Source organism: Rhizobium sp. G187 (genome assembly GCF_051549525.1).
In the GTDB taxonomy this organism is placed as follows: domain Bacteria; phylum Pseudomonadota; class Alphaproteobacteria; order Rhizobiales; family Rhizobiaceae; genus Allorhizobium.
Genome location: NZ_JBPUGM010000002.1, coordinates 1 through 224706, shown reverse-complemented (window position 1 = coordinate 224706; position 224706 = coordinate 1). Strand labels below are relative to the sequence as shown.

Sequence of the window (224706 nt, the reverse complement as noted above, 5' to 3'; positions counted from 1 at the left end):
TCGGTCAAACCGGCCTGAGATCATCAACGATCGAATGAATGATGCTTGCTGTTTCGTTTTTGTGAACGAATAGTCAAATATCGTCAACCTATCCGTAGATGCAAAAAAAGGGCATTGGTGCGTCACTGGCTGGCGCCGAGGAGCGGCACAGCACCAACGTTATGGAGCCCCCGATGTCGTCCACAAACAATGCCCTTCTGGTACTTGTCCGCGTTCTTCTCTCCTTCATCTTCATCCTGTCCGGTTTTGGCAAGCTGACCGACCCGACGGCAACTGCCGGCATGATCACCGGCGCCGGCCTGCCGGCTGCCGACCTGCTCGCCTATGCTGCCGGCCTTTATGAGCTGGTTGCCGGCCTCTTCATCCTTGTTGGTTTCCAGACCAAGCTCACCGCCTGGACTATCGCGCTGTTCTGCGTGTTCACCGGTCTGGTCTTCCACTCCGGCACCGTTGCCATCGAAGGCTGGCCGGAAGGTGCGCTCGGCTGGATCAACACGCTGAACCAGATCATGCTGATGAAGAACATCACGCTGGCCGGCGGCTATATCGCTCTCGCCATCATCGGCGCCGGCGCCTACTCGATCGACGCCCGTCGCTCGGCTGCCTGATCCCTGCCCTAACCGGCAAAAAGAAACCCGCTGGAGCGATCCGGCGGGTTTTTTCGTGAGCGATTGCCCCTCATCCACCCTTCGGGACACCTTTTCCCAGCAGGCGGTGAGAGGAGCGAGACCGCCAAGGCATGTTGTCGCCTCTCCCCGCTCGGGTGGAGAGGTCAGAGGGAGAGGCCAAGCTCTCTCGCCAGCGTTTAGAGGACCCCGCGCACAGCCTCGATGATGCGATTGATCATTGCATTGCCCTCATGCTCCGGCTTTCTTGCCCGCACAAGGCAGGCCTCGGAGCGCAGGATCACACCATCCGACAGCACTTTCAGGTGGTTCGCCTTCAAGGTCGAGCCGGTCGAGGTGATATCGACGATGATATCCGCCTGGCCGGCGGCGGGGGCGCCTTCTGTTGCGCCCAGGCTTTCGACGATCCGGTAGAGCTGGATTCCATGCTGGCGCGAGAAATGCTGCTGGGTGAGGCGCCAGTATTTGGTGGCAATCGCCAGGCGCCGGCCATGGCGGGTGCGGAATTCGGCGGCGACATCGCCGAGGTCGGCCATCGTATCGACGTCGAGCCAGATCTCGGGAACGGCGACGACCACGTCCGCATGTCCGAAGCCGAGACGGGCCGATATTTCGACGCGGGCATCGGCATCGGCCAGCCCCTCGCGGATCAGGTCTTCCCCCGTCACGCCGAAATCCACCGTGCCATTGCCGATCTCGCGCGAGATTTCGGAAGCCGAGAGATAGGCGATCTCGACATCGTCGAGCCCTTCGACACGGCCGCGATAGGAGCGGTCATTGCCGACAGCGACGATCTTCATCCCCGCCTTTTCGAAGATGGCGGAGCTATCATCCTTCATGCGGCCCTTGGAGGGCAGACCGATGGTGATGGTCATCAGACTGTCCTTTCCGTTTCGATGCGGTCTAGCCAGAGCGAAAAGCCGACGGCTGGTATATGCGTTGCGGCGCCGAGCAGCGTCAGCAGACGGTCAAAGCGTCCACCGCCAGCCAGTACGGCCGGCTGATCCTTGGCCGTCACTTCGAAGACGAGGCCTGTATAATAATCCAGCGGACGGCCGAAGGCGGCGCGGTAGGTCACGAGGCCAAGATCGATGCCTGTATTGGCAAGGGCTGCAACCCGCTCGTCGAAGCGAGAGATGGCCGCTCCAAGCTTCAAGCCGGCAGCATCGGCGAAACCGGCAAGGGCGGCGGAGGCCTCTCCCAGCGGCAGTTCGAGCGAGAGGAACTCGCGCAGCAGCAACAGCGCCGCACCATCGAGACGGGTCTCGGCCAGCTCCAGCTTTTCCTTCAGCCTTCTTGCGATTTCGGTCGGCGTACGGCTGGCATTGGTGAGGTAGCCGGTCTCCTGCATGGTCGCATCGATGTAAGCGATCAGCGCGCTCTGGTCGCCGCTGGCCAGGAGATCGGAGACCTGCGGATCCAGGCCCGGCACCGGTGTCGGCGTGGCCAGTTTGCGCAGCAGCTGGTCGAGCTGGTCAGGGTTGCCAAAAGCCTGAATCAGTCGCTTCTGCCAACCGGCGGGCAGGCCCAGCGCCTTGACCACGGCCTCGAAGACAGACTGGTCGCCGAGGGTCACTGCGAGCGGCCTGGTCGGCAGGAGGCGGGTGAGGATTGCGACGCTATCGGCAATGGCGCGCGCATCCGATGCGGCGACCGCGATATCGCCAAGGTCCTCGATGCCGGCCTGGTAAAACTCCTGCGGGCCTTCGCGGCGCTGACGGAAGACTTCGCCGAGATAGGCATAACGCTTCGGCGTGCCCGTTGCTGTCTCTATATGACGAAGACAGACGGGAATGGTGAATTCCGGGCGCAGGCAGAGGCTCTCGCCCCGCTCATTCTCGGTCAAGAAAATACGCCGGCGCAGGTCTTCGCCTGCCATGTCGAGGAAGGGTGCCGCCGGCTGGATGACCGGCGTATCGACGCGCGTGGTGCCGCGCGAGACGAATTCCTGCAGAATGGTGCCGGCGAAATCCGGCATGTCGGTCATGGGCATGAGGTTGGTCCTGCGATTGGGGAGTAAGTCCCCCTCTGGGCTGCCGCCCATCTCCCCCACAAGGGGGGAGAAGACCTGGGGCAGGCGCCAACCAGGCTCATAGAGGAGGTAAATCCGGGCGCGAGCTGTATGCGCCGACCGGCTCCCTCCCCCTTGTGGGGAGGGTTGGGGAGGGGCAAAGCCGCGAACTCAGACATCAAACACCCTTCGCCCGACGGCGATCTTCCGCCTGGGCGGCGAGGATCTCGCGGACCTTGGCGACCAGATCCGCCTCGGCCACGACTTCCTGAGCCACGCGGGCCTCGCGCCATTCGGCGTTGTCGGTGATTTCGCCCGACAGGCGCTTGCCCTCGATCAGGTCCTTAATCTGGACGACGCCTTGCGCCCGCTCGTCGCCGCCCTGGATGATGGCGATCGGGGCGCCGCGGCGGTCGGCATATTTCAGCTGGTTGCCGAACTTCTTCCAGTTGCCCTGGTACATTTCGGCGCGGATGCCTTCGTTGCGCAGCGCCTGCGTGAAGCGCTGGTAGCGACCCATGCTCTCGACATCACCATCCATGACGGTGACGAGGACCGGACCCGGGACGTCATCCTGGCCGAGCTTGCCGAGGTTCTTCAGCGCCGTCATCAGGCGCGAAACGCCGATCGAGAAGCCCGTGGCCGGAACCGGCTGGCCCATGAAGCGCGAGACGAGACCATCATAACGCCCGCCGCCGCCGACCGAACCGAAGACGACCTTCTCGCCCTTCTCATTGGTGACGTCGAAGGTGAGTTCGGCTTCGTAGACAGGGCCGGTGTAGTATTCGAGGCCGCGCACGACGGAGGGGTCGATCTTGATACGGGTCGCATCGTAGCCGGCACCGGCAACGAGGGCACCAATCATGTTCAGCTCCTCGACGCCTTCTTCACCCTTGGAGGTGCCAGCAACGAGGGCGGCGAGTTCGGCAGCGCTTTCGGCATAGGAGGTGATACCGACAAAGAAGAGAACCTTGGCGATCTGTTCCTCGTTCAATCCCGCACCCTTGGTGAAGTCGCCGGACTCGTCTTTGCGGCCTTCGCCGAGCAGTAGCTTCACGCCTTCCGGACCAAACTTGTCGAGTTTGTCGATGGCGCGCAGCACGTTCAGACGACGGCCGGCATTCTCCTCGCCGCCGAGACCGATCGCCTCCATCACGCCGTCCAAAACCTTGCGGTTGTTGACCCGGATCACATAATCGCCGCGCTTGATGCCGAGCGCTTCCAGCGTATCGGCCATCATCATGCACATTTCGGCATCGGCCTGGACGCCCGGCGCGCCGACGGTGTCGGCGTCGAACTGCATGAACTGGCGGAAACGGCCCGGGCCCGGCTTTTCGTTGCGGAAAACGTAGCCGGCGCGATAGGTGCGGTAGGGCAGCTGGATTTCCTGGAAATTCTCCGCGACATGACGGGCCATTGGCGCTGTCAGGTCATAGCGCAGCGACATCCACTGCTCGTCATCGTCCTGCAGCGAGAAGACGCCTTCGTTCGGGCGATCGCTGTCGGGCAGGAACTTGCCGAGCGCATCGGTGTATTCGAAGAGCGGGGTCTCGATCGGATCGAAGCCGTAACGCTCATAGACCTCGCGGATGGTCTCCATCATCTGGTTGGCAGCGCGAATATCGGCAGCCTCGCGATCGACGAAGCCGCGCGGCAGACGGGCCTTCAGCTTCTGGGGCTTCTTGTTCTTATCGCTCATGATGACAACCGGAATTTCGTTTCAAAAAGGTGCCGGTGTCTTAGAGGATCAAGGATTTGGCGGCAAGGGCGAAGGCGGGTGCCACAGCGTCGGATGCTGGAAAAGAGGGCGTTCTTGGTGTTATGTTTGCGCGCATCACCAAAGGCTGGACCGATGAACAAGCGCGTTACGCTCAAGATGCCGCCACGCGCGACGACCCCAGAAGCCTCGGCGAACCTCTGCAGGACAGCACAAGCCCGGTGCCTATTGGCGCTACAAGGTTGTCGATCACCGCATCATTTGCGATATCCAAGACGGCAAGCTCATCGTGCTTGTGGTCGAGATCGGCCATCGCAGCTCCGTCTATCGGTAATCCATGATCCTTGAAGCCCTGAATTATGCCGCAAGCTGGCCGCTGACTTCTGCTGCTCATCGTCCCTTCATCCGGTCCTCGGTCAATCTCTCTGCGCGCGCCAATCGCTGCGGCAAAGCCTGGGCCGAACACGAGCGGCGGACAAAAGGGGCGGTGCTGAAGGCGGCCGAGGGCTGCCGGCAAAGGCGAACGGCGGCGATCCTTGGCTCGGGGTTACTGCGCGATGTGCCGGTCATCGCGCTATCTCGGATGTTTGATACGGTGGTGCTGGTCGATCTCGTGCATCTCGCCAGCGTGCGGGGCTGGATTGCGATGAAAGGCCTCAAGAATGTGCGGTTGATCGAGCGGGACCTTTCCGGGCTCGATGATTTTCTTGCGGGCATGGCACCGGACCCGCTCTCCTTCCTGCGGCAGGTGCCCTACCTGGACTTCGTTGCCTCAGCCAATCTGCTCTCCCAGATCGGCATCGGTGCGGAGAGGCGGATCGCGCGCGCGAACGGCGGCGTGGCATCGGCAGACGCGGTACCCCTTCTGATCCGCGCCCATCTCGATGGACTACAGCAGGTGGCAGCAACCACATGTCTGGTGACCGATGTCTCCTACCGCGTGATCGACCGCGGCGGCCGCTGCCACGAAACCGTGGACCTTCTCCATGGCGTCGATCCGGGCGATCCGCTCGAAACCTGGGACTGGCCGGTGATCCCTTTCGGCGAAGAAAGCCGCGACTATCAGATCGTTCACAGCGTTATCTCGCGCCAGATGGCTCCATGAATCGTCGGCGGCCTTGTTTTCGGCACAAGGATGCACAATCTTCAGCGTCATGATGCTCTTTCGCCGCCTCCTGCTGCTTGTTGCCGCTCTCGCCTATGGCGTGATGCCGATGTCCGGGACAAGTTCCGGACTGTCGGCCATGGCGATGCCCGTGGCCAGCGTTTCGGACGGGGTGGTGCCTGAGCATCACGGTGGATCGGGCATGATGCGCGAGTTTGCAGCGATCGCGGCTGATAGCGCAGACTGCCCGCATTCCGGCATGTCAGCCGCCGTGCCCGAGCTTAGCCCCGACAATCACGCCGATCACGGCAAGGGCAAAGGCAGCGCCGTCTGGCACTGTTCGGCCTGCCTGACGCTGCCGGTCGATATCACCTTCGCATATCAGGGCCCTGCTGCCCGCGCGGCAGAAGCCGCAACCTTGCCGCGCCCGCTCGTTTCACAACGTGCCGCGCCGCTGACGCCCCCTCCCCGCGCCTGATCTCATGACCGTCGCGGCCGTTGTTGCCGCCCATTTCATGTTTCGATCAGCACAGGAGATACTCATGCTGAAGACCATTTTCGTTGCGGCATCGCTTGCGACCGCACTGACCACCGCATCCTTCACCACTGTCTTGGCCCAGGACAACACCATGCATCAAGGGCACGACATGTCATCCATGGACCATGGCATGATGGATAAGAGCGCCTCGTCCAAGGCCTTTGCCGAGGCCAATGCCCGGATGCACAAGGACATGGGTGTGCCACTCACCGGCAATGCCGATGTCGATTTTGTCCAGGGCATGATCCCGCATCACCAGGGCGCGATCGACATGGCGAAGATCGTGCTCGAACACGGCAAGGATCCCGAAATCCGCAAGCTGGCGGAAGACGTGATCAAGGCGCAGGAAGGCGAGATTGCCATGATGAAGGAGTGGCTGGCGAAGAACGGCCAGTAACTTCCAAGGCCAACAAACCGGCAATGGCGCATTCCTGCGCCATTGCTTTGCCGGCAACCGGGGGTAATCTGCCGTTCACAGATCGACAAGGAGGCACCATGTCCATCCGTCCCGTGACCGTGATCGGTTTTGATGCCGACGATACGCTCTGGCAGAACGAACAGTATTACAAGCTGACGGAACAGCATTATCGCAGTCTGCTCGCCGAGTTTGCCGAGGGCGAGCACATCTCCGACAGGCTGCTCGAGGCAGAGAAGCGCAACCTTGCGCATTACGGTTTTGGCATCAAGGGTTTCACGCTCTCGATGATCGAGACGGCGCTGGAGATTACCGAAGGCCGTGTTCCCTCAACCGTGATCGGCGAGATCCTGGCGATCGGGCGGGATCTCCTCAGCCACCCGGTAGAATGCCTGCCACATGCGCGTGACGCGCTGGAGGCGCTGGCCGGGCAGTATTTCCTCGTGCTGATCACCAAGGGCGATCTTTTCGATCAGGAACGCAAGCTGGCGCAATCGGGCCTCGGCGATTATTTCGATGCGGTCGAAATCGTCTCGGACAAGACAGCCACCACCTATCGGAGGATCTTCGGCAAACATGGCGATGGGCCGGAGCGGTCAATGATGATCGGCAATTCGCTGAAATCCGACGTCGTGCCCGCCATCGCTGCCGGCGCCTGGGGCGTGTTCGTGCCGCATGAACTGACATGGGTGCTGGAGCACGTGGACAAGCCGGTGGAAGCACCGCGCTTTCGCGAAATCGCCGATCTCGGCGCCGTGGCGGATCTGGTCAGAAGCCTCGGCTGATCAGGGCCGAACGAAGTTGGCTTGCAATTGCTCAATGCCCGCGCGGCAGCAGCAGCCTTCGATATGATCGTTGACAAGGCCCATGGCCTGCATGAAGGCATAGACTGTGGTCGGGCCGACAAAGGTCCAGCCGCGCTTCTTCAGGTCTTTTGAGAGGCGGATGGAGGTCGGTGACGTGGGGTTGGCGCGCAGCGTCGCATAGTCCATGCGAGTCGGGCGTTCCGAGGCATCCGGCTCGTAACTCCAGAAGTAACGAGAGAGCGAGCCGTATTCGTCTTCAAGGTCGATGGCACGGCGGGCATTGTTGATCGTCGAGACGATCTTGCCGCGATGGCGGACGATGCCGGCATCGGCGAGGCAGCGGGCAATGTCGTCATCACCGAACGTCGCCACCTGATGGAAATCGAAGCCGGCAAAGGCTGTCCGGAAACTCTCGCGCTTGCGCAGAATGGTCAGCCAGGACAGGCCGGACTGGAAACCTTCAAGGCAGATCTTCTCGAACAGCCTGATATCGTCGGTAACGGGGCGGCCCCACTCCTCGTCGTGATAGCGGCGATAGTCTTCCAGGCCGCCATGCCAGAAGCAGCGGTCGAGACCGTCATCTCCGCGGATCAGTCCATCTGGAACACCCGTCATGCGATTCTCCCCTCCGGTTCAGGGCGTTTACCATTTGTTCACGATTTTTCCAAACGAGGCGCTAACCCTGACAAAAGGTTTCGCGGATCACGGGCATTTTATGAAGAGCTGTTTACCTGATGGCGGGTTGGCTCTGGCAGGATCCGGCCATTCCGGCGTGCGCCCTGAACCAGCCTCGCCTCCCCTTCGGTCCCGTGTTGTGAGTCGTCCGATGTCGTTGAAGAAGATCCTGATGGCCCTCGTGGCCGCCCTGCCGATGGCCTTGCCCGTTCACGCCAATGATCGCTACCAGAACCGTCCGCCGGTGATGGTCAGCCCCGATCTGTCTGCGCCCTGGGTTCTGCAACTGGGTGGCGTGCCGACAACGCAAGCGCGCCAGCAGAGGCCTCGCGCGGGTGCACGCCCGCTATTTCCGCAAGCGCAGCAGGCCGGCCGTCAGCTGAGACCCGTCTATCGCAATCAGGTGCGGCAGCAGATTGCGCAGCCGGCACCGGTTGGACAACGCCGGATCGTCTCCCAGCGGCGCGGCCTGTTTTCGCAGCAACCCCCGGTTCAACAGGTGGTTGCGCGTCCCGCAAGGCCTGCCAAACCGCAGATCGAGCCGAAATTCCTGCCGCAGATGGTGCAATACGATACGAAGCACAAGCCGGGCACTGTGGTCATCGATACGCGGGAACGGTTCCTCTATCTCGTGATGGAGAATGGCAGCGCCAAGCGCTACGGTGTTGGCGTCGGCAAGCCAGGCTTCGAATGGGCCGGTACCCACAAGGTGACTGCAAAGAAGGAATGGCCGGATTGGCGCCCGCCGCAGGAGATGATCGCCCGCGAGGCCGAAAAGGGCCATTTCCTTCCAGCGCATATGCCGGGCGGGCCGGAAAATCCGCTGGGTGCACGCGCGCTCTATCTCGGATCGACGCTTTATCGAATCCACGGCACCAATGCGCCCTGGTCGATCGGCAGCGGCGTCTCCTCCGGCTGCATCCGTATGCGCAATGAAGATGTCATCGATCTCTATGACCGCGTGCCCAAGGGCGCCAGCGTCATTGTGATCTAAAGCACTGATTGCGTCACACGCATTTCATTCGATCTTGCTTTGGCAGGCAAATTGGCTAGGGTTTCCCTCGATCCAAAGGGGGATTTTCCATGTCGAAACTGAAATTCAGCACGGCGGCGCTTCTGCTCGTCGCCGCGTCCATCGCCCTGCCAATGCAGGCATCGGCCTTCGGCCTCGACCGTGTCGAGACGAAAAACAACGTCACTCTGGTCGCCCAGCAGCGCAAGGAAGTGCCGGAAAAGTTCAAGCGCAAGGTCGTGCGGCTTTCGACGGACGAAAAGCCCGGCACCATCATCATCGATACCAACAACAAGTTCCTCTACTATGTCGAAGGCAATAACCGCGCCACGCGCTACGGCGTCGGTGTCGGCCGCGAAGGTTTTGGCTGGTCGGGCGTGGTGAAGATCGGTCGCAAGCAGGAATGGCCGGAATGGCGCCCGCCGGCAGAAATGCGCCAGCGTGAAGCCGCCAAGGGTCACATCCTGCCGGTCGTGCAGGAAGGCGGCCCGGACAATCCGCTCGGTGCACGCGCCATGTATCTCTACAAGGGCGGCCGTGACACGATCTTCCGCATCCATGGCACCAACCAGCCCTGGACCATTGGCCTCAACATGTCGTCTGGCTGCATCCGGATGATGAACAAGGATGTCGAGCACCTTTACGAGCGTGCCGATATCGGCGCCAAGGTGATTGTCGTAGGCCCGGGCAACAAGCAGGGCGAAGTTTCCTTCGACGACAAGGGCATCGACATTCTGCGCACGATCTTCGGCGGCTGATCCCAGCCCCCGGCATCTGCCTGTCATCAAGGTCGCGCCCATGCGCGGCCTTTTTTTCATGTCATCTTCCTGTAGCAGGGACATAGCAGTCTCCGTCGCATGGCCGTATCCATCATCCGGCCGGCACGTTCCGGAGATCCTGCATGAACCGCCTTTGCTGCCGCAGTCTGCCCTTCCTGCTCATGATTGGCGCCTGCCTGATGGCGGCCAGCCCCGCATCCGCCGAGATGGCGATCTCCGCCTATGGCGGGTTTCAGACCGCGCCGCATAGCGATATCGAGGTATCTGACGACGCTGATTTCCGCGCCGGCTGGGATGGCAAGTCGTTCGAGATGCCCCCCTATTACGGCGTGCGCGGCACCTGGTGGATGGAGGGCATGGGACGGCCCAATCTCGGCCTTTCCGTCGACTTCACCCATGCCAAGGTCTATGCCGACAGCGAAACGCTCGACCGTTCCGGCTGGTCGCATTTCGAGTTTTCCGACGGCATCAATCTGCTGACATTGAATGCGCTTTACCGGATGCCAATCGAAGGCACAAAGTTCGTACCTTATGTCGGCGCCGGCGCCGGCATCAACGTGCCCCATGTCGAAGTCACACGCGCTTCCGGCCGAACCTTCAATTACCAGCTCGGCGGAGCGACCGTTCAGGCACAGGCCGGTGTCGCCTACGAGTTCACCGACAACTGGTCGGCCTTCCTTGAATACAAGGGCAATTATTCCTGGGTCGATGTCGACATCGATTCCGGCGCGTCGCTGAAGACCAACATCCTCACCAACGCGGTCAATATGGGCGTCAGCTACAAGTTCTGAGGCGCGTCAACGCTTGATTGAACAGAAGATGGGCGCACGGTACTCCAGAACCGCTTGGGCACCAGCTGAAGCCGTAGCGCCCAGCCGGGTCAGCGCCATCACATATTCGCCTTCGAAGCGAAGCGTATCTGCTGATTTCCGCGTCGTCAGTAGCGAGAGCGTCAGCCGGTAAACCGGCTCGCGTTTTGGAAAGACTGCCTGCAGGCTGAAGCGCAGATCCCTGTCATCTGTCCAGTATTGCCGGATCATTTCAGAATCCATCTGGAAGCGGCGAAGTTCGGCTGGGGCCCTCTTGTCCTTGAGGCCTGCGACACCGCGAAAGTGAATGAGCTTCTGCTCGTCCTTCTTGCTGAAACCGCTTTCCAACGACATGTCGAGCATGGAATCGGACGCGGCACAGTAGATGCGCTCTGCCGCGCTTACCGCCACTGGACTGGATACCGACAGCAAGGCGACCAGCACCAATTTTCCAGTCACTGCAACCTCCCAGGATGAAACATCCGCAGAAGAGTATTACAGACATCGCTTAACAATTCGCTGAAGCCCGCTTCAACCGCTGAGTGCTCTGGGCCTCTCTCCGCCATAGGCCCAGTTGAGCAGTTCCACCGTATGCACGATTGGAATGCCGGTTGCCGAACCGATCTGCGTCATGCAGCCGATGTTACCGGCGGCGATGAGATCGGGTCTGGTCTTTTCGATGTTTTTCACCTTGCGAGCCTTGAGGCGGGCAGAGATCTCTGGCTGCATGATGTTGTAGGTGCCGGCAGAGCCGCAGCAGAGATGGCCTTCCGGCGGATCCTTGACGGTGAAGCCGGCCGCTTTCAGCAAGAGCTTGGGCGCCATGGTAACCTTCTGGCCGTGCTGCAGCGAACAGGCGGAATGATAGGCAACGGTCAGGCCCTTCGGCGCTTCGACCGGAAGATCGAGGGTGTGAAGATATTCGGTCACATCCTTTGCCAGTGCTGAAATGCGGGCGGCCTTTTCGGCATAGACAGGATCCAGCCGCAGCATGTGGCCGTAATCCTTGATCGTCGTGCCGCAGCCGGATGTGGTAACGATGATCGCATCGAGGCCACCCTCATCCACGGCGCGGCTCCAGACGTCGACGTTGCGCCTTGCGCTCTCCAGCGCCTGCTCTTCCCTGCCCATGTGATGCACCAGCGCGCCGCAACAGCTTTCGCCCCTGGGCACGACGACTTCCACGCCGAGCCGGGTGAGAAGCGCAATCGCCGCTTCGTTGATGCCGGGATCAAGCACCGGCTGGGCACAGCCTGTGAGGATCGCGACGCGGCCACGGCGCTCAGTTCGCGGCGCATGGGTTGCGGGTTCGGCAAAGGTGGAGGCTGGCGGCACGGCAGAGGGCGCAAGCCGCAACATGGCTGCCACCGGCTTTAGCGGTTTGACCTGATCAAAGAGGCCGGCAAAGGGCCGACCGAGGGCTGCGGCCTTCAAAGCCCAGCGGAAACGGCCCGGATAGGGCAGCACCATGGCCAGCACGTTGCGGATCAGCCGGTTCGGCAAGGGCCGCTTATAGGTCTTTTCGATGTGGATGCGGGCGTGATCGACCAGATGCATATAGTCGACGCCGGAGGGACAGGTCGTCGTGCAGGCAAGGCAGGAAAGACAGCGGTCTATATGGGTGACGATCTGCTCATCCGCCGGCCGGCCGTTTTCCAACATGTCCTTGATCAGGTAGATGCGGCCACGCGGACTGTCGAGCTCGTTGCCGAGCGTGACATAGGTCGGACAGGTGGCCGTGCAGAAGCCGCAATGCACGCATTTGCGCAGGATGCTTTCCGCTTCGGCCACATGCGGATCGGCGAGCTGTTCGGCGGTGAAATTGGTCTGCACGTCGGTCCTCCCCCGGAGCAGCGTTGAAAGCTGCGCCGGATATGCTGCTTCAGATCCACCAAGTATCCGGTTTTCCCACTGGCTGGCCTGCGGATGCCTTTTGCAGGCCGATAACACAACGGATGACGCCCCAGATTGAAACGCCTAGCATCAACAACATGCCCAACGCCCCCATCAGCACAAACATCGCCACGACTGCGAGAAGCGAATAGAGCAAACCCAGCCAGAATGTTCTGATGGCATAGGTGTAATGAGTATCGACCCAGGCATCGCCCTTGCTGCGGTTCACATAGGCCATGATCAAGCCGATAATGACGGTGATGCCGACGACGAAACTGACCAGATAGAGGCAATAGACCAGCTGCGCATTCAGACGGCCGGGAGAAAACCAGCCCTCCCCGCCCGAGGTTACAGGCGGCTGGTAGTTCGGATCAGTCATGACAAAACTCCTTCATGCCATCAGTCCGGGATTGAAGATCCCGTGCGGGTCGAGTTTTGCCCTGACTCGGGCGGAAAGCAAAGCGACAGCCGATGTCTGCGGCTCGAATGCCGGCGTGGCGGCCCTGACAGCCGGGCTCGCGCGAAGCAAGGCGGCATGGCCTCCGCCCAGCGTGCGGACGCCGTGCCTCAGCACCTCTGCTTCCGGATCGGCCTCCATCCGCATCCAGATCAGGCCACCCTGCCAATCGTAAAAGGCATCGATGCCGGCGCGGAGCCGGAGGCCGGCCACCAGCTTGTGCGCTTCCGACGGGGCCATGGACACGCGCCAGAGCGGCCGCGTCGTGCCATCGGCATAGGGTGTCACATCGCGGATCTCGCGCCACAGCGCCTTCGTCTGCTCGGCATCAAGCCGGCTGACGGATCCGAAGCCGGCCAGGGCCGACGTCAGCTTGTCGGCGCGGACAGCGACCGAGGCTTCGAGCCCTTCCAGCCTCAGAACGGTCGCGGCACCCTCCGGCAGCACGCCGCCAATGACACGACCTCGCACGCTTTCCGGCAGATGTGCGGCACCCGACACCTCGACAGAGAGCGACATGGCCGAGGCGAGAAGTCCTACCGCCTCTTCGTCATCCAACCCTGAGACGACGAGGGTGAGCGCCGTCTTCGGCACGGGTAATACCTTGAAGGTTACCTCGGTCAGGAAGCCGAGCGTGCCGTAGGAGCCGGCGAGCAGCTTGACGAGATCAAGCCCGGTAACGTTCTTCATCACCCGGCCACCCGCCTTTACCGCCTCGCCTTCGCCATTGACGAAGCGGATGCCGAGAAGATGATCGCGGGCGGCTCCGGCGGTGAAACGGCGCGGGCCGGAGCTGTTGACGGCAAACAGGCCACCGATGGTCGGCGTGCCCGATGTACCCATCAGACCCCGATGATCCATGGGCTCAAACGCCATGCCCTGACCGTTTTCGGCAAGCGCTGCCTCGATCTCGGCGACCGGCGTGCCGGCATGGGCCGTGATGACCATTTCGGCGGGATTGTAGGCGGTGATGCCGCTGAGGGCTGCGGCCGAGAGCACGCTTTCCGCGGTCACGGTATTGCCGAAGCCGGCCCGCGTGCCGCCGCCCCGGATGGCGAGCGGCTGCTTTCGCGCGGCGTGGTCGCGGATGATCTCGGCGGCTTCGGTTTCTGTGGTGGGGGTCAGCATGGGGTGGCTTTCGTAGAGACTGTGTCCCTCATGCCCTGCCCTCCAGCGGAAAGACCTTGGAGGGGTTCAAGATCCAGTCCGCATCGAAAGCCGAGCGCACCGCCATCTGCTGGGCAAGATCAACCTCGGAAAACTGGTGGCGCATCAGGTCGCGTTTTTCGATGCCGACGCCGTGTTCACCGGTCAGGCATCCGCCTGCATCGACGCAGAGTTTGAGGATTTCCATGCCGGCGGCTTCGGCCCGTGCCGCATCTTCGGGATCATTGATGTTGTAGAGGATGAGCGGATGCATGTTGCCATCGCCGGCGTGGAAGACATTGGCGACGCGCAGGCCGTAGCGGTCGGTAATCTCCGCGGTTTTCTTCAGAACATAGGCCAGCTGGCTGAGCGGCACCGTACCGTCCATGCAGATATAATCGGCGATGCGACCGGTGGCACCAAAGGCGGATTTGCGGCCTTTCCAGATCAGGGCGGCTTCCGTTGGTGACTGGCTTTCGCGCACGGTCTTGACGCCGTGGCGCCTGGCGATCTCGACGATCGCGGCGAGCATCGCCTCCATCTCGGCTTCCGAGCCTTCGACCTCGACGATCAGCAGCGCCTCGACATCGAGCGGGTAACCGGCATGGGCAAAGGCCTCGCAGATCTCGATGGCCGGCTTGTCCATGAATTCGATGGCAACCGGTATGATGCCGGCGCCGATGACATCGGCGACGCAGGAACCGGCAGCTTCCGCGCTGTCGAAACCGAAGAGGACCGGGCGCGCCCCTTCCGGCTTGGCGAGCAGGCGGACGGTCGCTTCGGTGACGACACCGAGCTGGCCTTCCGAGCCACAGACGAGGCCGAGCAGATCGTAACCTTCGGCATCCAGATGCTTGCCGCCGATATCCACCACCGTGCCGTCGACCAGCACCAGCTTGACGCCGAGCAGGTTGTTGGTGGTGACGCCGTATTTCAGACAGTGCGCACCGCCGGAATTCATGGCGATGTTGCCGCCGATGGTGCAGGCCAGCTGCGAGCTTGGATCAGGGGCGTAAAAATATCCATCACCGCCAACAGCCTCTGAAATGGCGAGATTGGTGACGCCGGCCTGAACCGTTGCGGTCCGGTTTGCGTAATCGACATCGAGAATGCGGGACATGGCCGAAAGGCCAAGCACGACAGCATCTTCCTGCGGAATGGCGCCGCCCGAGAGGGACGTTCCGGCGCCGCGGGGCACCACGGGAATGCCGTAGCGGTGACAGTATTTCATCACGGCAGCGACCTGGGCCGTGGTTTCCGGCAGGACGACCGCGAGCGGGCGGCGGCGATAGGCAATGAAGCCGTCGGTCTCGAAGGGGACGAGGGCGTTGAGATCTTCGACAAGGCGGCCAGCGGGCACGAGTTCCCGGAGGTCACCGAGGATCTCGGCGCGACGGGACAGGACGTCTGCCTTCACCGGCAGAAAGGCTATGGCTTCGCTCATGTCTCGCTCCCCCCTCAATGCCTGGAGTATAGCCTTGCAAGCTGCCTCGCTCAACTGGTTCACTTTTCTTACCACTATGCCGTAGGTTCGGCAAATGCTATAGACTTATGACCGAAGAGGAAAAAGTAGTACTCGACCATGACCAATCTCGGTGACCTTGAAGTCTTTGTCCGCGTGATCGCAGCCGGCAGCATGTCGACGGCCGCGCGTGACCTTGGATTGTCGCCAGCCGTGGTGTCGAAGCGGATCAAGCGGCTTGAGGACAAGCTCGGCACGCGGCTTTTGCAGCGCACGACGCGACAGATTTCGCTGACGGAGGCGGGCCAGGGTTTTTACGAGCGAGTCCTGACGGTCCTCGGCGGACTTGAGGAGGCGGAGGCCTTCGCCTCAGGGCGCTCTTCGGAGGTTGCGGGAACGCTGAAGATCTCCGCACCCACCTCTTTCGGGCGCATGCATGTGGCGCCGCATCTGAAGCCATTCATGCAGGCGCATCCAGACCTGACGATCAACCTTATCCTGTCGGACGAGTTCACCGATATTGTCGGCGGCGGCTTCGATCTGGCGATCCGCATCGCCGAACTCCACGATTCCTCGCTGGTGGCCCGAAAGCTGGCGCCGGTGCGCCGGGTGCTCTGCGCGTCCCCGGCCTATATCGCCGAACACGGATTGCCGCAGAACCTCGAAGAGCTGAAACGGCACCGCTGCCTTCCGGCCCACAATCACGAACAGTGGCGCCTGGAAGGGCCGACCGGGCCGGTGACCCTCAGACCGGAGGGCATGCTGATCACCAATTCCAGCGAAGTGATCCGCGAAGCCGTGATCGCCGGGCTGGGGATCGCGCTGCGGTCTACCTGGGACGTGGGCGCGGAGCTGAAGAGCGGCAAACTCGTGCAGGTGCTGCCGCAGTATGAAAGCTCGCGTAATGTGGCGCTGTCGGCCGTCTATCCAAGCCGGCAATTCCTGCCGGCGAAGGTCCGTCTGTTCATCGACTATGTGGCAGAGCTTTACGGGCCGGAACCCTATTGGGATCGGTGACAGCCTAACAAAAGAAGTGCTACGTTTTGTCAGGATTCTCTCAACATGTATGACGCGATCAGCACCTCAACGGAGCAAGGTTTTCGGCAATCATCCCTAAAACTTGCGCTTCATCTTATTCTTTATGTTGCATTCGTTGCTGGCAGCATATGGCTGGCATGGGACTTCTATCTGTCAAATGATGCAGGATTTTTGGTCGTTTTCGGCTGCTTGGTTTTCTTTGTCGTCGCTCTTGTTGCGACCGTGCACCACATGCTGGTCCTGCGCGGAGACGTTGTGATAATTTCGCCAGAAGGCGTCCACGATCTGCGTCTGACTAAGAAATCGGTACCTTGGAACCTCATCGACGACGTGTCGGAGTGGCGGTTTCGCGGCAAATCAGGCTCGACGATCGTTTTGAAGATTAATCCCGACGCAGAAGACAGCCTGTCCCCTACCCTCTACGCACGATTGATGCGCCCCTATGAAAGGGCACTCGGTATCAAAGGTCTAACTGTCTTTACCGGGAGTTTGGACATCCCCCATGGCAGGCTTTTGAGACTTATGTACGCTTACGAAGCCGCGGCAAAAAAGTCCGACAACACTTAGCCAATTCAAACTCTTAGCTACCCGTCAGCCCACCCGGCACCGAACTCCAGAAACCATACTTCTTCGAATGGCTCCGCCTTAACTCCGCGAGAAAAGCGAGATGGGTGGACAGCCCATGGCCGGCCGGCAGATGCGGCATCAGACGTTCCAGTTCGGCGACATAGCGGCCGGCATGCGGATAAGCCATGCCGATGCCGCGCCTCAAGATATCCTCGACGAGCACGCGGTAGAGCACAACGGCCGCCAGCGGCTCCTTGGCGGACAGGGCTTCGGCCGCCGGTGCTAGATCGTCGTAGTAGCGTCCCTCCCAGTCATGCTGGTGGCGCAGAACCTGTTCGGCGGCGAGATCGAGGCGCGGCCAGGTGATGAAGAAGTCGAGCGCGAGATAGATATCCTCATGCGCCCGGACGACATCAAAGGCGCGGTCCATCTCGTCGAATTCAGCAAAATCGTCGAGCTTCGACAGATAAAGCCGCAGCACGCCCGGATCGAGGGCCTCGGAAAATTCCCGCCAGCGCAGTTCCTGGGCATCCTCGCGGCGCTTCAGGCGATCAAGGATCTCGGCCTCGAGTAGCCGGCGTTCATGGGCACCGTATTCCGGACCGACGGATGTCGGCATGCCGTTCACCGGAATGATCCGCATGCCGCGCGGCCGCTCGCGGACCCATTCGAGCGCATCTTCGAAACGTGCCGCGCGATAGAGAAGGTCTGCGACAGCGAGCGTGTCGCGGCGATTGTCGGGCTTCTGGCGCTCCAGCACGAGAAAGGCGTCGATATCACCCTGATGCAGGGCGAGCGCCTGCAGGAGATCGAGCGCGCCAAGCTTCAGCGGTTCCGTCGGCACAACCTCGGCCAGCAGCGTCCGCCAGGCATCGGAGGCGGGCTTTGCCAGCACGGCGGTCAACTCGCGCAGGAAGCCGGTGTGTTCGCCGTATTTGTCACGCAGGCGCAGCCGCTCGATATGGGGCACCAGGCGGGCTTGCTCATCCGCGTCGATGGAGCGGATCAGCTCAACGGTTGCGGTTTCGGCATCTTCAAAGACTTTCCACAGCCGGGCGCTGTCGGCGACCAGCCGAGCGGACAGGGGAAAGCGCAGGCCGATGAAACGCAGGATACGCTCGGCGGCAGCCGGCGCATCGGCCAAGCCGAGTTCGGAGAGGATATTGCGGGCAAGGGCTGAAAACTCGACGGCCATATCGCGGGCGCGGGCCTTGTTGATGCGCGTGCGGGCCTGATCGATGGTGTCGAGCCGGCGGTCGATCAGCCGGGCCATCTCGTCCGGTCCACCTTCACCGGCCAGCGCCGTCTGCAGCCGGGCCTTCAGCGCCTTGTTGGCCGCCGCCTCGTCGAGCAGGATATCGATCAGCTTGTCGATGCCGAGCGCGGTCAAGCCCTTCTTGTCGAGCTTCGCCTTTACCTGTTTTGCCATGCGCCTGCGGGATCTCGGGTTTGTGTTGACGTCTTACATGGTCAAGAAGCACGAAACTGGCAAGACTGTATATTCGATCCTCTGCGCGGCATTGCCGAATAGCCAAGCCATTTGGAGAGTGCTAGGCAAGCCGCCTGCCCCCACAGCCATGGCCTTCCTTAAATGTTCATCTCCGAATTCCTCGCGCTCGGCGCAGCCACCTGCATTGCCATGAGCGGCATGCTGATCAACGAGCTCAATGGCCGCGTGGGTCTGTTTCGGCTGGCGCGCTGGCAGTTGCTGGCCGCCTTCGGAATGACGGCAAGTGCTGCGCTCGTGACCGGCGGTTGGCGAAGCCTGGAGGGCTGGCATGTCGGCGCGCTTGCGGCGTCCAGCCTGTTCGGCATCATGATCGCCAGCACCACCTATTTTGCCGCGATCTATGCGGCTGGCCCGCGGGTGACGGCGTTGCTGTTTTCACTGACCTCACCTTTTGCGCTTATCCTGGGCTATCTGGTGCTCGGCGAAACCATCGACCTGCAACAGGCGCTTGGTGTGGTGCTGGTTCTCGCCGGCATATTGCTGGCCATCGGCCTGCCCGGTGCAGCAAGCGCGACAGAGGCGACTTCGCGACAGCGCATTTCCCGGACAGGCATCGCGCTCGGATTGGTGACGGCACTCGGGCAGGCGCTTGGCAGCCTCTGTGCCCGACCGGCCATGGCGGATGGCGTCGAACCTTTCACGGCCATGGCGGTGCGCTCCGGGTTCGCTGCCCTGTTTTTCGTTGTCCTTGCCTTCGTGCCGCTTCGGCCGTTGCGCAGCAGCGAGGCCTTCTCCTGGAAGGCGCTCGGGCTTGGCGTGACGGCCTCGTTCTTCGGCACCGGGCTCGGCATGTCGCTGCTGATGGCGGCCTTGGCCGGCGGCAATGTCGGGATCGTCTCGACGTTGTCGTCAATGACACCCGTCGTCATCCTGCCAATGCTGTGGATCAGAACCGGCGTCGCACCCCGTCCCTCAGCCTGGCTCGGCGCGGGGCTTGCGGTGGTGGGTACGGGGTTGATCAGCCTCTGATCACACTCCCCTTATCCAGTCAGCCGCCAGCCTCGTGATGGCGTCTGAGCCGTCGGACCATCCACCACACACCGAGAATGGCGAAGGGCACCGAGATGCCGGTCACGACGGCCGGGTCAACGGGCAAAAGGTCGTGCGGGATGGCCTTGGCTGCATAACCGACCAGGCCGATGATGTAATAGGAGATGGCGGCAACCGACAGGCCTTCGACGGTCTGCTGCAGGCGCAGTTGCATTTCGGCGCGGCGGTTCATCGTGGCGAGGAGATCGGAATTCTGCCGCTCCAGTTCGACATCGATCCAGGAGCGCACGAGACCGGTGGCGCGAGACAGCTTGCGCGACAGGTTCGCCTGCCGCTCCTCGATCGACTGGCAGGTGCGCATGGCGGGCGCCAGACGTCGCTCCAGAAACGAACCGAGGGTTTCGTGGCCAGGAACCGGGGTTTCATCGAGCGTCTTGATGCGCTCGCGGACGATGCCGTCATAGGCGCGGCTGGCGCCGAAACGGTAAAGGCTGAGCGCGGCATTCGCCTCCAATTCGGCTGCCAGACGGGTAATTTCGGCCAGCATCTCGTCCGATTCCTCGCGGGCATGTGCCTTCATCCGCTGCGTGACCGCTGTCAGCCCGTCCTCGATGCGGCGGATCTCCGGCGACAGGGTCTGGGCGAGCGGCAGGCCGAGCATGGCCGTGGTGCGATAGGTCTCGATGTCGAGCAGACGCTGGACGACGGCGCCGCGGCCGGCTTCCGTCATGCCGCGATCAATGACGAGGATCTGGGTGAGACCATTGCCATCCTGACGGAAGTCGGTGAGCACCGCCGCCTGTCCGTTCTTCAATTCGCTGTAGCAAAGGCTGGTCGGATCGAAAGCCGCTCGGGCTTCGGCAATGTCGGGGCCATCAGGCCGCAGTTCCAGCCGGATGCCTGAGATCAGCGGCCCCGGCGCCACGAAGCCATCGCCGAAGGGGTGGATCGGCACGTCGCCGCCAAAACTTTCCGGCAGCGGCCCATCCCAGAACCAGGTGGAGAATTCGGTGTGGCGCTCCCAGCGCAACGTGCCCTGCCCCCAGGCCAGCGCGTGATGGCGAGCTTGCTTGTCCGGGGGTGCGACGCCTCTTGCACGCGAAAGCTCGGCAATCGCTGCATGATGCACGGCCGAGCCGCCATCCATCATGAAGGCCAGCTGGAAGATCACCCGGCTCGACTTGACCAGCGCATAGGGTCGAGCATGAATCTCACCAAGCGCAAGCGCCCGTTCCGGTGCGGATGGAAATGCGAAATCACCCTTGGCCAAGCAGCGGTCCCCCTTGCTTCGTGCCTTGAAGCTAACAGCCCTCTCGTATCCGGGCAAAGGCGCAATTGCCACAGGGAACAACCGCGCGGGAACTGTCACCTTCGCGCCACGGCGACTGGGCAAGTTAATTGACCAATCAGCCACGTGGCTGTTAACTCGGCGCAATGGGAGGCGGCCGTGACAGACAGCGACGACAGACTTTTTTCCGGGATCAGCCATAGCCGTACCGCCGACGAGGTGGTGCAGCAGATCGAGCTTCTGATCCTTGACGGGGTGTTGCGCGATGGCGACCGGTTGCCGGGCGAGCGCGATCTGGCGCAATCGCTTGATGTGTCGCGGCCCATCCTGCGCGAAGCCTTGAAGGCGCTTGAGGGACGCGGGCTACTGGTCAGCCATCATGGCGGCGGCACCTTCGTTGCCGATATCATCGGGCAGGTTTTTTCCAAGCCGATCATCGACCTCATTTCGCGTCATGCCCGAGCCACGCGTGACTATCTCGAATACCGACGCGAGCTGGAAGGTCTGACGGCAGAACTGGCAGCCCAACGCGCCACCGACACCGACAAGGCGCTGCTATCGCGGATCGTCGAGGACATGCGCCGCGCCCATGCTACGGCGCATCCGAACGAGGAACTCGCCGCCGACGTGGAATTCCACAACACAGTCGGCGAGGCAGCGCACAATATCGTTCTGCTGCACACGATGCGGGCCTGTTACCGGCTGCTGTCGGAGGGCATCTTCTTCAATCGCAAGGCGGTCTTTTCCCTGCCCAATGCCCGCGAACAGCTGCTGGCGCAGCATGTGGCGATCCATGACGCGATTGTTGCCGGCGATCCGGCAGCGGCCAAGGCGGCAGCGCAGGCACATATCGATTTCGTCATGGCGGCCGTGGATGAAAGCGCCCGCGCCGACGAATGGGGCCGCGTCTCGAAGCTTCGCCTGCTGCGTCGGGATGCAGGCCAGACGCCGGCGAAAGGCGGCCGGAGCGGTAGCACGGCGAAAACGGACGAAAGCTCCTGATTGTCAGGAGCGCAGGAATGATACCCTACGCTTGAGATTTGAGCCTATCCAGATTGCGCGACCTGGCCGCATTTAAGGTGTCTTGTCGCGTGAGACCGGAACTTTTGTGCCGTATGAGCGTTGTTTTCCGCTTCATACGAACAAATTTTCTGAGTGGGGATAATGGCAATTCAACCCGATCTGCAGGAAACGCCGCGTATAGCGCTCGTCTCCACCCATGGCTATGTGGCCGCGCACCCACCTCTGGGCGCTGCCGATACAGGCGGACAGGTGGTCTATGTGCTAGAGCTTGCCAAAAAGCTCGCACAGCTTGGGCATAAGGTGGATATCTTTACCCGGCGCTTCGAGGACCAGCCCGAGATCGACGAGGTCGACGAGAATGTCCGGGTTGTGCGCATCCCCTGTGGTGGTCGTGACTTCATCCCGAAGGAATATCTCTACCGCTCTCTCCCCGAATGGAATGAAAAGGCGCTGCGCTGGATCAAGCGTGAGGGCCTCACCTATCTCTTCATCAACAGCCACTACTGGGATGCCGGCGTTGCCGGCCAGCGACTGTCGGATGAACTTCGGGTGCCGCACATCCACACGCCCCATTCGCTGGGGCTCTGGAAGAAGCGGCAGATGGAGACCGACTATCCGGAGCGGGCCGACAAGTTCGAGGCGGAGTTTAACTTCAAGGAGCGCATTCAGCACGAGCTGATCGTCTATCGCAGCTGCCAGCTGGTGATCGCGACCACGCCAATCCAGCTCGACATGCTGACAGCGGATTATGGCCTGCCGCGCAATCGCGTGCACATGATCCCGCCGGGCTATGATGACAACCGCTTCTTCCCCGTGTCTGACGCCTCGCGCCAGATGATCCGCCAGCGCCTGGGCTTTGACGGGCGGACGGTCCTGGCGCTGGGACGGCTGGCGACCAACAAGGGTTACGACCTGCTGATCGATGGCTTCAAGGTTCTTGCGGATCGCGTGCCCGATGCGCGGCTTCGTCTTGCCGTTGGCGGCGAGACGATGGATGCGCAGGAAGAGGGTATTCTCGCCCAGCTGAAGCAGCAGGTGGAGGATCTCGGCATTGCCGACAAGGTGGACTTCTCCGGCTTCATCGCGGATGAGGATCTGCCCGACATGTACCGGGCCGCCGACCTCTTCGTGCTGTCCAGCCGCTACGAGCCCTTCGGCATGACGGCTATCGAGGCCATGGCGAGCGGAACGCCGACCATTGTGACCATCCATGGCGGCCTGTTCCGGTCCGTGAGCTACGGCCGCCATGCGCTGTTTGCCGATCCCTTCGACAAATATGATCTCGGCATCACCATGATGAAACCGCTGAACCATCCGCGACTTTATGGCAGACTGTCCCGCATGGGCGCGCACAAGGCTCGCAGCCTGTTCACCTGGACCGGCATTGCGCAGCAGCTTGTGGCTCTGGTCGAGGGCCGACCGGTGGCGCAGGCGCTCGAAGAAAGCGATTGGGCGGAACCATGGAACGATGGCGATTGAAACCGATCCGGCTCTTTTCCTCCGATCTCGACGGCACACTTGCCGGTGATCGCCAAGGCAGCGAGGCCTTTGCACGGTTCTGGGCAGATCTGCCCGCAGAGCGACGGCCGCTCCTCGTCTATAATAGCGGCCGGCTGATCGAGGACATCCTCGCCTTCACGGCCGAAGAAGGTTTGCCTGAGGCAGACTTCGTCATCGGCGGCGTCGGCACCATGCTGCATTCGGCGGCGGAACCGGAGATCGGTACGCATTATGCACGCGCGCTCGGCCATGGATTTGACGTCGACCTGATCGAGGCCGATCTCCTTGGCATGCAGCAGATCTCCCGCCAGCCTGCGCAGTATCAGCATGCGTTGAAATCGAGCTGGTATCTACACAATGCCAAGGCCGAGGACATTATGGGCCTGGAACAGCGGTTGAGGCGCGCTGGGCATCCCGTCCGCATTGTCTATTCCAGCAATCGCGACCTTGATGTCATCCCGGATCTCGCAGACAAGGGCCGCGCGCTTGCCTGGCTTTGCCAACGGCTCGGGGTCGGGCTCGACGAAGTGGTGGTGGCGGGGGATACCGGCAATGACCGGGCCATGTTTACGCTGGACGGTGTCCGAGGCATCCTGCCCGGCAATGCTCTTGCAGAACTCTCCAGCCTCGCACAGGTCAACACCCGCATCGTGCAGACAGACGGCCATTCGGCGCACGGGGTGCTGACCGGCCTGATGCAATTTGGCATCGGTGGATACGACTAACGTCACAGACCATGCCCCATGACGAACTTGCGCCATATCGTGTCGCAATAGAATTCCGTATGGACTGGGGCACCGCTGATAGGCTCTGGTAAACCATAAATGATGATGGAAAAGGCAACCCTCGGTTTGCTTTTCTATCGTTCATAAACTGCATCTAATATAGAATCCGAATCGAGGTGAACACGTCTTGGGAATCATTGGTCGCATCACATCCGATCTCAGGCTCATGCTGCAGCGGCCGCCGCGGCAGCAATTTGCCGCGATCTGCTACCGCCGCCAGAAAAAGACTGGCGAGCTTGAAGTGTTGCTGATTACCAGTCGCGATACCGGTCGCTGGGTGATTCCGAAGGGCTGGCACATGGCAGGCAAGCAGCCCCACGCCATCGCCGAGCGCGAGGCCTTCGAAGAGGCCGGCATTCTCGGCAAGGCGACACGCGACCCGATCGGCAGCTACTCCTATTTGAAGAAGCTGAAGAACGGGCTGAAGGTGCCGACCCGTGCTCAGGTCCATGCGCTTGAAGTGAAGAGCGTGGCCAAGGATTTCCCGGAAAAGGGAACGCGCCGTTTCGAATGGGTTGCCTGCCGCGAGGCAGCGCGGCGCGTGGAAGAGCCGGAGCTGCAGGTCCTGTTTCTCGCCTTCGAAAAGCTGCTGGAGGCCATTGCAGCCGACACCCCTAAAAAGTCCGGAAAAGCAGCCTGAAACAGCAAATGTCACCAAAGTGACATATTGAAGCCACGTCGATTTGCAGATACCGCTACTGCAGATATCTCACGCTTCGGTGCCGTTTTCCCATGTTGTGGCACCCTGCTTCGATGATCGTGCCGCAACGTCAATTTCACAGACACAGAGTAGACTGCTCGGAATGGGAGACCGGTCTGCGGTTTCTTCCGGGAGCCTAGCCTCATGGGCAAATCGACGCCTAAGCTTCTCAAGCCGACACTGGACAAGGATCTGGACAAGATCACCCAGGTTGAGGAGGCGTCGCAGCATGTCTGGCGCGGTGTCGCCCCCTTCGGACTGGCTCTCATTTTCCTGATTTTGGCAGCGGTCGTTGCGGCAGGCGCTGCGATGGATCGCTCGGGCGCGACGATCGTGGTGGCTGCGGCGACTGTTGCCGCCTACATGGCGATGAATATCGGCGCCAACGATGTGACCAACAATGTCGGGCCCGCCGTCGGAGCCCGGGTCATCCGTATGGGGACCGCCCTTGCCATGGCCGTTGTCTTCGAGATCGCGGGCGCCATGATCGCCGGTGACAAGGTCGTATCGACAATTTCGGAAGGCATCCTCAGCCCTGGAATGGCGCCCTCGCGGGACGTCTTCATCTGGGCCATGATGGCCGCCCTGCTCTCCGCAGGCGTCTGGGTCAACTTCGCCACCTGGATCAACGCGCCGGTTTCGACCACCCATTCGATCGTCGGTGGCGTGCTGGGCGCGGGGGTCGCTGCGGTCGGTGCTTCAGCGCTGAACTGGGGCATGGTCGCAGCCATCACCGCAAGCTGGGTGATTTCGCCGCTTCTGGGGGGGGTGATCGCTGCCCTGGTGCTCGCCTTCGTCAAGGAATTCATCATCTACCGCGAGGACAAGATCGCTGCGGCCCGGCGCTGGGTTCCGGTCCTCATCGCCATCATGACCGGCACGTTCATCAGCTATCTGGCGCTTGAAGGCTTCAGTCAGTTCCTCTCGATCGGCGTCGCCACCGCCATTGGGGTTGGGCTGGTCTGCGGTTTCCTTGCATGGCTTTTGGTGAAGCCGCTGGTTTGGCGACAGGCTGCCGGACTCGAAAACCGCAACCAGTCGCTGCGCAAGCTCTTCCGGCTGCCACTGATCTTCGCGGCCGCGCTCCTCTCCTTTGCGCATGGCGCAAACGACGTTGCCAATGCGATCGGCCCGCTCACTGCCATTGTTGAAGCCACGCGCCCGGACGGTATGGCCGGCAGCGGCACGCCGCAGCTGTGGGTTCTTCTGATCGGGGCTTTCGGCATTTCTGTCGGGATCCTTTTGTTCGGTCCACGGCTGATCCGCATCGTTGGCGAGGAAATCACCAAGCTCAACCCGATGCGGGCGTTTTGCGTATCCCTCTCGACCGCAACGACCGTGATCCTGGCATCGGCGCTCGGCCTTCCGGTGAGTTCGACCCATATCGCCGTGGGAGCCGTGTTCGGCGTCGGCTTCTTCCGCGAATGGTACACGCGCCACTCGAAACGCCGGGTGGAATATATGCGGGCAAAGGCGGAGCGCTTTGAGGCGGAACCGAAGCCCGAGCGCAATCCCGAGGAGTTGCGTCGCCGCTACCTCGTCCGCCGTTCGCATTTCATGACGATTGTGGCTGCCTGGGTCATCACGGTTCCGACGTCCGCCGCTCTTGCAGCGGTTCTATATTTGGTTATGTCTCACCTCGTTCCCTGACAGTGGAGACAGGACATATATGCGCGCGAACTACCGGATGCAGCGGCTTCATGTGGAGGCAGATCTTTCCAGCCAGCAGGGATTCGAGGCGACGAGCGAGCAGTTCAACTATCTCGCCAATGTGCTCCGCCTCGAGGATGGCGCCGAGATCCTGGTGTTCAACGGCCGTGATGGCGAATGGCGTGCCACGCTTCGCTTTCCCACCCGCAAACGCATCCTGATTACCCCCGCCGAAGAGACCCGACCGCAACCGGCCGACAGCGATCTCCACTTCCTCTTTGCCCCTCTCAAGGTCGGCCGCATGGACTATCTCGTGCAGAAGGCCGTGGAAATGGGTGCCGGCGTGCTGCAACCGGTCATGACCCAGCATGTGCAGGGCAAGATCGGCAGCGTTGAGCGCCTTCAGGCCAATGTCGTCGAGGCGGCCGAACAATGCGGCATCCTTGCGATCCCCCAAGTGCGTGAGCCGCTCAAGCTCAAGGACCTTCTAGAACGCTGGCCTGCGGACCGCCGCATCATCTATTGCGACGAGGACAGTGCCACGCAAAACCCGCTCCCTGCCCTACAGAGCATAAGAGAGCGGTCTCTTGCCCTGTTGGTAGGTCCTGAGGGGGGATTTTCCGAGGAAGAACGCCAGTTGCTGCGAGGGCTCGCCTTTGTGACAGCCATACCACTGGGGCCCCGTATCCTCAGGGCCGACACGGCAGCTGTCGCAGCACTTGCCGTCGTGCAGGCAGCAATCGGCGACTGGAACTGAGCCCCCGCGATCACAGCCACGGAAGCTTCAGATTTTTCCAGCCGTGCTTGAGAGAATTTCACTTGCACGGCATATGAAACCGGTCCAATCAACCCGATAGTCGGGCCTCACGCTGAGGCCCTGCATGCCGATTGGCGACGCCCAACAAGGTTTATTTCATGGCCCGTGACACGACCGACCAGACACCTCTCGGCACACTCGATGACATGGCTGCCTATCTGGCGGCCGGCTCAAAGCCGAAGGAGGCCTTCCGGATCGGCACCGAGCACGAGAAGTTCGCGTTCTTCCGCGCCGACAACAGCCCCGTGCCCTATTTCGGCGACGCCAGTATTTCGGCCCTGCTCAAGGGCATGCAGGCCAAGCTCGGCTGGGAGCCGATCATGGACGGCGAGAACATCATCGGCCTTGGTGAGCAATCCGGTATGGGCGCCATCTCGATCGAGCCCGGCGGCCAGTTCGAGCTTTCGGGCGCGCCGCTCGAGACGCTGCACGAGACCTGCCGGGAATCCAACCAGCACCTCGCCGTTCTCAGGGAGATCGCCGAGCCAATGGGCATCCGCTTCCTCGGCCTGGGCGGCAGTCCGAAATGGTCGCTGGCCGAGACGCCGCGCATGCCGAAATCCCGCTACGACATCATGGCGCGCTATATGCCGAAGGTCGGCAGCCAGGGCCTCGACATGATGTACCGGACCTGCACAATTCAGGTAAACCTCGACTTTTCCTCGGAAGCGGATATGCGCAACAAGATGCGCGTCTCGATGAAGCTGCAGTCGGTGGCCACCGCCCTCTTCGCTGCCTCGCCGTTTACCGAAGGCAAGCCGAACGGGCTTCTGTCCTGGCGCGGCAACATCTGGCGCGATACTGACAACCAGCGTGCCGGCATCCTGCCCTTTACCTTCTCGAAGGATTTCGGGTTTGGTGACTATGTCCGTTGGGCGATCGATGCGCCGATGTATTTCGTCGTACGTGACGGCCGCTACCACGACTGTACCCACATCACCTTCCGCCAGTTCATGGATGGCGCGTTGAAGGGTGAGATTGCCGATTGGGAACCGCAGCTCGGCGACTGGACCAACCACCTCTCCACCCTGTTCCCAGAAGTGCGCCTCAAGCGCTTCCTCGAAATGCGGGGTGCCGATGGTGGCCCTTGGCGGCGGATCTGCGCGCTCCCGGCTTTCTGGGTCGGACTTCTTTACGACGACGCAGCACTGGCTGCAGCCGATGCGTTGACCGCCGACTGGACCGTCGAGGACGTCATTGCCATGCGCGACAGCGTGCCGTCGCAGGGGCTGAAAGCCAGCGTTGCCGGCCGGCCGCTTCTCGATGTCTGCCGCGAGGTGGTGGCGATCTCCCGGCAGGGCCTGCAGGCTCGGGCGCGGCTCAATACCGAAGGCAATGACGAGAGCGTCTTCCTCAACCCGCTGGACGAAGTTCTGGCCAAGCGTGCCACGCTCGCCGACGATCTGCTGATGCTCTATCACGGCCGCTGGAACGGTTCAGTGGAGCCCGCTTTCGACGAGTATCAGTACTAAGCGATAGCGCTTTTTGCCCCATACAAAGGCTCGGCGATGAAACCGGCAAAAACCGGTTTGCGCCGGGCTTTTTGCGATTATAGTGCTGATTCAGCTGCACGCATTCGGGGAGAAAAGTCCATGCTGCCATTGTTCGACATGATGCTCCAGGCGCAGAACGGCAAGGCGATGGATGCCATGGCGCGGCAGTTCGGCCTGGCCCAGGAGCAGACAGCCAAGGCCATCGCCGCGCTGACGCCCGCTTTTGCCTCCGGCTTCAAGCGCAACGCCGCCAATCCTTACGATTTCTCGACGCTTCTGCAGGCCATGTCGTCTGCCAATTATGCGCGCTACTTCGAAGACATGAGCGCTGCCTTCACCCCGCAGGGGGTCGCCGATGGCAATCAGGTGTTGCAGCAGATCTTCGGCTCCAAGGAGGTCTCGCGCGCGATCGCGGCACAGGCAGCTCAGCTGACCGGGATCGGCCAGGACATTCTCAAGCAGATGATGCCGGCCATGGCCGATACAATCATGGGCGGGTTGTTCAAACAGACCACCGGGCAATTCTCCGGCTCCAATGCCTTTGCCGGGAATCCGATGGCCGCGATGATGCAGCAATGGCTCGAAAATACCGGCCTTCAGCCCAAGCCGCAGCCTGCCACCATGTTCGACAATCCGTTTACCCGGGCCTTCCAGGAGATGATGGGTGGCGCGCCGACCAAGCCGGAGCCGCAGGCGCCTGCCAATCCCTTCCTCGACAACCCCTTCACCAAGGCCTTCCAGGACATGGCGGCTGCTTATACCGCCCAGATGAACGGTCAGCCGACCGAGGCCCCGAAGCCGCAGGCGGAAGCGCCCAAGGCGGCGGAGAAGGACGCGCAGGAAAGTTTCTCGGCGATGATCAACACGCTGTTCGACAGCGGGCTTGAAGTGCAGAAGAACTATCAGAAGAGCATGGAACAGATCTTCGACACCTACCGTGCCGCGACACAGAGCGACGGTTCCGCCAGTGCAGCGGATGAAGGACCGAAGGCCAAGGCCTGAGCACTTCTACAGACAAAAACAAAACGGCGCGGGTAACCGCGCCGTTTGCCGTTTCAGGAACCTTTCAGGCCTCAGAACTCTTCCCACTCGTTTTCGGACTTCGTGTCTTTCGCCTGAGTCATCTTGGCGCCCAGGCCGATTGAGATCTTGTCCATCAGCGAGCGTGCCGGCGAGGCGACCGAGCGGCTGCCGGGCTGGGCGGGCACGACCTTTGGGCCTGTCTTGCGCAGCAGAGAGGACGGTGCCGATGCGGGTGTGGATGGCGCAGACGGAGCCGATCCCAGGGGGCGCGAGAACGGCGTATCGCGCTGGTCGGCAAACCGGTTCTGCATGCCGCTTGCATTGTTCTCCACGGTGAACTGCCCAACGAGCTCGGAGAGCATCTCGGCATCGCGTGTCAGGCCGGTCATGGCCGCATTGGTCTGTTCGGCGGCGTTGGCATTCTGCTGCGTCACATTCTCCATGCGGGTCACAGCGTCATTGATCTCGTTGAGGCTCGTCGACTGCTGTCTGGAGGTCGAGGCGATCGAATGGATGTGATCGCCGATCTGGACAACCTGGCCTGCGATCGCTGAGAGTACGGCACCCGTTTCGCGCACCAGTCCCACACCGGCCGAGACTTCCTGGCCCGACTTGGTGATCAGAGCCTTGATGTCCTTTGCCGCATTGGCCGAGCGCTGGGCCAACTCACGGACTTCCTGCGCGACGACCGCGAAGCCCTTTCCGGCTTCGCCAGCACGGGCGGCCTCCACGCCGGCATTCAAAGCCAGCAAGTTGGTCTGGAAGGCGATTTCATCAATGACGTTGATGATCTTCGAGATCTCGCTCGAGGCCTGCTCGATACGGCTCATGGCATCCACCGCGCCGCCGACGATCTCGCCGGAACGGTCGGAATTGGTGCGGGCTTCGAGTGCCAGGCGCGAGGCATTTTCGGCGCGCTCCGAGGAATGCCGGATCGCTTCCATGATCTGGCGGATGGCCGCGGAGGTTTCGACGAGAGCGGCCGCCTGCTGCTCGGTACGCAGCGACAGATCAGCCGTGGCACCACCGACGGCGCCGCTCTTGCGATTGATCTCGGCAACATTGCCATGCACGGCCGACACGGTCGCCGAAAGGCGCTCCAGCGAGGCGTTGAAGTCGATGCGCAGCCGGTCGAGATTGCCCGTCAGCGGCTTGCGGATCGGGGTCGTCAGGTCGCCACTGGCCAGACGCTGGAGACCAGAACCCAGAACATCAATCGCCTCGGTCAACTCGGCCTGGGCTGCGGCCCGCTCCTGTTCCCGCAATTGGCGTTCTGCTTCACCCGCAGACCGGCGTGCTGCCGCTTCGGTTTCGAGCTGGCGCTTGTCGATTTCCGCCTGCCGGAAGACGGCGACGGAGCGCACCATGTCGCCGATTTCGTCATTGCGGTCGACGCCCTTCAGGTCGATATCCGTATCTCCTGTGGCCAATTCCCGCATGGCGCCAACCAGATCCGAGATCGGGCGCGTCAGCGTGCGAGAGAAGATGAGGCCAACGATCGAACCGAGAAGGATCAGAACCAGGCCGAAACCGATCGACTTCAGCGCCGTCGCCTGGAGTTGCGAGGAGACTTCGGACGCGCCGATCAGGGCGACGACGGCCCATTTCACATCACCGAACTGAAGGGGAACGATGGCAGCGTTGCTTTCCATGCCGCGGTAGCCTTCGAGCAAGCCGCTCTTCTCCGCGCCGGCTGCGACCTCTGCAATCATTGGAGAGGCAATCTTTGTGACAAGCCCATCGGCTTCCGGGGTGCGGCCGCTGTCGTTGATCACCGTGCCGGAAACGTCGACGAGCAGAGTCTCACCCGTTTCTCCAAGACCGCGCGTGTTGGAAAAGATCGCGTTGATCTGGTCGTTGGGCAACTGATAGGCGAGCACGCCAATCTTGCGATCGCTCATGATGATCGGCACGGCAACAAAAGCTGCCGGGGCGCCGAGCGATGGTGCGTAGTTCTCGAATTCCGAATTGGCGAAGATCCCCGGATCGTCGCTCTGCATGACCTTGCGGTAGACCTGGCCGAGGCCCGTATCCTTGTAGGGGCCCGTCAGCAGGTTCGTGCCGAAGTCATCTTCCTTCTGCACGGTGTAGACGACGTTGCCGTCGGCATCGATCAGGAAGATGTCGTAGTAGCCCAGCGCCTGCAGGTGTTTGACAAAGGTGGTGTGGCCCTGTCGGTGGGCACGGTCGTAATTGTCGACCTTGGCGCTATCAAGCTTGAACTTTTGACCGACGGGATTGGGATTGTCGGCAATGTAACGACGGTGCAGTTCGGCGACAGGATTGTCGCCGAGCTTTGGCCAGGCGCCGGTGATGCCGAACAGGGCCTGCTGGGTCATCATGTTGGAGGCAATTGCATGGGCATCGAGGCGGATCGCGTCCAGGAAGCGCTTGGCCTCGTTGCGGCGCCCGTCGGCCGTCGCTTCGAGTTTCTGGTAAACCTGCTCGTTGAGCGTCGCGCTTTGCTGCACGAGGCCGATGGCAACCGAAGCGCTCAAGGTAACAAGGGCGAACAGGGCTGCAGCGACCGGCAGTTTCTTCGATATCCGCATGGATGGTTCTCCGACAGAATTCCACGAAAGCACAGTCTCTTCTGCTGCCAGAAGCCCATTGAAAAGTTGTTACCAGGGCGTGCTTATTCCCCGCATATGGCACCCGCCAAGGTTAATTTAGCGATAAAAAAAATGCCCGATCTGGTGAGAACACCAAATCGGGCAAAAGGCAGGGCTGTTGGCTATCGCCCTGCGGGGATGCCGTCGGTCAAGAGGACCGTGGGGCGCGCAATGCCTGTTCGGCACGAGCGCGGGCCAAATGTTTCAAAATGGGCGACGGGTCACTGGAGATTCCGTGGCTTAGCAGGACCTGACTGATCTCACTGCGCGACAGGCCGATATCGGCCAGCAGACGATCATCGAGGTCGCCGAGTTTGTTCACCGCCAGTCGATTTCGGATGGCCTTGAACACCGTCCGGATGACGTTCGACACACGTGTCACGCGATCTGCCGCCGAGACATGGCGCGCGGGGTAAACAAGCTCGAGGTCGAAGATCCGGTCGGTCGTGCGCATGGCAAATGTCCTTTCAGCGGGCACGAGGAGGTGCATCCCGCCGCGGGGGCGGCGGGTGCATTGGAGGCGGGATGGTCTGTTGGACTTTATGGTCCGGCGGTGGCGAGGGGCAAATTGGCGAAAAGATATTGATCAGTCCAACGAATGTTTCTAATGGTAATCATCAACCCTTCTGATGGACGAAACCCATGTCGGCTCCCCTGGACATCGATCAACTGCAAACCTTCGTCGCCATCATCGACACTGGCAGCTTCACCAAGGCGGCCGGCCGCGTGTTCAAGACGCAATCGGCCGTCTCGATGCAGATGCGCCGGCTGGAAGAGCGCGTCGGCAAGCAGCTCTTCGTGAAAGATGGTCGCGGCAACCGGCTGACTGCCGATGGCGACAAGCTCTTGAACTATGCGCGGCGGATTATCCGGCTGAATTCGGAAGCGATCGCCGCATTCGACGACAACCGTCTGGAGGGAACGCTCCGCATCGGCACACCTGACGATTATGCCGATCGCTACATGCCGGAAATCATTGGCCGCTTCGCCAAGACGCATCCGAATGTCGAACTCTATATCGTCTGCGAGCCTTCGATGGACCTGGCCGAGAAGATGGCAAAGGGGGAACTCGACATTGCACTCGTGACGCATAATCCGCTGCTGCGACAATCGGACGTGGTGCGGACCGAACCCTTGTGCTGGGTCGGTTCGGCGAACCATCCGCTGAAGGACGATGCGCCTGTGCCGCTTGCCGTTGGTCGGCGTGACTGCCAGTGGCGTCAACTTGCGTGCTCGGCGCTGGACGCTGACGGGCGCGAGTACCAGGTCCTGTTCACCAGCTGGTCGTCGACGGTGGTCGCCGCCGCCGTTCTCGCCGGCATGGCCGTTTCAACGCTGCCGGAATCGGCACTCAGGACGGGAATGAAAGTGCTCACGGCCGCCGATGGTTTTCCGCCGCTACCACCGGTGCAGATCGGTCTGATGAAGCGACCGGGCCTGTCGACCTCACTGGTCAATGCGATCACCGATCACATTACCGCCTGCCTCGACAACATTACGCCAGCTCAGGTCGAGGATGATCTGGATGGTGACGCAAAGGGCTATGGGCGTTACGTTTCGCGTGCGCGCGCCGGCAACATGATGCCCGGCTGGTGAGCATCAGGGATCGAAATTGAAGATCTGCGAGCGGATGATCTGGCGCCAGCGCGCCAGATAGGCGCTTGCCGCCTCTTCGCTCTGATGGCTGGAGAAGCGAATGACTTCGCTGGTCGTCATGATCATCAGTTTGAGGTTAATGCGGAACCGTTCGCACTGCCCTTCCGGCACAAGATGCGCCAGGTCCTTGTAGAAGGCCGTGATCAGACGCTCATGAAACTCGGCCGACAGCTGGTTGAGATCATTGTCTGCGAGGATGGCCTGCCAGAGCGAGATGTGGATCGGCGCCTTGCGGATGATGTCGAAGATCTCAAGCAGACACTTGGCCGCGCGCTCGGCGGCTTCATCCAGCGTGTGCGTATCAGCGAAGATGTTGAGGATGAAGCCGTCCATCTGACTCGACAGGCGATCATGCAGCGCCTTGATGATGGCCGCCTTCTGCGGAAAGAACTGGTAGAGGGAGCCGATCGGAATATGGGCTCGCTGGGCGATCTCGCTCATCGTCACGTTGTTGACGCCCTTTTCAAGAAACAGCCCGACGGCGGCTTCAAGAATGGACTCCAGCCGCTGAATGCTGCGCTCCTGCATCGGCTTCTTGCGCTGCTGCAGACGGCCCTTGTCGACCTTATCACTCATGGATCGTTGTCCGACGCATCATTCGCCGGCCTCCTCTGTCTCGGCACAGGAATTAGGCCTCGCTTCTGGCCAAATCGTTAACGACACGGGCCTGACGTGCAATTGCATGACGATTCCAAAAAAGGTTCATCAAAATACAACTATGCATCGGTATGGGGCTGTCGATCGCGCGCAAGATCGAAGATCTGTATGCCGTTTTTGGGACGACCCCGTCCTTGCCAGCGCGGGTGGTCCAGCGTGTAGCACGCATCGTCATAGCCTGCCTGCCAGTGCTCCTCAATCGACCGGCGGGAGAATTCGGCATCCATGGCATGGGTCGCGTGCGAGGCGCGACGATGGATCAGGTGGACAATGGTGACGTCGTATTCATGGCCGATCGAGCGCAGGATCTGCGCATCCTCATCCTCGGACAATTCAGGCGGCAATTTCTCCAGCAGCCGTTTGGCGGCCCGCCGGACAATCTGCCTGCGGGCGAAATCATCCGTGTTCATGCGGGTACGGCTGGAATAGCGAATCTCCTTGATCCGGCTCTCGACCTCGAACTGATCGCGCGGCATGTCTCCTCGCGCGTTAAACAGATCCACCTGAAAGATCTCGAGATCGCGGGAGGCGTCGTTGACATTGAGCACGTGCTGCAGCGGCGTGTTCGACACAAGGCCGCCATCCCAATAGAACCGGCCATCGATCTCGACGGGCGGAAAGCCCGGCGGCAGGGCGCCGGATGCCGCGATGTGGCGGGCATCCAGGCGGCGGCTGCGGTTGTCGAAATAGGCGAAGTTGCCAGAATGGATATCGACAGCGCCGACACTCAGCCGGGTTCCAGAAGCATTGAGGAGATCAAAGTCGATCAGACGCTCCAAGGTGTTCATCAACGGCCCGGTGTCGTAGAGACTGATCCGGCTCTCAGGATTGGCGATCAACTGGTAAGGCGTCCAGAGCCTTGGCGAGAAAAAACCGGGAATGCCCCAGAGGCTGCCGGCCAAAGCTGCTGCATCATTCTGCAGCCGTCTCTGGCTGTCGTTTGCCGCAGGCCAGCCGAAGTCGAGCGTGGCGGAAATGGACTGCCAGAATTCCCTGAGATGGGCGATTCGCTTGTCGCGGGGGCTGCCGGCGATGATCGCCGCATTGATCGCGCCGATCGAGATTCCGGCCAGCCAGTCCGGCTCCACGTCCCGGTCATGCAAGGCCTCGAAGGTCCCGGCCTGGTAGGCCCCGAGCGCGCCGCCTCCTTGAAAGACGAAGATCCGATCGGGGTTGGAATTGCGTGAACTTTCTGCCATGGCCCGTCCTATCCTTGCTGCACCGCAATAGATAGACGAGCCGAAGCCCTGCTTCCAGTGCAGGCCGGCTTCACGCAGCGTTCACTTTTGCAGCGCTGCTTTCGGATCACGCCCAAAAGAAATTCGATGCGCTTGTTCATTCCAGATTATGAAATGCGAGCTCATTTCTCATCAAGGAAAGCCGATGCCCCGTTTCCTCGTTCCCTTTGCCGCCGTGTTGATATCTACAACCCTGATCGCCTCCGGGCCGAGCCGCGCCGACGAAGCATCCGTCGATCAGCAGATCGAAACGCTGCTCGGCGATGCGCCGGACTACAAGGAGCTGTTCTACGCCTTCAAGGTGGCGCTTGAGGAAGGCAAGTCCGACATTGTCGTCAGCCTTGTGAACTATCCGCTGACCGTCACCATCGATGGCGAAGAGGCGACCTATGGCTCGGAGCAGGAACTGCTCGACGCGTATGATTCCGTCTTTACCGAAGCGATCGTCGAGGCGGTTTCAAACCAGGATTACGGCAGCCTTTTCGTCAATTCCGAGGGCGTGATGATCGGTAATGGCGAGGTCTGGATCACGGGCATCTGCGAGGACAGCGCCTGCACCAGCGCGCCACCGCGTGTTTCCGTCATCCAGTCGGCCAATTGAGCCTGTCCCATTCAGACAGCGGGCCGGAACTGGTTCAGCCTCGGACAAAAAGAAGGCGGCATCTGCGATGCCGCCTTCAGTCCCATGAGGCGCTGGTTCAGGCGGCCAGATCGAGCACGATGCGGCCGTCGATCTTGCCTTCTTCCATGCGGTGGAAGATGTCGTTGATATTCTCCAGCTTGTCCCAGCTGAAATGCGAGGCGACCTTGCCCTCACCGGCAAACTGCAGGCTTTCCTCGAGATCCTGGCGCGTGCCGACGATCGAGCCGCGCACCGTGATGCGCTTCAGGACGGTTTCGAAGACCGGCAGCGAGATAAAGCCCGGCGGCAGGCCGACCAGCGACATCGTGCCCTTGGAGCGCAGGAAACCGTAAGCCTGTTCCATGGCCTGCGGCGACACCGCCGTCACCAGAGCGCCATGCACGCCGCCGGTGGCCTTCTGCACCTGCGCGATCGCATCGGCATCCCGACCATTGACGATGACGTCGGCACCCAGGGTCTTTGCCAGAGCCAGCTTGTCCTCGTGAATGTCGGCGGCAACCACATGCATGCCCATGGCCTTTGCATATTGCACCGCCATGTGGCCAAGCCCGCCAATGCCTGAAATGACAACCCACTCGCCGGGCTTCACTTCCGCCTCCTTCAGACCCTTGTAGACGGTGACACCGGCGCAGAGCACGGGTGCAGCCGGGCCAAAGTCCAGATTGTCAGGCAGCCGGCCGACAAAGTCGGGATCGGCAAGGCCATATTGCGCAAAGGTGCCGTTGACGGAGTAACCGGTGTTCTGCTGGCTGCCGCACAGCGTTTCCCAGCCGGTGCGGCAGGGCGAGCAGCAGCCGCAGGCCGTATGCAGCCATGGCACGCCGACGCGGTCGCCTTCCTTGATGCGGGAAACACCGGCGCCAAGCTTTGCCACGTAACCCACGCCCTCATGGCCGGGAATGAAGGGCGGGCTGGGCTTGACCGGCCAGTCCCCATTGGCGGCATGGAGATCGGTATGGCAGACGCCCGTCGCCTCATACTTGACCAGAATCTGTCCCGGGCCCGGCTCGGGGATTGCCCATTCCTCGATCGTCAGCGGCTTGCCGAATTCCCGCACGACGGCGGCCTTCATCATCGATGCCATGTCACTCTCCCACGCTCGTTGAATCGACTGGACCGGAAAACCCGGTGTCCATGGAAGGAGCTTAGGAGTGTGGGCACGGCTGCCGGTTGATCGGTATCAAGTGGCGAAACATTTCATCGAAGTGTCATGTCCGGGGTCGCCGATGTCACGCCCCGGACAGAGGGACGAACGTCAGGCGAGGTTCTTCTTCAGGAAGGCGACCGTGCGCGACCAGGCGAGATCGGCAGCGGCCTTGTCGTAGCGGGCAGCGGAGGTATCATTGTTGAAGGCGTGGTTGACGCCGTCATAGATGAAGAGCTCATAGGTCTTGCCATTGGCGTCGAGCGCTGCCTTGTAGGCGCCAATCCCGGCATTGATGCGCTCGTCGAGACCGCCGTAATGTAGCATCAGGGGTGCCTTGATCTTCGGCACATCCTCAGCCGGTGCCTGCGATCCGTAATAGGCAACGCCCGCACCCAATTCCGGCGATGCGACCGCCATGCGGTTCACCATGCCACCGCCCCAGCAGAAGCCGATGGCTCCGACCTTGCCATTGGTCTTTTCATGGCCGGCGAGAAAGGCGCGTGTGGCTTCGCCATTGGCGACGGTGGCGACCATGTCGAGCGACTGGAACATGTTGCGCGCTTCGTCTTCATTGGCCGGGGTCCCTCCGTTTGGCGACAGGAAGTCCGGCGCCAGCGCGACGAAACCTTCGAGCGCCATGCGGCGAGTGACATCGCGGATATGCGCATTGAGGCCGCGATTTTCATGGATGACGATGACCGCCGGCAGCTTGCCGGTCGCATCTTTCGGGACGGCCAGATAGCCTTTCATCTCGCCGGCACCACCGGGATAGGTGACGTCTTCCACCGTTAGACGATCATCGGCCTCGGGCACGATGGTCGCATGGGCAGAGTTTGCAGCCAGCATCGGCATGATGACGGCGGCAGCAGCCCCTGAACCCGCCAGCGATGTGAGCTTCTGCATGAAGCCGCGTCGGTCCAAAGTCAGGTGGGTGTATTCGTCATAGGCATCGATCATCGCCTGCGTGATTGTCGGCTTGTCCATGGCATATCCTCCCGGCGGGTGCTGATGCCCGGAAGATAGGACGCTTAACGCAGGTGACCATACAAAACGCCGTGATGGGTCAGCTGAACGCCATCCAGGCGCCGAGCCAGACCCAGAGCAGGAAGAGGATAACGAAGCCCGCCATGAAGGAGAGACGGCGGAACAGCAGGTTGCCGGTCAGCTGCATATAGGCCTGCACATAGCGAGCGAGCACGAAGGCCCAGGCGCCGGCGACGGCCGGCAGATTATCGGCCTCGGCGATGTAGAGGAGGACGCAGACGGCATAGAAAAGCACCGGCAATTCGAACTGGTTGGCGATCGCCTTGTTGACCACGCGGCTTGCCTGCGGCTCATCCAGGTTTTCGCGGAAAGCTTCCCGCTCGACTTCGCCGCTCTTCACGACTTCGGCGCGTTTTACCACGAGCAGGCCATAGAGGCAGAAGATCAGGAAGGCATGGGCCAGCAGCGGCCAGAACATCTCGAATCCGGTCATGTAAAAAATCTCGTCAATCTCTGGTCATGAAAAGGCCCGGGAGAGATATTCCCGGGCCGCATTCTCAAATCATCGAAAAGATCAGTTTGAGCCCGGATAGTTGGGGCTTTCGCGGGTGATCGTCACGCCATGCGGATGGCTTTCACGAAGGCCGGCACCGGAGATGCGCACGAAGGTTGCCTTGTCCTGAAAGTCCTTGATGTCCTTGCCGCCGACATAACCCATGGCAGCCTTGAGGCCTCCGGCGAGCTGGTGCAGGACGGCCGAGACCGGACCCTTGTAGGGAACCTGGCCTTCGATGCCTTCCGGTACGAGCTTCAGCGTGTCGCGCACTTCCGCCTGGAAGTAGCGGTCTGCCGAGCCGCGGGCCATGGCGCCGACGGAGCCCATGCCGCGGTAAGCCTTGAAGGAACGGCCCTGGTAGAGGTAGACCTCGCCCGGGCTTTCATCCGTGCCGGCGAGCAGCGAGCCGACCATGACGGCGGAAGCTCCGGCGGCAATGGCCTTTGCAACGTCGCCAGAGAACTTGATGCCGCCATCGGCGATGACGGGAATGTCGTGCTTGTGGGCGGCCTCGACGGCGGCCATGACGGCTGCAAGCTGGGGAACGCCGACGCCCGCGACGATGCGGGTGGTGCAGATCGAGCCCGGGCCGATGCCCACCTTAATGCAGTCTGCGCCGGCATCGATCAGAGCCTGCGTTCCCTCGGATGTCGCGACATTGCCGGCGATGATGCGGATTGCATTCGACATCTTCTTCACATGCGCAACGGCATCGAGAACCTTCTGGCTATGGCCATGCGCGGTGTCGACGACGATCACGTCAACGCCAGCATCGATGAGGCGCTCGGCGCGCTCGACACCATCGTCACCGGTGGAGATGGCGGCAGCAACGCGGAGGCGCCCTTGCGCATCCTTGGCGGCATGCGGGTTGAGCTGCGACTTTTCGATATCCTTGACGGTGATCAGGCCAACGCAACGGCCTTCATTGTCGACAACGACGAGCTTTTCGATGCGGTGCGTGTGGAGGAGGCGCTTGGCTTCTTGCTGGTCGACGCCGTCCTTGACCGTGATCAGGTTTTCACGCGTCATCAGCTCGTAGATCTTCTGGTTCGGGTCAGAGGCGAAGCGGACGTCGCGATTGGTGAGGATGCCGACGAGGCGACCCGGGCGACCGCCGTTTTCAACAACCGGGATACCGGAAATGCCGTGGGCCTTCATCAGCGCCTTGGCTTCGGCAAGCGTCGCATCCGGGCCGATGGTGACCGGGTTGACGACCATGCCGCTCTCGAACTTCTTGACCTGGCGGACTTCTTCGGCCTGCTCGATCGGCGTCAGGTTGCGGTGGATAACGCCCATGCCGCCGGACTGGGCCATGGCGATGGCCAACCGGCTTTCAGTCACCGTATCCATGGCGGACGACAGGATCGGCAGGGAGAGTTCGATGTCGCGAGCGATGCGGGTGGCGATATTCGTCTGCCCCGGCATCACTTCCGAATGCCCCGGCTGCAGGAGGACGTCGTCAAAGGTAAGCGCTTCTGCGCCGGTTGCCGACATTACGATGCGTGCCATTGCCAAATCCTTCGTTTGAATAGGCAGAATCCTCCCGAAAACGGAATTTCCCGTCCGGTGGCTCCTGCATGAAATGCTTGGAAGTTGGCGAGGGCTGGTAACACGTTCATGACAGGAAGGGAATAGCAAAACGCGGCTCTAAACGGCGCTATGCCGCACTGCACAGAAAACACGCCTCCATTAGAATTTTAGGATGTTCTTGCACGAAGTCTGAAATCTCCTTCGTTACAACCGCACTCGCTTCTTCGGGACGGGGAGCCAATCAACAACGGGGGCAAAGATGACACCATTGAGAAAACGCGCCAATGCGCTTGAGACGCAGTTCGCCCGACAGGCAGAACTCGAATTTCGAGCGAAGGTACTTTGCGGCAAGATGATCGGGCGATGGGCCGGCTACAAAATGGGCGTCGACGATGTCGAGGCCTATGCGCATAACATCGCAATGCAGCAGGTGGTCGAGCCGCACCGTTTGCTTGACCTTCTGCGCCAGGATTTTTCGGCCGCCGGTATGGATGTCTCCGAGGCAGAACTAAACTCGCAGATGCACACATTTCTCGACAGTGCGTCTGTCGAAATCGCCACGCGCGGCTAAGACCAAAAGCTGTGGGCTGCCCAAAGGACAGCCCACAACGTCGATGCCTTAGACGTCTTAGAGATCGAACTGATAGGCCTTCGGAACGAAACGATAGCCCTGGTCGATCTTCTCGACGAAACCAACCGCCGGGAACGGCATGTGATAGCCCAGGAAGGCGAGCTTGTCCGTCGCCAGCATGTCGAACACCTTCTTCCGGCTCGCAGCGGCCGCCGCCTTGTCCATGTCAAAGCGAACTTCCCAATCGGGGCGCTGCAGCGACAACACGAAGTGATTGGCCGTATCCGCCGTCAGCACCAGCTGGCGGCCTTCCGATTCCAGGCGATAGATCATGTGGCCCGGCGAATGGCCGAAGGCCGCCATGCCGGTCACGCCCGAGACGACTTCCCCACCATCTCCGATGAAGGTGGTCTTGTCCGCAAGCGGCTTGACGTTGGCGATGACGCCCTTCTGGCCGTTCTCGGCCGGTGTTCCGACGCGGGCCGGATCAACCCAGAAATCATATTCGGCCTGGCCCGTCACATAACGCGCATTCGGGAAAGCCGGCTGGCCACTTTCCATCAGGCCACCAATGTGGTCGCCATGCATATGGGTGAGAACAACGACGGTGACATCCTCGCGCTTGTAACCGGCTGCCGTGAGACCCTCGACCAAACGACCAAGGCCATTGGCGCGACCGCCCTCCCCCATGCCTGTATCAAAAAGGATGACATCCGTGCCGGTGTTGACCAGTACCGGGGCGAAACTGTTGACGAAGTTGTCCGGCGGCAGGAAATTCGCCTCGAGCAGTGCACCGACCGTTTCCGGCGACTGATTGGTGCCGAAGGTTTCCTGCGGCGCACCGGAGGCACGCGAACCATCCTTGACCACCAGAACTTCGAACTTTCCGACATTGAAGCGATGGGTTTCGGGTGGCATGGCGTGGTTAATGCTCATCGAGGTTTGGGCGGACGCCGTTTGGGCGGAGGCGGCTCTGGTCATGATCATCGGCGTGGCAAGCGCTACACCCGCACCGCCCAAAAGCATTCTTCGGTTCATCGATAACATCGCAATCTCCTCAGTGAAAGTCGCATCCCCGTTTCGTCGGGCCGAGGCGAAACATAGGCTTGCAGCTAGGCGGGGAAAGCGGGCTCACGCCAACGTGAAGCGTGTATCCACGCCACCAAGGTGTCCAAATCGCAACCGAGGCTTGCCTTTTCCGCCATTCTCCATATCGAGTTCGGCATCCGCGGCGGACGCACCATCAGTGTGGGGGTCCCTCGCGCCCCGCCGGAAGACCGATGAACCGTATTACCCCGCTCATACTCGCCGTCGCGCTGTTCATGGAACAGATGGATTCGACCGTGATTGCCACGGCGCTGCCGACGATTGCCACCGACCTTGGGGTTGGGCCGATCACGCTCAAACTTGCGCTCACCGCCTATATGGTGGCGCTTGCAATCTTCATTCCGATCAGTGGGTGGATGGCAGATCGTTATGGAGCCAAGCGCGTGTTCCGTGCAGCGATTGTGGTCTTCATGCTCGGCTCACTGTTCTGCGCGATGTCCGGATCGCTCCTCGCCTTCATCGCCGCGCGCTTCCTGCAGGGCATGGGCGGCGCGATGATGACGCCTGTCGGGCGCCTGGTCCTGCTTAGGACCACGAAGAAAAGCGAACTGGTCTCTGCCATGGCGCTTCTGACCATTCCGGGCCTGCTCGGCCCGATCACCGGGCCGCCGATCGGGGGCTTCATAACCACCTTCTTCAGCTGGCACTGGATCTTCCTGATCAACCTCCCGATCGGGTTGCTGGGCCTGTGGATTTCCGGCCTCTACCTGCCAGAGATTGCCCCGATCAAGACCGGCCGGATCGACTGGCGCGGCTTTACCTTGAGTGCCGGTGCGGCATCCGGTCTGGTCTTCGGCTTGTCAGTCATGAGCCTTCCAGCCCTGCCGGTGGCCGTGGGGGCCGGAGCGACGGTGGCCGGCATTGTGTGCCTCATCCTTTACGTCATCCATGCCCGCCAGCATCCGGCGCCGCTGCTGGAACTGTCGCTGTTTGCCAATCGCAGCTTTCGCGCCTCCATCATCGGCGGCACGCTGTTTCGCATTGCCGCAGGCGCCACGCCCTTCCTGCTGCCACTGATGTTGCAGCTCGGCTTCGGCATGAGCGCCTTCCAATCCGGCATGGTCACGTTCGTGGCCGCGATCGGGGCGATTTCCACCAAATTCATTGCCAGGCGCGCCTTCGCCGCTCTCGGATTTCGCACCGTCCTGATCACAGCCGGCATTATCGGTGCCCTGACAACGGGTGCCAATGCGCTGTTCACGCCGGCAACCCCGATCTTTGTGATCATGGGCCTCCTGCTGCTGGGTGGCTTTTGCCGCTCCTTCTTCTTCACCGGGGTGAATACCCTGGGATATTCCGAGATAGAGGACGGCCAGGCGTCGCAGGCAACTGCGCTCACTTCCGTCCTTCAGCAGGTGAGCCTGGCGCTTGGCGTGGCTGTGGCCGGCGCTATCCTGGAGGCCAGCGCCAAGATCACCGGCGGCACATTGTCACTCGGTGACTTCCACCTTGCCTTCGCCATGGTTGCCGCACTCTCGGTTTTTGCCGTCGTTCCGTTCTTCGGCCTAGCGCGCGATGTCGGATCCGCCGTTTCCGGCTATCGACGCGCGCAGGCTGAGGACGATACGATCAACGTCAAATAAGCCGATGATGGGTTATTCCGGCTTTTCGCACAGCGCAGACAGCTTGTTGCCGTCGGGATCGCGGACATAGCAGGCATAAAAATTGGGATGAAAGGGACGCAGACCCGGTGCGCCCTCATCCGTGCCGCCATTTGCAATCGCTGCCCTGTAAAACGCATCGACGGCAGCCCGGGACTGAGCTTCGAAAGCCGGCATCAAACCATTGCCGACCGTCGCGGGCTTGCCATCGAAGGGATGTGTGATCCAGAAACGGCAGCGCTCATCCTGCGGCAGTCCATAACCTGCTTCGCTGTCCACCGTGACGCGGCGCTCGACGCCGAGCGTCGACAGAACTGCGTCGTAGAAGCCGATGGCGCGCCTCAGATCGTTGATGCCGATGGTGATGTAGGTGAGCACCGCCGTCTGGGCCTCAGTCCTGGTCTTCTTCGGCCGGAATGTCCTCACGCGGATCACGGGCGAAACCGTCCTCATCGACCGCAGACGTGATCACGCCCCCCTTGCGACCCTTGAAGCCCTTGGCCAGCAGGAACATCTCGACCGATTCCTGGCGCGATGAGGCCGGCTTGATATGCAGGACCTGACGGAAGTTCAGCTTCAGCATGTTCAAGAGATCTTTTTCCGTACCGCCCTGGAAGGTCTTGGCCAGGAAATGGCCGCCTTCTGCCAGAACTTCGACGGCGAAGTGGGCCGCAACCTCGCATAGATGCATGGTGCGCAGATGGTCAGTCTTCTGGTGGCCGGTGGTCGGTGCCGCCATGTCAGACAGGACGAGATTGGGTGTGCCGCCAACGGCTTCGATCAGCTGGCGCGGGGCGTCCGGATCCAGAAAGTCGAGCTGCAGGATCTTCACACCCGGCAACTGCGCCATTTCGAGAAAGTCGATTGCGGCGACACGGATGTCGTCATCGGTCGAATCGGTGACCTTGGCGGCGATCTGCGACCAACTGCCCGGCGCCGCCCCCAGATCGATGACACGATGGGCACCTTTCAGGATCTGGTGCTTCTCGTCGATCTCCAGCAACTTGAAGGCCGCGCGGGCGCGGTAACCCTCGAGCTTTGCCCGCTGCACATAGGGGTCGTTGATGTGGCGCTCGAGCCAACGTCTGGACGACGCCTTCAGCTTGCCCTTCTTGACCTTCTGGCCGAGTTTGCGGCCGGTTCTGTTCCCGCCGATGGGTGGCTTTGCCATGGTCAGCGCTCCCTATGGGTGTTAGGTCGGCGGGTTCGGCCGCGGCGCCAGACGCCGTCATCCGCCATCATATCTGTCAAAAGGCCTTCGCGCAGGCCGCGATCCGCGACCCGCATCCGGCTCGACGGCCAACGCCGGCGGATCGCCTCGAGAATGGCGCAGCCGGCCAGCACAAGGTCGGCGCGGTCCGGACCGATGCACGGGTTGGCGGCGCGCCCGGCATAGTCCCAGGACAATAGCTTGGCCTGCATCGCCGTAACCTCGGCATCGGACAGCCAGACGCCATCCACCTTGCGGCGGTCATAGCGCGGCAGATCGAGATGCACGCCGGCCAATGTCGTTACCGTGCCCGAAGTGCCGATCAGATGGAAATCCTCCGGATATCCATCTGGCCCGCGCGGTAGATCCGGGCAATCGAAGCGGGCAAGCATGCCTTCGACTTCCTGGGTCATGGCTTCGAAGATATCCGGCGTCACGTCGCGGCCGCCATGGCGCTCGGAGAGCGTCACGACACCAACGGGCAGCGATGTCCAATGGGTGATGTGGTTGGCAAGCCGGCTTGACCTGTTGTCGGCGATCCGGATCACCGCGATCTCGGAGGAGCCGCCGCCGATATCGAAGAGCACGACGGAGCGGGCTTCGCGACCGACCAGCGAGGAGCAGCCAGAGACAGCGAGCCGCGCTTCGGTCTCGCGGTTGATGATCTCGAGTTCGAGGCCCGTCTCGTTGGTGACCCGTTCGAGGAAGCTTTCCCCATTCTCTGCCGCGCGGCAGGCTTCGGTGGCGATCAGGCGCATGCGGCGGATTTCACGACCGGAGAGCTTGGAAGCGCAGATGCGCAAGGCATCGACCGCGCGGTCCATCGCGTCCTGCGACAATTGCCCTGTTGCCCCCAGGCCCTCGCCCAGCCTCACGATGCGCGAGAAAGCGTCGACAACGCGAAACTGGCCGGGCCGGGTTGGCTGCGCAATCAGCAGCCGACAATTGTTGGTGCCAAGGTCGAGTGCCGCGTAAAGATCGTCATGGCTGCCCTCTCCTGCTGCAAACCGCAAACGATCCGGCGCCGACGATCTGTCAGACCGGCCGGGCGCGGCGGCCTGATGGCGCGGCGGCACGGCCGGCGGTTCCGGTTTGCGCGCCTTGGCAGACGCGGCAGACGGCGGCTCCGAACCGGCAAGCGGCCGGACATGACCGGCTTTAAGTGCGGGCTTCCGATTGCGATTGCGCCGGCGCTTTTTCGGCGACCGGGCATCGGGCTCTCCTGACATTGCCGACCGCGTCGCCACCGCATGAGCGCCATGGCCGCCTGCGGCGGCATGATCGCCGGCAGGGGCTGAGGCCGAGCGAGCACGATTGTCCGGTCCGCCGGGCAGTTCGCCCTTTGGCGCACCGGAACCACCGGATAGGATTTGGGAAGAGGTCTGCCGCGCGCCACCGTCAGCCGATGACGAAGCAAGATCGGCTCCCGACGGGCCTTTTCCGCGTCGACGACGCTTTCGCTTGCGGACAGGGCCATCCGCAAAGACTGATTCGGAACGTCGTTCGGAGACCGGCGTTCCCGCCGATCCTGCCGAAGCAGAAGACTCAGGACCGTTTGCGATCGGCCCCGTCTTCCTGCCCTTGCCGCGCCGGCGAGATCCCCCGCCCTTGCGCTTGCCCGTCGACGTCCCCTCGCTATTCGGCTGTCCGCCGCGATTGGGGTCTGTCACTGAAGTCTTCCATTGCACCGCGCAAGGCGCCGCTTTCGCCGCATGCCGCTGGTGTCATCAATCGTTTCGTTGGCGCCAGCATACCAGCGCAAGCCCTTTGCGCCAAACGGTTTTTCCAAGGACGATCAACAGCCGCCGATCCGCCCCGAAGGCTTTAGCCTCCGCCCACGGCCTAAGCGAAGCCGGTATTTCCCTTAGGCGAAACACATTCCGACATTTTTTTGAAAATCGGCCTTTGCAATCTCAAAGCTTTTGGCTATAAGCCCGCTCACCGATCGCGGCAGCGATACCCTGGTGGGGAATAGTTCAACGGTAGAACGACGGACTCTGACTCCGTTAATCTTGGTTCGAATCCAGGTTCCCCAGCCAATCTTCACTCTCTATATATCAACTAGTTCGCGCGTGCTGTGCACCTGCAACGAACCGCCGTGTGTGGCCTTCTACACAAATGCTGACGTCAGCCCAAAGCCAGGGATCGAAGATGGCGTCCACGGTCGCTAGGTCTCTCTAGTGGGACTGTGGTCACAGCATGCGATCGGCTGCAAAGCAGACCACCACGACGCTCTCTTGGACCTCTCTCATTTCGTGAGCCCGATAGTAGGATAGACTTGCTCCGCAGGTGAATTGAAGTAGTTTCTAATTCAGGGCAAAGGGGGCATTCGTGGATCATTCGACATTTGCATCTGAGCGTTTGGTGCTGGAGCGCAAAGGGCCTGATTTTCCGTTCTACTCAGACACTCCACCAAGCGTTTCGGGGACCGCCTGGCTTTGGGTGCTCGCGGCTGCAGCCGGCGGATTTGCGGCGCTTGGCATCCCGTTGCCCTTTGAGGACAATATCGTCACGGGTTGGCTCAGAGCCGTCGCTTTCGTCGCTTTGCCACTGGCCGCGCTCGCTATCGCGGCCCCCGGTCGCTGGCGGGCAATCTTCAGGCGCGTCGGCATTCGCGACGTGCTGCTGATGTTTGGCTTTGCAATCCTCAACATCATCGTGACCCTTTCCGTCGGAGCGCTGCTGCAAACCTTTGGCACTGTCAGCACCAATTCAGCGGTTGCGGATGCGGCCGACCTCGAAGGTGCGCGGCTGGCGAGTTTCTTTGCCAAGGTCGGCCTGCAGTTGCTCGGGGAGGAACTGATCACAATCCTGCCCTTCCTCGCCATCCTTGCCTATCTACATAACAAGGCGGGAATGGGCCGCAATGCAGCGGTGCTGGCTGCATGGCTTTTGTCGGCGGTCATCTTCGGGATGCTGCACCTGCCGACCTATGACTGGAACTTCGTGCAATGCTTTGTTGTGATCGGCTGTGCCAGACTGATCCTGACCTGGGCCTATGTTTGGACCAAGAATATCTGGGTCAGCACCGGGGTGCATGTCATAAACGACTGGGCGCTGATCGGTTCGACAGTCTTCCTGGCGCCGCTTGCGACTGCGGCCTGAACCGCTTGGCTGGCACAGAGGCTCCAACACAGTATGCGAGGACCTCTCTCGTAAGCGGCTCAACCCGCGTCGGAAACCGGGACAGGCTACCTGCCCGAGCAGAAGACGGGCGATGAAACTCACTCTCGGCAGTCTTCGGGTGTCAGCACGATCAGCCAGCGCCTGAAAGCCGGGCTGTCCTCATAGCGTCCGGCGCCTTCATAACGCACGGGTGGCAGGCCCAGCCGGGCCATGTCATCCAGCGAAAAGCCCCAGCCACGCTGGTCACCGCTCAAGCGATTGTCGAAGCGCGAGCCGACGCCACAAACAGCGAAGGTATCGTTCGGCAGTCCGATCCTGGCATAAAGTGCCGCCTCCTCAGCCATCCGCGCCTCGGTGGCGGACACGGCTTCGTCGAGAAAGGCTTCCATGTCGACCGGCTTGCCATCTGGCCCAACGGCGTCACTCGCCTGCGGGGACACCATGGCGCGCAGGTGTTCGCGCAATGTCACGCCCTCTTCGGCAGCCGTCATGGCGAAGCCGCGGTCATTGCCGTGCCATCCCAGGAAGGCGTTTTCGCGGATCGCGATCGTCGCCGCAGCGGGTGCGATGAAATTGGCGCAGGATGAAAAACAGCCCGTATCGATCGTCAGATGTGGCTTCAGGTCGGCGATGATAAAACCGATCTGGATGGCGGCCTTGGTGTCGCCGCCGCCGGAATTCACCAGCATTTTCGTGATCTGGCCATCCGGAACCTTCGCCAGCACCGCCTTCAGCGCCTGCAGGCCATTGTCGTTGGTGCCGCCGATATAGATCAGGGTGTCACCTTCGACCCTGACATCGGGCATAGGGTTGGCCGAAGGCTTGCCACCCGCATCAGCAAGAACGGGGCTGGCCAAACACGCTGTGGCAAACATGGCCGTCAATTGTCTCATCGCGTCCTCTCCCAGTCTCGCCTTGAGCGTTTCTCCATGGCCAGCTCTGCTGCACACCAGGAGATGGTTCACGCCATGATGACGAAGTCCTTGCCGGTGCGGGTGTCGGGCGCAAGCGGTGCATCGGTCAGGATCAGCACTGCACCGGGGTGCAGGACACTCTGCATGGTCGACACAAAGGCCGGGTCTGCGGATATTCGGGCAAGGAGGCCGGTGGCCATGTTGACCACGCCTTCATCATCGTTCGGATTGGCAAAGGCGATCCAGCGCATGCCGCGTGTCGCTTCGTCGAGGCCATCGAGCAGGAAGACATGGCTGCCGAGCTTGTCCTGGCCATTCACAGTGATCCGGCCTTCGGCGCGGATCTCGGAATTTTCAACCAGCAAGGCCTTTCCGTCAAAGGTCGACATGATGACCGAAACGACGGGTTGCTTCTTGAGGTCGGTCCAGTCATTCGGTCGCTCTCTGCCGCGCAGCGCCGTTACGGCATCGCTGAATTCCCGGGCGGCATAGGCACCAAGTACCATGCCTGGATGGGTCAGGTCCTGCGGATCCTGGACCGATCCCGCGATGATGACCGGCGTTCCGAGATGCGTGATATCGAAGAGGCGTTCGGAAAAGGCCATGGGAAGACGTATGCAGCCGTGCGAGGCCGGATAACCCGGCAGATTTCCCGCATGAAGCGCGATGCCCGACCAGGTGAGCCGGTTCATGTTCGGCATCGGCGCATCGTCATAGGTACTCGATTTATGGTGCTTGTCCTTCTGCAGGACGACGAAGACGCCGGTCGGCGTCTCGTGGCCGGGCTTGCCGGTCGAACAGGTGGACACGGCTATGCGAATGCCGTTGCGATAGACATGCACGCGCTGTTCCGGGAGAGAAACGACGACCGCAACGGGTCCGGTGCGCTGCCGCTCCGGATGCCAGGTGAATTCGCCGGGCTTCAGCGCGGCGATCTCTTTCATCACTTCACCGGCAAGTGCCCGGCCGGGCCCAGACAAGGCCGCCATGGCCGCCAGACCGGAGATGAAATGCCGCCTGCCCTGTTTCTTTTCCTTCATGGCCGATCTCACCTTCTCATCAGTGTCGGCCCAGAGCATTTCAGGGTGGCTGCCGGCTGTCCAATGAGTTTCATACTTGCATTTTAAAAAACCCTCATGGAACGTTGTAAATGCAGTACGCCGGCTTGAGCGCATCGGAGGGATCAAAGCATGGAGTTTCGCCATAACCTCAGGGCCTTGCATACGTTCGAGACCGTATCCCGCCATCTCTCCGTTTCCGCGGCGGCCGCTGAACTTGGCGTCACCCAGAGCGCCGTCAGCCATCAGTTGCGACTTCTGGCTGAAATTGTTGGCGAGAGACTGTTTCAGAAAAGCGGACGCGGCATTGCGCTGACCGATGCAGGACGTGATCTCGCTCAACGTCTGCAGCCAGCATTCGCCGAGATCCATCGATCGCTTGCCGAGACCATTGGCGGCTCCCGCAATCGCCTGCGGCTTGCGGTGTGCAGTAGTTTTGCGACAGCGTGGCTCGTACCACGGATTCGATCTTTCTATGCTGCGCATCCAGATATCGACTTGCAGATCATGATGTATGCACAGGATCCGGAACTCACCGATGCCATGGGTGACGCTTTCGTCACGACCTTGCCAAGGGATCCTGGCTATCATGCGCAGCTTCTCTGGCCGGAGTTGTTGGTACCCGTCGTCTCGTCGGCCCTTATCGACGGCAAGAGCGAGTTCAATTACATCACGACCGAACTGCTGCCCGGCAGAATAGGATCCGACTGGCACGCCTATGCACGACACGGTGGACGCGCCGATCTGGTCCCGGCTGACGACCGCTGGCTCTTCGCTTCCCACTATATCGTCGCGCTGGATATGGTCCGTCTGGGACTGGGTGCCGCACTTCTGCCGGATTTTCTTGTCGCGCGGGAGATCAAGTCCGGCTCCCTTCGGCTTCTTCACGATGCAACATTGCCGACACTCGAGGACTATCATCTGTGCATCAAGGAGAGCCGCCGTTCTGAGCCTGCCCTTGACGCCCTTGTGCAATGGTTCCGACAAGAGGTCCCGAAGCCAAACGGCGCTCAGCGAACCGGGAGACTCCGCCTTGTGCAACCATGAGAGCATTTCACATTAGACTAATTTAATTCACTGGTTTGCAAACATTCCGCATGCCAGTCTGAGGACAGCGAAAGGTTGCAAGGCAGTCTTTTGAAGACTTCCCAACGGGAGATGTCCGATGCGTTTGTTGCGTGCGTTCTTCGGTGGTGTGTTTGCGTTGACGCTTGGCGTTATCGTTGATGTCGGGCAGCAGGGGGCCGTCGCGCAGGAGCGAAGTGCCCGGGTCGAATTCGGTCGTGGCCAGAGTTCAACGGTCATCCGCGGCACGGTCCGTGGCTACGACGGCGCCAGCTATCGCATCAATGTCCGCGGTGGCCAGAGGCTCGCCGTCACCATGGATAGCTCGAACAGCAGCAACTACTTCAACATTCTCGGCCCCGGAGGCGGCGAAGCGCTGTTCAACGGTTCGATATCAGGCGATTTCGCCGATGTTATCGTTCCCGAGAGCGGTGACTATACCGTGCAGGTCTATCTGATGCGCAATGCCGCGCGTCGCAATGAACAGGCGCGCTTCACGCTTCGCATCGAGGTCACGGGCGGCAGGCCGATTGCGCCGCCCTCACCCGATTTCGCCGATGGCCTGTCCGGCGGGCCGGACTTCTTTCAGGTGGCCGGCATCTCGCGCGGCGATACCTTGAACATTAGAACTCGTCCCAGTGCGCAAAGCCCGATCGTCACTCGTGTCGTTAACGGCGAGATCCTGCGCAATGGTGGATGCCGCATGACCGGACAGACCCGCTGGTGCCGGGTGTCTCGGCCGGATGGCAGTGATGCTGGATGGGCGGCGGGTCGTTTTCTGATCGAGGCAAGCAATTAAGCCCGGGCCTGGATGAGAGGCCACTAAGAAAACCGGAGGGGGAGACGCATGACCAGATCCAGACCGACATCAGGAATGATTTGCCTCGCCTTCGGGCTGCTTGCAGGCTGCAGCTCGGACGGGACATCGCAGCCGCCGCCGATGGCCGCCTCGACCCAGCCCCTGATGGACGAGAGTGTGCCGCCAACAGCGCGCAGTGCATGCCTCGCGGCCGTGTCCAACACGGCGAACAATGGCGACGTCCAGATCACCGAAATGATCTTCTCTGAGGCCAATTCGCAGGTGACGGTCGGCGTCGGACCGACAAGGGCCCCGTGGCGCTGCCTTGTCTCGAACAGCGGCGTGGTCGCCAATGTAATGTCGATGACGAACGAAGGCAGCCTCTAGGTCGCAGGCGCCATGGGCCGTGGGAAACGGCTCGCGACCTCAAGTAGTGGGCAAATCACCCAAGGGAATCATCGTGCGACATCTCACCTTTCGTCTTGTTCTGTGTCTTGCCATGGCTCCCGTCGCCCACGCCAATGATCGGCCACCTGTGCCCGTGATCGGACCCGATCAGTTGGCCTTTTCCCTTGAAAACATGGACAAGGCATCCGACCCGGGGACCGATTTCTACCGCTTTGCACTCGGCGGCTGGATCGACCGGGTCGAGCGTCCGGCGGACCGGGCAATGATCGATGCCTTCGACTTCATGGGCCGACGGCTGACGGCGCAAATGGAAGAAACACTGCTCGATGCCGCCGCCAAATCGGGAACGGCGGAAAGGGGAACGCCGATCCAGCAGGTTGGGGCCTTCTACACCTCCTTCATGGATGTCGCGACACTTGATGTCAAAGGCATGACCCCACTCGACCCAGAGATGGCCAGGATCGATGCTATTGTCGATCTCGGCGACCTCGCCAGCTATCTCGGCCACTATCTGCAGATGGCCGAGGATCTGGCCCTGGCAGGCTTCGTGCCGATGACAGATATGGCGGATTCGACACGTAATTCCCTTTACTTCGCCGGTGCGTCCCTCGTGCTCGGTCAGCAAAACCTCTATGAGGAACCGCCCGGCTCGGCGCTCGACCTCGCCTTGCGCAAGAACCTGGCCGACATGCTGGTCGCGGCCGGTTACGAGCCCTCGCGAGCGACAGCGGTCGCGGCGCTCGTCGCCGATATCGACCGGGAATTGCATGGCGGGATGCTAACGCCGGTGGAGGCTGCCAATCCGGCCAACACCTATCAGCCCATCCCTTTCGCAGCCCTGCAGGCGGAAATTCCCGAGCTCGACCTTACCGCTTTGCTCGCTGGCCTCGGCATGAAGCCGCCCGAACGGGTCATAAAGTCGGAGCCACGCTACCTGCCTATCCTTGGCAAGGTGCTGCGTGAACGCCCGATTGAGGAGATCCGTGACTATCTGAAGGTCAAGCTGATCAACCGCTTCAAGTTCTATCTCGGCAGCCGCTTCGAGGTCGTGATCGCCGATCAGCAGAAGATCCTGGTGGGCGTCGAAAAACTACCGCCACGCGAGGAGCGGGTGCAAAACGAACTGAAACTCTTTCTCGGTCATCCGGTCTCGCAGCTCTATGTCGAGCGCTATTTCGATGACGAGACGCGGGCCAAATCTGCCGACATGGTGGGGCGCGTCAAGGACGCTTTCCTGGCCCGGATCGAGACGCGGGACTGGTTGACTGAGGCGACACGGGCGGCGGCGAAGGACAAACTGGAGAAACTCACCTTTGAGGTTGGCTACCCTCAGACATGGATCGACATGTCTGAGGTCGAGGTGCGCCCGGATGACCTGATCGGCAATATCCAGCGGCTGATCGCATTCGACGTCAAGCGGTCGCTCGACAAGTTCGACGATCCGGTTGAGCACGAATCCTTTGCCAATGTGCAGTCGACGCTGCCGATCATCGTCAACGCCGCCTATGATCCCTCGATCAACGGCTTCGAAGTTCCTGCCGCCATTCTGCAGCCTCCGGCCTTCGAGGCCGATCTTGATGCCCCCGTCTATTTCTGCCGTCTCGGTGCCGTACTGGGCCATGAAATGACCCATGGTTTCGACAGTCGCGGCCGGCAATACGATGCCGATGGCAATCTGCGGGACTGGTGGACGCCCGAAGACACGGTTGCCTTCACGCGAGAAGCCGAGAAGCTCGTCGCGCAGGCAAATGCCTATGAAGTTCTCCCAGGTCTTACCCTCAACGGTGCGCTAACCGTTACGGAAAACATGGCCGATGTCGGAGGCATCACGCTCGCCTACGCCGCGCTGCAGGATTACCTCGCCGAAAACCCGGAAGAGAATGTGTCGATTGACGGTTTTTCGCCAGGGCAGCGCTGTTTTCTGGCCTGGGCGCAATTCTGGGGCATGAAGGCGACCGACGGGGTCATCCGCAGCGTCTTCATGAGCGATGCGCACGCGCCAGGCATGTATCGATCAATTGCGGCTCTCAAGCATGTGGACGAGTTTTACAGCGCCTTCGACATTACCGAGGGAGAACCGGAATGGCTGGCGCCAGAAAAGCGTGTGCGGGCCTGGTGAGACGCCTGTCTTGGCGAGCACCGGAACAATAACGACTCCAGGAAGGGGAACGATCATGAAACGCTATATCGCCATTTTCACCGCCACGGCACTTGTGCTGGCGGCAGCCACGCAGCCGGCAACGGCTCGCATGAGCGACAAGGACAAGGCGGCAGCCGCCGCAGCCGCGATCGCCTTACTCGGCATCGCGGCCCTTGCGCACAACAAACACCATTATCAAAATGGCTACGAACCGAGCAATGCCGAGGAGACTGCCGAATTCGAGCGCGGCTACCGCGACGGCTTGCATGGTTATCCCTACTGGGAAGGCAATCGTACGCCGAGCTATGCGCAAGGCTATCAGGCGGGCGACCGCGAACGGGAAAACAGCATGGCGCATCGGCGTGTCGCAGCAGACGCCAAGGCCCCACCCATGGCCTATCGGGGCTGCGCCGAAATCGTCGCGCGCAACTTTGCCGTCGGCATGAACCACGTGCATTTCACCCGGGCACGCTCGCCGGCCAAACATGAATGGCTTATCGAGGCCGCGGTCGGGCACCAATACATGACCTGCACCATGCGGGACACCGGCCAGTTGATCGACTTGCGCGGCGGACAGTTGTGAAAACCGGCAATGCAGTCAGCCTTAGGCACGATGCCTGCAGAGGATTCCGGCGCGTGCGCCGGAGTTCTGGGGACGGATCCGGCACGGGATTGATCTGAAGTGAGGAGATTGACAATGCAACGGTGGTTCCGCTGGATCAGGGCGTTGCCAGTGCTTCTGACGCTCATCCTGCTCTGTGGGACGGCCCCCGTATCAAAAGCCGCCGGAGCGCTTCCGGACTACGAGGCAAAAGGCGGGATGCTGGAAATCGGCATCGATCCCGAACGGCCGGATGCCGAGATCTTCCACATGGATTACACTCTGAAGGGGGCCGATCCGGCCACGCGGCCGGTGACCTTCGTGTTCAATGGCGGCCCAGGGGGATCGAGCATCTTCCTGCATATGTCGGCACTCGGCCCGAAGACGATCAAGACATCTGGAGACGGGACATTCCCGGCCGTTCCGGCAAGACTGGAGGACAATCCGGAAAGCTGGATTGCCTTCACCGATCTCGTCTTCATCGACCCCGTCGATACCGGTTACAGCCGCATGCTCTCGGGCGCGGACGGCAAGCCGGGCGATCCAAAGCCGTATTACAATACGACAGCGGACGTGAATTCGATGGCCATCTTCATTCGCAAGTGGCTGACGGTGAACAATCGCTGGGCCTCGCCAAAGGCGATCGCCGGAGAAAGTTATGGGGGCCTCAGGGTCGCGGCCCTGATGCGGATCCTTGCGGAGAACTATGCCGTCAACATCAACCGTGCCATTCTGATCTCCCCTGCCCTCAAGGTCGATGTCGATGCGGGCAACTATTCGATCCTCTATCCGATGACCCTGCTGCCCACCCAAACGGCGATCGCCTCCCATCACGGCTTGAACGACGTGAAGGTCGATGAGGCGGGGATGAAGGCGGTCGAAGACTATACGCTGAACGGGTTCCTGACCGGGCTGGTCTCACTCGGGCGCTCGACGCCGGAAGAGCGGAAGATCTTCTTCGATACGGTGGCCCGCTATACGGGCCTCGATCCGAGGCTCGTCGAGCTTCACAACGGGCGCATTCCGGAAACGCTTTATGTCGGCAGCCTCTTGTCCGATCGCGGCCTCATTCTCGACCGGTATGACGGGACACAGGCGACCGACAACCCTACCCCTCAGGAGCCCGGTCTCGCCGTGCTCGACCGATCGCTGACCGTGCTGAGCGGCGTTCTCCTCGCACCCTTCATGGACTATGTGCGGAACGATCTCGGCTACACCAGCGACAGGCCCTACATCCCGCTCAACCTCGTGACCAATGCCTCCTGGGATTACAGCGGAGACATCGGCACGCCGGACGATATCGGCATCGCGCTGGCCCAGAACCCGGACCTAAAAGCGCTGGTCGTGCATGGGTACCATGACCTCGTGACCAACTACTTCCTGTCACGCTACACGCTGGAGCAAACGACAAGGGCGCGCGGCGCGCGTGAACGGCTCTTCTTTGGCACCTATCCCGGTGGCCACATGTTCTACCTGCAGAGCAAGAGCCGATCTGAGTTTTTCAAAGACGTGAAGGGGTTCTTCGCGGAATAAACGAAATCAAGCTTCGTCCGAACGGCATGGGGCAGAGGTTAAAGTATTTCACAGAGCCTCTCCTCGCCCCCGTGCCTTGCACTCCGCGCCGAGGAAATCGCGTGCCGATCCTATTGTGTTTGCGTCATGCCAGACATCCTCTCAGCAAGCATCGCAACCAACGGCTTCGCACGCAGATCAGGTCTGCGACAACATACAACCTGTGGGATTAGTTAAGATTGCACTCACCTTCGGGAGCGGACAACTGACGCCTCATTGCTGAACATATTTCGATCTTCCTTCCCCTCACCACCACCCCGAGATTGACTTTTTTACCGTCAAAAAATTCGTTCATCTGAGCCCAAAGACAAGCGCGTCAACGATTTAAAACTCGGCAAAAGCGCTCTGGAACAGAGCTTGCATAAACCTTTGTACTGCCTCCTAGGCTTTGCACAGATCCCGGCTCATCACCCAAGGAACCGTCGCATGCGGCAGAACACCGGATAGGTTGCATTTCACTAAAACAACCGCAATGTGAGTTAGCACCTTAATCTTTACGTTAAGGTATAATTAGAGCATCTTCATGTAAGGTTCTCCATAAGGGAGAATCCGATGAACGAAGTGACAGAAAACGTACTTGAGGCGAAGCTCTACGAAGCCGTCGACCAATTTGCAACCCTGAGCGGCATCGCAGGCGTACGCTCGGACGAAGCTGGCGTCGTGCAGACGGCCGGCGACGACGCGTCCAGTGCTATTGCCGCATCAGACGGTGCGCAGAGCCCTTCATCGGTGATCATTTCCGGCGTTACGTCCACCGCGCCCAGAAGCGAGGGGCAGCCATCCGATGACGGAGCATCCGTCGCGCAACCTGTCGCGGGTGTTTCGGGATCCGGCGCGAGGTCAAACGCTGCCTCACAGGCGACTACCGGCGGTCAACAAAACGCTGGTGAAAACGAACTTGCAGCCCTCGACAGCGCCCAAGCAGGCGGGGCGCCTCTCGTCGGTCGTGGCCCCTCTTTCGAGGTGAGCTCGGATGACGATTCCACCACCACGCCCGAAACGGATACCGCTCTGCCTGACGAAGATACGGATCAAGGCGACGGGACCACAGACGACGCAGGCGAAGACACCTCAGGCGATGGTGGTGGTGGCGGTGACGGCGGTGATGAAGTCGACGGCGATGACGACGGTGGCAATAGCGACGGCGACGGCGACGGCGACGGTGGTACTGACACCGTCGACGGCACGGACGATACCGATCTTTCGGTTGACGTGAATATCGATCCGCCTGTGGTCGGGCCGATCATTGCCGATGTGGATGTCGGACTCGACCCCGTGGAAGACCTTCTGGGGAGCGACCTCGACGTCTCAATTGATGTTGACGCTGGCATCGTTGATACGGTGGGAGGCACTGTCGACGACATCCTGGGAAGCGGCGAGGATGACAATGACATCTCGATTGATCTGAACATCGATCCGCCCGTCGGCCCGGTCATCGGAGATGTCGACAGCGATCTGGACCTGATAGCAGATGGTTCAGGGGGCGGTATTGATATTTCAATCGACGTGGACGCCGATCAGGGCCCTGACGGGGACAGCGATCTGAGCATCGATCTGACCACCGATCTCCCGATCATCGATCCAATCACGGCCGATGTCGATGTCACTTTAAATGCAGTCGAAGACCTGCTCGGCACCGATATTGATGTCGACCTCGATGCGGTCGCCGATCTCGATGGCGTCACTGGAACCCTGGGCGATATCGGCAGCGGTCTTAGCGGCACGTCAGGCTCCCTGCTCGATGGCCTCTCCGGCATCGGTGGCGGCAGCCTCATCGGCGGGACACCGGATCAGACCGGCGATACCGACCTCACCCTTGACGCCACCGCTGATCTGCCGCTGGTCGCGCCGATTATCGCTGATGTCGATGTGAACCTCGACCCGGTCGAGGATCTGCTCGGTACCGATATTGACGTCGACCTCGATGCGGTCGCCGATCTCGATGGCGTCACGGGAACCCTGGGCGATATCGGCAGCAGTCTTGGCGGCACGTCAGGCTCCCTGCTCGATGGCCTCTCCGGCATCGGTGGCGGCAGTCTCATCGGCGGGACACCGGATCAGACCGGCGATACCGACCTCACCCTTGACGCCACCGCTGATCTGCCGCTTGTCGCGCCGATTATCGCTGATGTCGATGTGAACCTCGACCCGGTCGAGGATCTGCTCGGCACCGATATTGACGTCGACCTCGATGCGGTCGCCGATCTGGATGGCGTCACTGGAACCCTGGGCGATGTCGGCAGCGGCCTTGGCGGTACGTCAGGCTCCCTGCTCGATGGCCTGTCCGGCATCGGTGGCGGCAGCCTCATCGGCGGGACACCGGATCAGGCCGGCGATACCGACCTCACCCTTGACGCCACCGCTGACCTGCCGCTCGTCGCGCCGATTATCGCTGATGTCGATGTGAACCTCGACCCGGTCGAGGATCTCCTCGGTACAGACATGGACGTCGACCTTGATGCGGTCGCCGATCTGGATGGCGTCACGGGAACCCTGGGCGATATCGGCAGCGGCCTTGGCGGCACGTCGGGCTCCCTGCTCGATGGCCTCTCCGGCATCGGTGGCGGCAGTCTCATCGGCGGCACACCGGATCAGACCGGCGATACCGACCTCACCCTTGACGCCACCGCTGATCTGCCGCTTGTCGCGCCGATTATCGCTGATGTCGATGTGAACCTCGACCCGGTCGAGGATCTGCTCGGCACCGATATTGACGTCGACCTCGATGCGGTCGCCGATCTCGATGGCGTCACTGGAACCCTGGGCGATATCGGCAGCGGCCTTGGCGGCACGTCAGGCTCCCTGCTCGATGGCCTGTCCGGCATCGGTGGCGGCAGCGGTCTCATTGGCGGTACACCGAATCAGACCGGCGATACCGACCTCACCCTTGACGCCACCGCTGATCTGCCGCTTGTCGCGCCTATCATCGCTGATGTCGATGTGAACCTCGACCCGGTCGAGGATCTGCTCGGCACCGATATTGACGTCGACCTCGATGCGGTCGCCGATCTGGATGGCGTCACTGGAACCTTGGGCGATATCGGCAGCGGCCTTGGCGGCACGTCAGGCTCCCTGCTCGATGGCCTCTCCGGCATCGGTGGCGGCAGCCTCATCGGCGGGACACCGGATCAGACCGGCGATACCGACCTCACCCTTGACGCCACCGCTGACCTGCCACTCGTCGCGCCTCTCATCGCCGATGTCGATGTGAACCTCGACCCGGTCGAAGACCTGCTCGGCACCGATATTGATGTCGACCTCGATGCGGTCGCCGATCTTGATCAGGCAATCGCTGCAGCCGACAGTTTGCTGGGCAGTCTGGATACGGCACACCCGGCGGACACGACATCGACCGGCGATACCGATCTCTCTCTGCACCTGGATGCGTTCGACCAGATTACCGGGGATGTGGACATCAATCTGGACATCATCGAGCAGTTGCTTGCCACCGATATAGATGTCGATGTCGGGTTCGGACTGGATCTCGGAAACTTCGACACGCTCGCTGGCACAGATAGTGGGCTGACCGGTGGCAATCTGACCCTGAGTGAACTCCTGACTCTCGACAGCGGAACCTCCAGCGGCCTCGTGACCAACACGCTCGATGCCAGCACATCCACCGTCTCAGCTGTCACAACCTCGACAACGAGCACCCTAACCTCCCTGACGCAGTCATTGACTGGCAAGTTCGGTGGCGGACTTTTCGGTTAAAGACGAAGGATTTTATGAGGACTATTGAGGGAAATTCGACTGGCGCACCTGTTACCCTCTACAGGGCGCCAGTCGCCATATTGCTCATCATGACCATGGCTCTCAACATCTTGAGCCTGACGGTGCCACTGGCCGCACAACTGATCTTTAACCGCATTCTGCCCTCGCCGGGGTCTTCAACCCTCTCTGTCGTGGTGGGTGCGGTCGCCATTCTTGCCATCGCGGAAGCGGTGATCCGTCTCGCGCGTGGTTACATCATGTTAGAGGCGGGCCGCGTCACGACAGCCGATATAACCCGCAAGCTGCTCAGCCGGCTGATTGCCAGCGACTACACGCCCGGATCGCGAGGGGCCGCCCGCAGCCTCGACTACTTCACCCGCATCGCCCAGGTGTCGGAGCGCCACAGCGGAAAGCTGCTCGTCGCAGCCGCCGAGCTGATGTTCCTGCCCGTTATCCTCTTCCTGATTTTCGCCATTTCTCCGACGCTCGGTGCACTGTTCTGCATCTGTCTGTTCGCCGGGCTTCAGCTTTCGCTGAATGGTGCAACGGCGCTACGCCGACAGGCCGCGCTGCTCAACCGTCTGGTAGAGCGGCGCTATCGATTCCTGCTCGGAGTGCTCTCGGCCATTCATCATCTGAAAGCCCAGGTGATCGAAGAACCCATGCTGCGACGCTATGAGGAGATGCAGCGCGGCATTGCACGAACCAGCATGCGAACAGCCGATGCATCAAACCATCTGCTGAACGGCGTACTGCTCACCAATCAGGCGATCACGATCACCGCTCTGATCTATGGCGCCTATGCGATTAACAGCGGAATCATGACGCTCGGCGCCCTGTCGGCCGTCATCTTGCTTGGTGGTCGGCTGATTGCCCCCGTTCAGCGTGCGGTCTTCATCCTCGTTCAGGCTCGCGATCTCTGCGACGCAGAAGATGTTGTCTCAGAGATCATGCACAAACCCGTTGCGCGGCCTGCCACCGAACCTCTGCTGACTGAAAATCTGGGACGCCTTGAGGTGTCGCACGTGGGCTTCAAGGCTGGCGAGACCCCGGAATACCGTTGCAGAAATATTGATCTGGCATTGCGCCCGGGCGAAATGATCGCGCTGGCTGGCCCCGACAAGATGCTTTCCTCCCGCCTTTTACGGATCATGGCGGGAATCGAGCGTCCCGACGAAGGCAAGGTGATCCTGAATTCTCACCCGATTGATGACTTCCCCCTTGGCCAATTGAACCGCTCCGTCGCCTATGTTTCCGGCAATTCGACGCTATTTGCCGGGACCATTCGAGACAACATTACCCGCTTTGGAGAAGTGTCGCTGGAAGAAGCCTGGAGCGTTGCTTTGTTGATGGGGATACAAGGCGCCCTCAACGAGCTCCCCAGAGGCTTGGACACTCCCGTTACCGGGACGGCCAGCGAGAACCTGCCAACCAGCCTATGCCAACAGCTTGCCATCCTCCGCGCCATCGTTTTGCGTCCGCGCATCCTCCTGCTGGATGATGTCGATCGCGGATTGGACCGTCAAAGCTACGGAAACCTCCAACGCTTCATGGCTGCCATTCGAGGCCAGGCGACAATGGTCATCGTATCCGACGATCGCAATCTGACGGCCGGTGCCGAGCGAAGCCTCATGATCACAGAATCCGGACTGCGCCCAGACGAAGCCGGCACGCCGCGCAACATCGCCACCTACAGGAATTTGGTGCTATGAACGCCGCCCTTGAGATGCGCCGCAAGCTCCGGGCTGAGTTTCCTTCTCCTGCTGCAACACCAGCAGCACAGACGGCGGCACCCATGTCCAACCAGAGGATGCGGGGCGATCGCCTTGAGACCAGCGTTGACGTCAAAACAGACAAACCAACAATGTCGCGCACGGCTGCAATATTTGAGCTCCAGGGCAGCGAGCCCCGCGCAACCGCCCTTTTCTGCGCTCTGATCCAGAGCTGCGGGCAGGAATTTCCGGTCAAAACCCTCCTGAACGCCATCCCAGCCGGTGGATTGAAAAACCAGCCGGATTCGATCATCGCCTCCATGGCTAACCTCGGTTTCTATGTGACCGAACATCGGTTCGACTGGGAGCGCTGGAGTTTCTCAAGACAACCGGTCGTCCTTGACACCGCGATCGGTCCGCAACTTTTGACAGCCGATCTCAGTGGTGGCCTCAAGAGCGGTCGCCTCGCCAGCGGCACGGAGAGCCGCGTCGTCGAGTCCGGAGCGCGCGAACTGAATAACTTGCGGTGCTGGGTCTTCCGGTTCGAGAGTGCCAGTAACCCACTTTCACCGCTGGCGCGCACGCATACAAGCTACAGCTGGGCCCGCGCCTTGCTCGCCCGCTTCCCCCGCATTCCCTATGTGATGATACTGCTCAGCCTTGCACTCGCGGTTACAGGCATTCTGTTTCCTTTGGCTATCGCCGTCTTCTTCGGAGAGGTGATCCGGCTTTCGACATTTTCCACCATGCCGCAGCTCGTTGTCGGTTTGTTGATGCTGGCAACATTCGAGACTGTTTTTGTTCTGCAGCGCGCCAAGATCTCTGCCTGGTTGGCCAGCCGTCTTGAGTTCCTGGTCAACACCTCATCTTTCGCGCAGATCCTGAGACTGTCTCCGATGCTCTCGGAGCGCGCCGCACCCACGACCCAGGCTGCTCGCCTGCGCTCCTTCGAAAGCATTCGCGACTTCTGCAGCGGACCAACCTTCTCGACCCTGCTGGACCTGCCGATTTCGCTGCTTTCCCTGGTATTTGTCGGAATAGTCTCGCTTCCGGCCCTCGGCATTATCACGGGGTCGATTATCCTGATGATGACCGTATTCCTTCTCGCCTGGAGAAAGGCTGCCGTGCTGACCAGTATTGCGGCCGATGAAGCGACGGAAATGCAACGGCTGGCGATCGAAACGCTGGATAAACTCGATCTCATTCGCAGCACCGGCATGCAGGAGGTCTGGAGCCAGCGCCTTGATCGGGTCGCGGAGCGAGACCAGACTGCCCAACTTCGTCTGCGGTTCACCGGCCAGGTCGCAGAAAGCCTTTCCTCAGCGCTTTACACCTTTGCAATCATCGCCGTGATGGCCGTGAGCGCCGTCGGCGTATGGCAGGGAGCGATGACGGGGCCCGCCCTCCTCGCCCTCGTGATCGTAAGCTTGCGGATACTGCTGCCGTTTCAGACGATGTGTCTGTCCGTCCTGCGTTTCGAGCAGATCCGACGAAGCCTGGGCCAGATCAACACACTGATGGATCTGCCCACGGAATCGCAAGCCGAGCGCGAGAAAAATCGCCTCATGCCTCTGACCGGGGCCATCAGTCTGGTGAATGTCGGCTTCAAAGCGGCCGATACGCGTCCGGTCTTCGTCGGCCTCGATCTGGAGGTGGAGCCCGGTGAGGTGATCGGCATCTACGGTGCAAATGGGACCGGCAAGTCATCCGTCTTCAAGATGATCCTCGGCATGGTGGACACGACGCTGGGTGCCGTTCGGATCGACGGCGTCGACATTCGGCAGCTTCCCTTGCACGAATTGCGCCGCCGCGTCTCCTATGTCCCCCAATCGCCCAAGCTATTTCCGGGAACACTGCGACAGAACCTTCTATCGGCCAATCCTCTGGCGACTGACATGCAAGTGCGCCAGGTCCTGGGTTCCGTCGGCCTCCTGACGATCATCGATCGTTTGCCGGATGGCCTGGAGACGAATGTGCTCGGACCCGACGACGATCGCTACTCGGAAACATTCCGCTATCAATTTGCTTTCGCTCGAGCGCTGCTGATCAACAGCAAACTGTTCTTGATCGACGAGATACCGAACGCTCTTCTCGATGGCGGCGTGGGCCCGATCCTGGATCGCCTGCTTCAAGAGTTCCGCGGCAAACGAACCGTGATGTTCATCTCGCACCGATCGGATTTCCTGCAGCGCGCGGACCGTGTCATCGCACTCCGTTACGGCAAGGTCCCTCTTGTGAACAAACCTCAAACTATCATGGAGCGTGCATCGTGAAGTCTTTGCGGGAGGTCGTAAGGCTGATTTCGTCGAGCGTTCTTCCCCATGCGGGAGAGCTGGCAAGCACGATGGGCCAACCCGTTCTCGTGCGCGAGACGGTCCCTAGCAAATATGCCCGCGTGATCGGGCTTACCGTCGCCACATCGGTTTTCTTCGGTGTGGCCTGGACGACCGTCGCGCGTGTCAGCGAGGTGGCTGTCGCAACTGGCTCACTCCTGCCCATCGGCTTCGAGCAGTCCGTTCAACATCTCGAAGGCGGGATCGTCCAATCCATAGACGTTGAAGAAGGACAGATCGTCGAGGCCGGCCAACGCCTGATCACCCTGCGCGACGCATCTACCTTCGAAGACGGGGAGACCATGGAGCGGCAGAAAAACGACCTCCTTGCCCAGATCGAAGCTCAGAGGGCATTGGCGGACAACCGCATGCCTGACTTCAGCTTCCTCCCCTCCGAATTTTCTGCTGAAAGACGAAACAGCCTGAACGCCTTCGAGGCTGAGCGTGCCAATCTCGATTCCCAGCTGCGCGAAATCGACAGGCAGATCACCCAGGCTCGATTGTCCTATGACGTTACCGCCAGCGAACTGGACAATGCCAGAGCCGAAGCCAGTGATGCCGAATTTGAGCTGGAGCGCTTCCGCGTCCTGCTGAAGAAAGGGGTCGCCACGAAGGTACAGGTCAGTGAACGGACACGCCTTGTCGGCCGAGCCAAGACAAATGTTGCGACGGCGGCGAGCCGCGAAAGGGGGGCCGCAGAACGGCTGGCCGAAGTGGAGCAGCAAAAGGCAAGTGTCATGGCGCGCGCCCGATCGGCAACGAGCCAGCGTATTCTTGAACTGGAGGCTGCCCTGACCTCCCTCGAAGGCAATATCCGCAAGAAGGACGGCCGCCGTGACCGTCTTGACGTCGATGCGCCGATCGCAGGAATCGTCAAGTATCTTGGAGTTCGCGGCCCCGGCGAAGTGGTTGCGCCCGGCGAGCAAATCGCCGTCATTGTTCCGACGTCGGGACCGCTTGTAGCGCAGACACGCGTCGCGGCGAGCCAGATCGGCTACCTCAAGGAGGGGCAGGAGGCCAACGTCAAGCTGACCGCTTACGACTTCACGCGCTTCGGCTGGCTGAGCGGTCGCGTCTCCTCCATCTCTCCGTCTGCTTTTCAGGAAGAAGGCCAGGGCTCCTACTACATGGTCAAGCTGGAGTTGGCCGACAACCGGCTGGCGCGTTTGCCTGATGCGCCGATCCTGCCGGGAATGGAACTGACAGCGGACATCATCACCGGCGACAAGACCGTCTTTCAGTATTTGTTGACCCCGTTGCAACGCAATATCGGCACGGCCTTCGGAGAACGTTGATGATGTCCACCTCGCCTCTCCCAACAATGCAGTCGGGCCCTGTCGGCCAGTCGCTTGGGCGTGTCCTCATCATCGATGATGACCGCATGGGCCTGACCATGCTTGCCTCTATGGTTGAGGAGCTTGGTTATGTGGTCGAGACGGCCGTCAACGGTGCTGAGGCCTACACGCTCTTGCGCGAGGACCCAGGTCGCGCGGATCTCGTCATTACCGATCGCATGATGCCGGTCATGGATGGTCTGGCTTTAACGCGCCGGCTGAAACGCGACCCGGAAACGACCGATATTCCGATCATCATGCTGACCGGAGCAACGGAGGCGAGCGACATCGCTGCAGGACTGGAAGCCGGGGCCTTCTACTATCTCGTAAAGCCGGCAGCCGAACAGCTCGTCACCTCCGTGCTTCAGTCGGCGATGCAGGAAGTGCGGCGCAAACGGAAAGTCACCGATAAGATCGGCGCCCACCAATCTGCGTTCGGCAATATTCGCATCCTTCGCATGGCCCTGGCGGCGCCCCAGGATGTCGAACCGGTCTGCAGTCTCTTGTCGAGCGTGCACCCGACGCCGGACAAGGTCGTGCAGGGCATTTATGAACTTGTGCAGAACGGCGTGGAGCACGGCGTGCTGCGGTTCGGCCTGCAAGAGAAGCAGCGCCTGCTCGGACTTGGCACCTGGCGGGACGCTCTGGCCGAAAGAAGTGCCGACCCGGCCTATCGGGGGGAAGTGGAGGCGACCATCATCCGGAAGGAAGACGCCCTCATTCTCACCGTCAAAGACCCGGGCCCCGGATTTGCCTGGCGCCAGCATCTGACTGTCGATCCTGCCCGGTCATCCGCCTTGTGCGGTCGCGGCATCGCCCGCGCAAACACACTGATCTTCGACAAGCTCGTCTACAATGAAGTCGGCAACGAGGCGACGGCCCTGATGCGACTGCAAAAACCCGCAAAGTGGTAGTCTGTCCATGGCAAAGTCTTTTGTAAAATCGGGTGGCAAGATCGCCGTGATCAGCCTGGTGCTTGGGCTCGCGGTCTCGCTGGTGATATGGTTGTTATGGTCATCCGTCAGGACCAACAAGAACGACTTTGACTATGAAACCAACATTGTTTCGAAACTGGTCCAGCAGCAATTCGACACCGTCATCATCCGGATCAAGGATCTGGCTGCCTTCGTCTCGGCAGATATGGAGGACGAAGTTGATACCAAATTGCGGCAAGCCAGCCGGATCTCCAACAATCTGGTTGAGCTGGGATATTTCTATTCCGACTCCCGCTCCGATATCAAAGTATACTACGCAAACAAACCCACACTCGACGTGTCGGCCGATGACTATCAAAAAGTGATCGACAGGCTTGCTGCCCAGCCGGGATTGGTTATTTCATTTGCCGGTGGTGGATCTGGCATGTTCCGCCATATAGATCCCAAAGACATCATCATGATGCAGAGCCTGGAGGCCGATGGCGAGCTTGGTCTTCGACTGGGGCAGAGTCATGCGCTCATCACCTATGCTGTGCTCGATCTCGATGCCATTATCGAGGAAACCACCTTCGATCTTCGCGTCTCCCGATACATCGAAGCACGCTATTTGGTTGAAGGGCAGTCACGTCGTTTGGGCTCTCCGGAACAGATACTGAGCTATGCGACTGCCGGGGAGCGACGCCAGATTTCTCTGGTGGCCACCCGCAATCTCAGCCTGACACTCGAGTTTGAGCGGAGCTTCGGCGCGAGCCTCACCGTTGCGCTCTTCGCGTCAGGGATCATCGGGCTTGCGGCCATTGCGGCCGGACTGTTCTTTGTCTCGGAGCGAAGCCACCAGCGCATCAGATTGAGGCTGCGGCAGGCGGCTGAGGCAGAACGGGAGGCCAACACCGCCAAATCCGATTTCCTCGCCACGATGAGCCACGAAATACGCACGCCATTGAACGGTGTTCTTGGCATGGCGGAGCTGCTCACACGCTCGGAACTCACGCCAACACAAAAACGCTATGCCGAACAGATCAGGACCTCCGGCTCGATGCTGCTCGGCATCCTCAACGATATCCTGGACATGTCAAAGCTCGAAAGCGGCAAGCTTGCGGTGGATATCATCCGCATGGACCTGCATGAAAACCTGCGAGAGACTGTTGGCTTCTTCGTGGCCAATGCGCAGGACAAGGGATTGAGCGTCCTCCTCGACATCGATCCGGACGTACCCGGCATCATCGGCATGGACCCGATGCGTTTGCGCCAGATTGTTTCAAATCTTGTCTCCAACGCCATAAAGTTTACGGAAAAGGGAGAGGTCGTCGTTTCAGCCAATTTTGTGCCAACGGCAGCTGCACGCGGAGACCTGCGCATTTCGGTCAGCGATTCCGGGATTGGGATGACCACGGAGGAGTGCGAGCGCCTCTTTCAGCGGTTCAGTCAGGCCAACTCCAGCACCACCCGTCGATATGGAGGGACGGGGCTGGGCCTCGCAATATCGAAACAGCTGGCGGAGGCTCTCGGCGGAAGTATCTCCGTCAAGAGCGCGCCCGGCAAAGGCAGCACGTTCGAGATCTGTCTCCCTGTAGATGTCCATCGAGGCAAAGGCGGATCGACCTGGACATATGGCAGCGTGGCGCTCATTTGCGATTCCCAAGCTGTCGTCGCAATCGTCGGCAAGGCCTTCAAGAGCGCAGGTCTGCAGCCCGCCGTATTTCCCTATTCAGATGATCTTGCAAAGCAGCTGATCCTCGGCGACGGCGCCGGAAATCCGTTCAGTCTCATCATCTTCAACGAGGAACGTGACATTCACCTGGCGAAGGATCACTGGCAGGCAATCAGGACCAAGATCATTCCGGCCGCACAATCGATCGTGCTGGGCAATCTCGAGAGCAATCGCAACTACGCAGCCTTCGATGAAGTCCTCGTCAAGCCGTTCATCCCAGCGACACTCGTGGAAACGGCCAAGCGGCTGCTCGCCGGTCGGGCAGACAGCACGTTTACCGATACAGACGCGGTGGTCGAAAAGGCGAAACCCGTCAAGCAACTCTTCGAAAACCGTCGCTTGCTGCTGGTCGACGACAACCATGTCAATCTCTTGATTGCGGAAGAATATCTGGCCCGCTACGGCTTTGCGATCACGACCGCGACAAACGGGGTCAAGGCCGTCAAGGCGGCGGAAGATGGCGATTTCGACATCATCTTCATGGACTGTCAGATGCCGGAAATGGATGGTTACCAGGCGACGGGAATTATTCGCAACCAGATGGCCGACAAGAAGATCCGCCGCGTACCGATCGTGGCCCTGACCGCCAATGCCCTCAAGGGCGACCGTGAACGATGCCTTGAAGCTGGCATGGACGACTTCCTGTCGAAACCATTGCAAGACCAGGCGTTGATGGGTGTTTTCGACCGAATCCTCGAGACCCCGGCTTTTGCCTGGCTTGGAGAACCGATCGACGCCAGACCGCCAACGCAATCCGCTCCTCGACAGGTCGCCAAGGTCGCAGCTCTGGGCAGCGCCCAGAGGATGGATACCGGCGTGGAGCCCCCTTTGGCACGCTTGAGAATTCCGGCCGAGGCCAGCCTCCCGATTGCGGTTCAGCCGCACAACTCTGCACCATCTTCGGAAACGGCACAGTCAGTCGATTCGTCAGAAACCTTCTGGGATCGGGAGGCGGATGTTTCGCCGGCCGTATCGCCACCGCCTGCGCCCATCATCCCTCAGACTTCGGCAGTGATCAAACCGGTGGTCGCACGGCCAGAGCCTCCAGCCGCAGTTACGGCGGCACCTGTATCGCCAGCGTCGGGTTCCACCGGCAGCGCTAAGGTGCCCTTGATGGATATTGCCGAGTTTCAGCGCACGCGTGACGCAATGAAGAAGTTCGATCTGCTTCTGTCCTTGTATCGCAACGACACCGCAGACTATCTGAAGGCGATCCGCGAGGCATTGACGATGCAGGCATTGGATGAGGCGATCCTGCCTGCGCACACGATCAAGAGTTCGAGCCGGATGATCGGGGCGACCGGATTGTCTGCCCTTTCCGCCAATATGGAGACGCGACTGCGCACGAAAGCGGGGGCTTCGCCGGCCGAATTGCAGGCTCTGCTCGAAAAAATGGACAAGGTTTTCGACGCAACATTGCGCCAAATCGATGGACTGATGGCAGCCCCGCCAATGAGTGCGGCGGGATGAGGGTCCGTTATCCTGCCCTGTTTTGAACAGGTGATGGTGCCGGGTGAGCGGGCGAGGCAGAAACGCCGTCGATTTCGACGGCAGCCCCGCTCCCCAAGGCCACTTGCAGCCTTATTCCGGCAAGTGCATTTTCCCGAAGGCTGCGGGCGAGATCGAGCTTCGCTTCGCCGAGCAGGCGTTCAGCCTCCAGCACATCGAGAATGAGGCCGGTTCCGCCGACATAGCTTTCGCGGGCGAGATCTCTTGCTACCGTAAAGGACGTCACTTTTCGCCTGTGCGCAGAGGCCTCGGCCTTGCCACGGTTGAGCGCGGCGAGCGCATTCTCAACCTCCTCGACAGCCCGGAACACAGTATCCTTCCAGCGAAGATACTGAACTTTCGTTTCGGCTTTCTGGATGTCGACTTCCCCCCGCAAACGCCCTCCGTCGAATACGGGAGCAAGAACAGAAGGACCGAAAGCCCATGACAGGGCATTGCCAGAAACGCCTGATGCGATCAGACGGGCAAAATCAATCGAACCTGACAAGCTGAGCGCCGGGTAGAGCCGAGATCGTGCGATATCGATCCGTGCGGCGGCTGCCGCAAGCAGTCTTTCTTCGCGCCGAATGTCCGGACGATACCGAAGAAGATCGGCGGGGAAGCCAGACTCGGCCTCGAGAGCCAGTTTCGGCTGTCCACTTTTGCCGCCGACAAGTTTCTCGATCTCCGAGTTCGTCGTTCCCAGCAGGGTTGCCAGATGGTTGATCGCTTGCTGGCGATCCCGCTCGATCGGCGGAATCTTGGCGCGCGCATCATCAACCAGCGCCTGGGCCTGAGCGACATCGAGATTGCTCGCAATCCCTGTCTCGCGCATGTCTTGGGTAAGTTTGAGCGTTTGCTGGAAGGATGCGAGATTTCGTCTGGAGATGCCAATTGCCTCTTCGTTATACCGAAGATCGACATAGGTCGCCGTCAGATCCGTCAGAAAGGCAAGGCGCACGAGCTCAACATCCGCCATGGCCGCAGCGCTGTTCTCATGAGCTTCGCGCAGAGCTGCACGGCCACCGCCGAAAATATCGAGAGTCCATGAGAATGCAGCGCCTGCGCCCGATGACGTCGCAAGCTGCGTGTTTCCATTGGCAGTTTCAGAAGTCCGGCTTGCCGACGTTGTCGCCTGTAGCTGGGGCAGATAGCCGGATGAGGCCAGAATTCCTTTCAGACGGACGATATCAAGCCTTTGTCTCGCCTGCTCGATCGACAGATTTTCCCTCATGCCTTGACGCATGAGACGATCAATGACGGGATCCTCAAAACCACGCCACCACGCATGCAGACGGGGGTCGCTCTTCATCGCCGTTGTCGAGCCCGTGGAAAAACGGTCAGGCATCGTGACTTCAGGCCGAACCGGCCTGTGTGTTTGAGTGCAACCAAACAACACAGTGGAAAGGACAGTAAGGGACGCAATGACCACAGGCCGTTTCATCAGCGATGACTACCAATTTTCGTTTCGTTAACCATAAGCGATCATGGTTTAGTAAACGTTAACTCATGGTAAGAGCGTGAAGCATATACGGCTCAACCCAAGCGAGCGCCCACTTCGAACATGCTTCCATTGCCGATCATGGTCATCGAAAGGTCGCTTCGGAACGCCAAGACACTGAAGGCGTTTGCCCCATTCAGTCCTGCCCTCCAGAGACCCGGTCCCTCATGTCCATTCAAAGAACGAGCTTTTACGTCCTTCTGGTTCTGGTGACCCTGGCCTTTCTCTGGCTTCTCGTTCCCTATTACACGGCGGTTCTCTGGGCCGTCATCCTGGCGATCGTCTTCTTTCCGGTTCACAAGCGGCTGGAACGGCTGCTCCGGGGCCGTAGCACGGTCTCGGCACTGCTGACCGTTCTGCTGTGCATCTGCCTGGTCATTCTTCCCGCACTCGCCATTCTCGGCTCGCTCGTTCAGGAGGGAACAAGCCTCTATCAGCGGATCGAGAGCCGGGAGATTGACCTCAACGTCTATCTCCTGCGACTGCAGGATGCGCTGCCGACGTTTCTGGACAGCTGGCTGACATCTCTGAAACTGGGCGGCTTTGCCGATCTGCGGGAAAAGATCTCGGCGGGCGCGATGGAGGCAGGGCAGACGATTGCCGGCAGCGTCCTGAGCTTTGGCCAAAACACGCTGGAGTTCTTCATCAGCCTCGGACTGATGCTCTACCTCCTGTTTTTCCTATTTCGCGATGGCGCATCTCTCGGATTGACGCTTCGGCAGTCCATTCCGCTTAGCGACGATTATACGCGGCAGTTTCTGGACAAGTTCGCCGCTGTGGTTCGCGCCACAGTTCGTGGCAATGTCATCATTGCGGTGGTCCAGGGCTTCATTGGCGGCGTTGCGTTCTGGACGCTGGGGATCGAGGCTCCCCTGCTCTGGGGCGTGATCATGACATTCCTCTCCTTGCTGCCCGCCGTCGGCGCGGCCCTTGTCTGGGTGCCCGCTGCGATCTGGCTGTTTCTGATCGGTGCGTGGCTAAAGGGGCTGATCATGGTGGCCGTCGGCGTCCTGGTGATCGGTCTCATCGACAATCTGCTGCGTCCACCTCTGGTCGGCCAGGGAACGCGGCTGCCCGACTATGTCGTGCTGATTTCGACCGTTGGTGGCATTTCACTTTTTGGGATCAGTGGCTTCGTCATCGGGCCGCTGATTGCGGCCCTGTTCATCTCCGCCTGGTCACTGTTCACGCATGAGCACCAGCAGGGCGGATAGAAGGCAATGCTTTTCCGACAGGGTGTCACGTAACCGGAGGGCGGAAGCCAACCGGAAAGGTTTCGCCTTGAAGGATTGTTGGCGAACGCCTTGCAATTTCCGGTATACGGCCCATATTGATCTCAGTGGCAGCCATTGTACGGGCACTGCCACTTTCTGGGCGGCACGCACCCTGGCCCCAATTGAGGAGGACGGAATGTCTTCCGACCCTACCGATTCTGTCATCAGCCTTGCCGATATCAGCCTTATCAAGGATGTCCTTCGCAATATGGGCTTCCGCTATGAAGACCCTATATGCGAGCTGGACCGTCAGGCCGCGCGCCACGTGATGGCCGATTTCCAGCGTGGCGTTCAGGCACGCACGGACCTCATTGCCTCACTCACCCTGTGGGCCGATCGGGCTTTATTGCCCGGTAGGGAAACACGCGCCAGGGAGATGTCCCTGTGACCCTTTCCTTTTCCAACCCGAGCCGTGCGTATGACGACACGCGTGGCCTCATCCGCTTCATTGGCTATGATGGGCTGAACCAGATCCTTTTCCTTCTTCCCGTTGCGGCATTTCATCCGCAGGGGACTGTCAAGATCCACGAAGAGCGCGACTATCTCATGGCGTTCGATCGCCTTCGCTCCCGCATCCTGGACATTGCGCGGGCCGCGTATGAGCGCAAGCGGCGCCCAATGGTCGAGCTTGAGCTCAAGGCGTTCGGTTCGTCTCTGCAGAAAATGACCTGATTTCCGCGAGGACCGGACGGATCCTGATCCCTCCGGCAAGGAGACCTGGATGGCGTCGACACGCCGTGTGCACAGACTGGTCACGATTCGACGGGACCGCACCGGCAGGCATTCGTCGGCCGCGACGTCATGATGACCGGCGACGGAGCCGCACCAAGCTGGAACGCGGCCGATCGCGAACTTCTGAGATCGCTACTGCGGCGGTCGGACTATGCGACTTCAGACCTCGAAGCAAAAGCTGGTCCCGACCACGACCGTGAGAACGGCATCATCGGCCGCATCCTTGAAGGCATGATCCAGTGCGACGGGTATCCATCCTCTGAAAAGCGGAGGATGGCGGCGGATCGGGAGGCCCTGCTGTGCTGGGAGGATGAAGGTGGCAGCATCGGAGTGATGGATCTGGGAGCAACATCCACGGCCGGAGATGCCTGATGGAGAAAAACGACAAGGTTATCATTCTGGCCGAGGTCCGAACACACCGGGAAGCGATGCAGAACCGGAAGAACGTCGTCGACATCAAGCATGCGCCTTTGAACCGCACAGACTGCAGCATTTACCCCTTTACCGAGCCGAAAGCGCCGGTTCCGCCAAAAACGACATGACGACAGCAAGGCGAGCGGGCGGCAGAGCAGATCAGAAATCGCCCGCATACGGGCGCCAACCCTTGAACGGAGTGTCTTGCATGTTCACGAGAACGAAGACGAGAGTGATCCATTTCAACCGACCCTTTGTCCTCACCGGTGTCGAGGGCGTCCAGTCGCCCGGCGACTATCAGGTGCAGGATGATGAGGAGCAGATCACCGGGATTTCCTGGCTCGCTTATCGGCGGGTGGCGACCACAATCGAGATCCCGGCCGGTCCGAAGACGAGTCTGGTTCCAATTGACGCCGTGGAACTCGATGCAGCCATCGAGAGAGACAAGGCACCGACGCCTCAGACGCCATCCTTGACGGCGCCGGCCGCCCATTAAGGACGAAGGATAGGGGTTCACAGCATCGGAACCGCCCCGCCCACCGGCCATGAATCAACGCCCTGACAACCGTCCAATCCCTCCTGGAGGATCGCCCATGCCTACTCACCGCTTTGCCATTGGCCAGTTGGTCCGGCTCACGACAACGAAGGGTTTGTCGCCTGCCGCGGCCAGCACCTACACCGTCGAGGCTGCGATGCCGGCCTATCACAACAGTCCGCAATACCGCCTTTGGAATGCTGATCTCCACCAGCAACGCGTGGCCCTGGAGAGGGACCTCGAGGCCGTCATTCTGACCACCTGAGCCTGAAACACATCCATGCGCGACACCCTCGAAAGGCGTTCGCAGACAGAGGCCTCCCCATGATGGGGCGGCGACCGCGATCCGTCGCTCCACAATGTTCTGAAGGGAACGCCCATGACCCCCGCAAAGCGCATCGCCTTCATCGGCAATTCCCTGCCCCGTCAATGCGGGATCGCGACCTTCACCAGCGACCTTTCACAGGCAATGTCAGAACCGGTGCATCATACCACGACCAGCATTATTGCCATCAATGACGATGACCAGCAGTATCTCTATCCGGACAATGTCATTTTCGAAATCCGTGAGGGTGAAGTCGAAGACTATGTCACGGCGGCCCGCATTCTCAACGAAGGTCGCTTCGACGCCGTGTCGCTGCAGCACGAGTTCGGCATTTTCGGCGGCCCCGATGGCGAGTTCATCATCACGCTTCTGTCGCAATTGCGCATTCCCGTTGTCACCACTTGTCACACCATACTGGCCGAGCCGACACCGTCGCAGCATCGGGTACTGCAACGAGTAGCCGCCAAGTCCAGCCGCCTGGTTGCCATGTCCGAGAAAGGGCGTGGGCTGCTTGAGGAGGTCTACGGGGTAGACCCGGCCAAGATCGACGTTATCGCCCATGGCATTCCCGATCGGGCCTTCCACGATCCGGCCACAGCCAAGGAAAAGCGCGGGTATCAAGGCCGCTCTATCATCCTGACATTCGGTCTCCTCTCGCCCAACAAGGGGATCGAGGTGGTGATCGACGCCATGCCCGCGATCCTCGAACAAAGTCCTGAAGCCCTTTACATCGTGCTGGGCGCCACCCATCCCAATCTGCTGCGCCAGGAAGGGGAGGCCTACCGCGAAAGTCTTGCCGCCCGTGCCGAACACCTCGGGGTCGGGTCGTCGGTGGTCTTCCTCAATCGCTTCGTCGATCAGGCGACGCTTCTCGATTTCATCGCGCTCTGCGACGTCTATGTGACCCCTTATCTCGACGAGGCGCAGATGACGTCCGGCACACTTGCCTACAGCTTCGGCATGGGCAGTGCCGTCGTCTCGACGCCCTACTGGCATGCACTCGACCTTCTGAAGGAAGACCGCGGCTTGCTCGTGCCCTTCGGCGATGCGGCGGCAACAGGCAAGGCCATTGCATCCCTTCTCGGTGACGATGAGGCGCGCCTCGCGATCCGCAGACATGCCTATGAGGCCGGTCGGTCGATGATCTGGCCCTATGTCGCCGCCCTCTACCTCAAGAGCATCGACAAGGCCCGCTCGGCTTATCGCCCAAGGCTGGTCAGCGATCTCGTAGCACTCCGGATCAAGCAGCCACCGCAGCGGACGGGCCTGAAGCTCGGTCATTTCCAGACGATGTGCGATGACACCGGCATCTTCCAGCATGCCGTCTATTCGGTTCCCGACCGGTCGCATGGCTACTGTGTCGACGACAATGCGCGGGCGCTGCTTCTCGCCTCGCATCTCTCGGCTGTCGGCGAGACCGGCATATCGGACCGGATGACGGCCTCGTTCGCCGCCTTTGTGGAACATGCCTGGAACCCGGACAGAGGCCGCTTTCGCAACTTCATGAGTTACGATCGCCGCTGGCTCGAAGAGCAGGGGTCCGAAGACAGCCATGGTCGCACTCTCTGGGCGCTCGGCGCCTGCGCCCTGTCGGACAGTGACGCCCCACGTCGCCGATGGGCCGGCGCGCTATTTGCAAGAGCAATGTCCGCCACACTCGACTTCAGCTCTCCACGTGCCTGGGCCTTCACACTGCTTGGGCTCGACGCCTATTGCCGGGTTCATCCGGAGGACAAGCGCGGCCGTATCCTGCGCATGCAACTGGCCGAACGGCTGATGGATCTCGAGCGACGCGTTTCCAACGGCAGCCGGCATTGGTTCGAGGAAGGGCTGTCCTATGAAAATGCGCGGCTCAGCCAGGCCCTGATCACGACCGGCCTTTCGACCGATACCCGCGAATATCTTGAAACGGGGCTCAAGACCCTGCGTTGGCTGATGACGCAACAGACGGGTGAAAACGGCCAGTTCCGCCCCGTCGGCACCGAGGGTTTCCTTGAAGTCGGACAGAAACCGAAACTGTTCGACCAGCAGCCGGTCGAGGCGACAGCGACGGTTTCCGCCTGCCTGTCAGCCTATGCTGGAACCGCTGACAAATCCTGGTTCGAGGCAGCCATGCGCTCCTTCAACTGGTTCACCGGCAGCAATGACCACGGGATTTCGCTCGTCGATCCGGAGACGGGCAGTTGCCGCGACGGGCTGCATCCCGACCGCGCCAACGAGAACCGGGGGGCAGAATCGGTGCTCTGCTATCTGATATCCTGCGCCGAAATCGGCCGCGCCTCGCGCATCGAGCGCCCCGTTCTGCAGCCAGCTGAATACAGGCAATTGTCGTGAGCGAAGACCTCACCAAAGGATTGGCCTTGCCCCATTCGAGCCTTCTCAACCGGCAGGCTCTCTATCTGAGACCCGATCCGACACGGGTGATTGTTCGACCATTCAAGCCGTCGACCGAACCGCGTTACCTCCACCCACGCGACAAGACGCGGGCCAATGAAATCGTCGATCGTGTGCTGTCGCTCGACCCGACCGCCACGGCAAACCAACTGCGCGACATCCTGCATAATTTCGACGGCCGGCATCGTAACCTGCTGCGTCAGTTCGAGATGCGGGCCGATGCCATGGAGGACGCTTTCCTTCCGCATGACGAATTCAGTCAGCAGGAAAGGCAACTGATCGGGGCTTACTTCATGAACGAGTATTCGTTCGAATCTGCGGCCCTGTTCAATCCGAGCATCGTGCCGCATCCCGATCAGTCCGATATCCCGCCGGGCAGCTGTCGATTGATCATCAGCCTCCGAGCCGTTGGCGAGGGTCACATCTCGTCTCTTACATTTCGCTCCGGCGTGATCGACGCGGACGGCAATGTGACGATAGACACGCCTGTCAGGCTGGCGGGCCTGCCGGATATCCATGCGAATGACGGTCTTGCACCGGTCGGCTGCATCGGCCTCAGCTTCAAGGTCGAGAGCGATCTCAGCGAACGGGTCATCTTCCCGGTCACGGAAGCACAGTCGAATGGCATCGAAGACGCCCGTTTCGTCGCCTTCGAGGATAGTGGCAAGACGACTTATTATGCGACCTACACGGCCTATAGCGGGTCCTCGATCCGCTCAGAAATCCTGGAGACTCAGGATTTCCGCAACTTCAGCCTGACACCGCTGCGCGGTCCTGCCGCCCGCAACAAGGGCATGGCTTTGTTTCCGCGCCGGATCAACGGTCGCTATGCGATGATCGCGCGTCAGGACAGCGAGAACCTCTTTCTTCTCTATTCCGACGACCTGCATCACTGGGACGAAGGCCATCTGCTGATGAAGCCGGAATTCGCCTGGCAATTCGTGCAGATCGGCAATTGCGGATCGCCCGTGGAGATCGACGAAGGGTGGCTGCTCTTCACCCATGGCGTCGGGCCCATGCGGCGCTATGCGATCGGCGTGACGCTTCTCGACAAGCATGATCCCAGCATCATCCTGTCAAGAACAGTGGAACCCTTGCTTCAGCCGGAGGCGACGGAACGCGAGGGCTATGTGCCCAATGTGGTCTATTCCTGCGGTGCCATGCGGCATGGGGACCTGATCGCCCTGCCCTACGCGGTCTCCGACACCTATTCCAACTTCACCACGATGAAGATCAGCAAGCTGCTCGATACAATGCATCCGCCCGGACACGGCCGATGACCCTGCTTCAAAGTCGCCCAGGGCTCGTTGGTATCAGGCCATGAGCCTCGATACACTCAAGACCCGGTTTCTCGAAACCATTCTGCCAACCTGGGCGGTTGCCGGTTACGACGCGGACAAGGGGCAGTTCGTCGAATACCTGGAGCTTGACGGGACGCCGCAAAAATCCGGCTCGGTCCGGACCCGGACCGTGGCACGGCAAATCTATGTGCATGCCCATGCTTCAAGCCTTGGCGTTGCGCCGCCCGTCTCGCTTGGCCTTGCCGAACAGGCTTTCGCCAATCTGCACCGGATGGCCTGGATCGGCGGAAAGCGATGCGGTTATGCACGGGCCTTCGACCCTTTGTCCGGCGCCGTCACCGATCCGGTCCTTGATCTCTATGACAATAGCTGCGTGTTGCTGGCCCTCTCCTGGCTGCTGACGGCCACGGGCAAAAAGGAGTACCGCCAGAAAATCGACAGCACCATCGCCGCGATCGACCGGACCCTCAAGGATGCGTTTGGAGGCTGGGCGGAAGACAGCATCGGCACACAGCCGCGCCGGCAGAACCCGCATATGCACTATCTCGAGGCGACGCTGGCGCTCTGCGAAACCCACGCGACCTCCGCCTATCTCAGGGCTGAAGGCAAGGCGTTTTCGCTGCTGCGATCGCATTTCCTGGTCGGGCCGCATGGTCCGCTGCATGAATATTTCGGTCCGCATTGGGAAATCGACGACAGGTTCGGCTCTGCCAGACTTGAACCCGGCCATATGTGCGAATGGGTCTGGCTGATCGGTCGGCACGACGCGCTCAGGCAAACGCAGCATGCCGAGACCTGCGCCGACCTGCTCTCTACGGCTTTAGCTCTGGGACGCATCGGCGGCTCGCCATTCCTCGTCGACGAAGTGGCTGCGACGGGCGTGGCGACCGTTGCCTCAAGGCGCCTCTGGCCGCAAATCGAAATGTTGAAAGCCTTCATTTCGCAGCACAGGCGCCTTGGAGACAAGCGCTATCTCGAAGACGCCGAAGCGCTTGTCGCCGCGATCTTGCGCACGTATTTCCGGGATGTGCCGAACGGCTGCTGGCATGATCGTCTGGATCCGGACGACAGGCCAATCAGCCTGACCATCCCGGCAAGCTCACTCTATCACCTCTGGACCGCAGTGGCCGATCTCGTCGAGGGCGCCCGTCCGGTGGCACAGCAGCAGCATCCCATCGACTGCGATCGCCTCGCGGTCGTCGAAGGCGTGAATGTTGGCAGAGACCAGCTGGGGAGCTTCCGCCCGACCTAGAATCGGGGTCTCGATGGCCCGCATGGCAGGCAATAAAGCGTCTTCTGTTCAAAGCGGCCGGTCAAGGCTGCAAGCACCTCGTCTGGAGGCGTCAAGATCCGTGGACATGACCGCCAGCGTTTTCTTTCTTCATTTGCCAAAATTTTTATCGAAAAAGCGAAAACGAATCCGATGCAGCTGCCTTCGATGGATTTTCGTTCGAATAACTTCGGCAATCCGAAAGCGCAGGCCCCGGTGTCCAGAGGCAGGCGCTAAGGCCGGCTTGATACCAAAGTCGTCCTGAACCCCGTACTTACCTTGTGTTAAGACTTACCCGGTGCTCGACTAAATCGCAGCGGGAGGAGCAAGCGCGGCGACAACCCTAAGCGAGTATCGGTTGGCGATGGCGGCAGCACGCATTGGCGGACTGCCAGCGCCTATCGAATTTGGGCCTGGGTCATTGGGGCAGCCGTCCTAGGCGTGGCGTCTGCGGATCGGGTTGATCCGAAAATACTGGCCGACCGTGGTGTCGGCGAACAAGGAGGAGGAATACATGGCAACAACAGAGATGAATGTCGGGGCGCGTTCGCGACCCATGACAGGCGAGGAGCGGAAGGTCATCATGGCCTCGTCCGCCGGCACCATTTTCGAATGGTACGATTTTTACCTTTACGGTTCGCTGGCAGCAATCATCGGCGCACAGTTCTTCACGGCGTTCCCGGAGGCCACCCGCAACGTGTTTGCGCTTCTGGCCTTCGCGGCCGGCTTCATCGTCCGTCCCTTCGGCGCGCTCGTCTTCGGCGCCCTGGGTGACATCGTCGGCCGCAAGTATACCTTCCTCATGACCATCCTGATCATGGGCGGCTCGACATTTCTTGTCGGCCTGCTGCCTGGCTACAGCTCCTGGGGGGCTGCCGCGCCGATCATCCTGATCATCCTGCGCATGCTGCAGGGATTGGCACTCGGCGGCGAATATGGTGGGGCTGCGGTCTATGTTGCCGAGCATGCGCCTGCCAACCAGCGCGGCTACTTCACCGCCTTCATCCAGACGACGGCAACGCTTGGGCTTCTGCTCTCGCTGGTCGTGATCCTGTCGGTGCAGAGCTATGTCAACGGCAACTGGGACCCGATGCCGGTTCTCGACGCGGCCGGTGCTGCCGTCATGAACCCCGACGGTACGCCCAAGATGATCAAGGCCTTCGACCTCTGGGGCTGGCGCATTCCGTTCCTCGGCTCGGTCGTGCTTCTGGCGATCTCGCTCTACATCCGCCTGCAGATGAATGAATCCCCGGCCTTCAAGAAGATGAAGGAAGAGGGTGCAGCCTCCAAGGCGCCGCTTCGCGAAGCCTTCGGCACCTGGAAGAACGGCAAGATCGCGCTCATCGCGCTCTTCGGTCTCGTCGCCGGCCAGGCCGTCGTCTGGTACTCGGGTCAGTTCTACGCCCTGTTCTTCCTGCAGAACGTCATCAAGGTCGACAGCTTCACCGCCAACGTTCTGGTGGCCTGGTCGCTGATCCTCGGTACAGGTGGCTTCCTGTTCTTCGGTGCGCTGTCCGACCGTATCGGCCGCAAGCCGATCATCCTCGCAGGCTGCCTGATCGCGGCTCTGACCTATAACTACGTCTTCCCGCTTCTGACCCAGACGGCAAATCCTGCCCTCTATGCCGCCCACCAGACCCCAGTCACCGTGACCGCGTCCCCGACGGATTGCTCGTTCCAGTTCAACCCAACGGGCACGGCCAAATTCACCTCGTCCTGCGACATTGCCAAAGCGACGCTCGCCCGCACCTCGGTGAATTACGAGACCATCGAAGACCCGGCAGCGACTGCCGCCCAGGTCAAGGTCGGCGATACGGTCATTGCCTCCTATGATGCCTCGACGCTGACCGGCGATGCCGTCAAGGCGGTTCCGGCTGCCTTCACCAAGTCCATCAATGATGCATTGACGGCTGCGGGCTATCCGCTGGTTGCCGAAAACAATACGACAGTTGCACGTGCTTCGAACTTCTTCGACATCTTCACCGGCCAGAAGATCATGGTGGTACTCATCCTGACCTATCTGATCATCCTGGTGACGATGGTCTACGGTCCGATCGCCGCCATGCTGGTCGAACTCTATCCGACCCGCATTCGCTACTCCGGCCTGTCGCTGCCCTACCACATCGGCAATGGCTGGTTCGGCGGACTTCTGCCGGCGACCGCCTTCGCGATCTCGGCCCAGACCGGCAACGTCTATGGCGGCCTGTGGTATGCGATCATCATCGCTGGCGCGACCGTGGTCATCGGCGCACTCGTCGTGCCTGGCAACACGCACAAGAAAGACATCTTCGCCGACGACGCGAAGTGATTTTCAGGGCAGGCTGGCCAGGATTTGGCCAGCCTGTCTTTCTCTGTTTATCGCTTGATTGGTTCATTCATCCGCTGTGCCCCGATTTCAGCGTCTCGCCGATATGCGTGCCGGCCCTCGCCCAAGCGCCATGGCAGACAGCATCTTGCCAAGCCGATGCGGCAGCCTATCTCGGCCATTGCGCATTGCGTGCGGCTCACACCCTTCCCCCGATTGCGGACCTCGACCACACCAAGAGGGAAGAAACCCATGACCAAGACGGTCAAGCCACCGCTGAACCACCATGTCGGCGCGCTCGTTCCTGGAAACCGCCAGGAAGGGCAATACGCTTTCCATCGAAGCGGAATGGATCGGGGATCGTTTGCGACCAACCGCTTCCCAATCGTGAATGGCTGGCTATTGGCGAGCCCGGTTCCACAGCGACCAGACACCGAGGTAGACCGCCAGAATGACCGCGTTTGCCACGACACCGGTGGCGATTGCGACGGCGAGAGCCGACGTGCCATTCACCGCATGGGCGCCCGTGGTGAGCGGTATCAGGATGGCAACGAAGACCACGCCGAAGGCGAGCGGCATCAGAAGACCGGTTGCGGTCCGCGTGCGCAGTGCCGTCAGGAAGAGGAAGAAGACCAGGCCGAGGCGGAACGGATCCACGAACTGAGACATCAAGGTTTCCAACATTTTAGCTCCTCCCACTGCGGCGGTTCGCATGGTTCCACAAAGACGGGACAACAGCAAGCGACCGTCATGAGATCCGAGGCAACAGCAGCGAGTGTGTCATGCGTATAGCGATCCTCACCGACATCCACGCCAATCGCGAGGCGCTCGAAAGCGTGCTTGAAGACATTCGGCAGCGGTCTATCGACCGTATTGTTTGTCTGGGCGATATTGTCGGCTACGGGCCGGATCCGGTCTGGTGTGTCGAAACGATGATGCGTCTGGCCGAGAAGGGCGCGGTCGTGGTCAAGGGCAATCATGATCATGCCATCGAAGATGCCGGCGAAGACCTCAACAGTGCCGCCCGGCGCGTCATAGACTGGACGAGGCCGCAGCTTACGCCCGAGCACCATGCCTTCCTGGCAGGCCTGCCGATGATCCATCGCGAGGGTGACCTGTTGTTCGTGCATGCAAGTGCAAATTCGCCTTCGGACTGGATCTATGTGGTGGATGCCGCCCGGGCGCGCGGCAGTTTTGCCGTCTGTGATGCCCGCGCCATCTTCTGCGGCCATCGCCATGTGCCCGATCTGATGAGCTTCGGGCGCGATGGAGAGGTGCATCGGCAACGCTTTGTGACCGGCCATCCACTGCCCCTTCTCAGCTCCCGCCGCTGGCTTGCGGTGGTGGGGTCCGTCGGCCAGCCGCGAGACGGCAATCCAAAAGCCGCCTATGCAATCTTCGATACCCAGAAAAACGAGCTGGAGTTCCTCAGGGTCTCCTATGACGCGGCAAAGACGGCGGCAAAACTGCGGGGGCTGGGTCTGCCGGAAAGCCTTGCCGCACGCTTGATGCAGGGGAGTTAGGATCGTGCTTCGCCCAAAGGAAGGCCTTGTCATCGACGGTTTCACGCTCGGCAGCTGCCTGCACAAGGGCGGCTTTGCGACGATCTGGGAGGTGACGCATTCCGCCCATGCCGAGCCGCTTGTGATGAAGGTGCCGATCATCCTCGACGGTTTCGATGCGCCAACCATTGTCGGCTTCGAGATCGAGCAGATGATCGTGCCGCGTCTGTCGGGATCGCATGTGCCGAAGCTTGTGGCGATCGGCGATTTTTCCTCCATGCCCTATATCGTCACCGAATGGATCCCCGGCGGATCGCTGTATCAGGTGTTCGAGACGGCCCCGCTTGGTCTGGAGCAACTGGTCAAGGTCGCGGCCGGCATGACGGAGGCAGTCGCGGATCTGCATGGCCAGCATGTGATTCATTTCGATCTGAAGCCGGCCAACTTCCTGCGGCGCCAGGACGGGACCTATGTCTGCATCGACTTCGGCCTTGCCCGGCACGAGCACCTGCCGGACTTGCTGGACGAGGAGTTTTCCATCCCGCTCGGCTCCTACCCCTATATGGCGCCCGAGCAATATCTTCGCCAGCGCGACGATCTGCGCTCTGATATCTTCGCGCTCGGTGCAATGATCTATGAGCTTGCCACCGGCCGGCAGCCCTGGGGTGATCCGCGCACGCTTGGCAAGGTGAAGCGGCGGCTGTGGAAGGATCCCGTGCCGCCACGGGCGATCAATCCATCCATTCCCGAATGGCTGCAGGAGGTCATTCTGCGGGCGATCGAGGTCATGCCGAGCCTGCGTTACCAGTCAGCCCGGCAATTGCTGTTCGATCTCAATAATCCGTCACAGATTAAGCTCACCGCGCGCGCGTCGAAAACGGAGCAGGACGGGTTTTCGACGGTATTCCAACGCTGGCGGCGGATGCGCAGCGTTCGGCGGCTGTCGCAGCCGATCGACACCCAGTCCCAGATCGATCAGGCGCCGATCCTGATGGTCGCCGTTGACCTTTCACCCAGCATGGATGCGCTGAACGAGAGACTGCTGCTGGCGGTCCGGCGCATCCTGTCGATCCGCCCGGATGCGCGGCTGTCCTGTGTCAACGTGATCAAGACCGCCCGCATCGGCATCGACCAGGCGACGGATGATGATGGCCAGCATCTGCATGTCCGTCGTCTCGTGGCGCTTCGGGAATGGGGGGCAAGCCTGAACCTGGATGAGGGGCGCATCTCCTGCTCCATCCTCGAAGGCCCAGATCCTGCCGCCGCGATCATTGCCCATGCGCACAAGAACGGTGTTGACCACATCCTGATGGGCGCACGCGGCCATTCGGCGACGCGGCGTTATCTCGGCTCTGTGTCGAGCCAGGTCGTGTCGGAAGCAAATGCAAGCGTCACGGTGATCCGTCTGCCGGTCCGCGACACGAATGACCAGTGACGCCGGCTCTCAAGCACGTGGAAGCGGCCGGGTCAGAACGAAGGCCGCGCAGCTGACGAGGATGACACCGATGACCAGCTTCAGCCAGATCTGCGGCGGACCAACCAGCCAGACGATGGCGTAGCTCACCGCCATCAGCGAAACCGAGGCGATCTTGGCACGTTTCGAGATTGCCCCTTCACGGCGCCAGTCAATCAGCGGCTGGCCATAACGCGGATGCTCGATCAGCCAACGTTCGAAGCGCGGCGAGGAGCGCGCAAAAAGGGCTGCCGCGAGAATCATGAAGGGGGTCGTCGGCAGGAGGGGGAGGAAAACGCCAACGATGCCGACCGCAACAAACAGCCAGGCTGCGGCGAGGGTGAGGATGCGCATCGGATGAATACCTTCAACATGTCGGGAAGTATCAGCGAAATATAAGGCCGCGACGGCAATCGCCTAGGACTGTCAGATTCCGCTGAATGTGGCAATTTTTCGTTTGCACCGCAAAAGGCGGAAATGCATCCTTGTCCGGCAATCCCGCCTTCAGGAAATCTGAGTATCCATGTCCAAGGTCACCCTCGTGCTCGGCGCCGGCATCATCGGCGTCTCCACTGCCATCCATCTCGCCCGTCGCGGTCGCTCGGTGGTTCTGGTGGACCGGCGCGGGGCCGGTGAAGAAACCTCCTTCGGCAATGCTGGCCTGATCCAGCGCGAGGGCGTCGTACCCTACGGCTTCCCGCAGGATTTGAGCATGCTGATCCGCTACGGCTTCAACAACCGGATCGACGCGCATTACCATGCAAGCGCCATTCTGAAATTGGTCCCCTTCCTCTCACGCTACTGGTGGCATTCCAACAAGAGCCGGCACCAGGTGATCGCGCGCGCCTATGCGCCGCTGATCGAAAATTCGATCACCGAACACCAGGATCTCATCCAGGCGGCCAAGGCCGAGAACCTGATCCGTAAGGATGGCTGGATGGAGATTTTCCGCACCAAGGCCAAGCAGGATGCGGAACTCGCCGAGGCGGCGCGTCTCGCCCGCGAATACGGCGTCAGCTACCGGGCGCTGAGCCGCGAGGATCTTGCTCGGGAAGAGCCGCATATCCGCGGCGATTTCGTCGGCGGTCTGAAGTGGAACGATCCTTGGTCGGTCACCGATCCGCACGGCCTGACCAAGGCCTATCTCACCTACTTCCAGTCGCTCGGTGGACGCTTCGTCAAGGGCGATGCCACCTCGCTGGAAACAGGCGCATCCGGCAAGGGCTGGCGCGTGAAGACCGATGACGGCATGGTCGAGGCGGGTGAGGTGGTGCTGGCGCTTGGACCGTGGTCCGAAGAAGTGACCCGCAAGCTCGGTTATCGCTTCCTGCTTGGCGTCAAGCGCGGCTACCACATGCATTACGCGCCAGAAGGCAATGCGGTCCTCAACAACTGGACAATGGATGCCGAGCGGGGTTATTTCCTCGCGCCGATGGTCAAGGGTATCCGGCTGACAACGGGTGCGGAATTCGCCAATCGCGATGCGCCGAAGTCGCCGGTTCAGCTCGCCCGCGCTGAGGCCGTGGCGCGGGAAATCTTCCCGCTTGCCGAACGGCTGGATGCCGAACCCTGGATGGGCGCCCGCCCCTGCACGCCGGACATGATGCCTGTGATCGGCAAGGCGCCACGCCATGAAGGCATGTGGTTCGCCTTCGGACACGCCCATCACGGCCTGACACTCGGTCCGGTCACCGGCCGCCTGATTGCCGAGATGATGGATGGGGAAAAGACCTTCATCGATGCAAAGGCCTGGAGCCCGGAACGGTTCAAGCCCTGAGCGTCGTCGGCACCTGAAACCGGCATCTCGTCGCGGGGCTAGGCATCCGCGACGAGGGATGGTAAGACTGGCGAAATAATTTGATCAAATGTTTCCAGACGGAAACAGGCCGGACAAAAGTTCGCATCGCAGCATGCGGCCGGTCGAGGGGATCTCAAAAAGACGGACAGTGGCATGCGCCGGTGTTTGATCCACAATGCGAAAAGCGTCTATCGTTAGCGGATAATCCGCTTGCGCCTTCGCGCGTTGAACCCTGATCGACATCAGCCAGACGGTGATCCATGAACATGGCCGAAGAGGCCCGCGAATTCTTCGCGGCAAATCCCGATATTGAAGTTCTTGAAGCCTTCGTCATCGACGTGAACGGCGTGCCACGCGGCAAGTGGATACCGCGCGAGCGGGCGATCGACGTCCTGACCAAGGGCATGGCCATGCCGCGCTCGGTCTATGCGCTCGACGTCTGGGGGCGCGACGTGAATGCTGCCGGTCTTGCCGAAGGTACGGGCGACCCTGACGGTATCTGCTTTCCGGTGCCCGGCACGCTGTCACGCGTGACATGGCTTGGACGCCCGACAGCGCAGGTGCTGCTACAGATGCAGACAACTGATGGCGAAAGCTTTTATGCCGATCCACGTCAGGTCCTGGCCAATGTGATGACGCGCTATGCCGCCGCCAAGCTGACGCCTGTTGTTGCCACCGAACTGGAATTCTACTTGATCGACCCGGTGCGCTCCGCACTTGATCCGGTTCGCCCGCCCAATACGCGTGACGGGCGCTGGCATACGGGCCAGACACAGGTGTTGTCGATTTCCGAGCTGCAGGATTTCGAGGAGGTGTTCCACGGCATCTCCACGGCTGCACGCGCCCAGAAGGTGCCGGCCGACACGACGCTGCGGGAAAACGGTCCCGGCCAGTACGAGATCAACCTCAATCACGTGCCGGATGCGCTGGCAGCGGCCGACTATGCCGTCCTCCTGAAGCGCATCGTCAAGGGCGTGGCACGCGCCAATGATCTCGATGCCACCTTCATGGCAAAACCCTATGGCATGCAGGCAGGCAGCGGCATGCATGTGCATTTCTCGATCCTCGATGAGAATGGCCAGAATATCTATGTCGGCGAGGACGGCCCCTCCGAGGCGTTGTATCACTCGGTCGGCGGTCTCCTGGAAAACATGGGCGAGAGCATGGCGATCTTTGCCCCGCATCAGAATTCCTATCGTCGCCTGCGCCCGTCCGAACACGCACCGACCTATGCCTCCTGGGGTATCGACAACCGGTCTGCGGCCGTGCGCGTGATCACGGCCTCGAAGCCTGCGACCCGCATCGAGCACCGCGTTGCCGGCTCCGATACCAATCCCTATCTGGTGCTGGCGATGATCCTGTCGGCAGCACTGGCCGGCATGAAAGAGAAGCTCTCCCCCGGCGGCGCGATCTCCGGTGACGAGCATGCGGTCAATCACGAACCGCTGCCGACCAACTGGGACTATTCGTTGCAGCGTTTCGCCAAGTCGAGTTTTGCCTATGCAGCGCTTGGCCCGAAATATCGCAGCCTCTACAGCGCCTGCAAATATCAGGAACTCTCGGAATTCTCGCTGCGCGTAACAGACGTCGAATACGACGCCTATATCCGAACCGTTTGAGGTGATGAGCATGGACAAGTCGATCGGACCCAATCCCGGCCATGCGGCCACCTATTACGCGGCATCCGCCCGCGACAAGCGCGTGCGCCCCTCGCTCGACGGCCAACACACCGCCGATGTCTGCGTCATCGGTGCCGGCTTTACCGGCATTTCGGCGGCGTTGCAGCTCGCTGAGAACGGCTATTCGGTGATCGTGCTCGAAGCGGACCGGATCGGCTATGGCGCCTCGGGCCGCAATGGCGGCCAGATCGTCAACGGCTATAGCCGCGACCTTGAGACGATTGCCAAACGCTACGGCCCTGATCGTGCTGCCCGGCTTGGCGAGATGTCGCTGGAAGGCGGCCGGATCATTCGCGAGCGGATCGCCAAATACGGCATCGAATGCGATCTCGTCGATGGTGGCTTCTTTGCTGCCTTCACCGAGAAGCAGGTCAAGGAAATGGCGGAGGTCCGGGCGCACTGGATGACCCATGGCCATGACGGGCTGGAGATGGTGTCCAAGGCTGAAGTTGCGAAATATGCGAAGACAGACCGCTATGTCGGCGGCATGATCGATCGCCACGGTGGGCATATCCATCCGCTCGATCTTGTGCTCGGCGAGGCAGCCGCTGCGGAAAGCCTCGGCGCAAAGATCTTTGAGAAATCCAAGGTCGTGCATCTCGACACCGGCCCGCAGCCCTTCGTCTGCACCGAAGGCGGGATCGTGCGCGCCAAGCATATCCTCGTCTGCGGCAATGCCTATATGGCCGGCATTGCACCAAAGGTGACCGAGAAGATGATGCCGGTCTCCAGCCAAGTCATGGCGACCGAGGTGCTGGATGCCGAGCTGATCGAGGAATTGCTGCCAGCCAATTACTGCGTCGAGGACGCCAATTACGTGCTCGACTACTACCGCCGCACCGCCGACAACCGCCTGCTTTATGGCGGCGGCATCGGCTATGGCGGGCAGGACCCGGCGGATCTCACCGGCGTCATCCGCCCGAACATGCTGAAGACCTTCCCGCAGCTGAAGGGCGTGAAGATCGACTATGCCTGGAGCGGCAATTTCGCGCTGACGCTGACCCGCATTCCGCATATGGGCAAGCTCTCCGACACCGTCTACTTCTCGCATGGCGACAGTGGCCATGGTGTCACGACCACGCATCTGCTCGGCAAGATCCTCGGGGAGGCCGTGCATGGCCAGATGAGCCGCTTTGACGTCTGGTCGTCGCTGCAGGCCTATCCCTTCCCCGGCGGCCGCATGTTCCGCGTGCCGCTCACGGCACTCGGCGCCTGGTATTACGGGTTGCGCGACAAACTCGGCGTTTGAGGAGAGAGACCATGACCCGCATCGTCACTGTCGCTGCGACCCAGATGGCCTGCAGCTGGGACCTGGCCGACAACATTGCGCGCGCCGAAAAACTGGTGCGCGAGGCGGCAGCCAAGGGCGCGCAGATCGTGCTGATCCAGGAACTGTTCGAGACGCCCTATTTCTGCCAGGACCAGATCGCCGAATTCTTCGATCTCGCCAAACCGGCACATGACAGCGCCCTGATCGACCATTTCGCCAAGCTGGCGGAAGAACTCGACGTCGTCATCCCGGTCAGCTTCTTCGAAAAGGCAGGGCAAAGCTTCTTCAACAGCATCGCCATCATCGATGCCGGCGGCGAAGTGCTTGGCATCTACCGCAAGAGCCATATTCCTGACGGTCCGGGCTATACAGAGAAGTATTATTTCTCGCCGGGGGATACCGGTTTCGCGGTCTGGGAAACCAAATTCGCGACCATCGGCGTCGGCATCTGCTGGGACCAGTGGTTCCCGGAAGCGGCACGCGCCATGGCACTGCAGGGGGCGGAACTGCTGTTCTATCCGACCGCTATCGGCTCTGAACCCCAGGACCCGACAATCGACAGTGCCGCCCATTGGCAGCGCGTCATGCAGGGACATGCGGCTGCCAATCTGATGCCGGTGATCGCCTCCAACCGGATCGGCACCGAAGAGGGGCGCAAGGGGACCTCACTCACCTTCTACGGCTCATCCTTCATCTGTGACCAGACAGGCGCGATGGTGGAAACGGCAGACCGTGTGAGCGAGACCGTGCTGACGGCCGCCTTCGATCTCGACGGAATTGCCCGGCAGCGGGCGAGCTGGGGCCTGTTCCGCGACCGGCGTCCGGAGCTTTATGCTCCGCTGATGGGATATGAAGGCTAGTCTGACTTTTACGCGCTCCGGGCGTCATACGCCTGCTGGGCGGCGAGAACCGTATCCATGTGCTTTTCCGCCCAATGGGCGAGCAGGTTGACCGTCTCGGTCAGCGTTCGTCCGAGCGGGGTCAGCGCATATTCTACCGTGACCGGAACTGTCGGAAACACGGTGCGTGAAATCAGCCCGTCGCGTTCCAGCTTCTTCAGGGTCTGGGACAGGACCTTTTGCGAAATGCCGGTAATATCCCGTCGCAGGTGATTGAAACGCACCGGCTCGCCATCCAGCCGGTCGAGGATCAACAGCGCCCATTTGTCGCCCAGACGGTCGAGCACCAGCCGTGTCGGGCAATTCTCCTGATAGACGTCATAGGCAAACTGCATATTCGTTGCTCCTGCGGCACTCTTGCGTTTCCCGGTGATTTCCGGCCGGTTTCCTCGGCGAAACCATGTGACCTGAAAGTGCCTTCTTTTCAGATTTCCATAAGCGCGTATATATCATTTCGTAAGCTGGTTTCCAAATGAAACCTACATTCAACGAATTGAAGGACGGCAAGATGTCGAAGAAGATCCTCGTATTGGGCGCCACTGGCAATGTGGGCAGCCATCTCGTCAAGGCGCTCGTGGCACGCGGAGAAACGGTCAAGGCCGCCACGCGTTCGGGCAAGGCGGTCAACGGCGCAGAAGGCGTGGCCTTCGATTTTGCCGATCCAGCAGGCCTCGCCGCTGCCTTCGACGGCGTCGATCGCGCGTATATCATGCTGCCGGGTGGCAGCGTTGCGGTGAAGGAACTGCTCCTGCCGGTCGTTGAAGCCGCGATTGCCCGCAAGGTGAAGATCGTGTTCCAGAGCGTCTTCGGCGTCGATGCCGATGACAGCATCCCCTATCGTCAGATCGAATTGCAGATCGAAAAGTCGGGTGTGCCTTACGTGATCCTGCGTCCGAACTGGTTCTCGGACAATTTCCACACGTTCTGGAAGGCAGGCCTGGCGCATGGCCAGATCGCAGTTCCAGCGGGCGACGGCAAGTCGAGCTTCATCGATGCCCGTGACATCGCCGAAAGTGCTGCTGCCGCGCTGACCTCGAGCCAATTCGACGGCAAGGCATTCAACCTCACGGGTCCGGAAGCGCTCGGGTATGCCGAGGCCGCCACGATCCTGTCCGGCGTCATCGGCAAGCCTGTGACCTACAATGCCATCAGCGACGAAGCTTTCATCGGCATCCTGACGGGCGTTGGCGTCCCGGCGGACTATGCCGGCTTCCTCGCCTCGATCTTCCATCCGGTGCGCGAAGGCTGGACGGCTGCGGTGAGCCCGGATGTGGCCACACTGACAGGCAAGGCGCCGCGCTCCGTCGCCACCTATGCCAGCGACTACGCAGCCGCCCTCAAGGCCTGAGGCTTAGCCCTCATCCCTTTCAATCCCGTGTCCGAGGCCTGCCATGGCCTCGGATATGATCGCATTGAGATCCTGATCGATCGACACCGTAATGACGCCGGGTTCACCCGTCGGCACTTCCAGCGTCGCAAGCTGGCTGTCGAGCAAGGCAAGCGGCATGAAATGACCGGTCCTTGCGCCCATGCGCCGATTGAGCAAATCGCGCGATCCCTCGAGATAGACGAAGACGAGGCGCCCGCCGGTCGCGGCGCGTAGGTGATCTCGGTAGATCTTCTTCAGCGCCGAGCAGGACACGACGATGCCCTGCCCTTTCGCGAGAGCCTGCGCCATCGTCTCCCCGATTACCGTGAGCCAGGGCCAGCGGTCTTCATCTGTCAGCGGGGTGCCTTTGGCCATCTTGTCGACATTCGCCTGCGGATGCAGAGCGTCCCCTTCGACGAAATCAAGTTCCAGCGATTGGGCAATTCCTGCCCCGACAGAGGTCTTGCCGCAACCGCTTACACCCATCACAACGACGGCAATCGCAGGTCTGGCAGTCAAGTCGATCGGCATGGTCTTTCTCTCCGTCATATCCAGCGAGCGGCGCGACCATAGAGGGCATCAGAGGAATTGCAATCTGCTGGCCACGCTGCACTGGGGCGGCTCCAATAAAAAACCCGCCAGATTGGCGGGTTTTCGAATTGGCAATTGTCACGCCGACGATCAGGCAGCGGGTGCCCGCATCGGACGGGGAGAGAGATCATCAATGCCAAGCAGGAAGTTGATCTGCGGGCGAGCCTTGACCAGATCGTCAATCGTGTAACCCGTCAAAACATCGAAGAAGGCGTTCAATGCCTTGCGCAGCGCTGAGTTAAGGCCGCAGCTGTCAATGAGAGGACAGTCAACATCACCATCGTCCTCAAAGCATTCCGCCATGGCAAAACTATCTTCGGTCACACGGACAACATCGAACAGCGTGATCTTGTCGGCGGCCCGACCAAGGCGTACGCCACCGTTGCGACCACGCACGGTTTCAACCAGACCGGCCTTATTCAACGGCTGCAAAATCTTGAACAGGAAGAGTTCCGATACGCCGTAAGCCTTGGCGATTTCCGGAATTCGGCTCAACTGCTCGTCATTGGCGGCGCAGTACATCAACATGCGCACGGCGTAATTTGTCTGCTTTGTCAAACGCATGCACGATTCCTCTGTTTTCTTGCCTACTTATATAGCCGCTTTTCTAGTTTTGAACAATTCCAAAAAACTCAAGTTCACATTTGAACTCTGCGTGAACAAACCGGAGTGCGATTGACAGCTTATCCGGATTCATGAATATGCGCCTCAAGTAATATCAGAAGGGAGGCCCTTGACCATGTCCACGACCCGTTTCACCACATTCGCCCTTGCCGCCGCCTCCATGCTCGCCGTCACGGTTGGCACGGCGCATGCCGAAGGCGAAGTAAACATCTATTCCTATCGCCAGCCTGAACTCATTCAACCGCTGATGGATGCCTTCACCAAGGAAACCGGCATCAAGACGAATGTTCTGTTCCTCGACAAGGGTCTGGTCGAGCGCATCGCCGCAGAAGGCGCGAATTCGCCAGCTGACGTGATCCTGACGATCGATATCGCCCGTCTCACCGAAGCCAAGGATGGCGGCGTGACGCAGGCACTCGACGATGCCGACATCAACGCTCAGATTCCGGCACAGTACCGCGATCCCGAAGGCAACTGGTTTGGTCTGACGACGCGTGGCCGCGTTCTCTACGCTTCCAAGGAGCGCGTGTCGGAAGATGCCATCACCTATGAGGAACTGGCCGACCCGAAGTGGAAGGGTCGCATCTGCATGCGTGATGCCCAGCACTCCTACAATATCGGCCTGTTCGCCTCGATGGTCGCCCATCATGGCGCCGAATACACCGAGAAGTGGCTTGCCGGCCTGAAGCAGAACCTCGTCAAGAAGCCTGACGGCAACGACCGCGCTCAGGCCAAGGCAATCTTCTCCGGCGAATGCGATCTCGGTCTCGCCAACACCTACTATCTCGGCCTGATGATGACGAACGAGAAGGAGCCGGAAGAAAAGGAATGGGCCGGTGCCGTCAAGGTGCTCTTCCCCAACGCCGCCGATCGCGGCACGCATGTCAACATTTCCGGCATGGCGCTCGCCAAGAATGCGCCGAACAAGGACAATGCGGTCAAGCTGATGGAATTCCTCGCCTCCGACGAAGCGCAGACCATCTATGCAGAGCAGGTCTTCGAATATCCTGTTGGGCCGAATGCCAAGGCCTCGGCTATCGTTGCCGGCTTCGGCGCGATCAAGCCGGACACCCTGCCGCTCGCTGATATCGCCGCCAACCGCAAAACGGCGTCCGAACTGGTGGACAAGGTCGGCCTCAACGACGGCCCGACGCAGTAAGCCGCAGGCATTGCTTGCACGATGGGAAAGGGGCAGCTTCGGCTGCTCCTTTTTTTGTCGGAACGGCCTCTGTGACCGACGACAATCATCGGCATGGCCGATGTCAAGCCGTCGTTGACCGGGTTTGCCGCAGTGATAGCGTGCCGGCGTTTCGATGATGGAGACCCGCGTGCGCCGTTTCATCTTGCTTCTTGCTTTTTCGGCCAGCCTTACAGCGCCCTCTCCCACTTTGGCCAATCCGGGCCTTGAAGGAACATATCAGGGCTTCATCTGGTCTGGCGGCAGCAATACCAGGGGCACCACGTCGTTGACGGTCCGGCCCGATGGCGCGATCAGCGGCAGCTACATTTTCGAGGATATGGGAAGCGCGATCGAGGGTACGCTGACGGATTGTGCCTTCACGGCTCCGATCCTCCGCTGCACCTGGAACGATGCATATGGCAGCGGCGGACTTGTGCTGCGCTTTACCGGGGATTTCTGGGCCTTCGAAGGCAGCTGGCACGATGGAGGTCTGACAAAGGCTGAAGAGCGTCCAGACAATGGGTATCGCTGGACCGGCGCCAAGACCGGCACATAGGCAGTCAATGGCGGTCAATGGTGGCCAATCACCATATTCTTCATGCAAACGAGGCGATGACCTTCACGTCATCGCCTCGCAAGACCTTGGAATTTCAGGCAGCCGGGGCTACTGAGGCCTCATTGTGCCGGGAAGCCCAATTCCAGCGCATGGGCTTCGATCGCCTGCTTGCGTTCAGCCGTTGGCGGATGGGTGGAGAGCATTGAGCCCTCATCGCCGTCGAGGCCCAATTCCTTTTCCAGCTTTTCGAAGAAGCGGCCGACAGCGCGCGGATCACGCCCTGCCTTGGCCATGAGTTCCACCGAAATCCGGTCCGCCTCGTTCTCGGCTCCGCGCGAATGCGACATCGTCATGAGGGCGGCACCGCCGGTCAGAACATCCTCGGCCGCCGTGCCAATATCACCGGCGATCAGCATGATCAGGCCAGTCATCCCAGCTGCGCGGTACATCTGACGCAGCGAATGCTTTTGCTCGACATGACCGATCTCATGGGCAAGCACACCCAGGATCATGTCCATGTCGCTGCCGGCCAGTGCGATCAGCTCGTCGGTTATGACCAGATTGCCGTCGGGAAGCGCGAAGGCATTTGGCCCGATGAGGCCACCGCTTCGGAAGTTCAGGGTATAGGCGTCGCGCCCCTTTACGGAGACATCCGCCACCTGATGGAAGGCGTCAAGAATCTCTTTCTGACGTGCCTCTGGAAGTTCGGTCTCCTCGAAGACGGCCTTATCCAGTGTGGTGAGAGCACCCGAGGCCATCCATTCGGTGGCCGCCGGTGGCGTCACCAGCACCGCTACCTCGACCATGGCGGGAAGCGCATAGCGATAGATGCCGCCTGCCAGGAGGAAGACGGCGATAACGAAGGCAATGAGACGCGGATGGAAGGCTTCCAGCTTGTGGACGAATCCAGTGCTGCGATGGCGGCTCAGCCAACCGTCGAGAGCTGCATTGTCGTCCGTCTCGAACATCGAACCGTCGGGAAAGGTAATCCGGCGCGGCACGCGGCCGATGCGATCGGAGATATCCAGACGCGAAAGATCGCCGACCGTAACCGGATCGGCGACCTCTCCTTCGAGCCTGACATAGAGCGTCTTGCCCTCGGCCAGGATCTCGGCCCCGGAACTCCTGCTGGCACCCGGAGGGTGCCAGCGTCCAAGGGCAATACGCTTGTCGTCAGAAGCCAAAGTCGAATCCTTCGATATCGAGATATTCCGCCGTCACGGCCGAGCCGGACGCTTCGATCGAGGCTATCACATCGGAGAACTGACCATCGACGATAATTCCCGTGTGCTCAACAGCGTAACGCGTTTCGCGCACGGCAGCCCAAGGCCGCATCAGGCCGAAACTGATCATCGAGACGAGGAAGTTCGAGATGATGATCCAGAAGTAGCGCAGGCGGCCCATATCCGACATCAGGCGATGGCGGCCGTCGAAGATTGTGGAGCTCAGGGCCACATTGCGCACGCCGACGCGGTAGAAGATGGTGCCGATGGCAAACAGGACGAAGAACGGGATCATCACACCATAGACCGCCATGATGATCTGCACCTCATCCATGGTACCGTCCTCGAACGAGGCGAAGCTGGCAAGACCAACCAGACCGGCAATGGCGACGCCGACCAGGCCCAGCACAAATGCCGGGATCCACACGCGGTAGAGAGCGCCGATCTGGGGATCGCTTTCCAGAGCGCGGTCGCCATAGCGAATGTTGTTGAAGACGTAGCGATAGAGCCAGCGGCTGGCAAAGGGCGCCAGAATACCGAGCGAGAAGGTGGCCACGAGGCTGCCGACGATGATGGCGAAGAAGGCGCCGCCGACCTTGCCGACAAAGTCAAAGCGGATGTTGCGATAGCTGGTAACGCGGGCGTTGAAGCGCAGGCTGCGCATGACGATCCACGGCAGCGCAAACAGCATCAGCAAACCGAGGAGGATGCCTGCAATCGGGTAGAACTGCAGCATGATGTTGTAGGCGGCGAGATAACCGATGACGATACCGCGACCGATCAGGATTTGCAGACCCTTGGCATGGTAGTCGAAGGAGTGACCATCAAAGAAGGTGTTGCCGTAGAAATAGCGATTGCGACGGACCTTGGCCCAGGCCGAATAAATGCCGAGCGTGACGATCGTCAGCAGGATGTTAACAATCCAGATACCGAAATACTCTTTTGCGTTGCCGCGGAATTCACCACGGTGCAGTACGCCCGTCGGTGCTGTTGCTGCTTGCAGCATGAGACAAACCTCTCTTCTGATCACAAATAAAGTGCCACCATCTCCCCAGATGGCGGCAGCTAGGCCTTATGATCACGAGGCATATCCGATCTCAAGTGATTTGCGACACGCACAGCATCACAGCTGAAGAAATACTTAACGGCCAAGAGAAAAGGCGGGGTTTTACCCCCACCTTTCCAAGGATACCTGATGCGCGTTGTGCATATCACTACGTCATCGGCATGACGAATGCGGCACCGTCCTTGATGCCCGTCCGACGCCCGCAGCAAGCGAAGAGCCGCGGGGACGTCGAGACAAGCAATCCTCCGGCATCACTTCATCGTCGGCATGACGAACTCGGCACCGTCCTTGATGCCGGACGGCCAACGCGAGGTGACCGTCTTGGTGCGGGTCCAGAACTTGATCGAGTCCGTACCATGCTGGTTGAGATCGCCGAAGGAGGAGGCCTTCCAGCCACCGAAAGAGTGGTAAGCGAGCGGAACCGGGATCGGCACGTTGATTCCGACCATGCCGATGTTGATGCGGCTGGCAAAGTCACGGGCAGCGTCACCGTCTCGGGTGTAGATCGCGACGCCATTGCCGTATTCGTGCTTCATCGGCAGGTCGAGGGCTTCCTCATAGGTCTTGGCACGCACGACCGACAGGACCGGGCCGAAGATTTCGGTCTTGTAGATATCCATGTCAGGGGTGACGTTGTCGAACAGGCAGCCGCCGACGAAGTAACCGTTTTCGTAGCCCTGAAGCTTGAAATCGCGGCCATCGACCACGAGCTTGGCGCCGGCTTCAACCCCACTGTCAATCAGGCCCTTGATGCGCGCCTGGGCTTCCTTGGTGATGACAGGGCCAAGATCGGCCTTGTCATCGGTATAAGGACCGATGCGCAAGGATTCGACCATCGGGGTCAGCTTTTCGATCAGGCGGTTTGCCGTCTCTTCGCCAACCGGAACAGCAACAGAGATTGCCATGCAACGCTCGCCGGCCGAGCCGTAGCCAGCGCCCATGAGCGCCTGGGCGGCCTGGTCGAGATCGGCGTCGGGCATGATGATCATGTGGTTCTTGGCGCCACCGAAGCACTGGGCGCGCTTGCCGTTCATGGCGGCCGTTCCGTAGACGTAGCGGGCAATCGGGGTCGAGCCGACGAAGGAGACGGCGGAGATATCCGGGTGCGTCAGGAGGCCATCAACCGCCGACTTGTCGCCGTTGACGACGTTGAGGATGCCGGCCGGGAGACCTGCCTCGATCATCAGTTCGGCAAGGCGGATCGGAACAGACGGGTCGCGTTCCGACGGCTTCAGGATGAAAGCATTGCCGCAGGCAATCGCCGGGGCAAACATCCACATCGGGATCATGGCCGGGAAGTTGAATGGTGTGATGCCGGCGCCGATGCCAACCGGCTGGCGGATCGAGTACATGTCGATGTTGGGGCCAGCACCTTCGGTGAACTCGCTCTTCGACAGATGCGGGATGCCGATGACGAATTCGCAGACTTCCAGGCCGCGGACGATATCGCCCTTCGCGTCCTCGATGGTCTTGCCGTGTTCGCGCGACAGCGTCTCGGCGAGGCTGTCCATATTCTCGTTCAGCAGAGCGACGAACTTCATGAAGACGCGGGCGCGGCGCTGTGGGTTCGTGGCAGCCCACTTGGCCTGGGCGGCCTTGGCGTTCTCGACAGCAGCGTTCAGCTCTTCGGCGCTGGCCAGCGAAACTTCGCCCTGCACTTCGCCGGTTGCCGGATTGTAGATGCCCTGCTTGCGACCCGAAGTGCCGGCGACATGCTTGCCGCCGATGAAATGACCGACCTGATACATGGGTTTCCTCCTGGATTGTTATGGAGGCAGTATGCGCTTTGATTTGCACAAATCAACGCGATCATTTACGCATCTGTTGTGCAGAATTTGAAGTGGCAGTGGCATGAACTGGGATGACGTTCGCATCTTTCTCGCCGTGGCGCGCACGGGCCAGATCCTGGCGGCCTCCAGACGTCTGGGCCTCAATCACGCCACGCTTTCGCGCCGGCTGACATCGCTGGAAACGGCGCTCAAGACAAGGCTCTTCATCCGTCGGACAAATGGCTGCGAACTCACGGCTGAGGGCGAGGCCTTTCTCTTTTCGGCCGAGCGCATGGAAACCGAAATGCTGGAGGTGCAGGCGCGGCTCGGGCGGACCGATACGCAAGTTGCCGGCACCGTGCGCATTGGCGCGCCGGATGGGTTCGGCGTGTTTTTCCTGGCAGCCCGGCTCGGCGCGCTCATCGAGAAACATCCGGAACTGAAAATCCAGCTTGTGCCCGTGCCGCGCTCGTTTTCGCTTTCCCAACGCGAGGCGGACATTGCGGTTACGCTGGAGCGGCCGGACCAGGGCCGGCTCGTCTCGTCGAAGCTGGTCGACTACACGCTCGGTCTCTACGCCTCGCGCGACTATGTCGGGAAATACGGCCTTCCACAGACAGCTGAGGAACTGAAGAGCCATCGCCGGGTGGGCTACGTGGAAGACCTGATCTTCACGCCCTCGCTCAATTTCACCGGTGAAGTCATGCGCGACTGGAATGCCGGCTTCGAGATTTCGTCGGCGATTGGCCAGACCGAAGCTGTCCTGGCCGGGGCCGGGATCGGGATCCTGCACAGCTACATCGCTCGCCAGCATGATGCCCTGGTTCGGGTCATGCCGGACATAACTCTGCGCCGCGCCTACTGGACGACTTTCCACGAAAGCGCACGCGAACTGGTGCGTGTCCGTGCAGTCGTGCAGTTCCTGCAGGATGCGGTGGAAGGCGAGCGCGGGATGTTTGGCTGATCTGATGGTGTCAGCGGCAGGTGAGCGTGACGACGTCCGGCACCACGAGACCGCCGAAATAGGCTTCCTCCGCCCGGCGCGCGACGGTTGCTGCACAGCCAGCGGCCTCACCGCGCAGAACCACCGGCAATTGCGGGTCCAACCGGAAAGCGAGCGCGAGATCCCGGTCGCGCAGGAGGATGTCGACACCCTTGCCGCTCATTTCGACAGGCTCTGGAAACCGATAGGCGAGTGTGAGGCGAAGGGCCCCATCGGCGTAATCAAGCCGGCTGAAGGAGATGTCCGGCAGAGCGATCGCTTGCGCTTCACGTTTGACTTCCGTGAAAGCGGACATTCTCTTCAATCGCTCCAGCATGACCTGCTTGAGGTCCTCGGTTTCGGATATCGAAAGCTGACCATCGGCATCGTGATCGGCCTGGATGAAAAGCCGACGGCTGGTGCCTGTGTCGAAGCCCATCAACGTCGCGAAACCTGTCAAACGCCCTCCGTCCAGGTCGAGCAGTATCCGACTGGCGACTGACACATCAGGATGCGCAGAAGACGCGCCAGCGCCAGCCAGAAAACTCACGATGGTCAGGGCAATAAGCCCCATGCGGTTGATCATCGAAACGCCTCCGGCGGCGGCAAGCCGTCAAAACCCGGAAAAGCGCCCTCGACCGGCAGGCGCGCCAGTGTCGGCGGCATGAGGTCGCGATCCTTGCCGGCCAGATAGGCTCCGCCGTAGAGGAGAGCCACCGCAATCATCCAGCTGGCGACAATCCGCGAAGCGGTGATCGCAGGCACAGCCCGAAACTGCGCGGCCGGGACCGCTATGCAAACAACCAGCAGTGCCTGCAGGGTGAATGCCGACGGCAGGTACAAGGGTGCGAAAAGAGCCGGATCGCCAAGCCAAGTGGCAAGCGCGCTTGCACCGCCAATCACGGGCGCCACCAGGATAAACACGGGCGGCCTGTATCGCGGCGGCAGAACAAGCGCCATGCCGGCCAGGGCGCTGGCAATCGGGCCAGTCAGGAAGAGGTGTGAGGCGGCACCGGGCAACGGCGATAGCAAGAGGTAAAACGCCTCGCGAAACGTGATGCCCACTAGCCCGCCAACGGCCAGCATGAGGCATGCAGCCAGGCGAACGCGGTTCGATACTTGACCAAAGAGCAGACCGAGCCCGACCAGAGGCAGGATATGCTCGACCGTCAGAATAGCCGCGAAGGCCGAGCTGCCATCGGAAAGACCAGGCCCGATCCAATAGGCAATGAGCCCACTGACAAGCGCGAGTGGCAGGAATAGCCAGAGCCTGCGCCAGACACCCGCCATCAGGAGACGAGAAAATAGATGCCGCCGAGACCGATGACACCCCCCAGGGCGCGCGCGAGCTGGCCCTTCTGAACCTTCAGGAAACCCAGGCCGACAGCTATGCCGGCAAGATGGATGAGACCCGTGGCAACGACGAAACCGAAAGCATAATCGGCAGGATCTGTGGCATTCGGCAATTCGGCACCATGCGCATAGCCATGGAAAATCGCGAAGACGCCGATCACCACCAAGGCCAACCATTCCGGCGGACGCCACAGAAGGGCAATCGCGAGGCCAAGGACGACAATGGAGAGCGCGATGCCGCTTTCAACCGCTGGCAGCGGAACACCGGCAATGCCCAAGACGCCGCCCGCGACCATGATCAGCGGGAAGGCAATCGGCATGCTCCACACAGAGCGCCCACCCATTTGCGCACCCCAAACACCAACGCAGAACATGGCCAGCATGTGATCCAGGCCCGACAACGGATGTTCGAAGCCGTGCAGAAAACCACCGCCCTCGCCCGTGAGCAAATGCGCTTCCGCGACGGAGGGTATCAAAAGGATCAGGGCCAAAGCCCAAACATGCGAGATTTTAAACGGTGACACCGTGCGTGTTCTCCTCAGGATGCATCCGCCAGCCTAGGGATGGCGAAGGATGCCCCGCCGAGTCTATATCCGAATCGGGCGAAACTGTAGACGAATTACGCTCCCTCTCGCCTGCCTGTCGACAGATGAGCGTCACGAGATCACGAAAGAGACATTGCATGAGGATGACAGCACACACCCTATTGCCGCCCGCCGCACTGCGCATTTCGATACCGGCCCTCGTCGCAATCGGCAGCCTGTGCCTTCCCTCGATCGCCGAGGCGCATGTGATGGACGGTCCGCTAGGCGGCTTCGGTTCTGGTTTCGGCCATCCACTCGCCGGCTTCGACCACCTGCTTGCGATGCTGGCGGTGGGGCTCTGGGGCGCGCAGATGGGCGGTCGATCGGTCTGGACACTGCCGGCGACCTTTCCGCTGATCATGTGCCTCGGCGGCGTTCTGGGCATGCTCGGCGTGCTGCCCGCCGGCCCCGTTCAGGCGGGGATCGCCCTGTCAGTCTTTGTGCTCGGGGCCGTCATTGCTTTGGAATGGAAAGCCCCGGACTGGATTGCGTTGGCGCTCATCTCCGTCTTCGCCATCCTGCACGGCATTCCGCATGGCGTATTGGCGCCACGCGCCGTCGATCCGGCCGCCTTCACCGTCGGCTTCGTCGTTTCGACGGGCGTGATTCATGTTATCGGGATCGCCATTGGTGCCGTGCTGAAGCCGATCGCTCAGGGTCGACTGATCCAGGCACTCGGGGCGGCCATTGCGCTTGCCGGGGTCTGGTTTATCGCTCGCCTGATCATCGCATGAACCGCCCGTGACCGCTGGCTGGGTTTGTGGCTAACCGATCCGCGACATCCCCTGCCCATCAAGGCATTTTGCTGCAATGCGGCGTCATGGTTTCGGTTGACAAACGCCTGCGGAACCGCACAAACCACGGCACAGACAGACCTCGACGCGCTGCGGCGAGGCCACCCAATCGACATGCGACCATTTCAGACACAGGCTCCTCATGACCAGCACATCCGCAATGCTCGACTTCCAGATCGTTCCGAATACCGCGCCCATGGCCGAAGCCGACCGGCTGAAGGCGTTTGAAAACCTCGGCTTCGGCACCCTGTTTACCGACCACATGGCGGTGGTGCGCTGGCATGTCGATACCGGCTGGCACGATGCGGAGATCAGCGCGCGCAAACCGTTCCAGGTCGACCCGGCGGCAAGCGTCCTGCATTATGCCCAGGAAATCTTCGAGGGCATGAAGGCCTACAAGGGCGCAGATGGCCGCATCACCCTGTTCCGCCCGGAAGAAAATGCCCGACGATTCAACCGCTCGGCCGAGCGCATGGCGATGCCGGAGGTGCCGGAAGAGCTGTTCCTCAAGGCTGTCGAGGAACTGGTCAAGATCGACGCCAAGTGGGTGCCGGAAGGCGAAGGCAGCCTTTATCTGCGCCCCTTCATGTTCGCCAGCGAAGCCTTTCTCGGTGTGCGCCCGTCGCGCGAATACATTTTCTGCGTCATCGCCTCGCCGGTCGGCCCCTATTTCAAGGGCGGAAGCAAGCCGGTAACCCTCTGGGTCAGTGAGCACTACACGCGCGCCGCACCGGGCGGCACGGGCGCTGCGAAGTGCGGCGGCAACTACGCAGCCAGCCTTCTCGCCCAGAAGGAAGCATCGAGCCGCGGTTGCGACCAGGTCGTTTTCCTTGATGCTGCCGAACACAAGTGGATCGAAGAACTGGGCGGCATGAATGTGTTTTTCGTCATGGATGACAACAGCGTCGTCACGCCGCCGCTCTCCGGCACGATCCTGCCCGGTATCACGCGCAACTCGATCATCAAGCTTGCCACCGACAACGGATTGAATGTGATCGAACGTCCCTACTCGTTCGAAGAGTGGATGGCCGATGCCAAGAGCGGCAAGCTGCGCGAGGCCTTTGCCTGCGGTACGGCTGCTGTAGTCGCAGCGATCGGTACGGTACGCCATCCCGAGGGTGAGTTCGTCATCGGCAATGCCGGCACCGGCTTCGAGACGGAAAAACTGCGCAACCAGCTGACCGGAATCCAGCGTGGAAGCGTTGCAGACCCTTACAACTGGGTAAAGACGGTCGCCTGAACTCCGGCTTTTCGCAGGGTCTGCGATTAACCAGCATTCGCGTCAGTGACGCTCCACCCCCGAAGGTGGATTGCGTCCTGCCCGTGTCCGGCCTAATGTGAGCGCAACCAAATATGCTGTTATTCAAAACGGCATTGCCTTCACAGGGCCGGAACACCCGGCATAGGACGCGAAAGGGGGATCATGGGCGCGCTGCACTGGAACGCTCTCATCCTTTATGGCGTGGTCGGTTTTGTCGGCCTGACGGTCGCATCCCTGCCGATCGGCAGCTACACGCCCGACTTCCTCATTGAAGCCGGCACCCCGCCCGAGACCGTAGAAGTCCAGCAGTCGGGCATTTTCAAATTCAGCGTCGACAAGAATGATTGCGGCGCGCGCGCCGGCTTCAACGATTGCGATCATGATCGGGAGCGCGCAGAGCGCACGTCACTCGAAGACAAGATGCCACTCTCGGCGCAACCGCCTCGCGGCATGCACTACCGGGCCAAGATCTTCTTTCCGCAGAATTTCTCAGCACCGCGCGGCGGCATGGGTGTCACCGTGTTCCAGATCAAGGTGCCGGGCTCTTTTCCGGCGCTCGACCTGTTCCTGCGCGATAGCGCGGACCTGCGCCTGAAGATGGATCACAGCTTCAAACTTGGTCAGTGGGATGGCGCACAATCGAAAAGCCGCCAGCCAGTGATCATACCGGCCCAGCAGCTGAGGGGCCGCTGGCACGATATTGATATTCAGGCCTATTGGTCGGACACATCAAAGGGCCGCGTGACCGTTGAGATCGACGGGCGCCAAGTGTTTTCCTATCGCGGTCCGAATGTGATCGAGGGAGACGCCGTTTACGTTAAACACGGCGTCTATCGATGGGATGTCGGCAAGGATCCCGAGCGCGGCAACACCGAAGTCCATTTCAAGGACGTCACAGTGGATCCGGCATGAGAGGCGCCCCGGGCTGACGGGACGTCGCCCGATCAGGCCTGGAACAACAGTTTGCCTTCCAAAGGACCCAACCTGCCTCGACGAAGGAGGTGAAGGCCATAGCCGCAGGCGAATGCGGTGAGGCACACGGCAAAGACCGGACCGAAAAACAGCGCCTCTGGCAGTCGTGATCGCCAGGCATTCAAGGCACCGAAGCCGAGCAGCGCAATAAGAGCGACGCCCACTGCAAGAAGCGGGGAGGCAAACATCAGCAGCAATCCCGAAATCAGAGCGAGCATGGATGCTTGAGCCTGGACCAGACGCCTGCGGCCAAAATCCGAGCGCGGATAGACACGCCGGAACTGGGCGGCAGCCCAGCCAGTGCGCAGATACTCCCGGGCAAAGTCCTGAAGCGTATTGCGATTGGTATGCTCGACAAGAAAGTCGGGATGGCAATCAATCTCAACGCCGCGCTCAATCAGGAGACGGACGGTGGAATAGTCTTCGTAGGACACGCGGAAACTTTCCGGGAAACCGCCTGCCCTCTCCAAAAGCTCTGCCGTGGCCCGGGTGAACATCAGCGCCCCGGTTACAGGCCAGCTGTCGCCCTCGTTCTCGTTTTCGAGCGACAGGAGATACCCCTGCGTGCCAAAATCGGGATTCTTGCGCACCAGCGCATGATCGGCATAGCGGGCGAGAAAATTCGACCAGGGGTCACGACGCTGCGCCGTATCGCGGTAGTGTCCGGCGAGCGCTCCGAAATAATCGGGATCGGCAAGACGGACCCAGCGCGTAATGCAATCGATCGCAGATTGCGTGGGAGACACCTTGCGATCCGTCATCAGGACGAAATCAGGAGCATGGTGAGCCAGCGCACATTTCAGGCCAAGGCTTCGCCGCGCATTGGCGTCCCTGCCGATCCAGCTTGCCGGCCGGTGGAAGGGGACGCAATCGCAGTAGCGCTGCAAGGTCGGCGAGACCGCCTCACCCTCCTGCCCGCCCACCAAGACGATCGAAATATCTGCGATGGCCTCGAGCGCCAGCCAGCGCTCGAGATTGCGTTCCAGGGCCTGATCGATTGAGAAGGTCGGAACGATGATCGCTATGCGTCGCCTCACGCCAGCATCCTTGCAGCGCAACGCAACTCCCACAGGATGCGGAAGGACGTGCGCAGCGACAGTTTCGATTCACCCGCAAGGCGCGGGGCGATCGAAAAGCCGACCTCACTATATTTCAGCTCGGCACGCCGATCCGCCAGATTGTGTGTGAGGATCAGGAAACCTGCCTTCCAGCCACCGTGCGAAGTTGACGGCAAGGTCACGGCAGATTTGTCGACAGCAAAGAAGCCGGACAATGGGTCTGTACAGCAGATATACTTGCCGAGCGTGCCGATCAGGAAACGATTGATCGTGCGGGATGCCACGCGACGGATAGCGTGGGACAAGCCTGCATCTCCATTGATGTGAATATAACGACTCGCGAAGACAACGGAACTGCTGGAGAGCTGCTGCGCGAGATTGACCAGCATGTCCGTCGGATGCTGTCCGTCTCCGTCCATGACGACGACACGGGCATTCGCCGAAACACGAAGGCCGAAGAGAATGGCTCCGGTCAAACCGTCCCGCTCGCCGGGACTGCGATGGACAAGGTTCAGGTCGATGCGCTTCTCGCCCATCAATGCCTGGCGCGCCGCGTCTATCGTCGACAGATCGTCGGAGTCGTCGACAAGGACGATCTCGTGCCGACCGGCCGAGGTGCAGGGGATTGAGGACAACGTGCTGACCACGGATGCGAGGACATCACGAATAGCAAGGGATTCATTTCGGGTAACGATGACAACGCTTAACATGCAAATAGATGCCCAATACATTACAAGTTGACATTTTTTTGTTCACAAAGCACAAACTGCGCGTATTTACGTATATCTGTGCAACCCTAGGTATTTATCTTGCTTTTCATTCGCTCATTTCTTCAAACTTTCCTGGAGTTGAATGGGATGAGTCTGTCTATGCTTGTATCACCGAGAATCTTAATAAAGAATTTGAGCTTAAACACGTTGCTGATATTAGTCGCGAAGGACAATTCTATGGTTGGCATCCTCCCTTCTATTTTTATCTTTCGGGACTTCTAAGCCACGCCTTCGACAATCCGGATTTCCTTCTGCTGAACCGGAGCCTGAACAACTTCTGCATGGGACTGGCTATGGCTGTTTTTGCAGCCGGCCTGTACAGGTTCGGCAAGCTGTCACTGGCGACCGTGACGGTCGGCATGCTGTTCGCCTGCCTGGATCTGTGGAACCTCATTTCCGGCCGGATCGGCTGGTTCGAGAATGTGCAATTCGTGATCGTGGCACTGACCCAGCTGGCATTGATCGCCACGCTTCTCAGCGGCACCTACAAGGCTGCCGCACTTGCCGGCTTCCTCGCCGGCTGGGTGGTGATCTTCAAGCATATCGGCGCCTGGGAGATGATCCAGATCGGCCTCTTGTTCCTGCTGTTTGCTTCACGCCGCAAACAGTTCCTCGTCACCGGCCTGGTGACGGCGGTCGTTATTTTTCTCTACGGCCTCTTACAGCTCTATCGCGGCGGGGATGATTACATAAACCAGCAGCTGCACCACACGATGCGGGCGGTGGGCAAGACCAAGTCGCCTTCGGTCAATTTCGACTTGATGCAGGCGATCAATATCTTCATCGACGCCTACGGGGTCTTCTGGCCCAGCATTGCGGCCGCCCTGCTCGGGCTGGCGGTGGCAGGCTGCATTTATCTGCGCGCGGGCTTCGTCGTCTATCGCTGCAAGGCCGAGCACGTATTCCTGTCGAGCCGCCGCGACGTGGCGCAGCTGGTGCTTGCGACCTGGCTGCTTGGCGCCTTCATCAGCCTGCTGGCGATCAAGCTGCGCAATCCGCATTATTATTTCCTGATCTTCATTCCGGCGAGCTTCCTGGTCGGCGTTTTCCTCGCCAACCTCCTGCATGTCAGAAGATGGCGGCGCTTCGCGGCCGTGCTGATCGCAATCTTCATGATCGGCAACGTCACCAGCCTGACGCTTCGGCTGAACTGGGACGACAGCGTTCTGACGAATTTCTACAGGATCTATCACGACCGTCTGGCGGGCCGCATGGTCTTCACTGAAGAGCCACTCGCCTGCCTTGCGGGCGATATTGCCGGCTTTCGCGACGTTCGCCTATCCCAAAATCGCGACCTGAAGCTTTTGAACGGCAAGGATATCGGCGCCGTCGTCATGCTCAGCAGCCGATCCTACCAACCCCCGGTCAGCGCAGCCTGGCGTGAACGCCTGGCGCAGAAGTACCGGAAGATCTACGAGGACAAGGACTGGAAATGGAACATGGAAATCTGGATGCCGGCGCAGGCCGTCGTGCCCTTTCGGCGCTGAAAAGCGTGCTGGACAGGCAATGGGTGCGGTTTGCCATCGTAGGCACGACCTCGCTCGTCGTGCCGTTTGCGCTCTCTGCCTGGCTGAGACTTGCGACATCGCTTTCCGACCAGACGATCTTTGCGATCTCCTCGGTGATAGCAATCGAGCTCAACTATCTGCTCAACCACTTCTTCACCTGGCGCAAGACCGGCAGCCTGTCATCGCTCGCGGGCACCTGGATGCGCTTTCACATCACCAAGACCTTCACCTTCCTGATCGGACAGGTTCTGTTCTTCCTCGCCAATGCGCTGACCGGCCAGTTCTTCATCGCCTACGCATTGACGGTCCTGATGATGACCTTCGCCAACTTCGGCCTGCAGAAGCACTATATCTTCAAGTGATGGGAAAGAGACTTCCTCTCTCCTCGTCAGTCCCTGTGACATTCAGACTGACGAGGAGAGAGGAATGGTACGGTTGAGTGGGGTCGAACCACCGACCTCAGGTGCCACAAACCTGCGCTCTAACCAACTGAGCTACAACCGCACAAACACGCGTCTCGGACGCGTTGGGGTCACATACGAGCACTGGCTGAAATTTTCAAGCCCTTTTCTCGTCGTGACATGAAAAGGGTCGGGTACAAGACCCGACCCTTCAGACTTGGGAGGATTTCGACGGCGTGCCGTTCAGGCGACCTTGAAAGCGGACATCGCCTTTTCGGCAGCTTCCTTGCCAGGCTTGACGACGGTTTCGGCAACCTTCTTGGCGGTTTCCTGGATCGACTTGGCCTGTTCGATTGTCACTTCGGCCTGCTTGCGGATAAAGGCGGTCTGCAGCTCGACGAGTTCGGCAACAGACTTGACGCCGAGCAGGGCTTCCATGTGCGACAGCGACAGGTCGGCATTGGTGCGCAGCGCGTCAATGGCCTTCAGGCCAAGCTCGACTGTGCCGGCCTGAACCGTCTCGACGGTGGCTTCCACGGTCTTGGTGGCTTCCTCGGTCGCGGCCTTCATCTTGGCATAGGCTTCCTTCGACTGGACAGCGCCCTTTTCGGCGAAGTCACGGAAGCTTTCCTGCATCTTGGACGGGTCGAAGCTCGAGAACGAGAATACATCCTTGGTGTTCATGGCGCATTTCCTCATTGCTGACGGCCCTGTTTCGGACCCTTAGTTTCTGTGATGCTCCTTATATAGCACCGCTTATTGTGCATTGCAATATGATTGTGCGGTGCACAATAGCTAAAATTCGATGTGGGTAACCCGGCCGAATTAACCTTATCCATTGAAAGGCTAGGGGCTTTGTGGACCCCCGGGGCCTGTCTAGCTATTAAAAATCTGTTAATTTGGTTCGACTGCTCGGAAGCGACAGGTTTGGCAATGCCCGCTCAATACCCATTCATCGATGTGGCTGTGCATGACCTCATTCGCCCGCGCCTGGCGCGGGGCGAAGCGCTTGTGCTGTTTGCGAGTTCGCTGTCACGCGTGGTCTGGTGCAATGGCGCAGGCGCTCGCTTCTTCGGCCAGAGCTCGATTTACGACTTCCTCGAGGAAGGCCCGAACCGCAACGACCTCAGCTTCCGCCAGATCGAGGCGGCAGCGAGACCACTGTCGAAGACCGGCGACAGCCGTGGCCTGATGCTGCGCGTCAATGCCGGCTTCCGCACTGTGCCGGTGCAGGCGACAGTCGAGCGCGTCGATCTTCGCGGCGAACCGCTCATCCTTCTCGCCCTGCCGGCGGCCGGGCCGCTCGGCTCCGTCTCGACCCGGGCGCGCGAGCTCATGGCCGGCTTCGACGATCCCGACACCCATATGGCCGTGATCGACGGCGACGGCGCCATCATCGCAGCCTCGCCCGATTTCGCCACACTGCAGATCACCGACGAGACCATGCGCATGCTGATCGGCCTTGTTGCCGCAGACCAGCAGCGCCTGGTCAAGCGCCCCATCCCGACAGGCCGCGGTCATCTGCCGGCGGCAATCGGCAAGCTCTCGGATGATCCGGCGATCCATCTGCTCTTCACCGTCGACACCCATGGTGACGGCGCGGCGACCGCACCGGTGACCACCCCGCTTGATGCAAACCTGTCGCCGGCAATAACGCCTCTTGAGGTTGCTGAGTTGGCCAACAACGATCTGCCGGGCGACGAGATTGCCTCGCTGGCTACCGGGTCGGAGCAACAGCCAGTCCCCCCCCCCGATGACAGTGTCATGGACGCCCTTGGTGCGATCGAGGAGATTGACGAAATCGAGCCGCAGGATGACGGCGAAGAGGCGTTTGCCCAGGCAACCGAGACGGCGGACCTTGACCTGCCGTCGCCCGAAGAGCTTGACGCCGGCGCGTTCTGGACTGTCGAGGAAGGCGCTGCCGAAGACGACGAGGGCGCAGACACGCAAAGCGCTTCTGCCGAGACGCCCGATATGGCGGAACCGGATGCCGAGGCCAAGACACCTGTCGCCATCGCAGAGGCCGCACCGGTGGAGCGCCCCGTCGCTGCGACCGCTCGCTCCGTCAATACCGCTGGAGTTGTCGGGGACGACTTCGTCTTCGAACGCGACCGGCGCGCCATTCGCTTCGTTTGGAAGATCGACGAAAGCGGGCGCTTCAGCGACGTATCCCCGGAATTTGCCCAGGCGGTTGGTCCGCATGCCTCCGATATCAATGGCGTGGCCTTCTCCGATCTCGCTGCTCTTTTCAGCCTCGATCCCGATGGCAAGATCGGCGAACTTCTGAAAAAGCGCGACACCTGGTCCGGCAAAACAATCTACTGGCCGGTGCAGGGCACCAGCCTGATGGTACCGGTCGATCTGGCTGCCCTGCCAACCTACACCCGCAATCGCGACTTCGACGGTTTCCGGGGCTTTGGGATTGTGCGTGTGGCCGATGCCGTGGAAGACCCAACGGCGACTGGTCTCACCTTCGTGCAGACGGCGTCCGGCGCTGAGGACGACGAAGCCGCGCTCGACGACTTCCTGGCAGACCTGTCAAAGGATGAGCGCCATGCACCGGAAGAAGTGACCGCCGAAGAAGAAGAGGAAGCTGCAGAGGCGCTGGACCGGCTCTGGAGTGTCGAGGCAGATGACGATGAAGACGATGAGCAGGCCGATGAGGGCCTGAGCGCAGCGAAGCCGACGGATGAGGATCGCTCGTCCGACGTCGCCGATCTCGATACGGCTGAGGATCAGACCTCGACTGCGCCGGACGAAGAGGACAGCTCAACATCGGACGAGGACATGCGCTTCGAGCCGCCAGTCCTGCGCATCATGGAAACGCGGGCTGAGCCGGCTTTCGACAAGGTCGTGAAGCTGGAAGAACGCCGACGGGGCAAGGACGCGCTTTCACCCGGTGAACAGGCGGCTTTCCGTGAGATCGCCCGCAAGCTCGATCCGATCGGCCTTCGTGCCCATGTCGAGGAATCGCTCTCGCCGAGCCCGGCCGAGCCCCCTGCCCTGCGCGGTCACAAGGATGCCGGCATCGCGCCCGTGACCGAGCGTTCGCCTCTGCCTGTGTCGGAACCGGATCTCGCAAACGAGGCTGAAGCAGAGACTGAGACTGAGACTGAGGTTGGCGAAGATACACGCGACACAGTCCGGGCCATGTCGGCCGAGGCAACGTCTATCGACGCCCCCGACGTGGCGGAAGACGCCGCTATGGCAGCTGACGCGCCACCGATGGAGCACGACGTCGGCCTGCTGCCTGCAAGACGCGAGCGCAGCCTGACTGCCGATGTCGTTGACCTGATGCCCGTGCCTCTGCTGGTGCATGTTGGCGACCGGCTGATCCACGCCAATCCGGAATTCTTCTCGCTGACGGGCTACACATCGCTGGCCGATCTTGAGGCCGCAGGTGGTCTCGATGCCCTGATCGCTCGGCAGGATCTCGACGAGCCGGGTGACGGGGCTGGCGCCATGACGGCGATCCGGGCCGATGGCACCGTGGTGCCGGTCAGCGCACGCCTTCAATCCGTGCGCTTCGACGAGGCAAGCGCCCTGATGCTGGCGCTGATTGCCCAGTCGGCAGCAAACCCGGACACGCCCCGCGCAGCCGCCCCGATACAGCCTGCCGCACAGACAACGATACCGGCATCCGCACAGCCGGGCGAAGTCGCGCGTCTGAAGGTGGAAGTGGAAGAACTACGGGCCATTCTTGAAACGGCGACCGACGGCGTGGTGATCCTCGATTCCGACGGCGACATCCGCTCGATGAACCGGGCGGCCAGTGCGCTTTTCAATTTCGATGACATGGAAACCCGAGGCAAACCCTTTGTGATGCTGTTTGCCCATGAAAGCCAGAAGTCGATCCTCGACTATCTGAGCGGCCTGTCCGGCCATGGCGTGGCAAGCGTGTTGAATGACGGCCGCGAAGTGATCGGCCGCGAGGCCTCTGGCGGCTTCCTTCCGCTTTTCATGACGATCGGCACGCTGAACTCGTCGAACGGCTACTGTGCCGTGATCCGCGATATCACCCAGTGGAAGCGGACCGAGGACGAATTGCGCAACGCCAAGCGCGCAGCGGAAACGGCCAATGCGCACAAGACCGATTTCCTTGCACGCGTCAGCCACGAAATCCGCACGCCGCTGAATGCGATCATCGGCTTTGCCGACATGATGGCCAATGAACATTTCGGTCCCGTCGGGCATCCGCGTTACGGCGAATATGCGCATGACATCGTGCGATCCGGCCGGCACGTGCTCGACATCGTCAACGACCTTCTCGACATCTCGAAGATCGAGGCGGGCGAGATGGAGCTCGATTTTTCCTCCGTCGGGCTGAATGAGACCGTGCAGGCTGCCGTCTCGATCGTCCAGCCGCAGGCCAATAGCCAGCGCGTGATCATCCGGACCGCGCTGTCGCAGGCCGTGCCCAGCGTGGTGGCGGATGATCGCTCGATCAAGCAGATCGTGCTCAACATCCTGGCGAATGCCATCCGTTTCACCCCGTCTGGCGGGCAGATCATCGTATCCACCGCCTATGAGCCGAATGGGAACGTGGTGCTGCGGATCAGGGACACGGGCATCGGCATGTCGCGCGGGGAGCTGGAACAGGCGATGAAGCCCTTCCGCCAGGTCTCGACCGGCACGCCGCGCAATCGGGGTGATGGCACCGGCCTCGGACTGCCGCTGACCAAGGCGATGGTGGATGCGAACCGGGCGCAGTTTGCGATCTCTTCAACGCCGAATGAGGGCACGCTGGTGGAAATCACCTTCCCTTCACCCCGGGTGCTGGCGGACTGACATATCCGCCTGCATCGACAGCGCGAACCTTGCGAGGCTGCACCGACTTCTGGTAGAGTTCGATTGCGGTCAGCACCCGACCGTAGCCCTGATCCACGCGGGAGACGCTCATGACATCCTTCGCAATTCTTGGCGCAATCCTTTTTGCCATCGGTATCGGCGCCATGAGCCCGGGGCCGAGCTTTGTTCTCGTTTCCCGGATTTCCGTGGCCCATTCCCGCCTGCACGGCATTGCGACAGCCATCGGCATGGGACTTGGCGGCGCGCTATTCGCGGTTCTGGCGCTGGCGGGGCTGGTCGCACTCCTCCAGCAGGTCGACTGGCTCTATCTCGCGCTGAAATGCGCTGGGGGACTTTATCTGGTCTATCTCGGCATCGTCATCTGGCGCGGTGCAAGCGAGCCGCTGGCAATGGCCACCAACGGGGCGACTGACGCGGTAAACGAAGGATCAGGCAAGCAGCTCTCGCCACTCCGAGCCATGCTGGTGGCTTTTGCAACGCAGATCAGCAATCCGAAGACGGCGGTGGTCTATGCCAGCATCTTTGCAGCGCTCATGCCACAAGCACCGCCAACCGCCGTGCTCATCGCGCTACCGCCACTCGTCTTCGTCGTGGAAGCCGGCTGGTATCTGATCGTGGCGCTCGCCTTCTCCGCCCATCGCTCGCAGCGGGCCTATCTGAAATGGAAGGTGTGGGTGGACCGGCTGGCCGGGGCTGTGATCGGCGCGCTCGGCATTCGGCTGATTGGTGAGAGCATCACTGCTTTTCGCCGGTAAGGCGGGCAGAGCCTGCTTCTCATCGGAAGAGATGGCCAGGGTTGAGGCGGCTTAAGCGACGCGGCGGATCCGGATCTCGAATGCGGCACCGCGCGTGCCAGCTTTCGTCAGGCGGATATCCGAGCGATGGGCCGCGAGCAGCGCTTCGACGATCCTGAGCCCCATGCCGGTTCCACCGTCATCCGCTCTCGTCGTGAAAAAGGGCCGAAAGATCGCCTGTTCGATCTCGGGTAGAATGCCCGTACCGTTGTCGGTGACCAAGATCGAGAGGTGATCCGGCGTCTCCAGCACGGTCACATCCAGCTGCGTTGCCCCGTGCTGAAGCGCGTTTTCGGCGAGATTGACGAAGGCGATGGTGGCAGCCTCCAGCGGAAGAGCAATGAGCTGGTCCGTTTCCCCAACGGACCTGACGACGAGTTCGGGAAACCGGGCTTCGAGAACGGCGACGATCTGAGACAGTGTTGTCGATCCAGCCGCAATCGGCGTTTCCGCATGAGCCAGGTCTCGAAGGCGCACCAGAAGCCGGTCAAGCCGGCGGGCGTCAGCCATGATGTTGTCGAGGAAGAGACGCCGCTGGGCAGGCGTCATTGGCGCCTCGTCTGTCTCGGCCTCACGCAGCAGTTCTGCGGCACCGGCAATCGCGGTCAGCGGAGACTTCAGCTCATGCGAAACATGGGCGGCGAAGGTGCGGACATAATCCGTGCGCTCCACCAGATCACCGGCAAGATCAAAGAAGCTTTGAGCGAGCGCGGCGACCTCCCGCGTGCCGTAGCTGTCGAGCGGCATGATGGCATCACGACCATCCGAGGCGATCTCCTGCGTGCGGCGGACCAGCGCATCGAGTGGCGCCTTGATGGCCCGGACGAGCACGAAGCCGACAACCAGGGTCAAAAGCACGACCGATACGAGAGCGCCGATCTCGGCCGGGGCCACCGGTCTGAGATCCAGCGTTGCCGGCCGAAACCAGATGAGCAGCAGCACAGGCACTGTCATGACCGTGATCAGGACCGAATAGATGACGAGCGCAAGAGGGGGGCGCCATTTCGCGCGAATGTCGAGGCGGGGCATCAGGCGTCTCCCTTCACCGCCTCGAAGCGAAAGCCGACACCATGGACGGTGGCGACGACAGGAACCTGGGCGACCTCGGCGAACTTGGCCCTGATGTTGCGGATATGGCTGTCGATGGTGCGGTCAGCGACATGTATTCCGACGCCATAAGCCGCCTGCATCAGGTGTTCGCGGGTGAAGACCATGGTCGGTCGGGCCATCAGCGCTTCCAGTATGGCAAACTCCATGGCAGTCAGCGCAATCGGCGTTCCCGCCATGGAGACGGACCGGCCTTCGCGGTCCAGCGTTACCGAACCAACCGTCAGGACGACGCTGCGCTCCGGTGCGAGGGGGCCAGCGCCACTGCGCTTCAGGATGGCGCGGATGCGGGCCACCAGTTCGCGCGGGCTGAATGGCTTGGTGACATAGTCGTCACCACCCATTTCGAGACCGAGGATGCGGTCGATTTCCTCGTCACGGGCGGACAGGAAGAGGATCGGCAGGGCGGAGGTCTTGCGGATCTCGCGGCAGACCTCAAGCCCGTCGATATCAGGTAGGCCGATATCCAGAACGGCGAGATCGATCTTGCCGCGCCGAAAGGCGGTCACGGCCTCGCCGCCGGTGCGGGCGACGACCGGATGCATGCCTGCCCGCTCGATGGCAAAGCAGATGACATCGCGGATATGCGGCTCGTCATCGACCACGAGTATCTGCTGCATCGTGCCTGTGTCTCCCCCTCGACAACCTGTCGTTCATCCCATGATTGCCTTCTATTCGACGCTGGTGCGGGCGGCGAGATATTTTTCCAACCGGTGCATGCGCCATGTCCAGTTGCGCAGATCCCGCGGTCGACGATCGACCCTTGAGAACAGGTAGCTGCGCTGCTGCTTCAGACGAGCGAACAGGATGAGGTCACGAGACTCCGCCCCTGGCGTGTCCAGATAGGCGTCGATTGCGGGCAAGGCAGTGGGTCCCAGTGAAGTGAGATAGTCAATGTCGAGCGGTTCGCCATTGCCATCCACTTCGCGGGCATGGGTCAGGTTGTAGCTGGCGACATAGGCCGGGATGTCGGTGACCGCGATGGCATAAAACAGAACGAGCAGGCTTGCGGCATTTGTGGCGAGCAGCCAGGCATTGGTCTTGCGCAGGAAGATCTTCAGGATGATCAGGCCAAGGCCGACCGCCACAAGCAGCATCCATAGGCCAGCCGCCACCCGCATCCGGGTCAGCGAAAAGGCTTCGACATAAAGGTCGAGGCGCAGAATGGCCGACAGGCAGAGCAGGATGTTCTGAGCGATCCACAGATAGACGAGCCGGCGAATGAGGTCGGCACGGGGCCCGCTTGCATCTTGGCGCAGGGCGAGGAGAACGAAAAGGCCTGCTAGCAAGGCGGTGACGATCAGCGGATGAGATCCGCGATGGGCGTATTCCGCATGGCTCATGCCTTCCGGCAATTCCACCCCGCCCCAGAGATAGGTGACGTCAAGGACTGTCTGCACCGCGAACAGCAGATTGAACAGGATCAGAGCGCGCAGCAGGGAGGGTTCGTTGAACAGTCTCGACTGTGCCTGCCCCTCCGCTTCGTTCTGCTTTTTCCGGCAGCAACGCGCAAGGCGCGGCCGGAGCAGGATCCAGATCGGACCTGCCATCATGCTCCAGAACAGAATGCGCTCAGTGTCGAACAGCGCCAGCAGAGCATCAAGACTGATCGAGGCCAGGGCCTTCTCGATCAGCGGATTGGCGCTGGCAAAGAGGAGGACAAAGATCAGGGTGAATATGAGGGGCATGATCCAGAGGCGCAGTTCGCGACCAAACCCGTTCCGGTAGACCGAGTCCGGCCGCGGCAGCGTCACCCGACCGATCCCTCGGAGGAAACGCGCCGGCACCTTGAGCAAGACCCTTGCGGCAACGGCCGGGATGGCCGAGGGCGCGTTCGGCAGCAGGTCTGATGTCGACAGAGACAAGAGCAGAAGACCGACGGCGGCGACGCTTACTGCCTGCCAGGAGGGTGTTTCGATGAGGGGCGCGATGGCCCCAAGCACGAGGAGTGCCAGGATCACCGTCTCCTTGCGCAGCCCGCGCCGGGCCGCCAGGAGAAGGCAAAGACCAACCGTCAGGAACCAGAGAAAGACATTCAGCCCGTCCTGCTGGTCGAAAAGCAGGATATCCGAGGCGGTAACGGCAAAGACAAGGGCGATCAACACCGGCCGTTTAAATGACAGATGTTTCGAAGCTGGGGCATGCGTCAGCATGGTGCAATCCTTCCCTTCTGAAGCGACGAGACAAGACGCAGCGGCGGACGCTGCGGTTCTGGTCGGTCTGTTGGCGACAGGATCTCCTCGGTGATCCACCAACCGTCCTTGAGGAGGCTGTGCGGCAGTGCGGGAGCGGTGACGGGAGATGGGGTGTGTGGCTGGGTCATGAGGGAAACCTGCACCTGCGGCTTGCAGATTTTGTGCAGACCACCAGCATGTTTTCAGGAATCTGCCAGTCGGCTCAATCCGCCGCTTATGAACCGCGACAGACGGCGCGGTTTGCATCCTCCTCGGTTTCCGCTAGAGGAAGGTCAAACCAGCCTTCGCAAGGACCGAAAGCTTGCTGACAGACATGCGTTCGGGCGTAGCGCCCGCGATCAAACCGGCGCGCCGCAAGACGGCGCATGCAACGCGTCTGGCGCTTGTCGCCGCGGCCATCGTCTTCATGCCAATCGCGGCGATCTTCGTCATCGGCATGACCGCCGACCCAGAGAACTGGCAGCATGTGCTGTTGAACGTCATCCCGAGAGCCGGCCTCAGAACCCTCTGGCTGCTTGTATTCACCGGGATCGCCACCGCCATCTTCGGTATCGGCACGGCCTGGCTGGTCGCATCCTGCGACTTTCCGCTGCGGCGGCTGCTCTCGCCCGCACTCGTTCTGCCGCTGGCCATCCCATCCTATCTGGCAGCCTATGCCTTCGGTGAATTCTTCGATTTCACCGGGCCTTTGCAGACGGCTTATCGGGCATTGTTCGGCTTCCGCTCGGCGCGGGACTACAGTTTCTTCGACATCCGCTCGCTGTCAGGCGCGGTGCTGGTGATGTCGGCTGTCCTCTATCCTTACGTCTATCTCGCCTGTCGCTCGATGTTCCTGATGCAAGGACGCGCCGCAGCCGATGTTGCGCGGACACTGGGTGCCGGTCCCTTGCGGGTCTTTGCCCGCATTCAGGTGCCGATGGCGCGGCCGGCGATCATGATTGGCCTGACGCTGGTCATGATGGAGACGCTGAACGATATTGGGGCCGTCGAATATCTCGGCGTGCAGACGCTAACCTTCTCGATCTACGACACCTGGCTCAATCGCGGCAGTCTGGCCGGTGCGGCCCAGATCGCCTGCTTCATGCTGGCCATCGTCGTTCTGCTGTTGATGGTCGAACGCCATGCGCGCAAGCGACAGCGGTTTGCCAGCCACAAGACCACGGCCATGGTTGCCAATACCGTGCGGCTGAAGCTGACCGGCCTCAAGGGGATATTGGCCGCGACCTTTTGCATCTTCCCTATCCTCGTCGGCTTCTTCATCCCGGTCCTGGTGCTCGGTGGCTTTGCGCTGCGAAGGCTCGACGATTTTCTTGAGCCGCGGCTTCTCGACGCCTTGTGGCATTCGACGCTGGTGGCGGGTGCGGCTGCAGTCATCACCGTGGTCATCGGTTTCGTGCTGACCTATGCGGTGCGCACCGACCGATCGCGGATTGCCGTCGCCGCCAGCCGGATCGCCTCGCTCGGATATGGCATTCCGGGCACCGTGCTCGGCATTGGCGTGCTGATTCCGCTTGCGAGCCTCGACAATGCTGTCGACGGCCTTCTGCGCCAGACACTTGGCATGTCGAGCGGGCTCTTGCTCTCCGGCACTGGCTTTGCCATCGTTTATGCCTATTCCGTGCGGTTTCTGACTATGGCGGAAGGCACGCTCGATGCCGGCTTCCAGAAGCTCTCACCGCATCTCGACATGGCGGCGCGGACGCTCGGACGCACGGGACCGCAAACCTTGCGGCAAATCCTGTTGCCCAATCTGAAGCCTGCCGTTCTGACGGCTGGACTTCTCGTCTTCATCGAGGCGTTGAAGGAGTTGCCAGCAACGATTCTGCTCCGGCCGTTCAATTTCAACACCCTGGCGACGCTTGTCTATGAAGATGCCTCGCGCGGCATGCCGCAGAGTGCGTCTGTCGCGGCGATCATCATCATCTTCGCCGGACTTATTCCGGTTATCCTTGTGTCGAGATCGCTCGACGAACAGGGCTGACCGGCGGTCAAAAGAACAAAAAAAGGGCGGCTTTCGCCGCCCCGTAATTTCATGCTGTCGAACCAAGAAGTGGACCTGGAGAGCGTTTGGCGTTCTGCGACACCGTCCTGACACTCCGGCACCCTGTAGTTGCGCCCAAGATGCCGTAGGTTTATTAACAGAAGCTTACCGGAATGTGATCCATATCACCCCAGATTTGAGGTATTGGCGCTCAAACCGATCAACTCCGACACACGATCGCGTCAGCGGCGCAAAGCGTCCAGATCCGCATAGAGGTCCAGCGCCTCGGGATTGGCGAGAGCTTCCTTGTTTTTCACGGGACGACCATGGACAACCTCGCGCACGGCAAGCTCGACGATCTTGCCGGATTTCGTCCGAGGGATATCGGCCACCTGGATGATCTTCGCCGGTACATGTCGCGGCGAGGCGCCGGTGCGGATCTTCGTCTTGATCTTAGCCTCAAGGTTCGCGTCGAGCGTCACGCCCTCAGCGAGCCGGACGAAAAGGATGACCCGGACATCGTCGTCGAAATCCTGGCCGATGCAGATCGATTCCACCACCTCGTCGAGCTGCTCGACCTGATTGTAGATTTCTGCAGTGCCGATGCGCACGCCGCCCGGATTGAGGGTGGCATCCGACCGACCATGGATGACAAGGCCCCCATGCTCCGTCCATTCGGCAAAGTCACCATGGCACCAGACATCGTCGAAACGTTCGAAATAGGCAGCGCGATATTTAGCACCATCGGGATCATTCCAAAACATGACCGGCATTGACGGGAAGGCCCGGGTGCAGACCAGTTCGCCTTTTTCGCCTCGGACGGGTTTTCCGTCATCGTCCCAGACATCGACAGCAAGCCCGAGCCCAGGCCCCTGAATCTCTCCCGGCCAGACGGGCTTGAGCGGATTGCCGAGCACAAAGCAGGAGACGATGTCCGTTCCGCCGGAAATCGAGGCAAGCTGGATATCGTCCTTGATACCCTCGTAGACGAAAGTGAAACCTTCGGGAGACAGGGGCGATCCGGTCGAGGTCATCAGCCTGAGCTTGGTGAGGTCATGGCTCGCCTTCGGTACAAAGCCGCCCTTGCGCACGGCGTCGATGTATTTCGCCGAGGTGCCGAAAATCGCAAAGCCCTCATCGCGGGCAAAGTCAAAGAGGACATTGCCATCCGGATAGAAGGGCGAGCCATCATAGAGGCAGAGCGTGGCGCCGCAGGCAAGGCCGGAAACGAGCCAGTTCCACATCATCCAGCCGCAAGTGGTGAAGTAGAACAGCCGTTCGCCGGCAGTCAGGCCACAATGCAGCCGCTGCTCCTTCAGATGCTGCAGGAGTGTGCCGCCGGCCGAATGCACGATGCACTTCGGAATTCCGGTCGTGCCCGAGGAAAACAGGATGTAGATCGGGTGGGAGAAGGGCAGCCGCTCGTAGACGATGTCCTTGACCGAGTAGTCGGAAACGAACTGGTCGAGGCTTCGGCCATTTGCCAGTCGCGACAGCAGTGCGTTTGTATCGCCCGCATAGGGAATGACGAGGACGGGGACCCCGAGTTCTTCCGAAACCGTCACCACCTTGTCGGCCACGTCCTGACGCTTGCCGTTGTACCAGTAGCCGTCACAGGTGATGAATAGACTGGGTTCGATCTGGCCGAAGCGATCAAGTACACCCTTGTCGCCGAAATCCGGGGAGCAGGACGACCAGATGGCGCCGAGCGAGGTCGCGGCCAGCATGAGGGCAATGGTCTCGGGCATATTGGGCATCATCGCTGCGATACGGTCGCCGCGACCGATGCCCATGGCCTGCATGGCCTGCTGCAGCCGCGAGACCATGGCGCTCAAGCGCTGCCAGGACCACCGGTCTGAGACCTTGTTCTCGCCGCGAAAGATCAGCGCGTCACCTTCGCCTGCATGGGCAAGCAGGTTTTCGGCGAAGTTCAGGCGGGCTTCCGGAAAGAAGCGGGCCTCGAGCATGGTGCCATGGTCTTCGAGCAACCGGCTGCCTTTTTCGCCAACGACACCGCAATAATCCCAGATGGCGGACCAGAAGGCCTCGCGCGCATCAACAGACCAGTGATGAAAAGCCTCATAGTCCGCTGAAGGTGCTCCGCGTTCCGCTACGCACCATTGCATGAAGTGCGTAAGCGGCTGAGCTTCCTTGAAGGCATCCGTCGGGGTCCAGAGCGGGGTCTGTCCGGTCATGTGCATCTCCTCCATCCACCCGTGATATGGCAATACCGCACTGCGATAGAATGCGATCCGCTTCCTCGGCGCAAGGGCGACGTTTGCCCCATCCGGACATTTCGTGTAGTGGCGGATCGAGTTGCGGCGAGAGACCGCGCCCGGGGCCAGACCCAGGCCTTATCTCCTGCAAGGGGACCATGCATGGTAGCAAGACGCCGAAAGGGCAGAGCGCGGAACGGCCGCACGAGACTGCGGGGACGCAGATTGCTGCGCCTCGTGCTTGTGCTTGCCACGATCGGCCTTGTCAGCTTCATCGCCTTGCGCGTTGCAGCCCCTTACATGATCTCCAGCACCGTCGTGCGCAGCGCGCTTGCATCTTCGATCTCGCGCTGGACGGGTCATGATGTCTTCATCTCGTCGATCTCCGAGGTCGGCTTCTGGCCCGAACCGCAAGTGACGCTGGTTGGCGTCACGGTGAGCCGTGGCACTGGCTCCGGCCGGCAGGTGCTTGGTGAGATCGATGCACTCGAGGCAAGCTTCAGCTTCTTCTCGGCGTTGAGCGGCCAGCCGGACTTTACCGAATTCCGCTTTCAGCGTCCCCGTATCCGCATCGAACGCAATGCCGAGGGGCGGCTCGACTGGACGAACGAGGGTCTGCTGAGCGAAGCGGTTCGCGCCGTCAAGCCGTCCGCCGATGGGGGGCAGGCACTTCCCGATTCCAACGATGCCAGGGTTGGCACCGTCGATGTCACCGATGGCGAGGTGACGATCGTCGACTTGCGCGACGGAACTGAAACCGTGCTCAGTGCGGTCAATGCCACGCTCGAATGGCCAAGGCTTGCAACGCCCCTTTCCGGGGCGGCATCAATGACACTGCGGGGGCAGGACCTGAACCTCGACTTTGACAGCCCTGCTCCCCTGCTGCTGATCAAGGGCGACGAAGCCCCGGTACGACTCCAGGCAAGCCTTGCAGCCGCCTCTCTGAAACTCGACGGCGCGATGAGCCTGTCCGGCGGCCTCTCAGGGCAGAATTCGGTGCAGATCGACGTCAGCGATGTTTCTGCACTTGCCCGTGTTCTCGGCATGCGGCTTGCCGGAACGGAAGGCTGGAACCGCTTCAGTCTGACGGCGACCATTCAGGAGGATGCCGGAGAATGGCGCTTCGAGACACTGGGTTTTCGCGTCAATGACAGCGAGGGTACAGGACTCATTGCCATGCAGCCGGTTGCCAATGGTCGCTCGCGACTGAGCGGCACGCTGGCAATCGACGACCTTGAACTGGACGACCTGCTGGAAGCACTCGCGGTGCCGATCGGGGATGCTGTCGTCGTGCGGCTGCCGAGCATCCTGCGCTGGCTTGATCTCGACATCCGGATTTCCGCCGCGCGAGCGACCTTTGCACCCTTCACCCTCGCCGATGTCGGGGCGAGCCTGATCGGGCGCGAGGACGAGATCGCTCTGGTTATCGGCGATGCGCGGCTGTTAGGCGGGACGCTGAGTGCGCGGATCAATGCCCGACCCGGTGCGGACGATGCGGGTGGCAATCTGGTGCTGATGATCGACGATGCGCGGTTCGGCGAGCTGTTTGAGGGGTTGGGCCTCACCGGCCCCTACCCGACCGGCACCGGTTCCATAGACCTGCATCTCACCCTGCCGCCCGGCGACTGGCGCCGCAAACCTGACGCGATTTCCGGCAAGCTTCGGATGTCCGCGACCGACGGCACGCTGCGCCATTTCGATGCCGACGGCTTACGCAGACTGGCTACCGATCGCGCCTATTTCCAACTTGATACGGCCGGCGACGGCGGGCTCGATTTCGACCGGCTCGATTTAACCGCACGAATTGCCAATGGCGTGGCGGAATTGGATGAGGCGCAGTTGTCTGGACAGGATGAGAACCTGCAGCTTTCCGGCATCGTTCCGCTCGGACCGCTGGCACTGGCGTTGACGGGTGAACTCACCGCCGTCGCCAGCCCATCAGAGGCGCTGACTGCACCCTTGCGCTTCTTCATCGGCGGAACCATCCAGACCCCTGTGATATCCCCGATCCAGGCGCCGAAGCCTGCTGCCGGGCCGTGAAGATCGCTCTGTTTTCGAGGATGTCGGGCGCGACATAACACGCTAATATGACACCGAATCGGCGCGTCTGGAGGGGGAATGCAGACGTTCATTGCAGCAGTGTTGAAGATGGCGCTGGCATCGCTCCTGGCCGGCATGTTCGTCGGCTTTTTCGGCATAACACCGCGCACCGTGCTTGAGGGAGCCGGACTGACCGCGCAAGACCTGCATGACGGTCTGGTTGCCACCTTTGCCTGGGCTGCCCCGCGCATGCTGATGGGGGCGATCATTATCCTGCCAGCCTGGTTTCTCACCTATATGCTGATGCCGCCGCGGGGTTGACCCGCGGCTTATCTCATTGAAGCGCTCAACTCAGTGTGCCGCGCGCCGCGACATGCTCGTCACGCTGGCGCTGCAATTCCCGCTGCTTGGTGCCGATCGAGGCGATAATCACACCGATCGTGACGATGCCGATGAGGATGGTGCAGACTGCATTGATCTCCGGCGTCACGCCAAGGCGCACCTGCGAATAGATCTTGATCGGCAGGGTCGTCGCACCTGGACCGGTGGCAAAGCTCGCAATGACCAGATCGTCGAGCGACAGCGTGAAAGCGAGCATCCAGCCGGAGATAACCGCAGGCAAGATGAGCGGCAGGGTGATCTTGAAGAACGTCTTCAGCGGCGGGCAGCCCAGGTCATGGGCGGCCTCCTCAAGGCTCGTGTCGAAGGTCAGGAGACGCGACTGCACGACGATCGCCACATAACACATGGTGAAGGTCGTATGAGCGATCACGACCGTCATCAGGCCGCGGTCAATGCCGACGGCGACGAAAAGCAACAGAAGCGACAGGCCGGTGATGACTTCCGGCATGACCAGCGGCGCATAGACCATGCCGGAAAACAGCAGACGGCCGGGGAAGCGTCGATAGCGCACCAGGGTGAGTGCGGCCAGCGTGCCGAGAATGGTGCCGAGGCTGGCGCTCAACAGCCCGACCTGCAGCGTCACCCAGGCCGCGCTCATCAGCCCTTCGTTGCGCCACATCTCGCCATACCATTTGAGCGAAAAGCCGCCCCAAACCGTGACCAGCTTCGATTCGTTGAACGAGTAAACGACGAGGATCAGGATCGGGATGTAGAGGAAGGCAAAGCCCAGGGTGAGGATGGTACCGTCGAATTTACCGGGTCTCATGATCGCCTCCTCACACTTTCTGCTGCTGGTTCTGGAAGATCGCGATGGGCACGACCAGGATCAGCAGAAGCAAGACGGCGACGGCTGAGGCGAGCGGCCAGTCACGATTGCCGAAGAACTCCGTCCACAATGTCTTGCCGATCATCAGCGTGTTCGAACCGCCGAGCAGATCGGGAATGACAAATTCGCCGGTGATCGGAATGAAGCAGATCATCGAGCCGGCAATGACCCCGGGCAGCGAGAGCGGGAAGGTGATTTTCCAGAACGCCTTCCAGGGCGGGCAACCGAGATCGCTTGCCGCTTCAAGCAGCGTTCCGTCCATCTTTTCGAGAGCAGAATAGAGAGGAAGGACCATGAAGGGCAGATAGGAATAGACGATACCGATGAAGACGGCGATTTCGGTGCGGTAGATCTGCACCTGGTTTCCCTCGTCCATGAGGCCGAGCGAGTGCAGGAGCACGGTGAGCAGGCCTTCAGGCTTCAGGATGCCGATCCAGGCATAGACGCGGATCAGGAAGGAGGTCCAGAAGGGCAGGATGACCAGCATGACCAGTGTGGGCCGCACCGAGACGGAGGCCCGCGCCATGGCAAGCGCCATCGGATAGCCGATCAGAAGCAACAGCAGCGTTGAAATGGAGGCGATGCGCAGCGAGGACAGATAGGCGTTTACGTAAAGCGGGTCGTCGGTGAGAAAGAGGTAGTTCTCGAAATCCAGCTGCGACAGGAAATCGCCGATCGCCGCGAACCCTTCGAAGACAGGGGTGTAGGGCGGCATCGCGATCGCCGTGTCTGACAGCGAGATCTTCAGAATAATCAGGAAGGGCACCACAAAGAAAAGCGCCATCCACATGTAGGGGATGAGGACCACCAGCCAGCGTGCCGGGCCGGATTGCGTCGCTGCGACAGGTTCGGCCATGCGTTCCTCCTCAGCGGGTCAGGACCAGACCGGCATCCGCCGGCCAGGACAGCCAGACCATGTCACCAAAGGTGATCGGCCTGTCGACGAGACGCGATACATTGGCCTGGGCGGCCCGGAACATGCGCCCGTCATCAAGACGGACGATGAAGACCGAGAAGTCGCCGAGATAGCCGATGTCCCAGACCTCGCCATGCAGCATGTTGATTGTCGCGGTATCGGTCGCTGGCGGGGTTGTGGCAATCCGTACCTTTTCCGGCCGGATGGCGAAGGCGACGCTGTCACCCTTCACCGCTTCACAAGCCTGGTCGACATGGATCTTTACACCGTCGCTGTCGATATGGACCAGTTCGCTGGTGCCATGGGCTTCCTTGCCCTCGACCTTCGCCTCGAGAATATTGATGTCGCCGATGAAATCCGCAACGTAGCGCGAGTTCGGCGCCTCGTAGATTTCGGCTGGCGTTGCCACCTGAACCAGAATGCCCTTGTCCATCACCGCGATGCGGTCGGACACGGTCATTGCCTCTTCCTGGTCATGCGTGACGATGAGGAAGGTCAGGCCAAGCTTGGTCTGGATGTCCATCAGCTCGAACTGGGTTTCCTCGCGCAGCTTGCGGTCAAGTGCGCCAAGCGGCTCATCGAGCAAGAGGACCTTGGGGCGTTTTGCGAGCGAGCGGGCAAGCGCCACGCGCTGGCGCTGGCCGCCGGACAACTGGTTGGGTTTGCGCTTGGCGAACTGTTCCAGCTTCACCAGCTTGAGCATTTCCTGAACACGGGCTTCGATGTCGCCCTTGGGCAAATTGTCCTGCTCAAGACCAAAGGCGATGTTCTTCTCGACCGTCATATGCGGGAAGAGCGCATAGGACTGGAACATCATATTGGTCGGGCGCTTGTAGGGCGGCACGCCGGAAAGGTCCTGCCCCTGCAGAAGGATGCGACCCGAGGTCGGCTCCTCGAAGCCGGCCAGCATGCGCATCAGCGTGGTCTTGCCGCAGCCGGAGGGCCCGAGCAGCGAGAAAAATTCGCGCTCATAGATATCGAGCGTCAGATTGTCGACCGCAATGAAATCGCCGAAACGCTTGGTCACGTTCTCGAAGCGGATGAAAGGCGCCGCCTCCGCATCGGTCCAAGGTGAAAATTTGCGTTTAACAGGCCCCAGTGTCTTCGCCATTCGCAGATCCAGCCGTTCTCTGACTTACCCCAAGCATGAAGAAAAACGCCGGACGCTTGAGGCGCCCGGCGTGTGTGTCGACCGTTAGCTACCGGTCTTGATGGTTGTCCAGACCCGGTTCAGGACGCGCTGTTCGCGCGGGCCATAAGGCGAGATGGTGAAGAGCTTGGACATGACATCCTCCGGCGGATAAACGCCCGGATTGTCACGCACTGCAGCGTCGAGGAGCTTCTGCGAGGCAAGGTTGCCATTGGCATACTGTACATAGTTGGATGCCTTGGCGATGACGTCCGGGCGCATCAGGTAGTTGATGAATTCATGCGCTTCCGCGACATTCTTGGCATCTGCCGGGATCGCCAGGTTGTCGAACCACATGTAGGTGCCTTCTTTGGGGATCACGTATTGGATCTCGACACCGTTCTTGGCTTCTTCCGCACGCGCCTTGGCCTGCAGAATATCGCCGGACCAGCCGATGGTCACGCAGATATCACCATTGGCGAGGTCATCGATATAGGCCGAGGAATTGAAGGTGCGGACGAAGGGGCGGATCTTCGAGTAGACTTCGCCGCCAGCTTCGAGGTCCGCCGTTTCCTTGCTGTCCGGATCCTTGCCAACATAATTCATGGCGATCGCGAAGGTTTCGTCCGAGGCATCAAGGATGTTGATGCCGCAGCCTTTCAACTTTTCAGCGTTTTCCGGCTTGAAGATCGCATCCCAGCTATCGACGGCGACATCGGCGCCGAGCGCTTCCTTCACCTTGGCTACATTATAACCAATGCCGGTCGTGCCCCACATGTAGTTGATGGCATATTCGTTGCCGGGATCGTATTTCGCCAGGCGTTCGGAAACCATCGGCCAGAGATTGGCCATGTTGGTCAGCTTTGACTTGTCGAGCTTCTGGAAGACGCCGGCCTGAATCTGGCGGGCGAGAAAGGGAGCGGTCGGCACGACGACGTCATAACCCGAACCACCGGCCAAGAGCTTGGTCTCCAGCAGCTCGTTGGAATCGAAGACGTCATAGACGACCTTGATGCCGGTTTCCTTGGTGAAGTCAGCCAACACGGTCTCATCGATATAGTCGGACCAATTGTAGACATGGACGACGCGTTCCTGCGCCTGAACGGCCGATGCGATGAAGATCGTGGCCAGCGCCACGGACGCTGTGCGGATGAATTGAGCCTTCATTTTTTCTCCTGTTCCAGCCAGAGAGCGGAGAGCCCCCGGAGCCATTCCCTTTGTTTTTTAAGAGACTAGAAAGGAATTGGACGGGCGACAAGCGAAATTCTTCGCAGTCGCAAAGGCTTTATTAGGAGCTTCTTCCTCACTGAAAATCGAAAGCCGAGAGCCCAGTGACCATCTCGTCGAGGCCGAGTGGTCGGGTGAGCGGTGGCTCGGCGCGGGCGAGGCAGCCAGAGCGCTCGCAGAGGCGACAGGCAGGACCGATAGCGACGGGCGGAACGCTGCGGGCGGGCAAGGCGGCAGCATAGGCTACATCGTCACGAGCAGCGGCATCGCAGCCGACCAGGATGGCCGTGCGCCGGATGCGCTCGCCGAAACTGGCCTGCGGGCCCTCGAGCGTGCGTGACAGGGTAAGGAATCCTGTGCCATCCGGCATTTCGACCAACTCGACCAGAACCTGGCCGGGTTGGGCAAAGGCGGCATGGACATTGAGCTTGGGACAGCCGCCACCGAACTTCGCCTGTGGGAACCCCTGCGCTCCCGCCCGTCGGAAGCGGTTTCCGGCATTATCGATCTCCATCATGAAGAAGGGCACGCCCAAAGCACCCGGACGCTGCAGCATGGTGAGCCTGTTGGCTGCCTGCTCGAAGGAGACATTGAAGCGGGCGCGCAGCACATCGACATCATAACGCGCCCGGGTCGCAGCAGCGAGAAACGCACCATAGGGCATCATCAAGGCGTGCGCTGCGTAACGGGCAAGCTCGAAACGCCCGATACGGCGCGCCTCGCCCGAGGAGAGGCCGAGGGCCTCCAGTTCCGCCTGAACATCCTCGCCAAGCGCCAGAAGGGCCACTTCCATGGCGATCTCGCGCAGCTGGTCGAAGGGCGAGAGGCGCTCCGACAGGAAGAGGCGCATGGAATGGCGATCGTAGCGGCGGCGAAGCGACGGCATGGTCTGGACCGGCAGCGCTCGCACGACGATGCCGTGGGTCGTGCGCAGCCAGGTTTTCAGCGCAACGGCGAGATCGTCGCCGGCAGCAAGTCCCAGTCCGGCGTGAAAGGTCTCTGCCGCCTCATCCAGCCGGGCGAAATAGTTCGGTCTGCGCTCGAAGGCCTCCCGGACTTCATCAATCGGTAGCCGTGCGCCCGATAGCGACGTCTCATGGCCCTCGCGGGCGAGAAGATCGGCGAGATCGGAGAGGCGCGCTGCCTGCTCGCGATAGGCGCGGTAGAGTTTGACGATGCCGCTTGCGGCATTGGGGGCGGCTTCCGCCACCTCGATCAGTTCCTGATCGCCCGGCAGCTCACCGGACAGAAGCGGATCGGCGAAGACCTCGCGCAATTGGCTCGTTGAGCCACCTGCCTCACCCTGCAACTCGTCGAGATCGACCTTGTAGACGGAGGCAAGCTTGAGGAGGAGCTGGACCGTCAGCGGGCGCTGATTGCGCTCGATCAGATTGAGATAGGAGGGCGAGATGTCCAGCGCCTCGGCCATGGCCGTCTGGGTGAGGCCAAGACCGTTGCGAATGCGCCGGACCCGGGGGCCGGCAAAGATCTTGCGCTCCGCCATTTTACAGATCCTTACAAGATCAGATCGTCTTTCCGATCCGAACAAATTTACAGTCTTTACAAATTTACAGTGCTCGACTGTCAAAGACAAGACAGCATAACCTCTTTCATCTCCCTGATTTACCGAATTTTCTGGTGATTTTTGCAGTGCGATGTAAATCTCGTCACATCAAAGCCGGTGAGCACAGAGGTTTTCATCGGGCACTGACTGAGACAGGGAGAGCAGATATGACTAATTTTGACAACCTCGTTCCGAACGCACCAAAGGGCCGCTTCGACGGCATCGAGCGCCCCTACACGGCAGCGGATGTCCAGCGCCTGCGCGGCTCGGTCCAGATCCGGCACACGCTGGCCGAAATGGGTGCGAACCGGCTGTGGCAGCTGATCAACGAGGAAGATTTCGTCAACGCACTCGGCGCGCTCTCCGGCAACCAGGCCATGCAGATGGTCCGCGCGGGTCTGAAGGCCATCTACCTCTCCGGCTGGCAGGTTGCGGCCGACGCCAACACCGCCTCCTCCATGTATCCGGACCAGTCGCTTTATCCGGCGAATGCCGCACCGGAACTCGCCAAGCGCATCAACCGCACGCTGCAGCGCGCCGATCAGATCGAGACAGCGGAGGGCAAGGGCCTGTCGGTCGACACCTGGTTTGCACCGATCGTTGCCGATGCCGAAGCCGGTTTCGGCGGACCGCTCAACGCCTTCGAGATCATGAAGTCCTTCATCGAGGCCGGCGCTGCCGGTGTTCACTTCGAGGATCAGCTGGCATCGGAGAAGAAGTGCGGCCATCTGGGCGGCAAGGTTCTGATCCCGACGGCGGCCCACATCCGCAACCTGACGGCCGCCCGTCTTGCCGCCGATATCATGGGTGTGCCGACGCTGATCATTGCTCGTACCGATGCAGAAGCTGCAAAGCTGCTCACATCCGACATCGACGAGCGTGACCAGCCCTTCGTTGACTATGATGCCGGCCGCACCGCAGAAGGCTTCTACCAGGTCAAGAACGGCATCGAGCCCTGCATCGCCCGCGCCATCGCCTATGCCCCGCATTGTGACATGATCTGGATGGAGACCGGCAAGCCGGATCTCGAACAGGCGCGCAAGTTTGCCGAAGCCGTGCACAAGGTCCATCCGGGCAAGAAGCTCGCCTATAACTGCTCGCCATCCTTCAACTGGAAGAAGCATCTCGACGACGCGACGATTGCCAAGTTCCAGCGGGAACTGGGTGCCATGGGCTACAAATTCCAGTTCATCACGCTCGCCGGCTTCCACCAGCTGAACTACGGCATGTTCGAACTGGCCCGCGGCTACAAGGATCGCCAGATGGCAGCCTATTCGGAGCTGCAGGAGGCGGAATTCGCAGCCGAGGTCAACGGTTACACGGCGACCAAGCATCAGCGCGAAGTCGGCACCGGCTACTTCGACGCCGTCTCGCTTGCCATCACTGCCGGCCAGTCCTCGACGACGGCGATGAAGGAATCGACCGAAACCGAGCAGTTCCGCCCGGCCGCGGAGTGAAGATAACGCCCCTCCCCAACCCCTCCCCACAAGGGGGATGGGCCGGAGACCGCGGTGATCGATCTGCCCCAAGCTGACTTTGCGCCAGATGTCGGCAAGACCGATGCCACGGGTTAAGCCCTCCCCTTTTGGGGAGGGTTGGGAGGGGCCTTAGGCCAAGCATAGCGACTTCAAAAACCCCAGATACCAAGAGGAGAAATGCCATGACACCCCAGACCCGAGTCAAGGAACGCGCAGAAGAGCAATCCTCAGCGATGAGCACCGATCAGCAGGCGATGATCCGCATGCTGGCCAACGATCTGCACCGCCTCAACCATTCGATCATGAAGGCCGTCGATGCCGGCGTCTCGGTCGAACTCGTGCGCTCCGCCCGCCATCATGGTGGTGACGGCAACTGGGGTGACCTCCTGATCCCCGTCATCGTGACCCAGGGCAACCACCAGGCCGCGTGAGGCACGAAAAGGCAACCGCCCGGCCCCGACCTCCGGACCGGTTCCCGCACAATGGCCGCCTCGGGGGAGGAGTTGGTTGTTGTGCGGGTTTTTCGTCAGCGACGTCGATCGCGCCGCACTCTTTCCGTTTCGCTTGTCGCGCTTCGGCTCTTTGAATTTGATCATATCCTTGCCCCTGAACCGGCACCACCCTTTCGGGAGACGTGCTTTAGCCACTCGTGCTCGGCCGCTTTCCGGCAAGGATATCCCGACGGGATTTCAGCAGTTTCGCGAGCCGGTCAACCACGGTGCGTATGTCCTTCCGGTGCCGATCGTCATTGTTCATGACGATCCACTGGCGATGCCGCAGCGGCGCAATTTCGTCGCCCACCCGCTCAAGGGTTGGATCGAGATCGCCGACGAAACAAGGAAGCACCGCAGTCCCCGCCCCTGCCTGAACAAGATCCCGGAGGGACCGGGGCCTGTTGACCGTCGTCACGATGCGATCAGCGACATTGTCATGCGGCCAGCGCAGATAGGCCGAGACTGCGTCTTCAGGATCGACGGCGAGCCACGGGTCGCGACCGGTCCAGTCGCGGTTGCGGGCCCGGTAGGCGGCATAGGCAACTTCGCCCGCTGGCAGCGCCGCCAGGTTCGCCTCCTCCGGCTCGAAGGCACGCATGGCGATATCGCTTTCGCGGTGGGATAGCCGCGCTCGCTGCTCAGCTACATGCAAATCTATGCGGAAATCGTCGCGCTCGGTGCGGAGCGCCTGGATGTCTTGGCAGACGAGCCAGGCAATCCAGGTGCCAAGACTGATGCGAACCAACGACTGCCCGGACGCGCCGCGTCGCCACTCATCAACCTTGCGGCTGCCCGCTTCCAGTTCCGCCAGATAGTCCAGCAGGCGGGCACCATCTCCCGTCAAGCGATAACCCGTCTGGCTGCGCAGGAAGAGCTCGCGTCCGAGATCCTGTTCGAGCTCGACCATGCGGCGGCCGAGCGTCGCGGGGCTCAGACCTGTGATTTCCGCTGCTGCCGTCAGGCCGCCTTGGCGCGCGACGGCAAGGAAGAGCTGATAGGCATCCCAGGATACGTCTTTCATGAATGAAAGACGTATCGCATTCCTGGTCGTTTCTCCATACAAAAATGAAGGATAGATCAGACGACGGCATCACACAGGAGATCCGTCATGCAAGACAGCTACGCCATTATCGCCATCATCTCGCTGCAACAGGCTTTCCCCCGGAACCAGAGGATGAGCGAAGACGAATTTTATCGGCAACATGCCTCGAGCGGCGCGGTGGAATTCTGGCGGCGCGTGAAAACACGCATCTTCAACGCGCGGACCCGCAAGACCCAGTCTGCGGCACCATTGACTATGCCAAAGCCGCTATCGGTTGGCCATGTCACGAATGAAGAGACCCGATGCACGGCACCGGGTCTCGTGGCATGTCATTGAAGCTCAATCGTCAGGCGGCACGACCAAGGTTGCCCTGCCCCTGACGGTCCGCCTCGATACGGAATTGTTGCAGCAGGTCGCGCAGCTCGTCCGTCTGGGCCGAGAGGTCCTGAGTGGCGGCGGTCGCTTCCTCGACCATGGCAGCGTTCTGTTGGGTCATCTGGTCCATGCGGTTGACCGCACCATTGACCTCCTGAAGGGCGCCGGACTGATCGCGGCTGGTTGCGGCGATCATCTCGACATGTTGGCTGATCGTGGCGATCTGCGCGCCGATCCGTGAGAGGACTTCGCCCGTCTGCTGGACATGGGTGGAGCCACTCGCCACTTCGCCGGCCGAGCGGTTGATCAGCGCCTTGATCTCCTTGGCGGCACTGGCGGAGCGCTGAGCAAGTTCACGCACCTCCTGGGCAACGACGGCGAAACCCTTGCCAGCTTCGCCCGCACGGGCCGCTTCCACGCCGGCATTCAGCGCCAGCAAATTGGTCTGGAAGGCGATTTCGTCGATCACACCGATGATATTCGAGATCTGCCGCGACGCATCCTCGATCCGGCCCATGGCAGAGATGGCGCTACCAACCACGACAGCCGATTCCTCGGCATTCTTGCGCGCTTCGCGGACCACGCCATTGACCTGGTCGGCGCGCTCGGAGGACGAGCGCACGGCGGCGGTGATTTCGTCCACGGCAGCGGCCGTCTCCTCGAGCGAGGCGGCCTGCTGTTCGGTGCGCCTGGCGAGATCGAGCGCCGAATGCGCCATCTGTCGACCATTGTTCTGGATCTGGTCGACATTGCCGGAGATCTTGTGCATCGTCTGGCGCAGGCGCGAGAGCGACAGATTGAAGTCTGTCCGCAGACGTTCCAGACGCCCGTGGAAACGCTCCTCGATTTCGAAGGAGATATCGCCGACGGCCAAGCGCTCCAGTGCCTGGGCCAACTGGCTGACGGCATGGTCGATTTCGCGGTCGAGAGCCTGTTTGTCCGCATCATTGCGCAGACGTTCGGCTTCGGCTTCCATCTGTTCGCGCTGACGCTCGGCTTCAATATCGATCTTGGCCCGGGCATTGGTTTTGAACACGGACAGCGCACGCGCCATGGCGCCGATTTCGTCACCACGCTTGTCACCCGCAATGCCGGCTTCCAGATCGCCTTCGGCGAGACGCTGCATGGTGGCTGTGATCCGGGCGATCGGACGTTGCAGGGTCATCACCAGCGCAATGCCGCCGATCACGGCGAGAAGAACGCCGGCAATGGTGGTGCCGATCGACAGGCGGTTCGCCTCTTGGCGCTCGGTTCCCGCCACATCCTTCTGCAGGTCGGCAAAGGCGGTGAGCGAAGCCCATACTGCGTCCATGCTGCGGCTTGCCTCTGCAAAGCTTGCACTGCGCTCGGCCCCTGTCTCGATCAGGCGCTGCGTATCGTCCGCCAGCGAAGCAAGAAGCGGCGTCACGGCGCTGGAAAGGCTTTCGTAAAAGGCCTTGTCGGCGATGCTGCCGCCGAGCACGGCGAGATTGTCACCGATCAGCTTGATCTGTCGCAGCACCGGCTCGCGAGCCTTTTCGTCCTTGGCGCTGAGGAAGGCGGTTGCCATGATGCGCAGGTCGTAGACGTCGGAGACGAGGGTGCGGCTGCCGATCTGAACATCGGCGGCCTGGACGGCTGCAGTCTCGACGGCTGCGAAACGTTCGGCAGACAGGGCATATTTTTCGCGTGCGCCATCGCGCAGGGTCGCTTCGAAGCTGCGGAAACGGCCAACGACTGCGCCGGTGGACGCGCTGGATTCGAGGCTGGTGTCACCGGTTGCAATGATCGCCTTCAGGTCTGCAACCGCTGCCTGGAACAATTTGACCATGTCCTTGTGCTGCGCCGGCAGGGCATTGGCGACCTTGCGCTGGGTCTTGACGAGCTCCGCTACCTGCTTTTCGAGATAGGGCAGTTGCGCCTCCGGCAGGCCTTCGGCGAAGTATCCTTTGACGAACTGCGTCAGTTGGGTCGCCCCGGCCGACAGTCTTTCCGCTTCGCGGAGCGCCGCCTTCGCATCGTTTTCACCGGCCAGCACGGCGCGCTCGAGCTTCAACGCCTCGTCAGTCACACGAATTTGCTGGGCCATCAGACCTTTAAGATGTTCCTGGATCGTAGCGATCAACGCCAATTCAGATTGATGCAGCTGCCACAGCGCATCGATCTTCAGATTGACCGCGCCCGTTCCGGCGATGGATTCTTCCAGAAAATTGCGGCCTGCACCATCCGCCCCGATCTCCGACATGTTCTCCTTCAGGATGCTTTCCTGGGCGGACAGGCCGGCGGTGACGGCATTGCGGGTTTCCTCAGACGTCTCGCCAAGGAACCGGGTCATCTGGGCTGTGACATCGCGAAAGCCGTTCAGCGAGCGCATCGTGCCATTGGAGATTTCCATGCGCTGCTGCAGCAGGCCGGAGGCATAAAGCCCCATGAAGCCCACGGCAGAGATCGAGAGGACGAATGGCAATACAAAGGCCATGACCTTGGTCGAAATTGAAAATCGCGACAGAAATTGATCGAACATGCTTCCCCCAAAGCAGGAGCCCAGAGCTCCGTAAAAATTCGAGCGCACGGACATTCACCCCTCCTGGCGAGATATCCACTCGATCCGCTAGGGTTGCCGCAAATTCGTCAAGGCCAAGTTAAAGCGCGCGGGCTTGATCAACCAAGGAGGGAAGATTGCAAATCGCTCACGACATCGTCAGCGAAGACCAGTCCACCTGTACTGCGCTGAGTGCGCAAAACAGGACTGGCGCACGTCACGCCGCAGGCACTGGAGGGTGCGTTCAGAGCCAATGTCCGGCAGGGGAGCATGGAGTGTTCGGGGGTGGGTGCCTCAGACGAGGACGGTTGCCGCGAGAATGGCGGTCGCCACGGTTGCGAATAGGCAGGTGATCGACAGGTAACGGATCCGGCTGCGCAATTCGGCCTCGTCACGCGTGATGGCAATCGCGATGGCGCGGGGCTTGCGGTTCTGATTGGTCATCGGCGCGCTCCTTGCTGGCACAGTGGCATCGACAGATGATGACGTCGGCATGTTAACAAGTTCTGAAACTAACCGCTGAAGCTTGTGCGAAGCAAGCATATTCCGTTCAGACGCTTTCACCCGCCGCATGTCCGGAGGCCCAGGCCCACTGAAAATTATAGCCACCAAGCCAGCCGGTCACATCGACGCACTCGCCGATGAAGTACAGGCCCGGCACGGTCTTCGCCTGCATGCTGCGGCTATCGAGCCCGTCGGTATCGACGCCACCCAGTGTCACTTCCGCCGTGCGATAGCCTTCCGAACCCGCCGGCTTGATCGGCCAGCGGCGCAGACGCTCGGCGAGCGCCGCCAAAGCCTTGTCCGGAAGGTCGGCAAGCGGCCTCTCCAGTTTGGCCGTGTCGGCAAGATATTGGGCCAGCCGCTTGGGCAGGTGCTGGGCGAGAACCGTCTGCACCTGCTGACGGCCATTCTCGCGCTTTGCCGACTTCAAGCTCTCGACGAAATCGACCTCGGGCTCCAACGAGAGAAGGATTTCGTCGCCCTCGCGCCAGAAACTGGAGATCTGCAGGATCGACGGCCCCGACAGACCACGGTGGGTGAACAGCAGCGCCTCGCGGAAATGCGTCTTTCCGCGCGACACATCGGCCTCTACGGCTACGCCCGAAAGTTCGGAGAGCTCGGCGAGAAGATTGGGCTCCAGCGTCAGCGGCACGAGGGCTGGGCGCGTCTCGGTCAGCGAGAGCCCGAACTGCTCGGCAATGCGATAGGCAAAGCCTGTGGCGCCCATCTTCGGGATCGACTTGCCGCCGCAGGCGACGACAAGGCTTTTGGCGGCAACATCGCCCTGGCCAGTCACCAGCCGGAAGCCATCCAGTGTCTTTTCGACGGTTGAGATCTCGCAGGACAGGCGCAGTTCGGCGTTCACGGCGCGCATCTCGTCCAGCAGCATGCGGACAATATCCTTCGCACTGTCGTCGCAGAAGAGCTGTCCCAGCGTCTTTTCGTGCCAGCCGATCTTATGACGGTCGACCATGGCGATGAAATCCGCCGGCGTATAGCGGGCGAGCGCCGACTTGGCGAAATGCGGATTATTCGACAGGTAGTTCTTCGGTCCGGCATGGATATTGGTGAAATTACAGCGCCCGCCGCCGGAAATGCGGATCTTCTCGCCGGGTGACTTCGCATGATCGATCACGACGACCGAAAGCCCTCGCCGCCCTGCGGTCAGGGCTGCCATCATGCCGGCGGCACCGGCACCGATGATCGCGACGTCATACTTGCTGGCCATGGTCGAACTCCCGACAATCTGCCGCCTGTCTCGGCAAACTCGCCATCAAAGTCAACGTGTCCCCCTCGCCAAAGGCCAAAGTCCGGTTATGATGAGAGCCATCAACAACACCTGGTGAGACATGCCTGCGAAGAAATCCATGCCGAGATCCAAGAACGCGCCCTCCAAGAAGGCGGTGATTCCGCCGGATCCGGGATCAAAGCGCGGCGTCTCGAACTGGAAGGAAGCGGCAAGCTGGCTGCGAGCTCGCGGCATCGAGGATATCGAATGCATCACGCCGGACCTGGCCGGCGTTCCGCGCGGCAAAATGATGCCGTCGTCGAAGTTCACCTCCAACACTTCGCTCGCCCTGCCTTCGGCCCTCTATCGCCATACGATTTCGGGTGAGTATCCGGATGAGACCGAGAATTTCCGATATGAGCCGCGTGACAGCGACCTCAAACTCGTGCCCGATCTCTCGACGCTTTCGGTTGTACCGTGGGAAACCGACCCGACGGCGCAGGTGATCTGCGACATCGTTAATGTCGATGGGCAGAACGTCTCCTATACGCCGCGCAACGTCTTGAAAAACGTGCTTCGGCTCTATGAGGAAAAGGGCTGGAAGCCGATCGTGGCACCGGAAATCGAGTTCTATCTCGTGGCGGTAAACGATGATCCCGACTACCCGCTGCATCCGCCGAAGGGCCGGTCCGGCCGGTCAATCGTGGGTGGCCAAGGCTATTCGATTGCGGGCATCAACGAATTCGACGAGTTGATCGACGACATCTACCATTTCTCTGAAAATCAGGGCCTCGAAATCGATACTCTGATCCATGAAGAGGGGCCGGCGCAGCTCGAAATCAACCTGCGACACGGCAATCCGATCGAGCTTGCCGACCAGGTCTTCATGTTCAAGCGCACGATCCGAGAAGCTGCCCTCAAACACGGCATCTATGCGACCTTCATGGCCAAGCCCATGCAGGGACAGCCGGGCTCGGCCATGCATATCCACCAATCGGTGGTCGATATCCAGACGGGCAAGAACGTGTTTTCGAAGCCCGACGGCACGGCCTCGCCGGAATTCTTCCACTTCATCGGCGGCATGCAGAAATATGTGCCGAAGGCGCTTGCAATGCTGGCGCCCTACGTCAACTCCTATCGTCGCCTCACCCCCGACATGGCCGCCCCCGTCAACAATGCGTGGGGCTATGACAACCGCACCACCGCCTTCCGCGTGCCGGTGTCGGATGCTGCCGCAAGGCGCGTGGAAAACCGTCTGCCGAGTTCGGATGCCAATCCTTATCTTGCGCTCGCAGCCTCGCTTGCCTGCGGCTATCTCGGCATCGTCAAGGAAATCGAGCCGACGGCCCCGGCAGAGGGGTCGGAGAACGAAGGGTCGATCGACTTGCCGCGTGGCCTTCTGGAAGCGGTGGCGCTGATGGAGAACGAGCCTGATTTCGAAGAGGTGTTCGGCCGCGAGTTCCTCGGGCTCTATGCCGGCGTCAAGCGCGGCGAGTTCGAAACCTTCATGCAGGTGATCAGCCCCTGGGAACGCGAATTCCTGTTGCTCAACGTTTGACGGAGGGCACGATGGCCTGGCAAAGCCCGATCGCACCGGGGATCTCCTGGTATCAGGACAGTGTCGGAGAGCGGCCGGTCTATCCGGCCCTCGACGGCTCTGTGACAACAGACGTCGCCATTATCGGCGGCGGCTTCACCGGGCTGCAGGCAGCCTACAATCTCGCAAGGCTCGGCGTTTCGGTCGTCCTCATCGAGGGCAACCGCTTCGGCGATGGCGCGTCGGGGCGCAATGGCGGTCAGCTTGGCACCGGCCAGCGCGCCTGGCCGGACGAGCTGGAGGCCGAACTCGGCTTTGAACGCTCCAAGGCGCTGTTCGACATGGCGGAAAACGCCAAGCATTATCTGCTCGACTTTGCCGAGCAGCATGGCATCGACCTCGATTACCTGCCTGGCCAGATGAACGTGTCGCACAAGGCCAAATATGCAAGCGAGTATCGGCGCTCGGCCGAGATTATGGCAACGCGCTACGGCTATCCGCATGTCGCCTTCATGGAGCGTGCGGAAACTGAGGAGCGGCTCGGCTCCGGGCGCTACCATTGCGGTGTGCGCGATACCGGCACCGGCCACATCCACCCGCTGAAGCTGCTCGTCGGTCTCGCGCGCGTCGCCGCAGGAGCCGGGGCACGCCTCTGCGAGATGACGCCGGCCTCCGCCATTCGCCAGGCAAGCGGCAAAACGATGATCGACACGCCGAAGGGCACGATAACAGCAGATCGACTGCTGATCGCCACCAATGCCTATATCGGCAATCTCGAGCCGGTGACGGCCGCCCATGTCATGCCGATCCGCTCCTTTATCGGCGCGACCGTGCCGCTCGACACATTTCCGTCGATCCTGCCAGGCTCGGAAGCCGTGGCCGACAGCCGGTTCGTCGTTCGCTATTTCCGCAAGAGCCGCGATGGGCGCCTGCTGTTCGGCGGACGGGAAGCCTATACGGCGGACAGTCCGCGCGACATTTCGAGCCATATTCGCCGCCAGATCGCCGAAATTTATCCAGAACTTGCCGAAATCGAAATGACCCATGCCTGGGGCGGCTCCGTCGGTATTACCATGCCGCGCAAGCCCTTTGCCCGCGATGTCATGCCGGGCGTCACTTCGCTTGCCGGCTATTCCGGCCATGGCGTGATGCTCTCTAACTATTCCGGCAAAATGTATGCCGATATGATTGCCGGAAATGCGAGGGAACTCGATCTGTTCAAGGACCTGAAGATCCCGGCATTCCCCGGCGGGGCAAGACTTCGCAAACCGCTGCTGTTCCTGGCGCTGACCTGGTATGCGCTGCGGGACCGGTTCTGAGGTCCTTGCCTGTTGCCGCGGGTGTGACGCGTTGTCGCAAAAACGCATCTGCGGCACGCACCAACGACACGCGATTGCAAAATCCGCCCCTTCGGGGTGGCTTTTTTAAATCGATTAGATTAGAACACCTCCAACCAAATTGCCGAATGAGAGATGCCGCATGAGCAGCCAGATCATCCCAGTGGAACCCTTCGACTACGTCGTCTTCGGCGGCACCGGTGACCTTGCCGAGCGCAAGCTGCTGCCGGCGCTGTATCATCGCCAGCTGGCCGGTCAGCTGACGGAGCCGACCCGGATCATCGGTGCCTCGCGCACCGCGATGACCGACGAGGAATATCGCAACTTCACGCTTGCGGCGCTGAAGGAACATCTGAAGTCGGAAGAGCTCGAAGAGAGCGAACTGACCAAGTTCCTCGCCCGCATTCACTACGTGTCGGTCGATGCGAAGTCGGACCAGGGTTGGGACACGCTGAAGAAGCTGCTCGATCAAGGCAAGGACATTGTTCGCGCCTTCTATCTGGCGGTTTCGCCCTCGATCTTCGGCGACATTGCCGACAAGATCCGCGACCACAAGCTGATCACCAAGTCGACCCGCATCGTCGTTGAAAAGCCGATCGGCCGGGACCTCGCCTCGGCGCAGATCCTCAACGACACGATCGGCAAGGTGTTCAAGGAAGACCAGATCTTCCGCATCGACCACTATCTCGGCAAGGAGACGGTGCAGAACCTGATGGCGCTGCGCTTCGCCAATGCGCTTTATGAGCCGCTGTGGAATTCCGCCCATATCGACCACGTGCAGATCACAGTTGCCGAATCCGTCGGCCTGGAAGGCCGCGTCACCTATTACGACAAGGCCGGCGCGCTGCGCGACATGGTGCAGAACCACATCCTGCAGCTGCTCTGCCTTGTCGCCATGGAAGCCCCCTCTTCGCTCGACGCCGAAGCCGTGCGCGACGAAAAGCTCAAGGTGCTGCGCTCGCTGAAGCCGATCACGCCCGCCAATGTCGAGAAGCAGACCGTGCGTGGCCAGTACCGCGCCGGTGCCTCTGCCGGAGGCGCCGTCAACGGCTATCAGGAAGAACTGGGTTCCGCTTCGGACACCGAGACCTTCGTGGCGATCAAGGCCGAAATCAACAACTGGCGCTGGGCTGGCGTGCCTTTTTACCTGCGCACTGGCAAGCGGCTCGCAACCCGCATGTCCGAGATCGTCATCACCTTCAAGCCGATCCCGCATTCGATCTTTGGCGAGAACGCTGGCCGGATCGAGGCGAACAAGCTCGTCATCCGCCTGCAGCCCGACGAAGGCGTCAAGCAGTGGCTGATGATCAAGGATCCGGGCCCGGGCGGCATGCGCCTGCGCCATGTGTCGCTCGACATGAGCTTTGCCCAGGCTTTCGATGTGCGCAATCCTGACGCCTACGAGCGGCTGCTGATGGACGTCATCCGTTCGAACCAGACGCTGTTCATGCGCCGCGACGAAGTGGAAGCCGCATGGACATGGTGCGACCCGATCCTGAAGGCCTGGGAAGAGACCGGACAGCGAGCGCAGGGCTATACATCCGGCACCTGGGGTCCGAGCCAGGCCATTGCGCTGATCGAGCGCGACGGCCGCACCTGGCATGAAAACGACTGAGGCCGGGAACACCATGGCACATCAGATGAACAGCTTCGAGAACGGTGCGGCACTGGCGGAAGGTCTTGCCGACCGCGTCGCAGCAGCCCTTTCCGGCGCCATTGCCGCCACCGGCGAAGCGACGCTTGCCGTCTCCGGCGGTTCCACACCGAAGGCGTTTTTCGAGGCTCTCTCGACACGTGACCTCGACTGGGACAAAGTGAAGATCACGTTGGTCGATGAGCGTTTCGTGCCGGAAGACAATCCGCGCTCGAACCACCTGCTGGTCAAGACGCATCTTATCAAGAACGCAGCCGCTAAAGCGGTGTTTGTTCCGCTCTACCAGCCGGAAGCGACGATCGAGGAGGCAGCGAAGGCCGCAACCGGCGTCGTGCCGGGCATGCAGGCAGCATTCGATGTGGCCATCCTCGGCATGGGGACAGACGGGCATACCGCATCCTTCTTTCCCGGCGGTGACAACCTTGCCGCCGCACTCGATCTTGGCCAGCCACGGCGCGTCATGACGATGGAAGCACCAGGTGCCGGCGAGGCTCGCCTGACCCTGTCCTTCTCGGCTCTCCACGATGCCGGTCTTTTGGTGGTGCATATCGAGGGTGCGGAAAAGAAGGCGGTGCTGGATAAGGCGCTTTCGGGCTCCGATGAAGCCGAAATGCCGATCCGGGCCGTGCTTGAACGGGCGCGGACGCAACCCGACATCTACTGGGCACCCTGAACGGTGCCCGGCCCACTGGGGGTAAGCCAGGGGGTCTTTGCGTCCATGACGAGTTTTCGGGCCCTTCAGGCCCCGCGCGGATGCGCTCACCCGCCCGCGCCAGATCAGGAGCGAATCCGATGAGTGCAGACAGCCGTATCGAAGCCATTACCAAGCGGATCGTCGAACGATCCAAGCCAACCCGCGAGGCCTATCTCGACCGCACGCGCCGGGCGATTTCGAAGGGCGTCCATCGCTCGACGCTCTCCTGCGGCAACCTTGCGCACGGCTTTGCCGTCTGTTCCCCCAAGGACAAGGATGCGCTGGCCGGCGACGTTGTGCCGAACCTTGGCATCATCACGGCCTACAATGACATGCTCTCCGCCCACCAGCCCTTCGAGACCTATCCGGCGCTCATTCGTCAGGCAGCGTCCGAGGCCGGTGGTGTTGCACAGGTTGCCGGCGGCGTGCCGGCTATGTGCGATGGCGTGACCCAGGGTCAGCCGGGCATGGAGCTTTCGCTCTTCTCCCGCGATGCCATTGCGATGTCGGCGGCCATTGGCCTGTCGCACAACATGTTCGACAGCTCCGTCTATCTCGGCGTTTGCGACAAGATCGTGCCCGGCCTGATGATTGCGGCGCTGACCTTTGGCCACCTGCCCGCCGTCTTCATCCCGGCAGGTCCGATGACCACCGGTCTTCCCAATGACGAGAAGTCACGCATCCGCCAACTCTATGCGGAGGGCAAGGTTGGCCGCGCCGAACTCCTGGAAGCGGAATCGAAGTCCTATCATGGCCCCGGCACCTGCACCTTCTATGGTACTGCCAATTCCAACCAGATGCTGATGGAGATCATGGGCTTCCACCTGCCCGGCGCCTCCTTCATCAACCCCGGTACGCCGCTGCGCGATGCGCTGACCAAGGAAGCGGCGAAGCGGGCACTTGCGATCACAGCGCTTGGCAATGAATTCACGCCTGCCGGCGAAATGATCGACGAACGCTCGATCGTCAACGGCGTGGTCGGCCTGCACGCCACCGGCGGCTCGACCAATCACACACTGCACCTGATTGCCATGGCGCGCGCCGGCGGCATTCAGCTGACCTGGCAGGATATCTCGGATCTCTCCGACATCGTGCCGCTGCTTGCCCGCGTCTATCCGAACGGGCTTGCCGACGTGAACCATTTCCATGCCGCTGGCGGCATGGGCTTCCTGATCAAGCAGCTGCTCAAGGCCGGATACGTCCACGACGATGTCCGCACTGTCTACGGTCAGGGGCTTGCCGCCTACACGATCGATCCGAAGCTTGCCGAGGACGGCACGGTTTCCCGCCAGCCTTCATCGGAAGAAAGCGCCGATCCCAAGGTGCTGACCACGATCGACAAGCCGTTCCAATCGAATGGCGGCCTGAAGATGCTTGCCGGCAATCTCGGGAAATCAGTGATCAAGATTTCCGCCGTCAAACCGGAACGCCATGTCATCGAGGCGCCTGCCATCGTCTTTCACGACCAGCAATCCCTTCAGGATGCCTTCAAGGCCGGCAAGCTGGAGCGCGACTTCATCGCGGTTGTCCGTTTCCAGGGCCCGCGCGCCAACGGCATGCCCGAACTGCACCGCCTGACGCCGCCGCTTGGCGTGCTCCAGGACCGCGGTTTCAAGGTGGCTCTCGTGACCGACGGGCGCATGTCCGGTGCATCAGGCAAGGTACCGGCTGCCATCCACGTCACGCCCGAAGCCGTCAGTGGCGGCCCGATTGCCCGGATCCAGGATGGCGACATCATTCGGCTTGATGCCGTGGCCGGCACGCTCGAGGTTCTGGTCGATGCCGCAGAATTTGAGGCGCGCACGCCGGCAACCACCAACCTCGACGATAACGAGTTTGGGATGGGACGCGAGTTGTTCGCCAGCTTCAGAAGGATCGCGGGACCGGCCGATCAAGGCGCAAGCGTTCTATTCTGAACAAACGTCAAATCCAGCGAAAATAGACAGGGGCCGCGAAATCTTCGCGGCCCTTTCTTTGTGTGCAGGATCAAGACTTTAGAGCAAGTCATGCGTGCATCTCAGCATCCTTAACACTTTCGATACTGCTAATTTTGTAGATTGCTCACAGAGAAAAACTCGTAAAAACAAGCAGGTATACAAACTATCTGTCAGAGAGTGGTTTTCTCAGCCTTGTCGACACTCGCCGCAAGCGACGCATATTACCCAATGACCTCTGGCAAAGGACCAGGTGCACATGTTCGGCTTTTCTTCAACGACCCGTCCGCAACTTGCCTCTCTTGAGGTGATCACCGCCAATATCATGATCGCCGACCCAGACCTCAACATTCGGTACATGAATTCAGCGGTGAAGGACCTCCTTCGCGAGGCGGAGAGCGATCTGAAAAAGGAGCTGCCACGTTTCGACTTCAACAAGTTGATCGGCAGCAATATCGACATCTTCCATAAGAACCCGAGCCATCAACGCAATATGCTGAGTACGCTTCAGAATCAGCACAAGGCAACGATCTGGGTGGGCCATCGGGCTTTTGATCTGATCGTGACGCCCTTGCTGGAGGGTACGAAAACCACCGGCTTTGTCGTGGAATGGGCAAACGCCTCCGAGCGTCTTCAGAACATGGACTACAAGGCGCAGCTGGAAGCCATCAGTCGCGCACAGGCCGTGATCGAATTCACCCCGGACGGTGTCGTGGTGACGGCGAATGAGAATTTTCTGTCCGCGACCGGCTACACCCTCTCCGAGATCAAGGGGAAATCGCATCGCATGTTCCTTGCGCCCGGTCCGGATGGTGATAAGTACTTCGAGCAAATCTGGACGGATCTGCGCGCCAACAAACCGCGCATTGGCGACGTCGTCCGTTTCGGCAAGGGTGGCAGGAAGCTCGACCTCAACGCATCCTACAACCCCATCGTTGACGACAAAGGGCGCGTCATCAAGGTGGTCAAGTTCGCCAATGATGTCACGGAACGTGTAAATGCCGTCGCGACGATCGGCGACGCCCTGACGAAAATGGCAGATGGTGATCTCAGCTTCACTCTCGACAAGCCGTTCGCACCCGACTTCGAGTCCCTGCGCAAAAACCTCAACGAGGCAGTTTCACAGCTTGCCTCGACGCTGGCAGCCGTATCGAGTTCGACAGAACACATCGATGGCGGAAGCCGGGAAATCAGCCACAGCACCAATGATCTCTCGAAGCGCACCGAACAGCAGGCCGCAGCTCTCGAAGAGACGGCCGCTGCGCTAGATCAGATCACCGTCAATGTCAGCAATGCCTCCAAGCGTGCCGAGGAAGCCCGGCATTCGAGCGAGACCGCCAATAGCAGCGCCACGCGCTCAGGCGAGATCGTTGCCGAAGCTGTCGGGGCGATGGCGCGGATCGAGCAGTCGTCGAACCAGATCTCCAACATCATCGGGGTCATCGACGAGATCGCCTTCCAGACCAACCTTCTCGCCCTTAATGCCGGCGTCGAAGCTGCGCGTGCGGGCGAAGCAGGCAAGGGCTTTGCCGTTGTTGCGCAGGAAGTCCGCGAGCTTGCCCAGCGCTCCGCGCAGGCGGCAAAGGAGATCAAGGAGCTCATCCGCAACTCCTCGAACGAAGTCGACAAGGGCGTCAAGCTGGTGAGCGAAACAGGCGTGGCTCTGAAGACGATCCAGGACAACATTGTCGCGGTGAATGACCACATGCAGTCGATCGCAAGCTCGGCCCGCGAGCAATCGACCGGCCTCTCGGAAGTCAACTCTGCCGTCAACCAGATGGACCAGGTGACTCAGCAGAATGCAGCCATGGTCGAGGAATCGAATGCCGCCAGTGCCTCTCTGGCGCAGGAAACGCTTCGGTTGCGCGAGCTGATCAGCCGGTTCAAACTCAGCCGTCACCATACGGACCAGTTCGCCACCCGACCAACACCCTCGACAAGCACGACTGCGCCGCGATCTGCGCCTGCCCCTACTCCCACCCGTCAGGCCACCCGCCCTGCTCCGGCTGCGCAAGGAAATGCAGCGCTCAAGCAGGACGACTGGCAAGAGTTCTGATCAGACGCAGCAGAACAGCACCCAGGGGCCGGCTCTTCTGAGCCGGCCTTTTTGTGATGTGGGATGGTGCACACTGCCGCCAATCTCTCCCCTTTTCCTCCCAGTTCGACTGCGCCTGCACTCCACCCGACGATCCCTACTCTCCCTTCCCGAGGATACAGCAACCGACAGATTCAGCCTCGCTGCATCATCAACCCGGCAGCCACGATCGCGGGGCTGCGTGTCGTGGATGTTTCTCGCGCAGTTCCAACAAGAAAAAACCCTCTCCCGGCATCAGCCGCAGAGAGGGTTTTGCAAAAGCCTTCGACTTAACCTGTGAGCTTTAGAGCATCGCCAGATAGGTGGGCAGGTGGCGCATCGACGGCACCACGATCAGGGTCTTCACGTCGCCCCGCTTGAAGGCGTTGAGGAAGCGGGGATAGTTGTCGAAGACCACACAGCCGGAAGAATCTCCGCGGCGGCGCAGCAGATAGGTATGCGTGAGGAAACCGTCCCGATTGTACATCTTGGCGGAGCCGACCGGTGTCATGCGGATGGCTTCGACACCGTGGAAGCGGCTTTCGCGCATGCGCAGGCTGTAGACGTTCGGCGGCGTTGGGCCAAAATTCTTCACATGGACGAATTTCGGATTATCCCGCATGTTCCCGCGGCCGGAATGAGCCTGCAGCTTTTCGCCATTCGGCATGTGCACGACACCGTCCTCGATGACGTAGACGGCGATCCGGCTTCCTGGACCTGGCAGCTTGTCCTTGCGATTGAAAATGCCGCCGGCACCATCATCCGTCGTGACCGGATTGTCCGGCTTGGCATAGGCCAGCATATTGAAGAGGGCCTTGCGCTCCGGCTTGGTCTCAACCTTGGCCGGCTTCTGCGGCGCGGCCTTGGCAACCGATTCAGCAACGGATGGCTCCGGGTCGGGGATTGCCGCAACACGCGGACGGATGGACGGCAGCGGGCCATCATCCGGCAAGGCGTCATGATCGGAAGCTGCATCTTCGGTCAGGAGTTCTGCAAAAGGCTGATTGTCGGCCTGGGCTTCCGCCATGACGGTCGTTGCCGGAGCCGTAGCTGCATAACCAAGTGCTGGTACTGTCGGCGAAACAGACGCCATTTCGACGGCGGGCGCAGTCGTCGGGATCGATGCTGTCGTGACCGGATCGACCGGCGGCTTTACATCTGCTTCGGCGTGATCCGCCGATTGTCGGACTGCGGCCGCCTGCTGCTGCCGTTCAGCCGCCGCTTTCGCCAGGACTTCGCGCAGCACATTCATTGCCTCTGCGGTCGCGATGCTTTCCACGCGGGCAAACAACAGCCGGTCGGACTTGTCGACGGCAACCAGCTGCATGGCGGCTGGCAACATCAGCAGGCTGATGCGATCCGATTCCGCAATGGCTGCGGCAAAGCGCTGATGGATCTGGGACAAGGCCGCATGATCGCGCATCTGGATGCGATCCGGTGTCGATTTCAGCGGCTGGGCGATCGCCAGTTCCGGTCGCGGCAGCGGATAGCCAGCGGAGGCGGACGGCGCCATCTGATCGGGCGAGAGGCCCTTCAGCATGGCAAAAGAGGCTATCCCCCAGAAGAACAGCGCCGAGCTGACGCCGAGAATCGTCGGGAGATTCGAGCCGCGCGCAGGCTTGCGCGACTTCGTCTTCACAACGGCGGATGGGTTCCTGCCGGGGACCTTTTTGGTCGAGGACGCCATACTCAAAAACTCGCTTACCGAAACTCTTGAAGCCGGCACCTATCAGCGGATGCAGGCGATACTGAGACAACACGGCCAACGGTTGGCCGCGTATCTGACCCAAGAATGAAGAAGTTTGGTAACCAACAGGTTTACGGCGCGAACACTTTCGTCACATTCCGGCGTTCTCCCCCCATTCCAGGGGGAGCAAGTACAGCGGGCGGCCGGAAGGCCTTTCTGTCCGCGCAGATCAGACGTGGCGTGTCAGCCCGCCATCAACCTTGATGTTCTGGCCAGTGATGTAACCGGCGCCATCGGATGCGAGAAATGCGATGGTGGCGGCAACCTCCTCGCTGGTGCCATAGCGCTGCATCGGAACGGAATCCCGGCGCTCCTCAGTCACCGGCAGGCTGTCGATCCAGCCCGGCAGGACATTGTTCATCCGGATGTTTTGCGCCGCATACGTATCGGCAAAGATCTTGGTGAAGGATGCGAGGCCGGCGCGGAAGACCGCCGATGTCGGAAACATTGCGCTTGGCTCAAAGGCCCAGGCCGTGGAGATATTGATAATCGTACCCGACTTCTGCTCCTGCATGACCGGCACCACGAGACGTGTCGGCCGGATGACGTTGAGCAGATAAACGTCCATACCGGTCACCCATTGCTCGTCGGAAATATCGAGAATGGAGGCGCGGGGGCCGTGACCTGCGCTGTTGACCAGCACATCAATGCGGCCGAACCGTTCGAGCGTTCCATCAACAAGGCGCGAAAGATCATCGCTCGAGCGGTTTGAGCCCGTGACTCCGTAACCACCCAGTTCTGCGGCGAGCGCCTCACCCTTGCCGGAGGAGGACAGGATGGCGACCTTGAAGCAATCTGCTGCGAGACGCCGCGCGGCTGCCGCCCCCATTCCGCTTCCGCCTGCTGTGACGATGGCTACCTTTTCCTGCGACATGGCTCTTCTCCGATGATTTTCTCGAAGATCGAAGCTCCAGAGATGGAAGTCCAGTCAGAAATATTGAGGGCCGGTGCAGCATTGCCGCACCGGCCCTGACTTCATTGATCGAGAAAGGTGACTACCAACTGCGCACGTCGAGCACGCGGTCCTTGTGGGCTGGATGGGTCGAGAAGATAAAGATCCGGTCGAGTTCCTTCTGGGTCAGAAGGCGCAGGAAACGGACTTCTGCCGTGTTGTTCGCGAAAGTCTTCATCAACACCGCGCCGATCTTCGTGATGCGCGCATCGGGGATGTCGAGATAAAACTGCTTGGGGAGATTGACCTGCGTGAGCAGGGCGACGACCGCGCCGCTCTGGGAGATGCGGATCACGTCGCAGCGGCGGGCTGCAATATGCGTCATGCCGTTTTCGGTGTATTCCAACCGACCGGCATTCATCGTGTCTTCCATGCGGAACCGGTTTTCCCGATCATACATGAAGGACTCTTCCTTCTTGAGGAAATGGGAGCCGCCTGCCGTGCCCATGCTGTCTACCCTTGTCTTTTTGTCATTTCTTATGGGCAAAAAGCTATCAGGCACAACTTAACAGTCGGTATTGCACACGGGGCCATTCCTTGCCGGAAAGTGCCGAATAGAGACCCCTGTGATCCTAGGGATAACAGGGGCTTAATAGCGCCGTCTTAGCGACGGTATGTTTTGCCGTCAGCATCGAAGAGGTGAAGCTTGGTGCGGTCTGCCGCAAACCGCAGCGTCTCGCCCTTCTTGACCGCGACAATGCCGGGAAGCTTGACCACAACAGGCTCGTCTTCCACCGAGGGTCCGTTGACATAGAGCATGGTCACCTCGCCCAGCGCCTCGACGATGGTGACGGTTCCCTCGAAGAGGAAATCCGGGCCGGTGGCGATGGCCAGGTCTTCCGGGCGGACCCCAAAGCTTGCCGCTTTGCCCTGCTCGGTGGCTGCAGTGGCGAGATCAACCGAGACCTCGGATCCGTCCCGAAGCTTGATGGTTGTCGCAGCACCGGTCGCGGTGATCGTCGCGGGCATGATGTTCATGGCTGGTGAGCCGATGAACTGGGCGACGAAGAGGTTGGCCGGACGCTCATAGAGTTCCAGCGGCGGACCGACCTGCTCGATACGACCGGCAGAAAGCACCACGATCCGGTCTGCGAGCGTCATCGCTTCGACCTGGTCGTGAGTGACGTAGATCATCGTCGTGTCCGGCATCGTTTCGTTGAGCTTGGCAATCTCGATGCGGGTTGCCACGCGCAATGCGGCGTCAAGGTTCGACAAGGGCTCGTCGAACAGGAAGACCTTGGGGTCACGGCAAATGGCGCGCCCGATGGCAACGCGCTGACGCTGGCCACCGGAAAGCGCCTTTGGCAGGCGATCGAGATAGGGATCGAGCTGCAGGATCGCCGCTGCCGAACGGACGCGGCGATCAATCTCTTCCTTGCTCTCGCCGGCAATGCGCATGCCGAAGGCCATGTTGTCGTAGACCGTCATATGCGGATAGAGCGCATAGGACTGGAACACCATGGCAATGCCGCGCCGCGAGGGCGGCACGTCGTTGACGAGTTGGCCATCGATCCACAGTTCGCCGCCGGAAATCTCCTCCAGGCCGGCGATCATGCGCAGGAGCGTGGACTTGCCGCAGCCCGAGGGGCCGACGAAGACCACGAACTCGCCCTTCTTGATCTCCAGATCGACCCCATGGATGACCTTCACCTGACCATAGGCCTTGCGAATATCCTTGAGAACCACACTCGTCATGTTCTTCCTCCCCTGTCAGGCGTGGCGCGCGAAATAGGCGCCCCAGGCCGGCAACTCCACATTATTGTTCTTGATGTCACTGACGAAACCATGGCCTTCGAGGCCGCCCCACTGACCTTCGGGCAGGGCAATGGACGCGGGCTCCGGCGACATATTGAAGACGCAGAGAAGCCGCTCATTGCCGAGCGCGCGGGTGTAGACCAGCGTCCCCTCGTCTGCCTGATGGAATTCAATATCGCCCTTGGCAAAGGCCGGATGCTGACGACGGAAGGTCAGGAAACGACGATAATGTTCCAAGACCGAGTCCGGCTTGCCGACTTGCGTATTCACCGAGCGCAGCACATGCTCCACGGGAATGGGAAGCCAGGTCTTCGGTGCTGTCGAGAAGCCTGCCTGGGCCGCGTGATCGTCCCAGACCATCGGCGTGCGGCAGCCATCGCGGCCCTTGAATTCCGGCCAGAACTGGATGCCGTAGGGGTCCTGCAGATCCTCAAAGGCGATCTCGGCTTCGGTCAGCCCCAGTTCTTCGCCCTGGTAGATGCAGACCGACCCGCGCTGCGTCAGAAGAAGTGCTGCCATTATCCGCGTATAGGCTTCGCGGTCGACGACGGCGGCACCCCAGCGGCTGATATGGCGGACGACGTCGTGATTGGAGAAGGCCCAGCAGGCCCAGCCTTCGGGGGCGGCCGTTGCAAAGGCGTTCTGTGTGTTGCGCACGACTTCCGGCGTCAGCGGCTCCGGCGCCAGGAATTCGAAGGCATAACACATCTGCATCTTGTCGTTGCCGGAGGTGTATTCACCGACAATTTCCAGACCGCGCTGGCTGTCGCCGACTTCGCCGACGGCGGCAATGGCCGGGTATTCGTCGAGAAGGGCACGGAAGCGCTTGAGGAAGGCGATGTTTTCAGGGCGGTTCTTGTCGTAGATGTGTTCCTGGAAATTGTAGGGGTTGACGGCGGGTGCCGTCGACGCGTTGCGCCGCTCCGGTGCAAGCGGCGGATTGTCCCTGAGTTCCTTGTCGTGGAAGTAGAAGTTGATCGTGTCGAGGCGGAAGCCGTCGACGCCACGGTCGAGCCAGAAGCGGGTTGCGGCAAGCAGGGCATCCTGTACTTCCGGATTGTGCAGGTTCATGTCTGGCTGCGAGGTCAGGAAGTTGTGCAGGTAGTACTGCATGCGGGTCGGGTCCCACTGCCAGGCGGAACCACCGAAGATCGACAGCCAGTTGTTCGGCGGCGTGCCGTCCGGCTTCGAATCGGCCCAGACGTACCAGTCGGCCTTGGGATTGACGCGGCTCGAACGGCTTTCGACGAACCAGGGATGCTGGTCGGACGAATGCGACATGACGAGATCGATCATGATCCGAACGCCCAGGCGGTGCGCCTCGGCAATCAGGCCGTCGAAATCGGCCAGCGAACCGAACATCGGATCGACATCGACATAGTTTGAGACGTCGTAGCCGAAGTCCTTCATCGGCGAGGTGAAGAAGGGCGAGATCCAGATCGCATCGGCACCGAGATCGGCGATATGCTGGAGGCGCGCAGTAATGCCCTTGAGATCGCCGATGCCGTCGCCGTTGGAATCCTGGTAGGAGCGCGGATAGATCTGGTAGATCACCGCACCGCGCCACCAATCCTTGTCCGCGGAAAGCGGCGATTGCATCGTTGAGCTCATAGTCATTCCTTATTGCGTGTCTGAGGTGAACCGGCCCGCTCAGCCGCCCTTCACCGAGCCCGCGAGCAATCCCCGGACGAGATAGCGTTGCAGGCTGAAGAAGACGAGAAGCGGGACGATGATGGTGATAAAGGCGGATGCCGTCAGGATTTCCCAGTTGCCGCCGCGCGAGCCGAGCAGGTTGACCAGACGACCGGTGAGAACCAGCTCCTTGTCGCCGGTGCCCAGGAAGACCATGGCCACGAGTAGATCGTTCCAGGTCCAGAGGAACTGGAAGATGGCAAAGGAGGCGAGCGCCGGGAAGGACAAGGGCAGCACGATCTTCACGAAGATCTCGAAATCGGAGGCGCCATCAACACGCGCCGATTCCATGATCTCGCGCGGCAGGCCGGCGATATAGTTGCGCAGCAGGTAGATGGCGAGTGGCAGGCCGAAGCCCATATGGGCAAGCCAGATGCCGAGATAGCCCTTGGCCGGCATGCCGAAGAAGGCGCCGACGCCATTGTACATCTTCAGAAGCGGGATCAGCGACATCTGCAGCGGAACGACGAGCAGGCCCACAATGACCGCGAGCAGGATGGCGCGGCCGGGGAACTGCATCCAGGCGAGCGCATAGGCCGCAAAGGCTGCAACGAGGATCGGAATGATGGTCGAGGGAATGGCGACCGTCAGCGAATTTATGAAGGACTGACCAAGGCCTTCGGCGGTCAGAACCGTCTGGTAGTTTTCCAGCGTGAAGCGTGGCGGCACCGAGGCCGTGAAGAAGATGCGGTCGCCGCGCGTACCCTCAAAGGCGGTCGGAGACTCGATGCGGAAGTCGCCATTCTCCTGAAGGATCAGCTTGCTGCCATCATTGCGCTCAGCCACCTGGCCTGGCTCGAAGGCTGCCGGGCTGTTGATGTTCGTGCCGAAGGCCGAAACGGTGCCGCCTGCCCCTTCAAAGACATTGCCGGAGATGACGTAGAGCGCGCCTTCCTGAACCTGAGCGCTTGGCGGCGGCGCGCGGTAGATGCCGTTCTGGCTCGATGTGCCAAGCGCCGTCCACCAGCCGGAGGCCACGATCTGATCCTTGTCACGCAGGGACGAGATCAGAAGGCCGGCGGTTGGCAGCGTCCAGAGAGTGACCAGGAAAAGGACGGTGAGGTTGACGACGATCGTCAGCGGCGAGAATTTTCTCGTGATCATCTCAGTGTCCTTCCATTTCCCGGCGGGCATTGCGGATGTTCCAGATCATGATCGGCACGACCATGAGCATGATGACGACGGCAATAGCGGCACCCTTGCCGAAATCGCCACCGCCGCGGAACATCCAGTCGAACATCAGGTTCGCCAGAACCTGGCTCTGCCACTGGCCGTTTGTCATGGCGAGAACGATGTCGAAGACCTTGAGGACGAGAATGGTGATGGTGGTCCAGACGACCGCGATCGTGGTCCAGATCTGCGGCACCTTGATCTTGATGAAGATCTGCCAGGGGTTGGCGCCATCGATGACAGCCGCCTCGATGGTTTCTTCCGGGATGCCGCGGAGTGCGGCCGACAGCAGCACCATGGCAAAGCCGGTCTGGATCCAGATCAGGATCACCATCAGAAAGAAGTTGTTCCAGAAGGGCAGCGAGATCCAGATCTGCGGCTCGCCACCGAATGCCATGACGATGGCGTTCAGGATGCCGATCTGCTCGGAGCCGGCATCGCGGTAGTCATAGACGAATTTCCAGATGACCGAGGCGCCGACGAAAGAGATCGCCATCGGCATGAAGATCAGCGATTTGGCAATATTGCCCCACCAGATGCGGTCGGTGAGCGCTGCGATGATCAGGCCGAAAAAGGTGGCGCCGGCCGGCACGACGATCAGCCACAGCATGTTGTTGTAGATCGACTGCCGGAATTCGGCATCGTTCAGCATCCAGCGGTAGTTGGCGAGGCCGACATAATTGAGCCCGCCGCGATCCATGAACGAATAGGCGATCGAGGAAAACAGCGGATAGACGAGATAGATCGTCAGCGAGATGAGAGCGGGACCGAGAAACAGCCAAGGCCGGATGAGTGCCGCGATCCGCATGTTGCGGGAGGCTTTCGCCGAATCCGCGATCCGGGCCGGAAAGATCCGGTCGAGCAGCAGGTTCGAACCGTAGAAATATCCGATCGCCACGGCGACGCCGACGATGATCGTCAGCAATGCAAAGACTAACTGTTCCAAAGGTGTCCCTCCCCGTCGATCGCTCCGGTAGCCCTGCGGCATCCGGAGCTTTTTATCGTCGACTGTCGGGCCGTCCCTCCCTGGATCGGCCCGACCTGTTTTTTGAGGCGAAGGGGCTTAGTTCAGCCCGTCCCATGCCTTCTGGATGTCGGCTGCAACATCCGCGGCAGGCTTGCCGCCGGAGTAGTCAACCATGCCGGTCCAGAACGCGCCAGCACCGATCTTGCCCGGCATCAGGTCAGAGCCGTCGAAGCGGAAGGTGGTGGCGTTGAGCAGGATGTCGCCCTGCTTCTTCAGCGGCGCATTGCCATAGGCTTCCTTGTTGGCACCCTTGAACGGGGTGAGGAAGCCGGACTGGGCCATCCAGACTTCATGCGCGATCGGGGTCTTCAGGAATTCGATGAAGGCGCGGGCAGCCGGGCTGTCCTTGGTGATCATGGCAAGCGTGCCGGCGCCGAGCACCGGATTGCCGAGATCAGCCTTGGAGGCATAGGGCGGCATATAGAAGAAATCAGCATCTTCACCGACAACCGTGCCTTCTGGGAAGAAGGACGGAATGAAGGAGGCCTGGTGGTGCAGGTAGCACTTCGGCGGTGCGCCGAAGAGACCCTTCGGGCTGTCGCGGAAGTCGGTGGAGGCCACAGCCTTGGAACCGCCATCAACGAACTTGTCGTTGCGGGCGAAGAAGCCGAATTCCTCGATCGCGGCTACCACGGCCGGATCGTTGAACTTCACTTCGTTGGTGACCCACTTGTCATAGACGTCGGCGGGCTGCGTGCGCAGCATCATGTCTTCGACCCAGTCGGTTGCCGGCCAGCCGGTCGCACCCCCAGAACCGAGACCAATGCACCACGGTGTGCCGCCGTCAGCCGCGATCTTTTCGGTGAGGGCCTTCAGCTCTTCCATAGTCTTCGGCACTTCATAGCCGGCGTCCTCGAAGTTCTCAGGCACGTACCAGACGAGCGACTTCACGTCGATCTTGTAAGGGAATGCATAGAGGGCGGGCGCGCCGTCCTTGCCCTTGTAGGTCGAGAGATCGACCCAGGACTGGCCGGCCGAATAGTTTTCGAGCAACCAGGCCTTGGTCTCGTCGCCGAGCGGCGTGACCTGGCCCTTGGAGGCGAGGTCGGCGATCAGGCCCGGCTGCGGCAGAATCGCGACATTCGGCGGGCTTCCAGCCTGCGTGTCGATAACGATCTGCTGCTCGTAGTTTTCCGAGGACGAATACTGGACATCGATGCCGGTCGCATCCTTGAAATAGGCCAGGATGCTTTCGAAGAGCACCTGGTCCTCACCACGCCAAGGTCCGAAGATCGTCAGCGTCTCCCCCTTCAGGGAGCTGTTGGCGGCCTTGAACGCTTCCAGGCTCGCCCAGTTGAACTTTGCATCCTCTCCCGGCTGAAACTTGAACTGTGCCGAAGCCGAGCCGGCAAACAGCGCTGCGGCAGCCACGGTCATCAGGAATATCTTCTTCATGTGATTAACCTCCCATCACATCGGACCGCCAAACGTCCGCTGGTTCATCGCTCGTCTTTCAAAGCGCTTTGGCTCCCAATTCATCACATCGGCGCGGATTGCGAGTCAAGTGCTTTCGTCACTCTGAACGAAATAGAAGCAGGCCGAATGCCAGCAAGATGCGGATGCTCATTTATCGTTCTAGAATTCGCTTGTTCTCGGGGTGGCGATTGCGGCATATTCAAAGCGCTTTGACACGCCGAAGGGAGGTTCGGCACCAAAGTTCGGGAAGAGGATGGCATAGCGTGAAGCTGAAAGAACTCTCGGCGCTGCTCGGTCTGTCGCAGACGACGATCAGCCGCGCGCTCAACGGCTATCCCGAGGTCAGCGAAGATACGCGCCGGCGGGTGCTGCAGGTCGCACAGGATACGGGTTACCGGCCCAATAGGGCAGCCCAACGGCTTGCAACCGGCAAGGCGGGCTCGATCGGTCTGATCATGCCGACCGCGCCTGAGCAAAGCTCCGACATGCATTTCGCCGAATTCCAGAGCGGATTGGCGGAGGCTGCCATTCGCCAGGACTTCCACTTTGTCATCATGCCGACCCACAGGCAGGACGAGGAACAGGCCATCCGCTGGCTGGTCGCAAGCGGCAGCGTCGACGGATACTATCTTGCCTATCTCCGGGAGGATGATCCGCGCATTCCGCTGGCCCAGTCACTCAACCTTCCCTTCATCGTGCACGGGCGGTCGATCGGCATTCCCGAGGACTATCCTTATCTCGACGTCGACAACGAGGATGCCTTCTACAGCGCGACGCGGCTACTGACCCAGCTCGGCCACAAGCGGATCGCGCTGCTGAACGGCCCGAGCGAGCTGGACTTTGCCCTCCGGCGCAAGCTCGGAACAGAAAGGGCGCTGAACGCGACAGGCCTCCAGCTCGACGCGCGCCACGTGCGACACAGTCTCATGGACGACGAGCAGGGCTATCGCGGCATGCGCGAGATCCTCACTGGCCCCGAGCGGCCGACAGCCGTGCTGTGTGCGAGCACGGTGCTGGCGCTGGGTGCCGTGCGGGCGATGAACGAACTGGGCTTAAAGCTCGGTCGCGACATGTCTTTGATCGCGCATGACGACGAGCTGCCACTGCTGAAACCGGAGAATTTTTCGATACCGCTCACGACAACACGCTCGTCACTGCGGGCGGCGGGAAAACGCGTCGGCGAGAGGTTGATCGCGATGATCAACGGCGTACAACCGCCGCTGCCGGAGCGCGAATTGTGGAAGGCAGAACTGGTCGTCCGGGCCTCGACCGGACCGGCGCCGCAAGATATCTGACCCGGCGGCGCTTACGGCCGCCGTTCAGAACCGCGGCGCGTCTTCGCCAGCGCGGCGATAGGCGGCAATGACGGTATTGGCCATCAGCATGGCGATGGTCATCGGACCCACACCGCCGGGAACCGGCGAGATGGCGCCGGCCACCGGCTGGCATTCGGGGAAGGCCACGTCGCCGACCAGCTTGAACTTGCCCTCGCCCTTCTCAGGGGCAGCCACGCGGTTGATGCCGACATCAATAACGGTCGCACCCGGCTTCAGCCAGTCGGCCTTGACCATTTCCGCACGGCCAACGGCGGCGACCACGATATCCGCCTGACGGGCAAGTGCCGGCAGGTCGCGGCTTTTCGAGTGGCCGATGGTGACGGTGGCATTGGCATTGAGCAGCAGCTGGCCCATCGGCTTGCCGAACAGGTTCGAGCGGCCGATGACGAGCGCGTTGAGGCCGGAGAGATCCGTGCCGTGGATCTGGCGGACCAGGATCATCGCGCCGGCCGGCGTGCAGGAGATAAGGCCGGTTTTCAGGTCGCCGGTTGCCAGCTTGCCGGCATTGACGATATGCAGGCCATCGACATCCTTTTCCGGCAGGATCGACTGGATCACGCTCTCGCTGTCGAGCGGCTTTGGCAGCGGCAATTGCACAAGGATGCCGTCAATCTCGGGATCTTCATTGAGGGTTGCGACGAGCGCCATCAGATCGGCCTGCGCGGTTTCGGCCGGCAGCGTATGCTGGATCGAGGTGAAGCCGCATTGCTTGGCCATGCGGCTCTTTGCGCCGACATAGGCATGGCTTGCCGGATCGTCACCGACGATCACCACGGCCAGGCCCGGCTTGCGGTGGCCACGTGCCTGAAGATCTGCCGCTGCTGAAGTTACCGCTTCGACCACGGATGCGGCCGCTGCCTTGCCATCGATTACCGTCACTGTGCTTGATCCCCGTCTCAGACTGCCGGCAAGCTAATCCCGCATAGCGCGCGGCATTTGCCTGTATCCGTCCCCTATGCGGTCAAAATGCGCTGTATTGCAAGCGGCTGCGTTGCGAAGTCATCGCGACGTCGCTTGCGCGCGGCCCTTGGCCCGGTGGCGCCAGATGTGGAAAAGGAAGACAGGGATCCCGACGACATAGCGCCGCCACAGCCGCGATGGCTCCAGCCACAAACGATAGAGCCATTCGAGACGCAGGCGCCGGAACCGGTTCGGCGCGCGCGGCACATGACCGGAGACGAAATCGAGGAGTGCGCCGACGCTCATGACAACGCGCGCATGGCTTGGCCCGAGATGACGGTCGACCCATTTTTCCTGCAAGGGAGTTCCCATGGCGACGAGAAGAAGATCGAGTTTCGCCGCCGATATACGCTCGACGATGACACCGGGCTCGGCACGATCGAAATAACCGTCGGAGATCTCAACGAAGCTGTGCCAGGGCGCATGGCGACGAAAATTGCGGGCCGCGTCTTCAAGGACGCTCGATGTCGCGCCGATCAAACCCACGCGCAGCGGTGTTTCGATATAGGTCAGGAGTGCGGGGACGAGATCGGTGCCGTTCAGATTGGCGGAAAATCGTGCCCCATGCAGAAGCCGTGCCGCAATATCGACACCGATGCCGTCTGCGAGCACGATGGATCGCTCCAAGACGTCGCGATAGGCGCTGTCGCGCACCATGATATTGGCATTGTTGGCATTGAGAAAGGCGATATGCCCGAAGGATGCGGCCTCTGTAAGGCGCATATCAAGGAAGTCGAGCCCCTCGGACCAGCTGAGGTCCAACACCGGAAGACCAAGGATCGGCAGGCTCGCAACCTCCGCAGCCATCATGCTTGCGGGGCGTTCCCCTTCCCGCGCAACCGCGCGGGCCCTGGCCTGTAAGGATGTGGAAGACATGGTGCAATCCCGATGCGAACTGAGGATCGCATCCTATCCGGAACTGCTGAAATTCAGGTAAAGGAAAGCCCTTTAATCGCAGGGGTCGGTCAACCTTGGTTAATCGACCCCCGACGGCAGTGTATGGTGCAACGCCCGCTCAGTGACCGGATGGGGCCTTTTCCTCAACCACTTTTTCTTCGGCGATCTTGGTGCGCTCCATCGGGCCCGGAGCGCCTTCGGCTGCGCGGCGTGCGGCGGCCTGCGACACATAGTCGATTTGCTCGATCAGAACCTTGTCGATGAATTCGCCGCCTAGCCGCGCATTCATTTCGGTCTTGATCTTTCCGCGAAAGGCCTCGAGGTCAAAATTCTCGACATTGTCGAGATCGACCATCTTCTCACCGGTCAGCATGGTGAAGAGCTGGTCCGTCATCAACTCTGTCAAAGGCAGCGGCTCACCCTTCATCTTCTCCTTGTCAATCATGAAGGAGATGCGGGTCAGGAAGTAACCGGTCACGCCACCCTTGGCCAGAACCGGCACTGTGATCGCTTCGCCGGGGACGAGTTCGAGCGGCTTTGCGGCCTCCTCGGTCGTCTCCTTCGGCGCGGTGGCCATATAGATCGACCCATAGACCGCGCCGAGCGTCACGATGCAGACCCACAGGCCAATGCCGAGCAGCTTCCCCATCAGAACTCGCTGAACGTGAATTGTTCCTGGGAATAGGTGCCGTCGCCGTCTGCTTCCTGCACTGCATTCTTGAGCAGATCAGCGACTGCGCGAACGGCGTTGAGATGCGCTTCGACGCGTCGGGCGTTGATCGCCAGCTTGCTCTTCAGTGCATGCAGTTGCTCGACATAGTTGACAGCAAATTCAGCCGGATCGGTATCGCGAAACAGCATGGTCAATTCGTAGAGGCAACGGCTCTTATGGGCATTCGACACCTTGAAATCGAACTCCGGATCCTTGCCGATACGCTCGTTTTCATTGTCGATGATGCGCTCAAGCCGGCTCAAGACCGTTTTGACGCGATATTCGCTTGAAACCACTTCCATGAATTATCACCCTAGTCTTTTTTTGAAATCAGGAATTCTGTTCTTCGCTGGCAAAGCCGAGCGTGCGCCGCTCAAGATCGGTTACCCAGCTCATGGCAATGTTGCGGTCGACCGGGTCTGTCGATGTGTTGACGGCCTCTTCGCCCATGCCGCGTTCACGCTTCAGGGCGTCGGCATACATCTGCTTGGCAATGCCGACACTGCCGGAATCGGCGAGCACGCCACCGATCTGCTCGGCCATCATGCTCTTCCACATCTCGCCTGCATTGCCCTTGCCGTATACTTCCTCGCTTTCGGCGGGCAGCATGGACTGGACAAAGTTGGTCAGATAGACGGCCTCGAAATCGCGGTACGCCTTTGGCGGCTTGCCGGGCGCTTCCGGTCTCTCGGCCAAGTTCTCGACCCTCGCCGCCGTCGTAGCGCGGTTGAGAATGTCGACCGTCGCGCCGAAGCCTGCGCCCTTTTCGGCAAGGCTCGTCGCGACGAAATTGGCGCGGTTTGTCTTCAACAGTTCCTGGGCTGCGGCAACTTGCGACGGGTCGGCGGCGCGCACAACATCCAGCACGAGATCGCTCGGAGGGGAAATGGCCACGGTAACATCCTCGATATTGGTTTGGGCGACTATCGCTCTTCAACCTTGCTGGAGGCTGGTGTCGCGTAGCGGATATCGAGAAGGTCGTAGATGGCGTCGTCCTCGCCCTTTCGGTCTTCGTGGGCGCGGGCCTCCTTCATGTTTTCCTCCAGCCTGTCGCCTTTGGCACGCTCGCGCATGACCTTCATTTCCTGAACATGCTGGAGGCTGTGCAACTGCTTGTCGGTTGCCGCCAAACGGTCGAAACGGTCGGCGTAGTTCTGTGCAAACATCCGGTGCAGAGGATCGAGCGAGCCGATCGCATTCATGACCGTGTCCATCGAGGCAGCGTTTTCCTCGATCCGGGTCCTCGTCAGCCGCACATCGCTTTCGGCCATGCGTTCCATGTGGCGCTGGACCGCAACAAGGCGCTTCAATTTATCGGATTTCTTTTGCGGACCCATGCATGCCCTCCGGTCAGAAGTCGAAGATCATCGGGAAGTAGCGCGCGAACTGCATGACCATGGCCGAGATCGAGAAGTAGAGCAGCACCAGTCCACCCATCAGCAGATAGGGCGTGGAGATGTAGAAGATCGGAATCTGCGGGGCGAGCTTGTTGACCAGACCAACGCCCACATTGAACATCAAGCCGAAGATCAGGAAGGGGCTGGCAAGCCGCAACATCAAGATGAAGGTGGCAGAGAGGGTGTCGGTCAGCGTGATCAGCATCTTCTGGGTATCGGGCATGTCGCCGATCGGCATGACCGAATAGGATTCGGCCAGTGCGCGAAAGACGACATGGTGAAAGTCGAGCATGAAGAGGATCAAGAGACCGGCAAAGCTGATCATGTTTGTCAGCGCCGTTTCGCTCGTGTCTTCCAGGACGTCACCCGAGCCAGGAGAACTGAGGCCGATGGCCATGGACATGGATGTCCCGGCAAATTGCAGGCCGAGAACAAAGAAGCGTGGAACGAGACCGTACATCATCCCGATCAGCACTTCCGCGACAATGACCGCAATCATGCTCGCGCCTGTGCCGGAAATCCGCGGATAGACCGTATCGAACAGAAGCGGCGTGAGCGAGATCGAGATGGCCACCGCGAGCAGCAGGCGGATATTCATCGAGATGCGCGCCGAGGAGAAGCCCGGCAGGGTCATGATACAGGCGCCGATCCGACAAAAGATCGCAAACAGCACCAGAACAGTCCCCTGCGGGTCGGCTATCATGAAATGGAACCCAGGATCTTGATCTCGATGCCCTTGGCGAGTTCGACATGCGACAGAACGGGCAAGGTGGCAAAGAGTCGTTCGATGATCATGCGCACATAGGACCGCGTTTCCGGCGACGTGACAAGTACGAAAGGCAACCCCTTATCCATGAATTCACGAACGACGCGGCTTGCCTGTTCGGAGAACTCCTCCAGGCTGCGCGGATCGATGTCGAATTCGACGATCTCGCCCTTGGCATCGCGCTTGAGCGCCTGGTGGAAGACGAGATCCCATTTGGAGCCGAGGCGCAGAACGCGCAACACGCCGTTGTCGGTCAGGTCGCCGCAAAGCTGCTGAGCCATGCGGACACGGACATGCTCGACGATCTGCTCGGTCTTGCGGACATGCGGGGCAAGTTCGGCCACGGCTTCGAGGATCAGATGCAGGTTGCGGATCGACACGCGCTCGGCGAGAAGCAGTTTCAACACCGCCTGCAGGCCTGAATAAGACATGTGCGACGAGCAAATTTCGTCGGCGAGCTTCTTGTATTCCGGGTCGAGGCGATCGATCAGGATCTTGACGTCCTTGTAGGACAAAAGTTGCGGCAGGTTGTTGCGGATGACCTCGCTCATGTGGGTCAAGACGACCGAGACGTTGTCGATCGGGTGGAAGCCCTCGCGCTTCAGTTCTTCCGTGAAGGTTTCCAGAACCGAGACGGCCGGCATGCCAAAGGCGGGTTCACGGATCTCGTCGCCCGGCACCTTGGGCTTGCGCCCTGCCCCGGTGACAACAAGAACTTCGCCGACGCGCAGATTGTTCGAGGCGACCGTCGTGCCGTGGATACGTATCTGATAGGATTTTTCCGGAATACCGATGTCGTCGGTGACCTTGATTTCAGGCACGACGAAACCGTACTGGCTGGCGAACTTCTTGCGCATTTTGCCGACGCGGAACGCCAGTTCCTGGTGGGCACCCAGAAGCCTTGTCGAAACCATCTTGCCAAGTGCAAGTTCGATTTCGGCGGTCTTGAGCACGGACTTGACGGAGTCCTTCTCGGCTTCCTTGCTCTGGATAACCTGCTTTTCCTCGTTCTCGCGCTTGAGCTTGTTTTCCGCCGCCAGCTGGCGCGGAATGAACCAGGCGCCAAAACCCATGATACCGCCAAGGGCTACAAAGGGGATGAACGGCAGGCCCGGTACGAGCGCCAGTGCTGCCATCAGCGATGCTGCGACCAGGAGCGCCCGGGGATAACCGCTCAGCTGATTGATGACGGCCTCGTCGGTGGAGCCCGGCGTGCCGCCGCGCGATACGAGCAGACCTGCGGCCAACGAGACGATGAGGGCCGGAACCTGGGAAACGATACCGTCGCCGACGGAGAGCTTGACGAAGACGTCAGCGGCTTCGCCCAGTTCCATGCCGTGGCGGAAGTAGCCGATGATGATACCGCCAACGACGTTGATCGCCGTGATGATCAGGCCAGCGATCGCGTCACCGCGGACGAATTTCGAGGCACCGTCCATGGCGCCGAAGAACGAGCTTTCCTGCTCCAGTTCCTTACGCCGATGCTGGGCTTCCTTCTCGTCGATGATGCCGGCCGACAAGTCGGCGTCGATCGACATCTGCTTGCCGGGAATGGCATCGAGTGTGAAGCGGGCGCCAACTTCAGCGATACGCGTCGCACCCTTGGTGATGACGATGAAGTTGACCGTGATCAGGATCATGAAAACGATCAAACCGATGACGAAGTCGCCGCCCATGACGAGGTTGGCGAAGCCTTCAATCACGCCGCCGGCCGCTCCATGTCCCTCATGGCCGTGGGACAGGATGACACGCGTGGTCGCGATGTTGAGCGACAGACGGATCATGGTCGCGATCAGAAGGATCGTCGGAAATGACGAGAAATCCAGTGGTCGCCGGATCCACAGTGAGACCATCAGGATCAGCACCGAAAAGGCGATCGAGAAGGCCAGTCCCATATCGATAAGGAAGGGTGGGATCGGCAGGAACAGGATGCAGAGGATGACGACGATGCCGAAGGCAAAGCCGATATCACGGCCCTGAGGGCTGACATTCGGAATTACGAGTGCAGGAGGTTGCGCCATGTCTTACCCGTCTCTTCATGAGAAGTCGGCCGGAATCACACTTTCCGGCAGTCTGCCCAAGACGTAGCGGCCCAAGCTTGCGCGAGGGTGTCAGACACGGGGCTCAGAAGCCCGATTGTATGCGCGAGAAGACGAGATTGGCGAAGAGCGAGATCTGCGCGCCGACAAAGGGGGCAGAGATCCCGATGGTGATCATGATGGCGAGGATCTTCGGAACGAAGGTCAGCGTCATTTCCTGAATCTGGGTGAGCGCCTGTATCAGTGCGATCACAACGCCGACCAGCATGCCGGCGGCAACCGCCGGGCCAGAGGCCACCACGATCGTCCAGATGGCGGCCTGCAGAATGTCGAGTGCATCTGCCTCGTTCATGAGACGGTTCTCCCGGAGTGGCGAATCATGCCCTCCACTCCGGAAGGCCTAGCATTTTTACGAGTCGGTCGTCTCGGTGGTCGTGGTGGTCGCCGGTACGGTTCCGACACGAACGCCGACGACGATCGGGATTTCCTTACCGTCCGTGGTGGTTGCCACCATCGTATCGGAATAGACGCGAACCGAGGCGACAACACCGGTTGTCTTCTCATCGGCGCTGGTGATCGTCTTGCCGATGTAGTTGCTGGCATTCGTCAGCGCATTGCCGGTGATCAACGTTTCCAGGTTCGAATTCATCTGAATGGACTGTTCGACCTGCGAGAAGGTCGCCAGCTGCGAGATCTGCTCGCTGGCATCCATCGGGTTCGTCGGATCCTGGTTCTGCATCTGCGCGATCAGCAGCTTGAGAAAGCTGTCATAGTCAACCGAGGCGCTGGCTGCGGCGGAGGCCGACGAGCTGGTCGTGGTCGTCGTTGTGCTGGTCGCGGAGGTAACTGCGTCTACCGCCATGGTGCAATCTCCTTGCGGATCTGTTCGATCGTCGCCGGCGTCATTTCCTGATTGTTCAGGATCTGATCCTCGATCGGATAAAGCGAGCGAATGGCCTTCAGGGCGTCAAAGGCGCGACCGGACGAAACCATTCCGTCGATGCGCTTCAGTTCGGCGAGGATTTCCTCGTTCTCGAAGCAGGACAGGAGCATGATGACCGACTTGCGGAACATCACGAGCGACTGATCCTTGCCTTCCGGATTGATCAGCATCATCTGCGCGATGAAATACAGCTGACGCAGCGGCGTGGTGGCCTGTTCCGGCTGCAGAACATGGTTCTCGAGCAGGAACGTGACATCATTCATGAATTCGAGAGCAACCTTGCGGTCGACGCGAAGAACCGCCCCGTTGATAAAGATACGTTCACCCGACTTGAGGGAGATGCGCAAAGTGCTCTTCATTTAAGTCCATCCCTGATGATGGTTGTCACGTCGATGATGCCCTGGAAATTGGTGGATTGGCGCTTCCGGATGCGGTCGCATTCCTTCAGGATCCAGATGGCTATGGAAATCAGATTGGCCCGAACAGCTTCATCAAGCTGGTTCTCGGGGTTCTGCAGGTCTTCAACAAGGCGGATCCAGACCCGGCGGGTATAGTAGATCGCCTCGATGGCTTCGCGAGAATAGCTGGTCGTGTCGCGGGCCGCGCCGAGAAGCTGGATACAACGGTCGAGGGCTTGTCGTTCGCGATCTTTCGCGTCGGCAACGCCATCCTCCATGATTTCGGCGTATGAGAACTGGTACATTCAGTTGCCCTTCAGTTTCATTTCACCCTTTGCTCATCAAAGGTAGTTTACAAGGGACAGCGCCTGGATCTTCGCGGTCAGAGTGTAGGAAGCTTCCACCATGGAAAGCAGAGAGTTAACGCGAGTCGAGGCTTCGTACGCATCCACTTCAATCTTGCTTGAAAGGCTCGTATCGATGATGTCGATCTGGACCTTGAGCGAGGCATCCGCCTTCTCGATCCGGTTTTCCGACAAGCCAAGTTGCGAGCGCGTCGAGTTGATCCCCGTAATCGCACGGCCGGTGAAGTCGATCGCGGCATTGATCGCGACGGTCACGGCACTGGCCGGGGCACCGATGGTCATCAATTCCTGCGTCACGACGGCTGCCAGTGCGAAGTTACGGAAGCCGCTGGCGTTGGCCGAGGCGGATGTCGAGACCGTCTCGGACTGGGTGATGCGGCTGGTCATCACCTGATCGGTTGCGCTCGACCAGTCTGTGGTCCAGTCCGTGCCGGAATACATCGGCTCGAGGACGCTGGTGATGAAATCCTCCATGCTCGGCACGCCCGTCGCGGCGATCGTCGCCGTGCCGACCGTGTCCGTCGGCGGAAAGCCGAAATAGGCGGTAAAGGATGCATCGAAGGCTGTCTTGGCGGCAGAAGTCGCGTTGTATTCGGCAAGCGGCTGGACGTCGGTGTTGATTCCGGCAAAGAGAAATTCGCCGTTTGCCGACTGGTTTGCCATGCTGATCATGGTCGACAGCGAGTTCTTGACGGTCATGACGGTCGTCTCGACCGTATCCGTGTTTGACGAGCCGGAGATGGTGATCAGCGCGTTGTTCATGTCCTCGGCCGCCGAAGCGATCTGGGTCAGAGCCTCCTGCGAGGCCGACAGTCGCTGCGTCGCGATCGAATTGTTGCTGACCATCGAGGACAGCCGAAGGCTTTCCCGGTTGAGATCGACAACCGTGGACGTCTTGCTGCCGAGTTCCGCGCCGATGTCGTAGAAGTGCCCGGTGCTGACCTCTTCCTGTGCCTTCAGCAGCTCGGTCTGCGCCTGACGGATGGTCAGTCGCATGGAGGTCTGGATCGAGAGATTGGATACGCTGGACGTCGACATTAGGGATTACCCCGCCATTTCAAGAACAGCCGCCAACATCTCGTCCACCGTCGAAACGAGTTTTGCTGCAGCCTTGTATGACTGCTCTACATCGAGCAGCAGCGACAGTTCCTCATCGAGGCTGACAGCCGTCTTGGAGGAATAGGTCTGGAAGGTTCGCTCGTAGAGAGCGGCCTTGTTCTCTTCCGCCGCTGTCGCGTTTGAGCGCAGTTCTTCGAGCCAGCCGATCGAGTTGCTGGCGAAGGACAGGAGGCTGGACGTGGTCTTCAGATCGGCATCGGCGGAAAAGGCGCGGTCAGCCGAAAGCTGGTCGACATAGGCGTTGATCAGTTCGGTATAGCCGGAGGATCCGGCTGTGTTCTTGACATAGGCCGCGCCGTTGATCCCACCGTCGCGGATCAGGGTCGGATCGCCGCCGGCATCAGACCGGACTGCATCATTGACCTTGATCAGGGCTGCAAGACCAGGCTGAACGGTACCGGTCGTCGGAACGGTACCCGTCGGCCAGGTGAAAAGGCCCGGAAGCGGATTGAGGCCGCTAGCATCAGTTTCCTGGAAAGCTTCAATCAGACCGCGGGCAACTTCGTCCAACTGGTTCTGGAAGGTCGGGGCCACGACATCGCGCAGCTGCACAAGCGCTGCAAGCGAGCCTTCACCGTCAGTGTTGCCACCGACGCCGGCTTTGACTGCCGTGCCATCGATGAAAATCGAATTGCCGGTGACCGTCGCGTCATAGGTATAAGTGCGCACGAAGGAGACTTCGCGCGGATCGGTTTCGAACAGGGTCGTGCCATCAGACGTGTAGAGGACCATGTCGCTGTTGGTGCGCATGTTGACGCTCACACCGACGATGTCCGAAATTTCCTTGAGCAGGGTGTCCCGGCGATCAAGATAATCGCTGGCATCGCCCCCCGTCGCCGTCATCCGCACCACGGTGTCATTGACCGTCTTGAACTCTGCGAGCAGCTTGTTCAGCGACTGGACTTGCTCGTAGATCTGAGCATCGGATTCCGCGCGCAACGCCTGGGTCGACTTCGTTGCATCGTTTAGCGAATTGGCGACGTCGATGGCGTCGGTTACCACCGTGGAGGCAAGAGCTGACTCCCCTGGGGCTGCGGCAAAGGACTGCAGGCTGCTCTGCAGGTTGGCCATGAAAGTGGAGGTCGACAGCTCGTAGTCGTTGCCGCCGAGCGCGTCCGACAGGCTGGTCAGCCCGTCGAGCAGATTGGTCTGGGCGCTCTGCTGCGACGTGGACGAGGAGAGCTGTCGCAGCAGAGCCATCTGCTGCGAACGCTCGTTCTGCGTGGTCGATGCACCGTAGATCGTCTGGACCACCACCGACTGGCGACGGACATAGTTCTCGTTGCCGTCGTTGGCGATGTTCGTCGAGACCACCGCAGTCTGCTGCGATGTGTTCCGGAAGATCGAATTGGCCGTATTGAGCGACGATGCAAGCGACATAGGACTAACCTACTCTTTCAATTATCTCTTCAGGTTGACCAGGGTTTCCATCAATTCGGAACCGGTCTGAAATACCTTGGAGTTTGCCGTGTAGTTACGCTGCGATTCGATCATGGCCGTCAGCTCTTCAGCCACGTCGACGTTCGAATCTTCGAGAGCGCCGGAGATGATGGAGCCGAAGCCGCTGGACCCGGCATAACCCATGACGATGACGCCCGAAGAGTTCGACTGGGTGTAGAGGTTGCCGGCAACCGGGTTCAGTTCGTCCGGGCTCTGCACGCTGGCGAGTGCCACGCGGAACTTCGGTACCAGATCGCCATTTTCATAGGCGATAGAGACGATACCCGCTTCGTCGATCTCGTAACCCTTGACCTTCGACGCAGCATTGCCGTCGACTTCACCTTCTTCCACGGAGAAGTCGGAGGCCAGCTGCGTGGTATTACCGATCTCCAGCGAAATTCCAGGAACTGTTGCGCCATCAATCGTGAAGGAGGTAAGGCCGAGCGTTCCAGAAGCCGGCGTCGTCAGTTTGCCGTCCGTGTCGAAGACCAGCGGTGTGGAAGCGAGAACGGTGGCAGGCGTACCGGGACCGGTCGCCGTAACCGTCCAGTTGTTCGCGGCGGTCTTCGTGTAGGTGAACTCGATCAGGCGGCTCGAACCCTGGCTATCGAAGACCTTGAGCGACGTCGTCTGAACGAAACCGACGGCCTCGCCATTCGGCAGGTTGACGTTGAGCGTGCCTTCGGTCGAAGCAACAGCAGAAATGCCGGAGCCCGACAGGTCGACTGCTTCCAGGCCGTCGAAGCCGTTGACGACGATGGTCGGGTCGGCAGCCGAATCATATTCGTAGCCCATCAGGGTGTAGCCGGCGGTGTTCTTCAGCGTGCCGTCATCCTGCAGCACGAAAGAACCGGCGCGGGTGAGGTAAGGCGTGCCGTCGGTCCCGCTGACGACAAAGAAGCCGTCGCCGTTGATGGCGAGATCGGTCTCCGATGTCGTGTAGCTGAACGTCCCCTGGCTGGAGATCGAGTAGCGGATGTCGGTCTCGACGCCGCCCGAATTGTAGGCGCCGTTGGTGGTCGGCAGAATCATCGAGGAAAACTGGACGGAGGCCTTCTTGTAGCCGACCGTGCTGGAATTCGCGATGTTGTCTGCAACGGTGCCCAGGCGGTTTGCCTGTGCATTCATGCCCGAGACACCTGTTCGCATCGTTCCGTAAAGGCTCATATCAAATCCTCGTTTCCGTAATTAAGGGGAGAGTATTCAGTGGGCCTTGCGTGAAGCTGTCTGACAAAAACGGCCCCGTCCGAACTGATCGGAGGGGCCGGTTTTCGGGGCCCGCATTGCAGGCAGCTTCAGCTCCAGTCGATGCAGTAGCCAAGGAAGCGCTTGGAATCGACCGGGTCGTAGCCGAGCTTCTTGCGCAGCTTCTTGCGCAGTTTGGAGATGTGGCTTTCGACGACGTTCTCTTCGACTTCTTCGTCGAAGATTCCGTAGATCGCATTGAAGATCTGGGTCTTGGAAACGCGACGACCGCGGTTGGCGACCAAATATTCCAGGATGCGGCGCTCACGGCGCGGCAAGGGGAAGACGTCGCCGGAGATCTCGGGATCGCGGCCGTCTGAGAACACCTTGATCGGACCGATTTCGGTGAAGTTGGTGATCGCACGCAGTCTGCGCCGGATGGCGGCAGCCCGTGCCAGAATTTCCCGGGGATGAACCGGCTTGCGCACGACGTCATCGACGCCGCAATCGAAGAGCGCCAGCGTCGCCTCGAGCGACGGCTGATCGCTGACCGCGATCACTGGTGCCTGCGTCCGGTCACGGATCTGACGGGGCAGTTCGAGCAACATGTCGCCCTGCCCGAGTACAAAAGCCTCAACCGCCGCAATGTCGGAATCCGCCGCCGTGCTGACCCAATCCCCGAATTCTCGAGGGTCGAATCCTGTCGAGGGAATTCCCTCGCGTCCAAATAGAGAAGTATAGCCGTCCTTAACGAGCTCGCGCTCATCAACCACTACGATCATTCGTCCGCCTCCGAATCAGTGTGGTGTTTCGATAGCTATGGGTACGAATCGGGGGATTCACGAACAACTGGCGAAAATTAACCATGGATTTTAATAATTGATTAACCATTGGGGTCCGATTTGATCTATATGTAGTAGATAAAGGACCAATGCATCACTATTTTTCAGTGGAAAAGTTAACGCAAGCTTCGCGCAAGCTATTGGTCTGGTCGCCAGATCACAGTCTCGCCGCATTTTGCAAATCGCCATAATTGTGGCTGTCAATCAACTTTTGATTGTCATTCACCGCAAAATTGTCGCGCCGGCGGTGTCCATTTACCGTAACCTGTCGCCACCAGATTGGCGATGACGCGACAGACATAGCGCTTCTGCGCGGGGTCATTGTTGGGGCCAGCGTGATATCGTGCGACGGCCATGGTCCAGGTTTCATGGCGTCGATGGAGATTGTTGAGGAAGCTCGCCGCATATTCGACGTTCTTGCGCGGGTCGAACATGGCCTCCACGGAGGTGAAATGCTCCCCGTGGAAGTGCTGGTTGATCTGCATGCAGCCGACATCGATCAGCTTCGCGCCGGATGATCGCGCTGTCTCGAAGCCCTCCAATGCGGCGTCCAGATTGTCGAAGTAATAGGCCTTGCCTTCGACATTGATCGCATAGGGCTGAAGGCTGCCCTTGCGACCCGTCTCCGTCAAACCCACCGAATAGAGGATGCCGGCCGGAATGCCGTATCGTGCCGCCGCATTGGTGATTGCGCGCTCACAGGAACCGACATTGGCCAGCGCCGGAGCGCCCAGGTCAGATGTAAAGCTGACCAGAAGACTGACTGCCAGCACCGGAAGCCTGTGCCGTAAGCTCCTGAGCGCTGCGATCATCGGCCGTCCTCGTCATGTTTCCTGCCGCTTCCCGGCGTTCCTGATTGCCTGCCTGGCTGCCTGATTGCTGTGCCTGCTGGCCAAGCTGCTGGCCGGACGTGCTGCTCTGCCCGGCGGTGTCAGCGCTCTTGTCGGTCGGCGCCAGTTGCAGGGTGACCTGCACCTGATCGACAGTCAGGCCCTGCGCCTTCAGCGCTTTCAGCATGTCCGACTGATCAGACTGGAGCTGGCGCAAGGCGGCGTGGTTGTCGACTGTGAGTTGGACGCTCAGTTCGTCACCGACGAGCTTCAGGGTCGCTGTGACGCTGCCAAGCTCAATAGGGGTCATCTGGAGCTTCAGCGTGTGGACTACCTTGCCCTGACTGGTTTGCGTGGCCGCATTGGCCAGCTCCGATCCGGGCTGCATGGCATTGACCCATTCGCTGTCACCGAGCATGGCGGCCGTGACCGCTGCGCCATTGGACGTCGACGCCGGCGCAATGAAGCGGCGCGCATCCATGACAGTGACGGTCTCGACCTTCGTCGGCTCCGTCTGCTCAGCCTGGCTCGCGGCCGTTTCGCTGCGCATCGTCAATGCCTGGCCCTTGCCATCGGCACGGACGAAGCGGAAAGTCCGATCTCCATCCGATCCGCCACCTTCAGTGCCAGTGTCAGTCGATCCGCCGGAGATGCGAGCTTCGGAGTCTGCACGTGCCATGGAAAGTTCGGCCTTAGCGTCAACCGCCGTTTTGCGGCCGTCCGCCGTATCGGCCTGCACCGCTTCCGAAACCGCCTCACCCACTGCCGAGGACAGAAGTTGCAGAACATCGCCGATGCCATCTGTCTTTGCTTCGACGACGACAGTTTCGGCGGTCTCGACATCGGTACCGTCGCCTTCACCGATTCCTTCGAGTGCGCTTTCCAGATCGGACTTGGCCGAGGCATCCGCCTTATCGGCTTTTTCACCCTTGCCGGCGCGGACTGCCGTCTCGCCCTTCTGCGCCTTGCCGTCAGCGGCTTTCACCACCAAACCGGCGAAATGGTCTGCGACCTTTTCCTGAGCCGTCTGCGCGGCCTGCTGAAGCTGGCCGGATATCTCGATGATCGGCTTCTTGCCCGTTGCCTGCCGGGTTTCGCCGGGAATTTCGCCGCCCTCGGCGCCATCCTCTGCATCGACCTGGTCATCGGTGGCCTTTTGCTCCCTGCTGTCGTTGCGGCCAGCGCTGGACATGACCTTGGAGAAGCCGTCTTCCCCCTGACCATCTGCACGTCCTGCTGTTCCGGAGCGCGATAGGGCGGCATCCGGGCTGGTCGTGCGCGGGGCTACGAGTGCATCCATCATGGTCATGGGCCTTCCTCCTCCAGGAGATCGTCTATCGCGCCAAGTTTGGAGCGTCCTGCTTCCAGAAATGTTGCCAGTTGCGGATCGATTGCGGGGGCTTCCGCCTGTTCGGCAGAAGCTTTGGCTGCGGTCTGCGGCGCCTCGGCAGACGGGGTCGTGGCCGCGCCATCTGCAGCTTGCTTCTCGGCTGTCGGAGCGCTGTCCGGTGCTGCAACCGGTGCGAACGGATCCTGCAATTCGGGATCAGCCGCAGCTGCGGCGGTCGCGGCCGCGTCTTGTGCTGCGGGCTCAGCGCCAGGCGCACCGTCCGGCGGGCTTTGTGGTGCTTCCGGCTTGCGCAGCACTTCCTTGGCGATGGTCTCGGCCGCCTGGCGCAAAGCCTTGTCGCGCGGAGTGAGCGCCGCCTCGGGAATTGCCGTCAGCGCTGCAATCGCATCACCGACACCTTCGGTTGGCACCTTGACCAGCGTGCCGTAAAGCTTGGCCATCGCATCATCGCCTGCCGCATCTCCGGCCAATTTACCGGCCTGTTCGGATGCAAGCAGCGCTAAATCCTTCTGGCCGTCAATGGCGGCACGCCGCGCCATGCGCAGATAGACTTCACGGCGGCGGTCGACATCCATATAGGACAGGGTCGCCTCGATATCCGCCGGCTGAACGGCGCCGACATTTGCCACAACCAGTTCGACGAACAGATCGGCGAACTGGCTCGCATAGGGCGAATAAAGAAAGCGGCGGGCATAGCGGTTCGCATATCCCTTGGCCTTGTCGACCATGTGCGCTTCCACGGCGACCGACAAGGATCGGCGCAAGGCGGCTTCCTCGACGATTGTGCCGGGAGCACTGAGGCGCGCCCAGTCGTAGTGTTTCAACGCTGCTGCCGGATCGAGTGCGATCGTGACATTGCCAGCGACAAGCGCCAGATAGGGCGCGATATCGGTATCCTTGTATTCAACGAGAATCTCGCCAAGCGTCTTTGAGATCAGCGTGCCCTTGCCGCTCAGATATTTGCGCAGGGCATCGGCGACGCGATTGTCGAAGTGGCCGTCAACGTCTCGGGCAACAAGGAATTCGAGCGTCTGCGGATTGCCGCCGCTCATCGCATAGATCAGGGCCGCATCGACATTGCGGGGATCGGCGAAGATGGCCGGATCCGCCTCGCGCAGACGCTGGTCGATGGTGCCGAGCATGAAGCGCTGCATGTCTGCAGCCGAATGGTCGCCCCGCACAACGCTATCCTGCACGAATTGCAAGGATCGCAACATGCGGTAGGGTTCGATATGCTCTGCTCCCTGCGCCATGGCCGGCAAGCTGCCCAAAAGGGCAGCCGCACAACCAGCCAAAGCAATGAGGGAGAAGCGCCGCAGAACCATGGATCAGCCCTGCTCTGCCTGGACGAGGATTTCGATGCGACGGTTGGCATCGGCCAGCGGGTCGTCCGGCACCTGCAGACGACGATCGGCAAAGCCGGAGACCTGCTCGACCCGATTTTCAGACAGGCCGCCACGGACCAGCATGTAATAAGCCGAATGGGCACGCGCCATCGACAGGCGCCAGTTGTCATTTTCCGTGCCACGGAACTGACGTCCGTCCGTATGGCCACGGATGATGATCTGGCCGTCGCGTTCCTGCAACAGCTTGCCGATCGCCTCCATCGCGACAACGAGGTCGCGACGAGGAACGGCGGAGCCGACATTGAACATGGGATCTTCGCTTTGGTCGCTGATGGTGACCAGCACGCCGCCCTCGGCCGGTGTGACCACGAGGCCTTCCGGCAGCTTCCCGGCAGCGCCGCCAATGGCCTCAACGATCTTTGCGCGCAAGGCTTCCGCATCCGCCGTCTGGGCTTCAAGCTTCTGCTCGGCCGTCTGGGCGGGGTCCTGCTGCGCCTTGTCTCCAGCCTTGGCATCGTCGGCTGTTTTCGCTGGATCAGCCTTGGCTGGATCCTGCTTGGCCTCGGGCGCGACATCCGGCCTTTCTTCGGTCGGCGTCACCATTTCCGTCGGCGTCTGCCCATCGAGGATCGGCTTTTGACCGGGAATGACGAGGGCAACTTCGGGCTGGCCTTCGGGCGCCGTGACATCTGTAGTCGGCTGTGTCTGCTGGTCAGAGGGCGTGGCAGCATCGGTCGGCTCGCCCTTAGGGCCAACGGCTGTCTGAACCTGCTGTGTCCAGAAATCGGGATCGAAAGGGTCGCGATAGGCTTCGCCGCCCTGTGCGCCGGTTGACGGGCCAGAATCGGCGGCGCCCCCCTCACCCTTGGCGCTGACATTGGCCTGCTGGCCGACTTCCTGAGCAATTTCAGCCAGAACGGAGTATGGATTTTCGAAGAAATCCGCCTCGGAATAGTTGGAGTTCTCGCCCGACGACGCCGTCAGATCTTCGCCGGTGGCCGCAGCGGAACCAACCTTGTCCTGATTTTCATCAACCTGGGAGCGCTCCTGCTTCTGCTCACCTTCCGCCTGATCAACGGGCTTCTTCAGCCCTTTTTCGGTCGGCTTTTCGTCGGCCAGCTTGATCGGGTTGAAGTAGCTTGCGACGGAGGCCTTGGTTTCCTCATTGGCCGCGTTGACGAGCCACATCACGAGGAAGAAGGCCATCATCGCTGTCATGAAGTCGGCAAAGGCGATCTTCCATGCGCCGCCATGGGCGCCGTCGTGATCGCCCTTGTGGCGCTTGACGATGATGATCTCGTTCTTGCCGTGGTGATGATTTTCGTCGCTCATTCCATAACCTTCTTCAGGCTGGCCGCAAATGCCGAGATACGCGTGACAAGGGCGGCGTCGCCGAATTCAGCCGAAAGGTCGAGATCGTCGCCCTCGACGTGGCGCAGCAGGGCTGCATGTTCCGGCATTGCTGCCAGCAATTGGTCAAACAGGCCGCGCGGACCCTTGACGCGAATGGTGCCCGCCTCCCCGGCGAGGATTGCGGCCTCCAACTGGCGGCCAAGTTCTTCGACTGCCTTGGCCGCGACGGCCTCGCTGAACAGCGGGACCAGCGCGCGTGCGACCTGCTCGCTGATGGCGAGCGACATCTGCCGGATCAGGTGCGGCAACTGCTCACCCAGTGTCGTGGAAAACTCCTCGCGCAGGCGCCGGTCATGTTCGGCCAGCGTTTGCGCATTGCCGATTTCGAGTGCCTGCCGATCCACTTCGAAAGCCTGTGTTGCCTCGATCCGTCCCGCCTCGTGACCTTCCGCATAAGCCTCCCGTCTGATGGCTTCGACATCCACCGGCTCGGGTTCGGGCAGTGCGGGAAAGTCGAGATCCATACCCTCATCGATCGACAGGTCGAACACCGACGGCACCGGCGCAGGGGGCTCCGGTGGGGCAGAGAAATCCTTGAGATAGCGTGTCAACGGCATGTTCATCGGCAATCGCCTCCATCGGCGACATGCATCGGCTGGAACAGCCTGGCCGATGCGTCGGGTAAATCAGACATCATGGCTTCCCGAAGGTCTTCACTCATCCTGCAGCCTCGATCTTACTTTCGGGTAAGCGACAGCAGCGCGGCGACTGTGCCATATTCATCCAGGAAGCTAGGGGTTCAAACTTGCGCGAGGGTGAAGGGAACCTCCGGCTGCGGCCATGAAAAGGACCGGCGAACGGGCGTCGCCGGTGCGCTTTCATTACTGCTGGAACAGCGTCAGGAGCTTTTCGGCACTGGTATTGGCAATCGAGAGCGCCTGGATGCCGAGCTGCTGCTGGGTCTGGAGCGCCTTGAGGCGAGTCGACTCTTCGTTCATGTCCGCATCGACGAGACGGCCGATACCTTTGGAAATCACATCCATGAGGTTGGAGACGAAGTTATCCTGCATTTCGATACGGCTGGTGATCGCGCCCAGGGTCGCGGCCGAATCGGTCAACTGCTGAATGAGATCGTCGACGACGCTGATCATGTCGGCCAGGTCTTCGCTGCTTGTCGTCTCATCAATGGCAATCTCGGCTGCGCCTGCTGGTGCCGAGCCCATGTCGAGCAGGAAGTACTCGCGTGGGACACCTGTCGCGGGGTCGATGAGAAGGTCGGCGTCAATCGCCTTGGTCAGGAAGCCACGGCTGGAATCCTGGATGTCGATCAGCACCGAGTCGGCCGTATCGAAATCGAGCGTCGTCACCTGAACGCTGCCGTCTGCGCCGCGGACGAAGGAGGAGACCACCTGCTTCATGCCAAGGACGCCGGCATCGCTGTTGTAGAGCCAGTTTTCGCCGGAGAAGGACGCAGACTGGGCCGAGGAGACGAGCTGGTTCTTCAGCTGTGTCATTTCCTCGTTGATCTTGTTCTTGTCGACGCCAGGTTCGCTGGCCGCGACCAGCTTGGACTTGATCGTCGACATGACTTCGACAACGTTATCCAGGGCCGTGTAAGCGGTATCAACAGTCGCCGCACCAAGACCCAGTGCGTCCGCCACGGTGGAGAGGGCAGCATTGTCCGAACGCATCGTGGTCGCAATAGACCAGTAACCGGCATTGTCCGACGCGGTTTCGACCCGGTAGCCGGAGGAGACCCGTCTCTGGGTCGTCTCAAGGTTGGTGTCGATCGAACGAAGCGTCTGGAGCGCAGCCATCGCGGCTGCGTTGGTCATAATGCTGGTCATGCGTGATGCCCTTGAGAATTGTTTTGCGCATCCGGAAGCAAGCCGGTCGCGACGGGCGGGCATCATGCAGACCAGCTCTCATCCGAGCGGTCCCCGTCGCATGTTAACAAATCATTAACAGCGCCAGTTAACAAAGGGTTATGGATGATGGCAAGCGCTACGGCCGGGGAAATTTCCCATCGGCGGCAGCGCAGAAAGCCTCACGCAAGGCTCAAAAAGAAATCCGCGCCCCAAGAGGGGCGCGGATCTTGCCGAAAACACTGACGCGGTCAGGGCGGGACGAAGTCATCCCTAGCCGGATGCCGCTTACTGACGGAAGAGCGTCAGGATGCTTTCGGAAGCGGAGTTGGCGATCGAGAGCGACTGGATGGCCAGCTGCTGCTGGGTCTGCAACGCCTTGAGGCGAGTCGATTCTTCGTTCATGTCGGCATCGACCAGACGGCCGATACCGGAGTCGATGGAGTCTGTGAGGGCAGCGACGAAGCTTTCCTGCATCTCGATCCGCATGGAGATCGAACCGAGCGCCGCGCCGGCGCTGGTCATGGACTGCAGGCCGTATTCAACCAGGGCCAGGGCTTCCTGCATGCCAGCATTGGTCAGGGTGGTGATATCGAGTGTGTCGATGGAGACACCGAGGATTTCGACTGGGTTGACACCGGCGGTCCCGTCATTGTCCCAGTCGACTTCGGCATCGAAGGTTTCGGCGACACTGCCGATGATGCCGGAGTTGGGATCGATCAAGCCGGTGGCGTCGCCGCCGAACAGGACGGTCATGCCGTCAGCGGTGGTCGCATCAAGCACATATTCTGTGGTTGCGACCGAAACATTGCCGTTCGAGTCACGGATGAAGCCCGAGACGACCGTTACGTTTTCGGGGCCTGTCACGGTGTTCTCACCGCCGGCTGCCCAGTTTTCACCGGAGAAGCTTGCCGATTCGGAGATCGAGCGAAGCTGCTCCTGCAGCTGGTCAATTTCTTCCTGGATCTTGGACTTGTCGACGCCTTCTTCCGTGGCGGCAACAACCTTTGCCTTGATTTCCTTAACGACTTCAATGGCGCTTTCCATAGCGGCATAGGCCGTATCGATCTTGGCGGCGCCGAGGCCCAGTGCATCCTGCACCGAGGAGAGCGCCATATTGTCTGAGCGCATAGTGGTCGCAATCGACCAGTAGGCGGCGTTGTCGGAAGCATCGCCGACACGGAGGCCTGAGGACACGCGCGCCTGGGTGTCCTGCATGCTCGAGTCGATCGTGCGGAGAGTCTGGAGTGCAGCCATCGCTGCGTTGTTGGTCAAGATGCTGGTCACGGTCGTGTCCCTTGAATGGCTAGTTTTCGGGGGGACATCCCGGTCTTTCCGGGGACGATGATGTGTGGCGTAATGCCTTTAACCAGTTCTTCGTCTTGGTTAATTCATCGTTACATGACCCCATGTAACGCGCTCATGGTTAATGATGAGTTAACTGCCGACAGCAAAAGTTTACGAATTGAAAACAACAAAAAAGCCGCCCCGAAGGGCGGCTTCCAAAGATCGTATTTTGGCGCGTCTTAACGGAAGAGCGACAGGATGACTTCGGTCGAAGAGTTGGCGATCGACAGGGACTGGACAGCCAGCTGCTGCTGGGTCTGCAGTGCCTTGAGGCGCGTGGATTCTTCGTTCATGTCGGCATCAACGAGACGGCCAACGCCCGAGTCGAGCGAGTCAGACAGCTTGTTGACGAAATCTTCCTGCAGTTCGATGCGGGTGGAGATCGAACCGAGTTCAGCGCCGGCGCTGGTCATGGCAGCGAGTGCTGCATCAACGAGCGTCAGGGCTTCCGCCATGTCGGTGTTGGTATAGTTGGTGATGTCCAGCGTGTAGACAGATTCGCCAGAAACGGCACCAGCAGCAGCCTGCACACCAGCGGTGGACTGGTCGAAGTCGACGAGTGCCCAGTCTGTTGCAACGCTACCGAGGATACCGGTTGCCTCATCGATGACGCCCGTGGCATCGCCACCGAACAGCAAGGTCATCTGCGGGTCACCAGCAGCAGCCTGCGCTGTTGCGTTCAGGTTATAGGACGTGGTCTTGACCGAGACGTTATTGTTGGCGTCACGGACGAAGCCGGAGACGACGGTAACGTCTACGGCTGTCGTATCCGTTCCAACGCCACCAGCGATCCAGTTTTCACCGCTGAACGATGCCGATTCGGCAATCGCCATCAGCTGCTCCTGCAGCTGCGAGATTTCTTCCTGGACCTTTGCCTTGTCGACGCCTTCTTCGGTGGCGGTGACCAGCTTGGCCTTGATTTCCTTCACGACTTCGATCGCGGATTCCATACCGGCGTAGGCGGTATCAACCTTCGAGGCGCCGAGACCGAGGGCATCCGAAACGGCAGAGAGCGCCATGTTGTCGGAGCGCATCGTGGTCGCGATCGACCAGTAAGCGGCGTTATCAGAAGCTTCACCAACCCGCATGCCGGACGATACGCGGCCCTGGGTTTCTTCCATGCCGCTGCTGATCGTGCGCAGGGTCTGGAGTGCCGACATTGCGGCCATATTCGTAAGAATGCTCGTCATGGTTGTATTGCCCCTTGAATGGCTGAATAGGAAGGGACATTCCGGTCTCTCCGGGAGCGGCGCACAGCATCATGCCTGCTAACTGGCTGAATTTATTAGTTAGCTCGCTACTCTGATGAGACCTAGATAACGGTATCAAGGTTAATGAAGCGCTAAACGAAAATGAAACTTGGGAGAATTTGCGAGAAAATTTGCAACTCTCGCGCGCATGCGCGCGTAGCAGATTATGTTTAACAAAACGGAAAGGCCGCATCCTTTCGGATGCGGCCTTGTTCGTAGCCCCCTGCCCGGATTCAGCCACCGGACGTTCGGGCTTTTCCCGATCCCGCCTCTGGTCAGCCACCAAGGCATACTGGGATGGGTTATTCGAAACCGACTGTTATCAGTCGGAATGCGCTTCCGATTAACGGAAGAGCGACAGGATGTTCTGCGAGTCGTTGTTTGCGATCGACAGAGCCTGGATTGCCAGCTGCTGCTGGGTCTGCAGGGCCTTGAGGCGGGTCGACTCTTCGTTCATGTCGGCGTCGACGAGACGGCCTACGCCCTTCTCGATGGCGTCAGACAGCTTGGACGAGAAGTCCGACTGCAGTTCGATACGAGCAGAGAGCGAACCGAGCTGAGCGCCGGCGCTGGTCATCTTTTCCAGTGCAAGGTCAACCGAAGCCAGAGCCACGTCGAGGTCGTCGTTTTCCACGTCCAGGTCGGTGATCTTGATCGAAGCAACGGCAGCAGCAGCACCGGCGACGGTAACCTGATCCGTGCTGGTCAGGATCGATTCCTGCGTGTCATCAACTTCGCCCTGGGCGTCGAGACGATACAGCAGGTTGTCCTGGCTCTGTACGTAAGATGTCGTCTTGACACCAACGTTGCCCGAAGCGTCACGGACGAAGCCGGAGACAACGGTCTTGGTTTCAGGCGTTTCAATCGCGAGGAAGTTTTCGCCGTTGAAGGACGAGCTCTTGGCGATCGACTCCAGCTGTTCCTTCAGCTGAACGATTTCTTCCTGAACCTTGGCCTTGTCGACGCCCTGTTCCTGAGCTGCGACTACCTTGGCCTTGATCTCCTGCATGACGTCGATTGCCGATTCCATACCGGCATAACCGGTATCGACCTTGGCAGCGCCAACGCCGAGCGCGTCGGTGACAGCGGACAGAGCAAGGTTGTCGGATTTCATCGTGGTCGAGATCGACCAGTAGGCAGCGTTGTCCGAAGCCTTGGAAACCTTCAGGCCGGTCGAAATGGCGCTCTGCGTGGATTCCATGCTCGAGGAGATCGAGCGGAGAGTAGAAAGCGCAGACATAGCGCTGGAGTTGGTCAGAATGCTGGCCATAGGTCTTGTCCCTTTGAACTAAATACTGATTGGGGACATACCGGACTTCAAGATTTACCGGTCAGCGACGGTTCGGCTTCATGCCATTTGGTATTTTCTATTTGGTACCAGACCCGTCGTGTGAGGACCAAATTCGCAGCCAATTCTTGCCAACCCCTTAATCTCGCAGGGGCGTGCCGGGATTCAAAAACCTATGGTAAACAAGGGCGTAATGGTTAACGCACTATCGTCCCAATCGTTAAACAAACGATCGGACGAGGCTCCCGACCAGGAGGTTCCAGCCGTCAATCAAGACAAAGAACAAGATCTTGAATGGCAGTGAAATTGAGGTCGGTGGAAGCATCATCATACCCATGGCCATGGTAATTGTAGCCACCACCATATCGATGACCAGAAAGGGCAGAATGATCAGGAAGCCGATCTCGAAACCGCGACGGATTTCCGAGAGCATGAAGGCCGGAACGAGAACGCGGTAGTCGACCTTGCCATCCACGACCGTCGTCTGGCCGCGCTCGTTGGCGAGGTCGACGAAGAGGCGCAAGTCCTTGTCCCGGGTGTTTGCCGTCATGAAGGTGCGGAAGGGCTCGGCTATGCGCGCCACTGCTTCCGCTTCGGTAATCTGATTGTTCAAGAGCGGTTGCACGCCATCGCGCCACGACGTGTCCATGGTCGGCGCCATGACGTAAAAGGTCATGAAGAGCGCCATGCTGGTCAGGATCATGTTGGATGGGGTGGTGGCCAGTCCCATCCCTGAGCGCAGGATGGCAAAAGCAATCAGAAAGCGCGGAAAACTTGTGACCATGATCAGGATGCCAGGCGCTACAGAGAGCACCGTAAGCAATCCGAAAGTACGAATGATCCAAGCCGCCACCGATCCATCGATCGGGGTGTTGAAAATATCCGTCGGGAACTGCTGCGCGTGAGCCAGTTCCGGCGCCATCATCATGACGGCGACGAGGAGTAGGATTCGAATCATTCGATCACAAACGTTCTGAACATCACTTTCGATACGCGCCCTTCCGAACGAAGGTCAACACGCTCTTCTATGTCATCCTTGAGATATTGAAATCCGCGCGGCCCCTCGATCTGCTGGAGAGACACAGTGCGCAGATAACTGAGAATATCCTGGTGGACGTCCTCGGCGACTTTGACGTCCGGCGGGCCGTTGAAAAGGATCGCAACCTCAAGCCGGACCCAGTTTTCCGAAGGGTAAGCGAGATTCGTGGTGATCGGCTCCAGCGCAACCACCCCATTCGCTTCCGTCGAGATTGGAGGAATGCCTTCCTCCTCCTTCTTTCCAGCCTCGCCGCCTTCCGCAGCAGCCTTGGCCTCTTCCGCCGCCTTGGCTGCTTCCGCGGCCTGTTCGACACGCGGCGCCAGCATGCCGCCAATGACCCAACCACCGCCGGCGCCGACCACGGTCAACAGAATGAGCGGCACGAGAAGTCCCATCAATCCGGACTTCTTCTTGCCTGTGGCTTCCTGGTTTTCGTCCAAGCTCATGACGTCCCTGCCCTTCCGTTCGGATCAGAAGGGCGAGTAGATGTCGACGACCTGCTGGCCGATCGGCGGCTGCTGCACTTCCGTCAGGCGACCACGGCCGCCATAGGAGATGCGGGCTTCTGCGATCTTCTCATAGGAGATCGTGTTGTCGGCATCGACATCCTGCGGACGCACGATACCAGCCACATTCAGGATACGCAGTTCGTGGTTGACGCGCACCTCCTGCGATCCGCTGATCAAGAGATTGCCGTTCTCGAGAACGCCGGTCACGACTGCCGCCACGAGCAGCGTAAGCTTTTCGGAGCGTTCGGTCGAACCCTTGCCCGATGAACTGGTGTTGGAGTCCGTCGACAGATTGCCCGTGGTCCCGGTATCTGTCGAGAAGCCGAGGAAATTCGAAATTTCCGCACCCCAGGTCAGGCCGGTCGAATTGTCGCGACTGCGGTCCGTCTCATTGCTGAAGTTGGCTTTGTCATTGATCTGAATGTCGATCGTCAGGATATCGCCAACATTGAGGGCGCGGGCATCCTTGAACAAGGCCGACTGGCTGTCGCTCCAGAGCGAGTAGCCGCTGGCCGTTTGCGCGGCCTGCTTCGGGTACATGGCCATCTGTGGCGTCTGGCTGTAACGCAGGCCGGAGCCGATCGGGCTCATCGACGGCGCGTTGCCGATCTCCTTGACGGTCTGGCTCTGGCAACCTGCCAGAAGGAGAATGGCCATGAGAGCCGGGATGCGCTTCGTCATGATGGGTCCTTCGATGTATTGCGATCGGAAGCACTCGACATGATCGAGGCAACCTTGGCCGCCTTTTCGGGGCTCATTTCCGTGAGAATCAGGCTCGACTGGCGCGGCGGGAGCTTCATGATGATCGCAGCAGCCAGAATGACATCCGTCTGCTCCAGCTGCGGCGCGGCTGCGTCCGGTGCCATCTTCTTGTAGATCTCAAGAAGCTGCCCCTCGGCCTGCTTCATGAAATCGTTGCGGCGGGTCAGCCAGTCTTCGTATTCGGCGCGACGCTTCTCCAGAACCGCGATGCGGCCATCGACATCCGCCTGGAGCTTGTCCAGTTCCTGTTTTTGCAAGAGGTAACGCTGGTCGCGTGCCGCATCGGCAATGCCGGTGCAGAATTGCTGAATTTCAGCTTCGGAGGCGCTTTCGAGTGGTGCTTGCTGGCCAACCGCCGTGCCGGCAAAGGCCGGAAGTGTGGCAATCAGGCCAACAATTGCCAGATTGCGCAACGCGGTGGACGAGGTCACGATATCAAGCCTCTTGATCATTGCAGGACGAGCTCCGCTTGCATGGCGCCGGCGGACTTGATGCCCTGAAGGATCGCGATGATGCCATCCGGCTTCACGCCGATGCTGTTCAGGCCGCTGACAAGGGTTCTCAGGTCAGGACCGTCGACGATGGCGATCTTGTCGCCTTCCTTCTGCACGAAGATATCCGTCTGCGGCTGTACCGCCGTTTCGCCGCGCGAAAAGGGTTCGGGCTGAACAACCTGGGGCGATTCCGTGACCTGGACGGTCAGCGTTCCGTAGCTGACGGCAACCCTGGACACCCGGACATCGGCGCCGATGACGATCGTACCGGTGCGTTCGTTGATCACCACGCGGGCGGGCGAATCCGTTGCCACGACCAGATTTTCCACATCGGCCATAAGCCGGGCAAGATCCGCCGTGCGCGGCTTCTGGACCACGATTTCCTGGCTGTCGCGGGCTTCGGCAATCGGGCCACCGTAATTGGCTGCGGCATAGGCATTGATCGTGTCAGCAATCCTGAGCGAGGTGGTGAAGTCCGGATTGCGCAGCTGCAGGACGAGGTTGACCGCATCCTTGAACCGGGAGGGAAGCTCGCGCTCGACGATCGCGCCATTTGGCACGCGGCCCGATGTCGTGATCCCTTCCTGGACGCTTGCAGCATCACCCTGGGCGTTGAAGCCGGAGACGACCACGGAGCCCTGGGCGACGGCGTAGATCTGGCCGTCAGCGCCGGTCAGCGAGGTCATGACGAGCGTGCCGCCACGCAGAGAACTTGAATCGCCGAGCGAGCTGACTGTCACGTCGATACGACTGCCGGGGCTGGCAAAGGGCGGCAGGTTCGCGGTGACCATGACGGCCGCCACGTTCTTGGCATTCGACTGACCGCCTTGCGTGGAAATGCCAAGGTTTTGCAGCATGGCGCGCATCGACTGGTCGGTGAAAGGTGAGGACCGCAGGCTGTCGCCGGTTCCCTGCAGGCCGACAACGAGACCATAGCCGATCAGCTGGTTATCGCGACCGGATTGCAGCGATGCGATGTCCTTGATCCGCGAATTGGCGGCGATGGCGGGCTCGAGAGGCGCGATCACCAGAGAGAGCGCGCAGACTGCAAGACGCAAGAGAGCAAGCGGTTTCATTTCGCCATCACCTGTATGGAACCATCGGCCATGACCGTGCCGGTTACGACGGAGCCGGAATCGATGTTTCGGACCTTGATCAGATCGCCGACCATCGCGTCTGTGAGGGGTGTGCCGGAGGCGCTGATCAACATGTTGCCGATCGTGAAGGTCAAACGCACACTGGCGCCGCGCTTGATGGCGTAGGCTTCGCGCAGACCTGCAACCGGGATGGTGCGTCCCGGCAGAAGGGTCCGCTTGGCGACGCGGCCGACCACTTCATCCTTGCTGCGGGCATAACCGCCAGCCAGGTTGGGATTGGTCACCGAGACGATATCGACCTGTTCGGCGGCAATGGTTTCGCCCGGATAGATCACCTGCTTCGGGATCACGGCGGTATCGGCCGCCGCAGCCGCGACGGCACCCATTGCCAGGAATGCGGCGGCGAATTTCACCGCACGCAGCCCGTTGCGGAATGATCGGCGAAACCTCATGTTTGCCTCCAGTTGCCGTTACTTCAGGTTCTTACTGACGATCTGAGCCATCTCGTCGGCGGTGGTGATGACCTTGGAATTCATCTCGTAGGCGCGCTGGGCAGAGATCATGTCGGTGATCTCCTTCACAGCGTCGACGTTGGACGCTTCCAGGTAAGACTGCTTGATGTAGCCGAAGCCGGGGTCTTCAGGGGCTGCGACGATTGCTGCACCCGATGCGGCCGTTTCGGAGAAGAGGTTGTCACCGAGTGGCTTCAAACCGGCTTCATTGACGAAGTTTGCAATCGTCAGCTGACCCAGATCGGTGAAATCGGAATCATTGCCGATACGGGCCGAGACCTGGCCTGTACGACTGACGGTGACCTCGGTTGCATCGCCGGGAATGGTGATCTGCGGGGTCACCAGATAGCCGTCGATCGTCACCAACTGGCCTTCGGCATTCATGTTGAACGCGCCGGAACGGCTGTAGAAGGTCTGACCATCCGGGGTCTGAATCTGGAAGTAGCCGCGGCCGATCAGCGACAGATCGAGCTCGTTGCCGGTCTGGACAAGCTCGCCCTGGGTGTGGATCTGACGAATGGCGGACGTCTGAACGCCGAGACCGATGTTCGCGCCTTCCGGCACGATGGCCTGGTTGGCGCGGTTCGGCACGCCCTGAGCCCGCTCGGTCTGATAGAGAAGGTCGGAGAATTCCGCACGCGCCCGCTTGAAGCCGGTGGTGTTGATATTGGCGATGTTGTTCGCAATGACCTCAAGATTGGTCTGCTGGGCATCCATACCCGTGGCTGCGATGGCGAGCGCTCTCATAGGCGATACCCCTGCTAAATCTGCATCTTAGTGATTTCGAGATAGGCACTGACGATCTTGTCGCGGAAGGCAATCGCTGTTTGCAACGACTGCTCCGCCTGCATGACCGCATCGACGACTTCGCGTGTGTTCGCCTTGCCGGTCAGTCCGTCGAACGACGCCTGTTCGCTGCGCTTCAGGCTGTTGGCCGCGTCGACCGCGACATTGCCGAGCGCCTGCATGAAGGTTTCGCCGGTCGCCGTGCCCGGCGTCGTTCCCTGCAAGGTGGTGCCGGGGCTTTCGAAGAGGCTGGTCAGCGCTTCGGTCGACTTGGTGCCGGAGAGCGCGCTCAGTTTGGAAATGCTTTCAATCATTGCGAGGCCTTCAGCAGGGAAATGGTCTGAGAAATCATGTCGCGTGTCTGCTTGATGGTCTGCAGATTCGCTTCGTAGGACCGGTTGGACTCGCGCATGTCGCCCATTTCGATCAGGACGTTGACGTTCGGCATCTTGACGACGCCACGCGCATCAGCCGCGGGGTTGCCCGGGTCATATTCATTGATGAAATCCGACTGATCGACGCCGAGTTTCTTGACCTTCACCTCTTCGGCGCCCGATACGCGATCGAGTTCGCTGCCGAAGGTGATGGTCTTGCGGCGATAGGGATCTGCACCGGGGGTGTCTCCGGTGGTGCGCGCATTCGCAATGTTTTCGGATACGATGCGCATACGGGTGGATTGGGCCTCAAGGCCACTTCCAGCGATTTTAAGGGCTGCGCTCAAAGGGTCGGTCATCAGCGTTTCACCGTCATCAACATCATGCGATGGAAGGAGGACATCAGCGAAGTGTTCAGCTCGTGCTGACGCTTGATCTCGCCTGTCTTGGAAAGTTCTTCGGCAATGGCAACGGAGTTGCCCGATTCCTGCAGGCCGATCTCATCATTCAGTTCGGATTCTTCGATGCCGATGTTCTGATCGCTGAGGTCGTTCGAGGCCATGTGACCCGGCTGGGTCACCGCCATGCCCTGCACCATGGCGGTCCGATCCAAGACCGCGCTGAAGGGCGTGACGTCCTTGGCGAGGAATTTCGGCGTGTTGACATTGGCAATGTTGGTCGCGACCACCTGCTGGCGGGCCGAGAGCCACGCTGCCTGTCGCGATGCCAGATCGAACAACTGGATGGGGTTCATGGCGATACTCCGTCTAATACAATGCGGAGCCTAGGCCAGTAATCTTGCGTGGGACTTGCCCAGTTTGCCTTTTACTGATTTTCGTAGATTGCGCCGGTAGAGGTGACAATCACCCACTTGCCATCGCGCTGCTCCAGCGTGGCAACACGGCTTTCATCCGGCAGTATCGAACCAACCCGAACCAGGTACATGCCGTCTGTATCCTCAATCAGCGCACGACCATTGGCGACATGCAGAAGGCGGAACCCCTTCTGCCCCGGGAACGGCTGGGACAGCTCCTTTTCAGGCCCGACGGCCTGCTCGCGACCCAGTGTCGGAACCGTAGCGGTAATGATCTGGTCGACAGGCGCCTCGGGCGGCGTGCCACTATCATCCTTGTCAACAAGCGCCAGGGGAGACACGCTGAACACATTGCGCCCGGGTCCTTCGGGAAGGTCGCGCGTGCTGGCCCATTCGGCAGGACGTATGCCAAATTTCTCGGAATTGAAAAAGACGTACCAAGGAAACATCGCGGCGGCAAAGGCCATGGCGACGCCTGCCAGGCCAAGCAGACGGTCCATCGTCGGAACGCGGCGAGATTCACGCGTCGACTTGATTGGCATCACGGGTTCATCGGCATCGAAATCGGTCATGATCAGCCCCTTTGTCTCATACCGGCGCCGCCCGCCGCCGCCTTCAAGGCGTTGGCGAGATCGGCATAGGCGTCGGCTGCCGGCTTGTCGCCGGGTGTCTGTTTCAGAATTTCATAGATCACCGGGACCTGCTTGATCGCCATGTCGAGATCCGGATCGCTGCCGTTCCGGTAACCACCGATCAGGCGCAGGTCGCGGGTTTCCTCGAAACGGTGAATGAGTGCCTTCAGGCGCGAAACCAGCTTCTCTTGTTCGCCCGTCCAGGCTTTGCGGGCCAGACGCGAAATCGAGGTCAGCGGATTGATCGGCGGATAGCGGCCCTCATCCGCCAACGAGCGGTCGAGGACGATGTGACCATCAAGGATACCACGGGTCGAGTCGGCAATCGGGTCGTTGTGGTTGTCGCCATCGACGAGGATCGAGATGATCGCCGTAATCGTGCCCGCCCCCTCGGCCCCCGGCCCTGCCCGCTCAAGCAGGCGCGGCAGCTCGGTAAAGACGGAGGCCGGATAACCGCGGGCGATTGGCGGCTCGCCGGCAGCCGTCGCGACCTCGCGGATGGCATGGGCAAAGCGGGTGACGCTATCGACGATGAACAACACGTTCTCGCCGCGATCGCGGAAATGCTCGGCAATGGTCATGGCGGTCAACGGTGCCATCTTGCGCAGCATCGGGCTTTCGTCACTGGTCGCCACAACGGCGATCGATTTCGCCATGTTGTCGCCAAGCGTATCTTCGATGAATTCACGCACTTCGCGGCCGCGTTCGCCGACCAGTGCAATCACGACCTTGTCGAAGGCATCCGCCCGCGCCAGCATGGACAGCAAGGTCGATTTGCCGACGCCCGAACCTGCGAAGATGCCGAGACGCTGGCCCAGGCAGAGCGGAGAGAAGATATCGATGGCACGGACGCCCGTCTTGAAACCCGTGTCGACACGGCTGCGCGTCATCGACGGAGGTGCGGTCGTGGAGATCGGCCTGCGTTCGGTACCGGGCACCAGAGCTGCCCCCTGGTCTATCGGGTCGCCGAGTGCATTGATGGTGCGGCCGCACCAGCTTTCGTCGGGTGCGACGCGGAAAGCGCCCTTGCGGATGACCACATCATGAATGCCGATCGGCTCACCCGGCTCGATCGGGCAGACATAGCAGACATCCGGTTCGACGCGAACGACCTCGCCGAGGTGAATGCCCGTGGCCGACCGATGAGCGACGAATTCACCGAGGCGCACATGCCTCGACAGGCCGGCGACGGTATAATGGCCCGCTGCAATCGTGCGGACATGGCCACCCTCTGCCACCGCGTGTTCCGGACGCGCATAGCGTTGCGCAAGCCCTGCCACCTGGAGGAGCTGGGCTGCGATCGGAAAGTCACCGGCGGCTGGGTCCGTTGTCATCAAGTTTCAGGCCTTATGTTCCACCGCCAAGGACCTTAATGGCCTCGCTCAACGAACTCTCGCTGTCACGGATCATCGCGCTGACACTTTCGAAGGCGCGATTGACCTGGATGAGCTGCGTCATCTGGCTGATGCCGCTGACATTGGAATTTTCGACATAACCCTGCATGACGGAAATCTCGGGATTGTCGGCGACCGGCTGCGGCGGGTCGACTGTGGTTACGCCGCTGTTCTCATAGCGCACGAAACCGTTGCGTACGTCAGCGGTAAAGACGCCGAGCGTTGCGACCATGCGTCCGTCCTGCATGATACGGCCATCCGCGCCGACTTCTGGCGGGCCTCCATTGCGGTTTAGCTGGATTGCGCCACCGCCAGAATCGAGAACCGGATAACCGCGTACGGAGACGAGGTTGCCCTGCTCCGTCATCGTGAAGCGACCGTCGCGGGTCAGAACCTGTCCAACCGGCGTATCGATAGCGAACCAGGCATCGCCCTTTACCGCGAAATCGAGCGGATTGCCGGTTTCGGCAAGTTCACCATTCTTGGTCGAAAGATAGTCATTGCCCTGGCTGACGAAGGCGACCTTGGCGTTGAGTTCATTGCCGGTCCGGCTAAGCATCTCGTCGAACTTCACCTCCGTGCCACGAAATCCAACGGTGTTCACGTTGGCCATGTTGTCGGCGATGGTGGTCAGTCGGCGCTCGAGCGCCATCTGGGACGACAGGGCTACATAAATTCCGGATTGCACTGAATCTGCCTCCGCACGTGATGAATTTCAGCAAATCATTATCCAAGGCGGAATATCCTGCCCTGACATGGCTCGTTCTTGCGGCAAAAGCCTTGCGCGAACCTGTCGGCCACGTTCTCTTCGAAATGGCTGGGTCGGTCTTGTAGCAGCGTCCCCGCGGATCAGCCTCACGCAAGGCACGAGCCGTATCGCTCAGGCTGCGAAGTAACGTTCAGGTGCGGGCAAATGAATATCATCATCGGATTTGTGATCACTGTCGGCTGCGTGATCGGCGGCTACATGGCGATGGGCGGGCATGTCGACGTGCTCTTTCAGCCTTTCGAGCTGGTGATCATCGGCGGCGCCGGCGTCGGGGGCTTCATCATGGCCAACCCGATGAAGGTGGTGAAGGATACAGGCAAGGCGCTGGGCGAGGCCTTCAAGTACAAGGTACCGAAGGAGCGCGACTATCTCGACGTTCTCGGTGTTCTCTATTCTCTGATGCGTGACCTGCGCACCAAGTCACGCAACGAGATCGAAGCCCATATCGACAATCCCGAAGAGTCATCCATCTTCACCGCAGCGCCGAACCTGCTGAAGAACAAGGAACTGACATCCTTCATTTGCGACTATGTCCGCCTGATCATCATCGGCAATGCCCGCAGCCATGAGATCGAAGCGTTGATGGACGAAGAAATCGACACCATCCACTACGACAAGATGAAGCCCTACCACGCCATGACCGCCATGGGTGACAGCTTCCCGGCGATCGGTATCGTCGCGGCGGTTCTCGGCGTTATCAAGGCGATGGGCAAGATCAACGAGTCGCCGGAAGTGCTCGGCGGCCTGATCGGCGCCGCACTGGTCGGCACCATGCTCGGCATCTTCCTGTCCTACTGCCTCTGCAACCCGCTGATCGCGCAGATCAAGGGCGTTCGGACCAAGCAGCACCGCCTCTACATCATCGTTAAGCAGACGCTGCTGGCCTACATGAACGGCTCGGTTCCGCAGGTGGCACTCGAATATGGCCGCAAGACCATCTCCTCGCATGAACGTCCGTCGATCGACGCCGTCGAGCAGGAAATGATGAACCCGGGCGGCGGCGGTGAAAGCAAGGCGGCTTGATCATGAGTGAAGCAATCACGTCCGAAACGGTACCGACCATAGACAAGTCACTTCTCGCTCGTCTCACGGGTGGTCTTGGCGACACAAAGACATTGCAGCGGATCTGCGCCGACTTCGGTCAGCTCTACACGGAATTTCTGCCCGACGTCGTTCACAGCGAAACCGGCATGGTGATCCAGGTTCACTATAACGGCTATGACAGCGGCATGATGACCGACCTGATCGCCGAACTCGGCGACAATGTCGTGCTGGCCGATGGCCAGTTGCGCAACTGGTCGCCCAATTTCGTTCTGGCATCCGGCAATGGTTTCGTCATCACCTTGATGGAAAACCTACTCGGCGCGCTACCGGAAACCATCACCGAACCGATCGAGCGCCCCCTGTCGCAGATCGAGCTCGATCTTTCGGTCATGGTTTTCGACAAGATCGCCAATGTGCTGCGCAGCGGCGTCAATGCCGCGGGCGGTTTCGAACCACTTCTGGAAAAGCCGCATAATGCCGAGGACCGGCCCAAGCTCGATGAGGACCATGTCGACGAATATGCCGTCACCATCAAGATGGGCATCACGCTCGGCCCGGTAACGTCGGAGTTCTACCTCGTCATCCCGCAGAGGGCTCTCCTGAAGACCGTGGTTACCCTGCCGAAATCGGCCGGACAGGGCGGTCGTGGCCGCAAGGAATGGCAGGAACAGATTGCCGAGCAGGTGCGCCGTTCACAGGTCACGCTGGAAGCCCGCATTCGGCTGGAATCGCTGACACTCGATACCATCTCACGGCTGATGGCCGGCGACGTCATCCCGTTCCGCGACAAGGCCGACGTGATGGTGGACGTCAGCGCGAACGGCAAGGACCTTTATCGTTGTGAATTTGGTCGCGCGGGCGATCGCTACACGGTCAGGGTCAAGGACAATGTCAGCAGCGAAGACGACATCCTCAGGCATTTGATGACGTAAGCATTTGCCGAGGCGGGTCCACGGCAGTTTGACGCAAGTTTAAACAGGAATAATCACTCCATGGCTACGAAAAAGACCCCACAGACGGATGATGCGTTCGCAATGCCGGGCGCCAGCGACAGCGATTTCGATCAGGCCGTCGACGATCTCCGTGGTGTGCTGAAAGCCGATGCAGACGGTGGGCTGCCGGATATCGGTTCGGACTTCGGCACCGGTTTCGGCGGACTCGATGACAGCGCCTCGGACCCGCTCGCCGCGTTCGAATCGGATTTCGGCGGAAGCGCTGCGGCACCCGCCGGTGATTTCGGCAGCGACGATTTTGGCGGCGGTGATTTTGGCGGAGGCGCCCTGGGCGGCGCTGGCGATTTCGGCGGCGGTGATCTTGGCGGCGACCTGGGCGGCGGCATGGATTTCGGCGGCGGCGCCAGCACGCAGCAGGCGCCGGGAAGCGGACTGACGGCCAATCTCGACCTGATCATGGACATTCCGATCGAGGTCCAGATCGTGCTCGGATCAAGCCGCATGCAGGTTTCGGGCCTGATGAGCCTTGAGGAAGGCGCGATCATCGCGCTCGACAAGAGGATCGGCGAGCCCGTCGAGATCATGGTCAATGGCCGGCGCATCGCGCGCGGCGAGATCACGGTTCTTGAAAACGACGATACCCGATTTGGCGTCAAACTGATTGAAGTGATGGCGACGAAGACATCCTGACCCATGAAGGGCCAGAGAGGAAAAGACCATGATGGACTTTGAAGATTTCGGCGGTGCACTCAGCGGCAAACCACTTTCCCAGGCAGACAAGGCGGCCGCCGTGCTGCTGGCCATGGGAAAGGGCGTCGCTGGAAAGCTGCTCAAATATTTCACCCAGGCCGAATTGCAAATGATCATCGCGTCGGCCCAGACGCTCCGGACGATCCCGCCGGACGAACTGACGGGCCTGGTGAACGAGTTCGAGGACCTGTTCACCGAAGGCGCGGGCCTGATGGACAATGCGCGCGCCATCGAAGCCATTCTCGAAGAAGGCCTGACCCCGGAAGAAGTGGACGGCCTGCTTGGCCGCCGCACGGCTTTCCAGGCCTATGAAGCCTCCATCTGGGACCGTCTGCAGGACGCTGATCCGGATTTCATTGCCAAATTCCTCACGCGCGAGCATCCCCAGACGGTCGCCTATATTCTGTCGATGCTGCCGTCGACCTTCGGCGCGAAGGTTCTCCTGAAGCTGCCGGAAAGCCGGCGCGCCGACATCATGAACCGCACCGTCAACCTTAAGAATGTCAGCCCCAAGGCCGCGCAAATCATCGAGAACCGGGTTCACGACCTGATTTCCGAAATCGACGCCGAGCGCAACTCCACCGGTTCGGCGAAGGTTGCCGAACTGATGAACGAGCTCGACAAACCCCAAGTCGACACCCTGCTGCAGTCGCTCGAATCGATCAGCAAGGAATCGGTCAACAAGGTTCGCCCGAAGATCTTCCTCTTCGAAGACCTGCTCGCCATGCCGCAGCGCAGCCGCGTCATGCTGCTCAACGACATCGCGGGCGACATCCTCACCATGGCGCTTCGCGGTGCCAACCCGGAAATCAAGGAAATCGTGCTTTCCTCGATCAGCCCGCGCTCGCGCCGCATGATCGAATCGGACCTTCAGGCCGGCACGGCCGGAATCAATCCGCGCGAGATCGCGATCGCCCGGCGCGCCGTGGCCCAGGAAGCCATCCGGCTTGCCAATGCCGGCCAGATCCAGCTCAAGGAAACCGAAGGCGAGAATCAGGCGGCCTGAGACGCCGGGTCTGTTGAAAACACCACCTCTCGAACGCCCGCCGATTGAACCCCGATCGGCGGGCGTCTACGTTCAGCCCATGGCGGCCGTTGAAGGGCCAAGCCAGCGGATCGTGATTGCACCGGTCACCCGGCAGATCTAGCGGCCGTAAACGCCTTCGAGGATTGCGGCACATATGGCCGACGATGAAGACCAGGACAGCAAAACCGAAGACCCGACCGAAAAGAAGCTGCGTGACGCGCGCGAGAAGGGCAACATTCCATCCTCTCGCGAACTCCCTCTCTTCGCGACGTCGCTCGGTTTCTATGTCTATTCGGTGTTCTTCATGCCGGATGGGGTCAACCGTCTCTCCGAGACGCTGAGGGATATTTTCGAACGGCCTGAGCAATGGCGGCTCGGGACGGCCACCGACACGGTTTCGCTCTTCACCCATCTGGCATGGGAAATCAGCGCCTTTCTGGCTCCACTGATGCTGCTGGTCATGTTGCTGGGCGTTGCGGCGAATGTCGCGCAGCACCTGCCCGCCTTCGTGCTTGAACGCATTCGCCCGCAAGCCAACCGAATCTCGCCGATGAAGGGGTGGGAGCGCCTCTTCAGCATGCAAGGCATGGTCGAATTCGGCAAATCCGTATTCAAGATCGTGATCATTTCGACAATCATGGTGTTCATGCTGCGCCGCGACTACTTCGGCATGATTGATGCCATGTTCTCCGATCCGCAGGTCATCTTTGTCAAATTCTCCGAGATCCTGGAGAAGATGATGCTGATCATCGTGATGTCGACCGGACTGCTTGCGGCCATTGACGTGTTCTGGACCCGGCACCACTGGTACGAACAGCTTCGCATGACCAAGCAGGAGATCAAGGAAGAGTACAAGCAGGCTCAGGGCGATCCGATCGTCAAAGCGCGCCAGCGCTCCATCGCACGCGACAGGGCCCGCAAACGCATGATTGCCAATGTGCCACGCGCCACGCTCGTGATCACCAATCCCACCCATTATGCCGTGGCGCTGCGCTATGTGCGTGAGGAAGGCGATGCGCCGGTGGTGGTCGCCAAGGGCCAGGATCTCGTTGCGCTGAAGATTCGCGAGATCGCCCGCGAGAACGACATTCCGATTTTTGAAGATCCGCCGCTCGCTCGCTCCATGTTTGCGCAAGTCTCGGTCGATAGCGTCATTCCGTCGATATTTTACAAAGCCGTGGCCGAACTCGTTCATCGAGTCTACGCGTCGCGCGCCCCGAAGAGACGGATACGCTAGCGACAATGAAAAAGTGCTCCTATACCGACCAGCGTGAGCGTATCGTGGCCGAGGCAATCAGCCCGGTGGCCAGCGAATTGCGGCTTCTCGATGCGGCAGACCTGATTTCGCTGCTTCGGTTCGAGCTCAATGGCAATTTATCCGACCTCGTCTCGTCGGCAGCCGAACTTTATTTCCATCCCGGCACTGTGGTCTTCGGAGCAGGTGGTGAATATCGGCTGGAATGGGGCGGACCGCCAGAAATCATTCTCGATATCGAGATCAAGCCACGCGACATCACCATCTATGCCCAGCTCGTGCTGACGGATGCCCATGCGGCGATCGACATCAAGCATATTGCTTTCCACAAGAGTGCCGGTGATCCGGATGCAAACACACGCATGCTCACCGAGCGGCTTCAGGAAGCACGCTTCGTCAAGGGACAGGCGACGCCAATCTACGGGTAAGGCAGGTGATCAGGTGATGTAGCCGAGGCGAATCGCCTTGGCGATTGCCTGAATGCGATTGACCGAATCAAGCTTGATCGTCGCCGAACCAAGATAGGCGTTCACCGTGTGCACGGAGAGGCCGAGACGCTCGGCGATTTCTTCACTGATTCGGCCATCACCAGCGAGCTGGAGGCAGGCAATCTCGCGTTCGCTGAGCGTTTCGGCCGGCGCAGAGCGACGCTCGTCGAGCGACAGGATTTCCGTCATGACGCGGTAGCAACGGCTATGCACGGCAAGGATGAGTTCGCCCGGAAGATCCGCGCCACCAGAGGTCGGAAAGACAATGAAACCATTGCCAACCGCGCCCAGCCTGATCGGAAATGCGATCCCCGAATAGGGCAGAAGCCGCTCGTCGAGCTGGGTCACAAAGGGCGTAAAGTCGGAGGCATCGAGAAAGCCGGTCTTTTCCTGGGCGCTCCACAGGATCGGAAGGGTCGATCCATCGATCTGATTGAGCAGTGTCTCGCCATAGGCCGCGATGAAGGCGTCGCGTCCGCTTGCCAGCGCCGGGCTCCAGCTTTCGAATTCGGGATGGAGGCGCCGCTTGTGCGGCAGGCTCGCACCGACAATCCGGAAGGCAGCAAAACCGCGTGCATTCAGCGAGCGCTGAAGGGAGACAAGCTTGGGGAAAATGTCGGAGCGCGATGTCGGAAGGCGCTGACCGGTCCAGGTCGCATCTTCCAGAACGGATCCGCCCGACCTGCTCTGACTGGCCATTGCTGTTCCCTTATACCAGGTTGTTGCGGACGGCATAGGCAATCGCTTCCGACCGCGTCTTTGTCGCGGTCTTGCGCATGACGCTGGTGATGTAGTTGTTGATCGTGTTGCGCGAGATCCCGAGGATCGTCGCAATTTCGTCGCTCGTCTTGCCTTCTGCGATCCAGTAGAGGCATTCCAGCTCGCGCTCCGTCAGATCGAATTCGCGATCCGGCTTCTGCGATTTGGAGTAGGAGAGGCTCACAGCATAGCCGGTCAGAAGGCCCGTTTCGCGCAGGCGCTCCGGCGACAGGACGAGATCCTGGCGAAACAGCAGCAGCAGCGCCAGGCGATTGCGGCCAACGGTCAGCGTCAGCGTGCAGTATTGGCGGCTCAGGCCCGCGGGCACAAAGGCGTCATCCGGCAGGATCGCATATTTCGGCTGCAGGACGGATAGGCATTTCTCCAGTTCCGTGGACTGGGAATAGGTCGTCGCCAATTCGCTTTCGAGGCGCCGCACCAGATCGAAGGGCCAGTCTGAGGCAACGACGAAGTCAAGACCCATTTCCTGGACGAGATCGTAGCGCGCAAGCAGGTAATGGGATGCACCGACATATTCACAGAGCAACCGCAGGCAATGCGCGATGTCCCGCGACAGCGCAGGCGAAGCCAGCTTCCGGATCAACATGTCTTTTGACGACGCGCCGCCTAGCGATCCACCAGGGACCGCAGCCGTCGAGCGTCCATCCGCTTCACCTGTCGTGAGCTCGGCATCCATTCAATAGCCCCTTTGAACTGATCGCCTTGCAAGATCAATGCTTTTACGCGCCCCAAGCGGAAATCGAATCACTGCAACCACCGCTTTCACGCCTACCGAATCATGCGCATTGTAAAATATAAAGTGCCATAGATCACAGAGCAGGTCGGCATCCCACACTGCATCGAACATGCTTGGTCCACAGGCTCATCTCAACCATAATAATCTAGGGGTAAACGCAGAAAGCCGCACCTCTCGGTGCGGCTTGTACAATTTTTGCGAGTAGATCAGGCTGCGTTGTCCACTGCCCATTTGCGGAGAATCTTGGCGGCGCGCTCTTCGGAGATCTCCACCATGCGTGCCAGGCGGCGCTCCGGACCTTCCTTGACCCGGCGGTTGAAGCCACCATTGGGATCGTCGTCCATCGTCAGCAGGTCGTCGGTGGAATCGAAGCCGAAGTCGGCACCGAAGCCATCCATCAGGCCGCCGCCACCACCGCCACCCAAAGCCGGCGAGAAGTCTGGCAACTCCAGGCCAGCCGCCTGTTCGCCGATACCGCCCGCCAAAGCGGTCTCTCCTGCACCGCCGCCACCGGCCGTGCGGATCATCGGGCGGATACCCATCCAGACAATCAGGAAGGCGACGGCAACAAAGGCAAGCGAGTTGATAATGCCGCCAACGTTCCGGCTGAGGATTTCCATCACGCCGGGACCCGTGGCAGATTCTGCCAGAAGTTGGTTTTCGAGGAAGTCCATCGCCGTCAGGGTGACGACGTCGCCGCGGGTCGTGTCGAGGCCAGAGGCGGAGGTTACGATCTTCTGCATCTCTGCCAGATAGGCATCGATCTTGGCCTGGTCGACAGGCTCGCCGACCATGGTTGCAATGCGCCCGCGGTTGACCACGACAGCAACGGACAGTTTTTCGACGGTGTAGCTGTTTTTGACCGTAGCGACCGTCTTGCTGTTGATCTCGTAGTTGGTCTGCTCTTCCTTCTTGTCCTGCTCATCGGACGATTCAGGTCCAGCACCACCAGATTGCGGAGCAGCCTGGGGAATGTTCTGCTCGACGGTGGCTGCGGTGTCGGACTGACGCTGCAGCGACTTCTGTGCCTCTTTCGTCACGCGGACAGACCGTTCGACGCGCGATTCAGGATCGTAGATCGTTTCCTGGATCTGCTGGCTGTCGGTGTTGATCTGGGCAGTCACGCTCGAGCGGAAGTTGTCCATGCCGAGGAAGGGCGCCAGCGCCTTGTCGATATTGGTCTCGATCTCGCGCTGGACCGACTGGACGACACCCAGCGAGCGGGTCGCTTCGCCGCCGCTTTCGTCGCCGGCGGCCAGAAGCTGACCGGTGGAATCCAGAATCGTTACGTCCTCGACATCGAGGCCGGGAACCGAGGAGGCGACCAGTTGCCGAATCGAGGCTGCGGCCTTGCGGCCGGCATCAGACGAGGCGCGGACCATGACGGACGCGGTCGGCTTCTGTTCGCCGCGGCGGAAGTTTCCGACGTCCGGCATGACGATATGCACGCGTGCGGCCGCGATGCCGCTGATCTGCTGGATGGTGCGTGCGACTTCACCTTCCAGAGCGCGGACACGGGTCACTTCCTGCATGAACGAGGTCAAGCCGAGCGAACCGACATTGTCGAACAGCTCGTAGCCGGCATTGGCGCTGTTGGGCAGACCACGCTCTGCAAGCAGAAGACGCGCCTTGCCGGTCATTCCGGCAGTCACACTGATGCTCTGGCCGTCGCTACCAGTCTCGAAATCTATTCCGGACTCGGCAAGCGCAATGCTGATCTGATTGAGATCAACGGGTTCCAGACCGACATAGAGCGTCTCGTAGGAAGGCTTGTTGACGTAGAGAGCGCCTGCAAGAATGATCGCAAAAGAAACAATAGTGACGCCGGCCATGGCGAGCAATTTCGCCTGGCCCATCGCGGCAAAATTCTTTGATACCTGAAGTAACTGATTTAACAGATTCATTCTGTCTCGCACCATCAACGACAAAGGTCAGGGCGTTCTTGCCCTCGGTGCGAACATAGAAACCGAAACTTGTGCGAGCGTTTCGCGGGAGGGGGGTGCCGAAATCATTTCGGCAAGTCGTCACCAGAGAGCCGGTTCTACCGGCATCGCGCTTCTTCAGAAGAAGTCGAAGTCGCCAGCCACCTTGGCGAGCGGCTGGGAATGGCCGTGGCGCAAGCCGGCGCCAAGGGCTTTCTGCATATCGGCAAGCTTGACCAGGCTCAATGCCGTGGTCATGTCGATCATCCAGTCAGACGGAATAGTTGCCGTGATCGTATCAATGAATTCCGCCAGGCCGCGCGCTTTCTGCACGGCCAGGTCAATACCTTGCAATACTTTGAGGCCGTCCGGGTGCTCAAGCACCTGGGGGCCACCCAGGTCGAGGAGATGAGGTTCCACACGCTCGATCAGGTAAGCTACGTCGTGCAGCTCGCTGACGATGCGCATAAGGATCTCCGGGAGCTCCTCTTGGAAAACTTGGTTCCCAGCAGTTGAATCTTTATGCATCCGATTTCCAGTTTTAGAAGAACTCGATTGATGTTTCCACGGGCTTCGACACAGGTGCGGGACGCTGCTCCATTGCGACCGTCTTCTGCGTTTCCGCGCCCGTAAGCGGGTACTGCCGAGCCCGGCCGCTGACGGGCCAGAACTCTAGCTTACGACCATGATCGCCACCCGTTGACGAACCGACAACCTTAATGCCTTCATCACGCAAGAATTGCATGGCAAAGGCCGCATTCTGTTCACCGACATTCGAAAAAGTCGCAATCGTCTTGGCGCCACCGAAGATCTTGGCTTCCAGACGATCCCTCCGTGCTCCCTTTTTCAGGAGGCCGTTGATCAGAAGTTCCATCAGATGGACCCCATAGCGGGTGGCGTCGCCGCCCCCGGCTCCAGGGACCGCCGAGCCCGGCAGGAGGAAGTGGTTCATGCCGCCCACCCCTGCAATCGGGTCCCGGATACAGGCAGCAACGCACGAACCAAGGATCGTCGACAAGACCACATTGGGATCATTGACGACCTTCCATTCGCCCTGAATGATATGGACGCGCTTTGCTGCACTGTCGTCAATCATTTTAGTGCTCCGAATACAGCCTCGATGGCCGCCTTCATCTTTTCGATTGTGAAGGGCTTTGCGAGAACGTTGTTGGCGCCGAGCTGGGCGGCCTTCTGAACCAGCGCGCGGTCACCCTGCGCAGTCAGAATGATGAATGCCGCCTTCTTGGTGTTCGGGTTGGTGCGAACGGCCTGAAGGAGACCGAGACCATCCATCTTCGGCATGTTGAAATCGGAAATGACCAGATGATGGGGCTGCTGCTCCATGATCTTCATCCCCTGCTCGCCGTCGCCGGCAGCGGTGATCTGCTTGAAGCCGAGCTGGGTCAGGGCGTCGCTGAGGAGGAGGCGACTGGTGACCTGATCGTCGACGATCAGAACTTTGATTTTTTCGGCTAGTGACATTATTCGATACCTTCTTTTCGGGCGGCAGTTAGCTTGAGGATTTCCTCCCCAATGGATCCGAGGGGTAGTTGGTGCTCGACGGCGCCGAGTTCGTAGGCGACGCGTGGCATTCCGTAGACCACACAGGTCTTTTCGTTCTGGCCGATGGTGCTCGCACCGGAGTGGCGCATCTTCAGCAGGCCGGACGCGCCGTCGCGTCCCATGCCGGTCAGGATGACGCCAACGGCATTGCGTCCGGCAAGTTCAGCAACCGAATCGAACAATACATCCACCGATGGCCGGTGTCCGTTGACGGGAGCGCGCTCCACCAGTCGGCAGCAGGGCGCAGATGGATTGGACACCTGCATGTGGCGGTCGCCACCAGGGGCCAGATAGATCTTGCCGATCTCGAGGCGTGCGCCATCCGTCGCTTCCTCGACAACCGGGGCGCAGAGGCGGTTCAACCGCTCGGCGAAGCTCTTGGTAAAGGTCGACGGCATGTGCTGCGTGATCACCGTCGGCGGGCAATTGCGCGGAAACTTCTGAAGAACCGAGATCAGTGCCTCGACACCGCCGGTCGATGAGCCGATCGCGACGATCTTGCGCCCGACGCGGAAGTCTTTGGCAGGCGCCATCGGAGCGGCAGTCGGCTGTGTCGGCTGGACCCGCTGGAAGCGATGCTGCGAGCGCGCCGCCGCCTTGACCTTGTCGGCAAGCTCGCCAAAGGGGCGCGGCTCGCCGGGCTGCGGCTTGGCAACACAGTCGAATGCGCCGATTTCGAGCGCAGCCAGCGTCGCTTCGGCGCCGCGATGGGTCATGGTCGAGACCATGATCACCGGCATTGGCCGGAGCTTCATGATCTTTTCCAGGAATTCGAGGCCGTTCATATTCGGCATCTCGATGTCGAGCGTGACGACATCCGGGTTGAGCTGCTTGATTGCGGCCCGTGCCTCCATGGCGTCGCCCGCCTGCCCGACCACATTGACGTCCGGGTCCTGGTTCAAGACAGCCGTAATCAGACCACGCATGGTCGGGCTATCATCGACAACGAGGACGCGTGCCGGAGTTCCCATCATTTACGCCCTCCGTGCTTGCCGAGATAGCGATAGGTCGTGATCCCGATGTTGTCGAAATCGTTCTTGATGTCTCCGGAAACGCGCTCGGAATGGCCGATATAGAGATGGCCGCCAACCGGCAGAAGGTCAGCAAAGCGGGTCCAGATCCGCATCTGTGTCGGCTCGTCGAAATAGATGACAACGTTACGGCAGAAGATCACGTCGAACTGTCCCTTGAATGGCCACTGGGCCATCAGGTTGAGTTCGTTATACGTAATCAGACGCTTGAGACGATCATCGACCTGGTGCTTGCGCCGGCCGCCGATCTCGACCTCCGAGAACCACTGCTTGCGGATCGCGGGCGATACCGTTTCCAGAGCCTGGTCGTCATAGGCACCCTGCCGCGCAATCGCGAGGATCTTGGGGTCGATGTCGGTCGCCAGGATCTTGAAGTCGTAGTCGAGCACCTGCGGGAAGGCCTGGAAGACTGTCAACGCAATGGAATAGGGCTCCTGGCCATCCGAACTTGCGGCCGACCAGATCCGGACCCGGCCGCCGGATTTCGCCCGGGCGATAAGCCCTGGAAGAACCTCGTCGCGCAAATGCTCGAAATGGTGGTTCTCGCGAAAGAACCGCGTGAAGTTTGTGGTCAGGTGCGACAGCATCTCACGACGCTCGGCCGCACCTTCAGGAGAAGACACGAGCTGGCAATAGGCCCGGAATCCGGACAGGCCAAGATTGCGGATGTGCTTCGATAGCCGCGAGTAGACGAGCGACGCCTTCGAGTCGTTCAGAGCGATGCCGGCATCCGAATAGATCATCGCTGCAATCTCGTTCAGATCGCGACGCGTTAGCGGATACTCGCCACTGGCCAGCACCTCATCGTCCGAGAGGCGAGAACTTGGCACTTTAAGGTTCGTCGTCATGCGGCCTCGCTTTCGGTGTCGTTAAACAAGGCACTCAGTTCGATCAGACAGATCATGCGGTTCTCGATGGCGAGGATTCCGCGTGCATACTGCTTTTCGAGATCGGAGGAGACCTCGGGTGTCGGCTGAATGTTATCATCCGTCACGGTTAGAATGTCGGACACGGCATTGACCAAAAGCCCGACAATCCTCGATTTCACTTGGGCCACGATAATGACGTGGCGTGCTGTCGGTTCGGCCGGCTTCATGCCGAGGCGCAATGACAGGTCCATGATCGGCAGCACGGCACCGCGCAGATTGATCACGCCCATCACATAATTCGGTGCGTGCGGTAGAGGTGTGGCCTTCGTCCAGCCGCGGATCTCACGCACCGACATTACGTTCACGCAAAATTCCTGGTCACCGATGCGGAATGCGATCAGTTCGCGATTCCCTGGCCCCAAGTTTTTTACCGCATACGACATCCTGTTACCCTGCTACGGCCAACGACATTTCCTGCCTCAGGGACTGACCGCGCGAGGCGGCAACGACCGCATCCACATCAAGGATCAGAGCGACGCGGCCATCACCGAGGATGGTTGCGGCGGCGATACCCGGAACGTGGGTGTAGTTGGCTTCCAGAGACTTGATAACGACCTGGCGCTGACCCTGGATGGCATCGACCATCAGAGCGCGCTGACCGCCGCCTTCGGACTCGACCAGCAGAGCAACACCCTCGACCGGATTGGCCTGTGTGCCGCGGAAGTTCAGGATCCGGCCGACATCCACCAATGGGCAGAAGGAGTTACGGATCGAGATCAGGCGCTGGTTGGCGCCGAAGGAGTGGATGTTCTGTGCCTCGGGCTGGAGCGTTTCGACAATCGCCGTCAGCGGGACAACCAGCGTCTGGCCGGCAACCGTGACCACCATGCCGTCGAGAACGGCGAGCGTCAGCGGCAGGCTCATGGTGAAGGTCGAGCCCTGGCCCGGACGCGAGGTGATCGAGATACGACCGCCGAGAGCCTGGATGGAGCGCTTGACCACGTCCATGCCGACGCCGCGGCCGGAAATGTCGGAGATCTTGTCCGCGGTCGAGAAGCCGGGCGCGAAGATCAGGTTGTCGATCTCTTCGTCCGTCAGGTTGGCATCGGCTGCGATCAGTTCGTTGTCGATCGCCTTCTGCTTGACGCGCTCGCGGTTGATACCGGCACCGTCGTCGACCAGTTCGATGACGATACGGCCCGAGCGATGCTTTGCCGTCAGCTTGATCGTGCCTTCCGGCTCCTTGCCAGCGGCCGCGCGCTTCTCAGGGCTTTCGATGCCATGGTCGACGGCGTTACGGATCATGTGGGTCAGCGGCTCGGCGAGCTTGTCGATGACCGTTTTGTCGACTTCGGTGTTTTCACCTTCCGTGACCAGGCGGATCGACTTGCCGACCATGTCGGCGACTTCGCGAACGATACGCGACATGCGCTGGAAGACCGGCTTCACCGGCTGTGCGCGGATCGCCATAACCGAGTCCTGGATCTCGCGGGTGAGCTGCTGCAGCTCTTCGAGGCCCATGTTGACAGCGGAGGTGCCGGTCGCATCGTTTTCGATGACGCTCTGCGAGAGCATCGCCTGGTTGATGACGAGCTCGCCGACGAGGTTGATCAGGCGGTCAACGCGATCGAGATCGACGCGGATGGTCTGACCGGCGGTCGAATTCGCCTGGGCTGCGGCTGCGGCTGCGGCAGCAGCGGCGGCAGCTGCCGGCGATTCCTTCTTTTCAGCCTTTGCAGCACCGGACGTCACCTTCATGACGTTGCTTGCCGTCTGAGCGGCTTCTACGGCATCTGCAACGACCTGGCTCGGCGCTTCACTGGCTTCAGAGCCTTCATCCAGCATCGAGAGGTCGAAGGGAACGGCGACCATTGGCGGCTCTTCGCCCGGGGCCTTCTCTTCTACGAACGGCGTGACCTCAAGGTCGCAATCCCATTCGGCGAACTCAAAGACTTGGCGGATCGCGTCTTCACCCTTCTCGGCCGAAATCTTGATCTTCCAGCCGAAATAGGAGCCTTCCGGATCGATGTCGTCGAGCGACGGCAGCTCATCCATGTTGCAGTTGATGGTCATCTCGCCGAGACGGGCGAGATCACGCAGCAACAGGGTCGCTTCATTGCCCTTGGCATAGAGATCGCGGCGCGGCTTGAAGCTGACCTCGAATATTGAAGCAGCCGGCGCTTCGTCTTCCCCATCAAAACTGTCGAAGGTGAATGGAATCGGCTGGAAACCACTATCGTCGGACGGGGCCGGAGCCGGTGCAGCAGCCTTCGGAGCCGCAACAGGAGCGGCGGAGGCTGCAGGCATCTCACCATTGGCCAGCGCTTCCAGTTCCTTGACCAGTCCGCTGGAACGGCTTTCGTCGACGCTGCCGCCGTCGCGAGAAGCGGTGACCAGGTCGGCGAGCACGTCGGCCGACTTGAGCATCACCTTCATGACTTCCGGGCCGGGTTCCAGCTTGTTGGATCGAACGCAATCAAGAGTGGTCTCGAAGACATGTGCGAAGGCGACCAGGTCGTCGAGACCGAAGGCACCTGCACCGCCCTTGATGGAGTGGACGGCACGGAACACGGCATTGACCGTCTCCGGATCGCGATCCCCATCGTTCATTTTCAGAAGACCGGATTCCAGTTCGGCGAGCTGTTCCTCGCATTCCTGGAAAAAGATCTCTTTGATTTCGTTCATATCCATAGGAGAAATTCCCGGCTTAGGCGGTTACACGCTCGATGGCATCGATCAGCTTGGTCGGGTCAAACGGCTTGACGATCCAACCAGTCGCACCGGCCTGGCGGGCACGGTTCTTTTTCTCTGCGTCGCTCTCCGTGGTCAGGACCAGGATCGGAACTGCGCGGTACTTGTCGTTCTTGCGGACGCCCTCGATGAAGCCGAAGCCATCCAGACGCGGCATGTTGATGTCGGTCACGATGACATCAGGGTTGCACTCTTCGAGCACTTCCAGACCTTCAATGCCGTCTTCGGCCTGGATGGTCTCGAAACCTGCATTGTTGAGCGTGACCAGAAGCATGTTCCGTATGGTTCTGGAGTCATCGACGGTGAGCACTTTTTTCTTCATTTGCGGATCTCCTTGGCGAGCAGATGATCGATGTTGACGCCGATTAGTTGCAATGTCTTCGAGAAGGCCTCCGAGGCCTTTTCAAACGAGAGGGGATGCTTGTCTGATTCCCATGCCTTGGCTGCCGCCATCAGGACCTGGACGCACTGTGTGCCGAGCCGCTCTACCCCCGACGCGTCGATCACCAGAGGCGCACCGCGCAAAGACAGAAGATTGGCCTTGAGGTTGGAGGCCTCATTCAGGTCCATCACCGCCGGAAGTTTCAAGCCCTTCCGTTCGCCCTTCTTTGTTGCCATCATTCGTTTCCTTGTCTCACGAGGCAGGTTCCGTCGTAGCCCAACAGCCGTCTGGGCTGTGCCCATCTCACGGTGAAACTGTTCGCCCTGTCCGCCCCTGGGTTTTCTATGTATCGCAAGGTGGTAAACAATCTTCTCAACGGCCCAGCCCCGCGATCTGGAGGGGGTAGGCCAGTTCGACCTCAAAAGCGTCAGAAGACGCTCCGAAGGGGTCCTGACGCGCTAGATCCGCTTCACCATGCAACCCGACCTGACCGCTATGGGTCCTTCCGGTTGCTGTGCGCGGAGCGCGGTGCTGGCGCTCGATCTGGAATTCGCGAATCGTTGCGCCCAGTTCGAGGATGACCTTGTGCAAGTCCCCAGCGCCGTCCCGCGACCGACCGGCAATTTCGACGGTTGTCGCGAGTTCCCGACCAAGGCCGGCAACCGTGCCGGTCAGGCCGGAGAGATCACTGGCCTGGCGGCCAGTGTCGCCGGCGATGCCCGAGACTACAGTGCTGATCTCGCCAACCTGGACGACGATGTCAGCAATGGCGCCTTGTGTCTTTGCCACCATGTCGACACCGGCCTCGACCTGGTTCTTGGTGGTCGAGACCAGGGTCTTGATTTCGCGCGCGGCATCGGCGGAACGTTGGGCAAGTGCCCTCACCTCCTGAGCAACGACCGCGAAGCCGCGTCCGCTGTCGCCGGCGCGGGCAGCCTCAATGCCGGCATTCAGCGCCAGGAGGTTGGTTTGGAAGGCAATTTCATCAATCGCGCCAATGATATGGCCGATCTGTTCGGCCGAGGCCTCGATATCGGCCATGGCGGAGATCGCCTGACCGACGACCTGACCGCTTGCCTCGACGGAATGCTTGGTGGCGGCGACGGATGTTTCCGCGCGGCGTGATTTATCGGCCGTTTCGCGAATGCCGGCGGTGATCGCATCCAGCGCGTCGCTGGTCTCGCCAAGTCGGTCGGACTGGATCGAGGCGCGATCAGCGAATTCGCGCGCAGCCTCCGAAGCGTTGCTCGTCGCCCGAGCAGCATGGCCGAGCTTCTCCTCCGAAGCGAGGAAGGCCGTCTGGAGCTGTTCGATGGCCGCGTTCATTCGTGAGGCAAGATCAGCGAAGGCTTCGGGAACGTCAGGAGCCATCCGCACCGTCAGATCGCCCTCGGCCAAAGCATCGACGACCGGACGGAAGATATCTTCGACGGCCGCTCGATCACGCTCTCGCTGCTGGGCGAGATCACGGTGGTGCTTCAAGCGCAGTTCGTTGAAGCGCAGCGACACGGCGATTTCGACATCGACCATGACAAGGCGCAGGAGTGAAGCAACAAGGTCGGCCACTTCGCGCTGGCGGCGGCGGCTCGATGGCAGAATACCCCCCGCACCCGACTCGGTGATCAGCGCGGTAATCATGTGTTCGAGAACGACGGCGTGACCGGCGATATGCCAGCGCGGATCAAGATCCATGCGGCTTTCGGTGTCGGCCAAAACCTTAACGCGTTCGGCATAGAGCGCATCGAAGCGCGCATCGGTCAGAACGTCCCAATGGGACGCCAGAAGATCATGCAGCCGGTCGTAATGACGTTCGCTGGTGAAGGCGCGCGAAGCATCGGGCGAGCTTTGCAGGCGCTGAAACAGGTCGCGCAGCGCCGTCGGCACCGGCGCTGTCAGGGCTGACCGGTTCTGTCGCAGCATTTCGCGCTGGCTCTCGTCGAGCCCGGCAAAGCGCAAGCGATCCCGCAGGCTACCCGCCTGTGCGCCCGTCGCCTTCTCCGTGGACATGTCCTGACCTGCCATAACACCCGCATCACGGCCGACCATTCAAGGTGGCCAAATGAGCGAACTCGACTCTAGCTGACGGATGCCCTCGCAAAAGCTGCACATGTTGAAGCTCAAGCCCGCACCACGGCCAGCCGCTGTCGCGCTGCTCCATGATCATTTCAGACCGGACCGATACCGGTACGACGGGACGGCTTCATGCCCGAAGGAAACCACTCAAGAGGTCCCACTCCGACGTGTGCATCAATGTTTATGGTTAATTCCTTGCCTGAAGGTTAATAATGTCTCCACCTCAAACGTTTGTGTCTAATATATTTCCATATTCTTTACTTCCGGTATGCCCACGCGGATCCGAACACGGGACGCGGGAACCTCATGCGCAACTCAGCGTTTCTCGCATTGAATTGGACCCCGATGCGCCACCGCGCCCGTTGCGTGGCAAATTCTCAAAGTTGCAAAGGGAACCAATCGCTCGCCAAGACGTTTCTGTCCTGCCCTGCTTCCAATGAACGAGAGTGCCAGGGACGTACGCGATGGGGGTCGTGACGTCCGGCTGCCGACGGTGCTTCTGCTCCGCCGAACCTCGGCCATGCGCGGGCCTGAGCGGCGACGACGGAGACATGACATGGCAGATCGAGACTATGATTGGATTGCACGCCGAGCCTATGCGCTCTGGGAGGAAGAGGGGCGGCCGCATGGGCGCGACGACGCCCATTGGCAGGTCGCGGTGAAAGACTACGAGATTCTCTATCGTTCCGCCCGCGAGACCGTCGAAAACGCCGAGCGCCGTATCGCGGAAGCCCAGGTGTCGGCAGAACGCGAAGATCTTTCCATCCCGGACATGCCGGACGCCACCACACGCCAACCAAGGAGGCCGACATGACATCCATGGCAGGAACACATATTGGCCTCGCCCTTGGCCGCGCGCAGTTCATTCAGCATATTCGCGACGCTTACACCTTGGACGAAGCCCCCTCCCCGACCCGGACAGGGTTCCCTGGCAAGCATCTGAACGTGCTCGCCGTGACCTCCGAAATCTTCCCGCTGGTGAAGACTGGTGGACTGGCGGACGTGACGGGCGCGTTACCGAAGGCGCTTGCCCGCTTCGGCATCCGCACACACACGCTGGTCCCAGGCTATCCTTCGATCCTGGCTCTTGCCCGTCTGCACCCGCCGCTTATGGAATTCGACAGCCTGCTGGGCGAACGTGCGACGCTGCGCCATCTCGAAATCGACGGCTTGAGCCTGTTCGTGCTCGATGCTCCCTCGCTCTATGAACGTGCGGGCGGACCTTATGTCGACGAACACGGCCATGATCATCCGGACAACTGGAAGCGCTTTGCCGTACTGTCTCTGGCCGGCGCCGAGATCGCAGCCGGCGCTCTGCCTGGCTGGAAGCCGGATCTGGTCCATACGCATGACTGGCAGTCGGCACTGACATCGGTCTATCTCAAGCATATGGGCAGCGATGTGCCAGTTGTGCTGACCATCCACAATCTTGCCTTCCAGGGCCAGTATTCATCATCGCTGTTGTCGCAGATCGGCCTTCCGCCAGAAGCTTTCACCACCGAATGCATGGAGTATTACGGTGACATCAGCTACCTCAAGGGTGGCCTGACCACGGCTGAACACATCACCGTCGTCAGCCCGACCTATGCGCGCGAGATTCTCTCGTCCACCTTCGGTATGGGGTTGGATGGTGTGTTGAATGCGCGGATGGACCGCCTGCAGGGGATCGTCAACGGCATCGACACCGAGATCTGGAACCCGGCGACGGACCCGTATCTGCCACATCGTTTTGACCTGAAGACCGTGCGCAATAAGCGGCACAACAAGGCAGTTCTGCTGGAGCGATTTGGCCTTGAACCCGGTGAAGGTCCGCTGTTTTCGGCGGTAACGCGGGTAACATGGCAAAAGGGCATGGACATGCTGGCCGAGGTGGCGGACGAGATCTTCCACTTTGGCGGCAAGCTGATCGTGCTTGGCCAGGGCGACCATGACATCCAGGCCGCTCTGCAGGAAACGGCGCGCCGCTTCCCCGGGCGGATGGCCGTTTCTGTCGGTTACAACGAGCCGACGGCGCACCTCATCCATGGCGGCTCCGACGCGATCATCCAGCCATCGCGCTTCGAGCCCTGCGGTCTCACTCAGCTGTATGCGATGCGCTACGGCTGTGTGCCGGTGGTATCACGCACAGGCGGCCTCTCCGAGACGATCATCGATGCGAATGATGCCGCCTTGTCTGCACGGGCCGCGACTGGCTTCCAGTTCCACCCGGTTCGGGCGGAGGGTCTCCGTCAGGCCCTCAGACGTGCAGCCGAGACCTATCGTGACAAGCGCAAATGGGCACGCCTGCAGATGCAGGCCATGCGGGCGGATTATTCCTGGGACCGCAGCGCGGAACGCTATGCCGAGGTCTATACCCGCTTGACCGGCGACGCCGCACAACGCGCATCCTGAACATTAAAGCTGAACTGCGCTTCACGCGTAAGATGGCTCAAACATCGAGGCGATCATCTATGGAGAGTTCTGCACCGACACTCGAGGGCCGTCTCAACGCCCAGCGCGAGATCCTGATCGCGCTGGTTGCCCAGGTATTGCTGCACCCCGATGCCGGACCCGGATTGATCCGCAGCCTGGAGGAGGAGGTGTTGGCGCAGGACGGGTCGGAAGATCCAGGCGCAACACCATCTGCGGGGCTGGCCAGAACGGGGGAAAAGAGCGCCGAGATCCGAGAGATTCTCGAAACGGCAAAGGCAAGGGCGTCCGCCATTCGGCGCACCGCCGACCGGATCGCGGATCTTTGACGGTCGCAAGGATTGCGACAGAGGCGTTCCGATCCGTGGCAGAAAGTTGAGCCGGCTTTAAAACCGGCTCCGACCGTTATTGACCGCTATTGTCCTTAGGATCGAAATTTGCGTCCCAATCCGCCGGCGGATCTTTCTTGCCAGGCGGCCACTTGTGCATGGTAGCATCCTCAGATCCGGTGATCACCGTCGGTTTGGCACTTGCGACACCATTGTTGTGGCCACCGTGCTGGGTGCCGACGAATTGACCCTCGGCATCCTTGTGGATCTGCTTCACTTCTGGGGTCGTGTCCCTCTCCACCGTGCGGTCGCGTGCGTTCCCATTGCTCATGCTCTCAACTCCTTCGTGCTTCGTCTCGAAGGAGAACCGGACATGAGGAACTAAGTTCCGCCGTCAGGCAGTCCCGATAAAAGCGGACAGGGGTGCGACCAGTGTCCAGCGCAGGCCTGCCGGATCGAAGTCCATCGTCACCTTGCCGCCAAAGGCGCTGGATGCATGCCTTTCAATCACAGTAGAGCCGAAACCGCGGCGCGTCGGCTTCTCGACCGGCGGGCCGTAACGCTCGCTCCAGACCAGATGCAGCATGGGCTGATCCGCATCGGGGTCCTCGATCCACCATTCCACCGAAATTCGACCCTCGATGACCGAGAGCGCGCCATATTTCATTGAATTGGTCGCCAGTTCATGCAAGGCAAGACCAAGGTTCTGCACGGCATTGGCATTGGCCAGGATATCCGGTCCAAGTTTTTCGACCCTGTCGGTCGATCCGACGACGGTTTGCAGGTGCAGGTCGATGAGTTTGGCCAAGGGGATACCGCCCCATTGTTGCCTGGCCAGCGCTTCGATCGACCCGGCGAGACCCGCGAGACGTCCGCTGACGGCCTGATGATAGGCTTCGACGCTGTCGCTGCTTCGGGCCAGCTGTCGCATCATTGCCTGGACGAGCGACAGGATATTCTTCGTGCGATGCACGAGTTCCTGCAGGATGAAGTGGACCCGCTCCTCCGCTTCGGCGCGATCGAAGGATGCGTTCGACAAGGCGACCGCCACCTGGTTCGCCTCGACGATCTTGGTGGTTTCGGGCGAGACGATTTCACCCTTGCCTATTCGCTCGGCCATGCCCGCAATTCTGCGAATGGACGCCCGCAATTGGTGGGCCGCCACCAGCACGACGCCGAGGCTCAGCGTGAGGAAGACGAGACTACCGATGAGCAGAGATCGCCAGATGCTGACGAAAGACCCTTTGGTGCTGGCCACCGGACCCCAGGCCACCACATGCCAGGGCCAGTCGGCCACGCGGGCATAGCCCATCAGATATTGCTCGCCCTCCCGATAGAAGACAGCACTGTTGTTGGCGCCGAAGAGCAGGTCGAGCTTGTCCCGATCGAAGTTACTGCCCGAGGGGCGATTGTCCGGGCCACTTGAGACGATGATCCGACCAGCGGCATCAATGAGTGCCGCCGTCCATTCCGGCGGCAGGTTTTCCCGATAAGTCAGGTCCCCGAGCGTCGCTGCATCCTGCGTGAGGATAATGGCTTCAGCACCGCCGGGAAGGTTGCCAGCTGGCAGGGGCCTCGTCAGATTGACGACCCAGCGCTGGCTCGTCGCGCCAAAAAACACCCCCGACAATTCAGTACGACCCGAGGCGATGGCTGAGCGGACAGAGGCGGGATTGGAAACGGGTCGAAGAGGCGCGCCCCAGGCGACCCTTGTATTCAAAACCTGTTGGCCGTCCCGGGTGGACAGGATCACATAGAGCGAACTGTCCTTCAGGCTGCCACCGATCCGGTTGTGGAAGGCTTCCAGATTTCCCTGTTTGAGTTCGGGGGCATCCGCAATCACCGACAAGGTGGTGGTGAGGTCCGTGAGCCTTCGCTCGACACTGCGGCTGATCGTTTGCGCATCCTGCGCTGTACTGACCCGCAAAGCCTGGAATTGTGATCTTTCGAGTTCAAGCAGGAGAAAGACGACAAAGCCCAGGAGCGGCAGGGTGGCGAGTGCCGCCATCGTCGCCAGATAGGTGCCGATGGATGCGGTGGGAAATGAGCCCAGCAGAAGGCGAGCGAGTTTGCTCATATCCGTCTTCCACGCGTCATGCAGAACCCAAGTCGGTGCCATTCCCGCTGCAGCGATGCGAACCAAATTGCCCGTCGGGCGTTGTCGTTGATCGAGACAGAATTGATCGACACCCGAGGAGCGAGATCATGATCTTCAAGCCGCAGACCTTTCACGGCGAAGAGCCAGTCGTTGCGAACGAGACCCCCATCGGGGCCATGCCGGTGGATGCGATACTGGAAGAAGAGGCTGCCCAGGCGCTTGCAATGACCGAGGGGGTGGATGCAACAGCCCTGACCGTGACGGCGAGCAAGGGGGAGATATTTCTGCTCGGTAGAATTGGATCGCGCGCGGAAATCGATCGGGCGATCGAAGCCCTGCTCGCCGTTCCGGGCGTCAGGAAGGTGACGGTGCAGCTGGAGACGGAAGACTTGCCCTGACCAACTTCCCGGCGTTTTCGCCGCCTGCAAAACAACAGGCGGCGAGAGCCGTGGTCTCACCCCGCGCCACCTATTTGCTCTCACCATGTCGATGAAATGCAATCGCAATTCAGCTGTCCCGTGCATACCGCAACGACGGCTGCAAATCAGCCGACAGCCTCCGATGCATGCCGTGGCGCCCAACCCTGCCAGGCGGGGCCGGTTTCCCGAAAACGTCCTGTCAGGTCCTGTTGCCGCAAGACGAAAGGTCGACGCAACCGGGCACCCTCTTCCGCATGACGACGTGCTGCCTCTGCGGCAAGCGCATGGCTCGGATAGCAGACCGAGCGCAGGCCCTCATGCACATAGGCCCAGCCATCAGCTTCCGGAACGATGTCGTAATAGGCGCGCATCATGACGAACTCCTCCTGAATGTCTCGCGTCTAACGCGCGAGACATCATTCGGTTCCAGACATGGCGCATTTTCCTCCGCAGAGGTCTTGTGGCACGACCCGCCTCAGCGCAGGCCGGCGACGTTTTCCCAGCTGGTCTTGCCATCTACCCAGCGCTGCCAATCCTTGACCGACCCATAGAAGACGTTGAGGTCGATCTTGCCGTTGACGCCCTGCGACAGGCCAGAACCCGAATACTGCCAGAACACCCATTTGCGTCCCGGATAGGTCTTCGACGGATGCGCTGCGACCGAGCGAAGCCAGAACGGATAATCCAGAAAATGGCCGCGCAGGTTGTCCTTGTAGAAATCGGGTGCGGTGTAGATCACCGGACGCTTGCCGTAGTGGCGCTCGAGGCGGTCCATGAAGACCTGCATCTTTTCACGCGCTTTTTCTGGCGACAGGCGGAAGCGGCAACTGGATTCGCCATTGTATTCGACGTCGATCACCGGCGGCAGCGCATCCGGGTCACGCGGCACGTTGCGGATGAACCAGTCGGCCTGATCGGAAGCGACGCGGCACCAGTAGAAGAAGTGATAGGCGCCCCGCTTGAGGCCGGCGGCCTTGGCCCGGTCCCAGTTAGTCCGGAACATCGGATCGACATGATCGCCGCCATCGGTCGCCTTGATGTAAGCGAAATTGGCGCCCTGGCCGCGCAGCGTCTTCCAATCGATATTGGCCTGCCAACGCGAGACGTCGACACCGTGTACCGCATGGTGCTTCGGCTTTACCTTACCGAAATTGATCGGCTTCGCATCGCGGAAGCGCTGGCTGTAAACGCGGTGCCGTCCGCCGGACGACGACGCGGCTGGCTCCTCGGGCGCCATGACAGCGGGCGTGGGCGGAACGAGCCGTGAGACCGGCCGCTGATCGGGCACGGGCATGCCGGCCGTCATCGGCGATGCTTCGAAATGCTGTTGCTGCTGGCCGTTGCCGGCCCAGGCAAGTGCTTCGGGATGGCTGGTCACCGGAGAGGATGGCGTGATGGATGCCGTCTGCTCATCGACTGCAACGGCTGGCATGGGGGCCTGAGCCGGCGGTGGAGCTGCCTGAGCCGTCTGGGTCGCAGGCTGGTTCCTCAGCCGCAGGATTTCGACGGGATTGGTGCGCGCGCTGCAGCTGGTGAGCACCATGCAGCCGACGAGGAGCGAGGGAATGACCTTGGAACGCATGACACTCGAACTCAAATACTACGACCGGGTACCGAATACGCCAGACACCCGCAGCCTCAGGGAATTGCTAACAAAGCTTTACCGGCAAAAGGTGAATGCAATCTTTACGGCGACGTTCGATGCACGCCCTGCCGAACTGAGATCCTGCGCGTTTCGGTTCTTGCGAAATGCGCGAAGTCGTGGAAGGCTTTGTCCGATTTCAGGAGAGCTTGCCCATGACCGACACGTCGATCCGTCCTCTCGTTGCAGGCCTGCTGCGACCAGCCCTTTTCCTTGCTTTTGCGGGCCTTGGCCTGCCTGCCCAGGCGGCCTTGTCAGGCTACTACGACAGCCTGGAGCGGATCGGCGTGATCCTCGGGGATCCCCGCCTGCCCGATATGCTGAAGCAGCAGCCGATCGGCTCGATCGGCAATACGGGGACGCGAAAGGATGGCGCTTCGGAATGGACCATCCGCACACAGGACTGTGATCTCGTCGTCTACCTGATCCCGATCCTGCCGGATGGCCCGGGCAAGACCACGTACCAGCTCGACATTCCCAAGGGTTGCGATTGAGGCAGAGATGAACCTGTTCACCCGCAGGCGAGTGTCGGAGCACATCTTCTATATTCTGATTTGAGAAAATGGTGCCCGGAGGCGGATTTGAACCACCGACACGCGGATTTTCAATCCGCTGCTCTACCAACTGAGCTATCCGGGCATCTCGGCTTCTTGCGAAACCTGCCGGCTCCTTCTCGGAACCGCCGGGGTCTGTCCCCCGGGAGCGAGCGGGGTTATAACATCTTGTTCGGCCATGGCAAGCACCTGACGGCACTTTTTTGAAGAAGATGTGAAAATCCCAGAAAATGCAATGCGAACAAGCAGATCCGGTTCAGGCTGCAAAGCAGCCGAACCCGGGTTCGACCGCAGCGTCAGCCGCGACCGTCGTCTTCTGCCTGGCTTTCGTCGTCAACGACCGGGATCGCGTAGGAGCCCTTCAGCCAGCGGGACAGGTCGAGATTGCGGCAACGGTCCGAGCAGAAAGGATAGTCCTCGCGGGTCGAGGGCCTTTTGCATTCGGGACACGGCAGCGCCTTGCGCAGCGGCTCCACCTTGGCCAGGCGGCCGGTTTCATCTTCAGACATGCTCAGCCCTCGGTCCAGGGGGTGTGAACGTCATAGCCCTCGCCTGAGAGCATCTGCAATGTCTCGAACAGGGGCAGGCCGACGACATTCGTGTAGGAGCCCACCATTTTCTGCACGAAGGACCCGGCAATGCCCTGAATGGCATAGGCGCCAGCCTTGCCGCGCCATTCGCCGGAAGCGAGATAACATTCGATGTCATAGCCCGACAGACGCTTGAAGCGCACCTTGGTCTCGACGATCTTCTGGCGCTGCTTGCCATCAGGCGTGATCAGGCAGACACCGGTGAAGACCCAATGGCTGCGGCCGGAGAGTAGATGCAGCGCCGAGGATGCCTCCTGCATCAGTTCGGCCTTCGGCAGGATGCGCCGGCCAACGGCTACGACCGTATCGGCTGCCAGAATAAAGCTGCCGTTCCATGCAAGGTCCTTTCGGACCTCCTGGTAGGCGGCTTTGGCCTTGTCGGCCGAGAGGCGGCGGGCGAGTGAGCGCGGATGCTCGGCCTTCTTCGGGGTCTCGTCGAGATCCATCGGCATCAGGCGTGCCGGTTCGATATGGGCCTGTTTCAACAGGTCCACCCGCCGGGGAGAACCCGATGCCAGTATCAGTTTGTGTCTCAGTTCCATGATCCCTCGCGGCCGGAGGCGACGCTCACTTGAAGCGATAGGTAATGCGGCCCTTGGTCAGGTCGTACGGCGTCATTTCAACCAGTACCTTGTCGCCAGCGAGAACACGAATGCGGTTCTTGCGCATGCGGCCTGCCGTATGGGCGATGATCTCATGTTCATTTTCGAGCTTCACGCGGAAGGTTGCGTTCGGCAACAGTTCGGTGACGACGCCGGGGAATTCGAGGACTTCTTCTTTAGCCATTGAGCAGTTGTCTTTCCTGGGGTTTCAAAGGGGCGACATTTGCGCCCTTAAAAATGTGCGCGGAAACTACACAATCCCTGTCACTTTGTGAACCGTGTAGATCAGGCTTTTCGGCATTGCCCGAATCCGGGACTTTTTAGCGATTTTCGGCCTGTATGAGGCGCTCTACGATGTGTTTTTCCAGTCGGTTCCGCACATCGCGATAGGCATCCAGGATCTGGTCCCGTGTGCCGGTCGTGCCGGAAGGATCCGGCATTGGCCAGTATTCAACCTCGACCGCCGTCTGACGTGTCAGTTCGAGGGCTGCATGATGCGCCTCTGGCGACAGGGTTACGACAAGATCGAAATAGTCGTCTTCCAGATCGTCCAGCGTTTGTGGCGGATGCTTGGGAGCGACCAATCCCAGTTCATCGAGAACCGCATCAACGAAGGGATCGCTCTCGCCGCGGCGCACGCCGGCGGAGGCGACATATACGCCCGACGGCAACATCGCCCGTGCGATTGCTTCGGCCATCGGCGAACGGATTGCATTCATCCCGCAGACGAAAAGAACTGCACCGGGGCGGCGGGGCTTGCCGGCATCCGGCGCATCGCTTTCCATGCTCAGCCGCGCCAGTAAAGCACGCAGACCAGCGTGAACAGCCGGCGGGCGGTGTCGAAGTCGATGACGATCTTGCCGGCGAGCCTGTCCATCAATGTCTGTGAACCGTCATTGTGGATGCCGCGCCGTCCCATGTCGATGGCTTCGATCTGCGACGGCGTCGACGAACGGATCGCCTCGTAATAGCTCTCGCAGATCATGAAGTAGTCCTTGATGATCCTTTGCAGCGGTGTCAGCGACAGGATGTGGACAGCAACATCGCCACCGTCTTCGGTCTTGATCGAAAACACCAGCTTGCGGTCCATCAGCGACAGATAGAGCCGGTAAGGGCCACCCGCGTGACCGACCGGTTGAAACGAATTCTCTTCGATCAGATCGAAGATGGCGACCGCCCGCTCATGCTCGACATCAGGCGTGGACCGACCAATGGTCTCGTCCAGCACGACATCGCAGAGCCGGAAGTCGCCAGCCGCCATTGCTAGCTCCCGAGATTGAGACGAATGGCGACAGAGCGGGCATGGGCGTCGAGCCCTTCCGACTTCGCCAGCGCAATCGCCGCCGGTGCCAGCTTGCGCAGCTGCTCAGGGCCGAGCCGCAGGATCGAGGTACGCTTGACGTAGTCCAGCACGCCCAGTCCCGAGGAGAAACGCGCCGAACGCGCGGTCGGCAGGACATGGTTGGAGCCACCGACATAATCGCCGATCACTTCCGGTGTATGGCGCCCGACAAAGATCGCGCCGGCATTGCGGATGCCGTCGATCAAGGGTTCGGGATCATCAACCGCAAGCTCCAGATGTTCGGCCGCAATACGGTTGGCGAGCGGGATCGAATCGGCAAGCCGCTCGACCTTGATGATGGCACCGAAATCACGCCAGCTGGCGGAGGCTGTTTCGGCGCGGGGAAGGCTTTTCAACTGCCGTTCGACAGCGGCTTCCACCGCCTCGCCGAGCGCACGATCGTCGGTGATGACAATCGACTGGGCGCCCGGATCGTGTTCGGCCTGGGCGAGCAAGTCAGCGGCGAGCCAGTCCGGATCATTGTCCTTGTCGGCAATGATGAGCACTTCCGAGGGACCGGCAATCATGTCGATGCCGACAGTGCCGAAGACCTGGCGCTTGGCGGCGGCAACATAGGCATTGCCGGGGCCGACGATCTTGGCGACCGGGGCGATCGTTTCCGTACCATAGGCGAGTGCCGCGACAGCCTGAGCGCCGCCGATGCGGTAGATCTCGGTAACGCCGGCAATCTTTGCCGCCGCGAGCACCGTCGGATTGATTGCGCCGCCGGTTGCCGGCACGACCATGACAACGCGCGGCACCCCGGCCACCTTGGCGGGGAGCGCATTCATCAGGACGGAACTCGGATAGCTTGCCGTACCGCCGGGAACGTAAAGGCCGACGGCATCGATGGCCGTCCAGCGCGAGCCGAGGCCGACGCCGATTGCGTCCTCGTAGATATCGTCCTTGGGCATCTGGCGCGCGTGATGGCGTTCGATGCGCTCGGCTGCCAGCATCAGGGCATCGATCAACTCAGGCGCCGTCGCCTTCGTCGCCGCCTCGATCTCGGCATCGCTCACTCGCATTGATACGGTGGAGAAGTCCACGCCGTCGAAACGCTTCGAATAATCGGCAAGCGCCGCGTCACCGCGAAGGCGCACATCGTCGATGATCTTGCGCACGACATCGTTCACATCGTCGGATACTTCACGCTTCGTCGTCAGGAAGGCGGCAAATCGCGCCTCAAAATCCCCCGATGCCTGATCCAGCCAGATTGCCACGTCCCCACACTTCCTTCTCAGACTGCCATTTCAAATTGCTGCGCCACAGAGAGTGCCCTCAGTCGGCCTCGTGCTCCGGCTTTGCCGTCGTCTCCCAGGCGCCGCCAATATCGGCGAGCTGGGCCTCGATGCACTCCACCTCGAGCGCGACCATCCCGCCGCCGGCCAGCACCAGTTCGATGACGCCATCAGGCCCCTCGCCTGTTGGCACGTAACGAACCGCAAGCAGACTCATCACTTCATCCACCTTGCCGCGATCAAACCCGATCGAGCGGACCGCCTCGACGCGCTTGAAGCTCAGTCCGGCGCGGCGACGCTCGAAGCTTTTCTTCGCTCGATCGGCCTTCTCCCAGACAAAGCGATTGCCGGCGAGCGAAAAGACGCCGGAGCGGGCAGAGAAGCTCAGATCACCAACCTTGAAAACGGCGTCCTGCATATGCGCCGAAATGATCGCGAGATCATCGGCATCGAGCACCAGAAGTTTCAGGTCCGTCATGTCACCTCACTATTGCAGCCTGAAGACCGCGTTGCAGTCCCCGTCGATTTCATGTTGTCGACATAGGTTGCCGCTTGTCCAGTGGCAACGGGACAAAAAGACTTTTCGTCCCGTTGCAGTCCGGATGAGGTGTTTCGTCGGTCGATCAGTCGCTGATACGCTCGACGATCGCGCCGCAGCGGGTGAGCTTTTCTTCCAGCCGCTCGAAGCCGCGATCGAGATGATAGACGCGGCTGACCATGGTTTCGCCTTCGGCTGCCAGACCGGCGATGACCAGCGACACGGAGGCGCGCAGGTCGGTTGCCATGACGGGTGCACCGCGCAGACGCGACACGCCTTCAATACGGGCCGTCTGGCCGTTCAGGGTGATCTTGGCGCCGAGGCGGGCAAGCTCCTGCACATGCATGAAGCGGTTTTCGAAGATCGTTTCCGTGACATGCGAAACCCCTTGGGCGCGGGTCATCAGACCCATGAACTGCGCCTGCAGGTCTGTCGGGAAGCCCGGATAGGGCTCGGTGACGATGTCGACCGGACGGATCTGGTCACCATGGCCAATGACGCGAATGCCACCCTCGACGGCCGAAACTTCGGCGCCGGCGCGACGGATCGCCTCAATCGCCGTGTCGAGCAGGCTGATATCCGTTCCCGACAGCGTGACGTCGCCACCCGTCATGGCAACCGCCATGGCATAGGTGCCGGTCTCGATGCGATCCGGCAGCACGCGGTGGCGGGCGCCCGACAGGCTGGTCACGCCTTCGATGGTGATGGTGGAGGTTCCGGCACCCGAGATCTTCGCGCCCATGGCGATCAGGCAGTTGGCGAGATCGACCACTTCCGGTTCGCGCGCCGCATTACCGATCACGGTCGTGCCGCGGGCGAGCGAGGCTGCCATCAACATGACATGGGTGGCGCCGACCGAGACCTTGGGGAAGGTGTAGCGCGCGCCGATCAGGCCGCCCTCGGGGGCTTTGGCATTGATGTAGCCACTATCGATTTCCATCTCGGCGCCGAGGGCCTGGAGGCCCTCGATGAAGAGGTCGACGGGGCGCGTGCCGATGGCGCAGCCGCCGGGCAGCGAGACGCGGGCCTGACCGCAACGGGCCAGAAGCGGCCCGATGACCCAGAAGCTCGCCCGCATCTTCGACACCAGCTCGTAAGGTGCGGTGGTATCGGCGATGGTGCGGCAGGTGAAATGCACGGTGCGGGAATAGGACCCGTCCTGATGCTCGCGGCGGCCGTTGACCGAGATGTCGACGCCGTGATTGCCGAGGATGCGCAGGAGATTTTCAACGTCTGCCAGATGAGGCACGTTTTCCAGCGTCAGCGTATCGGAGGTCAGAAGCGAGGCAATCATCAGCGGAAGCGCTGCATTCTTCGCACCGGAGATCGGAATGATCCCGTTCAATGCATTACCACCGACGATCCTGATGCGATCCATGTGAACCTACGATACGGGCGCGAACGCCCGCCTTTCCTTGATGAGCGAATGAGGGATGAGCCTTGCCTAGCGAGGCTGGCTCCTTAGACGAAAAGCGCGACCGGTTCAACGAAGCCCGTCACGTTGGGTTAATCACCGGGTTTGGACGAATTTGCGGCGGAGATGGCAACAACAGGTTCGTCCACGCCCATGCCGGCCGACAGGGTGCCGGCGGCCGGCTGTTGCTTCGACGGCTGGGAGGCTTCTACAGCAGGCGTCTCCGTCTCCGTCGCCAGCCCGGCCGAGGGGCGCGCTGCGGGAAGCCCCTCGCCATCTTCCGCCCGACCTGCACGGCGGGCCCGCGACTGCTGCTTGCGCCGCGCCAGATTCTCGCGCAGTTTCTCTGCTGCCCGGATCCTTCGCCGCTGCTCGGCCTCGCTCAACCCACGCGCCCCACGATCGGTGAGGTTCCCCTCCCCGCTGCTGCCGGCCCCGACCTGGGCCGTATCATCGGGCGCAATGCCCTTGTTTTCCGCGTCTTCTGCCATGCCCGGGTGATAGCGGAAACTGCGTCGCACCGGAAGCCCGACACGGCCTTGTCACAAAACATCCGGCATCAATCGCTTTTCCGGCTTGCGCTGCCCGAAAGTCTGTGGCAATAGGCCCCTCGTTCCGGGCGACACCAACCTTCGCCCGCCAGATGCTGCTATAGCTCAGGGGTAGAGCACTCCCTTGGTAAGGGAGAGGCCGAGAGTTCAAATCTCTCTAGCAGCACCATTCCATCCTCTTGAAATCGTTGCAGCCCTTGCATTTGCAGGGCGTTTGTTCATTCTTCCGTTACAAAATGCGTTACAAACCGGAAGAACTCGATGGCCCGACAGCCGCGCTATCTCTTGAATCGAAACGGCCGTTATTTTGCACGGCTCGTGATCCCCAAACATCTGAGGCCTTACTTAGAAGACAAGACAGAGTTGCGTGAAGCACTCGGGCCCGATCGGAAAATCGCCCTCAGCTTGCTGCATTCTGCTGTCTCGCGAATGCAATACGCGATCGCGAAAGCCCATGAGGAAGCTGCGAAGGCGGGTGGAAGGATCGTAGAACCTGGCCGCTATCCTCTTCCGGTCGATCAGATCGCCCTGAAGAACTACCACGAACGTCTTGCCTTCGATTCTGCCCTTCGCAACAGCGATTCTAGATATGCGAGCGTCGGGCTTGATGATCGTCTTGTAGAGGTTCTTCGGCAGGGCATCGCGGGGAAGCTATCCGATGAGCTCTTGGAGACCCTTGTGGGGGAAAGAATCGAGCGTTACCGGCGCCTGGGTCATACAACGGCAGAAATAGGCACACCCGAGCGCCGCAAGCTCGCGATAGCGCTCTGCGAATCCGAGCTTGAAGCATTTGCTCGCGCCGCCGAACGCGATGAGGGTGATTACACAGGCCAGCTGACTTCGCCTCTGCTTGTGAATGCGGCACCAGAGATCGAGGAGCTTCCGCCAGTCCCGCTCAAAGATCTATTCGAACGCTACATCGCCGAGCTCAAAGCAAACGGAAAGGGGATAGAGGCCGAGAAGCGCTGGGCGCCAGTGATCGACGATCTTATTGTATTCGCGAAGACATCCGACGCTCGTAAAATCACCAAAAAAGCCCTCGTGGCGTGGAAGGACGCAAAGATCAAAACGCTGTCACCGCGCACGGTAAAAGACGTTTATCTCACGGCGGTCAACGCGGTGTTCAACTGGGCTATCGCCAATGACCTCCTGAATGAGAATCCTGCCGCCACAATCAAGCTGAAAGTCGCAGCCAAAGTCTTGAACCGCCCAAAAGGGTTTACACGCGACGAGGCCACAAAGATCCTAAAGTTCGCATTGGCCTACCAGGCAAGAGCCTCCGATAATCCTCAGACGCAGGAGAAGCCGCAGACCAGTGCCGCAAAGAAGTGGGCGCCACTGCTCTGTGCTTTCACTGGCGCCCGCATTTCTGAGATCACGCAGCTGCGCAAGGAGGACATCCAAACCCAGGGAAAGATCTCATTCATCAGGATCACCCCAGACGCCGGCAAGGTTAAAACGCGGAAGTATCGAGACGTCCCCTTGCACAAGCAGATTATCAAGCTGGGCTTCCTCGAGTTTGTGAAGAAGGCGCCAACTGGGCCACTATTCTATCCCCCGATGGAGGGCGAGCGCACAGCTGATCCAGCACAAACAGTATCGGGACGGATCTCGAACTGGCTCAAGAAGGCGGGTGTTGTTCCAGAAGGCGTTTCCCCAAACCATGGCTGGCGTCATGCTTTCAAGACCACAGGCCGAGAGGCTGAAATTGATAGCGGGATCCTAGATGCGATCTGTGGTCATTCCTCTGGGCGAGTAGCCGATGATTACGGGGACTTCACGATCATCGCAAAGCAGAAGGCGATCGATAAGCTGCCCAGCTTTGACGTTTGACGCCCCCTACTCCGCAGCGGTCGCCCCTCCAAGCAGTGAATGGATCACCCGCTTCCCGATCCTGCTTGGGGGCGTCACATCGCCTGGGGCAGCTGCACGAATAAGATGAAGCCACTCCCACTCCGCTGTTGACAGGGCCTCCTGGCCCAGAAGCTCTCGGAGCAAGTTCGTAGTTTGAAATCCAAAATGCTGCGCCAAAGCGAGCTCTGACACCTCGGCCAAACTGATGTTAAGTGCGGTCGCTAGTGGCTTAACCTGATCAAGGGGCAGCTTTGCGGCGCCCGCCACCACCTGCTCCAACAGAGTTGCAGAAAGCTGCATGCGATCTGCCAGTGCCTCGATCGAGGAATCCCGTGCTTCCATCTCACGCACGATCAAATTCGACAGGTGACCTGAGCCCCTGACCTTCCTCCAGAATTTGGTAGAGTCCGTCACATCAAGGAGACGGACGAATGAAGCGTTCACGGTTCACGGAAGAACAGATCATCGGAATATTGAAGGAGCAGG

The 224706-nt window shown here is 60.6% G+C and carries 218 protein-coding genes, 4 tRNA genes and 1 pseudogene (1 of these 223 only partly in view); 94 read left to right on the top strand and 129 right to left on the bottom strand.

The features are described 5' to 3' along the window. Window positions 1-18, top strand: partial view of a hypothetical protein gene (locus tag ACSV9I_RS05900; protein WP_438328523.1) — the end only. Its footprint begins 396 nt before the window's first position; only the last 18 of its 414 coding nucleotides appear in the window; the start codon falls outside the window, past its left edge; it ends in the stop codon at window positions 16-18. Between the two features lie 155 nt (window positions 19-173). After that, the gene (locus ACSV9I_RS05895; RefSeq protein ID WP_054157606.1) at window positions 174-608 is read left to right on the top strand and encodes a DoxX family protein; all 435 of its coding nucleotides are present in this window, start codon (window positions 174-176) and stop codon (window positions 606-608) included. Between the two features lie 197 nt (window positions 609-805). Here ACSV9I_RS05895 and hisG read toward each other — a convergent pair whose 3' ends face one another. The 3 genes from hisG to hisS form a co-directional block, all read right to left on the bottom strand. Next, window positions 806-1501 carry an ATP phosphoribosyltransferase gene (gene hisG, locus ACSV9I_RS05890; protein ID WP_054157555.1) on the bottom strand — a complete coding sequence of 232 codons (696 nt, stop codon included), beginning with the start codon at window positions 1499-1501 and terminating at the stop codon, window positions 806-808. Further along, the gene (locus ACSV9I_RS05885) at window positions 1501-2619 is read right to left on the bottom strand and encodes an ATP phosphoribosyltransferase regulatory subunit (RefSeq protein ID WP_438327874.1); all 1119 of its coding nucleotides are present in this window, start codon (window positions 2617-2619) and stop codon (window positions 1501-1503) included. Before ACSV9I_RS05885 ends, hisG begins: the two co-directional genes overlap by 1 nt. 196 nt (window positions 2620-2815) lie before the next feature. Continuing rightward, the gene (gene hisS / locus ACSV9I_RS05880) at window positions 2816-4336 is read right to left on the bottom strand and encodes a histidine--tRNA ligase (protein ID WP_438327873.1); all 1521 of its coding nucleotides are present in this window, start codon (window positions 4334-4336) and stop codon (window positions 2816-2818) included. Between the two features lie 122 nt (window positions 4337-4458). Between hisS and ACSV9I_RS05875 the strand changes: the two are divergent. The 5 genes and pseudogenes from ACSV9I_RS05875 (at window position 4459) to ACSV9I_RS05855 (ending at window position 7197) form a co-directional block, all read left to right on the top strand. Continuing rightward, window positions 4459-4688, top strand: a pseudogene (locus ACSV9I_RS05875) (type II toxin-antitoxin system RelE family toxin). 3 nt (window positions 4689-4691) lie between these two features. Beyond that, a complete protein-coding gene (locus ACSV9I_RS05870; protein ID WP_438327872.1) occupies window positions 4692-5459 on the top strand; it encodes a hypothetical protein in 768 nt (255 codons plus the stop codon). A gap of 49 nt (window positions 5460-5508) precedes the next feature. After that, the gene (locus ACSV9I_RS05865; protein WP_438327871.1) at window positions 5509-5937 is read left to right on the top strand and encodes a hypothetical protein; all 429 of its coding nucleotides are present in this window, start codon (window positions 5509-5511) and stop codon (window positions 5935-5937) included. A 64-nt stretch (window positions 5938-6001) separates the two neighbouring features. Further along, on the top strand, window positions 6002-6394 hold the full coding sequence (copM, locus tag ACSV9I_RS05860; RefSeq protein WP_438327869.1) for a CopM family metallochaperone: 393 nt from the start codon (window positions 6002-6004) through the stop codon (window positions 6392-6394). 98 nt (window positions 6395-6492) lie between these two features. Continuing rightward, complete coding sequence (locus tag ACSV9I_RS05855) at window positions 6493-7197, top strand: HAD family hydrolase (RefSeq protein ID WP_438327868.1); 705 nt, start codon at window positions 6493-6495, stop codon at window positions 7195-7197. On the opposite strand, the gene ACSV9I_RS05850 is transcribed toward ACSV9I_RS05855, so the two are convergent. Continuing rightward, window positions 7198-7833 (bottom strand): DNA-3-methyladenine glycosylase I, encoded by a 636-nt coding sequence (locus ACSV9I_RS05850; RefSeq protein ID WP_438327866.1) that lies wholly within the window; start codon window positions 7831-7833, stop codon window positions 7198-7200. Between the two features lie 211 nt (window positions 7834-8044). Here ACSV9I_RS05850 and ACSV9I_RS05845 point away from each other — a divergent pair, with 211 nt between their 5' ends. From ACSV9I_RS05845 to ACSV9I_RS05835, 3 genes are all read left to right on the top strand, one after another. Continuing rightward, window positions 8045-8887 carry a L,D-transpeptidase gene (locus ACSV9I_RS05845; RefSeq protein ID WP_438327865.1) on the top strand — a complete coding sequence of 281 codons (843 nt, stop codon included), beginning with the start codon at window positions 8045-8047 and terminating at the stop codon, window positions 8885-8887. 89 nt (window positions 8888-8976) lie between these two features. Further along, on the top strand, window positions 8977-9663 hold the full coding sequence (locus tag ACSV9I_RS05840) for a L,D-transpeptidase (RefSeq protein ID WP_054157547.1): 687 nt from the start codon (window positions 8977-8979) through the stop codon (window positions 9661-9663). A 182-nt stretch (window positions 9664-9845) separates the two neighbouring features. Further along, on the top strand, window positions 9846-10475 hold the full coding sequence (locus ACSV9I_RS05835; RefSeq protein WP_438328522.1) for an outer membrane protein: 630 nt from the start codon (window positions 9846-9848) through the stop codon (window positions 10473-10475). 6 nt (window positions 10476-10481) lie between these two features. On the opposite strand, the gene ACSV9I_RS05830 is transcribed toward ACSV9I_RS05835, so the two are convergent. From ACSV9I_RS05830 to ACSV9I_RS05810, 5 genes are all read right to left on the bottom strand, one after another. Further along, window positions 10482-10952 carry a hypothetical protein gene (locus ACSV9I_RS05830; RefSeq protein WP_438327864.1) on the bottom strand — a complete coding sequence of 157 codons (471 nt, stop codon included), beginning with the start codon at window positions 10950-10952 and terminating at the stop codon, window positions 10482-10484. Window positions 10953-11024: 72 nt separating this feature from the next. Beyond that, window positions 11025-12326 carry a glycolate oxidase subunit GlcF gene (gene glcF / locus ACSV9I_RS05825; protein ID WP_438327863.1) on the bottom strand — a complete coding sequence of 434 codons (1302 nt, stop codon included), beginning with the start codon at window positions 12324-12326 and terminating at the stop codon, window positions 11025-11027. A 49-nt stretch (window positions 12327-12375) separates the two neighbouring features. Further along, on the bottom strand, window positions 12376-12765 hold the full coding sequence (locus tag ACSV9I_RS05820; RefSeq protein ID WP_054157543.1) for a DUF4870 family protein: 390 nt from the start codon (window positions 12763-12765) through the stop codon (window positions 12376-12378). A gap of 12 nt (window positions 12766-12777) precedes the next feature. Then, entirely contained in the window at window positions 12778-13971 is a 1194-nt protein-coding gene (locus ACSV9I_RS05815) for an FAD-binding protein (protein WP_438327862.1), read from the bottom strand. A gap of 28 nt (window positions 13972-13999) precedes the next feature. Beyond that, window positions 14000-15433: an FAD-linked oxidase C-terminal domain-containing protein gene (locus ACSV9I_RS05810; RefSeq protein WP_438327860.1), complete on the bottom strand. Its 1434-nt coding sequence runs from the start codon at window positions 15431-15433 to the stop codon at window positions 14000-14002. Between the two features lie 138 nt (window positions 15434-15571). On the opposite strand from ACSV9I_RS05810, the gene ACSV9I_RS05805 reads away from it, so the two are divergent. Together ACSV9I_RS05805 and ACSV9I_RS05800 are read left to right on the top strand one after the other, a co-directional pair. Then, on the top strand, window positions 15572-16468 hold the full coding sequence (locus ACSV9I_RS05805; protein ID WP_438327859.1) for a LysR family transcriptional regulator: 897 nt from the start codon (window positions 15572-15574) through the stop codon (window positions 16466-16468). A gap of 45 nt (window positions 16469-16513) precedes the next feature. Beyond that, complete coding sequence (locus ACSV9I_RS05800; RefSeq protein ID WP_438327858.1) at window positions 16514-17056, top strand: STM3941 family protein; 543 nt, start codon at window positions 16514-16516, stop codon at window positions 17054-17056. Window positions 17057-17069: 13 nt separating this feature from the next. Here ACSV9I_RS05800 and ACSV9I_RS05795 read toward each other — a convergent pair whose 3' ends face one another. After that, window positions 17070-18485, bottom strand: coding sequence for a DUF6880 family protein (locus ACSV9I_RS05795; RefSeq protein WP_438327857.1), 1416 nt, complete (start codon window positions 18483-18485; stop codon window positions 17070-17072). Window positions 18486-18647: 162 nt separating this feature from the next. Between ACSV9I_RS05795 and ACSV9I_RS05790 the strand changes: the two genes are divergently transcribed. Continuing rightward, complete coding sequence (locus ACSV9I_RS05790; RefSeq protein ID WP_438327856.1) at window positions 18648-19535, top strand: DMT family transporter; 888 nt, start codon at window positions 18648-18650, stop codon at window positions 19533-19535. A 19-nt stretch (window positions 19536-19554) separates the two neighbouring features. Here the strand turns inward: ACSV9I_RS05790 and ACSV9I_RS05785 are convergent, their stop codons facing one another. Further along, window positions 19555-20826 carry a DUF3422 family protein gene (locus tag ACSV9I_RS05785; RefSeq protein ID WP_438327855.1) on the bottom strand — a complete coding sequence of 424 codons (1272 nt, stop codon included), beginning with the start codon at window positions 20824-20826 and terminating at the stop codon, window positions 19555-19557. 177 nt (window positions 20827-21003) lie between these two features. Here ACSV9I_RS05785 and ACSV9I_RS05780 point away from each other — a divergent pair, with 177 nt between their 5' ends. The 8 genes from ACSV9I_RS05780 (at window position 21004) to ACSV9I_RS05745 (ending at window position 29814) form a co-directional block, all read left to right on the top strand. Continuing rightward, window positions 21004-21846: a FadR/GntR family transcriptional regulator gene (locus tag ACSV9I_RS05780; RefSeq protein ID WP_438327854.1), complete on the top strand. Its 843-nt coding sequence runs from the start codon at window positions 21004-21006 to the stop codon at window positions 21844-21846. A 162-nt stretch (window positions 21847-22008) separates the two neighbouring features. Beyond that, window positions 22009-23346 carry a glycosyltransferase family 4 protein gene (locus ACSV9I_RS05775; protein WP_438327853.1) on the top strand — a complete coding sequence of 446 codons (1338 nt, stop codon included), beginning with the start codon at window positions 22009-22011 and terminating at the stop codon, window positions 23344-23346. Beyond that, window positions 23328-24092, top strand: a complete 765-nt coding sequence (locus tag ACSV9I_RS05770) for an HAD-IIB family hydrolase (RefSeq protein ID WP_438327852.1) — start codon at window positions 23328-23330, stop codon at window positions 24090-24092. Before ACSV9I_RS05775 ends, ACSV9I_RS05770 begins: the two co-directional genes overlap by 19 nt. A 187-nt stretch (window positions 24093-24279) precedes the next feature. Continuing rightward, a complete protein-coding gene (locus tag ACSV9I_RS05765; protein ID WP_438327850.1) occupies window positions 24280-24792 on the top strand; it encodes an NUDIX hydrolase in 513 nt (170 codons plus the stop codon). Window positions 24793-24996: 204 nt separating this feature from the next. After that, entirely contained in the window at window positions 24997-26502 is a 1506-nt protein-coding gene (locus ACSV9I_RS05760; RefSeq protein WP_438327849.1) for an inorganic phosphate transporter, read from the top strand. Window positions 26503-26521: 19 nt separating this feature from the next. Then, window positions 26522-27259 carry a 16S rRNA (uracil(1498)-N(3))-methyltransferase gene (locus ACSV9I_RS05755; RefSeq protein WP_438327848.1) on the top strand — a complete coding sequence of 246 codons (738 nt, stop codon included), beginning with the start codon at window positions 26522-26524 and terminating at the stop codon, window positions 27257-27259. 158 nt (window positions 27260-27417) lie between these two features. Continuing rightward, complete coding sequence (locus ACSV9I_RS05750; protein ID WP_054158785.1) at window positions 27418-28791, top strand: glutamate--cysteine ligase; 1374 nt, start codon at window positions 27418-27420, stop codon at window positions 28789-28791. A gap of 120 nt (window positions 28792-28911) precedes the next feature. Further along, on the top strand, window positions 28912-29814 hold the full coding sequence (locus ACSV9I_RS05745; protein ID WP_438327847.1) for a DUF937 domain-containing protein: 903 nt from the start codon (window positions 28912-28914) through the stop codon (window positions 29812-29814). A gap of 71 nt (window positions 29815-29885) precedes the next feature. Here the strand turns inward: ACSV9I_RS05745 and ACSV9I_RS05740 are convergent, their stop codons facing one another. Both ACSV9I_RS05740 and ACSV9I_RS05735 read right to left on the bottom strand, forming a co-directional pair. Next, the gene (locus ACSV9I_RS05740; protein WP_438327846.1) at window positions 29886-32387 is read right to left on the bottom strand and encodes a methyl-accepting chemotaxis protein; all 2502 of its coding nucleotides are present in this window, start codon (window positions 32385-32387) and stop codon (window positions 29886-29888) included. A gap of 208 nt (window positions 32388-32595) precedes the next feature. Continuing rightward, a complete protein-coding gene (locus ACSV9I_RS05735) occupies window positions 32596-32901 on the bottom strand; it encodes a DUF1127 domain-containing protein (RefSeq protein WP_438327845.1) in 306 nt (101 codons plus the stop codon). Window positions 32902-33089: 188 nt separating this feature from the next. Here ACSV9I_RS05735 and ACSV9I_RS05730 point away from each other — a divergent pair, with 188 nt between their 5' ends. Continuing rightward, window positions 33090-34043 carry a LysR substrate-binding domain-containing protein gene (locus tag ACSV9I_RS05730; protein WP_438327844.1) on the top strand — a complete coding sequence of 318 codons (954 nt, stop codon included), beginning with the start codon at window positions 33090-33092 and terminating at the stop codon, window positions 34041-34043. Between the two features lie 3 nt (window positions 34044-34046). Here the strand turns inward: ACSV9I_RS05730 and ACSV9I_RS05725 are convergent, their stop codons facing one another. Beyond that, window positions 34047-34679, bottom strand: a complete 633-nt coding sequence (locus ACSV9I_RS05725) for a TetR/AcrR family transcriptional regulator (protein ID WP_438327843.1) — start codon at window positions 34677-34679, stop codon at window positions 34047-34049. Between the two features lie 140 nt (window positions 34680-34819). Then, on the bottom strand, window positions 34820-35959 hold the full coding sequence (locus ACSV9I_RS05720) for a patatin-like phospholipase family protein (RefSeq protein WP_438327842.1): 1140 nt from the start codon (window positions 35957-35959) through the stop codon (window positions 34820-34822). A gap of 184 nt (window positions 35960-36143) precedes the next feature. Between ACSV9I_RS05720 and ACSV9I_RS05715 the strand changes: the two genes are divergently transcribed. Next, window positions 36144-36599 carry a hypothetical protein gene (locus tag ACSV9I_RS05715; protein WP_438327841.1) on the top strand — a complete coding sequence of 152 codons (456 nt, stop codon included), beginning with the start codon at window positions 36144-36146 and terminating at the stop codon, window positions 36597-36599. Between the two features lie 97 nt (window positions 36600-36696). On the opposite strand, the gene adhP is transcribed toward ACSV9I_RS05715, so the two are convergent. The 4 genes from adhP to guaB all read right to left on the bottom strand — a co-directional run bounded on the left by adhP (window position 36697) and on the right by guaB (window position 40837). After that, the gene (gene adhP, locus ACSV9I_RS05710; RefSeq protein ID WP_054158766.1) at window positions 36697-37725 is read right to left on the bottom strand and encodes an alcohol dehydrogenase AdhP; all 1029 of its coding nucleotides are present in this window, start codon (window positions 37723-37725) and stop codon (window positions 36697-36699) included. 171 nt (window positions 37726-37896) lie between these two features. Further along, a complete protein-coding gene (locus tag ACSV9I_RS05705) occupies window positions 37897-38772 on the bottom strand; it encodes a dienelactone hydrolase family protein (RefSeq protein ID WP_438327839.1) in 876 nt (291 codons plus the stop codon). A gap of 79 nt (window positions 38773-38851) precedes the next feature. Continuing rightward, window positions 38852-39265, bottom strand: coding sequence for an MAPEG family protein (locus ACSV9I_RS05700; protein WP_438327838.1), 414 nt, complete (start codon window positions 39263-39265; stop codon window positions 38852-38854). An 81-nt stretch (window positions 39266-39346) separates the two neighbouring features. Next, window positions 39347-40837, bottom strand: coding sequence for an IMP dehydrogenase (guaB, locus tag ACSV9I_RS05695; protein WP_438327837.1), 1491 nt, complete (start codon window positions 40835-40837; stop codon window positions 39347-39349). 280 nt (window positions 40838-41117) lie between these two features. Between guaB and ACSV9I_RS05690 the strand changes: the two genes are divergently transcribed. Continuing rightward, window positions 41118-41429: an ATPase inhibitor subunit zeta gene (locus ACSV9I_RS05690; protein WP_438327836.1), complete on the top strand. Its 312-nt coding sequence runs from the start codon at window positions 41118-41120 to the stop codon at window positions 41427-41429. A 57-nt stretch (window positions 41430-41486) separates the two neighbouring features. On the opposite strand, the gene ACSV9I_RS05685 is transcribed toward ACSV9I_RS05690, so the two are convergent. After that, window positions 41487-42467, bottom strand: coding sequence for an MBL fold metallo-hydrolase (locus ACSV9I_RS05685; protein WP_438327834.1), 981 nt, complete (start codon window positions 42465-42467; stop codon window positions 41487-41489). A 242-nt stretch (window positions 42468-42709) separates the two neighbouring features. Here ACSV9I_RS05685 and ACSV9I_RS05680 point away from each other — a divergent pair, with 242 nt between their 5' ends. After that, window positions 42710-44119 carry a DHA2 family efflux MFS transporter permease subunit gene (locus ACSV9I_RS05680; RefSeq protein ID WP_438327833.1) on the top strand — a complete coding sequence of 470 codons (1410 nt, stop codon included), beginning with the start codon at window positions 42710-42712 and terminating at the stop codon, window positions 44117-44119. 12 nt (window positions 44120-44131) lie between these two features. Here the strand turns inward: ACSV9I_RS05680 and ACSV9I_RS05675 are convergent, their stop codons facing one another. Genes ACSV9I_RS05675 through ACSV9I_RS05665 form a run of 3 tightly spaced genes read right to left on the bottom strand, consistent with a single transcriptional unit; the run spans window position 44132 to window position 47017 of the window. Next, window positions 44132-44515 carry a VOC family protein gene (locus tag ACSV9I_RS05675; RefSeq protein ID WP_438328521.1) on the bottom strand — a complete coding sequence of 128 codons (384 nt, stop codon included), beginning with the start codon at window positions 44513-44515 and terminating at the stop codon, window positions 44132-44134. Between the two features lie 13 nt (window positions 44516-44528). Beyond that, window positions 44529-45308, bottom strand: a complete 780-nt coding sequence (locus ACSV9I_RS05670) for an RlmE family RNA methyltransferase (RefSeq protein ID WP_438327831.1) — start codon at window positions 45306-45308, stop codon at window positions 44529-44531. Window positions 45309-45310: 2 nt separating this feature from the next. Continuing rightward, entirely contained in the window at window positions 45311-47017 is a 1707-nt protein-coding gene (locus ACSV9I_RS05665) for a Ppx/GppA phosphatase family protein (protein ID WP_438327830.1), read from the bottom strand. Between the two features lie 295 nt (window positions 47018-47312). Here ACSV9I_RS05665 and ACSV9I_RS05660 point away from each other — a divergent pair. Together ACSV9I_RS05660 and ACSV9I_RS05655 are read left to right on the top strand one after the other, a co-directional pair. Then, window positions 47313-47386 (top strand) — tRNA-Gln (locus ACSV9I_RS05660). 292 nt (window positions 47387-47678) lie between these two features. After that, window positions 47679-48452: a CPBP family intramembrane glutamic endopeptidase gene (locus tag ACSV9I_RS05655; RefSeq protein ID WP_438327829.1), complete on the top strand. Its 774-nt coding sequence runs from the start codon at window positions 47679-47681 to the stop codon at window positions 48450-48452. A gap of 119 nt (window positions 48453-48571) precedes the next feature. On the opposite strand, the gene ACSV9I_RS05650 is transcribed toward ACSV9I_RS05655, so the two are convergent. Together ACSV9I_RS05650 and ACSV9I_RS05645 are read right to left on the bottom strand one after the other, a co-directional pair. Beyond that, window positions 48572-49366, bottom strand: a complete 795-nt coding sequence (locus tag ACSV9I_RS05650; protein WP_438327828.1) for a hypothetical protein — start codon at window positions 49364-49366, stop codon at window positions 48572-48574. Between the two features lie 68 nt (window positions 49367-49434). Beyond that, window positions 49435-50427: a L,D-transpeptidase gene (locus tag ACSV9I_RS05645; protein WP_438327827.1), complete on the bottom strand. Its 993-nt coding sequence runs from the start codon at window positions 50425-50427 to the stop codon at window positions 49435-49437. 150 nt (window positions 50428-50577) lie between these two features. Between ACSV9I_RS05645 and ACSV9I_RS05640 the strand changes: the two genes are divergently transcribed. From ACSV9I_RS05640 to ACSV9I_RS05585, 12 genes are all read left to right on the top strand, one after another. After that, the gene (locus tag ACSV9I_RS05640; protein WP_438327826.1) at window positions 50578-51492 is read left to right on the top strand and encodes a LysR family transcriptional regulator; all 915 of its coding nucleotides are present in this window, start codon (window positions 50578-50580) and stop codon (window positions 51490-51492) included. Window positions 51493-51610: 118 nt separating this feature from the next. After that, on the top strand, window positions 51611-52309 hold the full coding sequence (locus ACSV9I_RS05635) for an SH3 domain-containing protein (protein WP_438327825.1): 699 nt from the start codon (window positions 51611-51613) through the stop codon (window positions 52307-52309). 48 nt (window positions 52310-52357) lie between these two features. Then, entirely contained in the window at window positions 52358-52696 is a 339-nt protein-coding gene (locus ACSV9I_RS05630; RefSeq protein ID WP_438327824.1) for a hypothetical protein, read from the top strand. 73 nt (window positions 52697-52769) lie between these two features. Beyond that, on the top strand, window positions 52770-54836 hold the full coding sequence (locus ACSV9I_RS05625; protein ID WP_438327823.1) for a M13 family metallopeptidase: 2067 nt from the start codon (window positions 52770-52772) through the stop codon (window positions 54834-54836). Window positions 54837-54891: 55 nt separating this feature from the next. Then, window positions 54892-55440 carry a hypothetical protein gene (locus ACSV9I_RS05620; RefSeq protein WP_054158739.1) on the top strand — a complete coding sequence of 183 codons (549 nt, stop codon included), beginning with the start codon at window positions 54892-54894 and terminating at the stop codon, window positions 55438-55440. A gap of 114 nt (window positions 55441-55554) precedes the next feature. Then, window positions 55555-56991 (top strand): S10 family peptidase, encoded by a 1437-nt coding sequence (locus ACSV9I_RS05615; protein ID WP_438327822.1) that lies wholly within the window; start codon window positions 55555-55557, stop codon window positions 56989-56991. A 591-nt stretch (window positions 56992-57582) separates the two neighbouring features. Continuing rightward, window positions 57583-60741 (top strand): hypothetical protein, encoded by a 3159-nt coding sequence (locus ACSV9I_RS05610; RefSeq protein WP_438327821.1) that lies wholly within the window; start codon window positions 57583-57585, stop codon window positions 60739-60741. Between the two features lie 14 nt (window positions 60742-60755). After that, complete coding sequence (locus ACSV9I_RS05605; protein WP_438327820.1) at window positions 60756-62453, top strand: ATP-binding cassette domain-containing protein; 1698 nt, start codon at window positions 60756-60758, stop codon at window positions 62451-62453. Next, window positions 62450-64726 carry a peptidase domain-containing ABC transporter gene (locus ACSV9I_RS05600; protein ID WP_438327819.1) on the top strand — a complete coding sequence of 759 codons (2277 nt, stop codon included), beginning with the start codon at window positions 62450-62452 and terminating at the stop codon, window positions 64724-64726. The genes ACSV9I_RS05605 and ACSV9I_RS05600 overlap by 4 nt, the downstream gene beginning before the upstream one ends. Beyond that, on the top strand, window positions 64723-66081 hold the full coding sequence (locus ACSV9I_RS05595) for an HlyD family type I secretion periplasmic adaptor subunit (protein ID WP_438327818.1): 1359 nt from the start codon (window positions 64723-64725) through the stop codon (window positions 66079-66081). The genes ACSV9I_RS05600 and ACSV9I_RS05595 overlap by 4 nt, the downstream gene beginning before the upstream one ends. Continuing rightward, on the top strand, window positions 66081-67034 hold the full coding sequence (locus tag ACSV9I_RS05590) for a response regulator (protein WP_438327817.1): 954 nt from the start codon (window positions 66081-66083) through the stop codon (window positions 67032-67034). Before ACSV9I_RS05595 ends, ACSV9I_RS05590 begins: the two co-directional genes overlap by 1 nt. 7 nt (window positions 67035-67041) lie before the next feature. After that, window positions 67042-70236: an ATP-binding protein gene (locus tag ACSV9I_RS05585; RefSeq protein ID WP_438327816.1), complete on the top strand. Its 3195-nt coding sequence runs from the start codon at window positions 67042-67044 to the stop codon at window positions 70234-70236. 7 nt (window positions 70237-70243) lie between these two features. On the opposite strand, the gene ACSV9I_RS05580 is transcribed toward ACSV9I_RS05585, so the two are convergent. Continuing rightward, window positions 70244-71698, bottom strand: coding sequence for an efflux transporter outer membrane subunit (locus ACSV9I_RS05580; RefSeq protein WP_438327815.1), 1455 nt, complete (start codon window positions 71696-71698; stop codon window positions 70244-70246). Between the two features lie 224 nt (window positions 71699-71922). Between ACSV9I_RS05580 and ACSV9I_RS05575 the strand changes: the two genes are divergently transcribed. From ACSV9I_RS05575 to ACSV9I_RS05530, 10 genes are all read left to right on the top strand, one after another. Then, window positions 71923-72969 (top strand): AI-2E family transporter, encoded by a 1047-nt coding sequence (locus ACSV9I_RS05575; RefSeq protein ID WP_438327814.1) that lies wholly within the window; start codon window positions 71923-71925, stop codon window positions 72967-72969. A 196-nt stretch (window positions 72970-73165) separates the two neighbouring features. Then, window positions 73166-73417, top strand: a complete 252-nt coding sequence (locus tag ACSV9I_RS05570; protein ID WP_438327812.1) for a hypothetical protein — start codon at window positions 73166-73168, stop codon at window positions 73415-73417. After that, on the top strand, window positions 73414-73701 hold the full coding sequence (locus tag ACSV9I_RS05565) for a DUF1488 family protein (RefSeq protein ID WP_438327811.1): 288 nt from the start codon (window positions 73414-73416) through the stop codon (window positions 73699-73701). Before ACSV9I_RS05570 ends, ACSV9I_RS05565 begins: the two co-directional genes overlap by 4 nt. Window positions 73702-73830: 129 nt before the next feature. Beyond that, window positions 73831-74133, top strand: a complete 303-nt coding sequence (locus ACSV9I_RS05560) for a hypothetical protein (protein ID WP_438327810.1) — start codon at window positions 73831-73833, stop codon at window positions 74131-74133. Further along, window positions 74133-74303, top strand: a complete 171-nt coding sequence (locus ACSV9I_RS05555; protein ID WP_438327809.1) for a hypothetical protein — start codon at window positions 74133-74135, stop codon at window positions 74301-74303. Before ACSV9I_RS05560 ends, ACSV9I_RS05555 begins: the two co-directional genes overlap by 1 nt. 80 nt (window positions 74304-74383) lie before the next feature. Beyond that, complete coding sequence (locus ACSV9I_RS05550) at window positions 74384-74671, top strand: hypothetical protein (protein WP_054159300.1); 288 nt, start codon at window positions 74384-74386, stop codon at window positions 74669-74671. Between the two features lie 97 nt (window positions 74672-74768). Further along, a complete protein-coding gene (locus ACSV9I_RS05545) occupies window positions 74769-74975 on the top strand; it encodes a hypothetical protein (RefSeq protein ID WP_054159299.1) in 207 nt (68 codons plus the stop codon). A gap of 114 nt (window positions 74976-75089) precedes the next feature. Next, window positions 75090-77369 (top strand): glycosyltransferase family 4 protein, encoded by a 2280-nt coding sequence (locus tag ACSV9I_RS05540; protein WP_438327807.1) that lies wholly within the window; start codon window positions 75090-75092, stop codon window positions 77367-77369. Between the two features lie 26 nt (window positions 77370-77395). After that, a complete protein-coding gene (locus tag ACSV9I_RS05535; RefSeq protein WP_438328520.1) occupies window positions 77396-78709 on the top strand; it encodes a glycoside hydrolase family 130 protein in 1314 nt (437 codons plus the stop codon). Between the two features lie 40 nt (window positions 78710-78749). Continuing rightward, on the top strand, window positions 78750-79982 hold the full coding sequence (locus ACSV9I_RS05530; protein WP_438327806.1) for an AGE family epimerase/isomerase: 1233 nt from the start codon (window positions 78750-78752) through the stop codon (window positions 79980-79982). 453 nt (window positions 79983-80435) lie between these two features. On the opposite strand, the gene ACSV9I_RS05525 is transcribed toward ACSV9I_RS05530, so the two are convergent. After that, window positions 80436-80585 carry a hypothetical protein gene (locus tag ACSV9I_RS05525; RefSeq protein ID WP_438328558.1) on the bottom strand — a complete coding sequence of 50 codons (150 nt, stop codon included), beginning with the start codon at window positions 80583-80585 and terminating at the stop codon, window positions 80436-80438. On the opposite strand from ACSV9I_RS05525, the gene ACSV9I_RS05520 reads away from it, so the two are divergent. After that, on the top strand, window positions 80557-82308 hold the full coding sequence (locus ACSV9I_RS05520; RefSeq protein WP_438328519.1) for an MFS transporter: 1752 nt from the start codon (window positions 80557-80559) through the stop codon (window positions 82306-82308). The genes ACSV9I_RS05525 and ACSV9I_RS05520 overlap by 29 nt on opposite strands. Before the next feature lie 396 nt (window positions 82309-82704). Here the strand turns inward: ACSV9I_RS05520 and ACSV9I_RS05515 are convergent, their stop codons facing one another. Next, complete coding sequence (locus tag ACSV9I_RS05515) at window positions 82705-82974, bottom strand: hypothetical protein (protein WP_438327805.1); 270 nt, start codon at window positions 82972-82974, stop codon at window positions 82705-82707. 113 nt (window positions 82975-83087) lie between these two features. On the opposite strand from ACSV9I_RS05515, the gene ACSV9I_RS05510 reads away from it, so the two are divergent. Together ACSV9I_RS05510 and ACSV9I_RS05505 are read left to right on the top strand one after the other, a co-directional pair. Next, window positions 83088-83828, top strand: coding sequence for a metallophosphoesterase family protein (locus ACSV9I_RS05510; RefSeq protein ID WP_438327804.1), 741 nt, complete (start codon window positions 83088-83090; stop codon window positions 83826-83828). A 4-nt stretch (window positions 83829-83832) separates the two neighbouring features. Then, window positions 83833-85242 (top strand): protein kinase domain-containing protein, encoded by a 1410-nt coding sequence (locus ACSV9I_RS05505; RefSeq protein WP_438327803.1) that lies wholly within the window; start codon window positions 83833-83835, stop codon window positions 85240-85242. Window positions 85243-85251: 9 nt separating this feature from the next. Here the strand turns inward: ACSV9I_RS05505 and ACSV9I_RS05500 are convergent, their stop codons facing one another. Next, complete coding sequence (locus ACSV9I_RS05500) at window positions 85252-85614, bottom strand: YbaN family protein (RefSeq protein ID WP_054159293.1); 363 nt, start codon at window positions 85612-85614, stop codon at window positions 85252-85254. Between the two features lie 169 nt (window positions 85615-85783). On the opposite strand from ACSV9I_RS05500, the gene ACSV9I_RS05495 reads away from it, so the two are divergent. The 4 genes from ACSV9I_RS05495 (at window position 85784) to aguB (ending at window position 90867) form a co-directional block, all read left to right on the top strand. Next, complete coding sequence (locus ACSV9I_RS05495) at window positions 85784-87037, top strand: NAD(P)/FAD-dependent oxidoreductase (RefSeq protein ID WP_438327802.1); 1254 nt, start codon at window positions 85784-85786, stop codon at window positions 87035-87037. Window positions 87038-87318: 281 nt separating this feature from the next. Continuing rightward, on the top strand, window positions 87319-88677 hold the full coding sequence (locus ACSV9I_RS05490; RefSeq protein WP_438327801.1) for a glutamine synthetase family protein: 1359 nt from the start codon (window positions 87319-87321) through the stop codon (window positions 88675-88677). A gap of 10 nt (window positions 88678-88687) precedes the next feature. Further along, window positions 88688-89986: an NAD(P)/FAD-dependent oxidoreductase gene (locus ACSV9I_RS05485; RefSeq protein ID WP_438327800.1), complete on the top strand. Its 1299-nt coding sequence runs from the start codon at window positions 88688-88690 to the stop codon at window positions 89984-89986. An 11-nt stretch (window positions 89987-89997) separates the two neighbouring features. Further along, the gene (aguB, locus tag ACSV9I_RS05480; protein WP_438327799.1) at window positions 89998-90867 is read left to right on the top strand and encodes an N-carbamoylputrescine amidase; all 870 of its coding nucleotides are present in this window, start codon (window positions 89998-90000) and stop codon (window positions 90865-90867) included. Window positions 90868-90875: 8 nt separating this feature from the next. On the opposite strand, the gene ACSV9I_RS05475 is transcribed toward aguB, so the two are convergent. Next, a complete protein-coding gene (locus tag ACSV9I_RS05475; protein WP_438327798.1) occupies window positions 90876-91241 on the bottom strand; it encodes a winged helix-turn-helix transcriptional regulator in 366 nt (121 codons plus the stop codon). Between the two features lie 173 nt (window positions 91242-91414). Here ACSV9I_RS05475 and ACSV9I_RS05470 point away from each other — a divergent pair, with 173 nt between their 5' ends. Further along, a complete protein-coding gene (locus ACSV9I_RS05470) occupies window positions 91415-92254 on the top strand; it encodes an SDR family oxidoreductase (protein ID WP_438327797.1) in 840 nt (279 codons plus the stop codon). Window positions 92255-92257: 3 nt separating this feature from the next. On the opposite strand, the gene ACSV9I_RS05465 is transcribed toward ACSV9I_RS05470, so the two are convergent. Both ACSV9I_RS05465 and rirA read right to left on the bottom strand, forming a co-directional pair. Further along, entirely contained in the window at window positions 92258-92806 is a 549-nt protein-coding gene (locus tag ACSV9I_RS05465) for a gluconokinase (protein WP_438327796.1), read from the bottom strand. A 150-nt stretch (window positions 92807-92956) separates the two neighbouring features. After that, window positions 92957-93430, bottom strand: a complete 474-nt coding sequence (rirA, locus tag ACSV9I_RS05460) for an iron-responsive transcriptional regulator RirA (protein WP_054160095.1) — start codon at window positions 93428-93430, stop codon at window positions 92957-92959. Window positions 93431-93650: 220 nt separating this feature from the next. On the opposite strand from rirA, the gene ACSV9I_RS05455 reads away from it, so the two are divergent. After that, window positions 93651-94649: a Fe(3+) ABC transporter substrate-binding protein gene (locus ACSV9I_RS05455; RefSeq protein WP_438328518.1), complete on the top strand. Its 999-nt coding sequence runs from the start codon at window positions 93651-93653 to the stop codon at window positions 94647-94649. A 169-nt stretch (window positions 94650-94818) separates the two neighbouring features. Next, a complete protein-coding gene (locus tag ACSV9I_RS05450) occupies window positions 94819-95226 on the top strand; it encodes a hypothetical protein (RefSeq protein ID WP_156318664.1) in 408 nt (135 codons plus the stop codon). A 119-nt stretch (window positions 95227-95345) separates the two neighbouring features. Here the strand turns inward: ACSV9I_RS05450 and ACSV9I_RS05445 are convergent, their stop codons facing one another. The 3 genes from ACSV9I_RS05445 to ACSV9I_RS05435 form a co-directional block, all read right to left on the bottom strand. After that, complete coding sequence (locus ACSV9I_RS05445; RefSeq protein ID WP_438327795.1) at window positions 95346-96410, bottom strand: M48 family metallopeptidase; 1065 nt, start codon at window positions 96408-96410, stop codon at window positions 95346-95348. After that, a complete protein-coding gene (locus tag ACSV9I_RS05440; RefSeq protein WP_054160091.1) occupies window positions 96400-97455 on the bottom strand; it encodes a YjgN family protein in 1056 nt (351 codons plus the stop codon). The genes ACSV9I_RS05445 and ACSV9I_RS05440 overlap by 11 nt, the downstream gene beginning before the upstream one ends. Before the next feature lie 311 nt (window positions 97456-97766). Beyond that, a complete protein-coding gene (locus ACSV9I_RS05435) occupies window positions 97767-99263 on the bottom strand; it encodes a CoA-acylating methylmalonate-semialdehyde dehydrogenase (protein ID WP_054160090.1) in 1497 nt (498 codons plus the stop codon). A 103-nt stretch (window positions 99264-99366) separates the two neighbouring features. Between ACSV9I_RS05435 and ACSV9I_RS05430 the strand changes: the two genes are divergently transcribed. After that, entirely contained in the window at window positions 99367-100248 is an 882-nt protein-coding gene (locus ACSV9I_RS05430) for a LysR family transcriptional regulator (RefSeq protein WP_438327794.1), read from the top strand. A gap of 10 nt (window positions 100249-100258) precedes the next feature. Here the strand turns inward: ACSV9I_RS05430 and ACSV9I_RS05425 are convergent, their stop codons facing one another. Genes ACSV9I_RS05425 through ACSV9I_RS05415 form a run of 3 tightly spaced genes read right to left on the bottom strand, consistent with a single transcriptional unit; the run spans window position 100259 to window position 102143 of the window. Next, window positions 100259-100852 (bottom strand): DUF1007 family protein, encoded by a 594-nt coding sequence (locus ACSV9I_RS05425; RefSeq protein ID WP_438327792.1) that lies wholly within the window; start codon window positions 100850-100852, stop codon window positions 100259-100261. Next, window positions 100849-101556 (bottom strand): hypothetical protein, encoded by a 708-nt coding sequence (locus tag ACSV9I_RS05420; protein WP_438327791.1) that lies wholly within the window; start codon window positions 101554-101556, stop codon window positions 100849-100851. The genes ACSV9I_RS05425 and ACSV9I_RS05420 overlap by 4 nt, the downstream gene beginning before the upstream one ends. Then, the gene (locus tag ACSV9I_RS05415) at window positions 101556-102143 is read right to left on the bottom strand and encodes a HupE/UreJ family protein (protein WP_438327789.1); all 588 of its coding nucleotides are present in this window, start codon (window positions 102141-102143) and stop codon (window positions 101556-101558) included. The genes ACSV9I_RS05420 and ACSV9I_RS05415 overlap by 1 nt, the downstream gene beginning before the upstream one ends. A gap of 158 nt (window positions 102144-102301) precedes the next feature. Here ACSV9I_RS05415 and ACSV9I_RS05410 point away from each other — a divergent pair, with 158 nt between their 5' ends. The 3 genes from ACSV9I_RS05410 to ACSV9I_RS05400 all read left to right on the top strand — a co-directional run bounded on the left by ACSV9I_RS05410 (window position 102302) and on the right by ACSV9I_RS05400 (window position 105170). Further along, window positions 102302-102937 (top strand): HupE/UreJ family protein, encoded by a 636-nt coding sequence (locus ACSV9I_RS05410; RefSeq protein WP_438327787.1) that lies wholly within the window; start codon window positions 102302-102304, stop codon window positions 102935-102937. A gap of 202 nt (window positions 102938-103139) precedes the next feature. Continuing rightward, complete coding sequence (locus ACSV9I_RS05405; protein ID WP_054160084.1) at window positions 103140-104237, top strand: branched-chain amino acid aminotransferase; 1098 nt, start codon at window positions 103140-103142, stop codon at window positions 104235-104237. A 183-nt stretch (window positions 104238-104420) separates the two neighbouring features. Next, a complete protein-coding gene (locus tag ACSV9I_RS05400) occupies window positions 104421-105170 on the top strand; it encodes a heparin lyase I family protein (protein WP_438327786.1) in 750 nt (249 codons plus the stop codon). 32 nt (window positions 105171-105202) lie between these two features. Here the strand turns inward: ACSV9I_RS05400 and ACSV9I_RS05395 are convergent, their stop codons facing one another. Further along, the gene (locus tag ACSV9I_RS05395; protein WP_438327785.1) at window positions 105203-106267 is read right to left on the bottom strand and encodes a glycosyltransferase; all 1065 of its coding nucleotides are present in this window, start codon (window positions 106265-106267) and stop codon (window positions 105203-105205) included. Further along, entirely contained in the window at window positions 106264-106998 is a 735-nt protein-coding gene (locus tag ACSV9I_RS05390) for a glycosyltransferase (RefSeq protein WP_438327784.1), read from the bottom strand. Before ACSV9I_RS05390 ends, ACSV9I_RS05395 begins: the two co-directional genes overlap by 4 nt. A gap of 8 nt (window positions 106999-107006) precedes the next feature. Here ACSV9I_RS05390 and ACSV9I_RS05385 point away from each other — a divergent pair, with 8 nt between their 5' ends. Then, entirely contained in the window at window positions 107007-108545 is a 1539-nt protein-coding gene (locus tag ACSV9I_RS05385) for a hypothetical protein (protein WP_438327783.1), read from the top strand. Beyond that, window positions 108491-108928 (top strand): GtrA family protein, encoded by a 438-nt coding sequence (locus tag ACSV9I_RS05380; protein WP_438327782.1) that lies wholly within the window; start codon window positions 108491-108493, stop codon window positions 108926-108928. The genes ACSV9I_RS05385 and ACSV9I_RS05380 overlap by 55 nt, the downstream gene beginning before the upstream one ends. Before the next feature lie 65 nt (window positions 108929-108993). On the opposite strand, the gene ACSV9I_RS05375 is transcribed toward ACSV9I_RS05380, so the two are convergent. Then, window positions 108994-109070: transfer RNA gene (locus tag ACSV9I_RS05375), tRNA-His, on the bottom strand. Window positions 109071-109210: 140 nt separating this feature from the next. Further along, window positions 109211-109651 (bottom strand): phasin, encoded by a 441-nt coding sequence (locus ACSV9I_RS05370; RefSeq protein WP_054160078.1) that lies wholly within the window; start codon window positions 109649-109651, stop codon window positions 109211-109213. Window positions 109652-109900: 249 nt separating this feature from the next. On the opposite strand from ACSV9I_RS05370, the gene ACSV9I_RS05365 reads away from it, so the two are divergent. Next, window positions 109901-113755 carry an ATP-binding protein gene (locus ACSV9I_RS05365; RefSeq protein ID WP_438327781.1) on the top strand — a complete coding sequence of 1285 codons (3855 nt, stop codon included), beginning with the start codon at window positions 109901-109903 and terminating at the stop codon, window positions 113753-113755. Here the strand turns inward: ACSV9I_RS05365 and ACSV9I_RS05360 are convergent. Then, window positions 113721-113867, bottom strand: a complete 147-nt coding sequence (locus ACSV9I_RS05360; protein WP_438327780.1) for a hypothetical protein — start codon at window positions 113865-113867, stop codon at window positions 113721-113723. The genes ACSV9I_RS05365 and ACSV9I_RS05360 overlap by 35 nt on opposite strands. Between ACSV9I_RS05360 and ACSV9I_RS05355 the strand changes: the two genes are divergently transcribed. After that, entirely contained in the window at window positions 113866-114531 is a 666-nt protein-coding gene (locus ACSV9I_RS05355; RefSeq protein WP_438327779.1) for a LysE family translocator, read from the top strand. The two genes, ACSV9I_RS05360 and ACSV9I_RS05355, sit on opposite strands and share 2 nt — an antisense overlap. Before the next feature lie 51 nt (window positions 114532-114582). On the opposite strand, the gene ACSV9I_RS05350 is transcribed toward ACSV9I_RS05355, so the two are convergent. Genes ACSV9I_RS05350 through ACSV9I_RS05340 form a run of 3 tightly spaced genes read right to left on the bottom strand, consistent with a single transcriptional unit; the run spans window position 114583 to window position 117830 of the window. After that, on the bottom strand, window positions 114583-115599 hold the full coding sequence (locus tag ACSV9I_RS05350; RefSeq protein ID WP_438327778.1) for a sensor histidine kinase: 1017 nt from the start codon (window positions 115597-115599) through the stop codon (window positions 114583-114585). Further along, window positions 115599-116297, bottom strand: coding sequence for a response regulator (locus tag ACSV9I_RS05345; RefSeq protein WP_438327777.1), 699 nt, complete (start codon window positions 116295-116297; stop codon window positions 115599-115601). Before ACSV9I_RS05345 ends, ACSV9I_RS05350 begins: the two co-directional genes overlap by 1 nt. Window positions 116298-116348: 51 nt before the next feature. Further along, window positions 116349-117830 carry a DUF4153 domain-containing protein gene (locus tag ACSV9I_RS05340; RefSeq protein WP_438327775.1) on the bottom strand — a complete coding sequence of 494 codons (1482 nt, stop codon included), beginning with the start codon at window positions 117828-117830 and terminating at the stop codon, window positions 116349-116351. Window positions 117831-118185: 355 nt separating this feature from the next. Here ACSV9I_RS05340 and ACSV9I_RS05335 point away from each other — a divergent pair, with 355 nt between their 5' ends. Beyond that, entirely contained in the window at window positions 118186-119853 is a 1668-nt protein-coding gene (locus ACSV9I_RS05335) for an ABC transporter permease (RefSeq protein WP_438328517.1), read from the top strand. Between the two features lie 242 nt (window positions 119854-120095). Here the strand turns inward: ACSV9I_RS05335 and ACSV9I_RS05330 are convergent, their stop codons facing one another. Beyond that, window positions 120096-121979, bottom strand: coding sequence for an acetoacetate--CoA ligase (locus ACSV9I_RS05330; protein ID WP_438328516.1), 1884 nt, complete (start codon window positions 121977-121979; stop codon window positions 120096-120098). 315 nt (window positions 121980-122294) lie between these two features. Here ACSV9I_RS05330 and ACSV9I_RS05325 point away from each other — a divergent pair, with 315 nt between their 5' ends. Further along, window positions 122295-124109 (top strand): AsmA family protein, encoded by a 1815-nt coding sequence (locus ACSV9I_RS05325; protein WP_438327774.1) that lies wholly within the window; start codon window positions 122295-122297, stop codon window positions 124107-124109. Between the two features lie 78 nt (window positions 124110-124187). Then, window positions 124188-124430 carry a hypothetical protein gene (locus ACSV9I_RS05320; protein WP_054160070.1) on the top strand — a complete coding sequence of 81 codons (243 nt, stop codon included), beginning with the start codon at window positions 124188-124190 and terminating at the stop codon, window positions 124428-124430. Window positions 124431-124455: 25 nt separating this feature from the next. Here the strand turns inward: ACSV9I_RS05320 and ACSV9I_RS05315 are convergent, their stop codons facing one another. The 5 genes from ACSV9I_RS05315 to ACSV9I_RS05295 all read right to left on the bottom strand — a co-directional run bounded on the left by ACSV9I_RS05315 (window position 124456) and on the right by ACSV9I_RS05295 (window position 130113). After that, complete coding sequence (locus ACSV9I_RS05315) at window positions 124456-125277, bottom strand: ABC transporter permease (RefSeq protein WP_438327773.1); 822 nt, start codon at window positions 125275-125277, stop codon at window positions 124456-124458. Between the two features lie 10 nt (window positions 125278-125287). Then, on the bottom strand, window positions 125288-126193 hold the full coding sequence (locus ACSV9I_RS05310; protein WP_438327772.1) for an ABC transporter permease subunit: 906 nt from the start codon (window positions 126191-126193) through the stop codon (window positions 125288-125290). A 10-nt stretch (window positions 126194-126203) separates the two neighbouring features. Next, complete coding sequence (locus tag ACSV9I_RS05305) at window positions 126204-127364, bottom strand: ABC transporter ATP-binding protein (protein WP_438327771.1); 1161 nt, start codon at window positions 127362-127364, stop codon at window positions 126204-126206. 84 nt (window positions 127365-127448) lie between these two features. Beyond that, the gene (locus tag ACSV9I_RS05300) at window positions 127449-128549 is read right to left on the bottom strand and encodes a polyamine ABC transporter substrate-binding protein (RefSeq protein WP_438327770.1); all 1101 of its coding nucleotides are present in this window, start codon (window positions 128547-128549) and stop codon (window positions 127449-127451) included. 136 nt (window positions 128550-128685) lie between these two features. Then, window positions 128686-130113, bottom strand: coding sequence for a helix-turn-helix domain-containing protein (locus ACSV9I_RS05295; protein WP_438327769.1), 1428 nt, complete (start codon window positions 130111-130113; stop codon window positions 128686-128688). Window positions 130114-130340: 227 nt separating this feature from the next. Here ACSV9I_RS05295 and aceA point away from each other — a divergent pair, with 227 nt between their 5' ends. Continuing rightward, window positions 130341-131630, top strand: a complete 1290-nt coding sequence (gene aceA / locus ACSV9I_RS05290; RefSeq protein ID WP_438327768.1) for an isocitrate lyase — start codon at window positions 130341-130343, stop codon at window positions 131628-131630. A gap of 203 nt (window positions 131631-131833) precedes the next feature. Further along, complete coding sequence (locus ACSV9I_RS05285; RefSeq protein WP_054150807.1) at window positions 131834-132082, top strand: SMc00767 family acetate metabolism repressor; 249 nt, start codon at window positions 131834-131836, stop codon at window positions 132080-132082. A gap of 208 nt (window positions 132083-132290) precedes the next feature. Here ACSV9I_RS05285 and ACSV9I_RS05280 read toward each other — a convergent pair whose 3' ends face one another. After that, window positions 132291-133166: a LysR family transcriptional regulator gene (locus ACSV9I_RS05280; RefSeq protein ID WP_054160063.1), complete on the bottom strand. Its 876-nt coding sequence runs from the start codon at window positions 133164-133166 to the stop codon at window positions 132291-132293. Between the two features lie 87 nt (window positions 133167-133253). Between ACSV9I_RS05280 and ACSV9I_RS05275 the strand changes: the two genes are divergently transcribed. Then, the gene (locus ACSV9I_RS05275) at window positions 133254-133523 is read left to right on the top strand and encodes a hypothetical protein (RefSeq protein ID WP_438327767.1); all 270 of its coding nucleotides are present in this window, start codon (window positions 133254-133256) and stop codon (window positions 133521-133523) included. A gap of 10 nt (window positions 133524-133533) precedes the next feature. Here ACSV9I_RS05275 and ACSV9I_RS05270 read toward each other — a convergent pair whose 3' ends face one another. The 3 genes from ACSV9I_RS05270 to ACSV9I_RS05260 all read right to left on the bottom strand — a co-directional run bounded on the left by ACSV9I_RS05270 (window position 133534) and on the right by ACSV9I_RS05260 (window position 137815). Next, window positions 133534-136065, bottom strand: coding sequence for a methyl-accepting chemotaxis protein (locus ACSV9I_RS05270; RefSeq protein ID WP_438327766.1), 2532 nt, complete (start codon window positions 136063-136065; stop codon window positions 133534-133536). Window positions 136066-136377: 312 nt separating this feature from the next. Beyond that, window positions 136378-136527, bottom strand: coding sequence for a hypothetical protein (locus ACSV9I_RS05265; RefSeq protein WP_156318661.1), 150 nt, complete (start codon window positions 136525-136527; stop codon window positions 136378-136380). Window positions 136528-136633: 106 nt separating this feature from the next. Next, window positions 136634-137815: an NAD(P)/FAD-dependent oxidoreductase gene (locus ACSV9I_RS05260; protein WP_438327764.1), complete on the bottom strand. Its 1182-nt coding sequence runs from the start codon at window positions 137813-137815 to the stop codon at window positions 136634-136636. 139 nt (window positions 137816-137954) lie between these two features. Here ACSV9I_RS05260 and ACSV9I_RS05255 point away from each other — a divergent pair, with 139 nt between their 5' ends. The 6 genes from ACSV9I_RS05255 (at window position 137955) to ACSV9I_RS05230 (ending at window position 147027) form a co-directional block, all read left to right on the top strand. After that, the gene (locus ACSV9I_RS05255) at window positions 137955-139373 is read left to right on the top strand and encodes a glutamine synthetase family protein (RefSeq protein ID WP_438327763.1); all 1419 of its coding nucleotides are present in this window, start codon (window positions 137955-137957) and stop codon (window positions 139371-139373) included. Between the two features lie 11 nt (window positions 139374-139384). After that, complete coding sequence (locus ACSV9I_RS05250; protein ID WP_438327762.1) at window positions 139385-140671, top strand: NAD(P)/FAD-dependent oxidoreductase; 1287 nt, start codon at window positions 139385-139387, stop codon at window positions 140669-140671. A gap of 160 nt (window positions 140672-140831) precedes the next feature. Then, the gene (gene zwf / locus ACSV9I_RS05245) at window positions 140832-142304 is read left to right on the top strand and encodes a glucose-6-phosphate dehydrogenase (protein ID WP_438327761.1); all 1473 of its coding nucleotides are present in this window, start codon (window positions 140832-140834) and stop codon (window positions 142302-142304) included. A gap of 13 nt (window positions 142305-142317) precedes the next feature. Beyond that, window positions 142318-143016, top strand: a complete 699-nt coding sequence (pgl, locus tag ACSV9I_RS05240; protein ID WP_438327760.1) for a 6-phosphogluconolactonase — start codon at window positions 142318-142320, stop codon at window positions 143014-143016. A 119-nt stretch (window positions 143017-143135) separates the two neighbouring features. Further along, entirely contained in the window at window positions 143136-144953 is a 1818-nt protein-coding gene (edd, locus tag ACSV9I_RS05235; protein WP_054160055.1) for a phosphogluconate dehydratase, read from the top strand. Window positions 144954-145230: 277 nt separating this feature from the next. Beyond that, window positions 145231-147027 carry a methyl-accepting chemotaxis protein gene (locus tag ACSV9I_RS05230; RefSeq protein WP_438327759.1) on the top strand — a complete coding sequence of 599 codons (1797 nt, stop codon included), beginning with the start codon at window positions 145231-145233 and terminating at the stop codon, window positions 147025-147027. A 322-nt stretch (window positions 147028-147349) separates the two neighbouring features. On the opposite strand, the gene ACSV9I_RS05225 is transcribed toward ACSV9I_RS05230, so the two are convergent. After that, window positions 147350-148585 (bottom strand): tlde1 domain-containing protein, encoded by a 1236-nt coding sequence (locus ACSV9I_RS05225; protein WP_438327758.1) that lies wholly within the window; start codon window positions 148583-148585, stop codon window positions 147350-147352. Here ACSV9I_RS05225 and ACSV9I_RS05220 point away from each other — a divergent pair. Beyond that, window positions 148584-148841, top strand: a complete 258-nt coding sequence (locus tag ACSV9I_RS05220; RefSeq protein ID WP_438327757.1) for a hypothetical protein — start codon at window positions 148584-148586, stop codon at window positions 148839-148841. The genes ACSV9I_RS05225 and ACSV9I_RS05220 overlap by 2 nt on opposite strands. Before the next feature lie 120 nt (window positions 148842-148961). Here ACSV9I_RS05220 and ACSV9I_RS05215 read toward each other — a convergent pair whose 3' ends face one another. From ACSV9I_RS05215 to ACSV9I_RS05185, 7 genes are all read right to left on the bottom strand, one after another. Next, window positions 148962-149666 carry an SDR family oxidoreductase gene (locus ACSV9I_RS05215; protein ID WP_438327756.1) on the bottom strand — a complete coding sequence of 235 codons (705 nt, stop codon included), beginning with the start codon at window positions 149664-149666 and terminating at the stop codon, window positions 148962-148964. A 121-nt stretch (window positions 149667-149787) separates the two neighbouring features. Continuing rightward, on the bottom strand, window positions 149788-150192 hold the full coding sequence (locus ACSV9I_RS05210; protein ID WP_054160051.1) for a hypothetical protein: 405 nt from the start codon (window positions 150190-150192) through the stop codon (window positions 149788-149790). Between the two features lie 155 nt (window positions 150193-150347). Beyond that, window positions 150348-151439, bottom strand: coding sequence for an ABC transporter ATP-binding protein (locus tag ACSV9I_RS05205; protein WP_438327755.1), 1092 nt, complete (start codon window positions 151437-151439; stop codon window positions 150348-150350). Window positions 151440-151454: 15 nt separating this feature from the next. Beyond that, entirely contained in the window at window positions 151455-153110 is a 1656-nt protein-coding gene (locus tag ACSV9I_RS05200; RefSeq protein ID WP_438327754.1) for an alpha-glucosidase family protein, read from the bottom strand. Window positions 153111-153149: 39 nt separating this feature from the next. Continuing rightward, the gene (locus ACSV9I_RS05195) at window positions 153150-154295 is read right to left on the bottom strand and encodes a carbohydrate ABC transporter permease (protein WP_438327753.1); all 1146 of its coding nucleotides are present in this window, start codon (window positions 154293-154295) and stop codon (window positions 153150-153152) included. A 1-nt stretch (window position 154296) separates the two neighbouring features. Beyond that, a complete protein-coding gene (locus ACSV9I_RS05190; protein WP_054160047.1) occupies window positions 154297-155307 on the bottom strand; it encodes a carbohydrate ABC transporter permease in 1011 nt (336 codons plus the stop codon). Window positions 155308-155424: 117 nt separating this feature from the next. Further along, a complete protein-coding gene (locus tag ACSV9I_RS05185; protein ID WP_054160046.1) occupies window positions 155425-156783 on the bottom strand; it encodes an ABC transporter substrate-binding protein in 1359 nt (452 codons plus the stop codon). 284 nt (window positions 156784-157067) lie between these two features. Between ACSV9I_RS05185 and ACSV9I_RS05180 the strand changes: the two genes are divergently transcribed. Then, window positions 157068-158099 carry a LacI family DNA-binding transcriptional regulator gene (locus tag ACSV9I_RS05180; protein ID WP_438327752.1) on the top strand — a complete coding sequence of 344 codons (1032 nt, stop codon included), beginning with the start codon at window positions 157068-157070 and terminating at the stop codon, window positions 158097-158099. A 24-nt stretch (window positions 158100-158123) separates the two neighbouring features. Here ACSV9I_RS05180 and folD read toward each other — a convergent pair whose 3' ends face one another. The 38 genes from folD to flgF all read right to left on the bottom strand — a co-directional run bounded on the left by folD (window position 158124) and on the right by flgF (window position 190935). Next, entirely contained in the window at window positions 158124-159020 is an 897-nt protein-coding gene (gene folD, locus ACSV9I_RS05175; RefSeq protein ID WP_438327751.1) for a bifunctional methylenetetrahydrofolate dehydrogenase/methenyltetrahydrofolate cyclohydrolase FolD, read from the bottom strand. Between the two features lie 120 nt (window positions 159021-159140). Beyond that, a complete protein-coding gene (locus tag ACSV9I_RS05170) occupies window positions 159141-159977 on the bottom strand; it encodes a WecB/TagA/CpsF family glycosyltransferase (RefSeq protein WP_438327749.1) in 837 nt (278 codons plus the stop codon). A gap of 139 nt (window positions 159978-160116) precedes the next feature. Next, window positions 160117-160647, bottom strand: a complete 531-nt coding sequence (locus ACSV9I_RS05165; RefSeq protein WP_054159650.1) for a flagellar basal body-associated FliL family protein — start codon at window positions 160645-160647, stop codon at window positions 160117-160119. Next, entirely contained in the window at window positions 160647-161012 is a 366-nt protein-coding gene (locus ACSV9I_RS05160) for a hypothetical protein (protein WP_054159651.1), read from the bottom strand. Before ACSV9I_RS05160 ends, ACSV9I_RS05165 begins: the two co-directional genes overlap by 1 nt. Before the next feature lie 28 nt (window positions 161013-161040). Next, window positions 161041-161604 carry a rod-binding protein gene (locus ACSV9I_RS05155; protein WP_054159652.1) on the bottom strand — a complete coding sequence of 188 codons (564 nt, stop codon included), beginning with the start codon at window positions 161602-161604 and terminating at the stop codon, window positions 161041-161043. Between the two features lie 29 nt (window positions 161605-161633). Beyond that, the gene (locus ACSV9I_RS05150; RefSeq protein WP_438327748.1) at window positions 161634-162047 is read right to left on the bottom strand and encodes a hypothetical protein; all 414 of its coding nucleotides are present in this window, start codon (window positions 162045-162047) and stop codon (window positions 161634-161636) included. Between the two features lie 13 nt (window positions 162048-162060). Beyond that, complete coding sequence (fliR, locus tag ACSV9I_RS05145; protein ID WP_438327747.1) at window positions 162061-162810, bottom strand: flagellar biosynthetic protein FliR; 750 nt, start codon at window positions 162808-162810, stop codon at window positions 162061-162063. Further along, entirely contained in the window at window positions 162807-164894 is a 2088-nt protein-coding gene (flhA, locus tag ACSV9I_RS05140; RefSeq protein WP_054159655.1) for a flagellar biosynthesis protein FlhA, read from the bottom strand. Before flhA ends, fliR begins: the two co-directional genes overlap by 4 nt. Before the next feature lie 103 nt (window positions 164895-164997). Next, on the bottom strand, window positions 164998-165264 hold the full coding sequence (fliQ, locus tag ACSV9I_RS05135) for a flagellar biosynthesis protein FliQ (protein ID WP_054159656.1): 267 nt from the start codon (window positions 165262-165264) through the stop codon (window positions 164998-165000). A gap of 57 nt (window positions 165265-165321) precedes the next feature. Beyond that, on the bottom strand, window positions 165322-165774 hold the full coding sequence (gene flgD / locus ACSV9I_RS05130) for a flagellar hook assembly protein FlgD (protein WP_438327746.1): 453 nt from the start codon (window positions 165772-165774) through the stop codon (window positions 165322-165324). Next, entirely contained in the window at window positions 165765-166214 is a 450-nt protein-coding gene (flbT, locus tag ACSV9I_RS05125) for a flagellar biosynthesis repressor FlbT (protein ID WP_054159658.1), read from the bottom strand. Before flbT ends, flgD begins: the two co-directional genes overlap by 10 nt. Beyond that, window positions 166211-166558: a flagellar biosynthesis regulator FlaF gene (flaF, locus tag ACSV9I_RS05120; protein ID WP_054159659.1), complete on the bottom strand. Its 348-nt coding sequence runs from the start codon at window positions 166556-166558 to the stop codon at window positions 166211-166213. The genes flbT and flaF overlap by 4 nt, the downstream gene beginning before the upstream one ends. 36 nt (window positions 166559-166594) lie before the next feature. Then, the gene (locus ACSV9I_RS05115) at window positions 166595-167656 is read right to left on the bottom strand and encodes a flagellar hook-associated family protein (RefSeq protein ID WP_054159660.1); all 1062 of its coding nucleotides are present in this window, start codon (window positions 167654-167656) and stop codon (window positions 166595-166597) included. 6 nt (window positions 167657-167662) lie between these two features. Next, entirely contained in the window at window positions 167663-169117 is a 1455-nt protein-coding gene (flgK, locus tag ACSV9I_RS05110; RefSeq protein ID WP_438327745.1) for a flagellar hook-associated protein FlgK, read from the bottom strand. Between the two features lie 21 nt (window positions 169118-169138). Then, the gene (locus tag ACSV9I_RS05105; protein ID WP_054159662.1) at window positions 169139-170344 is read right to left on the bottom strand and encodes a flagellar hook protein FlgE; all 1206 of its coding nucleotides are present in this window, start codon (window positions 170342-170344) and stop codon (window positions 169139-169141) included. A gap of 128 nt (window positions 170345-170472) precedes the next feature. Then, complete coding sequence (gene rem, locus ACSV9I_RS05100; RefSeq protein ID WP_054159663.1) at window positions 170473-171144, bottom strand: transcriptional activator Rem; 672 nt, start codon at window positions 171142-171144, stop codon at window positions 170473-170475. A gap of 278 nt (window positions 171145-171422) precedes the next feature. Further along, window positions 171423-172016, bottom strand: coding sequence for a transglycosylase SLT domain-containing protein (locus ACSV9I_RS05095; RefSeq protein ID WP_438327744.1), 594 nt, complete (start codon window positions 172014-172016; stop codon window positions 171423-171425). Further along, window positions 171940-173343: a flagellar hook-length control protein FliK gene (locus tag ACSV9I_RS05090; protein ID WP_438327742.1), complete on the bottom strand. Its 1404-nt coding sequence runs from the start codon at window positions 173341-173343 to the stop codon at window positions 171940-171942. The genes ACSV9I_RS05095 and ACSV9I_RS05090 overlap by 77 nt, the downstream gene beginning before the upstream one ends. After that, window positions 173340-174710: a chemotaxis protein MotC gene (gene motC, locus ACSV9I_RS05085; protein ID WP_438327741.1), complete on the bottom strand. Its 1371-nt coding sequence runs from the start codon at window positions 174708-174710 to the stop codon at window positions 173340-173342. The genes ACSV9I_RS05090 and motC overlap by 4 nt, the downstream gene beginning before the upstream one ends. A 3-nt stretch (window positions 174711-174713) precedes the next feature. After that, window positions 174714-176063: a MotB family protein gene (locus tag ACSV9I_RS05080; RefSeq protein ID WP_438327740.1), complete on the bottom strand. Its 1350-nt coding sequence runs from the start codon at window positions 176061-176063 to the stop codon at window positions 174714-174716. Continuing rightward, window positions 176060-176707, bottom strand: a complete 648-nt coding sequence (locus ACSV9I_RS05075) for a GTPase (protein WP_438327739.1) — start codon at window positions 176705-176707, stop codon at window positions 176060-176062. Before ACSV9I_RS05075 ends, ACSV9I_RS05080 begins: the two co-directional genes overlap by 4 nt. A gap of 258 nt (window positions 176708-176965) precedes the next feature. Beyond that, complete coding sequence (locus ACSV9I_RS05070; RefSeq protein ID WP_438327738.1) at window positions 176966-177931, bottom strand: flagellin; 966 nt, start codon at window positions 177929-177931, stop codon at window positions 176966-176968. A gap of 306 nt (window positions 177932-178237) precedes the next feature. Beyond that, entirely contained in the window at window positions 178238-179236 is a 999-nt protein-coding gene (locus ACSV9I_RS05065) for a flagellin (protein WP_438327736.1), read from the bottom strand. Window positions 179237-179475: 239 nt separating this feature from the next. Beyond that, complete coding sequence (locus ACSV9I_RS05060; RefSeq protein ID WP_438327735.1) at window positions 179476-180486, bottom strand: flagellin; 1011 nt, start codon at window positions 180484-180486, stop codon at window positions 179476-179478. Window positions 180487-180889: 403 nt separating this feature from the next. Then, window positions 180890-181816: a flagellin gene (locus ACSV9I_RS05055; RefSeq protein WP_054159672.1), complete on the bottom strand. Its 927-nt coding sequence runs from the start codon at window positions 181814-181816 to the stop codon at window positions 180890-180892. Between the two features lie 238 nt (window positions 181817-182054). After that, on the bottom strand, window positions 182055-182792 hold the full coding sequence (gene fliP, locus ACSV9I_RS05050; RefSeq protein ID WP_054159673.1) for a flagellar type III secretion system pore protein FliP: 738 nt from the start codon (window positions 182790-182792) through the stop codon (window positions 182055-182057). After that, entirely contained in the window at window positions 182789-183319 is a 531-nt protein-coding gene (locus tag ACSV9I_RS05045; RefSeq protein WP_054159674.1) for a flagellar basal body-associated FliL family protein, read from the bottom strand. The genes fliP and ACSV9I_RS05045 overlap by 4 nt, the downstream gene beginning before the upstream one ends. Window positions 183320-183343: 24 nt before the next feature. Then, window positions 183344-184063, bottom strand: a complete 720-nt coding sequence (gene flgH, locus ACSV9I_RS05040; protein WP_054159675.1) for a flagellar basal body L-ring protein FlgH — start codon at window positions 184061-184063, stop codon at window positions 183344-183346. Beyond that, window positions 184060-184596: a MotE family protein gene (locus ACSV9I_RS05035; RefSeq protein ID WP_438327733.1), complete on the bottom strand. Its 537-nt coding sequence runs from the start codon at window positions 184594-184596 to the stop codon at window positions 184060-184062. The genes flgH and ACSV9I_RS05035 overlap by 4 nt, the downstream gene beginning before the upstream one ends. Beyond that, window positions 184593-185714, bottom strand: coding sequence for a flagellar basal body P-ring protein FlgI (locus ACSV9I_RS05030; RefSeq protein WP_438327732.1), 1122 nt, complete (start codon window positions 185712-185714; stop codon window positions 184593-184595). Before ACSV9I_RS05030 ends, ACSV9I_RS05035 begins: the two co-directional genes overlap by 4 nt. Beyond that, entirely contained in the window at window positions 185711-186187 is a 477-nt protein-coding gene (gene flgA, locus ACSV9I_RS05025; protein WP_054159678.1) for a flagellar basal body P-ring formation chaperone FlgA, read from the bottom strand. Before flgA ends, ACSV9I_RS05030 begins: the two co-directional genes overlap by 4 nt. 18 nt (window positions 186188-186205) lie before the next feature. Further along, window positions 186206-186994 carry a flagellar basal-body rod protein FlgG gene (flgG, locus tag ACSV9I_RS05020; protein ID WP_054159679.1) on the bottom strand — a complete coding sequence of 263 codons (789 nt, stop codon included), beginning with the start codon at window positions 186992-186994 and terminating at the stop codon, window positions 186206-186208. A 14-nt stretch (window positions 186995-187008) separates the two neighbouring features. Next, on the bottom strand, window positions 187009-187347 hold the full coding sequence (locus ACSV9I_RS05015) for a flagellar hook-basal body complex protein FliE (protein WP_054159680.1): 339 nt from the start codon (window positions 187345-187347) through the stop codon (window positions 187009-187011). Then, on the bottom strand, window positions 187344-187766 hold the full coding sequence (gene flgC / locus ACSV9I_RS05010) for a flagellar basal body rod protein FlgC (protein ID WP_054159681.1): 423 nt from the start codon (window positions 187764-187766) through the stop codon (window positions 187344-187346). Before flgC ends, ACSV9I_RS05015 begins: the two co-directional genes overlap by 4 nt. Then, window positions 187766-188161, bottom strand: a complete 396-nt coding sequence (gene flgB, locus ACSV9I_RS05005; protein WP_054159682.1) for a flagellar basal body rod protein FlgB — start codon at window positions 188159-188161, stop codon at window positions 187766-187768. The genes flgC and flgB overlap by 1 nt, the downstream gene beginning before the upstream one ends. A 71-nt stretch (window positions 188162-188232) precedes the next feature. Then, window positions 188233-188793 carry a flagellar protein gene (locus ACSV9I_RS05000; RefSeq protein WP_438327731.1) on the bottom strand — a complete coding sequence of 187 codons (561 nt, stop codon included), beginning with the start codon at window positions 188791-188793 and terminating at the stop codon, window positions 188233-188235. 2 nt (window positions 188794-188795) lie between these two features. Further along, a complete protein-coding gene (gene fliI / locus ACSV9I_RS04995) occupies window positions 188796-190187 on the bottom strand; it encodes a flagellar protein export ATPase FliI (RefSeq protein ID WP_438327730.1) in 1392 nt (463 codons plus the stop codon). A 13-nt stretch (window positions 190188-190200) separates the two neighbouring features. Continuing rightward, entirely contained in the window at window positions 190201-190935 is a 735-nt protein-coding gene (gene flgF, locus ACSV9I_RS04990) for a flagellar basal-body rod protein FlgF (protein WP_438327729.1), read from the bottom strand. A 225-nt stretch (window positions 190936-191160) separates the two neighbouring features. Between flgF and motA the strand changes: the two genes are divergently transcribed. From motA to ACSV9I_RS04960, 6 genes are all read left to right on the top strand, one after another. Beyond that, on the top strand, window positions 191161-192039 hold the full coding sequence (gene motA, locus ACSV9I_RS04985) for a flagellar motor stator protein MotA (RefSeq protein WP_054159686.1): 879 nt from the start codon (window positions 191161-191163) through the stop codon (window positions 192037-192039). A gap of 2 nt (window positions 192040-192041) precedes the next feature. Continuing rightward, entirely contained in the window at window positions 192042-192992 is a 951-nt protein-coding gene (locus tag ACSV9I_RS04980; protein ID WP_054159687.1) for a FliM/FliN family flagellar motor switch protein, read from the top strand. Window positions 192993-193052: 60 nt separating this feature from the next. Continuing rightward, entirely contained in the window at window positions 193053-193703 is a 651-nt protein-coding gene (gene fliN, locus ACSV9I_RS04975) for a flagellar motor switch protein FliN (protein ID WP_054159688.1), read from the top strand. 28 nt (window positions 193704-193731) lie between these two features. Then, window positions 193732-194769: a flagellar motor switch protein FliG gene (fliG, locus tag ACSV9I_RS04970; RefSeq protein ID WP_054159689.1), complete on the top strand. Its 1038-nt coding sequence runs from the start codon at window positions 193732-193734 to the stop codon at window positions 194767-194769. Window positions 194770-194944: 175 nt separating this feature from the next. Beyond that, window positions 194945-196027, top strand: coding sequence for a flagellar biosynthesis protein FlhB (flhB, locus tag ACSV9I_RS04965; protein WP_054159690.1), 1083 nt, complete (start codon window positions 194945-194947; stop codon window positions 196025-196027). 5 nt (window positions 196028-196032) lie between these two features. Beyond that, on the top strand, window positions 196033-196473 hold the full coding sequence (locus ACSV9I_RS04960) for a hypothetical protein (RefSeq protein WP_054159691.1): 441 nt from the start codon (window positions 196033-196035) through the stop codon (window positions 196471-196473). A gap of 9 nt (window positions 196474-196482) precedes the next feature. On the opposite strand, the gene visR is transcribed toward ACSV9I_RS04960, so the two are convergent. The 13 genes from visR to ACSV9I_RS04895 all read right to left on the bottom strand — a co-directional run bounded on the left by visR (window position 196483) and on the right by ACSV9I_RS04895 (window position 208574). After that, on the bottom strand, window positions 196483-197232 hold the full coding sequence (visR, locus tag ACSV9I_RS04955) for a transcriptional regulator VisR (RefSeq protein ID WP_054159692.1): 750 nt from the start codon (window positions 197230-197232) through the stop codon (window positions 196483-196485). A 10-nt stretch (window positions 197233-197242) separates the two neighbouring features. Beyond that, on the bottom strand, window positions 197243-197989 hold the full coding sequence (visN, locus tag ACSV9I_RS04950) for a transcriptional regulator VisN (RefSeq protein WP_054159693.1): 747 nt from the start codon (window positions 197987-197989) through the stop codon (window positions 197243-197245). 266 nt (window positions 197990-198255) lie between these two features. After that, window positions 198256-199953, bottom strand: coding sequence for a flagellar basal-body MS-ring/collar protein FliF (fliF, locus tag ACSV9I_RS04945; RefSeq protein WP_054159694.1), 1698 nt, complete (start codon window positions 199951-199953; stop codon window positions 198256-198258). A 156-nt stretch (window positions 199954-200109) separates the two neighbouring features. Beyond that, window positions 200110-200499, bottom strand: a complete 390-nt coding sequence (cheT, locus tag ACSV9I_RS04940) for a chemotaxis protein CheT (protein WP_054159695.1) — start codon at window positions 200497-200499, stop codon at window positions 200110-200112. Window positions 200500-200512: 13 nt separating this feature from the next. Continuing rightward, on the bottom strand, window positions 200513-201067 hold the full coding sequence (gene cheD / locus ACSV9I_RS04935) for a chemoreceptor glutamine deamidase CheD (protein WP_054159696.1): 555 nt from the start codon (window positions 201065-201067) through the stop codon (window positions 200513-200515). Beyond that, window positions 201064-201453, bottom strand: a complete 390-nt coding sequence (locus ACSV9I_RS04930) for a response regulator (protein ID WP_006726293.1) — start codon at window positions 201451-201453, stop codon at window positions 201064-201066. Before ACSV9I_RS04930 ends, cheD begins: the two co-directional genes overlap by 4 nt. Next, window positions 201453-202505 carry a protein-glutamate O-methylesterase CheB gene (cheB, locus tag ACSV9I_RS04925; protein WP_054159697.1) on the bottom strand — a complete coding sequence of 351 codons (1053 nt, stop codon included), beginning with the start codon at window positions 202503-202505 and terminating at the stop codon, window positions 201453-201455. The genes ACSV9I_RS04930 and cheB overlap by 1 nt, the downstream gene beginning before the upstream one ends. Further along, window positions 202505-203413 (bottom strand): protein-glutamate O-methyltransferase CheR, encoded by a 909-nt coding sequence (gene cheR, locus ACSV9I_RS04920; protein ID WP_438327727.1) that lies wholly within the window; start codon window positions 203411-203413, stop codon window positions 202505-202507. Before cheR ends, cheB begins: the two co-directional genes overlap by 1 nt. Next, a complete protein-coding gene (locus ACSV9I_RS04915; RefSeq protein ID WP_054159698.1) occupies window positions 203410-203877 on the bottom strand; it encodes a chemotaxis protein CheW in 468 nt (155 codons plus the stop codon). The genes cheR and ACSV9I_RS04915 overlap by 4 nt, the downstream gene beginning before the upstream one ends. Window positions 203878-203881: 4 nt before the next feature. Then, window positions 203882-206125: a chemotaxis protein CheA gene (locus tag ACSV9I_RS04910; RefSeq protein ID WP_438327726.1), complete on the bottom strand. Its 2244-nt coding sequence runs from the start codon at window positions 206123-206125 to the stop codon at window positions 203882-203884. A gap of 16 nt (window positions 206126-206141) precedes the next feature. Continuing rightward, on the bottom strand, window positions 206142-206507 hold the full coding sequence (gene cheY1 / locus ACSV9I_RS04905; RefSeq protein ID WP_054159700.1) for a chemotaxis response regulator CheY1: 366 nt from the start codon (window positions 206505-206507) through the stop codon (window positions 206142-206144). Further along, a complete protein-coding gene (locus ACSV9I_RS04900; protein ID WP_054159701.1) occupies window positions 206504-206803 on the bottom strand; it encodes an STAS domain-containing protein in 300 nt (99 codons plus the stop codon). Before ACSV9I_RS04900 ends, cheY1 begins: the two co-directional genes overlap by 4 nt. A 136-nt stretch (window positions 206804-206939) precedes the next feature. Next, window positions 206940-208574, bottom strand: coding sequence for a methyl-accepting chemotaxis protein (locus ACSV9I_RS04895; protein WP_438327725.1), 1635 nt, complete (start codon window positions 208572-208574; stop codon window positions 206940-206942). 622 nt (window positions 208575-209196) lie between these two features. Between ACSV9I_RS04895 and ACSV9I_RS04890 the strand changes: the two genes are divergently transcribed. From ACSV9I_RS04890 to ACSV9I_RS04880, 3 genes are all read left to right on the top strand, one after another. Next, window positions 209197-209454: a DUF2934 domain-containing protein gene (locus ACSV9I_RS04890; protein WP_438327724.1), complete on the top strand. Its 258-nt coding sequence runs from the start codon at window positions 209197-209199 to the stop codon at window positions 209452-209454. A gap of 125 nt (window positions 209455-209579) precedes the next feature. Further along, window positions 209580-211031, top strand: a complete 1452-nt coding sequence (gene glgA, locus ACSV9I_RS04885; RefSeq protein WP_438328515.1) for a glycogen synthase GlgA — start codon at window positions 209580-209582, stop codon at window positions 211029-211031. A 59-nt stretch (window positions 211032-211090) separates the two neighbouring features. Beyond that, window positions 211091-211378 carry a hypothetical protein gene (locus tag ACSV9I_RS04880; protein WP_438327723.1) on the top strand — a complete coding sequence of 96 codons (288 nt, stop codon included), beginning with the start codon at window positions 211091-211093 and terminating at the stop codon, window positions 211376-211378. 76 nt (window positions 211379-211454) lie between these two features. Here ACSV9I_RS04880 and ACSV9I_RS04875 read toward each other — a convergent pair whose 3' ends face one another. Both ACSV9I_RS04875 and ACSV9I_RS04870 read right to left on the bottom strand, forming a co-directional pair. After that, complete coding sequence (locus ACSV9I_RS04875; protein ID WP_438328514.1) at window positions 211455-211655, bottom strand: hypothetical protein; 201 nt, start codon at window positions 211653-211655, stop codon at window positions 211455-211457. Window positions 211656-211772: 117 nt separating this feature from the next. Beyond that, window positions 211773-213455, bottom strand: a complete 1683-nt coding sequence (locus tag ACSV9I_RS04870) for an HWE histidine kinase domain-containing protein (protein ID WP_438327722.1) — start codon at window positions 213453-213455, stop codon at window positions 211773-211775. A gap of 128 nt (window positions 213456-213583) precedes the next feature. Between ACSV9I_RS04870 and ACSV9I_RS04865 the strand changes: the two genes are divergently transcribed. After that, window positions 213584-213874: a BON domain-containing protein gene (locus tag ACSV9I_RS04865; RefSeq protein ID WP_438327721.1), complete on the top strand. Its 291-nt coding sequence runs from the start codon at window positions 213584-213586 to the stop codon at window positions 213872-213874. 146 nt (window positions 213875-214020) lie between these two features. Here the strand turns inward: ACSV9I_RS04865 and ACSV9I_RS04860 are convergent, their stop codons facing one another. Next, window positions 214021-214269 (bottom strand): hypothetical protein, encoded by a 249-nt coding sequence (locus ACSV9I_RS04860; protein WP_054159706.1) that lies wholly within the window; start codon window positions 214267-214269, stop codon window positions 214021-214023. Window positions 214270-214370: 101 nt separating this feature from the next. Continuing rightward, the gene (locus ACSV9I_RS04855; protein WP_054159707.1) at window positions 214371-215477 is read right to left on the bottom strand and encodes a glycoside hydrolase family 25 protein; all 1107 of its coding nucleotides are present in this window, start codon (window positions 215475-215477) and stop codon (window positions 214371-214373) included. Between the two features lie 215 nt (window positions 215478-215692). Here ACSV9I_RS04855 and ACSV9I_RS04850 point away from each other — a divergent pair, with 215 nt between their 5' ends. Then, window positions 215693-216031, top strand: a complete 339-nt coding sequence (locus ACSV9I_RS04850) for a hypothetical protein (RefSeq protein ID WP_438327720.1) — start codon at window positions 215693-215695, stop codon at window positions 216029-216031. A gap of 69 nt (window positions 216032-216100) precedes the next feature. Here ACSV9I_RS04850 and ACSV9I_RS04845 read toward each other — a convergent pair. The 10 genes from ACSV9I_RS04845 to ACSV9I_RS04800 all read right to left on the bottom strand — a co-directional run bounded on the left by ACSV9I_RS04845 (window position 216101) and on the right by ACSV9I_RS04800 (window position 222336). Then, window positions 216101-216176 (bottom strand) — tRNA-Phe (locus ACSV9I_RS04845). 211 nt (window positions 216177-216387) lie between these two features. After that, window positions 216388-216600 (bottom strand): DNA gyrase inhibitor YacG, encoded by a 213-nt coding sequence (gene yacG / locus ACSV9I_RS04840; protein WP_054159720.1) that lies wholly within the window; start codon window positions 216598-216600, stop codon window positions 216388-216390. Window positions 216601-216602: 2 nt separating this feature from the next. Beyond that, on the bottom strand, window positions 216603-217223 hold the full coding sequence (locus tag ACSV9I_RS04835; protein WP_054159721.1) for a Maf-like protein: 621 nt from the start codon (window positions 217221-217223) through the stop codon (window positions 216603-216605). 25 nt (window positions 217224-217248) lie between these two features. Next, a complete protein-coding gene (gene infA, locus ACSV9I_RS04830; protein ID WP_004435948.1) occupies window positions 217249-217467 on the bottom strand; it encodes a translation initiation factor IF-1 in 219 nt (72 codons plus the stop codon). A 136-nt stretch (window positions 217468-217603) separates the two neighbouring features. Continuing rightward, entirely contained in the window at window positions 217604-218068 is a 465-nt protein-coding gene (locus ACSV9I_RS04825; RefSeq protein WP_054159722.1) for a low molecular weight phosphatase family protein, read from the bottom strand. A 2-nt stretch (window positions 218069-218070) separates the two neighbouring features. Continuing rightward, the gene (locus ACSV9I_RS04820) at window positions 218071-218544 is read right to left on the bottom strand and encodes a UPF0262 family protein (RefSeq protein ID WP_054159723.1); all 474 of its coding nucleotides are present in this window, start codon (window positions 218542-218544) and stop codon (window positions 218071-218073) included. A 2-nt stretch (window positions 218545-218546) separates the two neighbouring features. After that, window positions 218547-219845 (bottom strand): histidinol dehydrogenase, encoded by a 1299-nt coding sequence (hisD, locus tag ACSV9I_RS04815; RefSeq protein ID WP_438327719.1) that lies wholly within the window; start codon window positions 219843-219845, stop codon window positions 218547-218549. Between the two features lie 58 nt (window positions 219846-219903). After that, the gene (locus tag ACSV9I_RS04810) at window positions 219904-220341 is read right to left on the bottom strand and encodes a DUF2948 family protein (RefSeq protein WP_438327717.1); all 438 of its coding nucleotides are present in this window, start codon (window positions 220339-220341) and stop codon (window positions 219904-219906) included. A 145-nt stretch (window positions 220342-220486) separates the two neighbouring features. Then, window positions 220487-221779: a UDP-N-acetylglucosamine 1-carboxyvinyltransferase gene (murA, locus tag ACSV9I_RS04805; protein WP_054159726.1), complete on the bottom strand. Its 1293-nt coding sequence runs from the start codon at window positions 221777-221779 to the stop codon at window positions 220487-220489. 128 nt (window positions 221780-221907) lie between these two features. Then, window positions 221908-222336: a hypothetical protein gene (locus ACSV9I_RS04800; protein WP_438328557.1), complete on the bottom strand. Its 429-nt coding sequence runs from the start codon at window positions 222334-222336 to the stop codon at window positions 221908-221910. A 124-nt stretch (window positions 222337-222460) separates the two neighbouring features. Between ACSV9I_RS04800 and ACSV9I_RS04795 the strand changes: the two genes are divergently transcribed. Both ACSV9I_RS04795 and ACSV9I_RS04790 read left to right on the top strand, forming a co-directional pair. After that, window positions 222461-222535, top strand: a tRNA-Thr gene (locus tag ACSV9I_RS04795). Between the two features lie 92 nt (window positions 222536-222627). Further along, complete coding sequence (locus tag ACSV9I_RS04790; protein WP_438327716.1) at window positions 222628-224199, top strand: tyrosine-type recombinase/integrase; 1572 nt, start codon at window positions 222628-222630, stop codon at window positions 224197-224199. Window positions 224200-224706: the final 507 nt, after the last annotated feature.

What these genes read in the sequence shown, in the direction of transcription:
- ACSV9I_RS04870 (WP_438327722.1), bottom strand. Translation starts at nt 213,455, where the DNA reads ATGAGCAAACTCGCTCGCCTTCTGCTGGGCTCATTTCCCACCGCATCC.
- rirA (WP_054160095.1), bottom strand. Translation starts at nt 93,430, where the DNA reads ATGCGTTTGACAAAGCAGACAAATTACGCCGTGCGCATGTTGATGTAC.
- adhP (WP_054158766.1), bottom strand. Translation starts at nt 37,725, where the DNA reads ATGGCATCGATGATGAAGGCCGCCGTCGTGCGGGAATTCGGCAAGCCG.
- cheY1 (WP_054159700.1), bottom strand. Translation starts at nt 206,507, where the DNA reads ATGAAGAAAAAAGTGCTCACCGTCGATGACTCCAGAACCATACGGAAC.
- ACSV9I_RS04880 (WP_438327723.1), top strand. Translation starts at nt 211,091, where the DNA reads ATGGAGAGTTCTGCACCGACACTCGAGGGCCGTCTCAACGCCCAGCGC.
- ACSV9I_RS05425 (WP_438327792.1), bottom strand. Translation starts at nt 100,852, where the DNA reads ATGATCAACCGCATGGGGCTTATTGCCCTGACCATCGTGAGTTTTCTG.
- cheR (WP_438327727.1), bottom strand. Translation starts at nt 203,413, where the DNA reads ATGACGACGAACCTTAAAGTGCCAAGTTCTCGCCTCTCGGACGATGAG.
- flbT (WP_054159658.1), bottom strand. Translation starts at nt 166,214, where the DNA reads ATGAAGAGCACTTTGCGCATCTCCCTCAAGTCGGGTGAACGTATCTTT.
- flgB (WP_054159682.1), bottom strand. Translation starts at nt 188,161, where the DNA reads ATGAACCCCATCCAGTTGTTCGATCTGGCATCGCGACAGGCAGCGTGG.
- fliI (WP_438327730.1), bottom strand. Translation starts at nt 190,187, where the DNA reads ATGACAACGGACCCAGCCGCCGGTGACTTTCCGATCGCAGCCCAGCTC.
- ACSV9I_RS05740 (WP_438327846.1), bottom strand. Translation starts at nt 32,387, where the DNA reads ATGCGGATATCGAAGAAACTGCCGGTCGCTGCAGCCCTGTTCGCCCTT.
- ACSV9I_RS05820 (WP_054157543.1), bottom strand. Translation starts at nt 12,765, where the DNA reads ATGACTGATCCGAACTACCAGCCGCCTGTAACCTCGGGCGGGGAGGGC.
- ACSV9I_RS05870 (WP_438327872.1), top strand. Translation starts at nt 4,692, where the DNA reads ATGATCCTTGAAGCCCTGAATTATGCCGCAAGCTGGCCGCTGACTTCT.
- flhA (WP_054159655.1), bottom strand. Translation starts at nt 164,894, where the DNA reads ATGGCGCAACCTCCTGCACTCGTAATTCCGAATGTCAGCCCTCAGGGC.
- flgK (WP_438327745.1), bottom strand. Translation starts at nt 169,117, where the DNA reads ATGTCGCTTGCATCGTCGCTCAATACGGCCAATTCGATCTTCCGGAAC.
- ACSV9I_RS05645 (WP_438327827.1), bottom strand. Translation starts at nt 50,427, where the DNA reads ATGAAGGAAAAGAAACAGGGCAGGCGGCATTTCATCTCCGGTCTGGCG.
- ACSV9I_RS05225 (WP_438327758.1), bottom strand. Translation starts at nt 148,585, where the DNA reads ATGCTGAAGGGCCTCTCGCCCGATCAGATGGCGCCGTCCGCCTCCGCT.
- ACSV9I_RS05795 (WP_438327857.1), bottom strand. Translation starts at nt 18,485, where the DNA reads ATGGCAAAACAGGTAAAGGCGAAGCTCGACAAGAAGGGCTTGACCGCG.
- fliR (WP_438327747.1), bottom strand. Translation starts at nt 162,810, where the DNA reads ATGATAGCCGACCCGCAGGGGACTGTTCTGGTGCTGTTTGCGATCTTT.
- ACSV9I_RS05555 (WP_438327809.1), top strand. Translation starts at nt 74,133, where the DNA reads ATGGAGAAAAACGACAAGGTTATCATTCTGGCCGAGGTCCGAACACAC.
- ACSV9I_RS05400 (WP_438327786.1), top strand. Translation starts at nt 104,421, where the DNA reads ATGGGCGCGCTGCACTGGAACGCTCTCATCCTTTATGGCGTGGTCGGT.
- ACSV9I_RS05115 (WP_054159660.1), bottom strand. Translation starts at nt 167,656, where the DNA reads ATGTCGACGTCCAGCGTATCCAATCTCTCGATCCAGACCTCCATGCGA.
- ACSV9I_RS05680 (WP_438327833.1), top strand. Translation starts at nt 42,710, where the DNA reads ATGAACCGTATTACCCCGCTCATACTCGCCGTCGCGCTGTTCATGGAA.
- ACSV9I_RS05750 (WP_054158785.1), top strand. Translation starts at nt 27,418, where the DNA reads ATGGCCCGTGACACGACCGACCAGACACCTCTCGGCACACTCGATGAC.
- ACSV9I_RS05865 (WP_438327871.1), top strand. Translation starts at nt 5,509, where the DNA reads ATGATGCTCTTTCGCCGCCTCCTGCTGCTTGTTGCCGCTCTCGCCTAT.
- ACSV9I_RS05515 (WP_438327805.1), bottom strand. Translation starts at nt 82,974, where the DNA reads ATGTCTCAGTTCGTGGATCCGTTCCGCCTCGGCCTGGTCTTCTTCCTC.
- ACSV9I_RS05440 (WP_054160091.1), bottom strand. Translation starts at nt 97,455, where the DNA reads ATGCTGCAAGCAGCAACAGCACCGACGGGCGTACTGCACCGTGGTGAA.
- ACSV9I_RS05345 (WP_438327777.1), bottom strand. Translation starts at nt 116,297, where the DNA reads ATGCAGCAGATACTCGTGGTCGATGACGAGCCGCATATCCGCGATGTC.
- ACSV9I_RS05845 (WP_438327865.1), top strand. Translation starts at nt 8,045, where the DNA reads ATGTCGTTGAAGAAGATCCTGATGGCCCTCGTGGCCGCCCTGCCGATG.
- ACSV9I_RS05600 (WP_438327819.1), top strand. Translation starts at nt 62,450, where the DNA reads ATGAACGCCGCCCTTGAGATGCGCCGCAAGCTCCGGGCTGAGTTTCCT.
- ACSV9I_RS05360 (WP_438327780.1), bottom strand. Translation starts at nt 113,867, where the DNA reads ATGAGCGTCTCCCGCGTGGATCAGGGCTACGGTCGGGTGCTGACCGCA.
- ACSV9I_RS05205 (WP_438327755.1), bottom strand. Translation starts at nt 151,439, where the DNA reads ATGACGAGTGTGGTTCTCAAGGATATTCGCAAGGCCTATGGTCAGGTG.
- ACSV9I_RS05165 (WP_054159650.1), bottom strand. Translation starts at nt 160,647, where the DNA reads ATGGGGAAGCTGCTCGGCATTGGCCTGTGGGTCTGCATCGTGACGCTC.
- ACSV9I_RS05160 (WP_054159651.1), bottom strand. Translation starts at nt 161,012, where the DNA reads ATGGAAGTGGTTTCAAGCGAATATCGCGTCAAAACGGTCTTGAGCCGG.
- ACSV9I_RS05855 (WP_438327868.1), top strand. Translation starts at nt 6,493, where the DNA reads ATGTCCATCCGTCCCGTGACCGTGATCGGTTTTGATGCCGACGATACG.
- ACSV9I_RS05580 (WP_438327815.1), bottom strand. Translation starts at nt 71,698, where the DNA reads ATGAAACGGCCTGTGGTCATTGCGTCCCTTACTGTCCTTTCCACTGTG.
- aceA (WP_438327768.1), top strand. Translation starts at nt 130,341, where the DNA reads ATGACTAATTTTGACAACCTCGTTCCGAACGCACCAAAGGGCCGCTTC.
- ACSV9I_RS05730 (WP_438327844.1), top strand. Translation starts at nt 33,090, where the DNA reads ATGTCGGCTCCCCTGGACATCGATCAACTGCAAACCTTCGTCGCCATC.
- ACSV9I_RS05650 (WP_438327828.1), bottom strand. Translation starts at nt 49,366, where the DNA reads ATGAGACAATTGACGGCCATGTTTGCCACAGCGTGTTTGGCCAGCCCC.
- ACSV9I_RS05470 (WP_438327797.1), top strand. Translation starts at nt 91,415, where the DNA reads ATGTCGAAGAAGATCCTCGTATTGGGCGCCACTGGCAATGTGGGCAGC.
- ACSV9I_RS05410 (WP_438327787.1), top strand. Translation starts at nt 102,302, where the DNA reads ATGAGGATGACAGCACACACCCTATTGCCGCCCGCCGCACTGCGCATT.
- ACSV9I_RS05080 (WP_438327740.1), bottom strand. Translation starts at nt 176,063, where the DNA reads ATGAGCGACGAAAATCATCACCACGGCAAGAACGAGATCATCATCGTC.
- ACSV9I_RS04810 (WP_438327717.1), bottom strand. Translation starts at nt 220,341, where the DNA reads ATGACGGACCTGAAACTTCTGGTGCTCGATGCCGATGATCTCGCGATC.
- ACSV9I_RS05715 (WP_438327841.1), top strand. Translation starts at nt 36,144, where the DNA reads ATGCCCCGTTTCCTCGTTCCCTTTGCCGCCGTGTTGATATCTACAACC.
- ACSV9I_RS05465 (WP_438327796.1), bottom strand. Translation starts at nt 92,806, where the DNA reads ATGCCGATCGACTTGACTGCCAGACCTGCGATTGCCGTCGTTGTGATG.
- ACSV9I_RS05320 (WP_054160070.1), top strand. Translation starts at nt 124,188, where the DNA reads ATGCAGACGTTCATTGCAGCAGTGTTGAAGATGGCGCTGGCATCGCTC.
- rem (WP_054159663.1), bottom strand. Translation starts at nt 171,144, where the DNA reads ATGATCGTAGTGGTTGATGAGCGCGAGCTCGTTAAGGACGGCTATACT.
- ACSV9I_RS05635 (WP_438327825.1), top strand. Translation starts at nt 51,611, where the DNA reads ATGCGTTTGTTGCGTGCGTTCTTCGGTGGTGTGTTTGCGTTGACGCTT.
- ACSV9I_RS05615 (WP_438327822.1), top strand. Translation starts at nt 55,555, where the DNA reads ATGCAACGGTGGTTCCGCTGGATCAGGGCGTTGCCAGTGCTTCTGACG.
- ACSV9I_RS05755 (WP_438327848.1), top strand. Translation starts at nt 26,522, where the DNA reads ATGCGCGCGAACTACCGGATGCAGCGGCTTCATGTGGAGGCAGATCTT.
- fliF (WP_054159694.1), bottom strand. Translation starts at nt 199,953, where the DNA reads ATGAATCTGTTAAATCAGTTACTTCAGGTATCAAAGAATTTTGCCGCG.
- ACSV9I_RS04855 (WP_054159707.1), bottom strand. Translation starts at nt 215,477, where the DNA reads ATGCGTTCCAAGGTCATTCCCTCGCTCCTCGTCGGCTGCATGGTGCTC.
- ACSV9I_RS05590 (WP_438327817.1), top strand. Translation starts at nt 66,081, where the DNA reads ATGATGTCCACCTCGCCTCTCCCAACAATGCAGTCGGGCCCTGTCGGC.
- ACSV9I_RS05550 (WP_054159300.1), top strand. Translation starts at nt 74,384, where the DNA reads ATGTTCACGAGAACGAAGACGAGAGTGATCCATTTCAACCGACCCTTT.
- flhB (WP_054159690.1), top strand. Translation starts at nt 194,945, where the DNA reads ATGGCCGACGATGAAGACCAGGACAGCAAAACCGAAGACCCGACCGAA.
- flaF (WP_054159659.1), bottom strand. Translation starts at nt 166,558, where the DNA reads ATGTACCAGTTCTCATACGCCGAAATCATGGAGGATGGCGTTGCCGAC.
- visN (WP_054159693.1), bottom strand. Translation starts at nt 197,989, where the DNA reads ATGGATGCCGAGCTCACGACAGGTGAAGCGGATGGACGCTCGACGGCT.
- ACSV9I_RS05075 (WP_438327739.1), bottom strand. Translation starts at nt 176,707, where the DNA reads ATGAACATGCCGTTGACACGCTATCTCAAGGATTTCTCTGCCCCACCG.
- ACSV9I_RS05270 (WP_438327766.1), bottom strand. Translation starts at nt 136,065, where the DNA reads ATGTTCGATCAATTTCTGTCGCGATTTTCAATTTCGACCAAGGTCATG.
- ACSV9I_RS05045 (WP_054159674.1), bottom strand. Translation starts at nt 183,319, where the DNA reads ATGAGCTTGGACGAAAACCAGGAAGCCACAGGCAAGAAGAAGTCCGGA.
- ACSV9I_RS05280 (WP_054160063.1), bottom strand. Translation starts at nt 133,166, where the DNA reads ATGAAAGACGTATCCTGGGATGCCTATCAGCTCTTCCTTGCCGTCGCG.
- edd (WP_054160055.1), top strand. Translation starts at nt 143,136, where the DNA reads ATGAGTGCAGACAGCCGTATCGAAGCCATTACCAAGCGGATCGTCGAA.
- flgC (WP_054159681.1), bottom strand. Translation starts at nt 187,766, where the DNA reads ATGACCGACCCTTTGAGCGCAGCCCTTAAAATCGCTGGAAGTGGCCTT.
- ACSV9I_RS04960 (WP_054159691.1), top strand. Translation starts at nt 196,033, where the DNA reads ATGAAAAAGTGCTCCTATACCGACCAGCGTGAGCGTATCGTGGCCGAG.
- ACSV9I_RS05540 (WP_438327807.1), top strand. Translation starts at nt 75,090, where the DNA reads ATGACCCCCGCAAAGCGCATCGCCTTCATCGGCAATTCCCTGCCCCGT.
- copM (WP_438327869.1), top strand. Translation starts at nt 6,002, where the DNA reads ATGCTGAAGACCATTTTCGTTGCGGCATCGCTTGCGACCGCACTGACC.
- fliP (WP_054159673.1), bottom strand. Translation starts at nt 182,792, where the DNA reads ATGATTCGAATCCTACTCCTCGTCGCCGTCATGATGATGGCGCCGGAA.
- ACSV9I_RS05385 (WP_438327783.1), top strand. Translation starts at nt 107,007, where the DNA reads ATGCCCAATACATTACAAGTTGACATTTTTTTGTTCACAAAGCACAAA.
- ACSV9I_RS05355 (WP_438327779.1), top strand. Translation starts at nt 113,866, where the DNA reads ATGACATCCTTCGCAATTCTTGGCGCAATCCTTTTTGCCATCGGTATC.
- ACSV9I_RS05035 (WP_438327733.1), bottom strand. Translation starts at nt 184,596, where the DNA reads ATGATCAAGAGGCTTGATATCGTGACCTCGTCCACCGCGTTGCGCAAT.
- pgl (WP_438327760.1), top strand. Translation starts at nt 142,318, where the DNA reads ATGGCACATCAGATGAACAGCTTCGAGAACGGTGCGGCACTGGCGGAA.
- ACSV9I_RS05490 (WP_438327801.1), top strand. Translation starts at nt 87,319, where the DNA reads ATGAACATGGCCGAAGAGGCCCGCGAATTCTTCGCGGCAAATCCCGAT.
- ACSV9I_RS05790 (WP_438327856.1), top strand. Translation starts at nt 18,648, where the DNA reads ATGTTCATCTCCGAATTCCTCGCGCTCGGCGCAGCCACCTGCATTGCC.
- ACSV9I_RS04790 (WP_438327716.1), top strand. Translation starts at nt 222,628, where the DNA reads ATGGCCCGACAGCCGCGCTATCTCTTGAATCGAAACGGCCGTTATTTT.
- ACSV9I_RS05015 (WP_054159680.1), bottom strand. Translation starts at nt 187,347, where the DNA reads ATGATTGAAAGCATTTCCAAACTGAGCGCGCTCTCCGGCACCAAGTCG.
- ACSV9I_RS05895 (WP_054157606.1), top strand. Translation starts at nt 174, where the DNA reads ATGTCGTCCACAAACAATGCCCTTCTGGTACTTGTCCGCGTTCTTCTC.
- ACSV9I_RS05850 (WP_438327866.1), bottom strand. Translation starts at nt 7,833, where the DNA reads ATGACGGGTGTTCCAGATGGACTGATCCGCGGAGATGACGGTCTCGAC.
- fliQ (WP_054159656.1), bottom strand. Translation starts at nt 165,264, where the DNA reads ATGAACGAGGCAGATGCACTCGACATTCTGCAGGCCGCCATCTGGACG.
- ACSV9I_RS05390 (WP_438327784.1), bottom strand. Translation starts at nt 106,998, where the DNA reads ATGTTAAGCGTTGTCATCGTTACCCGAAATGAATCCCTTGCTATTCGT.
- ACSV9I_RS05405 (WP_054160084.1), top strand. Translation starts at nt 103,140, where the DNA reads ATGACCAGCACATCCGCAATGCTCGACTTCCAGATCGTTCCGAATACC.
- ACSV9I_RS05630 (WP_438327824.1), top strand. Translation starts at nt 52,358, where the DNA reads ATGACCAGATCCAGACCGACATCAGGAATGATTTGCCTCGCCTTCGGG.
- ACSV9I_RS05060 (WP_438327735.1), bottom strand. Translation starts at nt 180,486, where the DNA reads ATGACGAGCATTCTTACGAATATGGCCGCAATGTCGGCACTCCAGACC.
- ACSV9I_RS05510 (WP_438327804.1), top strand. Translation starts at nt 83,088, where the DNA reads ATGCGTATAGCGATCCTCACCGACATCCACGCCAATCGCGAGGCGCTC.
- ACSV9I_RS05350 (WP_438327778.1), bottom strand. Translation starts at nt 115,599, where the DNA reads ATGCCCCGCCTCGACATTCGCGCGAAATGGCGCCCCCCTCTTGCGCTC.
- cheT (WP_054159695.1), bottom strand. Translation starts at nt 200,499, where the DNA reads ATGCATAAAGATTCAACTGCTGGGAACCAAGTTTTCCAAGAGGAGCTC.
- ACSV9I_RS05305 (WP_438327771.1), bottom strand. Translation starts at nt 127,364, where the DNA reads ATGGCGAAGACACTGGGGCCTGTTAAACGCAAATTTTCACCTTGGACC.
- ACSV9I_RS05800 (WP_438327858.1), top strand. Translation starts at nt 16,514, where the DNA reads ATGTATGACGCGATCAGCACCTCAACGGAGCAAGGTTTTCGGCAATCA.
- ACSV9I_RS05585 (WP_438327816.1), top strand. Translation starts at nt 67,042, where the DNA reads ATGGCAAAGTCTTTTGTAAAATCGGGTGGCAAGATCGCCGTGATCAGC.
- aguB (WP_438327799.1), top strand. Translation starts at nt 89,998, where the DNA reads ATGACCCGCATCGTCACTGTCGCTGCGACCCAGATGGCCTGCAGCTGG.
- ACSV9I_RS05760 (WP_438327849.1), top strand. Translation starts at nt 24,997, where the DNA reads ATGGGCAAATCGACGCCTAAGCTTCTCAAGCCGACACTGGACAAGGAT.
- ACSV9I_RS05310 (WP_438327772.1), bottom strand. Translation starts at nt 126,193, where the DNA reads ATGGCCGAACCTGTCGCAGCGACGCAATCCGGCCCGGCACGCTGGCTG.
- ACSV9I_RS05200 (WP_438327754.1), bottom strand. Translation starts at nt 153,110, where the DNA reads ATGAGCTCAACGATGCAATCGCCGCTTTCCGCGGACAAGGATTGGTGG.
- ACSV9I_RS05295 (WP_438327769.1), bottom strand. Translation starts at nt 130,113, where the DNA reads ATGGCGGAGCGCAAGATCTTTGCCGGCCCCCGGGTCCGGCGCATTCGC.
- guaB (WP_438327837.1), bottom strand. Translation starts at nt 40,837, where the DNA reads ATGGCACGCATCGTAATGTCGGCAACCGGCGCAGAAGCGCTTACCTTT.
- ACSV9I_RS05770 (WP_438327852.1), top strand. Translation starts at nt 23,328, where the DNA reads ATGGAACGATGGCGATTGAAACCGATCCGGCTCTTTTCCTCCGATCTC.
- ACSV9I_RS05220 (WP_438327757.1), top strand. Translation starts at nt 148,584, where the DNA reads ATGGCAAAAGAGGCTATCCCCCAGAAGAACAGCGCCGAGCTGACGCCG.
- ACSV9I_RS05840 (WP_054157547.1), top strand. Translation starts at nt 8,977, where the DNA reads ATGTCGAAACTGAAATTCAGCACGGCGGCGCTTCTGCTCGTCGCCGCG.
- ACSV9I_RS04860 (WP_054159706.1), bottom strand. Translation starts at nt 214,269, where the DNA reads ATGATGCGCGCCTATTACGACATCGTTCCGGAAGCTGATGGCTGGGCC.
- ACSV9I_RS05260 (WP_438327764.1), bottom strand. Translation starts at nt 137,815, where the DNA reads ATGGCCAGCAAGTATGACGTCGCGATCATCGGTGCCGGTGCCGCCGGC.
- ACSV9I_RS05670 (WP_438327831.1), bottom strand. Translation starts at nt 45,308, where the DNA reads ATGGCAAAGCCACCCATCGGCGGGAACAGAACCGGCCGCAAACTCGGC.
- ACSV9I_RS05725 (WP_438327843.1), bottom strand. Translation starts at nt 34,679, where the DNA reads ATGAGTGATAAGGTCGACAAGGGCCGTCTGCAGCAGCGCAAGAAGCCG.
- ACSV9I_RS05000 (WP_438327731.1), bottom strand. Translation starts at nt 188,793, where the DNA reads ATGACCGATTTCGATGCCGATGAACCCGTGATGCCAATCAAGTCGACG.
- ACSV9I_RS05520 (WP_438328519.1), top strand. Translation starts at nt 80,557, where the DNA reads ATGACAGGCGAGGAGCGGAAGGTCATCATGGCCTCGTCCGCCGGCACC.
- ACSV9I_RS05700 (WP_438327838.1), bottom strand. Translation starts at nt 39,265, where the DNA reads ATGACCGGATTCGAGATGTTCTGGCCGCTGCTGGCCCATGCCTTCCTG.
- ACSV9I_RS05500 (WP_054159293.1), bottom strand. Translation starts at nt 85,614, where the DNA reads ATGCGCATCCTCACCCTCGCCGCAGCCTGGCTGTTTGTTGCGGTCGGC.
- ACSV9I_RS05265 (WP_156318661.1), bottom strand. Translation starts at nt 136,527, where the DNA reads ATGACCAATCAGAACCGCAAGCCCCGCGCCATCGCGATTGCCATCACG.
- ACSV9I_RS05885 (WP_438327874.1), bottom strand. Translation starts at nt 2,619, where the DNA reads ATGCCCATGACCGACATGCCGGATTTCGCCGGCACCATTCTGCAGGAA.
- ACSV9I_RS04850 (WP_438327720.1), top strand. Translation starts at nt 215,693, where the DNA reads ATGACCGACACGTCGATCCGTCCTCTCGTTGCAGGCCTGCTGCGACCA.
- ACSV9I_RS04890 (WP_438327724.1), top strand. Translation starts at nt 209,197, where the DNA reads ATGGCAGATCGAGACTATGATTGGATTGCACGCCGAGCCTATGCGCTC.
- ACSV9I_RS05455 (WP_438328518.1), top strand. Translation starts at nt 93,651, where the DNA reads ATGCTCGCCGTCACGGTTGGCACGGCGCATGCCGAAGGCGAAGTAAAC.
- ACSV9I_RS05340 (WP_438327775.1), bottom strand. Translation starts at nt 117,830, where the DNA reads ATGCTGACGCATGCCCCAGCTTCGAAACATCTGTCATTTAAACGGCCG.
- ACSV9I_RS05285 (WP_054150807.1), top strand. Translation starts at nt 131,834, where the DNA reads ATGACACCCCAGACCCGAGTCAAGGAACGCGCAGAAGAGCAATCCTCA.
- ACSV9I_RS05420 (WP_438327791.1), bottom strand. Translation starts at nt 101,556, where the DNA reads ATGGCGGGTGTCTGGCGCAGGCTCTGGCTATTCCTGCCACTCGCGCTT.
- ACSV9I_RS04930 (WP_006726293.1), bottom strand. Translation starts at nt 201,453, where the DNA reads ATGTCACTAGCCGAAAAAATCAAAGTTCTGATCGTCGACGATCAGGTC.
- ACSV9I_RS05210 (WP_054160051.1), bottom strand. Translation starts at nt 150,192, where the DNA reads ATGGGCACGGCAGGCGGCTCCCATTTCCTCAAGAAGGAAGAGTCCTTC.
- fliN (WP_054159688.1), top strand. Translation starts at nt 193,053, where the DNA reads ATGGCTACGAAAAAGACCCCACAGACGGATGATGCGTTCGCAATGCCG.
- ACSV9I_RS05055 (WP_054159672.1), bottom strand. Translation starts at nt 181,816, where the DNA reads ATGGCCAGCATTCTGACCAACTCCAGCGCTATGTCTGCGCTTTCTACT.
- visR (WP_054159692.1), bottom strand. Translation starts at nt 197,232, where the DNA reads ATGGCCAGTCAGAGCAGGTCGGGCGGATCCGTTCTGGAAGATGCGACC.
- ACSV9I_RS05330 (WP_438328516.1), bottom strand. Translation starts at nt 121,979, where the DNA reads ATGCAATGGTGCGTAGCGGAACGCGGAGCACCTTCAGCGGACTATGAG.
- ACSV9I_RS05525 (WP_438328558.1), bottom strand. Translation starts at nt 80,585, where the DNA reads ATGATGACCTTCCGCTCCTCGCCTGTCATGGGTCGCGAACGCGCCCCG.
- flgH (WP_054159675.1), bottom strand. Translation starts at nt 184,063, where the DNA reads ATGACGAAGCGCATCCCGGCTCTCATGGCCATTCTCCTTCTGGCAGGT.
- ACSV9I_RS05300 (WP_438327770.1), bottom strand. Translation starts at nt 128,549, where the DNA reads ATGAAGGCTCAATTCATCCGCACAGCGTCCGTGGCGCTGGCCACGATC.
- ACSV9I_RS04895 (WP_438327725.1), bottom strand. Translation starts at nt 208,574, where the DNA reads ATGTCCACGGAGAAGGCGACGGGCGCACAGGCGGGTAGCCTGCGGGAT.
- ACSV9I_RS04980 (WP_054159687.1), top strand. Translation starts at nt 192,042, where the DNA reads ATGAGTGAAGCAATCACGTCCGAAACGGTACCGACCATAGACAAGTCA.
- ACSV9I_RS05030 (WP_438327732.1), bottom strand. Translation starts at nt 185,714, where the DNA reads ATGAAACCGCTTGCTCTCTTGCGTCTTGCAGTCTGCGCGCTCTCTCTG.
- ACSV9I_RS05335 (WP_438328517.1), top strand. Translation starts at nt 118,186, where the DNA reads ATGCGTTCGGGCGTAGCGCCCGCGATCAAACCGGCGCGCCGCAAGACG.
- ACSV9I_RS04835 (WP_054159721.1), bottom strand. Translation starts at nt 217,223, where the DNA reads ATGGAACTGAGACACAAACTGATACTGGCATCGGGTTCTCCCCGGCGG.
- ACSV9I_RS05365 (WP_438327781.1), top strand. Translation starts at nt 109,901, where the DNA reads ATGCCCGCTCAATACCCATTCATCGATGTGGCTGTGCATGACCTCATT.
- cheB (WP_054159697.1), bottom strand. Translation starts at nt 202,505, where the DNA reads ATGGGAACTCCGGCACGCGTCCTCGTTGTCGATGATAGCCCGACCATG.
- ACSV9I_RS05570 (WP_438327812.1), top strand. Translation starts at nt 73,166, where the DNA reads ATGTCTTCCGACCCTACCGATTCTGTCATCAGCCTTGCCGATATCAGC.
- ACSV9I_RS05250 (WP_438327762.1), top strand. Translation starts at nt 139,385, where the DNA reads ATGGCCTGGCAAAGCCCGATCGCACCGGGGATCTCCTGGTATCAGGAC.
- infA (WP_004435948.1), bottom strand. Translation starts at nt 217,467, where the DNA reads ATGGCTAAAGAAGAAGTCCTCGAATTCCCCGGCGTCGTCACCGAACTG.
- ACSV9I_RS05430 (WP_438327794.1), top strand. Translation starts at nt 99,367, where the DNA reads ATGAACTGGGATGACGTTCGCATCTTTCTCGCCGTGGCGCGCACGGGC.
- ACSV9I_RS05835 (WP_438328522.1), top strand. Translation starts at nt 9,846, where the DNA reads ATGATTGGCGCCTGCCTGATGGCGGCCAGCCCCGCATCCGCCGAGATG.
- ACSV9I_RS05185 (WP_054160046.1), bottom strand. Translation starts at nt 156,783, where the DNA reads ATGAAGAAGATATTCCTGATGACCGTGGCTGCCGCAGCGCTGTTTGCC.
- ACSV9I_RS05315 (WP_438327773.1), bottom strand. Translation starts at nt 125,277, where the DNA reads ATGAGACCCGGTAAATTCGACGGTACCATCCTCACCCTGGGCTTTGCC.
- ACSV9I_RS05735 (WP_438327845.1), bottom strand. Translation starts at nt 32,901, where the DNA reads ATGCGCACGACCGACCGGATCTTCGACCTCGAGCTTGTTTACCCCGCG.
- ACSV9I_RS05230 (WP_438327759.1), top strand. Translation starts at nt 145,231, where the DNA reads ATGTTCGGCTTTTCTTCAACGACCCGTCCGCAACTTGCCTCTCTTGAG.
- ACSV9I_RS05605 (WP_438327820.1), top strand. Translation starts at nt 60,756, where the DNA reads ATGAGGACTATTGAGGGAAATTCGACTGGCGCACCTGTTACCCTCTAC.
- ACSV9I_RS05380 (WP_438327782.1), top strand. Translation starts at nt 108,491, where the DNA reads ATGGAACATGGAAATCTGGATGCCGGCGCAGGCCGTCGTGCCCTTTCG.
- ACSV9I_RS05530 (WP_438327806.1), top strand. Translation starts at nt 78,750, where the DNA reads ATGAGCCTCGATACACTCAAGACCCGGTTTCTCGAAACCATTCTGCCA.
- ACSV9I_RS05805 (WP_438327859.1), top strand. Translation starts at nt 15,572, where the DNA reads ATGACCAATCTCGGTGACCTTGAAGTCTTTGTCCGCGTGATCGCAGCC.
- ACSV9I_RS05775 (WP_438327853.1), top strand. Translation starts at nt 22,009, where the DNA reads ATGGCAATTCAACCCGATCTGCAGGAAACGCCGCGTATAGCGCTCGTC.
- ACSV9I_RS05690 (WP_438327836.1), top strand. Translation starts at nt 41,118, where the DNA reads ATGACACCATTGAGAAAACGCGCCAATGCGCTTGAGACGCAGTTCGCC.
- ACSV9I_RS05745 (WP_438327847.1), top strand. Translation starts at nt 28,912, where the DNA reads ATGCTGCCATTGTTCGACATGATGCTCCAGGCGCAGAACGGCAAGGCG.
- ACSV9I_RS05705 (WP_438327839.1), bottom strand. Translation starts at nt 38,772, where the DNA reads ATGGACAAGCCGACAATCACGCAGGCGATGATCGATGCCTATGACGAA.
- ACSV9I_RS04825 (WP_054159722.1), bottom strand. Translation starts at nt 218,068, where the DNA reads ATGGAAAGCGATGCGCCGGATGCCGGCAAGCCCCGCCGCCCCGGTGCA.
- ACSV9I_RS05815 (WP_438327862.1), bottom strand. Translation starts at nt 13,971, where the DNA reads ATGCTGACCCCCACCACAGAAACCGAAGCCGCCGAGATCATCCGCGAC.
- ACSV9I_RS05610 (WP_438327821.1), top strand. Translation starts at nt 57,583, where the DNA reads ATGAACGAAGTGACAGAAAACGTACTTGAGGCGAAGCTCTACGAAGCC.
- fliG (WP_054159689.1), top strand. Translation starts at nt 193,732, where the DNA reads ATGATGGACTTTGAAGATTTCGGCGGTGCACTCAGCGGCAAACCACTT.
- ACSV9I_RS05545 (WP_054159299.1), top strand. Translation starts at nt 74,769, where the DNA reads ATGCCTACTCACCGCTTTGCCATTGGCCAGTTGGTCCGGCTCACGACA.
- ACSV9I_RS05685 (WP_438327834.1), bottom strand. Translation starts at nt 42,467, where the DNA reads ATGAACCGAAGAATGCTTTTGGGCGGTGCGGGTGTAGCGCTTGCCACG.
- motC (WP_438327741.1), bottom strand. Translation starts at nt 174,710, where the DNA reads ATGGTTCTGCGGCGCTTCTCCCTCATTGCTTTGGCTGGTTGTGCGGCT.
- ACSV9I_RS05275 (WP_438327767.1), top strand. Translation starts at nt 133,254, where the DNA reads ATGCAAGACAGCTACGCCATTATCGCCATCATCTCGCTGCAACAGGCT.
- ACSV9I_RS05435 (WP_054160090.1), bottom strand. Translation starts at nt 99,263, where the DNA reads ATGTATCAGGTCGGTCATTTCATCGGCGGCAAGCATGTCGCCGGCACT.
- murA (WP_054159726.1), bottom strand. Translation starts at nt 221,779, where the DNA reads ATGGATCGCATCAGGATCGTCGGTGGTAATGCATTGAACGGGATCATT.
- ACSV9I_RS05195 (WP_438327753.1), bottom strand. Translation starts at nt 154,295, where the DNA reads ATGATCACGAGAAAATTCTCGCCGCTGACGATCGTCGTCAACCTCACC.
- flgD (WP_438327746.1), bottom strand. Translation starts at nt 165,774, where the DNA reads ATGGCGGTAGACGCAGTTACCTCCGCGACCAGCACAACGACGACCACG.
- ACSV9I_RS04910 (WP_438327726.1), bottom strand. Translation starts at nt 206,125, where the DNA reads ATGGATATGAACGAAATCAAAGAGATCTTTTTCCAGGAATGCGAGGAA.
- ACSV9I_RS05810 (WP_438327860.1), bottom strand. Translation starts at nt 15,433, where the DNA reads ATGAGCGAAGCCATAGCCTTTCTGCCGGTGAAGGCAGACGTCCTGTCC.
- ACSV9I_RS05095 (WP_438327744.1), bottom strand. Translation starts at nt 172,016, where the DNA reads ATGATCGCAGCGCTCAGGAGCTTACGGCACAGGCTTCCGGTGCTGGCA.
- yacG (WP_054159720.1), bottom strand. Translation starts at nt 216,600, where the DNA reads ATGTCTGAAGATGAAACCGGCCGCCTGGCCAAGGTGGAGCCGCTGCGC.
- flgG (WP_054159679.1), bottom strand. Translation starts at nt 186,994, where the DNA reads ATGAGAGCGCTCGCCATCGCAGCCACGGGTATGGATGCCCAGCAGACC.
- ACSV9I_RS05090 (WP_438327742.1), bottom strand. Translation starts at nt 173,343, where the DNA reads ATGACCATGATGGATGCACTCGTAGCCCCGCGCACGACCAGCCCGGAT.
- ACSV9I_RS05485 (WP_438327800.1), top strand. Translation starts at nt 88,688, where the DNA reads ATGGACAAGTCGATCGGACCCAATCCCGGCCATGCGGCCACCTATTAC.
- ACSV9I_RS05170 (WP_438327749.1), bottom strand. Translation starts at nt 159,977, where the DNA reads ATGTCTTCCACATCCTTACAGGCCAGGGCCCGCGCGGTTGCGCGGGAA.
- cheD (WP_054159696.1), bottom strand. Translation starts at nt 201,067, where the DNA reads ATGATTGACGACAGTGCAGCAAAGCGCGTCCATATCATTCAGGGCGAA.
- ACSV9I_RS05575 (WP_438327814.1), top strand. Translation starts at nt 71,923, where the DNA reads ATGTCCATTCAAAGAACGAGCTTTTACGTCCTTCTGGTTCTGGTGACC.
- ACSV9I_RS05475 (WP_438327798.1), bottom strand. Translation starts at nt 91,241, where the DNA reads ATGCAGTTTGCCTATGACGTCTATCAGGAGAATTGCCCGACACGGCTG.
- ACSV9I_RS05215 (WP_438327756.1), bottom strand. Translation starts at nt 149,666, where the DNA reads ATGTCGCAGGAAAAGGTAGCCATCGTCACAGCAGGCGGAAGCGGAATG.
- ACSV9I_RS04820 (WP_054159723.1), bottom strand. Translation starts at nt 218,544, where the DNA reads ATGGCGGCTGGCGACTTCCGGCTCTGCGATGTCGTGCTGGACGAGACC.
- ACSV9I_RS05105 (WP_054159662.1), bottom strand. Translation starts at nt 170,344, where the DNA reads ATGAGCCTTTACGGAACGATGCGAACAGGTGTCTCGGGCATGAATGCA.
- ACSV9I_RS05620 (WP_054158739.1), top strand. Translation starts at nt 54,892, where the DNA reads ATGAAACGCTATATCGCCATTTTCACCGCCACGGCACTTGTGCTGGCG.
- ACSV9I_RS05720 (WP_438327842.1), bottom strand. Translation starts at nt 35,959, where the DNA reads ATGGCAGAAAGTTCACGCAATTCCAACCCCGATCGGATCTTCGTCTTT.
- hisG (WP_054157555.1), bottom strand. Translation starts at nt 1,501, where the DNA reads ATGACCATCACCATCGGTCTGCCCTCCAAGGGCCGCATGAAGGATGAT.
- ACSV9I_RS05495 (WP_438327802.1), top strand. Translation starts at nt 85,784, where the DNA reads ATGTCCAAGGTCACCCTCGTGCTCGGCGCCGGCATCATCGGCGTCTCC.
- ACSV9I_RS05255 (WP_438327763.1), top strand. Translation starts at nt 137,955, where the DNA reads ATGCCGAGATCCAAGAACGCGCCCTCCAAGAAGGCGGTGATTCCGCCG.
- ACSV9I_RS04915 (WP_054159698.1), bottom strand. Translation starts at nt 203,877, where the DNA reads ATGTCGTATGCGGTAAAAAACTTGGGGCCAGGGAATCGCGAACTGATC.
- ACSV9I_RS04900 (WP_054159701.1), bottom strand. Translation starts at nt 206,803, where the DNA reads ATGGCAACAAAGAAGGGCGAACGGAAGGGCTTGAAACTTCCGGCGGTG.
- ACSV9I_RS05370 (WP_054160078.1), bottom strand. Translation starts at nt 109,651, where the DNA reads ATGAACACCAAGGATGTATTCTCGTTCTCGAGCTTCGACCCGTCCAAG.
- motA (WP_054159686.1), top strand. Translation starts at nt 191,161, where the DNA reads ATGAATATCATCATCGGATTTGTGATCACTGTCGGCTGCGTGATCGGC.
- ACSV9I_RS05640 (WP_438327826.1), top strand. Translation starts at nt 50,578, where the DNA reads ATGGAGTTTCGCCATAACCTCAGGGCCTTGCATACGTTCGAGACCGTA.
- ACSV9I_RS04865 (WP_438327721.1), top strand. Translation starts at nt 213,584, where the DNA reads ATGATCTTCAAGCCGCAGACCTTTCACGGCGAAGAGCCAGTCGTTGCG.
- ACSV9I_RS05560 (WP_438327810.1), top strand. Translation starts at nt 73,831, where the DNA reads ATGATGACCGGCGACGGAGCCGCACCAAGCTGGAACGCGGCCGATCGC.
- hisS (WP_438327873.1), bottom strand. Translation starts at nt 4,336, where the DNA reads ATGAGCGATAAGAACAAGAAGCCCCAGAAGCTGAAGGCCCGTCTGCCG.
- ACSV9I_RS05070 (WP_438327738.1), bottom strand. Translation starts at nt 177,931, where the DNA reads ATGACCAGCATTATGACCAACGCAGCCGCGATGGCTGCGCTCCAGACG.
- flgA (WP_054159678.1), bottom strand. Translation starts at nt 186,187, where the DNA reads ATGAGGTTTCGCCGATCATTCCGCAACGGGCTGCGTGCGGTGAAATTC.
- zwf (WP_438327761.1), top strand. Translation starts at nt 140,832, where the DNA reads ATGAGCAGCCAGATCATCCCAGTGGAACCCTTCGACTACGTCGTCTTC.
- ACSV9I_RS05150 (WP_438327748.1), bottom strand. Translation starts at nt 162,047, where the DNA reads ATGGGTCCGCAAAAGAAATCCGATAAATTGAAGCGCCTTGTTGCGGTC.